Genomic DNA, 212,115 nt, shown 5'->3' on the forward strand with positions numbered 1-212,115 from the left:
GTCTGCCCCGGATGACATTCGGCTATACCGAACTCATGGACGGCATGCCGCTGATTGCGGTGGCCATCGGTACCCTGGCGCTGTCGGAGATGTTTGTGCAGTCGGAGCGCCTGCGCTACGAGCGTGACAGCATGTCGGTCAAGCTGGACAACAGTGACAAGGACAAACTGGGCTGGAAGGAGTTTCTGACCACGGTGCCCAGTATTTTTCGGGGTACTGCTGTCGGTACAGTCGTTGGGGCACTGCCGGGTCTGGGGCCATCGGTGGGCTCGTTCATGTCCTATGGCATGGCCAAGAAGGCGTCCAAAACGCCGGAGCGGTTCGGCAAGGGGGCGCCCGAGGGTATTGCAGCGTCGGAGTCCGCCGATAACGCAGTAATCCCGGCGGCGCTGATTCCGCTGTTCGGGCTGGGCATTCCCGGCAATGTCTCGGCGGCGCTGCTGGTCGGTGCCTTTGCCATACACGGCATTACCGTAGGGCCTTTGCTGCTGCGCGATGAGCCGGAGCTGCTGTACTCCATCTTCGCCGGCATGATTGTGGCCAGTCTGATCATGCTGGTACTGGGCTGGTTTGGCCTGCGCATATTTGCCCAGATCACCCGTGTACCACCGCACATCGTGATCCCGATTGTCATATTTTTCTGTTTGTCCGGCATCATGCTGCAGGGCTATGGTCCCTTTGGCCTGATTGTTCTGGTCGCTTTTGCTCTGGTCGGTTTTGTCATGAAACGCTATGACTACTCCTTTGTGACCTTCCTCGTGGCTTTTATCATCACGCCCATGCTTGAACTCAATTTGCGGCAGAGCATCATCCTTTCCCGGGGTGACCCCATGGTGCTCATGAACCGTCCGATTGCCGTCTTCTTCATTGTCTGCACCATCATTGCTCTGGTTATGCTGGCCTGGCGCACGATGAAGAAAGGCAAGCCAGTTGCCGGTGCAGACCCGGCAGCTTAAACCTCAACACTCTTGAAGAGATCTACTATGAAAAAGAAACTGATCACGACCGCACTATCGACGCTGGCCATCGCGGTGGGCGGCGTTACCGCTGCACAGGCTTCTGACTGGCCCGAGCGCCCTGTCACCATGGTCATCGGGTTCAATCCGGGTGGCTCCACTGATATTCAGGGGCGGGTACTGGCCAACGTGATGGAAGATTACCTGGGCCAGCCGGTCAATGTTGTCAACCAGCCGGGAGCCGGCAGTGCCGTAGCCTTTACACGTCTGGCCAACAATACTGATGAAGGCTATACCTTCCTGTTCGGCGGTACCACGGCGCTGACCTTCACGCCCATTATCACGGATGTCGATTACGAGATTGATGACTTTGAATACCTGGCGGCGGTAGCGATTGGTCAGAATGCCATTGTTACCTCGGCTGAGCAGCCTTTCGAGACCTTTGATGACATCATCGAATATGGTCAGGACAACCCGATGACCTATGCCCAGCAGACAGCGCTGGACCAGGCCATCATCGAAAATGTAGCCGAGGAAGCCGGCCTTGATCTGTCTATCGTGCCGACTGGTGGTGGTGGCGGTATGGCTCCGCTGGTGCTGGGTAAAGAAGTCGATTTCGCCTATTCCGGCGGTACGCATGCCCAGTATACGCCGTCAGGCGAGATGGTGGTTGCCGCCTTCCTGAGTGCCGAGCGCAGCCCGTTCTACCCGGATGTGCCGACGCTGATGGAACTGGGCTATGACTACTCCATCGAAGACTACCGGACCATCATTGTGCCGGCAGGTATTCCTGATGAGGCACGCGAAGCTCTGATCGCTGCGGCCGAATACGCCTCCGAGAGTGAGCGCTTCCGTGAAACCACCGAAGACAACACCTTCTTCCCGGTGGTGTTCATCGGTCAGGATGAGATGGAAGACAACATCCGTCGTATCCGTGCAGCAACAGAAGAAGTTATGGGTGACTGAACAGTCAACCTGATCCGCAAAAGAAAGCCCGCAGCGCTCCGCTGCGGGCTTTTTTGTGGGTGTGCGGCTCGTTCTTATCGGGCGTTAGGTCAGGCCGTGCCGCGTGTCAGCGTTGACACTGACGCATCAATTTCCTGCGCAATATCACCCAGTTCCTGAATGGAGCCGCTGATCTGACTGGATTGGTCCCTGGTGCGGCTGGCGACTTCGGCCAGCACAGTCAGATTCTGGTTGATGCTTTCGGCAACCTTGCCCTGCTCCTCGGCGCCGGCAGCCACCTGCGTGGCCAGGTCATTGATGATGTCCACCGAACCGATGATCTTGTCCAGGCTATGACGACCCTCGTTGACTCGACCGACGGCAGCAGCTGTCTCGTCAAGGCTGTCTTTCATGGCTGCAATTACGGCACTGGCGCCCGACTGCACGGACTCGATGACTTCGGAAATCTCCCGGGTGGACTGCTGGGTGCGGCCGGCCAGTGAGCGCACCTCGTCGGCGACGACGGCGAAGCCGCGCCCGTGTTCGCCGGCCCGGGCCGACTCTATGGCAGCGTTGAGTGCGAGCAGATTGGTTTGTTCGGCAATGTCGCCAATCACCTGGGCCATGTCGCCTACCCGGTCTGTATCCTTGATCAGCTGTTCCAGCTTCTGGGACAGGCTGTTCACTTTCTGCTCCAGTTGTTCCATGCCTGCTGCGGCCTGAGTCATTTCCGTGCCACCTTCGCTGGCTACCTGGCGGGCGCTGTCAGTCGCCACGCTGACTTCGTTGCTGTTCTGTGCAATTTGCTGTACCGACGCCACCATCTGATGCATGGCGGTGGCCACCTGATCGGCCTGTTGCGACTGCTCGTCCGAACCGGACTGAATGGAGGTCGACGAGGCGGCCAGAACGGCAGACTGGTCCTTGAGCCCATCCACCGCTGTGATCATGCTGTGCGCAGACTGGCTGAGATGGCCCTGCAGCGACCGCGCGGTCAGCGCAAGCTGGCCCAGTTCGTCGCGGCGATCAGTATAGGGAATGGAGTGATCGAAGACGCCCTGGGTCAGCATCTCCACTTCCCGAATAAGCCGGGTCATGGGCTGAATCAGCAAGCGCCGCATCACGAAAGAAGAGCCGAGAAAGATCAGTGCGACGGAAGCCAGCAAGACGCCAAGGGTGAGCAGAAGGCCAAGTTGGGCCCGCTGCTGGAGATCATCAGAGCGCTGGGCTGCGGCCTGGGCAAAGTGCCCGGCCAATTGCTCCAGCTCTGCAGCGGGGGCCGCATTCAGACCTTCCACTGCGTTGTCGGCTGACATCATGTCCAGACCGGCGGAGTATATTTCATAGCCCTCGTGATAGCCGCGCGCCATTTCTTCATACTGGCTGAGAAACTCCTCCAGGCGCGCACGGTCCCTTTCTGTCGCGACCTCGATCATCGATGTCAGGGCGGCTGTGATGTCCTGTTCGAGCGTTTGAAATTGATCCCAGAAAAAATTGTGTTGTTCAAAGTCAAAGCCGCGGATCATCAGATAGTTCCAGGCCTGTATCTGTGCATTGAAATCCACTGCCACGGAAACTATCAGGCGCTCCTGCTCGATCTCCTGTTGCAGCAACTGCTCATAGTCACGGCTGATGTTGTTGAGTGCCAGCATCCCTGCGGCGCTGATACCCAACAGCAACAGGAAGACTGCAGCCAGGGCCAGTTGGGCCCGACTCAAAAGACTGTTGAACATGATTTAGTCACCCTGATTCACTTGGTTAGTAGTTAGGGAGTCGGCCAGTTGACGAGATACATTACAGTTTCTGGACACGAGAATCAGAAACTCAGTTGCCGGCCGGGTTCGATCTGGCGTTTGTCACTGGCGATCATGCCCAGTGTCGAGCCGGGATAGACGAGATAGTCGACGGTGCGGGTAAACAGCATGCCGCTGGTCGGTGCGGTGATGGCTATGCGTTCGGGTTTGTCCTGATCCAGCAGCACGATGTCGGCAAAGTGATCACCGGCCTGCAGGTGTTCGCCCAATTGACGATGATAGGTCACGATGCCGTTGGCTTCGGATTTCACAACCCGAACCTGGTCGACATTGATGGCCACAGTGTCGTGCTCCTGCGGCTGCGGTTCTGCCCGTACACCCGTGATATAGCCCTGCTGCTCCAGAAAAGCCAGAATGCCATCGGCATCGCGGCGGGCCAGTTCATCACTGACAGCCGTGCTGCCGCGCAGTTCCAGCGTGGCCGCAAAGCAGGGCTCGGCAAAGGGCGCCCCGGTAGCCTCGGCCACTTTGACCCAGGGTTGGGTGTGGGTGCCGTCAAAGGCGACGATGCCGCGTACATCCTCTTCCAGCCGCACCGGATAGCCAAGACAGTCCGCCAGTTGACGCCCCGTCTCGCGCTGGTGGTCACCATAGAAGACATGCGGCAGGGCTTCGTCGTCGCAATGCAGATCAAGCATCAGATGAGCATCCAGAGACTGACTGAGCAGAGCCCGGTGCAGGGCTTGTATCTCGTGCTCGCCGCCGCTGTTCTGTGCCATCTCATGCAGAGTCTCGCGCATGATGCGGTCGTTGGTGGTGGCGTCGTCACCGAGCCGATCTCTGACCTGATCCAGCAGCGCCGTGCTGTCGATGGACATGCCCCGGTTGAAGTTCTGGCCGGTCACGGCATCGTAGCGCCCGGGCACATAGCCGAACAGGCGCTGGTTCATGCCCACCGGGTTGGCGTAGGGCACCAGCACGATGCTTTCCTTCACCTGGCCTTGCGCTTCCAGTTCGATCAGGCGCTGCAACAGGTGCTGCAGAACCAGCAACCCGGGCCATTCGTCAGCGTGCAGGCCGGCGTGCAGGTAGGCCTTGCGCTCGCCGGTGCCGAAATGGTGGACGGTCAGCGCACGGTCGTGGCCGGGTGCCGGGGCAGGTAACTTGATCTTGTCGGTGCGCATGACGGTTTCTCTGTACAGACTGAATCCAGATTCTAGCGATGTGGACCTGTCAGGAACAGGGGCAGCGCGCAGACGCGACCGAAACGAGGGTAAATTGTGGCTGACAGGCAAGATGAGCGGATTTTGGTTATCATACTGCCGCATCATAAAACGGTTCGGTGGCAGCCGCAGGGCTGTGTGCACGAACCCGACCCATAAAGAGGCGACCTACTACCCATGAAACAGACTGACCAGACGCAGAGCAGTACGCGTGCCCGCAAGCGCCCCCTCTATATTCCCTATGCCGGCCCCTCGCTGCTGGAAATGCCGCTGCTGAACAAGGGCAATGCGTTTTCGCTCGAAGAGCGCCGGGCCTTCAACCTGATAGGCCTGCTGCCGCAGAATGTGGAAACCATCGAAGAGCAGGCTGAACGCGCCTATCACCAGTACCAGCAGTGTCAGAATGATCTGGATCGGCACATCACGCTGCGCGCCATTCAGGACGACAACGAGACACTGTTCTTCCGGCTGCTGGAAGATCACCTCGAAGAGATGCTGCCGATCATCTACACGCCGACCGTGGGTCAGGCCTGTGAAGAATTCTCCAACATCTATCGCAATCACCGTGGTCTGTTCATCTCCTACCCGGACCGGGAGCACATGGACGATATCCTGCGCAGTGCCACCAAGGACAATGTGCGCGTGATCGTGGTTACTGACGGTGAGCGCATTCTGGGCCTGGGTGACCAGGGTATCGGCGGCATGAGCATTCCCATCGGCAAGCTGTCGCTCTATACGGCCTGCGGCGGTATCAGCCCGGCCAATACGTTGCCCATCATGCTGGATGTGGGTACCAACAATCAGGCCCTGCTGGACGATCCGCGCTATATGGGCTGGCGCCATGAGCGCATTGGTCAGGACGAGTACGATGCTTTCCTGGAGCAGTTCATTCAGGCTGTGCGCCGCCGCTGGCCCAATGTGCTGCTGCAGTTCGAGGATTTTGCGCAGACCAACGCCATGCCGTTGCTGGAGCGCTATCGCGATGAGCTGTGCTGTTTCAACGACGATATCCAGGGCACCGCCGGTGTCTGTGTAGCCACCCTGCTGGCCGCCTGCAAGGCCAAGGGCGAAGGCATGAAGGACCAGAAGGTGGCCTTTGTGGGTGCCGGCTCCGCCGGTTGCGGCATCGCCGAGCAGATCGTGGTGGCCATGACCGAAGAGGGGCTGAGCGAAGCGGAAGCCCGCCAGCGCCTGTTCATGGTCGACCGCCCCGGGCTGCTGACCGCAGACATGGGTGATCTCTATGACTTCCAGGCCCGCCTCGCGCAGGACCCGGCCATCACCCGTGGCTGGGCCGGCAACACCCTGGTGGATGTGGTGCGGGGGGTGCAGCCCACTGTGCTGATCGGGGTTTCCGGGCAGCGCGGGCTGTTCACCGAAGATGTGATACGCCTCCTTTATGCAGGCTGCGCGCGGCCAGTGGTTATGCCGCTGTCGAATCCGACTTCCAGGGTCGAGGCGACGCCGGAAGAAGTACTGAACTGGACCGAAGGCCAGGCCCTGGTCGCAACCGGTTCGCCGTTCGCCCCGGTGACGGTCAACGGGCAGACCCATGCCATCGCCCAGTGCAACAACGCCTATATCTTCCCCGGTATCGGGCTCGGGGTGGTCGCCGTGCGGGCCAATCGGGTGACCGACGGCATGCTGATGGCCGCCTCGCGCGCACTGGCCAACGAGGCGCCCACGGTGAAGACCGGCAAGGGGCCCCTGCTGCCGGCGCTGGGTGATATCCGGGCCGTCAGTATGGCCATTGCGTTTGCCGTGGCCAGACAGGCGCAGGCCGATGGCGTGGCGCTGCAGAGCGATGACGACACCATTCGCGCCGCCATTGAAAGGAACTTCTGGGAACCCCGCTATCGCAGCTATCGCAGACGTTCGTTCTGAGGCCTCCGCCCTGTTGTGAGTCCGTGTTATGAGATAGCGGCCTGAGGCCGCTATACTGCATGCACGGTTCATACAGGGAACGGATTCTTTATCAATATGAGCATCAGTCTGCCAAGCCGCCTGCTGGCCCGGGTCATCTTGCGCTGGGTCGCAGTGACCTCAGTGGTCATGGGGCTGGTGCTGTTGGTACTGTCGACTCTGTGGGCCGATGTCGGCTGGGCGCTGCAACTGATTCCGCTGTCCGGTGCCCTGGGCGCCACGGTCATTGGGCTGGCGCTGGTGGGGGTGTGGTTGCACCGACCCTGGCTGCGGCTTTCGAGTGGGCTGGCCCTGATTCTGATCGGTGCGCTGAGCCTGCTCAGTTGGGCCGCTGCCGACTGGCTGCTGGGCATCTGGCCCGCACTGGCAGCGTTGGAGCCGGTGCGTACCGGGTCGCTGCGCCAGTATTGGCTGGCCGCGGTACTCTTTCTGACCTTCGGGCTGACCTTCCTGGTATCGCCGCAGCGTCGCCGCCTCTGGCTCGGTGTCGGCATTGCCTGGCTGCTGACCGGCATTGCCCTGATGCTGGTCCATGTCTTCTCTCCCGTAGCCCACTGGTGGGCGTCCAATGCGTCTGGTGCCAGCCTGATCAGCCTGTTTATCGTGTTTGGCGGCAGTGCGCTGATAGCCTCTGCCGGGCAGGAAGACGGGGTGGAGACGAAAGGTCTGCGCCGCGCGACCTGGTGGGTCGGTCTGGGCGGTTTCATGCTGGGCTGCATGATCTGGTATGCCCTCAGCGCCCAGCATCAGCGTGATCTGACCGCCGGTGCGGCCACGGTCGGCCACAATATGGAAACCGCCATCAACCAGTTGCTGCGGAGTCATTATGTGTCCATGAGCCGCATGGTGGCGTCCTGGTCCGGCCGCGGCCTGCTGGATGAACCCTGGGGCGAGACCGCGCCCGCCTCGGTGCAGGCAGATGCTGATCAGTTTCTCACTGACCTGCGCAGCTTTGCCGGCCTGGGGTTCTGGCTGCCGGCGCAATCCAGGTCCGAAATGCTGGTCTACCGGCACGGTGATGATGCGCAATGGGCCGAGTGGCTGCAGCAGCCAGCGCTGGGTCATTGTCGGACCGGCCAGCAATGGCGCTGCAATCTGGCCTTTGTGCCGGCCAAGGAACAAAAACCCGGCCTGTTGCTGATGGCGGTGCCAATGCACGACAGTCGGGGCCCGATCGGCATGCTGCTGGGCATGGTCGATTTCGACACCCTGATGACCAACCATCTGCATCTGGAAGCCTACCCCTACGTACTGACTGTTCAGCAGGGTACTGAAGAAATCTATCAGCACCGCCCTGCTCAGTTGTCGGCGTCGGAAGAGAGCCGGGCAGGTGAGCTGCTGTACTACCGCGAGGCTGCCCTGTTCGACCAGCAGGTATTCAGCATAACGGTGCATCATGGTGACTCCATGGAAGCTGCGCGCCTGCCCAACCTGATTCTGCTGGCTACCCTGGTTAGCCTGCTGCTGAGCACCGTGATCGCGCTGACGCTGGAACTGGCAGCGACCAACGCCAGTCGTTCCCGAGCCCTGTCACGCTCCATCATGCGGCAGCGGCAACTGAGGCGCATCGAGGATATGGTGGCGCGCGAGCAACCGCTTGCAGACATCGGCCGTGCGGCAGCGGACCATCTGGTGCGGCAGCTTGAGGCCAGCCAGTGCCTGGTGGTGATGAAGCCTTCCCTGGTCAACAGCGACCCTTTCGAGATGGCTGTCGCGACGCTGGATGGCGTCGACCCCGAAGTGTTGCTGCCTGACCCGGATCTGTACCACACCCCACTGCGCCAAGCTCTGCATACTGCACAGCCACTGCTGGTTCCGGATCTGGAAGACGAATCGCGCTGGCCGGAATTCAACCGCCGGGCGTTGCGGGCCGGTTACAGGGCGGCGTTGGTATTTCCGGTGCTGACAACCGGCCGAGAAGTGCTGGGGGTGCTGGCCCTGTTCCGTATTCAGCCAGGTGTTCTGACAGGGGAGGAACAGGGCGACATCGACGATGTATCGCCGCTGATCGGGCTTGCGGTGGAGCAGGAACGCAGCAAATCCGCTCTGGTCTATGCCTCGCGCTATGATGTGCTGACGGAACTGCCCAACCGGGGCTATCTGCAGCAGCGCCTGATTCAGTGGGTGCAGCAGGCAACCGAGCGCGCCGAAGGTCTGGCCGTACTGTTTATCGATCTGGATGGCTTCAAACCGGTCAACGACAGCCTGGGCCATACCATGGGTGACCAGGTACTGCGCCAGGTCGGCCAGCGTTTGCAACAGGTGTTCCCCAGCGATACTTTTGTATCCCGCCTGGGCGGTGATGAATTCGTGGCGCTGGTGCCGGAGTATGCGGGTGCGGGCACTGCAGGCACCGACCATTTGATTGTGCAGGCGCTGGAGATACTGGCACGGCCATTCGTACTGGCCGACCTGCAGGTCTCCCTGACCGCCAGTGTCGGTGCCACCCGCCTGTATCCCGGACAGACGCCACCGGACGATCCGTTGCTGCTGTTGCAGCAGGCCGATCTGGCCATGTACAAGGCCAAACGCGGCGGCCGCAACCATTTCGAGTGGTATCTGGAAGGGGACCAGTCGCGTCAGCATCGGAAGGTGCAACTGCGGCATGATCTGCAGCAAGCGCTGATCGACGGTGAGTTTCGTCTGCACTACCAGCCCATCATCAGCCACACTGACGCAGTGATTGCTGTCGAGGCCCTGCTGCGCTGGCAGCACCCGGAACAGGGCATGATTTCGCCCAGCGAATTCATTCCGCTGGCAGAGGAGACCGGACAGATCATCCCGCTGAGCAACTGGGTGCTGGATCAGGTCTGCCGGGATGCCCGGGTCCTGCGCCAGCAGTGGCCATTGCAGGTGGCTGTCAATCTGTCACCGTTGCAGTTTCTGCGGCCGCAATTCCGGCAGCAACTGATGGAGGTGGTGGCGCACTACGAGCTGCCACCGCAGGCACTGAACCTGGAACTGACCGAACACACCCTGGTGGAAGACCCGGAGCAGGCGGCGACCACGCTGCGTGAGCTGCAAAGTGCCGGCTTCGGTATCTCCATTGATGATTTCGGCACCGGTTTTTCCAGCCTGAGCTACCTGAAATGGCTGCCGGTTTCGGCTCTGAAGATTGATCGCAGCTTTATCCGCGACATGCAGAACAGCCCGCGTGAACTGGCCCTGGTGCGGGCCATCATCGACATGGCCCATGAACTGGACCTGACGGTTGTTGCCGAAGGCGTCGAGCGGCGCGAGCAAGCGCAGGCACTGCAGTCTCTGGGCTGCGACTGCCAGCAGGGCTACTACTATGCCCGGCCCAAGGACTTCACGGCCCTGCTGGTCTGGTTACAGTCACGCGGCCATTGGCGCACCGGCTCGATGGGCTGAAGCGGCGCCCGGGTTCAGTCGAGCCGGTCCAGATCCCGCACGGCACCTCGGTCGGCACTGGTGGCCAGCATGGCATAGGCCTTCAGCGCCGCAGAGACCTGACGCTTGCGCGGTGCCGCCGGTTTCCAGGCTGCAGCCCCCCGGGCTTCCATGGCGGCCCTGCGTTCGGCCAACTGGGTCTCGCTGAGCTGCAGATTGATGGCGCGGTTGGGAATATCGATCAGGATGGGGTCGCCTTCCTCGACCAGCCCGATGGCGCCACCGGCGGCGGCTTCCGGAGACACATGGCCAATGGACAGGCCGGAAGTGCCGCCGGAGAAGCGGCCATCGGTCAGCAGGGCACAGGCCTTGCCCAGCCCCCTGGATTTCAGATAGCTGGTCGGGTAGAGCATCTCCTGCATGCCGGGGCCTCCTCTGGGGCCCTCGTAGCGGATCACCACCACATCGCCTTCCTGTACCCTGCCTTCCAGTATGCCTTCCACGGCGGCGTCCTGGCTTTCGAAGATGCGTGCCCGGCCTTCGAACACCAGAATTGACTCGTCCACCCCAGCGGTCTTGACCACACAGCCGTCTTCGGCAATGTTGCCGTACAGCACCGCCAGGCCGCCCTCGCGTGAGTAGGCATGCTCCAGATCCCGAATGCAGCCCTGCGCGCGGTCGCCGTCCAGGGTCGGCCAGCGCGCCGCCTGACTGAAGGCGGTCTGCGTGGGCACACCACCCGGCCCGGCACGGAAGAACTCCTTCACCGCAGGGTCATCGGATTGCATGATGTCATGGCGCGCCAGGGCGTCTTTCAGGGTTGGGCTGTGTACCGTGGGGACATCGGTATGCAGCAGCCCGGCCCGGTCCAGCTCGCCCAGAATACCCATGATGCCGCCGGCCCGATGCACATCCTCGATATGGTATTTCTGCGTATTGGGCGCCACCTTGCACAGCTGCGGCACCGCGCGGGACAGACGATCAATGTCCTTCAGATCGAAACTGGCTTCGGCTTCCTGCGCCGCCGCCAGCAGATGCAGAATGGTATTGGTGGACCCGCCCATGGCGATATCCAGCATCATGGCGTTCTCGAAGGCCTTGAAGGAGCCGATGCTGCGCGGCAGTACGCTGGCGTCGTCCTGCTCGTAGTAGCGGCGCGTGATGTCAACAATGCGCTGCCCGGCTTCCTCGAACAGACGGCGGCGGTCGGCATGCGTGGCCACCACGGTGCCGTTGCCCGGCAGGCTGAGACCGATGGCCTCGGTCAGGCAGTTCATGGAGTTGGCGGTGAACATGCCCGAGCAGGAACCGCAGGTGGGGCAGGCGGAGCGCTCGACTTCGGCCAGGGTGTCGTCATCCACGCTGTCGTCGGCCGCCATCACCATGGCATCGACCAGATCCAGCCCGTGATCGATCAGCTTGGTCTTGCCCGCTTCCATGGGCCCGCCGGATACGAAGATGGCCGGCACATTGAGGCGCATGGCGGCCATCAGCATGCCCGGGGTGATCTTGTCGCAGTTGGAGATGCACACCATGGCATCGGCACAATGGGCATTGACCATATACTCCACCGAATCGGCAATGATGTCGCGGCTGGGCAGGCTGTACAGCATGCCGTCATGGCCCATGGCGATGCCGTCATCCACCGCTATGGTGTTGAACTCCTTGGCCACCCCGCCGGCCTTCTCGATCTCGCGTGCCACCAATTGGCCCATGTCCTTAAGATGCACATGCCCGGGCACGAACTGGGTGAACGAATTCACCACGGCAATAATGGGTTTCTGAAAATCGTCATCCTGCATGCCGGTGGCGCGCCAGAGCGCCCTGGCGCCGGCCATGTTGCGGCCCTGGGTGGTGGTGTGAGAACGGTACTTGGGCATGGAAGGGTCCTGTAGTCAGTGCGGGTCCGGGCGTTATTGGAAGGTGATCAGTTTAGGTGAAAGCGGGGCCGGGGTGAAGCAACAACAATCTGGCAACCTTGCTTTTTGACGGCCCCCATAATGAGAACTGGTGCACAAAACCGAGCACTCGCAACGGTTCATTGACGATTCCTTTGCGAAATGGTGCTAGGTTTTTGAACAGTGTCTCGATTTTTCAGGGCACAAGGACAGTTGAATAGCAAAAGGTAATTGTTATGAAGTTCCCGCACTCTCCGAGCCTTCGGCTCAATCGTTTCGTACCCTTTCATGCAGGTCATACCGGCCACTTCACAGTCAAAAGAGCCCTCGCAGCCGTGCTTACGCCGCTGCTGCTGGCCCTGACAGCGCCGGCGCTGACCGCCTGCAACAGTTCTTCATCGGCCAGCGCGCCAACGATAGAAGACATCAGCACCCGCTACCGGACTAACCACGTGGACTACAGTATCCAGGCCGGGGCCGATAGCACCTTCACCTCCACGCTGCAGGTGTATGTCTCAGCCAGCAGCTCGGGAAGTACTGACGATATCACCCTGGTCGAAGCGCAATTCGCCGGGCAGGGGCGCGATATCGTGCATGATCAGCGGTCCTCCACCGACGCAGATGATCGGGTGAATGGTCTGTTCAACGGCTATTTCAGGTCGCTGAACTACTACAGCACGGGGGATCAGAAGAACCGGCGTGAACTCGAAGGGCACCGGGTGTTCGTGACCAACAGTGACGGGCGCACCACGTCGCGCGAGTTCGAGTTGACCATCCCGGAGGGCTGGGCCAGTGGCCATGAGTCCTTTGTCTACGACAACGAGTATGACGAGGACGACAAGACGGACGGCATCCCCGGCCTGGGCCCGGTGGAGGTGGATGACCTGAAGATTACAGCGGATGAAGTCTCCTTTGATCTGAGTACGGATGAGAATGAGACTGAGGCTCGTTCGGAGAGCATGCTGATCCAGTTCTTCAAAAAGGACGAAGACAACGACAGCTACTACCCCCTGGCGAACAGCCGGCGTGTGCTGCAGGATGATGGCGAGTACACCACCGATGGTCAGCCGACAGAGGTCCAACTCGCTCGCAATGACGAGGACGACATAGTGCTCTCCCATTATGCGATGGACAACAACCTGGACCTGGAAGACGCCACGCACTACTTCCTGGTTCACCATGGCCCGCCGGTGGATCTGATGGTCGACGGTGCGGCTCTGCGCGGCTGGCCGTTCCTGTACTGGTCCGGCTGGATCGAGGTGCCTGAGGATTGATATCCTGTCGACACAGGCTTGCCTGAGCGCAGCGGAATGGGTCAGACTGACTTTCTTTCCGCTGCTTGACCAGAGGCCGTGTCGACTACTTCTTCCGAAACCACCCAGCCCGCAATCAGCCGCCGCCGTGACCTCGCCGGCGGCCTGATTCTGCTCGGGTTGCTGGTGCAGATACTGAGCTTTCTGCCCGCACTGGAGCTGACCCGCTTTGCCAGCTATACGCTCTGGCTGGCCACGGCACTGCTCTGGTTCGATATCCCCAGGCGGACCCGCCAGCAGTCCGGCGTCTTGCTGGTGCTGGGGGTCGGCTTTCTGGTGCTGGCGGCGTGGCGCCATGGTGCAGAGGTTGACTGGGCCGGCAGTCTGACCGGCAATGTCTATGTGGTGGCCATGCTGCTCGGCGTCAGCTTTGTGGGGCTGATTGGCGGGCAGGCGACCCCCGTGGCTGACCGGACCGCCGAGCGCACCGGTGCCGGCGCCCTGTTTCGCACCTGGCTGGGGGTGCACGTGCTGGGCATTGTGCTGAACCTGTCGACGGTGTTCATGGTGGGTGACCGGCTGGCGCGCCAAGGCGAGCTTCGGGTACCCCAGTTGCTGATGCTGAATCGGGGTCTGTCCAGTGCGGCGCTCTGGTCGCCGTTCTTTGCGTCGATGGGGGTGGTGCTGACGCTGGCGCCCGACATGCAGTACAGCCGCATTCTGATCGTCGGCCTGCCACTGGCCGCCTGTGCCGGCCTGATCGCCATTGTGGACCTGCGGCGGCAGTTTGATCTGTCCACTGTGACCGGTTTTTCCCTGGCCCCGCGCAGCCTGCTGATGCCGGTCGCCATGGCCGTGCTGGTGTTGCTGTTCTATCAGGTCATTACGCCCGGGCTGGGCATCGTCAGCATCATTACCTTTCTGATGCCGGCCACTGCGCTGGCCAGCCAACTGGTGTCGGGGCCAAGGCGGGCGCGCCGCCAACTGACATCACATGTGCGTCAGCGGCTGCCCATGATGCGCGGTGAAATCAGCCTGTTTCTGGCCGCCGGCCTGCTGACCCTGGGGCTGTCGACCTATGTGGAAGCCCTGACCGGCAGCCAATGGACCCTGTTTGCCCGCTTCGGCACGCTGGAGGCCATGGCGAGCCTGGTGGCGATAGTGGTCAGTGCCGTGCTGGGACTGCACCCCATCATCGGTATTTCGGTGCTGGCGTCGATGCTGCAGTTGTCTGCCCAGGAGCAGACCCTGTTTGCCTTTGTCGCCCTGGGGGCCTGGGCGATAGGCACCAGTGTGGGGCCGTTGTCGGGTATCAATCTGTCCCTGCAGGGGCGTTATGGCATCAGTGGTTTTGTGATGATGCGCCACAATCTGGTCTATGCGCTGAGTCTGCTGGTGCTGGTACTGGCGGCCATAGCGCTGACGGGCCGCTGGGGCTGAGCGTCTATTCCTCTTCTGCGGGGCCTTTTCCTCCGGCATTCTTGCGCACTTCGGGTTGTTCCAGCAGTTGCAGTATCTCGTCCAGTGGCATCGGGTGCCCCAGGTGAAACCCCTGTACTTCGTCGATGCCCAGATTGCTGACAAAGGCATACTGCTCCGCCGTCTCCACGCCCTCAGCGTTGGTGATCAGGTTCAGCGTGCGCCCGATCTGGGCTGCGGCCTGCACCACGGCCAGAGCGGTCGGGTTGCTGTCCATCTCGCGGATGAAGCTCTGGTCTATCTTCAGCTTGTCGACGGGCAGGCGCGTCAGATAGCTGAGCGATGAGTAGCCGGTGCCGAAGTCATCCAGAGAAATACTGATGCCCTGCATCCGCAGGTCTTCCAGCGCGCCTATGACGCGATCCGTATGTTCGAACATCACCCGTTCGGTGAGCTCAATGGACAGGTTGTGGCTGCACTCTTCGAGTGCCCGGGCGACCGGGCCGAACAGCAGGTCCAGACTGTCGTTGTTGAAATGATGGGCCGACAGGTTGAAGCTGACTCGAATGTCACGCCGGTGCCGGGTCAGCAGCGGGCACAGTGCCGTAGCCTGCTGAATGACCCAGGCGTCGATATCCGCGATCAGGCCGCAGCGCTCGGCCAGCGGAATAAAGACCGCCGGACTGATCATGCCTTCCGGCGTGGGCCAGCGCAGCAGTGCTTCCACCGCTATGATGCGGCCGGTATGCGCGCTGTAGATGGGCTGAAAGTGGAGTGCCAGGCTGTCATCGGCCAGCGCCTGCTCAAGGCGGTTTTCCAGATCCTTTTCGTGCTGCAGTTGCAGGTGCATGGACTCTTCATACAGGCGATACCCGGCCCGGCCGCCGCGCTTGCAACTGTACAGCGCCAGGTCGGCGGCCCGCATGATGGCCTCGGGCAGGCTTTCTTCGGAGTGCTGTTCCATCTGGGAGCTGTGCACCACGCCCAGGCTGGCGGTGACCTTGAGCCGATTGTCCTCGTGCAGGTATTCACGTCCTGCCCGTTGGATAATGCGCTGACAGAGCTGATCCAGATCGTCAGCCGACAGGGTGTGATTGATCAGAATGGCAAATTCATCGCCGCCCAGGCGGAAGGTTTCGTGCGGCAGGTCCAGCGGTTTGCGCAGCCGGCGACCGACCTCCTTCAACAGGGCATCTCCGACCAGATGGCCCAGAGTGTCATTGATATCCTTGAAGTGGTCCAGATCCAGAAACAGTACAGTGAAGGGGACGGTGTCGGGCCCGTCTGCACTGTGCTGTTCCAGTTGCGCCTGAAAGCGACTGCGGTTCGGCAACAGGGTCAGAGGATCATGTTCAGCCAGAAAGCGGATTTCATTCTCGGCTTGCACCTGCTCGGTAATATCGAAGATGGAACCTTCGATAATGGAATCGGCCGGAGTGCTGCGGCTGATGTACTGTGCGCTCATCAGCACCCAGATCAGGTGGCCGTCAGCGCGGCGAAACTGGACGCGCTCATTGACCACGCGCCCGTACTGGGCCAGTTGGGTCAGCAGGCGACGTCGAATGGAAGGGTCGGCGTAGATATCATCACCGATGCTCTGCACGCGGGTACGCATTTCAGTCGGACTGGTGTATCCCAGCAGGCGGGCAAACATCTCGTTGATGCGCAGTAACACCCCACCCTCGGTGGACTGGTACAGACCCGCCTGTGCGGTATTGAACAGACGCTCATAATCGCTTTCAGCCTGCTGTCGTGCCAGTTCGGATTGTCTCAGGGCGGTCACATCCGCCACCGTACCGATAATGTGTTCTATCTGTCCGGCGTTATTCAGCACAGCCCGGGCGTTCTGGCGTACCCAGATGGACTCGCCGGATTTGCCGAACATTTCGCACTCGAAGCCCACCACTTCACCGGTCAGTTTCAGTTGGTCCACAAAATGGGCGCGGTCTTCCGGGTGGCGGTAGATGTCCCGGGCCACCTGCTGGATGTGCTGGCGCATTTCCTTCGGTGTCTGGTAGCCGAACGTGCGGGCCAGCGACTGGTTGGCGTAGATGATTTCGCCGGCGCGACTGGTCTGGTAGATGCCGTCGACAGAGTATTCCAGGATGCGCCGATAGTTTTCCCGCTCCAGCAGTGGATAGCACAGCATGACGACCAGGGGCTGATCATCGACCGGCGTGATTTCCCAGCGCAGAAAGTCGCCTTCGTATTCCCGTTCCAGTTCCACAGGCTGTTGCGCCTGCAGCCAGGCCGGCAGCTCCAGTTGCCAGCCGTCGGGCAACAGTCCGGACCAGTCCCGCGCGCGCGTGGTCTGCAGCAGTTGCTGCGCTGCCGGGTTGCAATGACGCAACTGTCCGGACGCATCGGAGACCAGCGCAGCAAAGTGAAGCCTGTCAAGACTATGGCACAACTCGGCCAGCAGACCCGGGTCGATGTCTGTGTGATCAGTTTGTTGATATGGCAACTTCAGTACAACATTATTATTAGAATGACCCTAGCTTAGACCAGAACGCACTCAGAAATCGATGGGGTGTTCGAAATATAGTTGGGTGCCCTCGGGCACCCCCCGGATGCGGGGCATCCGGGGGGGGCATGGATTGCCTCAGGCTTCCATGGCTGCGGCTTCACGCTCGCGTCTGCGTTCACCCGGGAACAGGGTGTAGTAGAACACCGGCGCTGCCACCAGAGTCAGGATGGAGGCAAACATCAGCCCCGCCATGATGGTAACGGACATGGAGGCAAAGAACGGATCCCACAGTAGCGGTATCATGCCCAGCGCCGTGGTGGTGGCGGCCAGCAGCACAGGTCGCACACGACTGATGGAAGCATGGATGATGGCCGGCGTTATGGTATCTCCGGCCGCCCGTTTCAGGTCGATCTCTTCCACCAGCACGATGCCGTTCTTGATCAGCATGCCCGACAGACTGAGCAAGCCAAGCAGGGCGGTGAAGGTGAACGGTAGTCCGGTGCCCAGTAACCCCAGCGCAGCACCATTGACGGCCATGGGCACCAGCAGCCAGATGACGAGCGGCTGGCGCAGGCTGCCGAACAGCAGAATCGAGATCAGTACCATGGCCACAATGCTGATCGGCAGGCGTACAGCCAAGGCTTCGTTGGCCATTTGCTGGGCTTCGTACTCGCCGCCCCAATCCATGCTGTAACCCGGAGGCAGTTCGACGGCTTCGATCTGGCGCCGTACCTGACTGAATGCATCTGCCGCCGTAACGCCGCTGACTGCATTGGCCTGCACCGACAGTGTGGGCTGGCGGTCACGGTGATGAATCAGGGAATCACGCGGGTTCAGCGTAAAGCCGTCGAGCACCTGTGACAGCGCCAGATAATCATTGGCGGCTTCGGAATAAACCCGCTGATCCATCAGGTGGCCGGGCTGGGCCCGGGAGTCTTCGGGCGCCCGCACGATGATGGGAATCAGTCGATCACCCTCGCGCACCTCGCCGGCACGAATGCCGTCGGTGGCCATTTTCAGTGCCTGAGCGGTATCTTCCCGGGAAATGCCTGCAGCCTGCGCCCGTTCCTGAGCATAGTTGGGCACCACGGTCAGTTCCCGTTCGTGCCAGTCGGTGCGCACGGCCTGCAGGATGTCGGGACGGCTGGCCATCACGGCGCCAATCTCGTCACCGATCTGGCGCAGCACATCGGCATTCTTGCCGCTGATGCGCGCCTCCACATCGGCACCGGCCGGCGGGCCGAAGACGATACGCTGGGTACGCATGCGTGCCTGCGGCAGTGCTTCGGCGGCGACATCATTCAGCGCCTGCATCAGCCGGGGGATGGCATTCAGGGACTCGGTTTCGACGATCAACTGGGCATAGGACGGGTCCTGCTGCTCCGGCTGATAGGTCAGCAGGAAGCGTGACGCGCCCTGACCGACCGTGGTGGTCACGCGGGCCACTTCATCCTGTTCCAGCAGCCACTCTTCCAGTACCCGCACCTGATCGGAGGTTTCGGTAATGGCCGTGCCCTGCTGGAACTTCACATTGGCATAGAAGATCGGCGTGTTGGAGTTCGGGAAGAACTGCTGACTGACCAGCGAGAAGGCGAAGTAGCAGGCTGCGGTGACGCCGACCAGAGTCACAATGACCAGCCAGCGCAGCTTCAGGGCACCGCCGAGGAACTTGCCGTAGACCCGGAAAATCCAGCGGTCATAGGGGTCATCGGAGCCGTCGATGGCGCCGCGCTTGAACAGTTTCGACGCCAGCAGCGGAGCCACGGTGACGGCGAAGATCCAGGACAGAACCAGGGAAATCGCAATAACGGCAAACAGCGAGAACATGAACTCGCCGGTGGAGTCCTGACTCAGCCCGATGCCGGAGAACGCCATGATGCCGATGACCGTTGCGCCCAGCAGCGGTAGCTGCAGGCGGCGCCCGGCGCGCCGGGCGGCATCCCGGGCAGACAGGCCGCGCCGCATGTCCACCTGCATGGATTCGGCAATCACGATGGCGTTGTCGACCAGCATGCCCATGGCGATGATCAGGGCACCCAGGGAAATGCGCTCGATCTCGATTTCCCAGATCCACATGAAAAAGAAGGTGGCGATCACGTTCAGGCCCAGCGACACACCGACCACAGTCGCGGCCCGCCAGCCCATGAACAGGGCCAGCACGGCGATCACTATGGTCACCGACAGCGCCAGCGACTGCAGGAAAGACACATTGGTCTCATTGACCACATGATGCTGCTCGTAGATGGGCTCCAGCGTAACCCCGACCGGCAACAGGTGGTCGATGGCCTCCAGATGGCGCTCCACAGCGCGGCCGACATCCACGATATTGCGATCCGACAGCCCGGCAATGCCAATGGTGAAGGCATCGGTGCCATTCAGCCGGATAATCTGCTGTGGCTGGTCATTGCGTGTCCGCTCGACGGAGGCGAAATCCAGCAGGTTGAGCAACTGACCATTGAAACCGATGGTCAGTCCTTCCACCGCGCGCACGGAGTCCTCCTGGGACGGAGATTCAAGCTGGGTGCGCATGCCCTGATTGATCGCCTGGCCGGAGTCCGACAGCGTGTCGCTGTTGGCAATGGCGCCCAGAATGGCATTGGGCGGAACGGCCAGATTGGAAGTCTGCTGCGGCGACGGGTAGACGTAGATTGCCTCTTCCGGCAGTCCCATGACCTCGACATCGGCAACGCCGTTTACCGTGAGGAGCTCGCGGCGCAGATAGTTGGCGATGTCATGCTGTTCGGCATCGCTGAACCCCTGGGCGCGTACCGCGTAGTAGAGGCCGTAGACATCGCCGAAGGAGTCATTCACGAAGGGCTCCTGCACCCCCGGTGGCAGGTTCTTGGCCGCATCGGCCACATTGTTGCGCAGCTCGGTCCACAACTGGGGCACGTCGGCCGGGCGCACGGCCATATCGAGTTCCACCGAGATGATGGACAGGCCGGGCTGATTGCGTGAGCTGATCCAGTCTACCTCGCCGATGCGCTGAATGGCCGACTCCAGTGGCTCACTGACTTCGGTGGCCACCTCGGCCGCCGTGGCACCGGGGTAGGCGGTGGTGATGATGGCCTGCTTGATGGTGAAGGACGGATCTTCCAGACGGCCGACGGAGTTGAAGCCGATCAGACCGCCGATCAGGCTGGACACCACCAGCAGCCAGACATAGAGGGGCTTGTCGATAGCCCATTGCGTTACCTTGAACATTTCAGTTCAGCCCCCGGAAACCGGTGAAACGACGTACGGCCTGGCCGTCACTGAGCAGGTGGACGCCGGTGGCCACTATCTCGTCACCCGGGTTCAGGCCGGAGGTGACGCGAATGGTAGTGCCATCCGGGGTGTCGATGGTGACCGGGCGTCGAACCACTTCGCCGGTGTCCGGGCCGGTCGATGTATAGACCATGACATGGGGGCTGCGGTCAGACGCAATGTGTACTGCCGTTGCCGGCACCACGAAGCCGTTTGCCTGCGGTGCCGGCAGGCGCGCCACCACAGTGGCGGAAGCGCCAGGCAGCAGGTTGCGCTGCACCGGCTCGGTCAGGGCCAGAGTCACCACATAGGACTGTCCGATGCGGCCCGCCTCGGCAATGAACTCGCGCAGCTCCAGGCCATACAGCGGGCCACCCTGGGTCAGTTGCAGATTGAACAGAAGGTTGGCCGGGTCGCCGATTTCCGCCAGCAGACGTTCCGGCACATCGATGCGGACCCGAATTTCCGACATGTCATGCAGGCGCAGCACCGGCTGACCGGCGGAGACAGTCGTCCGGTTGGCCACCATGCGCTCGGCTACCAGACCTTCGAACGGGGCCTCCAGAGTGGCGTCATCCAGCGCTGCCCGGGCTTCTTCCAGCTGTACCTCGGCCTGATCGCGTGCGGTCTGAGAATCTTCCAGCTGCGCCTGGGTGATGGCGTTGCGTTCGATCAGTTGCTGGTTGCGTACGACGCTGCGTTCGGCCTGCTCCAGCGACAGCTCGGCCTGGCGCACATTGCGCTCCAGCGGTGCCAGGTTCAGCCGGGCCAGCAGGTCGCCGGTGCTGACAAAGGAGCCCTCAACGGTGGGGAATTCGACTATCTGGCCGCCAACCTGAAAAGCCAGATCCACGGTCTCCCGCGCCGCAATGCGGCCGTAGAACCGACGCTCTGCGCCGACATCCGCAGGCTGGACCGTATGCAGCCGCACCGGCTTGAGATCGGTGTCGTTGGTGGTTGACTGCGCCTGGGCAGGCATGGTCAGGCCCAGCAAAGAGAGTAGCACCAGCAGGGTGCCGAGGATTGGCGCTGCAGCGTGCAGGCGCCGAGGCTGTTCAGGTAGTCGCATGAGCGTAATCCCTTGTCAGGAGTCAGTGACAGTTTTGAGTGTTTCGGATACTACGTTTACACCGTTAATATTGATAGTGACATTCGTAATGAAATTACAGGCGCGCGCCCGGCTTACAGAATCGCTACAATGCTGCCATGGAAACTCTAGCCGCTGCCATCACCCTGTTCCTGATCATGGACCCGCTGGGGAACATCCCCATCTTTCTGTCCATTCTGTCAAAAGTCAGCCCGCGCCGACGCTATTGGATACTGGCCCGCGAACTGGTGATCGCGCTCGGCATCATGCTGCTGTTTCTGTTTGCCGGTTCAACCATGCTGGGGGTGCTGAGCCTGTCGCAGGAAGCGGTTGCCATTGGTGGCGGGCTGGTGCTGATGATCGTCGCCATCCGCATGATCTTTCCGTCGCGCGGCGGGGTCATGGGTGACGATGATGACAGCGAACCGCTGATTGTGCCGCTGGCGGTGCCCCTGATCGCCGGCCCCTCTCTGCTCGCCACCCTGGTGCTGCTGGCTGACACCGGTCCCGACCGCACCGCCGACTGGCTGATTGCCGTCGGCCTGGCCTGGGTTGCCAGCGCGGCCATTCTGATGTCCTGCAACCTCTGGTTCCGCCTGCTCGGTCAGCGCGGCCTGAAGGCCGTGGAACGCCTGATGGGCATGATACTGGTCACCATCTCGGTACAGATGCTGCTGAACGGCATAGGCAGCTATGTGCAAACGCTACAAATGTGAACTGCCGATGTAGCCCTTTGTACAGGCCGTCAACACTCCCTCCGATCTTTATATAAAAAGCGTGACGCGCGTCACGTTTTACCTGCAGAAAACAGAACCGTTTCGACACAAAGCAGAAGTAATATTACGCCGTGGCCAGAGGGCTGGTACTTGCGGCATGCACGCACTGTGGCGGCGCCAACCACGACCCAAAAAATTGATACCTCAATGATATATCAAGGAAGTTCAGCTATGAAAATGCACATCTTGTTAGGGCTGTCATTTGTGTTGCTGCTGTCGGGCTGTAATGTTGAAAGCAGTTCAGGAAATAGCGGATCAAAGGGTTTGGCAGATCAGGTGGAGACGAATGTTGCCGCCAGTGCCAACGGTGCTGTTGCCACTTCAGCGTATAATCCGGATGACGCCATGAAACTGATTGATGAAGACGACACCACGTGGTGGGCCAGCAATCCGGGCGAACCGATTATCGTGGAGTTTGCTGAAGTAGAGGATATTGTCAGCCTCAAGCTGACTCGCACCGAATCGTCAGCTCCGACAGGTACCAATCCGGCTATTCTGATTGAACTGTCGGAAGACGGCATAACGTATGCCAAATCCAATGTGTCGATTGTTATTGGCGGTGTTGCATGTAGCTCAATGAGTACAAGTAGCACTTCGATGTCATGCACCTTGGCGGAAGCTCGTGCCACAAAATTCGTTCGTATCACCAGCAGCAACAATTCATACGAGCTTCGTGAGCTTGAAGTCATTGCAATGAGGTAATACCGGGCTCTTTGATTGCTGCGCAATCTCCTGCCTTGCAAAGGCCAGCCTTACAAACGGCTGGCCTTTCTTTTTGGGGCATCTCATGCGCCGGGGGTTATACCAGGTTGCGGCGGGTAGGGGCGGTGAGCAACAGGCTGTCCAGCAGGGCCAGTTGTTGGTTGCGGTAGAGTTCCTGTTGCGTCTGTTCCGTAAGATCAAGCAGCCTGGCCCGAGCATCTTCCTTGACCACGGTGCGGCTGATGTCATTCAGTCGATACTCCGTCATCTGATGATGATACTGGTTTTCCTCTGTGTGGATGGCACTCACCCAGCGCCCCATCTCATAGCGTTGCTGAGTACGGCGAGTGCTTTGTTCGTTGATTTCAATGTACTGATAGGTCTGGGTTTCAAAATCAACGTCTTCCAGGAACGACAGCGGACGATAATAGCTGGCAGACAGGCTGTAGTGTTGCTCCTGGTCTATGGAGAGTTCAATGGGCGGCCGGCCGCTGACCCGGCTTGTCTGACCGAGCTCCAGAGTGAAGCCCGCGCGCTCCATGAATTTTTCGGAATGCGTGTTGGGCTGCGTGTATTTGCTGGTGAACGTCGCACTGAAGTCCTGCATACCGGTCAGCAGGGTATTGTCCGGCAATTTTTCCTGCGCAATGGTCGCATTGCGTGACTCGGTATCGTTGAGTTGGTGCAGCGTCGCAAAGGAATCAGCCATGAAGTCTGCCAGCGCCTTGTCGCCGTCGGATTTCTTCACACTGTCGCGAATCAGCTCAAGGTAGTGCGCAAGGGACTGCGCCTTGGCTTCGGCGCCGGTCAGGGTGTTGCCGGTAAGGTCGAGCGAGAGGTCAACCTTGTTGCCGTTCCAGTTGATGGAGAGCGTGCGTTCTTCCGGCGTGTTGTTCAGTGTCAGCGCATAGTGGTCGGTGCCGCTTCTGAAATCCAGCTTCAGCTTCTCGAACAGGTCGCTATCGAAGCCCTCGAGCCCATCGAGTGTCAGCTTCCCTGTTTTCATGAACTCCTGGGCCAGGCGTTCCATCAGTTCGGACATTTCACCCAGAGCTTCGCGCTCGGCGTCGCTCAGGTTGCCGTTGATGCTGACTTTGGCGGCCAGGCTGTTGGCACTGAAAAACCCGGGTTCCAGCTTGTGGGACAGTTCAATACGAACCGAGGTGCCGCTGCGCGTGGTTAGCGAGAAACCCAGTGTCTGCAAGGTCGTGCTGCCTCTGGCAGAGCCGATGCCGCCGACCCAGTGCTCCAGATCCCTGTCGGCATTCGGGAGCGAACCAAACCGGGCCAGACTCTGTTCAAAGGAATCTGAGCCGGAGGCGATGCGGTCAAACAGCATGCCGGTCAGGCGTTGCAGCGGGTTGGACCCGGCGCGTTGTCTTCCACTGAGGTTGGACTGCATCTGTTCGCTGATGGCATCGGGCGTCCAACTGGCCGGTTGACTGGGCAGGGGCGCTGGCCGTGCATAGGCTGAGGTGCTTCTCGCCTCACCTTGCAGGGTCACCTGAACGCCGGGCGCATCCTGAAGCGCGGGCATCTGGTTGCTCGATTGCGGTGCCGATGATTTGCTGTAGGTCGGCTGCTGTTGCAGCGCCATACCCGTGGTCAATCCCTGGGGAACAGTTGGCATGATGGGTGCCTTTAGAGTGGTCCTTGTCAGCACTGTAACGGCAGCGGATGTGAGATCTTTAGCGCAGAAGACACACCTGATGCAGACGGCCTGTCTCCTGGCCGAATTTCCGGTAGTATCCGAAGAGATTTGAGGTACCGCTTCGCAGTCTGCAGGAAACAGACTGCGGTGGTTGCCGATGTACGGAAAACCCTTGTTCAGGGCAGATTGAAAAACAATGGCTTATATCAGTTTCTCCACCGCTGATTACAGTGAGAGAGATCGGCTGGACATCGCACGGGACACCTATGGTGCCGTCGCCAAGGTCGACATAGAGCCTCGAGAGGGGCGGCCCGTTCAGACCAGAGGGCAATTTCAGGTTCTGCCTGGCGTTGCGGTCGCCCTGATCGAAAGCTCTGCCATAGAGGCCAGGCGCAACGCCGCGCTCGCGGCCGATGGCCCGGACGACCTGACACTGCTGGTCAATCCTTCCGCCCGGGGCGGCTGGATATCACAGCGCAGTCAAGGCAGTGATATTGCCTGCGGCCTCGGAGAAGGCTGCCTGCTGAGCGCAGGTCAGCCCGGCAATATCCGGTTCTTTGGCCGGTCGTCGCACTTTCTCTGTATCGCCTATACCCGAGAGAGCCTGGTGCCGTCGCTGGCCAGTCTCGGCCGGGTCATGGGTCAGCCGATCTCATCTGGCGCTCCCCTCAGGTTGCTTACCGACTATGCCTGTTCATTGATACGCGAAGGTGAGGGCCTTTCCCCCGCCTCAGCCATGGAAGCTGCCACTCACCTTCACGATCTCGCCGCCCTGACCCTGGGTGGCGATCGCGATGCCCGGGTTCTGGCCCGGGGCCGCGGCCTGCGCGCTGCACGGCTGCGCGCCATCAAGGCCGACATGGCCGCGCATGCCAGACACGGAGACCTGACGGTGGAGTGGGTCGCCAAACGGCATGGCGTGTCGACAAGCTATGTGCGTGCCCTGTTCGACCACGCCGGCACCACCTTTACCGACCACCTGCTCGATCAGCGCTTGCTGCGGGCCCATCGCCTGCTGACGGACCCTGATCTGGCCGACCGCTCCGTCAGCGAGCTCGCTTTTGCCTCGGGGTTCAACAACCTCTCATGGTTCTACCGAGCCTTTAGCCGGCGCTATGGTCAAACACCTTCAGCACTGCGGCCCTGAATAGCCCCCGGAACCGGTTCGCCAACGCCGCAGAAGATTTCCTGCCCCTATGTAGCGCTCAGTGGAAGTCGCAATAACGGAGATCAGCTAGTGTCCCCAGCTCTTCGCAAGGGGTAGGGGCCCTGAATGATGGATCGGAACGATCAAACAGCAACCGTATGCTCGGCTTGGCCTGTACTGCTGACTATGGCGACATGTTTGTCGGCCGACCCCGCTTTGGCCCAGCATGTGGTGGTCCAGGAACATGAAACTCTCAGTACCACAGGCGGCAGTCAGCCTGCTATCGAGACTTCAGATGCGGGCTACACGATTGACGTGCTGGGTCGCATCGTAACCAGCGGCACTTTCAGCCACGGCATTGATGCCACCGGTGGTGGCAACAACACGATCAACGTTTCTGGAAGCATTGAAACCTCCGATTGGGGCTCTTATGGCATCAATGCTACGGGTGGCAACACCACCGTTGATGTCTCGGGCCGCGTAGAAACGACTGGGAGCACTACCATTGCCCTCCGCGTTGGGGGCTTTGTTGGCGAGAATGTACATAACACGATCCATATCTCGGGAAGCATAGAGTCCGCCCATACGGGTGTCCTGGTTGGAGGCGAGTACAACACGATCGACGTCTCGGGCAGCGTAGACAGCACCGGTACTGCCATCCAGTTTTCCAGAGACAGCACTGTGGACGTTTCTGGAAGTGTCACATCCATCAATCTTCGTGGCGTCCATGCTCAGCAAGACAGAAATACAGTGCGGATCTCCGGGAGGGTTGAGTCCGTGAACCACAACGCCATACAGTTTGAGGGCGATGACAATCTCCTGGAGCTGCACAACGGCTTCGAAGTAATCGGCAATGTGGTCGCGGACGGTACCGGCAATACCCTGGTGCTGGATGGTGCGGCTGATGGCACCTTCGATCTCGACCTGATCGGCGATACGGCCCAGTACCGGGGTTTTGACCATTTCGAGGCCAGTGGTGCCAGCACCTGGACGCTGACTGGCGCCAGCGACACCGACTGGACCCTGGACGACGGCCGGCTGGTGGTCGAGGGCACTCTGGGTGCGGTTACCGTCGACGGCGGTGTGCTCTCCGGCTCCGGCACAGTGGGTGATACGGTCATCACCAACGGTGGTGTGCTGGCCCAGGGCAACTCCATCGGCACCCTGACCGTGGAGGGCGACCTGACCTTCCAGCCGGGTGCTGAGTATCAGGTGACGGTGGACCCGGATACCGGCGCCAGTGACCGGGTCGACGTCACTGGCGAAGCGACTCTGGCTGGCTCGGTGCTCCATGTCGGCGCCAGCGGCCCCTACGGGCCAAGCAGTGACTACACCATTCTCACGGCAGACAACGGGATCACCGGTGAGTTTGATGATGTCACCTCCAACTTCGCCTTCCTCGATGCGGCGCTGGCGTACAGCAGCCATGCCGTCACCCTGCAGCTCGCCCGCAACGATGTCGAGTTCGTCGATCTGGCCGGCACCCGCAACCAGCGTGCGGCCGCCGAGGCCGTGGCCGCTTTGGATGAAAGTGATGCCCTGCACGATGCCGTCGTGGGGCTCAGCCACACCGCTGCCCCCGGGGCGTTCGATGCCCTCTCCGGCGACAGCCTGCTGGCCGGGCTGGCCGGCAGCGGCCATCTGCTGGGTGGTTTCTCCGACGAGCTGCGCCGCCGCACCAGCCCTCTGGGCGGCCGTGCCGCCGGGGGCAACAACCCGGGTTCCGAGCCCGAGACCTCCGGCACCGGGGCCTGGGTGCAACTGCACCACCAGAGCTACGCAGAAGACCCTGATGGCAACACCGGCAACCCCGAGTTCCGGTATCAGGGTCAGGCCGTTACCGCCGGGATCGACCGCCAGTACAGCCCGGCCCTGCTGGTTGGCTCTGCCCTCGGGCTCTATCAGGGCGAGCTCAGCATGGATGACCGCCTCGGCAGCGGTGATCTGATGGGTGGCTTTCTGGGGGCCTATGCCCGCTACCAGGGCAGCCGCGCCGCCTATCTGCGCGGAGATCTCAGCCTGGGCCTGACCCGGGTGGAGCAGGACCGACAGGTGCTGGATGACACCGCCACCTCTGCCACCAATACGCTGGGTGCCCGGCTGGCCGTGGAGACCGGACTGGATGCCCGCCTGGGCCTGCTTGATGTGCGGCTCTATACCCAACTGTCCGGCCAGACGCTGAGCCGCAGTGACTTCAGCGAGTCCGGCGCGCCGGCGGCAGCACTGCGGGTCGATGCCAGCCGCCAGACCTGGGGTGAAGCACGCCTGGGTGCAGATATTGGCCACACGGTGCTGATGTCCGGGCGCTGGCTGCGGCTGCAGGGTGAGGGCGCACTGGTACAGGCCTTTGGTGACACCCGCACCGAGCAGACGGCGCGCTTTCGGGCCGGCGGCGAGCGCTTCACGGTCTACGGGGCCGACCATGACGGCCTGCGGCTGGTGACCGCACTGGGCGCACAAGCCTACCTGACCGACCGGCTCTCCCTGCAGGGCCAGTGGCGCGGCGGGTTCAGCGACAACGCCACTGACCACGACATCGCACTGGGTCTGAGTGCACTGTGGTAGGCAAAGGAGAACACCTCATGCGGAGTCTTGTCATACTGTGCAGCGTTCTGCTGCTCCAGGCCTGCACTTCGGCCTCGGTATCGGATACGGACTGGCCCGGTTATCGCACCGGCGCCGAGGGCGAACTGCTGCGCGACCATCGTGGGCGCTGCTGGCGCACTGCCGACTGGCGTCCGGACCATGCAGTGCCGGAGTGTGATATGGCCCTGGCCGAAGAGCCGGCGCCGGTGCTCGAGCCTTTGCCTGATCCATTACCCGAACCCCTGCCGGTGGCTGAGCCTGAGCCGGAACCGGCAGTCGAGTCTGTCCGAAAGCCGGAGCCCATCTGGAGCACACAAGGCACTGTCGTGCGCTTCGCGTTTGACGACGCCACGCTGGGCCCCGACGCCCAGGCGGCGCTGCAGGGCTGGTGGGCTGCAGTCTCTGCTGCACCACAATCGAGACTGCGCATCGAGGTCAGCGGCCATACCGACCGCCTGGGCCGACCAGAGCACAACCAGCGCCTGGCCCGCCAACGTGCAGAAGGTGTCGCAGCCTGGTTGCGGGGCCAGGGGGCAGGGCGAAGCACGATAGAGGTGCTGGCGGCGGGGGACGGGGCACCGGTAACGGGCAGCCAGACCTGCCCGGAGACTCTTGACCGCAGAGCCAGCATTGAGTGCCTCGCCCCTGATCGCCGGGTAGAGGTGACTGCCACCCTCATTCAGAATGAATAGCGGCCTCGGTGATTTCAGCGATCTGGAAGAACCAGACCAGTTGCTCTTCCGAGTCTTCAAACTCGACATGGCTGAGCGCATTGATTCCGTAGCAAAGTCCCCCTAATCTTGCCAGGCAACTTCTGGCACCCATGGGACGTTGCACAAAAGGACCAGATTAAAGGGATGCAGCAAATGAGCGAAGTGAGTGTCTCCTGCCTGATTGCTGCAGCTTGTATCGCTGTGGCTGGGTGCAGCAGCCTTGAACCAGGGCGCAGCAACACTACAGATGGCCATCAAGGCGGCAAGAACGGGCCCTCCTTCACGGACCTGGTGGACGCGAGTTTTTTCAATGAAAGAGTGACCGCAATTGTCCCCCCAGCGGACAGCTCGGTGGTGCACCTCACCCCTGTATCCGATCCGGCTGAGCGTACCGGCATTGAGCTCGGTCAGGTATATTTTGGTGAGTTTCAGCACAACGACAGGTTTTTGCTGGAACTCGAGCCCGGGCGCTACACGGTGCGTTTTCGCGGTATTGACCCCGGCACGGCGGGCACGAGAACCGGCGACATGGATATTTTTCACACCACCGATGCGTTCGAGAATCCGCAATTCTCCGGCGAGAACACCATCAAGTTCCATGAGTTTCAGGCGGTTGGAGATGTGGCAGCGCGGCTGCTTGTAGAAGAGCTGACACTGGTTTCTGCCTACGGATTTTTCTATGACGATGGCGATGGCACCATCGGCTTCACCATTGAGAGAGACGATGTATCCACCGAGCCCGGGCCCTTCAATGGGAAGTGGGACCTGGTCTTTACGGAAGAACTCGATAACGCAGAGTCAGGACGGTCGGCCAGCGGCATCATGCGATATATGCAGGTACAGGGTGATCTGTATATTCAGACAGTCGATGAGAACAATGAACATTTTGGCACCAGTATCCTGCAATGGCAGCCCGGCATTGTACTGGACGGCAATGCACTGACGGCGCGGGTCATGCGATTCAATTCATGTTCGACCAGAGATATATACCAGCTTGGACATGACGAGCTTGAAGTCAGTGGTGATGCAATGTCTGGCACCAGCCGGGTGTTTCGATGGGATTTTCCTGCAGACGCAGACCCCTTCGCAGTGGTGCCCGATACGCAGCGGGCAGAACGTTATTCGGTTGTTGGAGTACGGCCATAGCCTGATCGGGATGCCGGGAGATTCGATCGTTCTCGACGGTGACGATATCTACTTGAATGGGGTCCGAGTTCCGAGGGGGCTCGTGAGTTCCGACGATAACATGAGAATTTACGAGGAGAGCTTGGGCGATCTGACCTACCAAGTCGCTTTCTTGAATACGGAAAGAGAACCTGTCATTGCAGTAATTTGTCCAGTTCTGTCGTCAGACGGGTAATTTCATCGGCTGAGAGGCCGGTGCGCTCGGCCAGGTTTTTGACCTCGTCGGCGACCACCGCGAAGCCGCGTCCGGCGTCTCCCGCGCGAGCGGCCTCTATGCTGGCGTTCAGACTGAGCAGGCGCAGAGTTTTCAGCATGTTGAGAATTTTCTGCGTCTCCGAGACGATCAAGGCACTGTGTGATTCCACGACTTCCGACTGTTCGCGTCGGCGCAGCTCATTCTCTTTGCGTTCATTGATGTCGATGACGACGCCTTCCAGATACAGGATGTTGCCGTCACTGTCTTTCACGCCGCCGCCGTTTTCATTTACCCAGACAATGGCGCCGTCCTTGCGCTTGATGCGGTAATCCACATTCCAGCCAGTATTCGCTTCCAGCGCTTTTTCAACAGCGTCATCCACCAGGGGTACGTCGTCTTCCAGAATAAGCCCGATGTAGGAAGCCCGCTTGTTTTGTATCAGGTCTTCCATGGTATGACCGGTCAGTGTTTCAACACGCCCGAACATGTTCAGCATGGTGTAGTTTTCATCCATTCGACAACGATAGAGGAAGCCCATCATCCGGTTGGCAATGCTATTGAATATCTCGGTCTCGTCCGGCAATGAAGCGATCCTCAAACAGGCGGTTGGGTTGAATGCTGTCGATCAGTTTTGAAGTACGAAGATTGTATCGACGGCCCTATAGGCTTCTTTAAGCTCTTATGGCGCGTACCTCTGCAGCGGGCAGCAGAATCAGGATATGAATAGGAACAGGCAAGACTGCAAGAGGAATGGCTCTATTGTCATCGGTCGCAACTGACTAATCTTCTCCAGGCGCTTCAACAACGAGAGGATCAGCCCATGACAGATTCAATGAACCAAGCCGATGTGACTGCAGCTCCAACAGACTTGAACAGCGGCGACGACAATGTGGCCAGCCACCCATACGTCGGCATGTGGGTTACTGAAGACGGCTACATTCGCCATGAGTTGTTGCCCAATAATCGCTATGACGAGGCGCGCGGCAGACGTGAAAGCGCCTATCAGGGGCGCTATCGAGTAACCGGCAACTATATCGAATACTGGGACGATACGGGATTTACCGCCGATGGCGAGTTCATCAACGGCATTCTTTATCACGGCGGTATGGTGCTGTATCGCAAGTAACCCAAGTACCGTAGTCTCAGGTCTGCAGTGCCCGGACGGCTGTCTTGCAGCCGACTGAAAGGAGGGCTGAGGTCAGTTGATCGGGCGTGGACAGCATTGGCCAGTGCCCACCCGCCAGCGGGATGTGATGCCAGTTCCGTTCAGGCTCGGGTAGCGTCAGCCAGTCGCGGATGACTGCGGGTGCCTGGCGGCCCACATAGGTGGCTGACAGGTCGGCCAGCGGACCCTGCAGACGGACCGGGTCGGTGACCGTTCTGCCGGGGTGACCGACAAGCCGCTGCTTGAGAAACCGGTGGTCGGCAGTTGTCAGTTGGGTTTCATAGGCAAGTACCCGCTCGCTCGGGACGGGCCAGAGCCCCTGGTTGTCATTGATCTGTCGCTGCACGGCCTCCACGTCGAGGTCCGCCAGTTCCAGCAACGAGCGACCCTCTTCGGGTACATAGGCTTCCAGAAAGACCGTATGGCAAACCCGGTCGGGCAGCCGCTGGGCCGCCTGTCCCACCACCAGCCCGGAGTAGCCGTGGCCTACCAGTACCACCTCCCTGAGGTTGGATACTTTCATGAAGTCCACCACGTGCCGTACATGAGTTTCCAGGCTGACCTGGTATCGGAGCAGGGGCGGCGATTCCAGGCCCGGCAGTGTCATCGCGTGCACAACCTGCCCCCGGGCGCGTAACCGCTGCTCGATGCCGGCCCAGATCCATTGGCCCATCCAGGCACCGGGCACCAGTATAAAGGTACGGTGATTCATATAGCTGTCCCTCTTTGGGTCCTTTCCCTCTGGCTGCGCTAGTCCTGAATCTTGGAAAACTCCCGATCCAGGTTATAGCGCTTGGAGGTGACGTAGCGTTCCATGGTTTCTACCCGGTTCAGTACGTCATCAAGGCGTTCGCGGGCGGTGCGCAGTCTTTCACTCGGGGTGTCCGGGTAACTGAACATGCTGCGTGGCCGGTCCTGATGGGCGGTCTCGTCGTATTCGGTCTGCGGCCTGGTCTTCAGCCTCTTCGGGCGCTTGGCCAGCAAGATGCAGGCGGCCAGATAGGCAAATATCGCCAGCGACGTGAACATCATCAGGGCGCCGACGGCAATCAGGCGCAGTATCCAGGGTTCGATGTTCAGGTGGTCACCCAGACCGGCACAGACACCACCCAGCCAACCCTTTTTCTTGTTGCGATAGAGGTTCATCCCGTAACCCTGGCGCCGCTTTTCCCAAAAATCGTTGAACTGTGACATGACACCGTCTCCTACTGTTTGTTCTGGCGCCGCCAGTTTGGCTGGCGTTCATCCAGAATGGATTCCAGGGTAGTGATGCGGTCAGCCAGGGTGTCGGCCGTGCGCAGCAAGGTGTCCAGTTGCTTCTGGTCGGCCTCGCCGAGGCCGCCAGAGGTTTTTGATTTGTACCGGTAATGCAGCACTATCCAGATGGGCATTACGATCACCATGAACAGGATGGTGGGCACAAACAAGAATTCAAAAAAGTGCATGGTTTACTCCTTTTGCCCTGCCGGCCGGGCAATCATTATTGTTCGGCTTTGCCGTCACGTTGCAGGTCAGCCCGCAGGCGATCCAGCTCGGCGTTGATGCCTTCATCCTGCGCCAGGCTGTCGATTTCGCTGGCCAGCTTCTGACGGTCGTCCCGCCCCAGGTCCATCGACTCCAGCTCGCCTTCCATATTATCCATGCGGCGCTCATAGTGCTCGAACTTCTCGAACGCGTCCTGCAGTGAGTCTTTCTGCAACTGGCGCCGTGTTTTCATGCGCGTGGATACGGTCTGCTGGCGCATCACCAGCGTCTTCTGCTTGGCCTTGGCGTCATTCAGTTTTTGCTGCAACTGGCTGATTTCCGAGGACAACTGCTCCATATGCTCGTCCAGAGCGGTGAACTCTTTTTCCACCAGGGCCTGCTCCTCGGACACACTCTGTTTCTCGGCCAGGGCGGCACGGGCCAGGTCTTCGCGGCCTTTTTCCAGCGCCAGGCGGGCTTTCTTTTCCCACTCGCCGGCTTCGTCCTGCAGGCGACTCAGACGCCGCTGCGCTTCCTTCTTGTCGGCAATAACGCGGGCGGAACTGCTGCGCACTTCGACCAGCGTTTCCTCCATCTCCTGAATAATCAGGCGGATCATTTTCTGCGGGTCTTCGGCGCGGTCCAGCAATGCATTCAGGTTGCTGTTGATGATGTCGGACAAGCGGGAAAAAATGCCCATGTCAGGTCTCCTCGGGTCAGTAGTCAATGGTCAGGGCGTCGCCTTCTGTTGAATGAACGATGCGCTGAACTGTATCTGTACCTATCAGAAACCGTGCCAGGTTTATAACCTATTGATTTTTATAGATTTCCTGTTTTGGGGAGGCTTTTGTGTGGCTATAATTAGTGATAAACGCTAAATTAATTGGCCAAATATGCTAAATATATAGAGTCATGAACGAACATACCCCACAGCGCCTGATCGGTGAGAGTTCGGCACTGTCAGATCTGCTGGACCAGGTGTCTCAGGTGGCGCCGCTGAACCGGCCCATACTGGTTATTGGCGAGCGTGGCACGGGCAAGGAACTGATTGCAGAGCGCCTGCATTTTCTCTCCCAGCGCTGGCAGCAGCCCTTTCTGAAGGTGAACTGTGGGGCTCTGAGTGACAGCCTGCTGGATGCCGACCTGTTCGGCTATGAACCCGGTGCGTTTACCGGCGCCACGCGGCTGCACAAGGGCCGTTTCGAGCGCGCCCATGAGGGCACCCTGTTTCTGGATGAAATGAGCAACATGTCCCAGGCCGTGCAGGAAAAGCTGCTGCGGCTGATCGAATATGGTGAATTCGAACGTCTGGGCGGCCAGACCACTCTGCGCGTGGATGTCCGCATTGTTGCCGCCACCAACGAGCACCTGCCTGATCTGGCTCGGAAAGGCCGGTTTCGGGCTGACCTGCTCGACCGCCTGGCCTTTGATGTACTGACCCTGCCACCGCTGCGGGCCCGTCAGGATGACATTCTGATTCTGGCCGAACACTTTGGCATTCAGATGAGCAGTGAACTGGGGTGGCCCATGTTCCCGGGGTTTTCGGACCGAGTGCTGGAACAACTGTGCCAGCACCCATTTCGCGGCAATGTGCGGGAGCTGAAAAACGCGGTGGAACGCAGCCTTTACCGCTGGAATCAACCGGACAAGGCCATTGACCACATCGTCCTCGACCCCTTTGCTTCACCCTGGCAGCCCGGAAACCGGGAAGCGACCCCCGACCTTGACGATACCCTGGGTTTTGCCGATCAGGTGGCACGGCTGGAAGTCCTGCTGCTGCAGCGCGCGCTCGACCAGAACGACCGCCATCAGGGCCGCGCCGCCGAGAGCCTGGACCTCAGCTACCACCAGTTTCGGAACCTGCTGCGCAAGCACAACCTGACGACCAGGCAGGCTTAGTAGTGGAATACAGGTGTGGAAGAGTTCAACTTGTCATAGCCCGCATAGAGCAATTCTGATACAAAACTGCCTGTATGCGGATTAACCACCGTGTAAGTTTCCACGCCATCCTCATACTGCGCCGCAGCGAAACCTGTCGCCATGCCCTCGCTTTCAGGGGTGTTGATGCCATTGTTGAAGAGTCGGATGACGCCATTCTCATCAGCCACCACGCCGTCTATGCCCACTGATTCGGTTCCATCACATGTACGACCACCCTCTGTACAGAGCTGACGAATGATTTCGATCTGTGCCGTGGCAGCCGCGTAGATGTCATCTGTCACTTCTGTTGTAAACTCATTATAGGCCGTTGTGCGGACTTCGGCTTCGTCCTCCAGTTGCGCCAGCCTGGATTCGGCCCTGTCGGCGAAGGATTGCACCGCATCGTGATTGTTCTCGGTATCACGGTTCAGCCCGGCCAGGTACTCGTCGGATGACTGTCCCGTCAGAGCTTCCTGTGCCTCTGCATTGGTCAGGGTGACATGCCCCTGTGATACCGCACTGGCGGTCACCCCGGAGTCGGAACCATTGTCACTGCCATGGCCCATCACATTGCCGGCGATGCCTTTGGCCACGCCATACCGACCTTGTGAAAGCATGTCAGTACCCACGCCTGCGCTGTTCGTGCTGACCCGGTAGCTGGACTCGTTGTGCAGGTCCTCGGTCGTGAGGGTGCCCGTCGTCAGGCTGTTGTTGCCGTTGTCAGAGGCGGCAGCCGAACTGCTGATGGATGCGCCGTTCACCTGTATGTTGCCCTGGTCCCGTAGGCTGGTTGGCGTTTGATATCAACTCATTCGATGGATCAGGTCAGCCTCTATTTGGCGCAATAAGGCCTCGTCACTTTCTCCATCCTCCCTGAGAAAATAGTTTCCTATTTGACTGTCGTGATAAACAGAAATAAGCACACCGCCGGATCTGAGCACCCATTTCCTAGAGTAGACACTGTCAGTTTTGTCTAACAATTCGGCTTGCCAATACTTTTGTAGGTATTTTGCAAATGACTCAACCCCCCCCCACTCTGAATCGAACTGAAGATGGTATTGGGTGGCGCCATCGTTGTTTACGCTTTTAGTTACAATGGGAAAGCTCATTTGATTACTCCAAGCCATATCGTTGGTTTATTTCTGTCCGAGTTCTTTGTGAACTTTGAAGAATACTGTTGTAGATATCGTCTCCTGAGAGTCCACGACTTTGCTGCCGCTGAATCATTTGATCCCAAGTTAAGTTTGGCTCCTCACGATACAGTCTGTCTGCCTCTATGCGATCTGCCATTAGCTCGCGCGCCTCTGTCCGATTGGAGTTTCTAAGATCAAACGCCTGCTTTGCCTGTACGTCGAGAGGAGCAGACAAATCAATACGATCAACTATCCCCCTGTCCGCCGCGAGGTACCACTGGCGTGCCTCTGCATTTGACATTGACCCGCGAAGTGGATTATCTCCATAAAGATTGTAGAACTCGGCGCTTCGCGTATTCACTATTTCAGGACTGTAGGCATCACCTTGTAGGGATGGCCTTCCACCTGAAAAATCACGCGAGTTGTTTTCTGAAGGAATCTCCCCTGTTCCTGAGTGCCCGCCATCACCCCGCAACTGCGGTCCAAGGCTCGCCAGTCGAGATCGGTCCGCCAGTTCCTCGCCCAGGAACAACAGCATGCTCCCGCCGCCCAGAGCCTCATGGTTGAACATGGTTCCCATCAACTCTGTGGCGGGCTCAGCACCGCCTTCCTGCTGCAGCATATTGCGGGCGGCCATGAGATTCCACAACTGGCCTTCTTCCATGAGCCCCAGCTCAGTACCGCGATGATTTGAATCGGCCAGATTGTCCTGCAGTACGGCGATCTGATCATTCAGTCGAGTGATGTCGCCAGCAATTGCCTCAGCCACTATGGTGCTGTAGAGGAGAGGTTCTTGCCCTCCAAAACCTGATAACGGCAGTGTGTCTGTAACCTGAGCTTTGAGGTCGCTGTCGGTAAACAACTCCACCAGTTGTTCCTGACCCCATCCGCTGCCGGTAGAGGCCAGGATGCTCTGGAGCACTGCCGTTTTCATATCTTCCGGTACATCGTCGGCTCGCAATACGTACGCGATCAATTCAGCGTCCGCCATATGCTCCTGACTGACATAGCTGTCGCTGTAGTGACGGTCCTCGGCAAACAGAAGTTGATCGCTGCCGTCTATGGCTGAACCGGCACCCAGCTCATTCAGGAACTCGCCAGCGTTTGGATTTTCTTCTCCATGTTCGGCATAGGTGGCGTCTACGCGTCTCAGGGCTTCCAATCGAAGCTCTGTACCGGCTTGTTGCAGGGCTTCAGGCGAACACTGGGTATCCTGGCAGTACCCTTGTTGCCGTGCGTAGGTTTCTGTATTGAGCTGGACGAGATCAATTTCCGTAGCGTTCAGTTGCCTGAACTCCAGATCATCCCGTTGCTCCAACTCGGCAAACAGCGCCTGGTTTCCGCTCAGCAACTGCTGATGGGCCGCTGGGTTCTGGATGGCCACCGGGGCAGGGCGGTGGCTGTCTATCGCATCGCGATTAGCGTAGGCATTGGCCCGATAGGCTAGGTCGGTCATGTAGCCGGTGACGGTGGCGTTGATCTCGCCGGCGCCATTGAGGTGCATGCCTTCGTGGGCAACGGTGTTGACCAGGCTGCCGATGCGCTCGCCGTCGATATCGACGAACAGGGTGTTGCTGTCCTGATGGGCGGCACCGTAGACGGCATTGCCGTTGGAGTTGGTGGCACCCTCGGTGACACGAACCCGTTCGTCATCGGTCTGGTTGAGGAACTGGTCGACCTCGGCCAGACCGTCCTGCAGAACAAAGCCATCCTCGATGTCGCCCTCGCGCATGCCTTCAACCAGGCCGGCCAGTTGGCCGCCTTCGTGGTAGGCCAGAGCCTGACCCTGACCGGCGGTGTTCCAGGCGTTGGTGGTCTGGTTGATATCGAGTTCCACCACGCTGCCTGCGGCAGCCGTCACCCGGGCCACATCGGCCACAGCACCCGCGCCGGCGGTCAGGGTGTTGCCGGCCAGCCCAAGCTGTTCAGCCAATATCTCACTTCGGCCTTCACTGCTCACCAGTCGATAGTCAACTGTTAGGCCCGCTTGCATGATTTACAAATCGGGTTAGATACACATTCCCCTGCAATTGGGACAAGAAAGAGCTGTGAGAGTATTAATCCCTATACATAAGCATCATTGACAGCCTTCTAACTATTGAAAATGCTGTTGTAAGCGGCTTCAATTTCTAGTGCTAAATCATCAGGAACAAGATGCAAGTCATCCTTTATATTTTTTGAGAATGACAATAGTGGGTGGTCAATCTCTGGCATCACCATGCCTAGCTTTTTTCTAGTAGAGAATATTGCCCATATTTCAAATGGCAATAAGTCAAATGGAGAGTTCTTGAACTCGGGGTCCCGCCTCCCGCCAGTGTCATCAGAATTGACAAGATGATAGTCACATAATTCCAGAATGGGATCAGAAATTAATTCAGGGCTATGCCAGGAATCTATTAATTTCTGGTATACTCCATACTCTCTGAATTCAAAATTTTTAGATAACGTTTTTCCGGAATAAGCTGAGTAGAGCCACATCATAAAAGGTTCAAATCTACGCTCTTTCAGGTAGTTGGCATTTATGGCTCCATCAGTTGTAAACATGCCTTCAAGTATGTCTGCGGTAAAGTCTGCCTTGTCGTCTTTTTCGATAGCTATAAAGCAAGCTAATAAGCAGGCGGCATTGCTCATTTGGTTTGTTAAATTTGGAGCCTTATTGGTTCCGCGAAGGAAATAAGTTTTAGAGAAGTGTTTAGCTCTTATTTTTAATGCCCAGAATCTATAGATTATGGAGTGGGACAAATAATCATTTTTAGTTGTAAGTTGGGTGTGATTAGATAGCATTCCGCTTATGCCGTAATAGGTGGCAAGGCTACCTAGGGCGTCGGATATGTTGATCATGGATACCAGATCCCCATCATTTAAATCTTCCCTTAAATATCTTAGTTTTCGATCAACTAACCCTTCTGCTTGATCAAGCCAGTTTTGATGTTGCCGCACCATATTTTCAATAGTGGTCATTTGGTGGCCTCTTGGTTGCACTAGTCTATACTCCAAGGTGATACGCGCAATGTCTCAGATTGCAAGTCGACCCCGATTAAATTACTGCTTACGCTTTCTGGGTTCCTTCTGAACTCCCGGAGCGCAGTTTCAGAAAACTCTCGATCTGCCGTACTTAGACTTCTATAGCGGCCAGTGCCATCTACAGCCTGAGTCAACACATCCTCTACGAACTCTGTCATATTACGTTGTCGATCGGACAGATTGCCAACATTTCCTGTCCTTGATGCCTTAACCTCAAAAAAGGAAAGTCGTCCATCTGGCGTTCGGCTAATAATGTCGATGCCATTCCCACTAGCATTTTGTATTGTTATAATATCAGTGTGGTTGTTCTGTCGCAAAAACTCTCTTGATATTTCCTCGCCAAGATTTCCTACTTGCTTGTTACTTAAGGTGGATAAATCTATATCTCTAGATGCTGAGAATAAATCAGGCTCATTGTTTGAATCGCCTTCTCTAGCCCTTGCCGTAGGCCTAGCATCACCCCGCAACTGCGGTCCAAGGCTCGCCAGTCGAGATCGGTCCGCCAGTTCCTCGCCCAGGAACAACAGCATGCTCCCGCCGCCCAGAGCCTCATGGTTGAACATGGTTCCCATCAACTCTGTGGCGGGCTCAGCACCGCCTTCCTGCTGCAGCATATTGCGGGCGGCCATGAGATTCCACAACTGGCCTTCTTCCATGAGCCCCAGCTCAGTACCGCGATGATTTGAATCGGCCAGATTGTCCTGCAGTACGGCGATCTGATCATTCAGTCGAGTGATGTCGCCAGCAATTGCCTCAGCCACTATGGTGCTGTAGAGGAGAGGTTCTTGCCCTCCAAAACCTGATAACGGCAGTGTGTCTGTAACCTGAGCTTTGAGGTCGCTGTCGGTAAACAACTCCACCAGTTGTTCCTGACCCCATCCGCTGCCGGTAGAGGCCAGGATGCTCTGGAGCACTGCCGTTTTCATATCTTCCGGTACATCGTCGGCTCGCAATACGTACGCGATCAATTCAGCGTCCGCCATATGCTCCTGACTGACATAGCTGTCGCTGTAGTGACGGTCCTCGGCAAACAGAAGTTGATCGCTGCCGTCTATGGCTGAACCGGCACCCAGCTCATTCAGGAACTCGCCAGCGTTTGGATTTTCTTCTCCATGTTCGGCATAGGTGGCGTCTACGCGTCTCAGGGCTTCCAATCGAAGCTCTGTACCGGCTTGTTGCAGGGCTTCAGGCGAACACTGGGTATCCTGGCAGTACCCTTGTTGCCGTGCGTAGGTTTCTGTATTGAGCTGGACGAGATCAATTTCCGTAGCGTTCAGTTGCCTGAACTCCAGATCATCCCGTTGCTCCAACTCGGCAAACAGCGCCTGGTTTCCGCTCAGCAACTGCTGATGGGCCGCTGGGTTCTGGATGGCCACCGGGGCAGGGCGGTGGCTGTCTATCGCATCGCGATTAGCGTAGGCATTGGCCCGATAGGCTAGGTCGGTCATGTAGCCGGTGACGGTGGCGTTGATCTCGCCGGCGCCATTGAGGTGCATGCCTTCGTGGGCAACGGTGTTGACCAGGCTGCCGATGCGCTCGCCGTCGATATCGACGAACAGGGTGTTGCTGTCCTGATGGGCGGCACCGTAGACGGCATTGCCGTTGGAGTTGGTGGCACCCTCGGTGACACGAACCCGTTCGTCATCGGTCTGGTTGAGGAACTGGTCGACCTCGGCCAGACCGTCCTGCAGAACAAAGCCATCCTCGATGTCGCCCTCGCGCATGCCTTCAACCAGGCCGGCCAGTTGGCCGCCTTCGTGGTAGGCCAGAGCCTGACCCTGACCGGCGGTGTTCCAGGCGTTGGTGGTCTGGTTGATATCGAGTTCCACCACGCTGCCTGCGGCAGCCGTCACCCGAGCCACATCGGCTACAGCACCCGCGCCGGCGGCCAGGGTGTTCCCCGCCAGCCCAAGCTGTTCAGCCACTATCTCACTTCGGCCTTCACTGCTCACCAGTCGATAGTCAACGGTTACGCCGGCATCCAGTCCGGCGGTCTGCAGATCCAGGGTGGTGACCTGAGCATTGCCGAGATCGCGGTTCAGACCGTTGGGGGTGTCGCTGTCTGCCAGCGTCTCGCCGTTCACCTGAACATTGCCCTGGCCCAGGGTGGCCAGTGTCATGCCTTCGGTAACATGACCATAGTTCTGGACACTGACGTTGGTGCTTGAGTTCCCTACGTTCATGCCAAAGCCGGACTGCTGGTCCTGGCTGTGGTTGTCGATGTCCGCCACTGTGAGGGTGTTGGTGCTGAAGTTGAGCTGGCCGTGGTCGACCAGGTTGCCGTCTTCATCCCGGGTGGCGTTGGCGATCAGACCACCGGCCAGTGTGGTGTGGTCGGCATTGACCTGGCTGTTTTCGCCGTCGGCGACGATCAGGTGAGTCTGACTGCCGACCTGTTGGTGTTCACTGGCACCGGAGCCCGCATTCACGCCAACGCTGTTGAGCCCGGCGTTACCTGCGCCAAGGATGCGCTCACCGTTACCCACTCCGAGGTTGCCCCCGACGCTCCGGTTGCTGCTGCTGTGGGTGTCCTGCAGGCTTTCGATGGTGAGGTGACCCACATCCAGGTTGGCGGTATTGGCCGTGACCTCAGCGCCCGAGAGGGTGAAGGTGTCGCTGTTGCTCTCCAGATGGCCGACATTGAAGCGGCTGTTGACGTTCCAGGTGCTGGTGCTTTCGCTCTCGGAGGTGTTGGCCCCCAGAGTGCCTCCCATGGGGCCTCGCGTGCTGTAGTTGGCACTGGCCGAGGCGCTGTTGGACTCACTGCTGCTGGTGCTGGACCCCTGGCCGGCGGTAATCAGCGTATTGGTGCTGTTGAGGCTGGCCAGGCCGGCAGTGATGTCGCTGCCCTGGAAGATGGCGTTCTCACCGCTGACGACCAGGCTGCCGGCGTTGATGCTGGAACCCTGCCAGTGGTTCTGGGTTGTCTGGTCGAGGCTGCTGCTCTGCGAATGCTGGGCATTCACACTGCCGTAGAAGCCGGTGCCGCCGGTGGCGGCTGATGCAGCCGCACCCGCTGCGGCGCTGCCGACGGCGAGCTGTGCCTGTGCCATGCCTGCTGCTGCCGCTGCCAGATTGATTTCGTAGTCCCGCAGGGCTGACTCAGTCAGTTCACCGCGCTCATACCTCTTTTGAGCATCCTTGTAAGCGCTGTTGGCGTCTTCCAGGGCGGAATAGGCGTCTGCATAGGCGCCTGTCGCCTGGTAGGCATCCACATAGGCGTTACGAACACCGGCGGTAATGGTGGTGGTCTCGGTCTGGGTTTCCACCTCATCAGTGACGGTCGCCTGGTGACCGCCGACGATGACATCCTGCTCCGCCTGCAGAACGGCTTGCCCTTCCACATCGATGTTGCTGGCGAGGATGCTGATGTTCTCATCGGCCAGCATGATGAGGTTGCCAGCGCTGATGCTGCTGCCCTGGTGCGTGGTGGCGGTCTGGCGCTCGGTAACGGTTTCCTCGGTAAATTCGAGGCCAGCCACGGTCAGCTCGGCGTTGTCCTTGTCAAAGTAGGCGCCTGTGCCAGCCACTGTGGTTTCGCTTGTGGAGGTTTCCGAAACCTGGGTTTCTTCGGCGGACAGCACGTTGACGTTGTTGGCCGAAAGAATGGCCGTACCCTCGGTGGTGATGTCACTGGCAATGATGTCGACCTGGCTTTCTGCGGCCAGAATCATGTTGCCGCCGGCATTGAGGCTGCTGCCGTGCTGGGTAGTGGAGGTATTCTGTTCACTGCTGGACGAAGCGATGGTGACCTCGAAGTCATCACTCAAATAGCCGCCGACATGCGCGACAGCGGTGGCTGCAAGTCTGGCCACGCCGCGCAACTCTTCGGTCTTGTGTTTCCAGTCTTCGTTGGTCAGCTCCAGTGAACCAACCACGAGTTGATCCGGTGTGCCTTCTCCATTCACGGCACTGAAGCTGCCATCTGCGTTCTGCTCGACTTCCAGGTTGCCGACCATCAGGTTGTTGTCGGCATCCAGGGTAGAGGCGGTGACATTCACCCTGTTGTTGGCCTGCAACTGGATATCGTTGCCGCTCAAGCTGCTGCCGGCGGCGGTTTGTTCTATTGCACCCTCATCTCGGGTCCTGTTCCTGAAGGTGGTTGTCTGTTCCGACGTTTGACGGTTATAGGTCTCATCAACTGCGGCAGTAATGACAATGTCGTCTGCCGAAACCAGCAAGGTGTCACTGGCACTCAGGTCTGAAGCCTGGATCGTGACCTGTTCACCGGCCTGAATGACAAAATCGCCACCGGCGGAAAAACTGGAGCCGATGGCCTGCTGACTGCGCTGCTCTGAGCTGTTACTGCCGCTGGGACCAAACAGGCCATTGCTGTAGGAGGTTTCCTTGGCACTGGACGAATAGTCCACCCCAGCCAGGATCTCCACGTTACCCTCTTCGGCTTCAATCATCAGGCTTTTCCCTGCCTGCACGTCAGCCGCTGTTGCCCGGAAATCATTGCCTGCCAGCATCGTGATGTTGCCACCACCGGTGATTTGCGTTCCTGCATCGCGGCGGGATTCGTTGGCGATATCGGTTCTGCGGGTGCTGATGGAATCACTGGAGCTTTCGGTGACTGTGCTCAGGTTCAGATCGTTTCCGGCCTCCATGTGGATATCACCAGCACTGTCTACCTCGGCGCCAGTCAGGTTGATGTCATTGCCTGCCCTGGCAATAATCTCGCCATTGCCGTTTCGCACTGTCAGACCCGCGTACTGGTCGATGATCTGGCTCTCAATGGTGCCAATCTGGGCGGTAGTTTCTGCCGGGCGACCATTGAACGCTGCGAACGGGTTGGTGTAGGTGCGCTCATAGGTGCCCTGGCCCTGGGCTGTGGTGGTGATGACATTCAGGTCATTGCCGGCATCCAGGGCCAGCAGGTCTTCCGCCTGCACACTGGCGCCGATGATGTTGATGTCTTCATCGGCGGAAAGCCGGACCTGGGCGCCGGCAATGTCCCCGCCTTCATGGTTGATCTCTTCGGCGTTCACCTGAACCGATTGCGTCGCTTGCACTGTGCCGGTGTTGTTGAATTCACCGTCAATATCAATATTGACATTGCGGCCCGCCAGCAAGGCGCCATGGGCATCCAGATCGCCTTCCCTGACCACGGCATAGACCTTGGGTACCAGAACGGTCTCGACCCTGCCGTCGGGCAGTGTCACTTCCTGTTCCACGAGCCAGACTATGTCTGTGGTCAGGGCTTCAACCTGGGCGGAAGACAAGGCGATGCCCGGGCGCAGCTGTTGCTCCTGGGCAAAGGTGACGCCCGCTGTCATCAGGTTCTGGTACTGGGTGTTGTTGTCGGTGAAGTCACCCAGGTAACGCTGCCCGGTCTGGGCGATGATCTGCTGAGTAATCAGTTGCTGCTCATAGAAACCGTCGCCCAGGCGCAGCGGGGCACTGTCGCCGCCGATACCCATGGCCGCCAGCATGAAGTCGGAGCTGAGCCAGGTGTTGTAGTTGGCAAACGCCGGGTCGGTCTGAATCAGGTAGCCTGCTGAGGTGTTCGGCAGGGGCTGGAACAGACCGCTGGTGGTCAGCTGGGCCAGGGAGGGTGCTTCGCCGGCAGTCCCGTCCAACTCCATACGCGCGTCCACAGCGCCTTCCAGATTGACCTGAGCGTTGGACTCAGAGCGATAAGCTTCCAGAGTATCAGTAACATTGAACGTTTTGCTGTAGCTGTCGTTGTGCCATCTGGTTTTTCTGCTGCAAAAGGTGCCGAATGGGCCCCTGCATCGCCAATAGCGCTCACGCCACCTGTAGGTGCCGTTGTGGGTGATGGTTACTGCCACCTCGGTTGAGCGATTGTCAATTTGTTTGTTTACCAGTGAGAGGGTTTCGCCCGCCAGAATATGGCTGTCATGATTAACAATATCTCGACCATCTATGGTGAGATTACCGCCGCTGATGATTTCAGCACGCTTCTGAGAGGTTATGACTGCGCCATTGACCCTCACCGTGTACTGGCGATAATCGTGTTTGTTCAGATTAACGGTTTCACTGTATCGCTCAAGTTCACGGATCTCATAGTCCAGATAGTCATCCCGGTTCACCAACCGATCCGTGGTAATAAACATGTCACCATGGCTTTCGATGCGCGCACTGCGGTTGAGTACACGTTCAGCAGCGCCCGTGGCCTGATAGTTCTCATCCAGGCTGCCGCCGATGGAGAGGCCGCCCAGGCTCATCAGGGTGGAGCCGTCGGCGTTGTCCACACGGGTGGCGCCGATGTCGAGCCAGTTGCGCGCGGCGACAGTGCCGGTGTGGGTTTCGCCGTTTTCTGTTTCGGCGAAGTTGTTCAGTTGCCCGGCCTGCAAGCCGACGTGGTCGCCATAGATGCGGCCGGTGCCGATGTTGGTGAGGGTGGCGGCGTCAATGTAGGTCTGTTCGCCGTCGATCAGGCCGCGGTTGGTGAGGGTCTGGTCAACAGTGATGTTGGTTTCACCGGCGTTGATCTCGCCTTCAACCTGGTTGGTCAGGTTGCGGGTGTTGAGCACCAGTCTGTCTCCGGCTTCCAGGCGACCGGCGTTGCGGAAATGGCTGTCGATATCCAGTTCGAGGTTGTCGGCCCGGATGTCGCCGTCATCATTGCGCAGCGAATCCAGTTGGGCAATCAGGTCGCCGGCTTCAAAGAGACCTTCGCTGTTGTCCCACTCCACAAGCTCCAGTTCGGCCTGCTGCGTGTGTATGACACCGTCTGCGTTGTGCAGGTAGAGGCCTTCCATGGTCAGGCTGTTGAGCTGTACCTCACCCTGGCTGTTGTCCAGTGTTTCTGCCGTCAGGTCCATGCGGCCGGTGCTTGATATTGTGCCACCCTGGTTGTCGGTCAGGCCGGTGACCTGGATGCTGCCGGCCTGCGGCGGTTCGGTGGTGGCCGGGTCCGATGCGGTGGTTGGCTCGGCGTCGGGGGTGCCGTCACCGGTGGGGGGCTCTATATCGTCCGGCACGGTGAGGTCAAGATCCTGCTCCTCATCGTTTTCCGCTTCCAGCTGACCGATCCAACCGTCGCTGTTGTCGACGGCGGCCAGTGTCAGTTCCAGTGTGCGGCTGCCCAGTTGCTGCAGGGTGCCATCGGTGTTGAGCAGTGTTTCGGTTTCGATGTCGAACCGGTTGGTCAGCAGGGCGCCGTCGGTATTGTCCAGGGTGTCGACGCGGGAGATCAGCGCCGACTCGGCGGCAATCTCACCGCTGTTCGTCAAGGTGTCTGCGGTCAGGTCCACAGAGCCCTGTTCGGCCTGAATGGTACCGGCATTGAGCAACTGGCCGTCTTCGGTGATCACCACATCGCCGCTGCTGGCGGCCAGGGTGCCATGGTTGTGAATGCCAACCCCGTGTTCGGTGCCCACCAGAAAGATCTTGCCGGCGTACATGCCGCCGAGCGCGGCCACATCGATGGAGGCGCCCTGGGTGCCGGTGCTGCCGTCGTTCAGTGCCAGGGCGGTGGCGTCCAGGCTGGTGGCGTCGACTTCATTGGCCCCCGAGATCACGGACAGATCATTGGCCCAGATGCCGGCATTGATATCCAGGGTGCGGGCTATCAGTTGGGTGTAATCGGTTTGAGTGCTGTCCAGACCATTGCCATTGATGGCGATGGTGCCGCCGGTCACCCGGTAGTGGTCCAGGTGGCCGCCCTGCATCACCGGTCGGCCGGTGGTCAGGGTGGCATTGGAAACGTTGATAAACCCGGCGCCATCCACCTGAATGCCCGAAGGGTTGGCGATCACGACTTCTGCCCGCTGGCCGGCCACCTCGATATAGCCTTGCAGCAGGGAGGGATCGGAGCTGTTCACCTCGTTGAGAATGATGCTGGCGCGCCGCTGCTGCAGGGCGCTGTTGCCTTCAATCCAGCCGGCAAGCTCAGTCTGGGTTGATTGATGGCTGTTGTTCAGAATGACGCCGTTGGAATCCACGTCAAACTGCCGGTAGAGGTTGCGCGAAACGCCACCGGAACTGGGCGCCGTGATGTTGACCTGGGTGGTCTGGCTGGCCGTTTCCGTCACTACAGGCCGCACCGAGGTCGGGGCGTTGGGGTCAGCCACGATTTCTGCCTGGGCGGTGAGCATCCAGGTACTGCCCACCACGATGAGCAGGCATGCCTTCAGGGAACCCAGGGCCTGTAATGCATGGCCGGCTGCACCCTTGCTGACGCGTGGCCCGCTGGCCCCTCGCGCGCGGTCACCCGAGCTGGCAACTTCTCCGACCACCATGAGCAGGCCACGTGCGGCGTTGAATATGACACGGTAACAGTTACGGTTCATGACATTACTCCTTCACACTTTCCGCAGCCGTCTTGCGTGATTGTGGCCGCGAATAATGTTTCCCTGTAATGGACGCCACTCAGAACGTCCGCGTTAACTGAAATCCATAGACAGCGTCACCTGCGTCCAACTCATCCGGATAGCTGAGTGGCAGGCTGGCGAAGGTGTCATACTGGATACCGAACAAGGCGCCCCGCAGGCCGCCTGCCAATCCGATCAGCGTCGAATCGGGAAAATCATCTGCGCCGGCACCGCCCACAATGCCGCCATCCAGCGCCAGGAAGGGCTGGTGCGGCACGCGCGGCAGGCGCAGGCTCAGTTCGTTGCGCAGGTAGGCGCCGCGTTCGCCGCTCAGGCTGTTGCCGCCTTCAAAGCCGCGCACGCTGTAGCGGCCGCCGATACTGAACCGGTCCTGAGGAATCAGGTCGTTCAGGTTGTACTGTGCTCGCATGCGGCCGCTGTAGGTCCAGTGGGCGTTGCCGGTGCTGAAGGGCACGCGGACGCTGCCATCGAGCGTTGCCACACGCTTGCGTGTCTCGCCCTCGCCGGTGGCTTCTTTCGGCGCGCGCGTAGCACCCAGGGCTCTGGACCCCCAGATATGCCCGACCGTCACGTCAACCGTGGCCGGCCCGAGAAAGGCGCGATGCTCCAGGTTCAGTTCGAAGGCGGTGGTGTTGCGGCGCTGCACCCGAATCTCCACATCGTTGATGAAGTTTCTGGACTGGCGGGTGCTGGTGTTGAAGTGCACCGTGGTCTTGTGCCGGGCATTGCGGTGAATCAGCCGGGACACACGCAGGCTCTGGTTCGTGTTCTGGCCGCTGTATTCGTAGTCTTCCACCGCGCCGGATATGGTCTGCAGGTACTCGTTGTAGCCGGCATTGACCGCAAACAGCCAGTACCTGAAGGGCACCGAATAGTGCCCGCTGATGCCCTGCGAGCCGCGGTCGCCGTCATCAAAGCCGGCGATGGCCCGGTTGTAGGTCACATAGAACAGGTCATTGAACGCCCAGTAGGGGTCATAGCTGAGGGTGGCACTGCTCTGGTATTTGCCGGTCGAGGTGCTGCCGGTGTCATCCAGCGTCAGGGTCAGCCGCACGGGGCGAGCCTGCTCCCACTGAATGACCAGATCACTGTGGCCCGGTATCTCGGAAGGCGTGATCTCGATATTGGCGTCCACCGAGGGTACGCGCTTGAAATTTTCCAGCCCCTGCTCGATATCGCGCAGGTTCAGTATGCCGTGGTGCGGTACCGGTACGGCGTTCCAGTAGGTGGCGCGGCCGGGGACATCATCATCGAAAATGATTTCGTCCAGGTAGCCCGGCAGCAGGGTAAGTGTCAGTACGCCGGTGGTCAGATCCTGTGGTTCGGCAACAATTCTGCTGGTGACAAAACCGGCGGCAATCAGCTCGTTCTGCGCTTCACTGATAATGCGGTTTATGCCCTGGGCGCCGATACAGTTGGGCTGTTCCAGCATGCCTTGCACCTGGCGTTCCAGTCTGCGGAATGGGCGCAGGTCAGGTGCATCGAGCTCTATGTGTTCTATGGGGAAGCAGGCGGTTTCTTCGGTGGGCTCGGCAACGGGAGGGCGGTCAGGCAGTTCAAACCGGATATCGGGAGAAGGTTCGAACTGCTCCCGTTGCTGCCGTTGTCGTTCTTCTATGCGGCGCTGTTCTTCCAGCGCGCGTTGTTCGTCAGAACTCTGGGCGAGGCTCTTGCTGCCGAGCAGAAAAAAGGCCAGCAACATCCAGCAAGCCAGGTTGAATGAGGGCATGCGCCCCTTCATCATCAGGCCTTTAAGGGTACTTCGCTCCACGCAGTGGTAACTGACCACCTGTGTCCCTTCCCTTCAATCCATTAAGGTGTGTTGCCTACCCGTCCGCTGGTGCGATCCCTGAATCCAGTGGCAACACGCCTTTTAAATACACCGAGATCAGAAATTGAACAAAAGCTTTTTTGCCGTTTGCCGGAGATTGATTCCGTTTTGTGACGTAGTCGACATTTTTTGACCATGCAAGGTCCAGTCGGCGTTGCTTGTCGGTTGTGGTAGCCTGTGGCCTCCCGATAACGCGAATCAATAATTCAGACAACAGGTTGCATCATGACTCAGGATCAACGTCGCAAATACTCTTCCCAGGTGGTGGATGGTGCCGGCCGCGCGCCGGGGCGCGCCATGCTGCGGGCCGTCGGTTTCTCCGATGAAGACTTTCGCAAACCCCAGATCGGCATTGCCTCCACCTGGAGCAACCTGACCCCCTGCAACATGCACATTGACGGCCTGGCCCGAGAGGCCAGCCGGGGTGCGGACAGCGCCGGTGGCAAGGGTGTCATCTTCAATACCATCACGGTGTCGGATGGCATCTCGATGGGCTCGGAAGGCATGCGTTACTCCCTGGTGTCGCGCGAGGTCATTGCCGACTCCATCGAGACCGCAGCCGGGGCCGAGGGCTTTGACGGCCTGGTCGCCATCGGCGGCTGTGACAAGAACATGCCGGGCTGTGTGATGGGGCTGGCGCGGCTCAACCGGCCGTCGGTGTTCGTCTACGGCGGTACCATCAAGCCGGGCGCGGATCACACCGATATCGTGTCGGTGTTCGAGGCCGTGGGCCAGCACGCCAAGGGCGATATCGACCTGATCGAACTGAAGGCGGTGGAAGAAAAGGCCATTCCCGGTGCCGGCTCCTGTGGTGGCATGTACACGGCCAACACCATGGCTTCGGCCATCGAGGCCATGGGCATGAGCCTGCCCGGCAGTTCGGCGCAGAATGCCGTGGACGATACCAAGGTGCAGGACTGCCAGGCCGCCGGGCAGGCCGTTCTGCAGTTGCTGGAACAGGACATCAAGCCCAGCGACATCATGACCCGGGAGGCGTTCGAGAATGCCATTACCGTCGTCATTGCGCTCGGCGGCTCGACCAATGCCGTGCTGCATCTGCTGGCCATGGCGCACACCATGGAGGTCAACCTGACGCTGGATGATTTCACCACCATCGGCCAGCGCGTGCCGGTGCTGGCGGACCTGCGACCCAGCGGTCAATACATGATGTCGGAGCTGGTGGCCATTGGCGGCATTCAGCCGCTGATGAAGATGCTGCTGGAGGCCGGCCTGCTGCATGGTGACTGCATGACGGTAACCGGCAAGACGCTGCGCGAGAACCTCGCCGAGGTGGCGCCCTACCCGGACAGCCAGGACATCATTCACGCTCTCAACGACCCGATCAAGAAGGACAGCCATCTGCGCATCCTGTACGGCAACCTGGCGCCCACCGGCGCGGTGGCCAAGATTACCGGCAAGGAGGGCACGCGCTTTTCCGGTACGGCGCGGGTGTTCCATTCCGAAGAGGAGGCGCAGGCGCGCATTATCGACGGTACCGTAACGGCCGGTGATGTGGTGGTGATTCGCTATGAAGGTCCGCGCGGTGGTCCGGGCATGCGCGAAATGCTGAGCCCGACCTCGGCCATCATGGGGCGGGGCCTGGGTGATTCCGTGGCGCTGATTACCGATGGCCGCTTCTCGGGGGGCAGCCACGGCTTTGTGGTCGGCCATGTGACACCGGAAGCCTACGAGGGCGGCCCCATTGGTCTGATCGAGAATGGTGACACCATCACCATTGATGCCGAAAGCAACGAAATGCGGCTGGAGATCGACGACGCCGAAATGGAGCGGCGGCGCCAGGCCTGGCAGCGCCCCGAGCCGCGGTATCGCCGGGGCGTGCTGGCCAAGTATGCCCGTACGGTCAGTTCCGCCTCGGAAGGGGCGGTCACCGACCGCGACTGAGCCCGCAGACGGCCGGTGTCAGAGGGGCTCGACGAGTTTCCACTGCACCGGCTGGCCGGCTATGAACGGCACGATCGGCTGGCCGTCTGCCAGGGTGATGCTCTCCGGCACCGTCCATTCCTGGCGGGCCAGGGTGATGGTGCCGGTGTTGCGCGGCAGGCCGTAGAAGTCCGGCCCGTAGTGGCTGGCAAAGCCTTCGAGCTTGTCGAGTGCCTCCAGCTCATCGAATACCTGGGCATACAGCTCGATGGCGGCCCAGGCGCTGTAGCAACCGGCACAGCCGCAGGCGGTTTCCTTCATCGCCTTGACGTGCGGCGCTGAATCCGTGCCCAGAAAGAACTTCGGCGACCCGCTGGCCACCACCTGGCGCAGCGCCTGCTGGTGGATGTTGCGCTTGAGCACCGGCAGGCAGTAGTTGTGGGGGCGGATGCCACCGACCAGCATGTCATTGCGGTTCAGCATCAGATGCTGCGGCGTAATGGTGGCGGCGACGCGGGCCGTGGTGCTCTCGACAAACTCCACAGCTTCCCTGGTAGTGATGTGTTCGAACACTACCTTCAGGTCCGGGAACTGTTCGGTGACCGGCTTCAGCTTTTCATCAATAAAGACTTTCTCGCGGTCGAAGATGTCGATATGGGCATCGGTGACCTCGCCATGAATCAGCAGCAGCATGTCGTGCTTTTGCAGGGCTTCCAGTACCGGGTAGCGGCCGCGCAGGTCGGTCACCCCGAAGGCCGAGTTGGTGGTGGCGCCGGCGGGGTATAGCTTAACCGCCGGTATGCCCGCCGCACTGGCCGCTGCAATGTCTTCCGGTGTGGTGTGGTCGGTCAGATACAGGGTCAACAGAGGCTCAAAATACGAGCCCTCGGGACGGGCGGCCAGAATGCGGTCGCGGTAGGCCAGGGCCTCCTCGGCATTGCGCACCGGTGGGGCCAGGTTGGGCATGGCGATGGCACGGCGGAAACAGCGCGCCGTGGCCGGCACGGTTTCCTGCAGCATGTCGCCGTCGCGCAGGTGCAGGTGCCAGTCATCCGGCGTCTGAAGGGTGAGTGTCTGCATGTATTGTTGCCTGTGAGAGCTGATCATGGAGGGTTACAGTGTAACAGGCTGCGTCAAGGCTGAAACAAGCAGGTGTCCGAGTTCGCGAGTTTCCAGTTCGTGAAAATAATGCTGCCATTGGACTGGTTGTTTGCTATATTTCCAGTTCGTGAAAAAATTGCGGGCGTTCGTGCCAATGACAGCAGGTTTTACGAATCGGGAAAAAAATGGCTTGCCAGCCTATGGCGCCGTGCGCTCGCCGGCAGCATTGGGGCAACTGTTTCGTGCGGCCCGAAAAGAGCAGGGCATGACACTGCACGATGTTCATGCCGCCTCGGGGTTGTCCATGCGCTTTCTGTCCGAGTTTGAGCGCGGCAAGCCGAACGTGTCTCTGGCCAAGGTCATGACAGCATTGCAGATACTGGGGCTGGAATGCCTCATCTTCAGCCGTCGCGATGCCAGTCGTCTGCTGGCGCAGGCTTCAGATCGGTTCCGGGGAGGCAGCAACTGATGACAGCCACGGGGACGGTATGGTGGGGTAATCAGCGTGTCGGCACCCTGCGTGAGGATCAGCACCGGCTGCTGCGTTTTCGCTATGACCGGAGCTGGCTGAAACGGGGCGGCTTTGCGGTATCGATCAGCCTGCCGGTGGCGCTGGGCGAGCAGGAACAGGACGCGCACAGCTATTTCTCCGGCTTGCTGCCGGAGGGCGAAACCCGCCTTCGGGTCTGTCGGCAGTTGGGGCTGAACAGCGATGATGACGCAGGCCTGTTGCTGGCCATAGGTGGGGATTGTGCAGGCGCCCTGAGCGTGCTGCCGGACGGCATCACACCTGAGGCAGAAGCCAGCGCTGCAGAGAGTCTGTCGCCGGAGGACTTCCAGCAGATGATCCTGACCCGGGGAGCCCGGTCACCTTTCAGATCTGAGCGGCGGCAACGGTTTTCGCTGGCCGGGGCCCAGGAAAAGTTCACCATCGTGCAGGACCGGGCAGGATATCGGCTGCCCAATGCTGCCTTGCCGTCTACCCATCTGGTCAAGTTCGAGACCGTGCCGCATGTCTGTTTTGCCGAGTATATGGCCACCCGGATAGCCGGATCTCTGGGGTTGCCGACGGTTGCAGTTGACTACTGTGTGCTGCCGGAGTCTGCGGCTCCCGGCCAGCCGCCGCAGCCCTACCTGATGCTGGAGCGCTACGACCGTCTCCAGGACCCGGCGTCCGGCGGGATGCAGCGTCTGCATCAGGAGGACCTGACTCAGGCTCTGGCTTATCCCAGCAGTCTGAAATATGAGTATGAGGGTGGCCCCTCAATGGCGGATATTGTCACCTTGCTGCGGGAGTCGGTTGATCGTCCTGTGAATGCGGTGACACAGTTGCGCGACTGGCAGATATTCAACGTTCTGATCGGCAACTGGGACGGCCATGCGAAGAATCTGGCGTTGCTGTATCAGACCGATTCCAGTGTGCCATCACTGACGCCCTTCTATGATCTGATCAGTATCGAGTATATCAATCGGGTGGGCGGTGCCCGCTATGCGCGTGAAATGGCGCTTGCCGTAGGCGGGCAATACACGCCGGAGCGTATCGGTATACAGGCCTGGCGGACCTTTGCTTCTGATCTGGGTGTGCCGGCACGAGCGTTGCTGGATCGTGTCCGGGCCATGGCAAGCGCGTTGCCCGATCACGCGCAGCAGGCGCTGGCAGACTTTCAGCACCGGCATCACCGACACCCGGTGCACAATGAGCTGCTGAGGATGATTGAACGGCGTTGTCGGTGGGTGTTGCAGGCGCTGGGTTAGCGCACCGCTGCGGCCCGGCCGGTCCAGGCGGACCAGGAGTACAGCGCCAGGGCAATCCAGATCACCACGAAACTGGCCAGTACGCCTGAACTCAGCGGTTCGTTGAACACGAACAGCGCGATCAGGAACTGCAGTGTCGGGTTGATGTACATCAGGAAACCCACGGTGGCCAGGCGCAGGCGTCGGGCTGCGCCGGCAAAGGCCAGCAGCGGCAGGGCGGTGGCCACACCAGCAGAGAGCAACAGCAGCAGGGTCTGGCTGTCATTGGTGAAGTTGGACAGGCCGGCCGCACTCATCCAGGCCAGGGCCAGCAGCCCGACCGGAAGCAGCAGCAGGGTCTCGACAAAGAGCCCGGACAGGCCATCCAGCAGGACCTTCTTGCGCATCAGCCCATAGGTGCCGAACGAAAACGCCAGCACCAGCGTGATCCAGGGGAAGATGCCCAGCAGCACCAATTGGTACAGGATGGCCAGCGCCGCCAGCAGCACGGCAATGGCCTGCAGCCGGGTGATGGTTTCGCGCAGTATGATCATGCCCAGGGCCACATTGACCAGTGGCGTGAGGAAATAGCCCAGGCTGGCCTGCAGCACATGACGCGTGCTGACCGAATAGATATAGACCAGCCAGTTGAGCGCAATCAGCAGGGCGCAGGCGAGCACGAAACCCAGTTTTTTGGGCTCGGCCAGCGCGGCCCTGACCGGCCCCCAGCGCCGCAGCAGCGTAATCACGAAGGCCAGGAAGACACAGGACCACACCACACGGTGGATCAGTACCTCCCAGGCGGGAATACCATCAAACAGGGCAAAATAGAGCGGAAAGCTGCCCCAGAGAGTATAGGCGGTCAGGCCAAAGAGGACGCCCTTGGCGGCTTCGGTAGTGTCGGTTTGCATGAGTCCCTCTGCGATCAGGCGCCGAGTGTAACCGAAGTCGGCGGGGCAGGTCTTGTGGCAATTGCCGAACTCAGCGCCTGCCCGCTTCACGCTGCCCCGGCTGCCGACTACTATTGAGAGTCCTCTTGCGGCAAGGATGACGACACCGAAATGAGTGACAGCTTCCCCATCATGTCAGCCCTGGTCACGGCCGCTTACTGGCTGGTTACCCTGAGTGTGGTCATTCGGGTGCTGATGCGCCGACGGCCCGTGTCCAGCACCCTGGCCTGGCTGCTGGTAATACTGGCCGTGCCGATAGCAGGTGTGCTGGCCTATGTGCTGATTGGGGAGCTGTCGCTGGGCCGTCGCCGCGAAGCCCTGACCATTGCCATGAGTCGCGAGTACCTGGATGATCGCAGCCGCTATGGCGTTGAAGCCACGCGCAATCTGCCTGGTGGTGAAGCGGCGCTGGCCATCCATCGGTTGCTGCAGAACCTGACTGGGCTTTGTGCCCTGTCCTGTCAGCGCCTGGAACTGCTGACCACGCCGGAAGACATATTCAGCCGCCTGATTGCTGATATCGACGCGGCGGAACGGAATATCTGCATGGAGTTTTTCATCTGGTACCCGGGCGGCAAGGTCGACGAAGCCATGGCCGCGCTGGAGCGAGCCTGCGCACGCGGGGTCAGGGTGGAAATTCTGATAGATCACGCAGGCAGTCGCAGCTTCTTCCGCTCCCGGCGTTATCGTCAGATGCTGGCCGCCGGCATGGAAGTCACTCCGGCATTGCCGGTGCATTTGTGGCGCTTCCTGTTCCGCCGTCTGGATCTGCGCCTGCACCGCAAACTGGTGGTGATTGATCATCATCTGGCCTACACCGGCTCCATGAACATGGCCGACCCGGCCTGCTTTCAGCAGGACCAGGGCGTGGGCCAGTGGGTGGATGTGATGCTGCGTTTTGAAGGTCAGGCCGCGCAGGCGCTGTCGCGGGTGTTCTCCTGGGACTGGGAGGTGGAAACCGAGCAGCGGCGCGGGGTGGCGCCGCCCGACGCCGAACCGCAGGGCCAGGAGTGGCTGTCGGTTTTGCCGTCTGGCCCGGGCGTCGGGGAGGATCTGATCGAACAGGCCGTCCTGGCTGCCGTGTACCGGGCCAATCACCGCATTGAAATCTGCACGCCCTATTTCGTGCCTTCCGAGGAGCTGTTCGATGCGCTCTGTCACGCGGCCAGACGGCAGGTGCAGGTCGATCTGATTGTGCCCCGTCGCAGCAACCTGCGGCTGGTGCAGTGGGCCAGTCAGTCCTATTTCGAGACGCTGCTGGCGCTGGGCGTGCGGATTTACTGGTTTGATGACGGGCTGTTGCATACCAAGGCGCTGATGGTAGACCGGGAACTGGCGCTGGTGGGCAGTGTGAATCTGGATGCCCGCAGTCTGCAGCTCAACTATGAATTGTCGATGGTGCTGTTCACGCCGGCCAGTTGCGAACTGATTGTGGAATGTCTGGACGACTATCGGTACCGAAGTCAGCGTCTGGAGGCCGATATATGGGCCAAACGGCCCCACCGTCACCGCATAATGGAACGAATATTGTTCTTCCTCAGTCCGTTGCTCTAGCCACCCATTGCCGGGCCTGTTGTTTTGTGGGTAAATGCGGCCTTGTTGTCGGTCAAATTGGCCGGGCGTCGGGCAAAAAAAGGAGGTCGCCGGATGAAGGCAAAACTCGCGTTTACCAAGAAAGAATATGTACAGCGGGTCAGAAAGGTCCGCCGGGAAATGCGTACGCGCAAAGTTGATATCCTGATCGTGACCGACCCCGGCAACATGAACTGGCTGACCGGCTATGACGGCTGGTCATTCTATGTGCATCAGGGCGTGATTCTGCATGTGGATCAGGAAGAGCCCATCTGGTTCGGCCGGCGTATGGATGAAAGCGCCGCCCTGCTGCGCTGCTTCATGAGCCGCGAGAATCTTTGCAGCTATCCCGAGGAATATGTACAGAACCTCGAGAAACACCCCATGAGCTGGCTGGCCGAGCATATCTTTATCGAGAAGGGCTGGGCGGGTGCCACCATTGCCACCGAAATGGACAACTATTATTACACGGCCGATGCCCATCGGTCGTTGCGGCTGATGCTGCCCGAGGCGCGCTTTGTCGACAGCCACAACCTGGTGAACTGGTGCCGGGCGGTGAAATCGCCCAAGGAAATCGAGTTCATGCGGATTGCCGGGCGCATCACCTCCAAGATCCACCAGCGCATTCTGGACGTGGCCCGGGTCGGCATCCCCAAGAGCTTTGTGGTGTCGCAGATCTATGAAACCGCTATCGCCGGTGTTGATGGCTACAGCGGCGACTACCCCTCCATCGTGCCGCTGCTGCCTTCCGGCAAGGAAGCTTCGGCGTCGCATATCACCTGGGATGAGCGGCCGTTCCGCGCCAATGAGGGCACCTTCTTCGAAGTGTCCGGCTGCTACAAGCGCTACCATGCCCCTATGTCGCGCACCCTCTATATGGGCAAGCCCAGCCAGCGCTTTCTCAATGCCGAAAAGGCTCTGCTGGAAGCCATTGATGCCGGCCTGGCGCAGGCCAAGCCGGGCAATCGAACCTGCGACATCGCCAATGCACTGGATGGCACCATGGCCAAGTACGGGATCAACCGCCAGGGTGCGCGCTGTGGTTATCCGGTCGGGGTCAGCTACCCGCCGGACTGGGGCGAGCGCACCTCCAGTCTGCGGGCTTCCGACGAGACCGAACTCAGGCCAGGCATGACCTTTCATTTCATGCCCGGCATCTGGCAGGACGACTGGGGCATCGAGATTACGGAGAGCATTCTGATCACCGAAACCGGGGTGGAGCTACTGTGTGATTTTCCACGCAAACTCTTCGTCAAGTAGGCTTGTTCAGGCGGCAGAAATCGCCGTTGCGTACTATATTTACAGTAGTAAAGCGGACCGGGCAGTCTGCTTCGGTCCATTGAGCAGATGAAGGAGTAGAGCGATGAAAACACTGATGCAATTGGCCAGTACAGGACTGTTGGCGCTGGCGTTGGCTCTGCCTGCCGCGGCGCTGGACTATTGGAGCGGTGGCGTGGGTTCCGAAGCGCGCGCCGAGGCACCGACGGACTACAACACCACTTTCGAGTTCTTCGAGCGCAGCGGTTCTTTCCTCGCTGGGGTCGAGGTGCGCCTGACCGACGGCAATGGTGATGTATTGCTGGAAACCACTTCTACCGGCCCCTGGCTGATGGTGAATCTGGATGAAGGTGCCTATCGCATCGAAGCGACGCGCGAAAGCACCGGCGAGGTGCAGCGGGTGCGGTTCAACGTCGCCAGCGGACAGCAGGAGAAATACGGCCTGCGCTTCATGGAGTAGCGCTCTGGCCGAACTGCAGTTCCGCCAGATGGCGGTACAACGGGCTGCTGGCCAGCAGTTCCGTGTGAGTGCCGGTGGCCATCACTGAGCCACCGTCCAGCACGAGCAGCCGGTCAGCCGCCACCACGGTCGCCAGCCGGTGCGCAATCACCAGGCTGGTACGGCCCACCATCAGGCGGTCCAGTGCCTGCTGCACCAGTTGTTCGCTGCGTGCATCCAGGGCGCTGGTCGCCTCGTCCAGCAACAGAATGGTCGGGTCTTTCAACAGTGCCCGGGCAATGGCAATGCGCTGGCGCTGACCGCCCGAAAGCTGAATGCCATTGGGCCCAAGCTCGGTATCGAACCCCTGTGGCAGCTGTTCTATGAATTCGAGCGCATTGGCGTCTGCAGCAGCGGTTCTGAGTGCTGCTGCCGATGCCTCCGGATCGCCGTAGCGCAGGTTGTGTGCCACGCTGCCACTGAACAGCACCGGCTCCTGTGCCACCAGCCCCATCACCGAGCGCAGAGCGCTGGGGTCCAGCTCTCTGAGGTCGCAGCCATCAAGGGTAATTAGCCCCAGGTCCGGATCGTGAAAACGCTGCAGCAGACCCAGTAATGTGCTCTTGCCGGCCCCGGACGGGCCGACAATAGCCAGTCGCTCGCCGGGCGTAATGCTGAAATCCAGCCCTGCCAGCGCCGGCTGTTCCCTGCCCGGGTAGGTAAAGCAGACGCCCTGAAATGCCAAGGCCCCGCGTACCGGCGTAGGCAGAGGCCTGGGGTTGGCGGGCGATCTGATCACGGGCTCGGCATCCAGCAGTTCGAGCAACCGTTCGGCGGCGCCTGCAGCGCGCTGTACATCACCGGCCACTTCCGCCAGCGTGGCCACCGAACCGGCCGCCAGCACGGCATAGAATACAAAGGCCGACAGCTCACCGGCACTCATGGTGCCCTGCAATACCGCCATGCCGCCCTGCCATAGCATCAGTCCCACCGCTGCAAACACGACTATCATCGCCGCCCCGGTCAGCCAGGCTCGCTGGCGGGTGCGCAGCAGCGCACTGGCGAAGGCTTCATCCACGCGCTGATGGTAGCGGCTGCGTTCCTGGGCTTCGTGGGTGAAAGCCTGCACGGTGCGAATGCCGGTCAGGGCTTCGGTGGCGTAACGGCCGAGCTCGGCGACTCGGTCCTGACTGGTGCGCGACAGCCGGCGTACCCGGCGCCCGAACCAGACGATGGGCAGCAATGTGGCCGGAATGCCGAGCAGCACCAGCGCCGCCAGCCAGGGCTGGGTCACCAGCATCAGCGCGATGGCGCCCAGCAGCATGACCAGACTGCGCAGGGCCATGGAGATGGAAGAGCCGAACAGCGTCTGCAGAACACTGGTGTCGGCGGTCAGTCGGGAGGCGATCTCACCGGCGCCCTGGCCCGGCTGGTCGGCCCGCTCGAAGAAGGCGGGCTCAAGAGACAGCAGATGTTCGAACACCTGCTGACGCAGATCCGCCGCCAGGCGTTCGCCGATCCAGGTCACGAGATAATAGCGACAGGCCGATGCAGCCGCCAGCACTGACACCACGGCCAGCAGGCCCAGCAGCGTGCGGCGCAGGGCGGCCGCATCGGCGGCCATGAAACCCTGGTCGATGACCAGGCGCAGCCCCTGGCCGAGTATCAGCACTGTGCTGGCTGCTACCAGCAGCGCCAGGCCGGCCAGGGCCAGACGGCCGCGATAGGGCAGCAGCATGCGGGTCAGCCGAAGCAGCAGACGGGGGTCGGTTTGATTGGACATGCGCGCAGCATACCAGAGGCTGTATGCGGGCAGTTACTGCAGAGTGCTCACCGCATGGACAGATGGCATGATCATATTATTCTGGTAACGTAACCGCCCATCTATATAGCCAATATGTTATGGAGGTGTCGGCTCATGGATGTCGATTTCGTCAAGCACCTCAAGCTGAATCAGTTGCGTCTGGTCGCGGCAGTGGCCGAGCACGGCCAGTTGGGTCGGGCAGCGGCGGCCCTGTCGATCACCCAGCCGGCGGCTTCCCGCATGCTGGCGGACATTGAGCACAGAGTGGGCGCGCCGATCTGTACCCGCCATGCCAAGGGCATGGTGCTGACCGAGGTCGGTATGGCCATCGCCCGGCGGGCCCACAACAGCCTGTCGGAACTCAATGCGCTGTCACGCGAGGTGGAATACCTCAAGCAGGGCGGCATGGGCACCATTCGTATCGGCGCCGTGACCGGAGCCGCTGTGGGCTATGTGATACCGGCCGTGAATGCACTGAAAAGGGAAGTGGCGGAGACCGAGATCGACATCGATGTGGACACCAGCGCTGTGCTGGTGGAGACCCTGATGGCCGGGCAGGCGGATTTCGTGCTGGCGCGGGTGCCGCGCAACCATGACTTCAGCGAGTTCGACATCTATCCCGGCCGCACCGAGACGGTACGGCTTGTGGTGCGGGCGGATCATCCGCTGCTGGTGCACGACAGGGTCTCGCTGCGCGATCTGGCGCCCTATGACTGGGTCATGCAGAGCCATCGCGCGCCCATACGGGAGGCGGTGGAGGCCGCCATTCTGGAGGTGGGGGCCGAGCTGCCGCGCAGTGTGGTCAATACCACCTCGCTGCTGGCCATCATGGGGTTGCTGGTGTCTTCAGATGCCATAGCGCCCATGGCCAGTGAGGTGTCCGACCTGCTGACCAGCCGCCCGGTGAATGCCCGGCTGGTGGCCCTGCCCATAGAAACCGAAATCGTCATGACCCCCTATTACCTGCTGCAGATGAAAGGCCGGCAGTTGCCCCCGCTGGCTGACCGACTGCGCACCCTGATTCTTGAGGAACTGAAGAGGTGATTGTATGACACCGAGAGACAAGGCGTTTTTCCGCCCGCTGAACCGACGCATTCTGATTCTGCTGGTCTGTATTGTCTGGTCCGGCCTGGAGTGGTGGGGTGGGCCGGGCTTCTGGTCCGGCCTGGCGACCCTGGTGACGGCCTACGTGGTCTGGACCCTGTTTATCCGCTTTGATCCGGATCAGAGCGAGGACAAGGACCAAGACCAGAACAGCAAAACAGACTGACATGTCAAAAATGCTATAAAGGTCGTCATTATTCTTATTTGAATGTTATGTGGCATTGGCAGACGATGCGAGTGTTCCCAACGGGACCGACCAAGCACAACAAATACAACAACGGCCTTTTTGCCAGTCGGCTGAATCATACAGCTCTGGCAAGGGGTGTGCGGAAGGAGAAATACAATGATTACACCCAAGAAGATCTGTAGTGCCCTTGTCGGCGCTTCGCTGATCATGACTGCCAATGTGGCCATGGCCGAAGGCTTTGTCGGCATCGCCATGCCCACCCAGTCTTCATCACGCTGGATTTCCGACGGCCAGTCGATGGTCCGGCAGTTCGAGGACGCCGGTTACCAGACTGTGCTGCAGTATGCAGAAGACAATATTCCCAATCAGGTGTCGCAGGTCGAGAACATGATCGTGCGGGGCGTGGATGCCATCGTGATTGCCGCCATCGACGGCACGACCCTGTCCAACGCACTGGAAAATGCGGCAGCAGCCGGCATCGAGATTGTCGCCTATGACCGCCTGATCCGTGACAGTGAGCACGTCAGCTACTATGCCACCTTCGACAACTTCCAGGTGGGCGTGCAACAGGCCGAGTCTCTGGTGCAGGGCCTGCAGGAAAGCGGTGATGGACCCTACAACATTGAGCTGTTCGGCGGTTCGCCCGACGACAACAATGCCTACTTCTTCTATGACGGCGCCATGTCCGTACTGCAGCCCATGATTGATGACGGCGAGCTGGTGGTGGTGTCCGGTCAGTCCGGTATGGACATCGTCGGCACCATGCGCTGGGACGGTTCCCGTGCCCAGGCCCGGATGGATGACCTGCTGTCCGCGCACTACACCGATCGTACAATCCACGGTGTGCTGTCGCCCTATGACGGTCTGTCCATCGGTATCCTGTCTTCCCTGCGCGGTGTCGGCTATGGCGATGATCGCTCGATGCCCATCGTCACCGGTCAGGATGCCGAGATTCCTTCCGTCAAGGCCATCATTGACGGCGAGCAGTATTCCACCATCTTCAAGGACACTCGTGAACTGGCCCGCGTAACGGTCGGCATGGTGCAGGCCCTGCTGGAAGGCGGCGAGCCGGAAATCAATGACACCGAGACCTATGACAACGGGGTCAAGGTGGTCCCGTCCTACCTGCTGGAACCCGTGCCGGTGGATGCCACCAACTGGGAATCTGTGCTGATTGACAGCGGTTACTACACCGCTGAGCAGATTCGATAACACCACTCCGCGGTCGCTGACCGGGCAATGTCTGCCCGGTCAGCAGCAAGAGGACAAGGCACTATGAGTGAAGTGATATTGGAGATGCGTGGCATCACCAAGCGCTTTCCGGGCGTGAAAGCGCTTGACGATGTCCGTCTCAACGTCCGCGCGGGCGAGATTCATGCCCTGGTGGGGGAGAACGGCGCCGGCAAGTCCACTCTGATGAAGATCCTCAGTGGCGTGTATCCGCACGGAACCTATGAGGGTGAACTGTATTATCAGGGCGAGCCGGTGGCTTTTTCCAGCATTCGGGACAGCGAGGCGAAAGGCATCATCATTATTCACCAGGAGCTGGCCCTGGTGCCGGTGCTCTCAATTGCCGAGAACGTGTTTCTGGGCAATGAGCAGGCACGGTACGGGGTTATCAACTGGCCGGATACCTATCGTCGCACCGAGCAACTGATGAAAACCGTCGGGTTGCAGGAAAACCCCATGACCCCGGTTGCCGGCATCGGTGTCGGCAAGCAGCAACTGGTCGAAATCGTGAAGGCGCTGTCGCGCAACGTGAAGCTGCTGATTCTGGACGAGCCGACCTCTTCGCTGCAGGAAAACGACAGCCAGAAGTTGCTGGACCTGCTGCTGGAACTGAAAGCGCAGGGCATCACCTCGATTCTGATCAGCCACAAGCTGAATGAGGTTCGCCGGGTGGCGGATTCCATCACCATTCTGCGTGACGGCCAGTCCATCACTGCACTGGATGCGAGCACCGAGGACATCAGCGAAGACCGTATCGTGCGGGATATGGTGGGGCGCGACATGACGCAGCGTTTCCCGGACCGGGTGCCCAATATCGGCACTACGTTGCTGGAAGTGAAGAACTGGAATGTCTGGCACCCCAGACGTTCGGAGCAGCAGATGGTCAGGGACGTCAATCTCAGCATCGCCGCCGGCGAGGTGGTCGGTATCGCCGGCCTGATGGGCGCCGGGCGTACCGAGTTTGCGATGAGCCTGTTTGGTCAGAGCTATGGCCAGAACATTTCCGGGTCGGCTCGGATCAAGGGTCGGGAAGTGGATGTGTCCACTGTGGACAAGGCCATCCGCAACGGCATCGCCTATGTCACGGAAGATCGCAAGGCACTGGGGCTTATTCTGGACCAGAGTCTGTCGTTCAACACCACCCTGGCCAATCTGAATGGTGTGGCGTCCTGGAGCATGCTGGACCCGGGCCAGGAAAGAGCTGTCGCCGAGGATTACCGCCGCTCGTTGAATATACGCACGCCAACGGTAGAGCAGATCGTGGGCAACCTGTCCGGGGGCAACCAGCAGAAAGTCATGTTGGCGCGCTGGCTCTATGCGCAGCCTGAGGTGCTGATTCTGGACGAGCCGACACGAGGCATCGATGTCGGCGCCAAGTTCGAGATCTACAACATTATCAATGAACTGGCAGATGCCGGTCGCGGCGTGCTGATGATTTCTTCCGAAATGCCCGAACTGCTGGGCATGTGCGACCGGATTTATGTAATGAACCAAGGCGAATTCATTGGCGAACTGGGACGCAAGGAGGCCAGTCAGGAGGCCATCATGTCCATGATCGTCAATTCTTAACGGGAGTTTCTAGAGATGGAAGCAAGTACGCAATCGGTCAAAAGCCATCTGGTCAGTCATATGCGCGACTACGGCATGCTGATCGCCCTGGTGGCCATCATCGGGCTGTTCCAGTATCTGACCAACGGCATCATGCTGCGGCCGGCCAACCTGACCAACCTGTTCCTGCAGAACAGCTATATCATCGTCATGGCGATTGGCATGCTGCTGGTCATTGTGGCGGGTCATATCGATCTTTCGGTTGGCTCGGTGGTCGGTTTTATCGGCGCACTGGCGGCGGTGATGATCATCCAGATGGGGCTGCCGCTGGTGGTGGTGGTACCCACCTGTCTGTTTGTCGGCTTCGTGATCGGGGCCATTCACGGCTATTGGGTGGCCTACTGGAAGATACCTTCTTTCATCGTCACCCTGGCCGGTATGCTGGTGTATCGCGGTCTGACGCTGGCGCTGCTCAAGGGCCAGTCCATCGGGCCCTTCCCGCGTGATTTCCAGCGTATCAGCACGGGCTTTGTGCCTGATTATCTCGGCGGCGCCAGCCTCAATCTGATGGCGCTGGGTTCGGGCCTGATACTGACCGCAGTGCTGCTGATGCTGGCCTTCCAGGCGCGGCGCCGGGCCCAGAAGTATGGCATGGAAGACGAGCCCTGGGCCTTCTTCCTGGTCAAGAATGGCCTGATTGCACTGGCCATTGTCTATATCGCCTATCTGCTGGCGACCTATCGCGGCCTGCCCAATGTGCTGGTCACGATGGCGGTGCTGATCGTGGTCTACACCTTCATTACCAACAAGACCACGGTGGGCCGGCGTCTGTACGCCATCGGCGGCAATATCCAGGCGGCCAAGCTGACGGGCATCAAGGCCGAGCGTCTGACCTTTCTGGCCTTCGCCAACATGGGCATGCTGGCGGCGCTGGCCGGGCTGATCTTCACCGCCCGGCTGAACACGGCCACCCCCAGTGCCGGTTTTACCTTCGAGCTTGACGTGATTGCAGCCGTGTTTATCGGTGGCGCTTCCATGTCCGGTGGCGTGGGCAAGGTCATCGGTGCGGTGGTCGGTGCCATCATCATGGGTGTGATGAACAACGGCATGTCGATCATGGGTGTGGGCATCGACTGGCAGCAGGTCATCAAGGGTCTGGTGTTGCTGGCGGCAGTCATTTTCGATGTCTACAACAAGAACAAGGCACGCTGATACGGTCCGGTGCGGTTGCGGCCGCACCGGACAGGGTACGGATTCCACAGCCAGAGTTGAGCCTCCCGGCCCATCTGGACAGGCCCAGGCGAGCAGTGTTGCCCTGGCGGCTTGCGCCGTATTCTGTCTTGGAGTCAATCATAATACAGTACTATGAATAAGGTGAGTGATGGCCGGTCATAAGCACGACAATGATGAACACAGGGCAGTGCAGGACGACAGCACTGAACAGGATGGCTCCGGGCAGAGCAAATTGCGGTCGGCGCAATGGTTCGGAACCCGGGACAAGAACGGTTTCATGTACCGCAGCTGGATGAAGAATCAGGGTATTCCGTCGCATCATTTCGAGGGGCGTCCGGTTATCGGTATCTGCAATACCTGGTCCGAACTGACCCCCTGCAACGCGCATTTTCGCCAGTTGGCGGAACGGGTGAAGGACGGCATCCGCGAGGCCGGTGGGGTACCGGTCGAGTTCCCGGTGTTCTCCAATGGCGAGTCCAATCTGCGCCCGACGGCCATGCTGACGCGCAATCTGGCTGCCATGGATACCGAAGAAGCCATTCGCGGCAACCCGATTGATGGCGTGGTATTGCTGGTGGGCTGTGACAAGACCACGCCCGCCCTGCTGATGGGCGCGGCCAGCTGTGATCTGCCCACCATGGTGGTCACCGGTGGCCCCATGCTCAATGGCAAGCATCGGGGCGAGGATGTCGGGTCCGGCACCCTGGTGTGGCGCATGCACGAAGAGTACAAGGCCGGCAAGATCACGCTGGAAGAATTCCTCGATGCCGAGGCCGGCATGTCCCGTTCGGCGGGCACCTGCAACACCATGGGCACGGCCTCCACCATGGCCTGCATGGCCGAGTCGCTGGGGACCAGCCTGCCGCACAATGCGGCCATTCCGGCGGTGGATTCAAGGCGCTACGTGCTGGCGCACATGTCCGGCATGCGGATTGTGGATATGGTGCACGAGGATCTGCGCCTGTCGAAGGTGCTGACCCGGGAAGCCTTTATCAATGCGATCCGCACCAATGCGGCCATTGGCGGTTCCACCAATGCGGTTATTCACCTCAAGGCCATTGCCGGGCGTATCGGCGTGGAACTGAGTCTGGACGACTGGTCGCACGGTCGGGATGTGCCCACCCTGGTGGATCTGCAGCCCTCCGGTCGTTTCCTGATGGAAGATTTCTACTATGCCGGCGGTTTGCCCGCCGTGCTGCGGCGCCTCGGCGAGCAGGGCCTGTTGCACCGGGGGGCACTCACCGTCAACGGGGCCACGCTGTGGGACAATGTGCAGGCATCGCCCTGCCACAATGACGAGGTAATCCGCACACCGGACAACCCGCTGGTGTCCAACGGTGGTATCTGTGTACTGCGCGGCAATCTGGCCCCGCGCGGTGCTGTGCTCAAGCCTTCGGCCGCCAGCCCGCACCTGATGAAGCATCGCGGGCGGGCCGTGGTGTTCGAAAGTTTCGACGACTACAAGCAGCGCATCACGGACCCGGAGCTGGATATCGACGAGACCTGCGTCATGGTGCTGAAGAACTGCGGCCCCAAGGGTTACCCGGGTATGGCGGAAGTCGGCAACATGGGCCTGCCGGCCAAGGTGCTGAAAAAGGGTATTACCGACATGGTGCGCATATCGGATGCCCGCATGAGTGGCACCGCCTTTGGCACCGTGGTGCTGCATGTGGCGCCGGAAGCCATGGAGCTCGGCCCGCTGGCCGCCGTGCATGAGGGCGACATGATCGAACTGGATGCCGAAGCTGGTCGCCTGCATCTGGATATATCCGAGGCCGAGCTGGCCGCACGGCTGGAGAAACTGCGCGGCGAGCACATCATCGCCCGTACCGGTGGCTATCTGGAACTGTACCGGGATCATGTGCTGCAGGCCGACGAAGGCTGTGATTTCGACTTTCTGGTGGGCTGTCGCGGGGCAGCAGTGCCGGCACATTCGCATTAAGATGACGAGGTCACCCAAACTGTTCAGGGAGCACCCATGAATCTGACCAACACCTATCCCAGTCTGCAGGGCCGTGTGGTGTTCATTACCGGCGGTGGTTCCGGCATTGGCGCCGGCCTGGTGGAAGCCTTTGGCGACCAGGGCGCCCGAGTCGCGTTCGTCGATATTCTGGAGGCAGAGTCGCAGGCGCTGATGCGTGAGCTCAATGAGCGCTGGGGCGAGCCCAGGGCCCATTTCTACTCCTGCAACCTGATCGATATCGAACGTCTGCAGGCCATCATGGCGCAGGTTCAGCAGGAACTCGGGTCGATCAGTGTGCTGGTCAACAACGCCGCCCAGGACACGCGCCATGACTTCCGTGACGTCACGCCCGAATACTGGAACGAGCGCATCAATATCAATCTGCGTCCCCAGTTTTTTGCCGCGCAGGCCGTCTACGAGCAGATGAAGGCGCAGGGCGGCGGCTCCATCATCAATTTCGGTTCCATGAGCTGGCATGAATGCCAGGGCAACATGACCGGCTATACCACCTCCAAGGCCGCGGTGCTGGGCCTGACTCGTGGTCTGGCCCGGGACATGGGCCCGGATGGCATCCGGGTGAATACCCTGACGCCGGGCTGGGTAATGACCGAACGTCAGCTCAACAACTGGGTGAATGACGACACCCGCAAGGTCATCGACCAGAGCCAGTGCCTGGCCGGTGATCTGATGCCCGAGCACATCTGCGCCATGGCGCTGTTTCTGGCTTCAGATGACAGCCGCATGTGCACGGCGCAGGACTTCATTGTCGACGCGGGCTGGATCTGACCCCAGAGCAGCCCGCCCTTCATTTCACAAGCGACAGATCAGGTGACAGCTATGAGCGTAACAGGACAGCAACTTATCAGCGGACAATGGCAGCCCGGACAGGGCGGCCGCTACCGTGCCATCAACCCGGCCGAGGGCGCTGCGATCGAGCCCGAGCTGACCTATGCCGACGAAGCGCAGATACAGGCCGCGCTGGTCAGTGCCGAGGCCGCGGCGCCAGTGTATGCCGCTACTTCGCCCGAACAGCGGGCCCGGTTTCTGGATGCCTGTGCGGACGAGGTCATGGCCCTGGGCGATACCTTGTCCGAGCGCGTCATGCAGGAAACCGGCTACCCGAAGGGTCGGGCCGAAGGCGAACGGGGGCGCACCTGTGGCCAGTTGAAGATGTTTGCCCGGCATATTCGGGCCGGTGACTATCTCGATGCCCGCATCGACTCCGCCCTGCCTGACCGGGAGCCAATGCCACGCCCCGATATCCGCTTCTGCAAGCAGCCCATCGGGCCGGTGGTGGTATTCGGCTCGTCGAACTTTCCGCTCGCCTTCTCGGCGGCCGGCGGTGACACCGCCTCGGCCCTGGCTGCCGGGTGTCCGGTCATCGTCAAGAGCCACAACTCGCACCCGGGCAGTGGTGAGCTGGTAGCCCAGGCTGTAGCCAGGGCGGTCCGTCAGTGCGACATGCCGGCGGGCGTGTTTCAGTTTCTGAGCGGTGCCGGCAACGACATCGGCGCGACTCTGGTCAGCGCGTCCGAGGTGAAGGCGGTGGGCTTTACCGGTTCCTACCGGGGCGGCATGGCGCTGCACCGCCTGGCCAATGAACGCCCTGAACCGATTCCGTTCTTTGCCGAGATGGGCAGCATCAATCCGGTTGTGCTGTTGCCCGAGGCGCTGCAGCAGCGTGCCGATACCATTGCCGAAGGTTTTGTCGGTTCGCTGTCTCTGGGTACCGGCCAGTTCTGCGTCAACCCGGGCCTGGTGGCGGCGGTTGCCGATGCCGGGCTGGAGGCCTTTTCTGCGGCCGCCGCCCGGGGTGTGGAGGCGCTGCCGGCCGGGGTCATGCTCAACGAAGGCGTAGCCAAAGCCTATCAGGCCGGTGTTGACCGGCTGGCCGCGCAGGCCGGTGTAAGCCGGGTCGCAGCGGGTGAGCCCGTGGGTAACCAGTCCGGGTTCCGGGGTCAGGCCGCGCTGTTTCAGGCAGATGCGAAAGTCTTTCTCAGCAACGAGGTGCTGCAGGAAGAAATCTTCGGCCCCAGCTCTCTGATTGTACGTTGTGCCGATGAGGCAGAGCTGCAACAGGTGGTCGGTGCCCTGCAGGGGCAACTGAGCGGTACCTTGCAGGCTACCGAAGCGGATCTGCAGGCCCGCACCGGCCTGATCTCGCTGCTGCAGGCCCGGGTGGGCCGGCTGGTGGTCAATGGCTTCCCGACCGGAGTGGAAGTCTGTGACGCCATGATGCATGGCGGCCCCTTCCCGGCTGCCTCGGACAGCCGCTTTACCTCGGTGGGCACGGCGGCCATCGACCGCTTTCTGCGCCCGGGCTGCTACCAGAACATGCCGGAAGCTCTGCTGCCACCGGCGCTGCGCAGTGACAACCCCTGGCAACTGCGGCGTCTGGTGGAAGGCGAGTGGACGCAGGCTGCCCTCTAGGGGCAGAATACGGGCCCGCAACAGAAGGAGTCGAGGGATGCAGACTGCATTGAAACCGGTTCAAACCATAGCGGTCGCCAACCGCCTGGGCGAAGGCATTCAGTGGCACGCCGACAGTGGCAGCCTCTGGTGGACCGACATCCTGAGCTGCCGCCTGTATCGGCTGGACTGGTCGACCCAACAGCAGCAGGTCTGGACCACACCCGAGCGGCTGACGGCGTTTGGCATCCTGTCGACCGACCCCGTGAAACTGCTGGTCAGCTTCGAGTCGGGCTTTGCCCTGTACCACCCGGACGAAGACCGGGTGCACTGGCTGGCTCGACCGGAGCAGGGTGTCGCCGGCAACCGGTTCAATGATGGTCGCGTTGATCGGCAGGGGCGCTTCTGGTCCGGCACCATGGTCGAGGACGACCAGGGGCAGACAGGTACCCTGTATCGGCTGGATGAACAGGGTGCCCACCCCATGCTGAAGGGGTTGTCGATTCCCAACGCACTGTGCTGGAGCCCGGACGGCCGAGTCATGTACCACGCGGACACCCCGACCGGGCTGATTCGGCGGTTCGATTTTGATGCCGCCACCGGCAGTCTGAGCGGGGCGCGGGACTTTGCGCGCGTTCCGACCGGCAATCCGGACGGTGCCTGCATTGATGCCGAAGGGCATCTGCTCTGTGCGCTCTGGGGCGGGCATGGGTTGGTGCGGTTTGCGCCCGACGGTCGTCAGACAACGCTGCACGAGCTGCCGGTGTCCCAGCCGACCTGTGTGGCACTGGGCGGGCCGGAGATGAACCTGCTGTTTGTCAGTTCGGCGCGCGAAGGTCTGTCCGACGAGGCCCTGGCCGCTGAGCCGCTGGCCGGCTCGGTGCTGGTGTATGAAACGCCCTATCAGGGCCTGGTGGAAATGGTGCCCGCACCCGGGTGCTGGCTGGCCGGACCTGCCTAAGTCTGGAAACCCTTGAAGGTCTTCAGTGAACGCTCCATGGCCGCGCGTGAATGCGTCAGAATGTCCTGCATCACGGCGCGGGCCTGGTCCGGCTGCTGCGCCCGCACGGCTTCCAGTACCGCCCGGTGACCGGGCAGGGAGGCCTCGAACTCCTCGCTGATGGCACTGCTGAGACGAAACGTGCTCTCCAGTGCGGTTTCGATGGTCATGCCCAGCGAGGCCATGAACACATTGTTGGTCGCCGTCAGCAGCCCGAGGTGGAACGCCAGGTCGCTCTGATAGACCGCCTCGGTGCCGATTTGGGCGTGCTCCATTTCCACACAGGCTTGCTCCAGGGCGGCCAGTTGCTCCTCGGTGCGGTTGCTGGCGGCCAGCGCCGCTGCACTGGGTTCGATTATGGCGCGCATTTCGTAGAGATCCTTGTAGAACTCAGGCTTGGGGTTGTTGTCGAAGTACCAGCGCAGGACGTCGGTATCGAACATGTTCCAGTGCTTGTGAGCCCGTACCCGGGTGCCCAGCTTGGGCCGTGATTCGATCAGCCCCTTTGCCGTCAGCAGCTTGAACGCTTCGCGCAGCGCCGTGCGGGATACCCCCAGCTCATCCACCAGATTACCCTCGTTCGGGATATAGTCACCTGCCCTGTAGGTGCCGCTGACGATGCGTGAACCCAGTTCACGGGCCACCCAGGTATGGATATTCTGTGGACGTTGTGAGCTGACTCTGGCCATAGGGGATCCTTTTGTCATTCATTTTATGCCGACCTTTATGACGACATTGGTATTATGATAACAGTTTAGAATAAACGCGTACCAGTACAGTGCTGGCCGACCGCCGGACAGGCGGTCAGCCGGGGTGTGCCGAGGGTATCGGCAGGCTCTGTTATCAGCCGCTCTGCACCGGCCAGTCCGGTACCGGTTGGCCGAACACGGGGAAACCGTCCGCATCCCATTCGATCAACTGCGCCCGGGTATGCCGATTGGGGTCATACAGCGGGTCGCCGTCGATATCCCGGTAGTTCCTGGCGTGGTAGATCAGCACATCATGCTGGCCGTCCTCGCTGACGGTAAAGCTGTTGTGGCCCGGACCGTACTGGCCGTTCTCGGAGCTGGACTCGAATACCGGCTGTGGCTTCTTGGTCCAGGCCGAGGGGTCAAGCAGGTCGGCGTCGGCATCGGCGTACAGCAGACCCATGCAGTAGTGATGGTCGGTGGCACTGCCCGAATAGGCGATGAACACCCGGTCGTGGCGGACAATCACCGCTGCCCCCTCGTTGACCCGGAAACCGATGGTTTCCCATTCGTATTCCGGCTGCGACAACATCACGGCGGGGCCGGCCAGGGTCCAGGGGTTGGCCATGGGGGCAATGTAGAGGTTGGAGTTGCCCTCGATCGCCGGGTCTTTCTGGGCCCAGACATAGTAGCGGGTGCCTCTGTGTTCAAAGCTGGTGGCATCCAGGCAGAAGCTTTCCCAGCCGGAGTCCACCTGGCCTTTCTCGACCCATTGCCCGGTCAGGGGGTTGGCATCCCGGCATTCCAGGGCGTACATACGGTGGTCGAACAGACCGTTGTCGGTCTCTGTGGTGCGGGCGGCCGCAAAATAGATGTACCAGGCGCCATCGATGTGGTGCAGCTCGGGGGCCCAGATATTGGCACTGAGCGGGCCGGACGGGTACCTGGTCCAGACCGTTACCGGTTCTGCATCACCCAGACCCTGAATGGTGCGGGCCCGGCGCAGTTCGATGCGGTCGTAGGTGGGTACCGAACCGGTGAAATAGTAATAGCCGTCACTGTGACGCCAGACCCAGGGGTCCGCCCGCTGGGGGATGACCGGGTTGGCATAGGCCGGAGTGGTGTTGGTGGTCACTGTGCACCTCCGGCACCCTGGCGACGCAGCCGGATGACGTTCCATGACGCCGGGTTCAGTTGTGCCTGCAGATGGCCCTCCGTCAGCTCGGAGCGTCCCCGGTTGTGCGGAGTCACGGTCGCATTGCCTGCTGTATTGACGGCCTTCAGATCCTGATTCTCCAGCACGACATGCTCGACAATGCCGTAGTCTGCAAAGCCGCCCAGATGGGCATCCAGGGTCAGGGTTTCGCTCAGGTGGCGATTCAGCGCGAATACCGTGACGGTGGCTTCCTCCTCATTGTAGACCGTGGCGCTTTCCAGCCAGGGCACGTCGGTGAAGTCCTGCGTGTCCAGTTTGGGCGACGTGATCAGAGGTTGCAGTGAGACGCCGCGACCGAACACGGAGGCATGCGCATAGGGATAGTAGATGGTCTGCTTCCAGGCTTCGCCACCGTTTTCGGTCATGATCGGTGCGATGACATTCACCAGTTGCGCCATGCAGGCCATCTTGATGCGGTCGGCACGGCGCAGGAAGCTGATCAGGATGCCGCCGACCAGCAATGCGTCTTCAAAGTTGTAGACATCTTCCAGTTGTGGCGGCGCCTCGGTCCAGGGCTCCAGCTTGCGGTCCGCATCGGTGGAGTGATACCAGACGTTCCACTCATCGAAGCTCAGCATCATGGTTTTCCGGCTGCGCTTCTTGGCCTTGATGTAATCGCAGGTGGCGATCACGGTGTCAACAAAGCGATCCAGCTCCATGGTGAACGCCAGATAGTTCTGGGAGTCGTTCGCGTGGTTGCCGAAGTACTGGTGCAGGGACAGATAGTCCACTTCATCGTAGGTGTGATCCAGCGTGGTTGCTTCCCATTCCGGGAAACTCGGCATGCTGGAGTTGGAGCTGCCGCAGGACACCAGTTTGATGTCCGGATCGACCAGACGCATGGCCTTGGCGGTTTCTCTGGCGATGCGACCGTATTCATCCGGTGTCTTCTGCCCGACTTGCCAGGGCCCGTCCATTTCGTTGCCCAGGCACCAGGTCTTGATGGCGTGCGGCTCTGCATAGCCATGCTGCCGGCGCAGGTCACTCCAGTAGGTGCCGCCCGGGTGATTGCAGTACTCGAGCAGGTTGCGGGCGGCATCGATGCCGCGGGTGCCGAGATTGATCGCCATCATGACTTCGGTACCGGCCTTGCGCGCCCAGTCGGCAAATTCATTGGTGCCCATCTGGTTGGTTTCGATGGTACGCCAGGCCAGTTCCAGCCGCCGCGGCCGTTCGTCCCGGGGGCCGATGCCGTCCTCCCAGTTGTAGGCCGACACCATGTTGCCACCCGGGTAGCGCACTATGGGCACCTTGAGTTCACGCACCAGCTCCAGCACATCCGTACGGAAGCCTTGGTCGTCAGCGCTCGGATGACCGGGCTCATAGATGCCGCCGTAAACGGCGCGCCCCAGGTGTTCGATAAAGGAGCCGTAGAGCCGGGGGTCGACTTCGGCAATCCGGTAGTCCTTGTCCAGAACCATTTTTGCGTTGGCCATGAAAACCTCTCGAAGACTAGTTGGATGTCGATGCCTGTACTGGGGTCAGGGACCGCAGCGAACAGGTAAATAGCCACATCAGCACACAGGCGGTAACGCTGCCGCTGAAGAACAGAAAGAATGCGGGCAGGGCCATTGACAGCCAGGCCACCGCCCAGATGGTCAGCGGGAACAGCACGGCGATATGCGGCCGACCCAGAGCGAAGAACAGCGCCTTTTTGAGCAGGGCAAGCGGCGGCTCGTCAAAATGGGCCGCCACCGGCAGCAATGCGCTCACCACCATCGCAAACAGGGCCAGGATCAGCAGGAAACTGAGCACGATAACCAGGGGCACCGCGCCTTCGGCGGCCACAATGATCCGGAAATTCAGATACAACAGACCGCAGCAGCCGACCACCAGCCAGCCGCCCAGGTTGGCGCGCCAGAAGCTGGCCCGGAACCGGCTCTGAAAGGTGTGCCAGAGCGGCACATCCTGTTCACCCGTCACCCAGTGCCGGGCCACGTAGAACATGGCCATGGTGGCCGGAAAAACCCCGAGTACGCCCAGCCCCAGCGCGGTAAACAACAGCCACGTCAGATTGAGACCGGCGACCCGGGTAATGGAGCGCAGTGCCCGGTCGGTTTTATCGAACCATTTCATCAGTGATACCCTCCCATGCTCAGCCTTTCACGCTGCCCGACATCAGGCCGGCAATGAAATAACGCTGGAACACCAGAAACAGAATGACGATGGGCACGATGCTCAGCATGGCCCCGGCAAACAGCAACTGATAGTTGGTGCCATACGGGGTCAGCAGGGTTGCCAGCCCGATGGGCAGTGTCAGCATGTCATTGGAACGCAGCACCAGCAGTGGCCACAGGAAGTTGTTCCAGCTGATCAGGCCCTGAAAAATGGCCATGGCGGCAAATGACGGCAGCATCAGCGGCACCATGATGCGGAAGAAAATGCCGTATTCGGTGCAGCCATCGACCCGAGCGGCCTCCATGACTTCCTTCGGCAGACCCAGCGAGTACTGGCGGAAGAAGAACACGGCCACCGGGGCCACGATGAGCGGCAGAATGGTACCGAAATAGGTATCGATCAGACCCAGAGTGATGACGAGCTGGAACAGCGGCAGCATCATGATCTCGAACGGGATCATCAGCACCAGCAACACCATGATGAAGATGAACCGCTTGCCCGGAAATTCATACATGGCCAGGGCATACCCCACCATGGATGAAAAGAACAGGGACAGCGCAATCAGCATGGATGACACAATGATGCTGTTGAGATACCAGGTCCAGTAGCGGCTGCCTTCCGGGCCGAAAATGACCCGATAGTTCTCCAGATCAAAACTGGAAAAAAACAGTTCCGGTGCCAGACCATAGCGCATCAGGTCAGACGCCGGGCTAAGGGAGGCCACCAGCAGTGACAGCACCGGGAACAGGGACAGGAAAGCAAAGCCGATCAGAATGGCCAGCAGTCCTGCCGAAATCAGTTTGTCTTGACGCCCGTGGACCATGTCAGTGCTCCTTCTTGAACGCGCCGGTGAGGTACAGCTGAATCATGCTGACCACAAAGATGATCGCCAGCAGAATGATGCCGACCGCAGCGCCAAATCCCAGGGCGTTGTTCTGGATGCCTTCGCGGTAGATGTAGCGCACCACCGTCAGGCCGATGTAGCCCGGTGAACTGCTTTCCCAGAGCACATAACTCTCTTCGAACATGCGGAAACCGTTGATGATGGTGATGGTCACCAGGAATACGATAATCGGCTTGATGGCCGGCAGCGTCACATGGCGGAAACGCTGGAGGGCATTGGCGCCGTCCATGCTGGCGGCTTCGGTCAGGTCATTGTTGACCGTCTGCAGTGCAGCCAGGAAGTAGATGACATTGACGCCCAGCCAGCGCCAGGTCGCCATGGCTACCATCAGGAACATGGCGGTCCATGCCTCATAGCGCCAGTCCAGTGGCGAAAATCCGATAAACGACAGCACCTGATTGGCCAGGGCCTGGTCCGACTCGCCAAAGATGAGGCGAAAGATAGTGCCGGCCACCACGACCGAGGTCAGGGCCGGAATGAAAATCGCCGCCCGGAAAAAATTGCTCCACCGCGTCAGGCGGTGGTTCAGTATCAGGGCCAGCATAAGGGGCAGTACAGTCAGCAGGATGACCGTCAGTACCACATAGATCGAGGTGTTCTGCAGGGCGCGGAAGAAAATAGGGTTCATGACCCGTTCATAGTTTTCCAGCCCGACGTAGAAGACCTGGCCCGGCAGCACGCGCTGGAAGCTCATCTGGATGGCGCTGTAAAACGGGTACAGGTACAGCACCAGTACCGACAGAATAAAGGGTGAAACGAACAGGTAGGGGGCAATCTTGCGCGAGTACAGGAAGCTGAACAGTGGCGACCTGGACTCCGCTTTTTGCGCCCGCCTGCGGCTAAGGAACTGGGTTAATTGCACGGCAATCGACTCCTCTGAATGGGCGAGAAGGCTCCGCCCCCGGCGCCTGATCGGCGCTCGGGAGGGAGCCTGAACCGAGATGGTACGCTGAATCGGCTCAGCGCATCCTCATGCGGATCTCGTCTGCAGCCTGTGTCAGCGCCTGCTCGGCAGTGCGATTGCCCGTACGGAGCGCGGTATGCAGGGTATTGGTTTCAATGACCTGCTGGGCCGTGGGCGTCAGCTCGTGAATATTCACCCCGGGGATTTCATCCCGGATATCCAGCAAGATATTGAAGATGCCTTCGTGGAAGAACTGGTAGTAGGCATTGTCAGCCTGCACTTCTTCCGAATCCCAGACCTCATGGCGAATGGGATCGAACCCGAGTACGGTCCACAGGCGGATGTTGGCATCACGGGTCAGTTTGGCAAAGGCGAGGAATTCCTTGGCCAGTTCGGTGTCAGCGGACTGCCGTGTTATCACGGTACCGGTGCCACCCATGCCGGCAGAACGATCGCCGCCTTCAGTCCAGCGCGGCAACGGACGCACCTGCATCTTGTTCTCCAGGTCCGGCATGTTGTCGATGAAGCGTCCCATGTACCACATCGGCATCATTACAGAGGCGGCGCCGCCATTGTTCATGAAGCCGAAGTACTCTTCCGAGTGATGGCCGCCGCCGGGTGCTGCGCGTGCGGTACCATGTTCATGGATCATGTCCTGCATGAACTGCAGCGTGTCGATATTGGTCTGGTTGTCGAGGCTCACCTGGCCGTCAGCGTCGAAGATGTCCGAGCCCTGCTGAGCAATCATGATCCAGAAACTGAAGATGTCGTCTGACTCGAAGGTGGTCATCACCGCGTCGGTATTGGCAGTCACCTGCTCGCCGGCGGCGGCATAATCTTCCCAGGTCTCGATGTCATCAATGTTGACGCCGGCAGCGTCCATGATTTCCTGGTTGTAGTACATGACCGAGGCGCCGACGTGGTAGTCCACACCATAGTAGTTGCCGTCTTTGGCATAGATATCAAAGCGGGACGTCACCATCTCGTCCAGAACCGGCTCGACAACATCATTGAGCGGTACCAGGGGCACATCGCCCTGCAGGTAGTTGGAGATCTGGCGCACCTCGATGTCGGCCAGGTCAGGGGCACCACGGCCACTTTGCAGGGCCAGCAGCAGATTGCTGTGTACCTGGTCGTAGGGATAGACCTCTGCATTGAGGTCGATTGGACGATCCGGATTGGCCTCATTCCACTGTGCTTCCGCGTCCTCAAAGAAGGTCGCATGAGCCTGCTGAAAGGTCCAGAACGTCAGTTCGGTAGCTTGCTGAGCCATAGCGGTATGCGGCAGTGCCAGCATCATGGCGCATGAACCCAGGGTCCAGAGTGGTTTCTTCATGGTCAGATTTCCTGTCTTGTTATTGTAGGTTCGGAGTACAGCTTCCAGTTTTTCTATGCTTTTTATTAGTAATACAATAGTAACATAGGATTTTAAAATTTAACCAGTTGGCCGGCTGCTGTCAATCTCTGCAGCAAGTTTGAAGGTGGTCGAGCGGGTATTCGGGCGGAGGCCGGCAAAACAGGAGGGCAGGGAGTCAGAAGCGCGGATAGAAAGGGCTGATACAGGGAGCTGTCGGTGTGCCGGCAGGTAATGAACCCGGTCCGATGGTGAGCGGACCGGGTTCATTGAGGGGCTGGATACCGTTACACGATGCCGGAACCGGATTGACCTGACTGCGGTCGATCCCTGGCCACGCTCTGGCGATACTCGCTGGCCCGATAGGCTGCGATGGGGTCAATGGCGCCCCCGGCACGTTGCCGGGCCATCTGCAGCACGGGCTCCACGTCGAGATTGAAGGCCTGCTTCAGTGTCGCCTGCGCCATCAGCGGGTCACTGCTGTTCTGGTAGCCCAGCAGGGCTTCGCGATCAACCAGCAGCGCCTTCACAAAGGCACGCTGTACCTCGGCGGCACTGTACATCAGACTTTCGATGGGGTCGGTCACATTGTGCGATTGATCCAGCATGTAGAAGGGGGCGAACGCGCTGTCGGCCTGCTGGATGTCCACCAGCTCGTTGAACACCAGAAACAGCTGGTACGGGTCGATAGAGCCGCTGTCCAGGTCGTCGTCGCCATACTTGCTGTCGTTGAAATGGAAGCCGCCCAGCTTGCCGAATTGCGCCAGGCGGGACACGATCATCTCGATGTTCACGTTGGGGGCATGGTGCCCCAGATCGACCAGCGACAGGCAGCGTTCGCCGGTCTCCCTGGCTGCGAGATAGCTGCTGCCCCAGTCCTGAATGACGGTAGAGTAGAAGGCCGGCTCGAACATCTTGTGCTCGAGCAGCATGTTCCAGTCGTCTGGCAGGGCATCATAGATGGCCCGGGCGCTGTCCAGATAGTGGGCGAAGCTGTTGCGGAAATGCTGTTGGCCCGGGAAGTTGGAACCGTCGCCAATCCATACGGTCAGTGCCTTGGAGCCCAGCTTTTTGCCGAGTTCGACCACCTCGACGTTGTGTTCGATGGCCTGCTGACGTACGGCTTCACTGGTGTGAGTCAGGCTGCCGTACTTGTAGGAGTAGGCCTGGTCTGCCTGATCCTGAAAGGTATTGGAGTTCATGGCATCGAACGCCAGGTTGCGCGCCTGGGCATACTCCAGCAGGGCCTTGGGGTCATCCGGGCGATCCCAGGGAATGTGCAGGGACACGGTTGGCGTGGCCTGGCTCAACTGATGTATGACGCTGCAGTCATCCAGTTTCTCGAAGATGTTGCGCGGTTCACCCGGCCCTGGAAAGCGAGCAAAGCGGGTGCCGCCCGTACCCACACCCCAGGAGGGCAGGGCTACCGCAAAGGTGTCGGCGGCCCGGGTCAGTTGTTCGATATCGACGCCACGGCGCGCCAGTTTCTCGCCCAGGGCGGCATAGTCGGCTTCCAGTGTCGGCGCCTGTTTCTGATTGTGGTCGGCCACGACCTCCGGTTTGATCATGCTCATGGCAATCTCCTGTTTTATTCTTGGGGCTCAGCGCGTGAATGACGGCGCATGGCCGGCGTCCACGTTCAGCACATTGCCGGTTGATTTGGCTGACGCATCGGAGGCCAGGAAGTAGATGCCTTCGGCGATATCTTCCGGCAGTACGCTCAGCTTGAGCAGGCTGCGCTTGCGATAATGCTCTTCCAGATCATCAGTGGACAGATCATAAGCCTCGGCTCGTTCTTCCTTCCACTTGCCGGTCCAGATCCGCGATCCGCGCAGAACCGCGTCCGGGTTAACCACATTGGAGCGAATGCCCAGCGGGGCGCCTTCCAGAGCAACGCAACGGGCCAGCTGGATTTCCGCAGCCTTGGCGGTGCAGTAAGCCACCGCATTGGCGGACGCCACCAGGCCATTCTTGCTGGCCACAAAGACCATATTGCCACCCATGTTCTGGGCTTTCAGCAGTTTGAAGCCTTCTCTGGCCACCAGAAAATAGCCCGTGGACAGAATGCTGTGGTTGCGGTTCCACAGGTCCAGCGTGGTTTCGTCCAGCGGTGCCGATGAGGCGATACCGGCATTGGAGACCACGATATCCAGACCACCGTACTCGACAGCAGTTTCCCGCATCGCCTGTACTACACCTGCTTCGTCGGTCACGTCCATGCGAACCCCGCGGACACGGTCCTTGTCATACTGTGTCGTCAGCGCTTCCGTGGTTTCGGTCAGAGCCTCAGCGTCGATGTCCATCAGCATTACACAGGCGCCATCGTCCAGCAGGCGGGCTGCTGTAGCCTGGCCGATACCACCGGCTCCGCCGGTGACCATGGCAATGCGACCTGCCATCGGCTTGGGCTTGGGCATGCGCTGCAGCTTGGCCTCTTCAAGCAGCCAGTACTCGATATCAAAGGCTTCCTGCTCGGGCAGGCCCATATATTCACTGACGCCGGAGGCGCCGCGCATTACATTGATGGCGTTGATATAGAACTCGCCGGCAATACGGGCGGTGGCCTTGTCCTTGGCAAAGGACAGCATGCCGACGCCGGGCACCAGATAGATGACCGGGTTGGAGTCGCGCATGGCAGGGCTGTTGTCGCGTTTGCAGCGTTCATAATAGGCGGCATAGTCGCGGTTGTAGGCGGCCAGTTGCTCGTCCAGCCCGGCAATGACTGCGTCCAGATTGTCACCGGCCGGGTCGTAGTCCACCACCAGTGGCTTGATCTTGGTGCGCAGGAAGTGATCCGGGCAGGAGGTGCCCAGTTCGGCCAGGCGTGTCAGCTCGGCGGAATTCACGAATTCAAGCACTTCCGGCGCATCGTTGAAATGGCCGATCTGGCGCTGGCGACTGCTGGTCTTGCCGCGAATGACCGGCATCAGCTGTGCGGCGACCTGGCGGCGTTTCCCGGCACCCAGCGACTGTGTGATGGCGCCACCGAAGGCGGGCTTGTCTTGCAGTTTCTGGTCCAGCCAGGTCTGGGCCCGGTTGATCATTTTCAGCGAAGTTTCATAGCAGGCCTTGCTGCTCTCGCCCCAGGTAAACAGGCCGTGTGCTTCCAGCACTACCCCTTTAAGATGCGGCTTGGCAGTAGCGATTTTCTCCAGCTCGAGGCCGAGCTGATAGCCCGGCCGCAGCCACGGCAGCCAGCCGATTTCATCGCCGTAGATTTCTTCGGTCAACTCGCGGCTGTTCTTCGAAGCAGCAATGGCGATGACGGCATCGGGATGCAGGTGGTCAACATGCTTGTGCGGCAGATAGGCATGCAGTGGAGTATCAATGCTGGCGGCCCGGGTGTTGAGGTTGAACGTGCAGTGGAGCAGATAGCCGACCATCTCGTCTTCGTGCTCCAGACCACGGTACAGACCCTTCAGGCTGCGCAGCTTGTCCATATAGAGGGTGGCAAAACCATCCAGGCCCATGCTGCCTATATCGCCGCCAGAGCCTTTTACCCACAGGACTTCGACCTGGTCTCCGGTCAGAGGGTCCTGGCAGTCGATCTTGGCTGAGGTGTTGCCTCCCCCGTAGTTGGTGACACGCATGTCAGATCCCAGCAGGTTGGAGCGATAGCGCAGGAGGTCGGGCTCGGTCATCTTGCTGGTTTGGCTGTCGTCCCACAGGTTGGGGATCTGATTGGAGCTCTCTTGTGTCATGCAGGTGTCCTCATGGTGTTCTTTGCACAGGGCTGATCACTGGATTCTGATTATATGGTATGATCGCTTGTGATCGTTATTGGCCCAATTTACACCTCATAACTGTCATAATCAATCATATATTTTCAAAATAATGCTTGAAAATGTCATTTTTGAGGTTAGCATGACTGGAGTGGATCGAAGATGCACGAAATTGAGAGGCACAGAATTATTCTGGCCGAAGCAGATGAAAGGCCGATCGTTACTCTGGGGTACCTGGTAGAGCTGCTGGGCGTCTCGGAAGCAACAATCAGGCGTGACATCGCCCACCTGCACAAGCAGGGAAAAATAAAGAGAGTGCGTGGCGGTGCGGAAGCCCTGCACCCGCCGAGTCGAACAAGCCTGGTCGGTCGACCCTATTCGGTAAACCAGACCATCAATACCCGAGCCAAGCGAGAAATCGCCAGGGCGGCGGTCAACCTCTGTAAGGATGGTGACTCCATCATCATCAACGGCGGTACCACCACCTACTTCATGGCCGAGCATCTGCGTACCCGCAAGATGCAGGTATTGACCAACTCGTTCGTCATCGCGGAGCACCTGCTGAAGCACAGCAAGAATGTGGTCACATTGCCGGGCGGAACGGTTTACCAGGAACAGAACATCATCCTGAGTCCGTTTCCCAATGATGTGTCCAGCCAGTTCTACGCGTCCTATCTTTTTATCGGGGCTCAGGGTGTCAGCCCTCAAGGCGTGCTGGAAGCCGATCCGCAGATCGTGCAGGCAGAAATGAAGCTGATCAACCAGGCCGACAAACGGGTGCTGCTGGTGGACAGCAGCAAGTTTCTGCAGCGCACGAACCTGATCCTGTGTCCGCTGTCACGGATTGACTACGTGATAACGGATGACGGGATCGACGCCAAGAGTGAAAAGATGATCAGGGAAGCCGGGTGCGAACTGATCATCGTAGAGCCGAAGACGGTGAAGTCCGAGGCGACCTGATTGCCGCGGCACTGATTTCGGGGTTGCGGCAAACAACAATAATTAAAGGAGTGATCCTATGAAAATCAACAAGTTCCTGACCACCGCCGCAGCTACGCTGGGCCTTGCACTCTCCCCTTTGGCCATGGCCGATGAATACCGCATCGCTCTGGTTGTGAAATCACTGGGTAATGGCTTTTTTGAAGCGGCCTATGAAGGTGCACAGGAAGCCGCCGCCGAACTGGGCAATGTAGAGGTGATCTACACCGGCCCGACATCCACCACGGCTGAAGGTCAGATCGAGGTCATTACCTCGCTGATCGCGCAGAATGTCGACGCCATTGCGGTATCGGCCAATGATGCGGACGCCCTGGTACCCATCCTGCGTCGTGCTCAGCAACGGGGTATCGAGGTCATCTCCTGGGATTCCGGGGTTGCTGTTGAAGGTCGGTCTATCCACCTGAGCCCGTCCAACGACCAGTTGATCGGTGAGATGAATATCACCCTGGCGGCTCAGTCCCTGCGCCAGACCGGTGCCGAGTCGGGTCAGTTCGCCATCATGAGCGCCACGCCGACTTCGACCAACCAGAACATCTGGATCGAGGAAATGGAGAAGGTCCTGCCCAACTTCCCCGAGCTGGAGCTGGTAGACATCGTTTACGGAGATGACCTGGCAGACAAGAGTTACCGGGAAACCCAGGCCCTGCTCAGCAATTATCCTGACCTGAAAGTGATCGTGGCTCCGACAACTGTCGGTTTCCTGGCTGCGGCACAGGCGGTGCGTGACGAAGGCCGTATCGGTGAAGTCTATGTCACGGGTCTGGGTCTGCCGTCCGAGCTGGCCGGCCATGTGGATGCCGGTACGGTGCACAGCTTTGCGATCTGGAACCCGATTGATCTGGGTTATGCGGCCACGCATATTGCCTATGATCTGCTGAACGGCTCTGCGACCAATGAGGAAGTCAGCATGGGTCGTCTGGGAACTGGTCGTGTAGACCATGAAGGCAACGTCGCCATGGCAGAGCCTTTCATCTATGACGCCAGCAATGTGCATGATTTTGCCGATATCTTCTGAGCCGGAAGACTGCCTTGCAGAGTCTGCATAGATAAGTAAGAGGGGGTGGGCAGCACCACCCACCCCCGTGCTGAATACAACGATAAAGAAGCACTTATGGAATCCACCTCTCCTTTGTTTGCCTTGCGCAATGTAACCAAAGTGTTCCCTGGTGTTCGGGCGCTGGATGATGTCCGACTTGAGCTCTATCCGGGACAGGTCACGGCGCTGGTCGGTGAAAACGGCGCCGGCAAGTCGACCCTGGTGAAAACCATGACCGGGATCTATCAGCCTGAAAGTGGCGAGATCTGGTACGACGGTCAGCAGGTGACCATTCGCAACCCCGAGGATGCCCGTCAGATGGGCATTACCGCCATACACCAGGAAACCGTGCTGTTCGACGACATGACGGTGGCCGAAAACATTTTTGCCGGCAGCTACCTCACCCGAGGTCGCTTCGGCAACCTGGACTGGAAGGCGATGAACCGCCGGGCCCAGGAGATACTGCACGACATAGAGGCGCCCTTGTCACCCACGGCCATGCTGAGCGGGCTGAGCATCGGCCAGAAGCATATGGTCGCCATTGCACGGGCGCTGTCAGTGGATGCTCGGGTAGTGATTCTGGATGAGCCGACGGCAGCGCTGTCGCACCACGAAATCCATGAATTGTATGAACTGGTGCGCCGCCTGAAAGCCAGGGGCACTGCCATCATGTTCATTACGCACAAGTTTGATGAAATCTTCGCCATTGCAGACCGCTATACGGTGTTTCGAGATGGGGCCTTTGTGGGCGACGGCCGCATAGAGGATGTCACTGAACCCGAGCTGGTCGAGATGATGGTGGCGCGCAGTCTGAATGAGACCTACCCCAAGGTAGAAGCCCCGCTGGGTGAAGAAGTGTTTCGCGCTGAAGGATTCTCGCACCCGACCGAATTTGCGGACATCTCCTTTGCCGTGCGCAAGGGCGAGATTCTGGGCTTCTATGGCCTGGTCGGAGCCGGGCGGACGGAAATCATGCGCGCCTTGATCGGTCTCTCTGAACAGGCGCGCGGCGAGATCTATATTGAGGGCCAGCGGGTGTCTGTGCGCTCTCCGGCGGATGCGGTGCAAGCCGGTCTGGTTTATGTGCCGGAGGAACGACAGCAGCAGGGTGTCATGCTGGACATGCCCATCTATCAGAATATCAGTTTGCCGCAACTGCACCGGACCAGCCGGGCCGGGTTTCTCAGTACGCGCAACGAACTGGCCGTGGCCCGGCAGTATGGCGAGCGGCTCAATGTGAAAACCTCCAGTTGGAGCGAGCTGGTCAACAACCTGTCCGGCGGCAATCAGCAGAAGGTGGTGATCGCCAAATGGCTGGCTACCCACCCGCGCGTCATCATCATGGACGAGCCCACCAAGGGCATTGATATCGGCTCCAAGGCGGCGGTGCATGCGTTTATGTCCGAGCTGGTGCAGCAGGGGCTGGCCGTCATCATGGTGTCGTCCGAACTGCCCGAGATCATGGGCATGGCAGACCGGATGATTGTAATGAACGAAGGTCGACAGGTGCGCGAATTCACGCGTGATGAAGCGACCGCAGAAGCAATTGTCAGCGCAGCAACAGGTGTCAGAGCATGAACAGTATTGTTGAGTTCTTGAAACGACGTGAAGTCCTGCTCGGTATTGTCGTGCTCTGCATGATCGCGATTATCGGCAGTATCAACCCGAACTTTCTGCAGATACGCAACCTGATCAGTGTCTACAACGACACCTCCATCTTGATCATTCTGGCTCTGGGTCAGATGCTGGTAATTCTGACCCGCTGCATTGACCTCTCGGTGGCAGCCAACCTGGCGCTGACCGGGATGGTGGTCGGGTTGCTGAATGCGGCGTTCCCCGGCTTTCCGGTAGAAGGCCTGATTGTACTCGCCGTGCTGATGGGTGCCTGCCTGGGTGCGATCAACGGTGCCTTTGTCTGGCTGCTCGGCGTGCCGGCCATTGTGGTTACTCTGGGCACCATGAGCATCTACCGGGGCAGTATCTTCCTGCTCAGCGGTGGTGATTGGGTCAATGCGCACCAGATGAGCCCGGCCTTCCTGGCCATTCCCCGACAGCTGTTCCTTGGCGTGCCCGTGTTGAGCTGGATGTCGCTGATCGTGATAGCACTGATGGTCTATATCACCCGCTTCCGCCCCTTTGGACGCCAGTTCTTCGCTGCCGGTGGCAACCCGCGGGCGGCCTTCTATACCGGCATCAATGTGGGCTTTGTGCAGTTTCGTGCCTTTGTGATTTCAGGGGCGCTGGCCGGCCTGTGCGGTTATCTCTGGGTGTCCCGCTATGCGGTGGCCTATACCGAGGTGGCCAATGGTTTTGAGCTGCAGGTGGTGGCCGCCTGCGTGATTGGTGGTATCAGCATCATGGGGGGTGTCGGCACCGTCGCCGGGGCCTTTCTGGGCGCGCTGTTCCTCGGCATTATCAGCAACTCGTTGAGCATTATCGGTGTGTCCCAGTTCTGGCAGATGGCCATATCCGGGGCCGTGATCATCATTGCGGTGATTGCCAACTCCCGTTCCGAGAAAAAGCCGGGACGCATCATTCTGCGTGAAGCCGTGGCTGCAGATGCCATCGACGAATCAGCCCGGGGCGACACTCGCCCGGCCACTGGACAATAAGGAGTGGATGATGGAACAGTCAGCCAAACTGCCAATACCGAATACCCTGAGCACACCGCTGAAATCACTGCTGGTGCGCTGGGAAACCTTTCTGCTGGCGGTGTTCGCCGCTGTGTTCATTGCTTTCTCGGTAACCTCGCCCTACTTTCTGAATGTGTGGAACCTGTCGGATGCCACCTTCAATTTTACCGAGCGGGCGCTGATTGCACTGCCCATGGCCATGCTGATCATCTGTCGCGAGATCGATCTCTCGGTGGCCTCCATTATTGCGCTGGCCTCCGTGGCTATGGGCTATGTAGCGCAGACCGGAGCGGATGTGCCTCTGATCGTGCTGACCGGCATCACGGTCGGCCTGCTGTGCGGCCTGTTCAACGGCTTTGTTGTGACCACCTTCGGCATTCCGTCCATCGTGGTGACCATCGGTACCATGAGCCTGTTTCGAGGCATCACCCAAGGCCTGATGGGCAACCAGGTGCTGCGTGACTATCCGTTCGAATTTGCCTTCTTTGGGCAGGGCTATGTGTACTGGGTGTTTTCGTTCCAGTTCGTGCTGTTTCTCAGCTGCGCCCTGTTGTTCTATATCCTGTTGCACCGAACCAATTTCGGCCGGCGAACCTATGCCATTGGCAACAACCCGACAGCGGCGGAGTTCTCCGGTATCAAGGTGCGCCGCCACAAAATGATTCTGTTCGCCATGGTGGGTGTGATGGCAGGCGTGGCGTCCGTGCTGCTGACGTCACGTCTGGGCAGTACCCGACCCGCTATTGCCTTTGGCTGGGAGCTCAGCATCGTCACCATGGTGGTGCTCGGTGGCGTGAACATACTGGGCGGTTCCGGCACCATACCCGGTGTGGTTATTGCTGCCTTCCTGATGGGTGTGGTCACGTTCGGACTCGGGCTGATGAATATTCCGGGCATCGTCATGAACATCATCATCGGCCTGATGCTGATCACGGTGATCAGCATTCCGGTGATCATGCGGCGAATCCAGCAGCATCGGAGTCGACACCTATGATCCACGCTTCCGTGATGCAGCTGCACCCCGGGCAGGAAACCGAGTACCGGCGCCGGCATGACGAACTGTGGCCGGAGCTGCGGGCCCACCTGAAAGCCTGCGGCATACGCAACTATCACATCTTTCTGCATCCGGAGACGCTGCAACTGTTCGCCTGCTTTGAAACCGAAGATGAGCTGGATGAACAGCGACTCAAGACAGCGGCTGTGATGCAGCGCTGGTGGGACTATATGGCCGACATCATGGACACCAGAAAAGAGTCCACGGAGCCGGAAGCAACCCAATTGCGTGAGGTGTTTCACCTGCCATGAGTGCTGATATGGATTTGCGACAACCAGTGATTGCGGTGCTGGATATCGGCAAGACCAACGTCAAGCTGTGTGCCATAGAAGGCGGCAATCATGGCGGGGCGCTGCTGGCCAAACACAGCCGGAGCAATGGTGTAGTTCAGGGCGCGCCCTATCCGCATGTGGATGATAGAGCTATCTGGCATTGGGTGTGCGAGGCGCTGGCACAACTGGCGCGCGAGTATCATGTGACCTCCATCGCCATTACCACGCACGGGGCGACGGCGGCCTGCCTGGCCGGTGACGAGCTGGCACTGCCCATTCTGGATTACGAAAGCCCGCTCTGTCAGAGCCTGAATAATGAATACCGCACCACCAGACCGGCCTTCGAGGAATCGGGTAGCCCGGACATGGCTGTGGGCCTCAATCTCGGCCGGCAGCTGTATTGGTTGTCCCGGGCCTATCGGCAGGCTTTCGAGCGAGTCACGGATATTCTGCTCTATCCCCAGTACTGGGGGTGGTTGCTCAGTGGCGTGAAGGCCAGCGAGGTAACGTCGCTGGGATGTCATACGGACCTGTGGGACCCGATGCGGGAGGATTTCTCTTCCCTGACCGACCGCATGGGCTGGCGCGAACTCTTGCCCGACCTGCAGCCCACCGGCGAGGTGCTGGGGCCGGTGCAGCCGGAACTGGCAGCCCGGCTCGGTCTGCCGGAAGACTGCATGGTCTGCAATGGCATCCATGACAGCAATGCTTCTCTGGTACCCCACCTGCTGACCCGCAGTGCGCCCTTCACCGTGGTGTCGAGCGGCACCTGGACCGTGATCTGCAGCATTGGCGCCAGTGCTGAGCGTCTGCAGGAAGACCTGGACATGCTGGTCAATGTGAATGCCTACGGCGAGGCTGTCCCCACCATCCGCTTTATGGGCGGCCGCGAATGGGAGACGTTGCGGGGCACGGGGCAGACATCGCTGGCCGATCTGAAGCGGGTGATGACGGCAGAGATTCATGCCTTGCCAGCATTTTCAGACCAGGGCGGCCCTTTTCGGCATCATGCAGGGCGCCTGGTTGGCCCGGTGCATCAACTGAACAGTGCCGGCAAGACGGCTCTGGCGTCAGTCTACTGTGCGCTGATGACCGACTACTGCCTGGACCTGCTCGGCAGTGAAGGGGATATCGTCATTGAAGGCGCCTTTGCCCGCAATGATGTCTATATGTATACCCTGGCCACGCTGCGGGCTCAGGGTGCCCGGCAGGACCTTTACGGCAGCAGTGACAGCACCGGCACCACTCAGGGCACTGCCATGCTGGGCCAGAGCATCAATCATTGGCCGCTCAGTGCGGCGCAGCTTGTGGCGCCGCTGGCAGAGTCACAGGCTTTGCTTGCGTATGCCGGAAACTGGCGCCAGTTGGTCAAGGCCATGGCTGCCGCCGCCTAGCGCCTGCAGTCTCTCCTTTCTCGTCCCGGACGGGCTCAGGGATGGCGGACCAAAACGATCAGCTCTCTGGGCCCGTGCACCCCGTAGGCCAGGGTCTGCTCGATATCAGCCGTTTTTGAGGGGCCTGAAATCAGCAACACATTCGTTGGCATGCGGGTCGCCCAGTGTTCGCGCTGCATGGCCTCCTGGAAGGTGGGGTAGAGGCGATCGGCATCCAGCACGGCGATATGGATGGGTGGCACCAGACTCATCAGGCGGGGCTGGTCGGCATCCGGCCACAGGATCAGACTGCCGGTTTCAGCAATGCCGCCTTCAGTAGAGGTCAGGCTGACTTCCACTTTCTCGAACAGTTCGCTCTGCCAGTCCTCGATGGGACGATCATAGGTCATGGGCTCGACCTCGGTATCCGCAAGGGCGGCGCGTGCCTCCACACCCACGGCATGCCGGGCCGGCAGGAGCAACCGTTTGAGCTGGCGTGCCTGCAGCAGGTCGCGCAGAGCGTCTGTCCATTGCGCCGCCGGCGTATGGATGACCTCGCCGTGGACACTGGTCAGGCAGCGCTCGAAGCGTTCCAGCATCTGTTCACGGGTGGGCGTGTCCGGCGTCATCACCCGAAAGTTGCTCGTCGGTACCGACAGCGCTCGATCGGTGCGCTGGCGCAGGTGGTGCAGAATGCGGGCTCTGGCCTCTTGGCTCATGACGAACTCCTGTTGCGTTGCAGTAGGTGCTGATGCAGGGATCTGGCGGCTGGTCGTGGTGCCTTGCGGTAGCGCGTCCAGCCACCCAGCCGGCGTGGCGACAGAAAGCGCAGCGCCATGACCAGCCTCAGGGCGGCCCGATAACAGCGCGGATGGCTGTTCAGCCAGGCCCAGGCCCGCCATACGCCAACCTCTGTCCAGTGGCGCTTGACCCCATGGCCGCGGACCACTGACGGCCTGCTGCTGTCGCCATCCACGGCTTCGCGGCGCAGGCGTACCAGCAGCTCGGGAATGGGTATGCGCACCGGGCAGACCTCGCCGCAGGCGCCACACAGGGACGAGGCGCTGGGCAGATCTCTGGTGTCTTCCAGACCCAGCAGGTGCGGCATCAGTATCTTGCCGATGGGGCCAGGGTAGGTGGTGCCATAGGTGTGGCCACCGACTCGGGTATAGACCGGGCAGTGGTTCATGCAGGCACCACAGCGAATGCAGCGCAGAGTGTCCAGCAGTTGGTCATCCTGATAGATGTCGGAGCGGCCGTTATCGACCAGCACCAGATGCACGGCCTGCGGGCCGTCCTGTTCCTCCGCCTTGCGGGGGCCGGTGATCATGTTGAGATAGGTGGTGATGTGCTGGCCGGTAGCAGAGCGCGTCAGCAGGCTGAGCAGCGGCGGTACGTCAGCCAGGTGCTGCACGACTTTCTCAATGCCGGTCACGGCAATGTGGCAGGGCGGCACCGTGGTACTCATGCGGCCGTTGCCCTCATTTTCCACCAGGCACAGCGTGCCGGTTTCAGCGATTGCGAAGTTGGCCCCGGAAAGGCCCACATCGGCGCGCTGAAAGGCCTGCCGCATCTGCGCCCGGGCGCTCGCCGTCAGGTAGTCGACATCCTGTGAGCGTTGGGTGCCGGTCTTGTCATGCAGCAGCTCGGAGATTTCCTCGGTATTCTTGTGAATGGCCGGCATGATGATATGCGAGGGTGTTTCTTCGGCGAGCTGCACAATGTATTCGCCGAGGTCCGACTCCAGCGCCGTAATCCCGACTTCGGCCAGATGATGGTTCAGTTCCATCTCCTCCGACACCATGGATTTGCCCTTGATGACCGAGCGGGCGCCCTGCTGCTGACAGATGTCGGTAATGATCTGGCAGGCCTGGTCGCCGTCCTGTGCCCAGTGCACCTGTATGCCGTTGCGTGTGCAGTTGGCTTCGAGCTGTTCGAGCAGGTCCGGCAACTGGCTCAGAGCGCGCTGGCGGATTGCGGCGCCGAGGTCGCGCAGGGCTTCGGTGTCGTGGTCCTGCAGTGCTGTGGCCCGCTTCTGCATCAGGCCATCCATGGCGCGACGAAAGTTCTGCCTGATACGCGGGTTGTTGAGCGCGTCACGCGCGCGTGGATGAAAATGCCGGACGGCTTCCTGGCTGCTCACAGGCAACGCTCCTTCAGAAAGCTGAGTATGTGCTGGCCGCGCACCGGGCTGCCCTTGTGTTCGGCATGGCCGTCAATATTCATCAGGCAGCCGCAATCAGTGGTGACAAAGTGCTCCGCCCCGCTGTCCTCCAGTGCCTGCAGCTTGTCTTCCACCATGGCGCCGGACACTTCCGCGTGGCGCACGGCAAAGGTGCCGCCAAACCCGCAGCATTCGGTCGGCCGTGCCTGCTCGACCAGTTCGACCTGCTGCAACTGGCGCAGCAGTGCCGGGCCGGCATCGGCCGCGCCCATCTCGCGGCGCGCAGTGCAGGACGTGTGCAGGGCCACGCGCCGGGGCTGCCCCCGATCCTGCAACTGCAGGTGGCAGACGTTGACCAGAAAGTCGGTCAGTTCCCAGGTGCGCCGGGCAATCTGCTCGGCCTGTTCTGCCAGTGGTGTGCCGGCAAACAGTTCGGGGTAGTGGCGGTGTATCATGCCGGCGCAGGAGCCGGCAGGCACCACAATGGGCCAGGGCTCCGGAAACAGAGCCAGCTGTTTCGTCGCTACCGCACGCGACTCATTTATATAGCCGGAACTGTAGGGCGGCTGGCCGCAGCAGGTCTGGTCGGCCGGGTAGATCACCTCGATACCGGCATGCTCCAGCAGCTCTATGCCTGACAGCCCGGCCTCCGGGTAGATAATATCCACCAGGCAGGTGGCAAAGAAATACACCTTCTCGGGTTTGGCAGGGTACAGTTTTATTCTGTCGCTGGACGTCATAATGCTCTCCAGATCGGGCCAGCCAACACTTGATTGTATATGATTGTTATTGACTGATAGTGATCGTAAATTTACCACATATCAGGCGGAATGACAGCTCTGTGATCAATGTTGACTGTAAAACAGGGCTCGACACGATTGGCCTGACGCTGGTAGGGGCGCACCATGAGCCCGCTCAGTACGCTCTTTGGCGATAATGCAGTGCGGGCCTATGGGTTGGCGGTGCTAGATGAATGACCGTCTATATTCGGTCAGACTCAATATCGCCATGGCCTGGCCGTAGGGCATCGAGGTCAGCGGAATATTCCGGTAATAGTCCAAGTCTTCACCCATGGCCGTGCCGAAGGACACATGCTTCAGTTCGCCGGTAGGATCAATCTGCTTGAATACCCCCTGAATCGCCTTTTCGGCGGGTGCGAAGTACTCCTGGCTGATCAACCGCTGACGGATGGCCTTGAGCATGCCGTAGGCAAAGCCGGCGCTGGCGGAGGCTTCGGCATAGGAGTCCGGGTCATTGAGCAGCGTGGGCCAGAGGCCGCTGTCGCTTTGGCAGGCGACCAGCGCTTCGATCTGACGGTTCAGTACTCCGGTCAGTTGCCGGTACACAGCATCGGTCTCGGGCAGCCCGGTGACCTCGAGGAAATCCGGGATGGCAATGGTGACCCAGCTGTTCCCGCGAGCCCAGAGGGCATTGGCAAAATTGTGGTTGCCTGCAAAGGTCCAACCATGAAACCAAAGGCCGGTTTCCGTGTCCATGAGGTACTGAGTGTGCTGCAGGAACTGGAACTTGGCCTCTTCGACGTAGTCAGGTCTGTTCAGCAGTCGGCCGATTTTGGCCAGCGGCATGACTGACATCATCAGGGTGTCATCCCACATCTGTTCCTTGTTTTCACTGTTGTAGACAACATGCTGCAGGCCCCCGCAGCGGGTTCTGGGCATGTCATGCATGACCCAGTCTGCCCAGGTTTCCAGGTAGGGCAGCAGGGATGGGTCCCGGGTATCTTCGTAGCGGTAAGCCAGGGTCAGAAACGGACAGACCGTGTTGACGTTCTTGGTGGCCTGGCGTTCTCTGAAGCGATCCCGGAACCATTGGTCCACGATCTCCATGACGGACTCGTCATTGGTTTGGCGGGCGAACTGGTACATGCCGTACAGTCCAATGCCGTGGGTCCACTCCCAGCCGGCCCAGCCCTTGGTATCGATTACGCGGCCGTCGTCCAGGTGCAGAAGAAATTCCCCGGTTTCATCCTTGATGTTGATCAGGTTGTCGATCAACGCACGGATGGCCCCATCAACCTGCTCGACCTCCAGTGGCCGCTGCGGTTGGCGTAGCAGAGAACTGTGTTTAACGGGATAGACTGTCATGCGATCCTCAATTTCTACAATATTGTTTTAAATCAAACCCATGGCCCTGGGCAGGAACAATGTCGTGTTCGGCACCAGAGTGATCAGCAGAAGTACGGCAATAATGACCAGGTAGTAGGGCAACAACGGCAGGAGAGCCTTTTCCACGCGAATTCCCGCGACGCTGGCGCCCACAAACAGTCCACTGCCTACAGGTGGCGTGATGGTTCCGATACAGAGGTTGTACACCATGAAGATGCCGAAATGGACAGGGTGTACGCCTAGATTGGTCGCAATGGGCAACAGAATGGGCGTGAAAATCAGAATGGCCGGTCCGATATCCATAAAGGTGCCAATCACCAGCAGCAGTGCCGTAATGATCAGCAGTACGATCAACGGATTTTCCGACACACCCAGAATGAAGTCCCGGATCATGGCCGGCAGGCCCGTGATCGACATGGCAAACGACATGGCGGATGACGTGGCCAGAAGAAACATGATGATGCCGGTGAGAATCAGCGTCTGCTTCAGAATGGCCTGCATGTGGGCGAATTTTACCGTGCGGTAAACCACAATGGTCAGGAAGGCGGTGTAGACAACAGCGACGGCGGAGCCCTCTATGGCCGTGAATACGCCACCGACAATGCCGCCAACGACAACGACTATCAGACATAGGCTGGGCAGCGCCTGCCAGATCACCCTGAGGGCTGTGCCTTTCTCGATTTGCTGCTTTGATCGATAGCCCCTGCGGCGTGCAATCACAAAGGTGACGGCCATGCAGCCCAGACCCCACAGAACGCCAGAGACCAGGCCGCCGGCAAACAGCGCGGCAACAGAGGTACCGCCGCTGGCCAGCGCATAGAGAATGAAGGCCGTGGTCGGGGGTATCAGCATGCCCGTGGGGGCCGATGCTATGTTCACGGCGGCGGCAAACGCCCGATCATAGCCGTCACGCACACTCATGGGCACCATGACGCCACCAATGGAGGTGGAGGCGGCAATGGCTGATCCGGAGATGGCCCCAAAAAGCATGTTGCCGCCGATATTGGTGTGAGACAGCGAACCCGGGATGCGGCCGGTAATCAGTTTGGCGAAATTCACCAGTCGCATGGCGATGCCGCCCATGTTCATGATGACACCGGAGAGAATGAAAAAGGGCACGGCCAGCAGGGTAAAGCTGTCCAGGCTTGAAAACATGCGCTGAGCCACGGTGAACATGGCGATATCCGGGGGCAGTGCCAGGAAGATGGTCAGCAATGACGAAATGGCTATGCAGATGCCGATGGGAACGCCAAGCAACAGGAGCACGGCAAAGGTGGTCATCAGTATGATCGGTGCATCAAACATCTTGGCTTGGCTCCTCCATGTGCGGCGCAGGACTGATATGTTTCAGGAATAACTGAATGCAGTTGAGTAGGCTGTAGAATGCCAGCAGGCCGCCGGAGATGGGCATGGCCAGATAGACATAGCCCATGGGGAGCCGCAGGGCAGGTGACAACTGCATCATGGTCATGTTCACCGCCTTGAGCCCACCGATGATCAGGACATAGACTGCGAACGCCAGAAAGGTCAGCTCAATCATGATTTCCCAGTAGCGCCGCCAATGCTTGGGCGTTCCGTCCACGAGCAGTGTAAAGGCGACATGCTTGCGCTGACCGGCCACATAGGCCAGGCCGATCATGGACAGCCAGACCAGTGAAAAACGCAGAAACTCCTCAGTGACGCCGGCAGGAGAACTGAAATAGAAGCGACTGATAATCTGCCAGCAGGCGGCACCGACCATAACCAGAAGCCAGAGGCTGCACACCCAGAAAATGAGCAGGTCGATGGGTTTTCTTACAAGGTTCATAACGATCACTCCGGAAGCAGGACCATACGGAAGCGGGTAAATGACTTCCGAATGGTCCTGTATCTTCGACTAAAGTGCTACACGCGATCGGTTTGATCGGGCGTCAAATCATTGCTCACTGACTGAGATGATTTGCTCGTAAAGTTCGAAGTGGGCCGGACGTGATCTCAGGTCTTCGTACATGGGTTGCACGGCTTCCTGGAACGGTTCCAGGTCGACATCGTAGAAGGTCACACCGAACTCTTCTTCTGACTGCTGCCGCGCCTCGGCCACTGCCTCGCTCCAGGCTTCCTTCTGGAACTCGATCGATTCGGCCATGGCTTCTTCGACGGCTACGCGCTGCTCTTCAGTCAGACTCTCCAGAGTGGAGGTGCCGATCAGCACGATGTCAGGAATGCGGGTGTGCATGTCATAGGAGTAGTGCTTGGCGACTTCACCGTGACGCGCCACAGTAATGGCGAATTCGTTGTTTTCGGCGCCATCGAGTATGCCCTGCTGAATGGAGGTATAGACCTCGCTTTGCCCCATGGCGACGGGAATGGCACCCAACAACTGCATCATTTCGATGGCGGTTTCGCTCTGCATGACTCGAATACGCTTGCCTTCCAGGTCCTCAACGGTCTGCACCGGCTGATTGCGCATATAGAAGTTGCGTGACCCGGAGTCGTAGTAGCCCATGGCCACAAAGCCCTGGTCGGCCGTGGACTCGAACACAGGTCCGACAATCTCGGGGTCGTCCATTACACGGTAGAAGTGTTCGGTATCATCAAACAGGTAGGGCATGGAGAACACACCGTAGATGGAAGAGAAGCTGTCCATCAGGCCTGCTGACACCTTGGTGATGTCGACGGCACCCGCCTGCATCAACTCTACCAGTTCGCGCTCGCCACCCAGTTGGCTGTCCGGATAGATGTTGACGGTGACTTCGCCGTCTGTCTTTTCCTCGATCAGATCAGCCAGCAGATGCAAGGCATCGATAACCGGTTGGCTGTTCTGTGCATAGGCCATGGTCAGTGTGTTTGCCTGTGCTGATGACAGGCTGAGTGCTGCCACTGCTGCGGTCATGAGCGTGCCGCGCAGTGCCTTTCGGATGATAGTTTTCATTGTTTTTCTCCTGGTCCTCAGGTCACAAAGTTATTATTGATTGAAATTGTGAAGTTCCATCCACCTTGATGGAGAGCTGGCCACCACCGACACTCCGGTTGCAGGCCTGCCAGTTCCTTTCATGACCGATCAATATCAGTCAACTATGAGCAAGAATAAACGAAACATTGATCGTTTAAAAGTGAAATATTGTTTTGTTTTTTATGAATGGCTATCATCAGTCAGCTCTGAAACGAGGTGATTACGATGAAAGTCCTGTCTGTCCTGGGTGAGTGCATGGTTGAGCTGACCTACCAGAATGGCCAGTTGGTCAGTGGTGTCGCCGGTGATACCTACAATACTGCGGTCTACTTCAGGCGCCTGTGTGATCACGGGTGGTCGACCCGGTTTGTCAGCGCGGTGGGCCATGATCCGATGAGTGACCGCATGCTGCAGCAGTGGCAACAGGAAGGCCTGGACAGCACCTGGACGCAACGTCTGCCAGACCACCTGCCGGGCATCTACATGATTGATACTGACCGTGCCGGGGAACGCAGCTTTTATTACTGGCGGGATCAGTCTGCCGCGAAGTACTGGTTGGCCTCTCCTCAGAGTGAAGCTGTCCTAGCGCAACTGCAGCAGTCAACCGTGATTTATCTGAGTGGCATCAGTCTGGCCATTCTGCCGCCGGAAAGCCGTAGTCTTCTTGTCGACTGTCTGCGTGCTTTTCGGGAAGACGGCGGTCAGGTGGCGTTTGACGGCAATTACCGGCGCCGTCTCTGGGAGAACAGGGGCACAGCGCGGTACTGGTATTCGAAGCTGCTGCGGGAAACGGATCTGGTCTTCCTGACGCTGGAAGATGAGCAGGACCTCTGGGACGATGCCTCTGTGGACAGTGTGCTGGCAAGCGGACGTCTGCCTGCCGATACCGAAGTGGTCATCAAGCAGGGGGCTGATCCTGCAATCGTTCAGACTGTCGACGAGCGCTTGGTTGTGCCTGCCTGTCGCGTCGAGCCAAATGCAATAGTGGACACCACTGCAGCGGGAGACTCATTCAGTGCCGGCTATCTGGCTGCCCGCCTGCAAGGGCTCTCTGCCAGGGCGTCAGCTCAGGCCGGCAACAGGCTGGCGGCGCGCGTTATTCAGCATCCGGGAGCCATTCTGCCGCGTGGCGAGATGCCGGCCCTGGTCGACTGACCACTACCCCTTTTCATCCTGATCCGGTCCTGTAGAATTAGTAAATTAGTGTTCCATTTTTTTTAAAACGCCGGGCAATGTATGAAGAATCCACTATGACCAAGAATGCCAAACAACCGGACTCGGTCTCGTCAGTGCTGAAAGTATTCGGCATTCTGCAGGCGCTGGGGGAAACCAGGGGTATCGGTGTGACTGAGCTGTCGCAGAAGGTCATGACATCGAAGAGTACGGTGTATCGCTTTCTGCAAACCATGAAAAGCCTTGGTTATGTGCATCAGGACGGGGACAGCGACAAATACTCCCTGACCCTGAAATTGTTCGAATTGGGCTCAATGGCACTGCAGAATGTCGACCTGATTCGTATTGCCGATGTGCATATGCGCAAGCTGTCTGAACAGACCCTGGAGACCATTCACCTGGGTGCCCATGAAGAAGACAGTGTGGTGTACATCCACAAGATTGACTCTCGATACAGTCTTGGGATGCAGTCCCGCATAGGGTTCCGCAACCCGTTGGCCAGCACCGCACTGGGCAAGGTGATGCTTGCCTGGCTGCCTGAAGACGACGCCGAAACCATACTGCGCCGCGCTACCTACAAAGCCTACACGAAGAACAGCCCGCGAAGCGCCGACGACGTCATGCCCTTGTTGAGCCAAGCTAGAGAGAATGGCTACGCAGAAGATTTTGAAGAAATGGAAGACGGCCTGTGCTGCATTGCGGTGCCGCTGTTTGATCGCTTCGGCAAGGTGATCGCCGGCATGAGCATTTCATTGCCGGTGATACGGTATGACCCCGCTCGCAAACAGGACATTATTCAGCTCCTGCACGATGCAGCCCGTCAGATATCTTCTGAACTCGGCTGCCGCGACTACCCTTTCTGAAGGGTTTGCAGAAAAAGAAGAAAAGCCCGATTTCATCGGGCCAACCACCCTCCGTCCACCGCCAGAGTGAAACCATTGACGTAGTCTGAGGCCTGCGAGGCCAGAAACACGATCGGGCCTTTCATGTCGTTCGGTGTGCCCCAGCGCCCTGCCGGAATGCGCCCCAGCAGTTCCTGGCTGCGGTCCGGGTCCTTGCGCAGTTGCTCGGTATTGTTGGTGGCCATGTAGCCCGGGGCAATGGCATTCACGTTGATGCCGTCGGCGGCCCACTCATTGGCCAGCGCCCGCGTCAGACCCATGACGCCGCTCTTGGATGCTGTGTAGGACGGTACCCGGACGCCACCCTGATAGGACAGCATGGACGCAACGTTGATAATCTTGCCGCCATTTCCCTGCTTTCTATATTGTCTGGCGACGGCCTGAGCCATGAAGAACAAGGTCCGCAGATTGATATTGAGCACGTCGTCCCATTCTTCTTCGGTGAAATCATAGGCATCATTGCGTTTTATGATGCCGGCATTATTCACCAGAATATCAATCTGGCCAAAGTGATTGACCGCCGTTTCGACGATCTCCTTTATAGCATCTGTTTTGCGCAGGTCGGCATGGATGTTCACGAAGCCACGGTCCAGTGACTCCACTTGCGCTTTCGTATCCTTGGGCTCGCTGTAGTTGACGCCCAGAATGTGACAGCCAGCCTCGGCAAGAGCCAGAGCCATTCCCTGGCCCAGCCCGGTGTTGCATCCGGATATGACAGCGACCTTGTCGCGCAGGTCGAACTGAGATGCACTCATACTCATTCTCCTGTCAGATCAGCGAATATCCGGAACAGCGATGTGGTCCATGTCGGTGAAGACCTGGTTTTCACCGACCATGCCCCAGATAAAGGTATAGCTCTGGGTGCCCACGCCTGAGTGGATGGACCAGCTCGGGGAGATCACGGCCTGTTCGTTGTGTACTGCAATGTGTCGAGTTTCCTGCGGCTGACCCATAAAGTGGAACACGGCGGCATCGTCGGCCATGTTGAAGTAGAAATACACTTCCATGCGGCGCTGATGCGTATGGCACGGCATGGTGTTCCAGAGGCTGCCATCTTCAAGTTTTGTCATGCCCATGAGCAACTGGCAGGTGGGCAGCACATCCGGTACCAGGTATTTGTAGATGGTCCGCCGATTGCTCGACTTGGCTTCTCCGAGTGTAGTGGGCGACGCCTCTTCCAGTGTCACCTTGCGGGTGTCATGGCGCACATGGGCTGGGGCGCAGTTGTAATAGAACTTTGCGGGATTTTTCGGATCGGCGCTGCGGAACTGAATCTTTGCCGACTCCTTCCCGATGTAGATGGCCTCTTCCGAGCCTACTTCAAAGGTCTCCCCGTCAACCTCGACGACGCCTGCGCCACCGATGTTGATGGCGCCCAATTCACGACGTTCGAGAAAATAGCTGACGCCCAAAGACTCACCAAGGTCGGCAGTCAGTTCAACGGCCTTGTCCACGGGGTGGATGCCGCCCACGATGATCCGATCGATCTGGCTGTAGGTCAGTGTAATGTCGTTTTTCTGGAAAACTGGCTGTACCAGGAATTCGTCGCGGATCTGTTGTGTATCCAGCTGTTTGAAATAGTCACTGTGCATGCTTTGACGTACTTGCATGGCACCTCCGTAGTACTTTGAGGAATGAATGATTCCAGCGAGGGCATTTGCAGACCGCAAAACCCTGCTGGAGGCCTGCTCAGGCCAGACCAATGGGTGCATCCTGACGACATGAAACATGTATGTCAAATAAAATAAAACATTGTTTTATTAATCGACCTGTTGAGCAAGAGCTGTGATGGCCGGCCAGTCCTGGTCCTGAATATGTGTCTTTGGTGCCAGCCAACTGCCACCTACACAGAGCACATTGGGCAGCTCAAGGAAGTCATCCATGTTCTGCGGGTTGACCCCTCCGGTAGGGCAGAACTTCAGCTCGGGAAACGGGCCTGCAAAAGCCTTGAGAGCCGCAGTGCCACCCATAACGGTTGCGGGGAAAAACTTGAAGTGCCGATACCCATACTCGACTCCACGCATGATTTCAGAGGCCGTACCCACTGCAGGCAAGAAGGGCAGCTCTATGTCCTGCCCTGCTTTCAACAGGGTGTCTGTGGCGCCGGGGCTGACGGCGAAATCGGCATTGACCGCCTGCAGTTGCTCCAGTTGTCGGGGGGTCATGACCGTGCCAGCCCCGATTGTCAGGCCCGGGATCTGCTTCATTTCCCTGATGGCATCCAGCGCAGCCGGTGTGCGTAATGTCACCTCCAGCACAGTCATGCCACCTGCAGCCAGAGCCTGTGCCAATGGTATGGCATCCCTCAGGTCATCTATTGCCAGTACCGGCATCACTGGATTGGCCTTTTGTAGCAGTACTTCCATGCGCTCAGAATCACTCATAGGTTTCTCACCGAACTCGTCTTCAACAGTTTTAAGAACACTATACTAAAAAAATTGAAATAGTATTTCAATTTAAAACGAGAAAACGACGATACAGAGCGGGCCCATGGGGTGGCGAGGTGATCTGGCGGATCAGGTTGCTGAGCTGCCTCGCACGATCAGCTCCGGCCTGAACAACGAATGTTCCGCCTTGGTACGCCCGCCGATGCGCTCCAGCAACAGGCGCGCAGCTTCCGAACCAAGACGGTGCCCGGACTGGTTCAGACTGGACAGTCCGAAAGGGCGCAGACGCTGATCGAAGGTGTTGTCATAGCCCACTACGGCGAGCGCTTCCGGTACGCGGATGTTCAGTGACTCGGCCACAGTGAACGTATCCAGGGCCACTATGTCGCTCCAGCAGAACAGGCCGTCGGGCGGCTCGCTGCTGTTGAGCAGGTCATGGATAACCTGCTGGGTTCTGGCTTCGTCGAAGTGGCTGTAGGTCACCCGGTTTTCTGTCTCTATTCCATGAGCTTCGAGTTCTGCCATGAAGCCCAGTTCCCGTTGCCGAATGACATTGGTGGCGTCACTTTCGGGCAGCGCCAGGCTCAGCATGACGGGGTTTCGGCTGCCCTGTGCCAGCAGGTGTTTTGTGGCCATTCTGGCTCCAAGATGGCTGTCGAAATTGGCGGTATCAAAAGCAGTTTCCTGGTCATGATGATAAGCGATCACACAGGTCGGTATCTGGCGTGCGATGCGCTCCAGCTCTGGTTCCGGCAGTCGGGGTGCAATCATGATCAGGCCATCCATCTGGCGATCAATCATGGAGTTGATCAGGGCGCTTTCCAGTGGCACCTGCGATTGCCCGACGCCCAGCAAGGGCTGATAACCAGTCCCCTCGAGGCCTTCAATGACGCCATCAAAGATGTTCGGGAGGTAGGGGTTGCGCAGATCATTCTGCAGGATGCCTATGGTGTAGGTTTTGCCACGCATACCCCTGGCTGCAGTGTGCGGGCGGTAGTCCAGCTTGCGCATGGAGGCTTCCACCCGCTCTCTCATTTTGGCGCTGACGCCGTATGAGTTGCGCAGAACCTTTGAAACGGCAGCAACAGATACCTGTGCATCTTCTGCTACTTCCTTGATGGTTACGCGTTTTCCGGTCTGTTTCATCGTCTGTCCGGCGTGCTCGTTCCTGAATCAATTTGATCGAATTTTATTGAATTTGCAATTTTATGGTTGCAATTCGGAAGTTCTTGATTAACATGAATTGTAGAACGTTATACAAAAATAAGCAGTGACGCTATCACTAGCTCAATATGCCTCTTGCAGGCCGCGTGCTTTGATGGCGCCGGAGACCTGAATTATGATGAATACTCTGCCCTCCATAAACTGGACTGCCCTGATGATCGGCCCGGAAACTGATTCCGGAGTCGGCGCCCCTGCGCCCGCTCTGGCCCGGGAGTTCAGTCTGTCCGGAGGCCTGCCTGCCGAGGCTACACTCTACATCACCGCCTGGGGTCTGTACTGCTGCTTTATCAATGGGAGGCGCGTGGGTGAGGACATTCTGACCCCGGGCTGGACGCCGTATGACTTGCGGCTGGCCTATCAGACTTACGATGTATCCGCACTGCTGCAGGAAGGCACGAATCACATCGAGATTTGGCTGGCGGACGGCTGGTTGCGTTCCCAGATGATGTGGAAGGATGCGGCCCTGACCAACACCTGGGGCGACCGGCTGGGTGCCCTGGCAGAGATTCGCAGCGCCGACGATGAGGTGCTGTTGAAAACAGATGCCAGCTGGCTTTCCGGGGTGACACCGATTCGTCGCAGCGGCATCTATTTCGGTGAGCACTATGATGCCGGGCAGAAGCCGGGTGCCTTTGCCGGCTCGGTCAATGTGCTGCCTCTGGACTACTCAGTCCTCTTTGCTCAGGAAACCACTCCGGTGCGTGAGCTCGAGCCTTTCGAAGCGGTCGCAAGCTGGGAAGACGCCGATGGACGACTGACGGTCGATTTCGGACAGAACCTGGCTGGATATGTGTCCTTTACCGTGCAGGGAGATGCGGGTGATGAAGTGCTGGTCGAGCATGCCGAGATACTGGGGCCGGATGGCACCATAGACAATAGAAATTTCCGCACTGCAGAGGCCATACTGCGCTATCAGTGCAGGGGCGGTGAGCCGGAGACCTATCGACCCTGGTTCACCTTCATGGGTTACCGCTATGTTCGCGTGACCCTGAGCGGTCGGGCTCGTCTGCAGGCAATTCAATCAATACCCATCAGCTCGGTGCGCGAACAGACAGGCCATTTTGAGTGCGGTCACCCGTTGGTCAATCAACTGGTCAGCAATACGCTGTGGTCGCAGCGGTCCAACTTTATCGAAGCGCCTACTGATTGCCCTCAGCGTGACGAGCGACTTGGGTGGACCGGTGATGCTCAGGTGTTTGCCGGCACCGCCTGCTACCTCCACAACAGCCATGCCTTCTTGCGCAGTTGGATGCGTGATGTGATTGCCGAGCAGACCGATGAAGGTGCAATCCCTCATGTGGTGCCCAACCCCGTGCGACGTGACGGGTCGCGCATGCCGAATATGGTGGGCAGCACCGGCTGGGGAGACGTGATCCACGTTATGCCCTGGACTCTGTGGTTGCACTATGCAGACCGGGCTGCACTGGAAGAGGCCTATCCGGCCATGCAGCGCTGGATCGATTTTGTCTGGTCGATCAGTGAGGGGCCTATAGTGCGTCCGCCCCGGGAGTGGTCGGAGCGGGGTTTCAGCTTTGGCGACTGGCTGCAGCCCTCAGGCTCGACCGAGAAACCCAATGCCACCATTGGCGATGATGCTGCGGCCACCATCTATCTCTACATCGCGCTGACGAATACGACACGGATCGCTGAAGTACTGGATCGCCAGGCAGATGCCTCGGCACTGAAAAGTCGGGCTGATGATGTTCGTCAGGCCTTTGCCAGAGAGTTTATTACTGCCTCTGGCCGCATCGGTTACAACGACCAGACGTCTTACGCCCTGGCCATTCTGCATGATCTGGTGCCGCCCGAACTGCGCGCCGCTGCCCGGCATTACTTCGTCGAATCCATACGACGCACCGGAAAGACAATTGGCACCGGCTTCATCGGTACTCCTGCCTTGCTGCCGGCGCTGATCAAGGCCGGTGAGCCCGAATTGGCTGCAGAACTGTTTCTGCAGGAGTCGGTGCCGGGCTGGCTTTATCAGGTCCGCAAGGGTGCAACCACCATCTGGGAACGCTGGGATGCCATCCGGGAAGACGACAGCATCTTCGAACCGGACATGAATTCCTACAACCACTATGCCTACGGTGCAGTCTGCCAGTGGCTGTTTGAAAGTGTGGCCGGTATCTGTCCGGACGCAGATCAGCCGGGCTTCCGGGTTATCAATATGCAGCCGGTGATTCTGCCTGAACTGGGGCCGGTAAAGGCGTCGCATCGCTGTCATCTCGGCCAGATTTCTGCCAGCTGGAACGTGGCAGGAGACCGGGTGACCTATGAAGTCGATATCCCTGCATCCGCAGAAGGTTGTTTTTCCCTGGCCGAGTCGGCCACTGACATCAGGTTGAACGGGCAGCCGACATCACTGAGCGAGGTGCTCAGCTTGCCGTCCGGGGCCCATCAAATCGAGTTCAGGCTTCCCCGCCTGAATCGAGCAATGCAGGCGCATCAGACCGCCAAACAATCATAAACTGCGACTACGCAAGCGAGGACTATTATGAAAACAACAAAGTCATACCGCCCACTCGTCAGCATCCTGGCCCTGATGATGGCCGGGTCGGCAATGGCGAACGACGTCCGCCTGGATCTCCTGACTGACAATTCACCGAACAGTCTGGCTGCGGCCAACGCTCTGGTGAATGCCTATATGGAAGAGAACCCCGGAGTCCGCATTGAAGTAGAAGTACGACCCGGTGGTTCCGAGGGGGACAACATTGTGCGCTCACGGCTGGCAACGGGTTCGATGTCGGACCTGTTCTTCTACAACTCGGGCTCACTGCTGCAGGCACTGAACCCGAGCCGGACGCTGGTAGATCTGAGTAACGAGCCCTTCATGGACAATGTGCTGCCGTCCTTCCAGTCAGTCGTGGAAGCCAACGGTGGTATCTACGGTGTACCGGCAGAAGCCGGCATGGGTGGCGGCATCCTGTACAATCGAGACATCTACGCAGAATTGGGTCTTGAAGTTCCCACCACATGGGATCAATTCATGGACAACAATACCGTGATTGCCGAAGCGGGTTATGCTCCTGTTATCGGTACCTTCCGGGACACTTGGACTTCTCAGCTGTTTGTGTTGGCGGATTACTTTAACGTCATGCAGGAAGACCCGGATTTCCATGCTGAGTTCACCGCCGGTAATCGAACCTTTGCCGAGAGTACACCTGCTCTGCGCAGTTTCGAGCGCATGCAGTCGGTTCATGAAGCCGGGTATTTCAATACCAACTATGACTCTGCAGGCTATGAAGACGGCCTTCGTATGCTGGTTGAGGGTGAAGGCGCCCACTACCCCATGCTGACCTTTGCCATTTCAGCGATAGTTGAAACCTTTGGCGATCAGGTCGACAACGTCGGATTCTTTGCCCAGCCTGGGGACAGTCCTGATGCCAACGGCCTTACTGTGTGGATGCCGGGCTCGCTCTACATCAATCAGGACAGCAGCCACATAGACGAAGCCAAGGACTTTCTGGCCTTTGTCGCCAGCACGAGAGGCTGCGAGGTCATTATTGATGAGATTGGTGCTTCCGGGCCCTTTCTGATCGAAGGTTGTGGCCTGCCGGATGATGTACCGCAGCCGGTCGCTGACATGCTGGTCTATTTTGAAGACCCCGAGCGCAACGCGCCAGCGCTGGAATTTCTGTCTCCGGTTAAAGGGCCTTCCCTGGAACAGATTACAGTGGAAATTGGCTCCGGCATCAGAGATGCCCGTTCCGGTGCCGAGCTTTACGACCGCGACGTGCGTCGCCAGGCCCGCCAGCTCGGCCTTGATGGCTGGAACTGACGCGGTAACCGGGCTCCGTCGCCTCCGGGGGGCGGAACCGCACTTCCAGACGGAGAACTCACCATGACTCTGCTGCTTCGGCGTACTGCATCGCAACGGGTCCAGAAGGCGCCCAGCATCGATTCCTTCTATCCGTTCTGGTTTTACATCCCGGCGGGCGTGGTCTATGGCCTGATGTTTCTGGTGCCGACCTTTGCGTCCTTCTATTTCAGTCTGACGCACTGGACTCTGTTCGATCAGCGCTTCATCGGGCTGGACAACTTTCGCGAATTCTTTGCAGAGCCTTTTCTGCTTAGAGGCCTGATCAACACCTTTATCTTTGGCTTTACCACCTCTGCCGGCAAGGTGGCTCTGGGCATGATGCTGGCGGTGCTGCTGACGTCCAACATCTACCTGCGCAGCCTGTTGCGCTCTGTGATATTTTTCCCGGTTCTGGTCAGTACGATCGGGATAGGCATCACCTTTACCGTACTGATGGAGCCCCATCAGGGGGTTATCAATACGGCGCTGCAATATATGGGCATTCAGGGCCCGCGCTGGCTGACCTCTCCCAGCCTGGCCATCTATTCGGTGGCTCTGGTGGAGATCTGGCGCGGTGTTGGCCTGGCTACCCTGATCCTGATCGCTGGCCTGGTATCGATACCCACCGATTACTACGAAGCCGCCCGACTGGACGGTGCCAATGCCTGGCAGCAATTCTGGCGGATCACTGTACCGCTGTCACGACCGGCAGTGGCGACGGTTATTACGCTGAGTCTGATTGACGGCCTGCGTACCTTTGATCTGGTCTGGGCCATGACGCGCGGAGGTCCTGGCTTCTCATCGGATGTACTGGCTTCGGTCATCTACAAGCAGTATCAGGCCGGGTTCTATGGGCTTTCAACAGCAGGCAACGTCACTCTGTTTCTCGTGATTGCAGTGGTGGCGCTGCCAATCGTGGCTTACCTGAACCGGGAGGAAAGCTGACCATGTACGGGACCCGCAAACTTGTAGTGTCTGTGCTGGCCTATGCTGGGGCTGCGCTGTTTTTCCTGGTGCCCTTTGCCTTTGTGGCCCTCACGGCCATGAAATCGCGTCAAGAAGCATCTCTGCTGCAGCTTTCGTGGCCGAGCGAGATTCACCTGATAGAGAACCTGATCCAGGTGATTCAGGTGCGTGACTTCATGATTGTCCGTGCCTTTTTCAACAGCGCTTTCATCACAGTGTTCAGTGTGACTCTGATCGTGATCTTCTCGGCGATGGTTGGTTTTGTGCTGAATCGACGCAAGACATCCTGGAACAAGATGATCGGCTTTCTGGTGCTGTCTGGTCTGATGATTCCGCCGGCCATCGTACCCACAATCTGGCTGCTGCAGGAACTGGGCATTTTTCGCACACTGCACAGCATGGTGCTGATACAGGTGGCCTACAATATCTCCTTTGGCATTATTCTCTATCGGGCCTTCTTCTCGACCATACCCAGAGAGCTGGATGAAGCCGCCATCATGGATGGTGCCGGTCCGGTATCACTGTTCTTCAAGGTGATGCTGCCATTGCTGAAACCCGTCACGGTTACCAATATCGTGGTGCTGTCGGTGGTGATCTTCAACGACTTCGTGCATCCGCTCTACTACCTGCCCGGAGATCAGAATGTGACCATTCAACTGACGCTGTACAATTTCCAGAGCATGTACAACACCTCCTATAACCTGCTGTTTACCAATATTCTGGTGATCACCATTCCCATGCTGATTGTGTTCCTGTTCTTCAATCGGCAAATCGTATCGGGCATGACATCGGGTGCCATAAAGGGTTGATGCAAGGACTGGACAATCATACCCGTAACGGGTATGGTTTTGAGTATGAAAGTGTTGAAGCGAAAGGATTTTGCACGCTGGCAGTCGGGCGAGAAACTGTCCGACGCGGACCTGTGCAAGGCGGTACAGGAAATGGAAAGTGGACTGATTGATGCTGACTTGGGCGGCCATCTATACAAGAAGCGAGTCGCCCGTCCCGGTGCGGGCAAGAGGGGTGGCTACCGTACATTATTGTCGGTCCGTGTCGGCCACCGCTATGTATTCTTGCATGGGTTCCCGAAAAGCAACAAGGCGAACATTACTCGAGACGAGAAAAGAGCCCTGCAATATGCCGGCAAGGTATTTTTGGAGTTGTCAGCCAGGGAGTTGGTAAAGGCATTGCAGGCTGGTGTTTTACTGGAGGTGTGTTGTGACGAGCAAAATCATTGAATCCCTGCGCAGTGACCTGAACGCATTGCACAATGCTGGCGCAGTCAGCAAGGTGACGATGCGCGAGTTCGACGCAATCTGTCCCCCGCCAGTGCGTGAGTTCAGTGCTGACGACATTAAACGTCTGCGTGAGGGGCTGCACTTCAGTCAGCCAGTATTCGCTCATCATCTGCACACCACCGCCTCGACGGTGCGCAAGTGGGAACAGGGCGAAACACGTCCGGCTGGCCCGGCGCTCAAACTGCTTAATGTTATCGCCGACAAGGGTTTGCAGGCCATTATCTGATGAGTGTACGCCGGAGATACAGATAGTGGCGTCACAAATTACCCCGTTCAGTTCTCAGCACCGTCAGCAGGTCATCACTGGCTACTTGGGTTTTTCTTCCGCAGCCCCCGACCACGCTCCACATCATAGGCCAGCGCGCGCTTGCCGGTCTGTTCGTTCACTACCCAGGGTTCGTGCGGTGCTTCGCGGCGCACCCCTGGGCCTTCGGCAAAGCGTTCCTGGTGCAGGGCGCGCAGGGTGCCTATCAGCATCAGCAGCAGAATCACCGAAAATGGCAGGGCGGCGGCCACAACGGCCGACTGCAGCAGTTCCAGCCCCCCGGCCAGCAACAATACACCGGTCAGCAGGGTCAGTATGACGCCCCACAGAATGCGGTGTCGCCTGGGCGGGTCTGCGTCGCCGCCGGCCAGTATGGTGGTGACCACCAGGGTGCCGGCGTTGGCGGAGGTGATCAGGTAGGTGCCGATCAGCAGCGTCATCACCGCCGAAAGCACCAGCCCCATGAAACCGATGTCCATGCCTTCCAGTGTGACGAACAGGGCCAGGGTGACATCCTCGTTCACCGCCTCCACGATGCCGCCGTCACCGAACAGCTCCTGATACAGTGCCGAACCGCCCAGCAGGCCGATCCAGACGGTGCTGATCAGGGTCGGTACCACCAGCACCCCGAACACGAATTCGCGCAGGGTGCGGCCGCGCGAAATACGCGCGATGAACATGCCGACAAAGGGCGACCAGGCCATGGTCCAGCCCCAGAAGAATACTGTCCATTCGGATTGCCAGTCGCTTTGCTGATTGGCATGGGTATAGAAGGCCAGGCTCAGCAGGTTCTGCAGGTACTCGCCAAAGGCCTCCAGCGTGGATGCAATCAGATACTGGGTCGGCCCCAGCACCAGGATGGCGCCGGCCACGGTCAGGCTGAGCCAGAAGTTGGCTTCCGAAATCAGCCGCATGCCGCGTTCCACACCGGAGACCAGCGTCACCGTGGAGATCACCATCAGCACGGCGATAATGAACAGCTGCAGGCGCACGGAGGAATCCAGTCCAAATACTTCCCCCAAGCCCGTGTTCATCTGTTGAACGCCAAGACCCAGAGTGGTGGCAATACCGAAGATGGTGGCTACCACGGCCAGAATGTCCACCAGCTCACCGGCTCGCCCGTAGGCGTGCTTGCCGATGATCGGATGCAGTGCCGAGCTGATGGTCAGCGGTTGCCCCTTGCGGAAAGCGAAGTAGGCCAGCACCAGGGCCACAAAGGAGAAAATCGACCAGGCGTGCAGCCCCCAGTGGAAGAACGAGAGCTGCATGGCCACGGTGGCGGCTCGGGCGCTGCCGCCCTGCTCCACGAAGGGGTTGCCCTGGAACTGCATGATCGGCTGTGCCACCGCCCAGAACAGGATGCCGACGCCGGTACCGGCTGCAAACAGCATGCTGATCCAGGAAAAAAAGCGGAACTCGGGCACTTCCCGGTCATCCCCCAGGCGTACATTCTTGTAGCGACCGACGCCGAGCCAGATCATGAACAGCAGCATGAACGCGACCAGCAGGACGTAGTACCACTCCAGAAAGGGATTCAGATGGGTTCGAAAACTGCCAATGGCACGGGCCGTGGCCTCTGACCAGAGGGTGCCCAGCAGCAGCATGGCCAGCATCAGAACGACTGTGATCAGGGTGGTTCTCGGGTTGACGCCCTTGAACAGGCCGCGCACGGCTCTGACGGTGTACATAGAGGGTCCTTTGAATGGCTATCCTGGTTGGACGGTTTGCGGGAAGCCCGGCAACGATACGCAGTCTGGCGTAGACAGTCTGCACAAGTCCAGTGTCTGATGGCTGCTGCCAGCCTGCTGAAAGGTTCAGTCTGTCGCCGGTACTCTGTTAAGCTGCAGTATCCGGCCCGTCAAGGGCCTTCGAACAGGAGAGCACGGAATGACAGCACCTCGCCAATCCACACGCGACTGGATCGTCAATCACCTGGTGGAAATCAGCACCTGCATCATGGCCGCCTTCTTTACCGCATTGATGTTCCGGGTCGGTATCTCGATGTTCTTTGCCATCATCTTCGGGCTGGCCATCGCTTATGCCATTCGCCTGTTTGGGGCCGCCAAACTGCTGAATACCATCAAGGCCAAACTGATTTCGACACGCGACCAGTTGCGTTCGGAGTGAGTACTTGCTCATGCTGAGCCGGCGCTATTGATTGGCGATCCCGAAGGGGATGTGCACCATCGGGACTTCGCCGCCCTGTGATTCCAGATGGCTGCGCTGGTCGTCGAAGAACATGTGCGGTTTCAGTACTTCAAGAATGCGCCGCTTGCGCATGCCGCCGAGGAAAAACACCTCGTTGGCATCCACACCCCAGTGCTCCAGTGTGGTGATGACCCGCTCATGTGACGGTGCATTGCGTGCGGTGACAATGGCCGTGCGCAGGATGCGCTTGTAGCCGGGGTCCTTGTCCAGCGCCCGGTTTTCCAGTTGCTGGATCAGCGACAGCCGCCGCACTAGGTCGGCCAGCGGACCAGGTTCGTGCGGGATGTGCGCCTTCGAGGTCTCATGCTGATGAAAGTCTTCCAGTTGGCCGTCCTTGTACACCCGCTCCGAGGTGTCATCGGCAATGACGCCATCGAAGTCGAAGGCGATGCGCAGCTCCGGGTCTCCCTCTTCGTCCACTATGCGCGTGGGCAGCACGGTGCCGGCCGGGTAGCCGTAATCAATGGCCTTGGACACATCGCTTTCGTTGGCCGACAGAAACAGCGCCGCATTGAAGGCCGGAATATAGGGGTAGGGCGACTTGCCTTCGAGAAAGGCCGCACGGCTGATATCCAGGCCGTGGTGCTCGATGGAGCGAAACACCCGCTTGCCGGTAATGGCCGAATTGCGTGACAGCAGCACCACCTCCACCGGCATCTCGTCCGGGAAACGCGTGTTCAGGCTGAGAAAGCGGCGCACAAAGGGAAAGGCCACGCCCTTGCCCAGCGGCTGCTCGAGATGCTCTTCCTGATAGGCCCGGTAGGCAATGGGCCCCTGCTCGCGAAACACCTGATCCGACTCGCGCAGATCAAACAGCGCACTGGAAGCGACTGCAATGACCAGCTTTTCTTCAATGGGGTAGGGCATGTGTTGATCTTTGTCCTTGCCGTTGCATGCAGACGGTGGGTTCCATGGGCCTACTTTACCAGAGTTGCACTGCATCAGGGGCCTGCGGGCCCCATCGCGCACGGGGTGCGCTCCTACCGTGGGGGGCCAGCCTCTGGCCGATTGTGAACGGGGCCTGCGGCCCATCGCGCACGGGGTGCGCTCCTACCGTAGGAGGCCAGCCCCTGGCCGATCGCGCATGGGGTGCGCTCCCACGGCGGAGGGCCTCAGGCGGTTTCGAGTTCACCTTTCTCCTCTGCCGTCTCGACCTGCGCCGGATCCGGGGTGCGGATCAGGTGGTCGAAGGCGCTGAGGGCAGCGGTGGAGCCGGCCCCCATGGCGATGACGATCTGCTTGTAGGGCTCGGTGGTCACGTCGCCGGCGGCGAAGACGCCGGGCATGGAGGTGGCACCGCGCGCGTCGATCTCGATCTCGCCAAAGCGGCTCAGTTCGATGTCGCTGCCCTTGAGCCACTCCGAGTTCGGAATCAGGCCGATCTGAACGAAGATACCGGCGACCTCGACCGAGCGGGATTCACCCGTGGCTCGATCCGTGTACAACAGGCCGGTGACCTTCTTGCCGTCGCCGGTGACCTCGGTGGTCTGGGCATTGCGGATAATCTCCACATTGGGCAAGGACTGCGCCTTGCGCTGCAGCACGTCGTCGGCCTTCAGTGTGTCGGCAAATTCCAGCACGGTAACGTGCTCGACAATGCCGGCCAGATCGATGGCGGCCTCGATACCGGAGTTGCCACCGCCGATCACAGCGACGCGCTTGCCTTTGTAGAAGGGGCCGTCACAGTGCGGGCAGTAGGCCACGCCCTTGTTGCGGTATTCCTGCTCGCCGGGTACCGACAGCTCGCGCCAGCGGGCGCCGGTGGCCAGTATGACCGCGCGGCTGCGCAGGGTAGCCTCGCTGGCCAGATCCAGTTCCAGATACTCACCGGCGCGAATGCCGGCGGCGCGCTGATCTGTGATGATGTCGACGTCATACTCCTTGACGTGCTGCTCCATCTGCGCGACCAGCTTGGGGCCTTCGGTGTAGGGCATGGAGATCATGTTCTCGATGCCGACGGTTTCAGCCACCTGGCCGCCGAAGTTCTCGGAAACCAGGCCGGTGCGGATGCCCTTGCGCGCGGCATAGATGGCGGCTGCTGCGCCGGCCGGGCCGCCGCCGACAATCAGCACATCATAGGGGCCTTTCTCTTGCAGCCTGGCGGCCTGCCGTTCGGCGGCGCCAGTGTCCAGCTTGTTGACGATTTCGGCCAGGCTCATGCGGCCCTGGCTGAACGGCTCGCCGTTCAGGAAGACGGCCGGTACGCCCATGACTTCACGCTGCTCGACTTCGTCCTGGAACAGGCCGCCGTCGATCATGGTGTGGCGTATGCGCGGGTTCAGGGTGGCCATCAGGTTCAGCGCCTGTACCACGTCCGGGCAGTTCTGGCACGACAGAGAGATGAAGGTTTCGAATTCGTAGTCGCCATCGAGGTCGCGAATCTGCTCCAGCAGTGCCGGGTCGGCCTTGGACGGGTGACCACCGGCCTGCAGCAGCGCCAGTACCAGCGAGGTGAACTCGTGGCCCATGGGGATGCCGGCAAAGTGTACGCGCGGTGTCTCGCCCTGGGGCGCGACACTCATGTTCGGTGTGCGGTCGGCTTCAACCTGCCGCAGGCTGATCTGGTCCGACATGGCAGCAATTTCTTCGGCCAGTGAAAGCAGTTCCCGGCCCTTGTCAGTCTGGCCTGCAGACACGCTCAATTCGATTGGTCGAGCAATGTGGGCCAGGTAACTGTCCAGCTGTTTTTTGATGTTTGCATCAAGCATGGCGTGTCCTTGCATTGAAGTGGCTTCAGGCAGAATAAAAAGAGGGCTGCCCGGAGGCAGCCCGAGTCGTGATGCCGTGCAGGCTTCAGATCTTGCCAACCAGGTCCAGTGAGGGCGCCAGGGTGTCTTCGCCTTCTTCCCACTTGGCCGGGCAGACTTCACCCGGGTTGGCGCGCACGTACTGGGCCGCCTTGACCTTGCGTACCAGTTCGGAGGCGTCACGGCCGATGCCTTCGGCAGTGATTTCCATGGCCTGGATGATGCCATCCGGGTCGACCAGGAAGGTGGCACGGTCGGCCAGGCCCTGACCTTCGCGCATGACGCCGAAGTTGTTGGTGATGGCGCCGTTCGGGTCACCGATCATCGGGTACTGGATCTTGCCGATGGTATCGGAGCTGTCATGCCACGCCTTGTGCGTGAAGTGGGTGTCGGTGGATACGGAATACACCTCGACGCCGCGCTTCTGCAGCTCTTCGTAGTGATCGGCCAGATCACCCAGTTCGGTCGGGCAGACGAAAGTGAAGTCGGCCGGGTAGAAGAACAGGATCGCCCACTTGCCTTTCAGGTCTTCGCTGGAAACCTGAACGAATTCGCCATTGTGAAATGCCGTGGCGTTGAACGGTTTGATTTCGGTGTTAACTAACGAGGACATGATTGCTCCTTCCTTAAGTGATGGATGTGCCAGCCTTGTGGCTGTGTCCTGAAGACGGGACAGATAATAGAAAATTTATATCAAACAATGAAATATATATTAACTAGGCTATTGATAGCTCCCGCCTATTGGAGGAAATCGTGACACCGTGGGTTCGGCTATCTGTTGGCCTGCATGGTAGGTGTCTGTGGAGCCCTGTACGGTCGACAATTCTGGCTCAAACCAAGTGTTCGATCGATCATCAGATTGAAAGTGGCCATCGATTTTCTTCACACATTGCTTTGCTTTCTGCTCGAAATCCAACTATCTGTTTTCATTTTGTTCGTTTGGTGATACTTTAAATGTTCAATTGAACATCCAACAAAAACAAAACCCTGTGATGCTGGTCCATCGGAGATGTTCAATGTATGGCAAACCGCCCGAATGTGATGGACCCATCCAATCTGGAGACCCACAATGAAAATCAGGAACAGACTGCTTTCCGGCAACCTTCCGGTCATTGCGCTCATGACTTCCGTGCTGGCGTTTGCCGCCAGTGGCAAGGTACTGGCTGACTGTGAGCGCGGTGCGCTGGACACCATCTATTGTGATGAAAATGGCGATATGGTTGCCGACCTGCCCGCTGACGAGTCTCAGTGGCAGGACCCCAATACACTTATTTTTGCCTACACTCCGGTTGAAGATCCGGCCATCTATTCGGATATCTGGCAGCCATTCATCGATCATCTGTCTGAAGTGACCGGTCGCAATGTGCGCTTCTTCGCTGTCCAGTCCAATTCCGCTCAGGTCGAAGCCATGCGCAGTGGCCGTCTGCATATTGCCGGCTTTTCTACCGGCCCAACGCCTTTTGCGGTCAATCTGGCTGGCGCCGTTCCGTTTGCCCTGATGGGGTCTGATTCCGGGCAGTTTGGCTATACGCTGCAGGTCTATACCCATGTGGATTCCGATATTCATGAAATGGCAGACCTCGTCGGCAAGCGCGTAGCCCATACCTCACCGACTTCAAATTCCGGCAACCAGGCGCCACAGGCCCTGTTTCCCGAGCTGGGTATCATGCCGGGTGAAGACTATGAAGTTACCTTCTCGGGCAGTCATGACCAGTCCATGCTGGGTGTAGTGGCGCGCGACTATGATGCGGCTCCTGTCGCCTCGGAAGTGGTTGAGCGCATGGCCGCTCGCGGCCTGTACGATGAGGAAGATGTCCGCCTGATCTGGGAATCCGACCGTTTCCCGACCACTTCATACAATCATGCGCACAATCTGCATCCTGATCTGGTCGAGAAGATTCGCGAAGCCTTCTATACCTTCGAGTTTGCCGGTACTGCACTGGGGGAGGAGTTTGAAGGCGTCGAGACTTTCATCCCGATCAACTATCAGGACAACTGGCGTGTGATCCGGACCATTCAGGAAGCCAATGGTGTCCGGTACACCCGCGACAATCTCGAATAATTGGTGGCTTAACGCGTCTGCAGCACTCTCACCGGGCAACCGGTGAGAGTGTGATCACCCTGGAGTTGAACTCATGTTAGAAATATCCAACCTCGTCAAACGTTATGGACACAATGATCCTGTGCTGAAAGGGCTGGACCTCACTGTTGATGGCAGCAGCGTGGTGTCCATTGTGGGCGCTTCCGGTGCCGGCAAGAGCACCATGCTGCGCTGCATCAACCGTCTGGTTGAGCCCACCTCCGGCTCGATCAGGCTGAACGGCCATGAACTGGTGAATCTGCGTGGCGGTGAACTGCGTCGAGCCCGACGCAAGATCGGCATGGTGTTTCAGGGGTTCAATCTGATTGACCGTCTCAGCGTAATGGAAAATGTTCTGGCCGGGCGTCTGGGCTATGTCTCCTTCTATCAGGCTGTAACCCGGCGGTTTCCGCAGACGGATATTGATCGCGCCTTCCATCTGATGGACCGCGTCGGCATCAGCCACTATGCGAACAAACGGGCTGATCAGCTTTCCGGCGGGGAGCGCCAGCGCGTCGCGGTGGTGCGCGCCCTGATGCAGGAGCCCGAGATTCTGCTGGCTGACGAGCCGACGGCCTCGCTGGATCCCAAGACTTCCCAGCAGATCATGGGACTGCTGCAGAGTCTCGCCAGTGAAATGTCGCTGCCGGTACTGATCAATATTCACAACGTCACCCAGGCCCGGATGTACACAGACCGCATCGTGGGCATGCGCCATGGCCAGATGATTTTTGACGGGGCGCCGAAAGACTTCAATCAGGATGCCCTGGATGCCATCTATGGCGGCATAGAATCACCGGAAGAGGAAGGTGCCGACAGTGACGAAGGCCATGAGGCTCGGGAGGCCGTGGCATGACAGACACTCGGATCACTCCGGGTCGGGTCTGGAAGAAACAGCCATTTATTGCCAACCCCTGGTTGCGCTATGGCCTGTTGCTGCTGACGCTGACCTACCTCTACTGGGCCTTTTCCACTCTGCCTTTCAACTGGGAGCGCATCGCTGATGGCCTGCCGCGAGCTGCACGTATCTTTGGCGGCGCCTTTCCGCCCAGCTTTGAACGGGCCGGTCTGTTGTGGACCGGGTTCAAGGAAAGCTTTCAGATTGCCTTTCTCGCCACCCTGCTGGGTGTGATGCTGTCCGTGCCGATAGCGGTCATGGCCGCAGGCAATATTGCCCCCAAGCCGATCTATCTGCTGGGACGCGCCATCATCATTATATCGCGCAGTTTTCACCCGGTCATTGTGGCCATTCTGTTTGTGGCGGCCGTCGGTTTTGGCCCGCTGGCGGGCGTGCTGACCCTGACTCTGTACTCCATCGGTTTTGTGGCCAAGCTGTTGGCGGAGGAAATCGAAGAGATTGACTGGGGTCAGGTGGAGGCTATGCGTTCCGTCGGCGCTGGCTACATGAAGACATTGATCTATGGTGTCTTTCCTCAGGTCATGCCGCGCCAGATCGGGCTGTCCATGTACCAGCTCGACAGCAATCTACGCGCCTCCGCCGTTGTGGGCATTGTCGGTGCGGGCGGTATTGGCGGCACGCTCATGAATGCATTTGGCCGCTACGACTATGATTTCGCTTTTGCCATCCTGCTGCTGATCATCGGTGTGATTCTGCTCAGTGAAGGCATCAGTGGCTGGGTGAGGAAGAAGATATGGTAGATCATGCTGCGAAACTGACCGAGAGAGTCTGGTCCCGTTATGATGCAAGAGAGCAGTGGATTCGATATGCGGTCTATCTGGCGACTGTTGTCCTGGTGGTCTGGACTGTCCGTGACATCGATATCTTCTGGCCCTGGGTCTGGGATGCCCCCAACCAGATACAGAACCTCGGTGCCCGCATGTGGCCACCGGAGTTCAGTGCCTGGTCCGCCATCCTCAATGCCATGCTGGAAACCGTGCACATCGCCACCCTGGCTACGTTGCTGACGGTGTTTATTGCGCTTCCGGTGTCCTATATTGCGGCGCAGAACACCACACCCAACCGGATCACCCTCTGGCTGGGGCGCTTGATTCTGGTCTCCAGCCGTTCGGTCAATACCATCATATGGGCCTTGCTGTTTGTGGCCATTTTTGGCCCCGGTGTGCTGGCCGGCATATTGGCTGTGATGTTCCGCTCCATCGGTTTCATCGGCAAGCTGATGGGTGAAGCCATCGAAGAGATTGATCGGCGGCCCGTGGAGGCCATGCTGGCCACTGGAGCCGGCAAGATGAAAGTGGTGATGTATGCCGTTGTGCCACAGGTCATGCCGGCGTTCTTCGCTATCGTGATTCTGCGCTGGGATATCAACATCCGCGAATCGACTGTCCTGGGACTGGTAGGTGCCGGCGGCATCGGTGTGCTGCTTCAGGGCTCCATAGACACCTTTGCCTGGCAGACAGTGGCCACCATCCTGCTGGCCATCATCGTGCTGGTCATCATTGGTGAAGCGATTACCAGCGCGCTGCGCAAGAAGGTGATCTGACCGTGATCATGTCGACCCCCCGCCCTGTTCATTGGGATGGGGTGTCGACCCCTGTTCTGGGGAGAGCAGTAACATGAATGAAATCGACTTCCGTCATACTGATATCCTGTTCACCGATGTCGATGACACCCTGACCACGAACGGTCAGCTGTTGCCCGAGACCTATCTGGCCCTGTGCAGGCTGGCTGCTGCCGGTGTAAGGGTCATTCCCGTTACCGGAGGCTGTGCCGGCTGGTGTGACCAGATCATTCGCACCTGGCCGGTACGGGCGGTGATTGGCGAAGGTGGCGGCTTTTGCATCGAGCGGATTGAGCCCCAGATCACGCAGTGGCGTTACTGGCAGGACGCCGAGACACACAGGGCCGATCAGGCGAGAATTCTGGCTGCCGTTGACCGGCTGCAAGTGGGCTTCCGGCCGGCGCTGGCGACAGATCAGCCTTTCCGGCTGGTGGATGTGGCCGTGGACTACAACCAGCAGCAACGCCTGTCAGATGCCCAGGTGGCAACACTGCAGCAGGCGCTGAGTGAACAGGGGTTCAACGTGCGTCGGAGCTCCATTCACCTGAATGTCTGGCTGGGCGATTTCGACAAGCGCGCCATGGCTCTGCGGGTGGGTGAGCAACTGCTGGGACTGCAGCCGGAAGAGTTGAAAGAACGGGCTGTGTTTGTTGGCGATGCACCCAATGACGAATCCATGTTCAGCTTCTTTCCGAACAGTGTCGGTGTGGCGAATATCAGGCGGCATCTGGATGCCATGATGCATCAGCCGACTGTGATTACCCGGCAGCGCTGTGGGCTGGGCTTTGCCGAACTGGCCGCCGCCTGGCTGAGCCGGCTGCCCACTGCTGATACACAGCCTGCCGGGGCTGTATAGAATAAGAACAGGTTTACTGATAATGTATCGATCCTAATGGGCGCCAGAGAACGACAGAACAGCATCCTCGAATGGGCGCGGGAAGAAGAGCATGTTGAAGTCGATGACATAGCGCGTCGCTTTGGCGTCACCCCACAGACCATTCGCAGGGATATCAACAAGCTGTGTGAACAGGGCTTGTTGCGTCGTCGTTATGGCGGGGTCAGCCTGCCTGCCAGTTCAATCAACAGTCCCATCAGTGCTCGCCAGGTCACCAATATAGCAGCCAAGCAGGCGATAGCTGAACGTATCGCAGCGGCCATTCCTGAGAATGCCTCAGTAAGCCTGGGTGTGGGCAGTACCATCGAATGCGTGGCCCGCGCGCTGATCAATCACAAGTCACTGAAGATTCTGACCAACAACCTCAGCGTTGCCTCCGCCCTGTCGAGCAACCCCGATATCGAAGTCATTGTGTCGGGGGGCCAGTACCGGCACAACGACCATGATGTGGTGGGGCCGGAGGTAACGCACTTTTTCAGCTCCTTCCATACGGATTTTGGCATTTTCAGCGCTGCCAGCATGGATGTGCGCAATGGCCCCATGGAGCACGACATTCGGGAGGCTGAAGTGAGTCGAGCCATTATTGCCAACACGCGCAGCCGTCTGTTTGTCGCAGATCACAGCAAGTGGTTGCAAAGCGCCTCCTGCAAGGTGGCCACATTCAGGTATGTGGACGTCTTCTATACCGACTTCATCGAAGATCAGTATCGGATTGGTCTTCCGGACACGGTAGAGATTGTCGAATGCAGCAGACGAGGGCAGAGCCTGAAAGCCGCTTCCATCTGAGGTCTCCCTGACCTTCCCGTCATTCACCGAACGGGCTAGACTGGGAACCCGTCATCCTTCATCCCGAGACCACCATGTCCTATCTGCTCGACTGGATTGCCCTGGCCGGTTTTCTGCTGTGCTGGGTGTCGTACACCCAGTACGCCAAATATGCGGCACGCCGTCGCCACAGCCTGTCATCGGTCATGCATCATTTTCGTATTGACTGGATACGCCGCATGCTGGAACGGCACAACCGGGTGGCGGACATGGCGGCGGTGGGCAATCTGGAGCGCAATTCGGCGTTCTTTGCTTCCAGCAGTCTGTTTGCCATTGCCGGTCTGGTCACGGTGCTGGCGGCTTCGGAGCAGGTGGTGGCATTGCTGGCGGACATTACGCTGCTGCAGGCCAGCTCGCGCACGCTGCTGGAAACCAAGATCGGTGTGCTGATCGCGATCTATGTCTATGGCTTTCTCAGCTTTACCTGGAGCATGCGCCAGTACGGCTTCCTGTCGGTCATGCTGGGCGCCGCCCCCATGCCCGGAGAAACCAACGTGGAAGGGGCGGCGGGCTCCAACGAGGCCTTTGTCACCCACACCGCCAAGGTGATGGACCTGGCCGCCAAACAGTTCAACTATGGGCTGCGGGCGGTGTACTTCAGCCTGGCCGTGCTGGGCTGGATGGTTGGCCCGCTCGGGCTGCTGGTGTTCAGTGTGGCTATTGTGCTGGTTCTGAACCGCAGGGAGTTCCATAGCGCCACGCTGAAGCAACTGGTCAAGGCGCGGGGGCTCTGAGCTCGAGGGCGGCCAGGCCGTTGCGGTCGGGCAGGCCTTCCATGTCGCCCGGCACCTGCACGGCGGCAGAACCCAGCAGGTTGCCCCGACGTATTGCGGCCTCCGGCCCCAGTCCTTCCAGCATGCCGCTGACAAAGCCCACGGCAAAGGCGTCACCGGCGCCGACAGTATCCACCACCTCATCTACCTTGAATCCCGGAACTTCCAGCGTCTGGCGGCGGCCGTCCAGCTCGCCCCGGAAATAGCTGCCCTCGGACCCCAGCTTGATGGCCACAGCGGCACAGCCCATGTCCAGATAGTGATCGGCGATGGCCTCCGGTGTCTGTTGCCCGGTCAGGATACGACCTTCCTCCAGGCCCGGCATGACCCAGTCTGCCAGTGCGGCCATCTCGTTCAGCGTCTGACGCATGGTGGCGGTATCCGGCCACAGGGTTGGGCGCAGGTTGGGGTCGAAAGAAATGGAGGTCTGCTCAGCCCGCGCCTGGCGCAGCAGGGTCCAGGTCAGGCCCCGGCAGCCGGCAGACAGGGCCGGCGTGATGCCGGTGCAGTGCAGATGCCGAAAGTGCCCGCAATCGAGACCATCAGCATGGCCGGCTGTCATCTGGCTGGCGGCGCTGCCAGTGCGAAAGTATTCGACCTTGGGGTCGCGTCCGGCCAGCACCTTTTCCTTGAACATCAGCCCGGTGTGCTCACCTGCCAAGGTAGCGAAGCGCGCGCAGTCAATGCCTTCCTGCTCCAGACACTGGCGGATATAGGCGCCGAAGCTGTCATCACCGACCTGACTCAGCCAGTGCACCTCGAAGCCGAGGCGGGCCAGGCCAATGGCCACATTGGTGTCCGCCCCGGCCAGGCGGCGGCTGAACTGCGGCACGGTCGACAGGGCGCCGGTCTGGTCGGCGGTAAAGAGCGCCATGGCTTCGCCAAAGGTCAGAATGGGGTCTTGCTGCTGGGGGGTGACCATTGTGATTGTCCTGTTATCAAGGGTTTGACATAAGCCAACTCTAACAACTACCATACTAGTCATACAACAACTACCATACTAGTAAGGCAAGTCATGACAGACACCGCACCCACCCCCTCGCTGATTCAACTCTGGGAAGAGCAGAGCGACACCAATGTGCGCAAACGGCTGTATGAAGTGCTGCGCCAATCCATCATTCGCATGTCGCTGGCACCCGGTCAGTTGTTGTCGGAAAACGAAATTGCCCAGACCTTTTCCGTCAGCCGACAGCCGGTGCGTGAAGCCTTCATTCGGCTGTCGGAAGCCGGTCTGGTCGAAATCCGGCCCCAGCGTGGCACCTTTGTGGTGCAGATATCCCAGGAGGCGGTGACCGAGGCCCGGTTTGTGCGTGAGGCCATCGAAGTCGCGGTGGCCTGCTCGGCGGCAGAAGAAGGGCTGGCGCCCGATGTCATCAGCGAACTGCAGGAGCTGGTGGAACGTCAGCGGCGCTGCATCGAGCCGCTGGACCATGATCGGTTCTACCAGTTGGACGAAGACTTCCACCGCACACTGGCGCTGGGTGCCGGCCATGATGTGGCCTGGCGGCTGACGCAGGACGTGAAGGCGCAACTGGATAGGGTGCGGTATCTGAGTCTGCCGCAGACCACGCCGCTGCCCAAGCTGATCGAGCAGCATGCGGCCATTCTCGAATGCGTTATCAACCGAGATGTGGAAGGCACCGAGCGTGTCGTAAAAGCACACATGCGTGAAATTCTGCGCTCGCTGCCCGATCTCGTCGAGCGTTTCCCGGACATGTTTCAGCCAGCAGTGGGTCTCTACCGCCGTCGGCGCAGTGCACTGGGTTAGGCGCTTCGGCGCTGGCCCTGCTTTTAAGCAGCCCGACCGGGCTGCTCAATAACAAACTGTTATTACAAAAATAACATCAGGAGAAACCATGAAAACTAAAGCTATGCTGTCAGCACTTGCTCTGGCAATGCTGGGTAACTTCGCACACGCAGATCAATACTATCTGAACCTGTCTGCAGCCGTGACCTCGCAGGACCCCATGGTTATCGCCATGGAAGCTGCAGCGGAACGGATTGCGGAACGTACCGATGGCCAGATGACGGTTCGGGTTTTCCCGAGCAGCCAGTTGGGCTCCGATGAGGACGTGATCGAGCAGATCCGCAGTGGCGCCAATATCGGCATTCTGGTCGATGCCGGGCGTCTGTCCCAGTACAAGTCGGAACTGGGTATTCTGAGTGCCCCTTATCTGGTAGACGACTATACCCAGTACGAGCAGATCACTTCTTCTGATCTGTATCTGCAATGGGTGGAAGATCTGGCTGACGACAGTGGTCTGCGTCTGCTCAACTACAACTGGTTCCAGGGCTCGCGTGAAATGCTGACCAAGGAACCGGTGGAAGGGCCGGACGATCTGCGCGGCGTGCGCGTGCGCACCATCAACTCTCCGGTCTGGATGAGCACCATCCGTGACATGGGAGCGACGCCGACGCCACTGCCGTGGACAGAAGTCTATTCTGCCCTGCAGCTCGGCTCCATCGACGGGGCTGAAGCTCAGCTCACCGCTGCCGAAGGCCAGAATCTGCACGAAGTGGTCAACCACATTGCGCTGACCGGCCATATCCAACTGCTGACCGGCATCGCCACCTCGGAAGAGTGGTATCAGGGTCTGCCGTCCGATTTCCGTGAGATCGTGTACGAAGAGCTGCTGGCCGCCGGTGAAGAAGCCAGTCAGGCCACTGTAGATGCACTGGATGCGGTGCGTGCGCGCATGGAAGACGCTGGTGTCACCTTCCGTGATGTGGACATCGATGTGTTCCGCGACCGGGTTTCAGGTGTGTACGAAGAATTGGGCTATGACCAGTACCGTGATGAACTGACCTCGGGTCTGTAATGGTTGTGCCGGTACTCCCCGGAGTGCCGGCCCTGTTCTCTGGGACATCATGGAGTAACACTCATGTGGCGCTGGTATGACCGAACCGAAGAGTGGCTGGCCCTGCTGTTGTTGGCGGGTCTGTCGCTGAGCATGTTGCTGACGGCCACCATGCGGGCTTTGGGCTCACCCTTTGCCGGTGGGGCCGAATTCGCGCAATTTCTGTTTATCTGGACGACGGTGCTGGGTGCCAATATCACGCTGCGTCGCGGCGGGCAGATCCGGGTAGACGCTGTGGTATCCCTGCTGCCGGTACCGGTAGCGAAGTTTCTGAGCGCCATCTGTCTGCTGCTGATGCTGGGCTTTCTGGTCCTGCTGGTACGCCACGGCTTCCCGCTGGCGCTGCGCAACTGGCAACGCCCCATGGGCGTGGGACTGCTGAGTTATGGCTATGTGACGCTGGCACTGCCGGTGGGCGCTGCACTGATGATCATTACGCTGCTCAGGCGGGTGGTAAGCCAGGGAATCAGTGGTGCATTGGTATCGGATGATCATCTGCTGACGGATAAACCATTATGACTGCTGCAATACTGCTCGGCCTGGCCCTGTTGCTGATGGCCATTGGTATGCCCGTGGCGTTTGCCATCGGTATTGCCGGCTTCACTTTCTTCTTTCTGCCCGACACCTTTCTGCCGATCAATATCGGTCCGCAGCGTATGGTGTCGGCGACGCAATCCTTTCCGCTGCTGGCGGTGCCACTGTTCATACTGATCGGGCACCTGATGAACGCCAGCGGCATTACCCCGCGCCTGCTCAAGCTGGCAGGCCTGCTCGCCGGCTGGATGCGTGGTGGTATCGCCCAGGCCAGCCTGGTGCTGAGTGCCATGATGGGCGGTATCTCCGGTTCTGCCGTGGCCGATGCGGCCATGCAGTCCCGCGTGCTGGGCCCGGGCATGATCCAGCAGGGCTACAAGCCTGCCTATGCCGCTGCAGTGCTGTCCATCGGTGGTCTGATCACGGCCACCATACCGCCCAGTATCGGGCTGATTCTGTATGGCTATCTGGGCCAGGTGTCGATCGGGCGTCTGTTCATTGCCGGCATTGTGCCTGGCATCCTGCTGATGATCGGTCTGATGATCACCACCTTTCTGCTGGCCCGCAAGCGGGGCTATCTGCCCATTCATGACAAGCGTCCGACCGCGCGGGAAATTCTGAAGGCGACCGGTGAGAGTATCTGGGCGCTGCTGTTCCCGGTCTGGCTGCTGGTGGGCATTCGCTACGGGCTGTTCACGCCATCCGAGGCCGGTGCCTTTGCGGTGGCCTATGCCCTGATAGTGGGGTGTCTGATCCACCGCGAGATGGGGCTGCGCGATATCATCAATGCCCTGCATGCCAGTGTGCGGGACATCGGCATGATCATGCTGATCATCATGTTCTCCGGCGTGATTGGCTATGTGGTGTCGTTCGAACGGGTACCGCAAACCATTGCCGAGCTGACGGTCGGTGTTTTCAGCAGCCCCATCACGCTGTTACTGACCCTGAGCCTGCTGCTGGTGTTCTTCGGCATGCTGCTGGAGGCGACCGTGGTGGTTGTGCTGCTGACGCCGATTCTGGTGCCGGTGATTACCGCCGCCGGCATTGACCCGGTGCATTTCGGGCTGATCATGATGACGCTGGTGACCTTTGGTGGCATGACGCCGCCGGTGGGTATATCCATGTACGCCGTGTGCGGCATTCTGAACTGTTCCTTCGTGGATTACAGCCGGGAGCTGCTGCCTTATGCGGCGGCCGTGTTGCTGGTGGTGCTGGGCATCATACTGTTCCCGAACCTGGTGCTGTTCCTGCCCACCCTGTTGATGGGCTGATGCAGCGGCGAACCTTACACTGACCCCAAGCAAGAGTGACGAGAGAGTTATGACACATACTGATCACATCGAGTTCATGGGTCCGGATTTTCTGCTGGCAAGCGAGCAGGCCCGGCGCCTGTATCACGATCATGCGGCAGCCATGCCGATCTGTGATTATCACTCGCATCTGAGCCCGCAGGAGATCGCCACCAACCACCAGTTTGCGGACATGACCGAACTGTGGCTGCAGGGCGATCACTACAAGTGGCGGGCCATGCGCTGTGCCGGTATTGATGAAAGTCGAATCACCGGTGCTGCCGATGCGCGCGAGCGTTTTCAGGCCTGGGCAGAAACCGTGCCCGACTGTCTGGGCAACCCGCTGTACCACTGGACCCATTCCGAACTGCGCCATCCGCTGGGCATTCAGAACATTCTGCTGTCGCCGGCCACGGCCGATGACATCTGGCAGCGGGCCTCCGATGCTTTGGCCACCCCGGGCCTGAGGGCGCACGGTATTCTCGACAGCTTCAATGTCCGTACCGTCTGCACCACGGACGACCCGGTGGATGCGCTGACTCATCACAGCCGGCATGCCGAGAGCAATGCCGGGGTTCAGATGCTGCCGACGTTCCGGCCGGATGCCATTCTGAAGGTCGACCAGCCGGGTTTTGCCGAGTACGTGGATGAACTGGCCGCTGCCAGCAATACCATCATCAGCCGCTATGACGACCTGCTGGCGGCGCTGAGTCAGCGTCTGGACTACTTTGCCGAACACGGCTGCTGCCTGTCGGACCACAGTCTGGAAAAACCCGTCTTTGTCGAGCCTCCGGCAAACGCCGAACTGGACCGCATTCTGGCCCGGGCGCTGGCCGGCCAGCCGTTATCGGCAGACGATGCAGCCGGCTTCACCACAGCCTTGCTGCTGTGGCTGGGTCAGCAGTATGCGCGGCGTGAATGGGTCATGCAGTTGCATCTCGGCGCTCTGCGCAGCATCAACCAGCGCGGCCTGGAAACCATTGGCATCAACAGCGGCTTCGATGCCATTGGCGATACCACCTATGCCGAACCGCTGGCGCGGCTGCTCAGTGCGCTGGACTATCAGCACAGCCTGCCGCGCACCGTGGTGTACAACCTGAACCCGCGTGACAACGAGATGCTGGCCGCTCTGGTGGGCAGCTTTCAGGGTGACGGCATCCCCGGCAAGGTGCAGTTCGGCGCTGCCTGGTGGTTCAATGACCAGAAAGACGGCATCGAACGCCAGTTGATCACCCAGATGCAGTTCGGCCTGCTGAGCCACTTTGTCGGCATGCTGACCGATTCACGCAGTCTGTTGTCGTTCTCCCGCCATGACTATTTCCGCCGCATTCTGTGCAACATGCTGGGCGACCAGATGCTGCAGGGCGAACTGCCCAATGATGCGGACAGGATCGGTGAGCTGGTCCGAGCGGTCTGTTATGACAACGTGCAGCGTTACCTTTTTGACCGCTGAGCGTGGTCAGGCCTGAGTAGAAGGAATACGAATGAAGATTACCGAAGCCTATCTGATTGTGACCAGTCCGGGGCGCAATTTCGTGACCCTGAAAGTGGTCACCGAATCCGGCGTCTATGGTCTGGGTGATGCCACCCTGAACGGGCGCGAACTGTCCGTGGTGGCGTACCTGGAAGAGCATGTGCTACCGGCCCTGATTGGACGCGATGCACGGCAGATAGAGGATATCTGGCACTTTTTCTATCGCGGTGCCTACTGGCGTCGGGGGCCGGTGACCATGGCCGCCATATCGGCCATTGATGTGGCCCTGTGGGATATCAAGGCGAAGATGGCGAACATGCCGCTCTATCAGTTGCTGGGCGGACGCAGCCGTGACCGTGTCATGGCCTATGCGCACTGCACGGGGTCGGACATCGAATCCTGCCTGCAGGAGGTCGAAAAGCATGTGGAGCAGGGCTATCGGGCGGTGCGCCTGCAGGCCGGTGTACCCGGCATTCCCACCACTTACGGGGTGGCCAAGAATGACGGCGAGCGTTATGAGCCGGCGGATTCGGAACTGCCGGCCGAGCATGTCTGGAGCACGGAGAAGTACCTGAATCATGTGCCGGAACTGTTCCGTGTCGCGCGCGAGCGCTTCGGCCCGGACCTGCACCTGCTGCACGATGTGCACCACCGCCTGACACCCATCGAGGCGGCCCGGCTGGGCAAGGCGCTGGAGCCCTATCATCTGTTCTGGCTGGAAGACTGTGTGGCCGCAGAGAATCAGGACAGCTTCCGCCTGATCCGCCAGCACACCACCACGCCGCTGGCGGTGGGTGAGGTGTTCAACAGCATTCATGACTACCGCACCCTGATCGAGCAGCAACTGATCGACTATGTGCGCACACCGATCAGCCATGGCGGCGGCATTACCCATGTGCGGCGGATCGCCGATTTCGCCGCGCTCTACCATATCCGTACCGGCTTCCATGGTCCGACCGACCTGTCACCGGTCTGTCTGGGCGCGGCAGTGCATTTCGATACCTGGGTGCCCAATTTCGGCATTCAGGAGCACATGCCCTACGAAGCGCTGACCGACGAGGTGTTCTCGCATGACTATCGGTTCGAGAACGGCCATTTCATCGTCGGTGAAAAACCCGGCCATGGCGTCGATATCGACGAAGAAAAAGCCAGACTGTATCCCTACCGACCAGCCAGCCTGCCGGTAAACCGTCTGGAAGACGGCACCCTCTGGCACTGGTAATGCACAGCTCGACAAAGGACACCGAATTGCCATGACAGCACACAGCAAAGCGACCGTGCCCGCTGATATCCGGCATCTGCCTGCGGCGGAGCGCTCAGGCCATATCGGTGTGGTGCACCTCGGCCTGGGTGCCTTTCACCGAGCGCATCAGGCGGTGTATCTGGAACGCTTTCGCCAGCACAGCGGTGACCCCCAGTGGGGCATCTGCAGTGCCAACCTGCGCTCCAACCATGCGCTGGTGGACCAGTTGCGTGCTACTGACGGGCGCTACCATGTGGCCGAGTACACCGACAGCAGCCGCGTGCTGGTGCGTGAAGTCGGCACCATCGAAGAGGTGCTGTTTACCGGCCAGGACGACAGCGGTATCTGGGGGCGGGATCTGGATCAGTTGCTGCACAGGCTGGCACACCCGGACACCCGGATTGTGACGCTGACGGTGACCGAGAAAGGCTATTTCCTCAACCCGGCGGATGGCGCCCTGCTGACGGAGCATGCCCTGATTCGCCACGACATGACCCACCCCGAGCAGCCGCGCACGGCCCCCGGCCTGCTGGTAGCGGCCCTGGCGGCCCGTCGGGCGGCCGGCGTGGCCCCATTCGCGGTGCTGAGCTGTGACAACATGCCGGCCAATGGTGAGCGGGCACAGGGCGCCGTGGTCAGGCTGGCCGCGCAGACCGACCCCGAGCTGGCGCAGTGGATCGAACAGCAGGTGGCGTTTCCGTCCAGCATGGTCGACCGCATTGTGCCGGCCATGACGGCGGCCGATTTCGAGCGTCTGTCCAGTCTGCGTCTGGATGACCCGAGCGCGGTCATCGGGGAAGCCTTTGCCCAGTGGGTGATCGAAGACCGATTCCCGGCCGGCCGCCCGCAGTGGGAATCCGTCGGCGTGGAAATGGTGCCGGATGTAGCGCCGTTTGAAACCATGAAACTGCGCATGCTCAACGGCAGCCATTCACTGCTGGCCTATCTGGGCGCCCTGCATGGCGTGGAAACGGTTTATGACGCCGTCTGCCAGCCGGGCTTCCGGGCCCTGCTGCGCCATTACATGGGCGCGGAAGCCGCACCCACGCTGGATGTGCCGGCCGGCGTCGATCTGACGCACTACTGTGAAGACCTGCTGCAGCGTTTCGCCAATGACAGCCTGCAACACCGGCTGCATCAGATTGCCATGGATGGCTCCCAGAAGTTGCCCCAGCGCTGGCTCTATGGCGCTCTGGAACAGCTGGCTGCCGGGCGCAGCATCAGGGCCACGGCGCTGGGCGTGGCGGCCTGGATGCGCTACACCCGCGGCACGGATCTGCAGGGGCAGCCCTTTGCCATCAGTGATCCCATGGCCGAGACACTGCAGGACCTGCACCGGACGCATCAGGATGGGCCGTCCCTGGTCAGAGCCTTCCTGGCCCTCGAAGCTGTTGTGCCGCCCGCACTGGCCCGACAGGAGGTTTTTCGCGCCGCCGTGCAGCAGGCCTTTCAGGACCTGGAGACACAGAGTCTGGATGAGCTTCTGGCTGCCTTTCTTTGACCTGAAACCGAACCCTTGAACCGAACCTGACAAAGAGTACTCAACCCATGTCACTAGAAATTGCCCCTTTTCTGAAGCAGGCCCACCCGGTCATTCCCGTGCTGGCGGTCGAACATGTCGAGGATGCGGTGCCTCTGGCCGAGGCGCTGCAGGCCGGCGGTATCGAGGTGGTGGAAGTCACGTTGCGCACCGAACAGGCGCTCGCGGTCATCAAGGCCATGAAGCAGGTCAAGGGCATGGTGGTCGGGGCCGGTACCGTGGTGCGGGCCAGCCAGTTCCGTGACCTGGAAGACGTGAAAGCCGATTTCGTGGTCAGCCCGGGGGCCACGCCTCAGTTGCTGGAAACCGGCCGGGTGTCGAGAATGCCCTTTTTGCCCGCCGTGGCCACGGTATCGGAAGTATTGAAAGGCATGGAAGTGGGCTATGACTGCTTCAAGTTCTTTCCCGCTTCCGTACTGGGCGGGCCGGCAGCCCTCAAGGCCCTGCGCGGCCCGCTGCCGGACATCACCTTCTGCCCCACCGGCGGTATCTCGCTGGCCAATTGCGGCGACTATCTGAGCCTGCCCAATGTGGCCTGCGTCGGCGGTTCCTGGATTGTGCCCGGCGACGCACTGAAAACCAGGGACTGGAGCCGCATCGAACAACTGGCGCGCGAAGCGTCATCCCTGCGCGGCTAGCGTTTTCGGGTTCAGGAACGAATCACCTGTCGCTGCAGCGTCCAGTCCGCAAAGGGCAGCTGCACGCCGCAGCGGCGGCACAGCTCGACAAAGGCGTTGTCGACGCCGCCGATTTCCACTTCCAGGCCCGCCGCCTGACAGTGGTCCACTATCTCCTGCAGCGCAAACACCGCACTGATGCGCAGTTGATGCGCGTGCGTAAGGTCGATCATCAGATGCCTGCACCCTGCCGGCAGCGCCTGCTGAACCTGGCCCGACAGGGTCTTGGCAGCCGCAAAGTACAGGCTGCCACTGACCTGCAGATAGAGCCTGCCGTCGTGCAGGCTCGGGTCGGGTTCGCCGGTGGCGGGCAGGTCAAACAGAAGGTCATCCCGGTCGCGCCCGAACCAGCGCAGGTGGGCCTGACTGGTTTGCCACAGGAACAGCCCCACACTGAGCCCGACCCCGACCAGAATGGCATGGTGGAACGGGATGATCAGGGTGCTGGCGAGGGTCATGCCGAACAATAACCGCGTCTGTCGGTTGCCGATCCAGAGGCGACGAATGCCGGGTTGGTCCAGCATGGTCCAGGCGGTGGCGATCAGCAGGCCGGCGATCACGCCCAGGGGAATCTGTGCGATCCAGTCGCCGCCGAACAGCAATACCGGCAGCAGCACCACTGCGGCCAGAAAGGGCGCCAGTCGGGAATGGGCATTGCCCAGCTTGAGCAGTGCCGAGCGGGTCAGGCTGGCCGAGGCCGGGAAGGCGCTGGCCAGTGCCGCCACCATGTTGGCGATGCCCTGCGCCCGCAGCTCCGGGGTCAGGTAGTGCATTTCCCGGTTGGTGCGCAGGGTGACGATCAATTCCAGGGAGCCGATCAACGCAATGGCCAGGGCCGGGACCAGCAGCGACCCCCACAATTGCGGGTCCAGAGCGGGCCAGGCCCCAGTGGGCCAGCCGTTGGTGATCAGCGCCGACTCGCCGAGCAGAACCAGCCCGGCCTTGAACGGTTCCGGCAACAACACCGTGACCAGAGTGGTCAGCAACAGCATGATCAGGGCAACGGGGGAACGGGGCCAGAGGCGTCGGCCGAGCAGTACCCCGACCAGCGCGGTAACACCCAGCCCTACCCCGAGATAGTCGACGGCGGCCCAGTCGAGCCGGCCCAGCGCCATGGCCTGAGCCCAGGCCGTGCGCACACCCTGCTGTGGCTGCCCGAGCAGGTCATCGATCTGCATCCAGGCAATCAGGCAGGCAGCGCCGGTGGCAAAGCCGAGCATTACGGCCTCGGGAATGAAATTGAAGATGCGCTCCGCGCGCGCGATCACGATGACCAGCCGCCAGGCACCGGCGAGCAGGGTCAGAATGGCCATGGCCGGCAGCAACTGGTCCGGATGACCGGCATAGGGCGTCAACGAGGCCAGCACGATCAGGCCCGTGGTGTTGGTCGGCCCCACCGTCACCCGATGGCTGCGGCCCAGCAGCGCCGCCAGACCGCCGGCCACAATGGCCGTCGACAGCCCATACATGGGCGGCACGCCGGCCAGCATCGCATAGGCCAGACACTGCGGAATACCAATCAGCGCCACCAGCAGGCCGGCACTGACATCCTGCCCGAGACTGGACCAGTTGGGACGATGCGGAACGGTCATCAAAGGCTCGGTATCCTGATCGGGCCCCGGCGTTTATCCTGCAGAGGCAGTGCGGGTTCACAGGCGCCGGTGCAATAGGCTGCAGGCCTGCTCGTCACCGGAATGGTATCACAGACGGCTCTTGTTGCTGCGGGTGGCTTGGCTTCTGACGGTGATGCGAATGTTATTCGCACGCACATTTCAGCAGCCAGGTCGCTATACTGAGCCCATCCGACCTCTGCGCAGGAAAATGGAGACCTATGCATTACTTGCGAATACTGGCGCTGATCATTCCGGGCATGCTGGCAACTGCCGCCTTGGCCGAAACAAGAGCCGAGTACATCATCAATGCCGGCCTGACCTCATTCGATGCGGATGACCATGAGTTCGATGAGATCGATGGGGCCTTTGTGTCAGCCGGAGTTGTGGTGCCCGACCAGTTTCTGTCGGTACTGGATGTCCCAGTGTCATTGTCCCTGGGGCGCCTGAGGCTGACTGACAACGGTAGCACGAACGATGTGACTGTCTGGCGGCTGCGCGGCGGCCTGGGCTACGGCAATGTCATGACCGACGAGTTGTCGGCCTACGGGCGACTGGAGATGGAGGCTGTGAATGTTCGTGCGGACAGCAGTAGTGATTTTGTTTCTGCATACCCGTTGGCCAGTGCCGGTTTTCATGGTGTGCTGGCAGAGTCACCCTGGCGCCTGGGTGTGATCGTCAGCGGTCGTGAAGATGATCAGGGCCGTACTCCCGTAATGGGGCATCTGAGCCTCTATACCGGCCAGTATGACATGGGCGACTGGGGCATCGTGATTGAGGGCTCGGATGAGAGGATTGATGTTGCGTTGAGCCTGCGCTGGAACTGACCGAACGGATCTCGGGTGTCAGTAGGCATGCTTCCGATTCAGTTCCCGGCGAGCCGGGTGGTCACCCGCGCCAGGCGGCCTTCACCGCTGACCGTGACGGTACCGAGTGTGGCCGGCAGCAGCATGATCTGACCTCTGTGCAGAGTCTCGTCGGCAATCCGGCTGTGGCCGGAGATTTGCAGCAGCAATTCGGCCGAGCCGGAGTCACCCAGAGTCATGGTGGTTTCGGGTGTCAGGTCCAGCAGGGCGAGCTGGAAATCATCGAACGGGATCTGATAGGTGGTGATGCCGGCCTCGGTGGTGCCGTTCTGCGGCTGCACGCTGTCGGGCGTCAGGTTGGTGATGCGCAGCAGTTCCGGCACATCCATGTGCTTGCGGGTCAGGCCGCCGCGCAACACATTGTCGGAACTGGCCATCACCTCCAGCCCGGTGCCCTGCAGATAGGCATGCGGCACACCGGCGGCCAGTACGATGGCCTGGCCGGGCTCGAGGTGAAAACGGTTCAACAGCAGCGGAAACAGCACGCCGACATCATCGCCATAGTGGTCATGCAGGCGCTGTACCCACTGATAATCCTCACTCTCGGGCAGTGCTGCCAATATTGGGGTCAGCAGGGCGCTGCACTGCTCCGGCGAAAGAGTCAGCAGGGTTTCGTAGAGTTCGCCCAGCGCTGACAGGCCGTGCTGGCGCAGGCGTGCCGCCCAGCCCTGCACGGCCGGGGAGTCCAGTTTGTCCAGCAGTGCGGCCACGACGGCAGGCTGGCGAAACCCGGCCATGGCATCGAACTCGGTCAGAGCCATCAGCAGCTCGGGCTTGTGGTTGTCATCCCGGTAGTTGCGCTGCGGTGCGTCCACCGGAATACCGGCTGCGTTCTCGGTCGCATAGCCCGCCTCAGCCTGGGCCTTGCTGGGGTGGACCTGCACCGACAGCGCCTGACCGGCACTCAGCACCTTGAACAGATACGGCAGCCGGTCGTGCAGTGCTTCATGGTGCGGGCCCAGTATGGCTTCCGGGTGCCGTGTCACCAGCGCGCGCAGGTCCGTGCAGTCGTCCATGGCAGTGGCCAGCCGGGACGGTAGGCTGGGGTGATCACCCATCCACAGCTCTGCCACCGGCGCGTCACCAGTGGGCGGTGCCAGTTCGAGCAGGCGGGTAATGGTGTCTCTGGTGCCCCAGTCGTAACGCTGGAACTCGGGAGTCAGGCGGATCGGTGAGCTGATGGTCATGGCGTCGTACTATAGCGCCAAGAGGGTATGGTTTCATCTGCTGAACAACGGCCATTGCGGGTTGTGGGGGCAGAAAATGGTGCGCCGACCCTATATGCTGGACAGTACCAGACTATCCGGGAGACTGATTCTGTGCAAGAAATTGACGCCATGAAGCTGGACCACGCCTGGACCGTCCGCGACAGCGCGGCGGGCGGCCCGACCCTGTCAGGGCAGATACCTCTCGACGTGCACCAGTTGTTGCTGCAGGCGGAGCAGATTCCGGACCCCTTTTACCGGGACAACGAGGCGGCCGTGCAGTGGGTGCACGAGCGCACCTGGATCGCCGAGACCGAGTTCGAGGTGGCGGCTGAACAACTGGCCGCACTGGCCACGCTGCGCCTGGAGTTTGTGGATACGCATGCCACGGTGGCGCTCAATGGGGTGGATCTGGGCACGGTGGCCAATAGCTTTCGGCGTTTCGAGTTCGAGGTGAGCCAGGTGCTCAGGGTCGGCACCAACCGGCTGACCCTCACCCTGCACAACAATGCGGCGCTGGGCGCCGAGCGGGCGGCCCGGCAGCCCTTTCCCATGCCGTGGGCCGACATGAACAACGACATCCCGCACATGAACCTGGTGCGCAAAGCCCAGTGTGATGCTGGCTGGGACTGGGGCATCTGCCTGCTGTCCACCGGGGTCTACAAGGCGCCCGAATTGATCATTCATCGTGATCGCACCCTGTCGACGGTGCGGGTCTTTCAGCACCATCGCACGGCCCGGGTGGATCTGGATGTGGTGGTGGACACTGCCGGCCCCGCCACCACCGAGCAGACGGTAGAACTGGCTCTGGGTGAGGGTGTCACCGCCACCGTGACGCTGGCGCCGGGCCAGCATCAGGGCACGGCACGGCTGACGGTGCGGGAGCCCGAACTCTGGTGGCCGGCTGGCTATGGCGAGCAACCGTTGTATCGGCTGACCGCCGAGCTGGACGGCCAGCACTGGCAGCGCGCTATCGGCCTGCGCTCGCTGCACTGGGATCTGAGTCCGGATGACGCCGGCAACCGGATGTGTCTGGTGGTCAACGGGGTCGAGATCTTCGCCAAGGGCGCCAACTGGATTCCGGCCGATGCCTTCCCGGCCCGCCACACGCCGGAGCGGTATGAACAACTGCTGACCAGTGCCGTCGAGGCCAACATGAACATGATCCGCGTCTGGGGCGGCGGCTTCTACGAGCATGACGGCTTCTATGACTTGTGCGAACGCCTGGGCCTGCTGGTCTGGCAGGACCTGATGTTTGCCTGTGCGCTCTATCCGAGCACGCCGGAGTTTCTGCAAGACGTGGGGCCGGAAATCGACTGGCAGGTGTCGCGCCTGCAGGCCTGGGGCTGCATTGCGCTCTGGTGCGGCGACAACGAGGTGATCGGCGCCATCAACTGGTTCGAGGAATCACGCCGCCAGCGCGAGAAGTATCTGGTCAACTATGACCGACTGAACCGGGTGCTGGAGCAGGGCGTGGCACAGGCTGATCCCAGCCGCCTGTTCTGGCCCAGTTCACCGTGCAATGGCAGCATGGACTATGGCGATGCCTGGCATGATGACAGCAAGGGCGACATGCATTTCTGGGATGTCTGGCACGAGGGGCATTCCTTCAGCGCCTATACCGAAATCAAGCCGCGCTTCTGTTCCGAATTTGGCTATCAGTCGTTCCCGTCGCTGCGTCTGGTGCGGCAGTTCACCGAAGCAGAAGATCGCAATGTCACCAGCCCGGTGATGGAAGCCCACCAGAAGAATGACGGCGGCAATGCCCGCATTGTCGAGATGTTCACGCGTTATTTCCGCTTCCCCGTCGGCTTTGACCAGTTCCTGTACCTGAGTCAGGTGCAGCAGGCCATTGCCATGAAAACCGCCATCGAATACTGGCGCTCGCTGCGGCCGCACTGCATGGGCACGCTGTACTGGCAGCTCAACGACAACTGGCCGGTGGCGTCCTGGAGCAGCCTGGATTACGAAGGCGGCTGGAAGCAGCTGCACTACCATGCGCGCCGCTTCTATCAGCCGGTGCAGCTGTTCTGGCTGCAGGACAAAGACGGCGCCGGTCTGCAACTGGTGGCGGTGAATGATCTGGCCGAAGCGGCAACCCTCGAGGGCGCCTGGCGGCGCCATGCTCTGGATGGCACTCTGCGCGAAGAAAGCCTGCTCAAGGAAACACTGGCTCCGGGCGAGAGTCGCACTCTGGCCCGGGTTGCCAGTACCGAGGCCGCCGCCGAGTTCGTCACGGCTTCAGCCAGCGCCACCATGACCACCAGCGGCCGGCAATTCGAGTGCGAGAACACCGGCTATTTCGATCTCTGGAAGGCGCTGCACCTGCCCGCACCGGAGATCTCCGCTGCAACCGGGCACTCCCAAGACGGCCCCTGGGTGGAACTGCGCTGTGAACGGCCGGCGCATTTTGTCACCCTGGAGGCCGATGCCCCGGGCCGCTGGAGCGACAACAGCCTGACCCTGCTGCCGGGTGAGCCCCGGCGACTGTATTGGCAGGGCGGGACCTTGCCTGTTTATCGCATCAACCATCTGCAGGCCAGCTATCAATGAGATGCCACTGAGATCGCCTGGCAATTCGGGCCTGTATGGGCTAAAACAACGGCTCGCAGACTTTTCTTTCAACAGGAGTTCTGATGACTTATCTGCCCGATGCAAAACGCTACGACACCATGAGCTATCAGCGCTGCGGGCGCAGTGGTCTGAAGCTGCCGGCGATCTCGCTGGGTCTGTGGCACAACTTCGGCGAGAATGCGCCGCAGGACAATGCTCGGGCCATCTGTCGGCGCGCCTTTGATCTGGGCATTACCCATTTCGATCTGGCCAACAATTACGGGCCGCCACCCGGTTCGTCGGAAGAGAACTTCGGCCACATGCTGAAAACCGATTTTCGCGGCTATCGCGATGAAATGGTGATTTCCACCAAGGCCGGTTATGGCATGTGGCCCGGGCCCTATGGTGAGTGGGGCAGCCGCAAGTATCTGCTGTCGAGCCTGGATCAGAGTCTGTCGCGCCTGGGGCTCGACTATGTCGACATCTTCTACTCGCACCGGGTCGACCCGGAAACGCCGCTGGAAGAAACCATGATGGCGCTCGACAGCGCCGTGCGGCAGGGCAAGGCGCTGTATGTCGGTATTTCCTCCTACGGGCCGAAGAAGACCCGTGAAGCAGCGAGGATTCTGCGTGAGCTGGGCACGCCCTGTCTGATTCATCAGCCCAGCTATTCCATGCTCAACCGCTGGGTGGAAAACGACGGTCTGCTGCCGGTGCTGGAAGAAGAGGGCATTGGCTGCATCCCGTTCTCGCCGCTGGCGCAGGGCATGCTGACCGACAAGTACCTAAACGGTCGGCCGGAAGCGGGCCGTGCCGGTGCCGACAGCACGCTGCCGAAAGAATTCCTGAGTGATGAGAACCTGGCCAAGATCAAAGCGCTCAACGAAATCGCGCAGGCGCGAGGCCAGACCCTGGCGCAGATGGCCATCGCCTGGGTATTGCGCGACCCCAGGGTCACCACGGCCTTGATTGGTGCCAGCAGTGTGCGTCAGTTGGAGAACAGCGTCGCCGCGCTGGATAACCGGGACTTCTCGGCAGCGGAGCTGAAACAGATCGATCAGTATGCCACTGAGAGCGGGATCAATCTCTGGGCTCAATCCAGCAATTGCGGATAACCGAGGTGGGCGCACATGGATAAACAGGCTTTGCAGGCGCATTTCGAGCAGGTTCTGGCTGACGCCGAACCCGAGTTTGGCAAGTTCTTTCTGGCCCGTTTTTACGGGCTGGACATCGAGTATGTGGGTGAGCGGTGTCGGGTCACATTGCCCATCCGCGAGCATACGCTGAACCCGGTGGGCAAGCTGCACGGCGGCGTGCTGGCCACGGCGCTGGATGTCTCCATGGGCCACCTGATTCACCATGTCACCGGTCAGGGTGGCAGTACGGTGGAAATGAAAATCCAGTACCTGCGCCCGGCCGACAGCGGCCGGATTGTCTGCGAGGCCTGTTTTCTCAAGCAGGGGCGCAGCCTGGCGTTCATGGAATCACGCGCCACCAATGAAGACGGCAAGCTGATTGCTGTGGCGACCGCGACCTGGGCCATGCCGAAGCCACAGGGATAAATGGCGGTCTCTTCACCCTGATTGGCGCACACGAAGCGGTGTCGGGCCAACAGACACTAGATCGATTCCCGCAACACCAGCGGGCATTCGAGCTTGTAGACCCGTTTGGTGTCTGCAGACTCGGGAGACAGCAGGTAGTCCACCGCCCACTGGCCCATCTCACGGTGTGGCAGCAGGACGGTCGACAGCGCCGGGTTCAGGTGCTGGGCTATTTCTTGATCGTCGTAGCCCATAACGGCGATGTCGTCCGGAATACGCAGGCCACGCTCCTTCAGCGCCTCGTAGCAGCCTACTGCCGTCAGGTCGTTGGCGCAGAAGATAGCATCAAAGATCAGCCCATCATTGAGCAGTGTCAGCGTCTGTTTGTAACCGCCACTGGGCAGAAAGTTGCCTTCACGGATCAAAGCCTCGTCAATCGGGACCCCGTGCGTGGTCAGTGCATTGCGGTAACCTGTCAGCCTGTCCTTGGCCGCCTCCATCCACATCTCACCATCGATAAAGGCAATTCTGCGATAGCCCTTGTTCAGCAGTGCCTCGGTGGCCGCAAAACCGCCCAGTACCTCACCGGGCACCACGGCAGTGTACGGCATTTTCTCGGCATGGCAGTTGACCAGTACGTTGCGCATTTGTGCGAGTTGCTCTGGCGGAGTGACGGCGCGGGTGAGTATGGAGCAGTAGATGACCCCAACTACCCCTTGCAGACGCCACTTTTCGAGGATGGCTTTTTCGTACTCGGCATCTTCTCCGGTCATGGCCACTTCCAGCAGGTGTCCGTGGCGCCAGGCGGCCTCCTGGGCGCCTTCTATGGTGATGGCAGAGAAGGGGCTGGTGGCAATTTCATCCACCAGAAACCCGATGATCGGATGCGATACCGACCGCGCCATTCCCTGCGGGCGGCGCTTGTAGTTCAGCTTTTCGACGGCTTCCAGCACGCGCTGTCGAGTGTCGGCCCCGATCGACACATCCGTTACTTCATTGAGCACGAACGACACCGTGGACTGGGAAACGCCGGCATGCCGGGCCACGTCCTTCATGGTGACGCGCGTCTTGTTGCCTGAATCGGAGCTCATAAGCGGAAAACCTGGTCCTTGGCCTGCCTCTGCAGGCGGCTTTGTTAAAAAGTGTACCCGGCGTTTGACAGTGATACAATTTTAGTTAATATTACTAATAATATTAGTTCGGGTATTGAGTGGCTGCCCGAACAACACAACAACAAGAGACAGGCCTCAGCATGTTTGAACAATTCAAAACCGACCTCCGCTGGGCGGGCGTCCGTCAGAACCTGGTAGCCTGGGTTTTCCTGCTGCCGTTCGTGTTCGTCTATGTCGCATTTCTGATTTATCCCTTCTGTCGGGGTGTGTGGATCAGTCTGCATGACTGGAACCTGCTGGCGGTCACGTTCAACCCGGATGCCAAGACCTTCATTGGCCTGGACAATTACCTGCGTCTGTTCTGGGGTACCGAGATGACCTGGCGTGCCTGGGCGCGTCCGGTGCTGCAGGGTCTTTGTGTGCTGGCGGCGTTGTTCTGTGTCTGGCGCTACCGAACCGGTGAGTTGCGCTGGTCGACGCTGTGGCAGTGTCTGATGGCGCTGTTGCTGCTGATGTTCTTCTTCGGCTGGGCGCCCGGCGAGGGCGGACGCTGGTTCGACCGTCGCTTCTGGCCCACGGTCGGCAATACGGTGTTCTTTGTTGCCATGGTGGTGCCGGCCATTACCCTCATATCGCTTTTGCTGGCCACCGCGCTGAATCGCGAGACCCGCGGGGCGGCCTTTCTGCGCACGCTGTTCTTCCTGTCGCAGGTGCTGTCGGTAACCGTGGTTACCCTGATCTGGCAAATGATGTTCTCCGCGCGTCAGGGCCTGCTGGCCAATGTGGTGCGCGAGTTTGGTGGTGTACCGCTTTCCTGGTTGGCAGAACCCGGGTTTGCCATGGCAGCCATTGTGATCGCTACCGTGTGGTGGTCCATTGGTATTGCCATGGTCCTTTTTCTGGCCGGCCTGCAGGACATCCCACAGGAAATGCAGGAAGCCGCCAAACTCGACCGGGCCAACTCGGTGCAGGCTTTCTGGTACATCATTCTGCCCAATCTCAAGCGCACCATCACACTGGTGGTGATACTGCAGATCATCCTGCACTTTCAGGTCTTCGGGCAGGCGCACCTGATGACGCAGGGCGGGCCCAACGATCAGACCCAGGTGCTGGTGCGCTATATCTATCAGACCGCATTCCGCGACAGTGATCTGGGAATCGCTTCGGCAATGGCCGTATTCCTCTTCGTCATCATGTCGGTGTTCTCTGCCGTCCAGTTCATGGTCAGCCGGGAGGACGAACAATGAAAACCATGGAGAACCGGCGTCTCGCGCTGCTCTATACCATGCTCGCACTGCCTGCCTTCATCTGGCTGGTGCCCACCCTGTGGATGGTGTCCCTGTCGCTGCAGCCCAATGCACTGCTCGCACGCACCACCTCCAATACCTTCTGGGGGCTGATTCCTTACCCATTGACGCTGGACAACTATTTGAACCTGCTGGCGCACGGACAGGTGCACGTCTGGTTCTTCAACAGCCTGGTGGTTGCACTGGGCATGACCATTGGCGTGCTGGTGCTGTCCACAACGGCCGGCTATGCCTTCGCGCGGCTCAATTTTGTCGGCAAGAAGACGTTGCTGGTACTGGTGTTGCTTGGCCTGATGATTCCCGAACAGGCGGTCTTTATTCCCCTGTATACGCTGTTCTCGGAGCTGGGCTGGCACAACTCGCATCATGGGCTGATCATTCCGCGCCTGGCAGTGCCGATCGGTGTCTTCATCATGATCCAGTTTTTCCGCGGTGTGACCAGAGACGTCGAGGAGGCGGCCCGCATCGACGGGGCCAACACCTTCCAGATCTTCTGGCACGTCATGCTGCCATTGGCCCGCCCGGCCATGATGACGGTGGCCATCCTGACCTTCCTCTATGCCTGGAACGACTATCTGTGGCCGTTGGTGTCGGCACAGCGTACCGAGCACTTCACCATCACGCTGGGCCTGGCGAGCCTGCAGAGCAACTTCGCCCAGTCCGAGGGGCTGGGCAGTGTGATGGCCTCAGGGGTGATTGCCAGCCTGCCGGTGGTGGCCCTGTTCCTGATCTTCCAGCGCTATGTCGTGCGCGCGGTCGCCGTGGGCGGCAGCAAGGGCTGATGCTGTATGCAAAAAACCGAAAACTCATCGCCACTGCGCAGGCAGTGGTCAACTACAAAGACAAGAAAGCAGAAAAGGTGATTACCATGCGAAAAACTTTTGTTTCCATGATCGCAGCAGCCGCGTTGTCGGCGGGGGCAGTGATGCCTGCCTTCGGTACCGAAGTGACGCTGGGCCGGTTCTTCGGCTCCTGTCAGGACGCCGGCACGGATGTTTCGGCGGCCGTCGGTGAAGCCTGCATCATCCAGTCGATCATCAACGCCTTCGATGCGGAGAATGATGATTTCGACGTCACCACACTGCCCACCGACTGGGGCAATTACTATGACCAGATCATTGCCTCCTACGCCTCCGGCAACCCGCCGGATGTGCATGTCATGCACCGCCACCGCATACCTGAATATGGCCAGATCGGTGCCCTGGCGGACCTGACGGATGACCTGATGGCGCATGGCATTGATCCGGATGACTGGACCGAGTCAGCTCGTGAGGCCGTCACCTGGAATGACCGGATTCTGGGTGTGCCCATGGATCTGCATGCCAACCTCTGGCATGTGAACATGGACCTGATGGAAGCCGCCGGGCTGGTCGAGGACGGCCGCCCGATTTTGCCTTCAAGCCCGGAAGAAATGATGGAGCATGCCGAGATGGTTCGCGAAGCCACCGGTCAGTACTATCTGGCGGCTGACTTCTCCGAGTTCGAGATTGGTGTGCGCATGGTGCTGGCCTTTCTATGGCAGCAGGACAGCAACATCTTTGCCAATGGCACCGCCACCATCAATACCCCGGAGGCACGCAATGCGCTGGAACTGATCACGGGTCTGTTCGACGGTGACTATGCCAACTCTCGTACCAACTATGCAGATTCCCAGCAAAGCTTCCTGAACGGAGAAGCCGCAGTGCTGGTCAATGGCACCTGGGTAGTGGACTTCTATGCCGAGCAGGCGGCCGACGAGGATGTCGAGCTGACGAACTATTACGTGGCTGACTTTCCCACTCTGTATGACGAGCCAGCCACCTGGGCAGACTCTCACCTTTGGGCGATTCCGGCCTCGGTGCAGCGCGATGACCCTGAAGTCTACGAAGGTGCACTGAAGTTGCTGGCCTTCATCAATGACCACAATATCGATTGGGCACGCACCGGCCATGCCGCCGTCAGAGAGTCTGTACTCAACAGTGATGAATATGCCGAACTGCCCCATCGCAGCGAGTACGACAATACCGTCAATATCGCCCGGGATACGCCTGCCTCCGCGCGCTACGGGGCAATTCAGGACATTCTGAACCGGGAGTTCCAGGCTATCTGGCTGACCGGCAAGTCCATTGATGCTGCCCTGTCCGATGCTGAAGAGGATGTGCAAAGCCAGCTTGATCGCTGAGCCTGCCGCGTCATGCGTCCGGGCTCACGCCCGGGCGCTTCCTGTCAACCTGAATCAACGTTTTGGAATTACCAGTAATGACTCTGTCTTCAGCCCGCTGGTCAGCAGAGCGTGCAAACGCCTGGCAGCAAGCCAACGCCTGGCAATGCGGGTTCAACTATCTGCCGCGCAACGCCGTGAACTTTCCTGACATGTGGCGGGCAGACAACTTCTCCCCGGACCTGATCCGCCAGGAACTTGGATGGGCTCGAGATTGCGGCTTCAACAGTCTGCGCACCAATCTGCCCTTTGTTGTCTGGCAGCATGACGGCGCCGGGTTGCTGGAGCGCATGGAGATCTTTCTGTCCATAGCGTCCGAACAGGGCCTGTCGGTGGTGTTCTGTCCGCTGGATGACTGTGAGTTCTCCGGCGGCGACCCGTCGGCTGGCGCACCACCGGCCCCGGTTCCGGGATTGCACAACAGCAGAGCCGTGGGCAGCCCGGGCCGACGCTGGGTGATGGACCGACCCCTGCACCATGCTGTTGTCTACTACGTGGGCGCACTGGTTGACCATTTCCGCTCGGATGCGCGGGTACTGTTCTGGGATCTCTACAACGAACCCGGCAACAGAATGGTTTTCGCCAAAGACGGCGAGCACTCTTTCAGTCAGGCGCTGGAGCAGCACTCCATGGCCTTGATGGAAGCTGCGTTCAGGCGCGTACGGGATATTGATCCCATTCAGCCGCTGACCGTGGCGGCCTGGCATATGCCGGCACCCTGGGAGCCGACGCCGACGCCCTATTATCAGCACCCGCTGGATCAGGCTGCGCTGGAGTGGTCCGACCTGGTCAGTTTTCATGCCTATCGGGAGCCGGAGATTCTGAACCGGGTTCTGGAGCAACTGGCGGCACTGGGTCGTCCCATGATCTGCTCGGAGTGGATGGCGCGGCACGTCAACAGCACCATCGAGAATCAACTGGAACTGTTTTGCCGCCACAATGTGCATTGTTATCAATGGGGGCTGGTCAGGGGCGCGACGCAAACCCACCTGCCGTGGCCAGACGTCGTGCTGCGCCAGCAAGTCCCGAGTGAGCGCTCTGATGACACCTGGTTCCACGATCTGCTGGAGCCGGACGGCACGCCACACAGGTCAGAGGAGATCGGTCTGATTCGGCAGTGTGTGGACGACGGGCAACAGCAACGCTGTTGATTTACAGTGACAACGCCAGTGTTGAACCAGCCGCCAGAAAGAACAATGTGGCGCCAACCCGGCTCAGCCAGCGGCTCGGCAAGACGGGTGACAGTCGACGCCCCAGCCAGAGTGCCGGTCCGACCACAGCCAGCGTACCGCAAATGGCGCCCAGAATGACGCCGGGCAGGGAGGACTGTGAACCTACCAGGGCCAACATGGTCAGTTGCGACTTGTCGGCCATCTCCATAATGAAGAAGGCACTGGCAGAAGTGACGAACAATTTCCTGTCCGACAGTTGAACCGCTGCCTGTGACCCCTCCTGTCGGAGCAACCACAATGCAGTGAGCATGAATAGCCCGCTTACGATCCAGGGTTGCCAGGGTGCAGGGATAAACAGAAACAGCCAACTGCCGAACAGACCGACCAGCACCAGGTTGAGAATCAGCCCGGTGCTCATGCCCAGAAAGAGCACTCCGGTCCGGGTGTACCGACTGCCCAGCAGCAGGGCCAGCAGCAGTGACCGGTCCCCAATCTCGGCCACTGCTGTCAGCCCTGCAGCAAGGAGAAATGCATCCATACCAGGCACGCGGGCGATTCCTCAGAGGTCCCGGTGTGTTCCCAGCGGCGGCAGGCCCAGGAAAGCGTATTCGCTGCCCGGCGCGTAGGAGGTGAAGTTGCCGCTGTGGCCGGTCAGCAGGACCCGTACGTTGTTCACGCTGGCATCCAGCAATACCGCATTGAATCCGGCCGTCGAACAGGACACATGATTCGACGACACCGTATGGCCGCTGCCGCTGCGGACCAGTATCAGGGTCGGGGTTGGGGTGGCCACCGGGCTGGCGTCGAAACGCAGGTAGTTGCCCTGGATGAAGTGTTCCTCACCGGCAACATGTATCAGCCCGAACAGGTCATCGCGGCCATTGTCATAGGGTTTCAACGGATCGAAGGGCTCATCTTCGCGCAGGAAATGGTTCGCGGTGACCAGGTTGCCCCGGCCGCTGCCTTCCAATACCACCATGCCCGGGTAGAAAGCGTGCAGGCGATTGCCGGTAATGGCTGATTGGTCACAGTCGAGAAAGTAGACCGAATCAGCCCCGCGCGGAAAGATGTTGTTGCCTTCCACCAGCAGGCCCTTGTGACCTTCGGCAAAGATGGTGTGCTTGTTGTAGCCCGCACCCATCAGGTTGGCGGTAACCAGTGTGGCCTGGCCGCTGCCGGTCATGTGCAGGCAGCCGCCACACTCGGTAATGAAGTTGTTGTGCACCCGCATGGCATCAACATTGTGGGCGATGATGCCGTCTTCCAGATAGACGAAGCCCATGCCCTCGATCAGACAGGCATCCGTGTCGGATTGAAAGCGCAGGCCGACCTTGCCGTTGGTGTAGCTGTTCTCGTCACTGCCGAAACTGACGCCGTCCAGACAGAAATCCCGGAACTGGACGCTGCTGATACGCGGCGCCTGGCTGCGGTAGACCAGGAATGCCTCGGCCTGACCGTCGGTGTTGTCGACCAGGATGCGGCTGCTGCCGGGCCAGATTTCAGCCCACCCGGAGGTGTCGCCGGCGTTGTAGCGGATACTGGAGGAAAAGAAGCCGTGGCCGGATCCCTTGATGGTGATGTAGCTCAGGTCAATCAGTACTCGGGTTCTGAGTATATAGTCGCCCGGAGGAATGTAGATCACCGCGCCCGGATTGTCGGACTGGGTGGATTGATTGGCTCTTATATCGTCCAGGATACTGTTGATATAGAGCCCGATGTCGGTATGTACGGTTTCAGAGGTGCCGCTAACCGACCAGTCGGTGACGTCGTAGACGGTGGACATGTGGTGCTCCTTTCATTTTTGTTTTTGGCAGTTGTTGTTTCTGGGTTGGAGTTCATGCTCCCGGGTGCAGTCAGAGCACTCCGATATTGAGTCTGTTGTGGCGCTTGCCGCTGCGAGCGGAGCCGGCCTCCGGTGATGTCTGGCTGGTCCCGGCAATGAGGGTTGTCGGCACCAGAGCGATTCCGGCACCGGCCAGTGCAGCTTTCAGAATGTCTCGGCGCTTGAAGTGGTACAGCAGCGGACCTGTGGGTGTTGGCATACTGGTCTCCTTGGCTGGATGATTATTGCCCGGGTTGCGGGCAGGTCAGGGTTTCGGCGCTGATGCTCAGAGCTTCCGGAGCATGCGTCGTGTCTATGGTCAGTGAGGACAGTTCGGTGAGCTGGTAGCTGCGCCGGGTGCCGCAGACCGAGCCGCCATTGACAAAGAGCTCGATGATGCCGCGGTCATACAGCAGCGACAGGTCGCTGAACCGGGGCAGCGGATGGACGTAGTCGATGTCTCCCCGGTCTTCCGGCAGCACCATGCGCAACAGCCCGTCGTCCAGAGTCACTGACCATTCCCGTTGCCGCGCATCCACGCCGGCAATGCGGAAGTGGCGGATGTCCCCGTCTGCCGCCTGCATGGTCAGCAGGCAGGGATTGTCGCCAGGGCGAAAACGCACGGGACTGACCGCCACCAGCGGCAGGCTGCGGCTGATCAGACCCGAGAGGATCGGATGCATGCACAGACGTTTTTCCGCGTTCAGCGAGAGCTGCCGCGGCAGCGACATCTCACCGCAATAGTCTGAGCCGGGCGGCTTCTGGAAGGCCCAGTTGAACAGCCAGGCGATGGCCAGGCGCCGGTCATCGGCCAGAAAGCTCTGCATGGCATAGAAGTCGGTTCCGAAGTCCACCTCGCGCAAGGGGCCCTCCGGCAGAAATCCCTGATCCGGATCAAACTGGCCCACCTGGTAGTACATCAGGTTGTGACGCCCGGTTTCCGGGTCCTGATGACCGACAAAGCCCATATAAAGAACCCAGCGGCCATTCAGGGGCAGCAGATCCGGGCATTCGATACAGCGTGCGCCCTGATCCTTGAACTGGGGTGGTGCCACATAGAGCGGGCCGCGGTAGTGCCAGTGCTCACCGTCCCGTGAGGTATAGAGCAAGACTGCCGGGTCGCCATGCAGGGCGGCACCCAGGATCATCAGGTACTGTTCCGAGGCGTCGTCATACCAGACCTTTGGGTCGCGAAAATCACAGTCGACACCGTCTGGACGTTCCGAGATGACGGTCGTTATGGCGTCCGGAGTGATGCCATCGGCGGCGGGAATAACCCGCTTCTGCACTTCCCGATAGTCCTTGTGCAGGTCATACGCGGGCAGCCGTTCGGTGTAGTAGAACCGCAGCCGCCCGTCGTGCCCGGTGCAGGCGGAACCGGAAAACGCACCCCCTGTAGCACCGAGAGGCAGCAGGTTCTTTTCCGGGTGCAGAAAAACCGGATAGTGCACCCAGTTGAACAGATCCCGGCTCACGGCATGGCCCCAGTGCATGGGCCCCCACTCGCTGCTGTTGGGGTGGAACTGATAGAACAGGTGATAGTGTCCGTCCTGATAATGCAGGCCATTGGGGTCATTCATCCACTGACGGGGCGGAGAAAAGTGCAGCTCGGGGCGCGCCTCGGGGCTGTCGCCGGTCGCCGGCAACAAGCGGATGCCCTGAGTCGGCAGGCTCTCCGGGTGCCAGTGATAGGCCAGACTGACCTCCAGCTGTTCCGGGTCCAGATGGACCGTGAGCGGCTGTTCCCACAGGTTGGTGAACCTGGAATGTTCGAAATAGGGTGGCGGACTGCCGATTTCAAAGACCCTTTGTTCACCCGCCCGAATAACGAACACGGCCGTGCTGACGGGCCTGCTGGCCCGCGCCCACAGTTCGATGGTTGCTCCGGGGGATAACTCACCCCATGTCTGCCAGGCCATAAAGGCTCCTGTTGTTAGTTGCTTAGCAATCCCACAGACCATGTTCCGGCCAGCGCCGGGCCAGACGTTCTTCAACGGGCGGCAGCGGTTTGGCTGCTACTGGCTCAGTGGTGTAGAAGAACCCGACCGAGGAATAGTCGTTGCTTTGGTCATTGGCGTGACCGTGCTCGAACGTGACCCGAATCGATTTCGAGAAGTGGACCGGGTCTTCGATATGGAAGCGATACAGGCTCCACTTGCCGAAATGTTCCTGCGGGTCGGCTCCCAGGGACACCCCGTGATAGGGCGTGGAGTGTTCACCGGCCGGGAAGCCCCAGGAGCAGCCGAAATAGTCCTCGGTTCCGGTCCCGTGAATGGAGGGCGGCCAGGCTTCATCATCGATGAAGATCATGTCGTCACCTTCGCCCGGCCAGGTGTACTCCTGATTGGAGGCATTGAAGTTGTCGATGTTCAGTACGCAGCCGACATAGTGGCCGGTGCCCCGAATGTCGAGTACCACGTAGTTTTCCTTGCCGTCGGTGTTCTTGCCGCCCAGATCCCAGGGCGCAGGGTTCTCATAGGGCTGTTCGGTGGGGACGGCCTGCGTGGGGTTTTCGCGGTGCCATACCGCATGAAAGCGGCCAAAATCCTGTGGCAACCCGTCTGCGTAGAGCTCGTAGTCGATGTAGTAGAACAGGTTCTCGATCGGTTCATCGGCCTCGTTGACGATCTGGATGCGCGCACCCTCGCCGAACGGCATGGGCCAGTAGCTGTTGAAGGCAGGGGAAAACGGGCCCTTGGGGCCACGGCGATCACCAAAGGTGCAGTTCATCGGCAGTGACCACCAATGGCGGCCGGTGGCGTGGCCAACGCCGAAGAAGTCACCCAGCGGCACGCGGACCGAAGGCTCGTCGCTGCCGTCCCAGTACATTTCGAACACCAGCTTGCGCAGGTATTGGGCGTCATAGCAGCGCGTGGTGATCCACATGTGCTTGATGCAACCGGCACCGGCAATGTCGGCCATGACGCAGGTCTCACCTGCGGGAACCGTCTTGAAGTCCCGATTGCCGCCGCTGACGTCGTAGCTGGAAGAACGCTTTGATACCACGCCCCGGCGTACCTGGGGCAGGCCGGCCAGGGGGCTGGTGAACATCTGATTTGGATTCATAAGAACTCCTGTTGTCTGTTTCTTGTCTTGAAGGTTAAAAAGTCAGCCTTTGACAGCACCAAATGTGAGTCCGCCGATAATCTGCTTTTGGAGCAGCAGCGTGATCAGGATGACTGGCAATGAGTACAGGGTGGCCAGGGCTGTCATGGGGCCCCAGTCAAGGCCGTAGGCCGTTCTGAACTCGGCGATGACAATGGGCGTGGTTTTCGCCTGGTCGGCCGTCAGCAGCAGGGCGAACAGAAACTCGTTCCAGCTGGCGATAAAGCAGAACAGGGCGGCGATGGCCATGCCGGAACTGACCAGTGGCAGTACCACCAGAAAGAAAGACTGGAAACGGTTGCAGCCATCCATGCGGGCAGCCTCTTCCAGTTCGCGCGGGATGCTCTCGAAGAAGGCGGACATCAACCAGACGGCGAGCGGCAGCGAGATGGTGGTATGGGCCAGAATCAGGCCCAGATGGGTGTCCAGCAGTCCGACATCTTTCAGAATGGTGAACAGGGGTACACCCAGAGACACAGTGGGCACCATGCGCGTGATCAGGGCGAACATCATGAAGTAGATGCTCAGACGTACCCGGAAGAAAGAAGCCCCGTAGGCGGCCGGCACGGCCAGCACCAGGGCCAGGAAGGTTGACGTCAGGGCGACAATGACAGAGTTGGCAAAGGAGCCGGGTACGGTCGCTGTGCCCAGAATGCGGGTATAGTTTTCCAGCGTGACGGTTTGCGGCCAGAATGAGGGCGGAATCTGCAACACCTGGGACGCCGGTTTCAGCGACGTGCTGACCAGATAGATATATGGCAGCGCATAGACCACAACAATGGCCAGTGCCGCCAGTGACAAGCCGATCTGGCGCGAGGAAAAGGCGTTATTTCTCATTGTCCGGGCTCCAGATTTTCTTGTAGGCGATGACAGCGATGATGACCATGACAATGGTGAACAGGGTGGCGGAAGCAGAGGCTTCACCCAGATCGCCGTAACGGACCATGCGCTGGTAGATGTTCATCGAGAGGACTTCCGACTGGAATCGAGGGCCGCCCTGGGTCTGAATCCAGATCAGATCGAACGTCTTGGCGGCATCGACACCACGAATGATCAGCACCACGGCAATCACGGGGCGCAGCGTTGGCAGTGTGATATGCCAGAAACGTCGGATGGCGGAGGCGCCGTCTATCTTGGCCGCTTCGATCTGATCCTGCGGAATGTTCTGCAGGCCGGCGTAGACAATCAGCGCCACAAAGCTGGTGGTGATCCAGATGTCCGGCAGGGCCACGGCATAGAGCACGATGGCCGGGTCACTCAGCCAGGCAATGTCTGATGGCGAGTCGATAATGCCGATGGCGGCCAGGAAATTGTTCACCAGCCCTGTGTTCTGGGCCAGCAGGAAGCGCCACAACAGGCCCGCAACGATGGGTGGAATCATCAGTGGCAGGGTGAAGATGGTGCGGTGCCACTTCGAGCGGCGGCCCAGAGCACTGAAAATCAGCGCTGCGCCAAAACCGAACAGCATCTCGAAGGACAGGGCAAAGGCGGTATAGCGAAGCGTGCGTCCGGCACTCTCCCGCACCCGACTGGATTGCAATACATCAATGTAGTTGCCCAGTCCGATAAACTCCCTGCGGGAAGGGTCGATCAGCGGTACATCGAAGAAGGAGTTGTAGACGAGCAGCAATACCGGATAGGCCACCAGCAGCAGCAGGAACAGGCAGGCGGGTGCCATCATCAGGTATGCAAAGCGACGCTCAGCTTTCATAACAGGGCTCCGGGTGAGGGCCGGGCACCGCTGTGGCGGGCCCGGCCGGTCAGGTCGGTCAGAGGATGTCTTCTACCCAGCGGCGGGCATCAGACAGGATGTCGGCGGGTGCCCGACGGCATTCCAGAGCTTCCTGAAGGGCCGGCAGGACGGCCTCATCGACGATCTCCTGAAAGTCTTCATGCAGCGGACGACCGCGGGTGGCATTTGCCCCCAGGGTTTCCATCAGTGGGAAGTAGTGTTCATTGCCCGGCTCGGTGGCATAACGCTCATAGGCGGAGTTGGTCGCCGCCAGGCCGAGAGGCGAATCGATGCCGAGGTGATTGTTGGCAATTGCGAAGGCGATGAACTCGCGGGCCAGTTCCTTCTGGGCGGAGGTGGAAGGAATGACGTTGTACCAGGGCCCTGGGATGGCCGCGATACCCGCCTCGCCTGCAATCATGGGTGCAGCGCCGACGTTGCCGGCTACCACCGCATCCTCGGGTATCTGCTTGTAGGCATGGCCCCAGAAACGCATCATGGCGGTATTGCCCTGATTAAACAGGTTCTGGGCTTCCGCCCAGCCGGTTTCGAGCACCCCGCCGGGGCTGACCTGATATTCACAATGCAGGCCGACATAGAACTCCAGCGCGGCGACGTGTTCGTCGTTGTCGATGATGACATTGTTGTCATCATCCAGGATCACACCCGGTGAACCCGCCTGCAGCACATGTGCCATCCATTCTTCGGAAAAGGCGCCCTTGACGTCGGTACCGTACAAATCGGTGCGGCCGTCACCTGTGGTGTCACGGGTAAAGAACACAGCCACATCCCGGAACTCGTCCCAGTTGGTGGGTGGTGCCAGGTCGTAGCCGTATTCGTCGCGGAAGGCAGCCTGTTCGGCCGGGTCTTCAAACAGATCCGTGCGGTAGAACAGGATTTCCGCATTGGCCCAGGCGGGCATGCCGATATAGCGGCCGTCGACCCTGGCATCTTCGACCAGAGCCAGAGGCAGGTCGGCCAGCACTTCATCCGTGAACAGGTCGTCGATGGGATCCAGATAGGGTGCGAAATAGGCATTCCAGACGACATCAATGGTCGCCAGATCGAAGTTGGAACGGCCGGACGCGATCTCGGTGCTCAGGCGCTCGAAGACGCCAGCATAAGGCACCACAGTGAAGTTGACTTCAACACCTGTTTCGGCAGTGAAGGCATCGGCAATGGCCTGTTGCTGCATTTCGCCACCGCCTTCGACAAGGATGTTCAGGGTCTGTGCGTGCAGGGACCCGCTCAGCAGGGTGGCTGCGGCCAGCCCCTGCATCAGCATTGTTGTTTTTTTCATTTCTGTCTCCCGAGTCAGGATGACTCTCCGGTTTCAGTCTTCTGTTTGTGATTGTCTTTTTTCTGGTGTGAATCCGATCACACATGCATGCATTACTGGCGATCCACTGGAAGTATAGAAATGAAATGACGACGTCGTCAACAAAAAATGACGACGTCGGCATTTTTACTTTTCGGAGCCTGATTTGGGCTATGCGCCTGCGGCACATCAGGTATACTGCGAGCAGAGCACCTGATGTAGAAGACAAAAATGCCAAGTATCAAGGATGTTGCCAGGGTAGCCGGAGTGTCTGACAAAACGGTCTCCCGAGTGGTCAACCGCGAGCCCAACGTCAAGCCGGAGACCTTCCGTCGTGTAGAGCAGGCCATTCAGGATCTGGGCTATGTACCCAATCGAGCGGCTCGGCTGGTGCGGTCCCGCAAGTCACAGGTTCTGGGCATTCTGACCGACCTGGTGTCGGTTACCCCCTACTCCAACGACATTGTGCGGGGCGCTCAGGCCTGGGCACATGCCAACGGCTATACCGTCATTGTGGTCAACACCAATGGCGATGATGATACAGAGAAGGCTGCCTGGCGCACCTTCCAGGAGCACAGCATTGAAGGCGTGCTCTATGTCACCATGTACCACCGTCTGATCAACCTGCAGGCTTCGGACTGCCCGTTGCCCACCGTGCTGGTCAATTGCCGGAGCACGGCAGACCAGTCGCTGATCTCCGTGACCCCGGATGATTATCGAGGTTCACAGGCACTGACCCGGCATGTGCTGGAACAGGGCCATCGTCGTATCGGCTATATCCGCCTGAACCCGGTTCTGTTTGGTGCCGAGGAGCGCTACCGGGCCTTTCAGGATGTCGTACGTGAATGGGGCATACCGGACGCATCCATTACCACAAAGATCGGGATGTCCGGCGTGGTCGGGCAGGAAATTGATCACAGCTACCAGGTGACACAGAACATGCTGCAGCAGGATGCGCCTCCCACAGTCATCATGTGCGGTAACGATGAGATCGCCCTGCAGGCTTATTTGGGTGCCCTGACACTGGGCCACCGTATCCCGGATGATGTGTCCATTGTCGGCCATGATGACTTCAAAACGGTATCCAAGGCACTCAAGCCGGCGCTGACCACGGCGGCGCTGCCCTACTATGATCTGGGCTTCCGCGCCAGCGAGGCGCTGTATGGCGTCATCTCGGGGGAGGGGGCCACAGGCAGTGCCGGGTCGGTCAAGATGGACTGCCCCATGGTCAGGCGGGAGTCGGTCCGACCACTGCCTGATTCTCAGCGATCACTGGCAGACGCCGGTGGCAACGCTCGCCACAAAGACTGAATGACCTGAGGCTGCCCGCCAGCGGTTGGCAGCGCAACCCAGTAACAACCTGAACAGGAGTAACCATGATCCTCTGCAGCGGCGAAGCCCTGATTGACATGTTGCCACGCACCACCAGTGACGGAGAGAATGCCTTTGCGCCTCATGCCGGCGGGGCGGTTTTCAATACCGCAATTGCACTGGGCCGCCTGGGTGTATCGACCGGTTTCTGGTGCGGCCTTTCCCGTGACATGTTCGGGCAGCAGTTGCAGCAGGCACTCACTGCATCCGGTGTTGATTTCAGTCTCGCACCGATCAGTGACCGCCCCACCACGCTGGCGTTCGTGTCGCTGGTCAGCGGGCAGGCGCAGTATGCATTTTACGACGAGAACACCGCAGCCCGCGAGGTCACGGTGGATGACCTGCCGACACTGGATAGCCGGGTAGAGGCCCTGTTCTTCGGCGGCATCAGCCTGGTATCTGAGCCCTGCGGACAGGTACTGGCCGATTTCATGGTGCGCGAGGCACCGCACCGGGTCACCATGCTGGACCCCAACATCCGCACCGGATTCATTCGTGACGAGGCTGTCTATCGGCAGCGCATCGACACGCTTATTGAGGCCAGCGATATCGTCAAACTGTCCGATGAGGACGCCGACTGGCTGTTCGGCAAGGCCGATGCGGTCACGCACGGAAGGGCGCTGCTGGAGGCCGGCGTGACCCTGGCCGTCATCACCGAGGGCGCAAAGGGCGCCACGGCATTCACGGCCCGACACCAAGTCAGTGTGGCCGCACCGCAGGTGACGGTGGTGGATACTGTCGGCGCGGGCGATACCTTCAATGCCGGGCTGCTGGATGGCCTGAATACGCTGCAGGCGCTGGACAAGCAACGGCTGGCGGAACTCACTCCGGAGGCGCTGGAGCAGGCGCTGGGCCGGGCGGTGCAGATAGCGGCGGTAACGGTCAGCCGGGCCGGCGCCAACCCGCCGTGGCAACGGGAACTGTGACCGGGCAGTGACAGGTCAGTCGGGGCCGCTCAGGCCCCGACCGCCAGAAAGCCCTTCACCACGGTCGGGATGGCCGCCTCCGACAGGCCGGCTACATTGACCCGGCCACCGTCCACTACATAGATGCCGTGGTCGGTCTTGAGTCGGGCCAGTTGTTCGGCACTGAGGCCGGTGACCGAAAACATGCCGCGGTGCTGGCCGAAGTAGTCAAAGCGGTCACTCTGGGCAACTGCCCGGAACTGTTGTACCAGCTCGGCACGCAACTGGTTGATGCGCTCGTTCATGGCAGTCAGTTCGTCCTGCCAGAGCTGACGCAGCTCGTCGTCGTGCAGGATGCGCGCGACTATGGCGGCGCCATGGTCCGGCGGCATGGTGTAGGTACCTCGGGCCAGACGCTGAATGTGTGCCTTGGCCTTGGCTGCGGCAGCAGCACTCTCACCGATGACAATGGCGGCGCCGGTGCGCTCCCGGTAAAGCCCGAAGTTCTTGGAACAGGAAGTGGCAATGACCATTTCCGGTACCGCATCGGCCAGCCGACGCAGGCCGGCGGCATCTTCCTGCAGACCATCCCCGAACCCCTGATAGGCAATATCCACAAAGGGCAGAAAGCCGCGCTCGAGCGCCAGCTCGGTAATGCGCTGCCAGCTCGCGGCCGAGATGTCGCCGCCGGTGGGATTGTGGCAGCAGCCGTGCAGCAGCAGGACATCATCAGGGCCGAGTTGAGCGATCTGCGCCAGCATGGCCTGTTCGTCGACCTGCTTGGTATCGACATTGAAGTAGGGGTATTCCCGTACCGCCAGCCCGGCACTTTCCATGACCGGCTTGTGGTTCACATAGCTGGGACGACTGATCCAGACCGTGGCGCTCGGCCGGGCGGTAGCAATCAGTTCAGCCAGCATGCGCAGGGCGCCGCTGGCACCAGGGGTCTGCACGGCGGCCGCGCGGGCATGACCAGCCGTGCCGGCAAGCAGCAGGTCCGTCATGGCCTGATTGAAGCGCTCGTCACCGGCCAGGCCGACATAGCTCTTGGTCGGCTGGGTCTCGGCCAGATCCATGGCAGCGCGCCGCACTGCCTGCATCACAGGGGTCTCTCCCGCACTGTTGCGATACACACCTATCCCCAGATCAACCTTGTCCGGTCTCTGGTCGGCCCGGAAGGCGACGGTCAGAGCCAGAATGGGGTCCTGCCCGGGGGCAATCAATTCGTTGAACATGAAGTGCTCCAGCGTTGCATGGCTTTCTGAGGGGCTAAAGATGGCAGCATTGTGTTCGTTAGGGAAGAGTCTGCGGTTCGCCGGTGCCACCCTGTGCGCAGGGCTCTGGCGTAAACTGTCAACGCATGCTGCCGACAACAAAGCCAGTGATCAGGCACCGAATGCCCGCTGCAGGCTGCCGTTCCGGCGGATGAGGGTCTAGGCTGAATCCGATCAGGCTGGTAAGCTGAGTATTAATTGACCGCTGTTAGGTTGGTCTGGGCGATATTGCGGGAAACAATACCATCATGAATCAGGACAGCAGCGGGCCAGCCGAACCATCACAGGCAACTGCCTCGGGTGCCGCCTACCGTGACTTGATCATACGCACCGCCATGTCCTTTATTGACCTCCCGCTGGAGCGCATGGATGCCGGTATCCAGCAGGCTCTGGCGGATATCGGCGGCTTTTTCGGTGCCGACCGAGCCTATGTTTTCCAGTATGACTTCGATACACATCTTGCCCGCAATACTCATGAATGGTGTGCCGCTGGCATAACCCCGCACATTGAAGGCCTGCAGGCACTTGATGTGAGCCACCTTGATGACTGGGTACGGCCTCATCGCAATGGTCAGCCTCTGGTGGTACCTGAGGTTGATGCTCTGGAAGACAGTTCACTGCGCGATGTTCTCGTTCCACAGGGTATTTGCAGCTTGCTCACTGCGCCCTTGATGGATGGCGAGAACTGTACCGGTTTTGTAGGGCTGGATGCGGTACGGGGCCCGCTGACCTATGGTCATGATGAAACCGAAATGCTGCGCCTCTTTGCGCTGCTGCTGGTGAATCTGGACCGGCGCAAGCGGGCAGCGGCTGAACTGGCCGCGTCAGCGTATGAAAAGCAGCTGGCCTACCAGGCTCTGGAAAGGAAGACGGAAGAGCTGGCGCGTACCAATGCACAGCTCGAACGGCTGGCTCACTATGACAATGTGACCCAGTTGCCCAACCGCAATCTGCTGTCCGACCGTCTGATAGTGAGCATGCGTCAGGCTGACCGTCGCCGCAACGGTCTGGCCATAGTCTATCTGGATCTGGATGGTTTCAAGGCCATCAATGACAGCCACGGGCACGATGTCGGTGACCTGATGCTGGCGCAGTTGGCCAGACAGATGAGCGGGGTTCTGCGTGATGGCGATACTCTGGGCAGGCTGGGCGGCGACGAGTTTGTCGCCGTTCTGATCGATCTGTCCGATGAACAGCTGCTGCAGCCGCTGATGCTTCGCTTGCTGAATGCCGCCTCCAGACCGATAGAGTTGAACGGGCTGACCCTGCAGGTGTCAGCCAGTGCCGGGGTAGCACTTTACCCGCAGGACAAGTCGCTGGACGCCGACCAGCTGCTGCGCCAGGCCGACCATGCCATGTACCAGGCCAAGCTGGCGGGCCGCAATCAGTATTGTCTGTTCGACAGCACTCGTGACCAGGCCGTGCAGGGGCGGGCTGGCTATTCGGAACCGCAGTGACTGCGGTTCCAGCCCGGGACACGCCTATATCCTGAACTCACTGACCACATCATGCAGTTCGGACGCCTGGCGGGCGAGCTCGCGGCTTGAGGCGCTCGTCTGGTCTGCTCCGGAAGCGTTCTGACTGGAGACGTCCCGAATCTTGACCAGGCTGCGGTCGACATCTCTGGCCACCTGCGCCTGTTGTTCGGAGGCGCTGGCTACGGAAGCATTGCGCTCATTGATCTTGCTCACCAGGTCGGATATTTCCTGCAGTGCCGAGCTTTCCTTGGTTGATTCGGCCGTTCGATGAGCCAGGGAGCGGGCTTCATCTGCGACCACCGCAAAACCGCGTCCGGACTCTCCGGCCCGTGCGGCTTCGATGGCGGCGTTCAGTGCCAGCAGGTTGGTCTGCTCGGCAATACCCCGAATGACATCCAGTACTCCGGTAATGTCCTTGACGCGCTCGACCAGTTGGTTGATTTCCGTTGATGCGGACTGGATTCGACCTGACAGGGTCTCGATAGCCTGCGTCGAGTCGTCGACCTTTTTCGCGCCATGGGTGCGCTGACTTTCATCTGCCGTGTGGTTGGCGTTGGTCGCGACTTCCTCTATGGCTGTGGTCAACTCATTGACCGCAGTGGGGCCAGACCAATTGCCGGAGTGTCCCGATACTGCATCGTATTGGCTACCTGAAGCCGGGCTTTGAAGTGCGATGTCCAGAGGTTCCGAAATAGAGTCGGGTAGCTAGCGGAGCCAGGATACGGTGAGAGTGAGGGCGGGGACTGATCATACTTCACCTCAAAAGAGGACTGCTTAATGATTGTTTACAGGCAGGTCATAGTCTGTAAATTCTGTTGTCACGAAACTGCGTGATTCATTTGGAGGTTCGAGAAGTCCCATTGGATGAGCAGTAGTGTCTGGTAATGCCAGGAACGTGAACAGTCTGGCCTGGATACGTTAAGATGCTGACAGTGCTGGCTGGCATGTCGCTGTGATTCAGGAATGCCAGGTTCCAATGTGTCCCGTTTCTGGTGATGACATGCTGCTTTACTATCTCGATCTGGCCGGTGTGGCTGTTTTTGCTGCCAGCGGCATTCTGGCCACACGAGACCGTGAGCTGGATTGGCTCGGGGCCATCGTGGTGGCCACGCTCACGGCCATCGGTGGCGGTACGCTGCGGGATCTTCTGCTCGACCGGCACCCGATTTTCTGGGTCGTCGACACCACTTATCTGCTGGTGATCGTGGCATCAGCCGTGGCGACCATGCTGTATCTGCAATGGCGCCGGGCGCCGGGGTTTGCGTTTCAGGTGGCCGATGCGCTGGGCCTGGCGCTGTTTGCACTGTCTGGGGCCAGTCTGACGCTGGCCGCCGGCTTCGCGCCATTGATTGCCGTGCTGATGGGCACCATGACCGGTGTCACCGGCGGCATCCTGCGCGATATCATTACCGCCCATGTGCCCCTGATACTGCGTCGGGAAATCTACGCCACAGCCGCCATCGGCGGTATCTGTGGCTATCTGCTGCTGCTCTGGCTCGGCGTGCCCGAAGAAACGGCCTTTGTGGTCGGCATTGTGCTGGTGGCCGGGCTGCGGGTGCTGGGTTTCCGCTGGGGGCTGCACCTGCCGACCCTGAAAGGCCGTTGACCAGAGCGTTTGGACAGTGTGCTCAGAAACGAAGCCCCACACCCAGATAATTGTGATCTCCCGGGTGCACGCCGGCTTCAAAGAATACCCGTGACCCGCTGACATTGAGGTTCACACCCACCTGGCCGCCCATGCCGGATTGCGTGTCGGGCAATATGGAAGAACCGAAACCCAGACCGCCGTAGAGGTCAGTGCTTCTGTTCAGGGGGTAGACCAGCTTGCCGGTGGCCAGCGCGCTCATCAGGAAGTCGTTGTCGCCGGCACCCATGCCCAGTTGACCCTCAGCCACCAGGCCAAGACCACTGCGGGCAAGACCGCTCAGGTTAAGGGGAATGCTGAAGGCAAACATGCCACCCAGCCCGTCACTGTAGCTGCCAACCATGGCACTGGTGGAGTTGCCACGGCCATATTGACCATAAGCCAGGCTTTGCCCGGCCAATAATACCGCCAATAACAATACCAGAATTCCGCTCTGGACCAATCGCATTGGGGAGGACCTCATTTACAGTTAATCGAGAGTGAATTGTCTGGACTGTCTGGTACGGTGTCAATTGATTCCGCTGTCGGGGCCCAGGAACCGGCGTTTTCCGGGACATCTGACAGAAATAAACAGGAAGTCGGTCAGAGGCCTCCCAGATAGCCCTCCAACTGCACGGCGGAGATTTCACCGGGGTGGATTGCGGTCATCTGTCCGGACGCATCAAAGAACAGGGTAGTGGGCAGCCCGTGCGCCTCGAAATGTCGGGACAGGAGGGAGGGACCGTCAATCAGCACAGTCTCGAGCCGGCGCTCGTGCTCTTCCAGATACTGGCGAGCCGTGGCCGCGTCCTCTCCCTGGTTGATATAGACAAAGTGGATGTCGGGCCAGTTATCCTGAGCCCGTTCGAAGGTGGGCATTTCGCGTCGGCAGGGCGGACACCAGGACGCCCACAGGTTGATGACGGTGGGCTGGCCGCGCAGGTCCGTCAGCAATACAGGCTCGCTGGCCATGTCGCTGACGCGCAATTCCGGCAGGGGTACCGACCGGGCCTGCTGAGTATCCAGAAACAGGCTGCCACCCACCCAGACCAGGGTGCCGGCAAGCACGGGGGCCATATGCAACGCCAGCGGCTGGCGCCGACGGCGGCTCCACAGCAGTGCCACGCCCAGTGCCACCAGCACTCCAACCGGCCAATGGAACCCGCCTTGCCAGAGGTAGAGGCTGTCCATCGGGTTGCGACTGTAGACCGACCAGTGCTCAATCACATGCACCACGCGACCGGCACCAAAACCACTGAGCAGGACCAGCCACAGCCCCGGTGCGCCCAGCAGGCGATAGCGTCTCTCCAGCACGAAACTCAGCAACAGGACCGTCATCATGGCCAGCACAAACAGCAGCCGGTCCATGGGAATGAACAGTGGGCCAAGGGTCACGGATTCAGGCATGATTGTCTCCAGTGTGGGTAAGGCCGGGGGCGCCAATTTGCTGCAGCAGATCTTCGAGTGCAGGCAAGCGCGCTGCCGGCACCTGCAAGGTGAGTGCGACGGTGGCGCCGAACTGCCGGTCGGCTATTTCCGCCTGTTCGCTGCTGACCCAGGCTTCGATACGTTCGGCCTGGGCATAGCTGAGCTCCAGCGACACAACCTGCATGGCCAGAGCCTCTGCGACCGGAGCATCCGCAAGCACCGCATTCGCTGCTTCGGCATAGGCCCGGGCCAGCCCGCCCTTGCCGAGCTTGGTACCGCCGAAATAGCGTATCACCACGATACCAGCTTCGCCGATATTCGCATGCAGCAGCACATTGAGCATGGGCTGACCGGCCGTGCCATGGGGCTCACCATCGTCGCTCTGGCCGATGGCCCGGCTGCTGCCGGGCGGCCCCGCATTGAAGGCCAGACAGTAGTGGCTGGCGCGCGGATATTCGCTCCGGCAGTGGGCGACCAGCGCCTCCATGTCCGCCCGTTCACATACCCGATCGAGCACGGCGATAAAGCGGCTCTTGCGAATGATGACTTCCCGGACATGGCGAGCGCCGGGGATGGGGTAGCCGGAGTCTGACACGCTGCTTCCTGGTTGCTTCGCTGGCGCAAGCTTATCAGATTTGGACCGGCCAGGACGTGCCAATTGCCAGTGAATGCGCGTCAGGGTTGCGTAGCAACGGTCAATGCTCTGAGGCCCATGGCAACAGCCATTATCAAAAGAAAAATGAACAAGCCCCGACGAAATTGCACTTCGCTCCATTGGCCGCCAAAGCGGTCGCCGAACTGGAACCCGATGGTCGAAGAAATCACCGCAAGCCCGACATGTACCCACGAGACGGAGACTGGAATAAACAGGGTAATCAGCACAATCTGAATGCTTTTCCCTACCGCAAAACACAGATTCAGGGCCAGCATCTGCTGTCGTCTCTTGAGGTTGGAAATGCCGGAGAACAGGAGAATGAAGGGTGCTCCGACATTCATCAGAGACTCTGTTACTCCCGCCAGGAATCCCAGCGGCTTGCTGCCACGAATGCTTGTGTCCCTGCCAATCCAGCGCAAGTGTCTCAGGGCAAGCGGAACAAAGGCACTGACCAGCAGCAACATACCGAGCAGGGCATAGTTGGCTCCAACAGGAAGCAGTCCGTAAAGCACCACGCCGGCAAGACTGCCGATCATGATGCCCGGCAGAAGGCTTCTTGTTACCTGAGACTCCCAGACATAGTGTCGTCGCTGCAGGATATACCGTGTTGCTATGAACCAGAGAGGCACTGCAGCCAGGATGACCGCAACTCGATAGTCCAGAAACAGCCCGAGCATCGGCGTTGCGATCATGGCGAATCCCATGCCGAAGATGCCCTGAATCAGACCGGCAATGAACAGTATTGTTAATGAGACCACGACCTGATCGGTGTAGGGCAAGGCGACGGAGAGATCTATCATGAAGTGTGGTTTCCTCAATATTTCCGCAAGCGGACTGCAGGCTGGGCTTGCGGATCAGATGGAAATGGCATCAATGCCGGGCTTCAGCTCTACAGCGTCCTGGAATCGTCTGCCGATTGACTGGACTGTGGCATCGGTGCCCGGAAGGCCGATCAGGGAGATGCCGAATGGAACGCCATCTGGCTTGATGGCCGCTGGAACCGCGACAGCACACAGGTCCAGCGGATTGACGAAGTAGGTGTAGTGCCCGATCTTGTGGTTGTTTGTAACGGGATCCTGTTTGATCTCGTCGCAGGTAAAGCTCCGGGCCACGGTAGGCAGCACCAGACAGTCCATGCCACCGAGTTGTTTATGTGCGCTTGCACGAAGATCCTTCATTCGATAGAGGGCACTGATCAGATCATCGCGTGAATAACCGGCGGCCTTTTGCAGGGTTGATTTCAGCGCCGGATGCAAAGCTTCATCGCCGGAGGCAAGTACACTCCCATAGTTGAAGTGCCGCTCAGCCAGCAACCCGCTGTCAAAAGGCATGCTGCGTGCCGCAGCGAAAACCTGCAGATCAATGGTGTGCCCGGTGCCACCAATGGATTCAAGAGTACTTATGGCCGCAGCAAATGCCTTTTCGGCCTGCTTGTCACCGAAGAAATCAAGCTGATTCAGATCCGGGGCGCAGAAATTGAACTGATCGCCCCTGGTCAAGGGGTCACTGTGCAAGCGGTTTACGGTACTGCCTGGGTCCTGCAGCACTGCGTAGATCATTTGTCCTTCGGCGACGGTCTGCGCGAACACCGAAGTCGTATCGAGGAAGCGGCTGTTGTGAACCACGCCATTGTCACTCAGTGTGCCCAGTGTTGGCTTGATGCCGACAATATTGTTCATCGCGGCGGGAATGCGGCCAGAGCCGCCTGTGTCCGTGCCAATGGCAAATGTGACAAGGCCGCGTGCTACTGCGACGCCGGAGCCGGAGCTCGAGCCGCCAGGTATCACTGCGTCCTTGAAGGGGTTCTTGCAGTGAGGTTTTACAACTCTTGTCCCTGACAAGCCAGTCGCGAACTGATCCAGTGAATTCTTGCCGATGAGAATGGCGCCGGCGTCAATTGCCCTCTGAACCACTTCTGCGTTGTTGTCGGGCATGCGCTGGAAGGCATCACAACTGCAACTGGTATTGATGCCTGCCGTGTCGATGTTGTCCTTGACGCTGAACGGAATGCCAAACAATGGGAGGTGCGCTGCGTCGCCATGCTTCTCCAGCTCTGCAGCAGCGGACAGGCACGTTTCTTCATCCAGCAGTGTGGTCCAGATGTACTCGTCGGGACACTGGCGAATAGTGGCAAAAAGATCCCGGACCATCGCTGTTGGAGAGTAGTCTCCACGTCGATACCGTGCCTTCAGCGCGGTCAGGCTAAGATTCTGGACAATAGACATCGCGGACTCCAATCATTCTGTCGGTTTCAGGAAACTGTTCCGGCACGCAGCGCTGCAATACCTCAGCGTTGGCGCTCCACACGGAATCGGTACTTCATGACCTGTGGGTTTACGTAGAGGTACTCGAAGTCCACAGGCCGGTTGCTCTGATCAAAAGACAGTCGCTCGACGTGCAACACCGGTGACTCGCCCGGCACTTCGAGCAGTTTTGCTATAAAAGGTTCGGCGAACTGGGCGTCCAGACTCAGGTCCGCTGCGCCAAGCGGGATGCCAAGTTGGTTTTCCAGCAACGGGAAGATGTCAGCAGACAGGTCCAGTTTCTCCAGGTCCTTGCCGATGTCTTCCGGGAAATAACTGATGTCGACACTGACCGGGTTGTGGTTCAGGTACCGGACCCGTCGAACTTCAAAAACCCGAGACAGTGCAGGAATGCCGAGGGCTCGGGATACTGCCTCGGGTGCTGGAAAGTGTCGCGTGTCGACAACCCGTGATGAAGTATCAAACCCGTTCAATGACATGGCCTCGGCAAAGCCTTCCAGGCGTTGCATGTTCTGAATGGCTTTGGGCCGACTCACGAAATTGCCCTTGCCAGGCAGGCTGAAAATGAGGCCTTCCGTACTCAGGTCTCGCAACGCCTGGCGAATGGTAATCCGACTGACGCCATACAGGGCCATCAGCTTGGCTTCTGAGGGCAGGCAGTCATGGGGCTTGTAGTCCCCGTTGCTGAGCATGCGTCGCAGGTCTTCACGTACCTGTACATAAAGTGGCTGTGGTGAGTTTTCATTAATGGTCGGGTTGTCCATGGACCAGGTTCCTCGGTTGGGCCGGGCGCTTTCAGGAAGCGTTCTGAAGCGCAAATGCCTTAGTGGTTTCTTCCCTGATAATGTCGAGACACTGGCGCTTGAGGTCCAGGAATTCCGGACTCGTCACAATCAGGGCATCACGCGGGCGAGGCAGATCAATCTTGATGTCAGCGATGATGGTTCCCGGGCTGGCGCTCATGACCACCACCCTGTCAGACAGGAATACAGCCTCATCAATATCGTGGGTTACAAATACCACGGTCGTCTTGAATTCCTCCCAGATGTTCAGAAGGTTTTCCTGCATGATCGCTCGGGTCTGTGCGTCCAGAGCGCCGAAGGGTTCGTCCATCAGGAGGACATTGGGGTAGTTGGCCAGCGCACGGGCAATGCCGACACGCTGCTGCATCCCCCCGGACAGTTGCCGCGGGTAGTGACTTTCGAATGCGCCCAGTCCGACCAGGTTCAGAAAGGTGCGTGCAACACTATCAGCCTCGCGCTGACCTGTATTGTTCATCAACGGGCCAAAAGCAACGTTCTGCAGTACGGTTTTCCAGGGCAGCAGTGAGTGTTGCTGGAATACCATGCCCCGATCAGGTCCGGGGCTTTTTATTGTGCGGCCATCCAGTGTGAGTTCGCCCTGAGTGGGTTGCACAAACCCGGCAATGGCATTCAGCAGGGTCGACTTTCCGCATCCGGAAGGGCCGAGAATACAGACGAACTCGCCGGGCTGTATGTCGACACTGGCATCATCGACCGCGACATTCCTTTTGCCGACGCTGTCGAAAACAATGGACACACTGTCCGCCGTGATGTGGCCTTTGGTTTGCAATTTCTCTTTCATGAAAAGTTCCCGTGCTTGTTCCGAAACAACTAGGATGCAGACCAGTCGACTCGGCGTGAGAGGTAGTAGAACAGTCGGTCAGCGATCAGCGAAATCACACCCAGCACAAGCAGACCGGCCATGGCCTGACCAATTTGCATGTTCTGCTGGGAAACATCTATGCGATAGAAAATGCCGGAAAATGTGCCTGCAATCTCCGCCGCGACCAGAGTGTAGAACGAGATGCTCACAGCGGTGCGGAGCCCGACGATAATGTAGGGGATGGCCCCGGGTAACAGTATATTGGTCAGCATCTTTGATCGTGGTGTGCCCAGGCACTGTGCTACCCGAATATAGAGTGGATCAACCTTGCGCACGCCATGATGCGCTGACATCCAGACCACAAAGAACACGCCCCAGAACACCAGGAAGTACTTGCCGGTTTCGGACAGCCCGAACCAGAGGATCACGAGAGGCACGAATGCAATCGGCGGAATGGGTCGCAGCAAACCGAAAATGGGAGACAAGAGGTTGGCGGCGAGACGAACGCGCCCGGTCAGAATGCCTACCAGAATACCGATGACACTGCCGAAGAAGAAGCCGATGCCGACTCGAGTCAGGCTGACCTGCACATCACCCCAGAACTGTCCCGAGTCGTACCAGCGGCCAAAGGCACTGATGACTTCGGTCGGCGGTGGAAACAGCCGGCTGCTGACCACTCCGGAAGCTGACACCCACTGCCATAAAAGCAGGAAGAGAGGAATGGACAACACCTGGGCCACTCTGTCTGCATTGATATGATGTAACCAGTATCTGTACCACATAGTGAAAGGGCTCCGTGGCTTCAACGTGCCAGGTTAATGGCCTTGTCTGAATCGCTTGTCAAAATAAGGAGAGGGCTGGGCAACCCTTCTTTTCAAGGTTCACTTTGCTCTGCGTTGGTGCGCATCAGTCCAAGCTGATCTGGACCCGGTCCGGAGCAATTGCTTCCAGAGTCTGCGGGAAAATGTAAGCACTCCAGTCAGGAAGTTCAGCCGGACCTGCGTGGTTGCCTGAATCAATGCGCCATTGGGCGTGGGCATTCAGGACATCCAGCGTTCTCTGGTCGAGAACGACCTGGTAGACATAGTCATCCCAGGTGGCAGCAAGATCTTCCTCCGGCATGGAGGCGGCTTCCGCGATGATCGCAATGGCAGATTGTGGATTGTCGAGAATGTAGGCTTCGGCCTCCAGCAATGCGGTCATGAAGCGCTCGAGTACTTCCGGACTGTCGTTCATGTAGCTCTGCATGGTGATGATGTTGAAGGTTTCAGCATAAATGCCGCGGGTATCGATCAGGCTGACCGAATCACCGAGAGCACTTTGGGCGTTGGCAACATGAGGCTCCCAGGTATTGAAGGCGTCGATACTGCCGGACGACATTGCCGGTGCCATCTCCTGTGGGCGAAGATTGATCATGGTGACGTCTTCCCTGGTCAGGCCAGCCGCTTCAAGCAATTTGATTGAATAGACTTCACCCCCTGTACCGGCGGTATAGCCAATTCGCTTGCCAGCAAGATCTTCAATGCTGTTGATGCCCGAGTCGGTCGCTGTCAGTGTTTTCAGGTCCGAATATTGAGTTCTTGCCAGGAAGGCTATTGGAGTGTCTGACATGGCAGATGCCGTCGTCGGTGCTTCTGCGGTGGTGGCAATATGCGCACCTCCCCCAATAACAGCTTCCAGTGCCGCGCGGCCGGATGTGAAGCCCAATACTTCAACGTCCAGCCCCTGTTCATCAAAGTACCCGTTGGCTTTTGCCACCATGGTTACCCCTGAAATGGGTGATGCATTCTGTGCCAGACGAATGGTGTCTGCCCAGGCACTTGCGGCAAGCATCATGGATGTGGCCATTCCAAGCAGGATGGCCCTGGTTTGTTTTGCCCTGTGCGTGTTCATCGTGTTGCCTCGTGGTTGTTCAAGTGGCATAACTTGTTATAACAAGTCATGCCATGTTATGCATGCAGTATGCCAAGGCGGCAAGAGGCTGAAATACGGGCTTTCCGGGGGAGGTAATATCAAGAAGGAGGCTGTGGTATGCCCCAGGTCAGTGCAGGGTGCACCTGAAGAATGCAAGTAGATGGACTGGTTCTGCAAGCTCTATTCCACTCGCCAGTCACTGGTATCAAGCATCCACGTTATTGGGTGTCCCGGCCCGAGTCGGTTCCGGGTGAGCGCGCAACTCTTCCAGAGAGGGGCAGTCATGCCAGCTTCCAGGCAAAGCCCGCACGGTATCGGGCCATTGATCCACCAGCTTCTCCCGAATCACGTTGGTTACCCATTTGCTTTTGGACAGTTTCATGACCTTGGAGTTGGCAATCATCTTCTGTTCGGTTTCGCTGTCCAGATAAATCGTGACCTGCCCCATGGTTTGTTCTCCTGCCAAGTCTATGTGGAATTATATGTTGTCGGCTTGGGCTGTTCATTCGTGCACAGTTTGGGTGGGCCGCAGTCCCGGTCTGTTCAGAGCAGTCATTATTCGTTGACCATGAATTTCCTGATGAAACTTTATCTTGGACAAGGCAATTAAGTTTCATTTATGATTCCAAAAAAGCCACGGAAATCAGACCATGAGTCAGGAAGACAGCCTCGATCAGATCATCATGCGGCACTATGACCGACTGCCCCGCGCCGAGCGCCAACTTGCGGATGTCGTACTGGGGAAGGCCGGTAACCTTCATGAATACAAGGCTCATGAGCTGGCGCAGGAGGCGCAGGTCTCCAAGGCCACGGCAGCCAGGTTCTTCAGTCGTCTGGGATACAGCAGCTTTCGTGTTGCCAAGCACAGGTCCATGCACCAAGAGTTTCGGATAGCGCCTGCCAGTGCGAAGTTCGACGCGCTGGCGAACAAGGTTCCGCACGCGCATGATCTGCATCTGTCTACCGACATTCAGAATCTGCGCCATACCTTTGAAACCCTGCCCCAGGAGCGGGTGACCGACTGTATCAATGCGCTTTCCGGGGCTGAGAAGCTGTGGGTGGTCGGGTTCGAGGATGACTTTGCGCTGGCGCACTATGCGCGGGCCCTGCTGATCAGAGTAAAGCCCGACGTTCGCTTTCTGCCGCTGAGCGGCTTCTCGGTGCCGGAAGAGTTCGCCTCGATAACGCCACGTGACGTCATTCTGGGCTTTGGTATTCGCCGACGCACCTCGTCGCTGCGCCGCATACTGGGCTCCGGCTGTGATGCCGGAGCGCAGGTGTATCTGGTCTGTGGTGAACACACCGAGGAGCAGGGTGCCATTACCTACCTTCACTGTCGCACCCGAGGCGCTTCATTGTTTGATTCCATGACCGCCCCGGTCAGTCTGGTCAGCCATATGTGTTCTGCGGTCGCGGCCAATCTGGGCGAGCCGGCGATCGAGCGAATGCACCGGATCGAATCTCTGCACTCGGTCTGGAACAGTGAAGATGAGCGGCGCACCAAATGATCACACGAGTGAACCGTTTGGGTGCGCAGTGGTGTTAAGCATGATGCTAAAATGAAAAAATTGGATACAAGGGGTTGATTTAAATTTCATAAATGTGTCTAAAAAGGATTATTTGATACCTTGGCACCGTGATTGCTCTGGCAACTATGCATTATTGCAAATCAGGAGCAATCAACATGAAATTCTCAGTGCGCCCGGTCCGGGCCGCCCAATGGCTTTTGCCATCCGCAGCATGTCTTTTGCTTGCTGCGCCTTACGCGCTGTCCGATGACACCCTGGTGTGGGCGCGCTATGGGGATATCGACACACTTGATCCGCACGGAGCCACTTCAACCCTGTCCATGCAGGTCTGGCATCAGATCTACGACACGCTGCTGGCGCGCGACAGCGACGGGCAGCCGGTACCGAACATGGCCGAATCCTGGGCGGTCAGTGACGACGGTTTGATGGTGAGCTTCAACCTGCATGACGACATCCTCTGTCATGACGGCAGTGCGTTTGATGCCGAGGATGTTGTTTACACCTGGGAGAGAGCCTTCAGTGACAGTCGACCAAGCAACACCCAGTCGGCCTGGGGCCCGGTGACGCACATCGATACACCCGACTCCACTACCGCCGTTTTCCATTTTTCCGAACCCTTTGCCGCCTTTGTCCCCTTCATGGCGGACCCGTTCGCCAGCATGCTGTGCCGTGGCAATGAAGACGAAGCCGGTTTCGGCACCTCTGCCGCCATAGGCACCGGCCCCTGGGTGTTCGAGAGTTGGCGCTCCGGTGATCGCATTCTGCTGTCCAGCAATCCGGACTATATCAATCGCGGCCGACTGGCAGACAACCCCGGCAGCCCCTACATGGCAGAACTGGAGATTCGCGTGTTGCGTGAGGGTCAGTCTCGCCTGGCCGCGCTCCGGTCCGGTGAAGTCCATATCGCCGAGCCGCCTATCGAGGCCGTCAGCAATATACAGTCCGACGCTGAGTTGGATCTCTATATCGCTGACAACACCGGCCAGAATGTGTTCATAGAGTTCGCCATCTCACGGGCGCCCTTTGATGATGTCAGGGCGCGCCGCGCCGTGGCCTATGCCATAGACCCGGATGTGGCCCTGCAACTGGCGTTTGGTGATCTGGTCAACAGAGAGTGGTGTACCGTGGCCCAGGGTGTGGCGGGCAATGATCAGGATTTCTGTCGCAGTATCGGCTACGAGCATGATCCTGAGCAGGCCAGAGCCTTGCTGGCAGAGCTCGGCCATGACATGAACAACCCGCTGGAAGTGAAGTTCATGACCTGGACCGGCGGCAACCGTCAGCGCGTTCTGCAGGTGTTCCAGAACCAGCTTCGCCAGGTGGGCATCAATGCCAGTCTCGAGGTGATGGACATCGGGTCGCTGAATGCTCAGGTACAGACCGAGAACCTCACCACCAGCGGCCGTGGCAGCATGGACATGATGGGCTGGTCCTGGTACGACCCGGATATCCTGCATCAGCTGTGGCACTCGCCTGGCGCCTATCAGGGCTACAACTCCGCCGAACTGGACGAGATGTTGCACCAGACTCGTGTGCTGTCCGATGAGGCAGAGCGTCTTGCCATGGTACAGAACGTGCAGCAGTACCTGATCGAGAACGCCGTTCACATTCCCCTCTACACGCCGGGCTGGGAATGGCTGTATGCAGCGCGCTCCAATATTGATGGGTTCATTGTCGGCCCGTTCAACCAACCCGATCTGATCGGGGTGCGTCTGAACGACTAGTCAGTGCCATTGAGCGCAGGGCCGCATGCAAGCAGTGCGGCCTTTCATTCGTGCCATCAGACGGGAGCCTGCCATGCAATCATTCCTGCTTCGACGCTTCGGTGTTGCCTTGCTCACGGTGTGGGTCACGACAATCGCCGTTGCCTTGCTGACACGTCTTGTCCCCGGTGACCCCATTGAAATCATGTTCGCCCAGTCTGCCGGCGCCACGCGCGAGCAGATGCTGGCCATGCAGGCCAGGCTGGGACTGGATCGCAATGTGGTTGCGCAGTATTTCCTCTATCTGGGGAATCTCCTGCAGGGCGACTTCGGCCGCACCATTCAAGGCGGGCAGCCAGTATTGCCACTGATCATGCAGCGCCTGCCCAACACGCTGTGGCTGGCTTCCACGGCTCTGGTGATCGCCAGCATTGCAGGCGTCACGCTGGGTTTTTTTGCGGCCTACAAGAAAGGCACCTGGGTGGAGCATGTGCTGATGACCAGCACGGTGATGGGCATTTCCATTCCGCCGTTCTGGCTGGGTCTGATTCTGCTGATGGTTTTCGGCATGCAACTGGGCTGGTTCCCGGTAGCCGGTGCGGGCTGGCATGCTCTGGTGTTGCCGGCCGTGACTCTGGCTGCGACCAATGCGGCCATCATCGGGCGGCTGACCCGGTCCTCCATGCTGGAGGTGTTTGAACAGGAGTTCATGCGCACCGCCTGGTCCAAGGGCCTGCCGAAAACCACGGTGCTGAGCCGGCATGCCCTGCGGGCTGGCCTGGTGCCTGTGGTCTCGGCCATGGGGGTGCAGTTTGCCTACATGATGGGTGGTGCCATCGTGGTGGAGTACATTTTCAGTTGGAACGGCATGGGTACCCTGGCCGTCGACGCCATACTGCGGCGCGACTACCCGCTGATTCAGGGCTTCATTCTGGTTTTCTCGGTTGTCGTTGTCTGCATTTCGCTGCTGCTCGATGTCATCTATGCCGCCCTTGATCCGCGCATCAGGCAGGGAGGCGACAGTTGATGACGCATTTTCCCCTGACTTCGACCCTGAAATCATCCCCCGGCACCCTGGGGCGTTCTGTTCTGGTTGCCATCTATCGAAAGCCCACCGTCTTTCTGGGCGCGCTGCTGATACTGGCGGCACTCGCCGCCGCGCTCTTTGCTCCGTATCTGGCGCCCTATGACCCGGAGGCCTTTGCAGTCGGTCCGGTGCTGTCGGCACCGCAACCGGGCTACTGGTTCGGCACCGATGAGTTCGGGCGGGACATGGTCAGCCGCATCATCTGGGGCGCGCGCGAAACGCTGCTGGTTGGCTTGCTGGCGGTGTCCATCTCGCTGGGCTTCGGGCTGACTTTTGGGCTGCTGGCGGCCTACCTCGGCGGCTGGATAGAAAAGCTCTTCATGCGCATGCTGGATGTCCTGTTCTCGTTCACCGAGATTCTGATCGCACTCGCCTGTGTGGCCATTCTGGGGCCCAGCCTGATCAATGCCACCATTGCGGTCGGCATTGCAGGTATCCCGGTATACGGGCGCATGACCTACAGCCTGGTTTTGGTAGAGCGCAACAAGCCCTATATAGAATCATGCCGGGCCATGGGGGCCGGGCATGTTCGTATCATTCTGCGCCACCTGATACCCAATATTACGCCGTCGCTGATTGTGGTCGGCACCATCGGCATATCCACCGCCATCCTGGCCGCTTCCGGTCTGAGCTTCCTCGGTCTGGGGGCACAGCCACCGTCTTCGGAGTGGGGGGCTGTGCTGGCCGGTGCGCGTGACTATTTCAGCACCGCGCCCTGGTTGCTGCTCTTTCCCGGGCTGGCCATCACCCTGGTTGTGCTGGGCTTCAATCTGCTGGGGGACGGTGTCCGCCAGATGCTTGACCCCAAACAAAACAAATGAGGTGCCCATGAAACATCAGTTCTCAACATCCGGGATCAAGGCGCCGATGATCAGCTGTTCCGGTCTGCATATCGGGTTTCCCACAGAGCACACGGCAAACAACGTGGTCAGGGATCTGTCCTTCACCATCGACCGCAAGGAGATCGTCAGCATAGTGGGTGAGTCCGGCTCCGGTAAGAGCTTGACTTCACTGGCGCTGCTGGGGCTGTTGCCGCAACAGGCGCGTGCAAGCGCCGATTGCCTCAGGTTTCACGACCGGGATCTGCTGGGTCAGAGCTATCGTGACTGGCAGGGCATTCGTGGCAAGCGCATCAGCATGATTTTTCAGGAGCCCATGACCTCGCTCAACCCGGTGCTGACCATCGGCCGGCAAATGGTCGAGGCACTGGAATGGCATGAAGGCCTCAACCGCAAGGACGCCACCCGCAAGGTGCTCGATATTCTGGATCAGGTGAGAATTCCTGCTGCCTCCAAACGGATCAAACAGTATCCGCATGAACTGTCCGGTGGCATGCGCCAGCGTGTGATGATCGCCCAGGCGCTGACCTGCGGGCCGGAACTGCTGATTGCGGATGAGCCCACCACGGCTCTGGATGTGACGGTTCAATCACAGATTCTGGGGTTGCTGGAGCAACTGCGGGCGGATCTGGATATGGGCATTCTGCTGATCACCCACGACATGGGTGTGGTGGCAGAAACGGCGGACAAGGTCGTGGTCATGAATGCAGGCGACCACGTGGAAACCGGAACGGTCGAACAGATATTTGCTCACCCCGAGAATGCCTACACGAAAAGATTGCTGGCGTCGGTACCCCGGCTTGGGTCCGGCGTGGTGCCGAACAGCGCCCGTCCGGAGACCTCACCGCAGAAGGACGCCCCACTGCTTGAGGTAGAGCATCTGCAGGTCCGGTTTGATCAGCGCGCCGGCTGGGGGCGCAAGGCAAGGCGGCGCGTGCATGCGGTGGAGGATGTCAGCTTCAGGTTGGGGCGCGGAGAAACCCTGGCGCTGGTGGGGGAAAGCGGCAGTGGCAAGTCCACCCTGGCCAGGGCAATTCTCAGCCTGATCAAGCCGGACGGCGGCACGGTCCGCCTCAAGGGCAGGGACATCACCGGCCTGAACGCGCGTCTGATGCTGAAGCATCGGCGGGTGGCCCAGATGATCTTTCAGGACCCGTACGCGACGCTGGACCCGCGCATGCGAGTCGGTGATCAGGTGGCGGAACCCATTGTTCTGCACGGTCTGGCGCGCGGCAAGGCTGTTGCCCGGCGGGTGCAGGAACTGTTCGAACTGGTCGGTCTGGATCCGGCCTGGGCACGGCGCCATCCGCACGAGTTCTCGGGCGGGCAAAGGCAGAGAATCTGCATCGCCAGGGCGCTGGCCGTGGAGCCGGAACTGATCATTGCCGACGAGGCGGTATCGGCGCTGGATGTGACGGTGCAGGCGGTGATACTGGATCTGCTGAAGGACATTCAGCAGAAAACCGGCATCTCCTATCTGTTCATTACCCATGACCTGGCAGTGGTGGAGCAGATCAGTCATCGCGTTGCCGTGATGTATCTGGGTCGCCTGGTTGAGCTCGGCAGCACGCAGTCTGTGCTGCGCTCGCCGAGTCATCGTTATACCCGCTCCCTGCTGCAGGCGGTTCCGGTTGCTGACCCGACGCGGCGCCCGCAACGCGTGCAGGATACCAGTGATATACCCAGCCCCATCCATGATGCCGACTGGCAGCCACCGGCCTGGCCGATGCGTCAGTTGCAGCCCGACCACTGGGTTGCAGAAGGGGACCCTCTGCACGAAGTGGTCGGCTCATGACCATCGGCATCGCCGCCGTCGGGCCGGACGCCGGGGCTGCCATTCTGGAAGGCCTGGCCGCAGCGGAGACCATCGGCGAGGGCGCACTGGGTGGTTTCGTGAGCTTTGCCGCCGTATCGGCCGTGACCGGGCGGGTGCACCGTCACGGAGTGCAGCGACAGGGTTCAGTCTCCCTGCTGCATGTGGCACAGGGCGATCCGGCAGGCCTGCAGGCTGACCGGGCGGCCCTGATGTCCAGCGGCCCGGACCGACCGGAGCCGTTGGCACAGTTCGTGTCCGCGAACGCGCACGGCTGCCTGGTGACCGGACATCGCTTTCCCAATACCGCACGCGGTGAAGGTGATCCGGCGAATGCCCAGGTATTGCGCCTGCTGAGTGAGGGCCAGAGCGCCGAGCTGGCGGTGAAGACATTCACCCGCAGCAATCCCATGGCCGATGCCGGCTTTATCGCCGTTGACGCCCGGGGCGAGCTGTTCATCGGCAACTGCGCGCGCGTGGAGCAGCGCCGTGATCTGGGGCAGGCGCTGGCTTCTGCCCCGGGCGGGCTGCAGGTGGCGGTGACTCACAACGCCATCTGGCCCACCCTCGGGCTGGCTGAACTGGTGGCCCAGATTGTATTGCGCAAGATGCAGACGCCGCCCTCGCTGCGCACCATCAGGGTGGCTGCGGGTACGCCCGTTCGATACGGCCATGAAGATGCCGTGTTCCTGACTGCCGCAGGCGACAGTGTCAGTTGCATTCAGACCTGTGATGCCAGCCTGCTGACACAAGCGATGGACGGCGCGGCCATCTATGCCAACGCCCCGGTCTATATCGGCACCCGATGCGTGGGGCAGGTGTTTGATGAACCCTACACCCGTGTATCGGGCAGCCGCATCAACAGTCTGGACGGGGCCGACACACTGAATATTCGCTATCAGGTGCTCTGAATCACCACCGTAACCAGGGAGTCTGAGCGTGATTATCGATCAAATTGATGTGTACCACCTGCGCATGCCCATGGTAGCGCCGTGGGTGACCGCCTTTGGCACCCAGACCGCCATCGACAGCGTCATGGTGCGGATGCAGTCGCAGGGCCTCGTGGGATGGGGCGAGAGCGCGCCCTATGAACGGCCGGAGTTTTCGCCGGAATGGGCCGAAGGCGCCGCCGGCCTGCTTCGGGCTCAGTTGGCTCCAGCGCTGACGGGCGAGGACATCACCAGCGGGAATGACCTGCAGGCCCGTCTGCAGCACTTCAAGGGCAACTATTTCGCCAAGGCCGCGCTGGACAATGCCTGGTGGGACCTGGCTGCAAAGCAGGTCGGGCAACCCTTGTGGCAGTGGCTCGGCGGGCGCGAACAGTCGGTCGCGGTCGGCGCCGATATCCCGGTGCTGGCCGATACCAATGCCCTGTTGGCTGCGGTAGATAGTGCCGTGCAGGCCGGGTTCGAACGCGTCAAACTCAAGTTTCGTCGAGACTCGGGTATAGAGCGTTTGCTCAAGGTGCGCGAAACCTTCCCGGACCTGATCTTCCATGTGGACTGCAACAGCGGGTTCACACTGGCTGATCTGCCTCTGTTTCAGCAACTGGACAGCCTGAATCTGGCCATGATCGAACAGCCGCTGGCATTCGATGATCTGGTCGACCACGCCCGCCTGCAGGAGCGGCTGACCACACCCCTTTGTCTCGATGAGAGCCTGGTCAGCCCGCGCAGTGCCAGCCAGGCCATAGCACTGGGTGCCTGCGGCTGGTTCAATCTGAAGCCAGGCAGAGTGGGCGGGCTGACCAATGCCCTCGCCATATATGAACTGGCACAGGCCGCCAATATACCCTGCTGGGTCGGCGGCATGCTGGAATCCGCTGTCGGCCAGGGTACCGCCCTGGCGCTGGCTGCGAGCCGAGAGATGTCGTACCCGGCCGACATTTTCCCCAGCGACAGGCTGTATGCCAATGATCTGGCCAGCCCGAGTATCACCCTGTCAGGCCGGGCGCGGATTGACGCACCACTGGCGCCCGGGCATGGTTTTACTCCGTTGCCTGAACAACTGGCAAGGTGCAAAGTCTAGTGTCCTGTCTGGTTAATTCGGCGACTCTCTGCGTGCGGTCTGCGGTCTCTGGCCAAGGCGACATCTCGCCGGCGTGGTGGGCCCACTTCAAGGGATGTCAACACAGGCCAGGGGCCGCAGAGGCACGACCTCCGGGAGCCCCTGAAGCGCTCTGATAGCGGCGTTGCGATGTTTCGATTTGGAGCCACCAGACCTTCAACATCGCGCCTTGCTCTCAGAGCGCTCAGTGGCTCAGAGCAGTGTCGAATTAACCAGACAGGACACTAGCCCTTCACCGCGCCGCCGAGCATTGAACGGCTGATCTGTCGATACATCACCAGACCCAGCAGCGTGGGGGGCAATGCGGCAATGATGATGATGGCTGCTGCCATACCCCATTGTATGCCGCCGCCCCCGGACGAGAAGAAGAACGAGGCGCCTACCGTCATGGGTACGGCATCCCGGGTGGTCAGCATCAGCCCGAACAGGAATTCGTTCCAGGCGGTAATGAAACCGAATATAAAGGTGACGACAACGGCTGGGCGGCATACCGGCAGTACAACTCTCGACAGTATGATCCACAAAGAAGCGCCCTCTATTTTGGCCGCCTCGTCCAGTTCCTCGGGTACATCATGGATGCCATTGACCAGAATCAACAGTGTCAGCGGCAGGTTGATCACCGCCAGGATGAGGCCCAGGCCCAGCCTGGTGTCCAGCAGCCCCATGAACTGATACATCAGATACAGGGGAATGGAAAAAATGATCAGTGGCAGGGCGCGCAGGTTGATGACCAGCGGAAACAGGATGTTTGACCCGTAATTGCGTCGCGCAATGGCGTAGGCTATCGGAAAACAGATAATGATCGGCAGAATTGTACCTATCATCGCGGCCACCAGACTGTTCTGCAGGTAGCCGTAGATATTCAGTCGGTCGGTGACAGTCAGCACCTGAATAAAATTGTCCAGCGTGGGTTGCTGTATCGACAGCCCTGCATTGGCATTGACCTCCGCCCGGGATTTCAGCGACGTGACCACAGTGCTGATAATCGGAAAGTTGAGTATGAAAGCAGCCAGCAGGAAGACCAGCCAGCGCAGAGAATGCATCAACAAGGCCATTAGCGCTTACCTCGGCGTAATACTCGAATAGCGATGAATAGAACCAGAAAGGACACCACGAACAGCACTACTGACGCTGCCAGTGCCTTGCCGATGTCGCCGGCTCGGAAAAAGGTCTGATAGATGTAGATGGACAACGATGTTGTGGAGCCGCCGGCACCGGCGCCAGTGAGTACAAAGATGTTGTCGAAAATTCGAAACCCGTCTATGAAACGGATAAAAAACGCGACCGCGACAGTGGGCAATATCAGGGGCAGCTCGATGTACCACAACAGCTGGTGTGGCCTGGCGCCGTCGACGGTGGCAGCTTCCTTTATCTCCGGGTTGATGGCGTTGTAGGCCATATAGCAAAGGAGCAGAACAAAGGGGGTCCACTGCAGAGTCTCAATGACAAAAACCGTCGTGAAGACATTGCTGGCACTGAGGAATGCGGGGCTGTCACCGAACCACTTGAAAAGATAGTGTGGCAGCGGACCGACAAACTCGTGCAGTACCAGCCGGTACATCAGGCCCATCATCGCCGGCGCCACCATCATTGGCATCATCAGTATTGCCAGCAGCCATGGGCGTTGTCGCAACAGGGGCGACAGGAATATCGCCAGAAACAGGCCGAGTCCGCATTCCGCCAACGCAGTCAGGGTGGCGAACTTGAGAGAAAATCGGGTGGCCTGCCAGAACATCGGGTCATTGAATACAGCCTGGTAATTCTGCAAACCCTGAAATTCAGGCGTCCGTATGTTGGAGAACCCGACGGCTGAAAAGCTGTAGATAATGTTCAGTAGACTGGGAAACCCCAGCAGCAATAGCAGAAACACTATCATGGGTGCTGCCAGTATCGGGTTCTCGTATTGTGAACCTATGCGAGTATTCACTGACTGACTTCCTGCTGACAGTTGGAAGGAATCAATGCAGATGCCTTGCGGCATCTGCACGGGTTGGACCAGAACTTATTCGAGTAGATCGGCCATGGCCCTTTCAACGTTTCTCAGTGCTTCATCCAGTGTCTGGGTGCCCGCCCAGTAGCCGGTGAATGCCTGTGCCTGCGCTTCATATACCGAGAGTGCGCTGGCCGATGTGCCGCCGTTCATCACGAAGCCGTAACTGGAAGCAAACTCACCCAGTTGGACCAGATCTGGACGATCATCTGCCACCCGCGCCAAGGCATTCCCGGTCAGTCCGGGGGCGCCGCTGTTGCGTGCATAGATCACGGCGGCATCTTCAGTTGACAGCCACTCCAGAAACTTGCGTGCACCCTCCGGATTGCGAGCATTTTCATTCAGACCCAGGCCGAGACCATGGATGTGGGTAAAGCGGCCTTCGGGACCTGCGGGCGGAGCGACCACGGCTACATTTTCAGCGTGCATGGCATTGTCGGGGTCCATCAATTCGCCAGCGGCGCCATTCCACTGCAACATGACGGCCACCTGACCTGAGTTGTAGGCAGCGTTCGCTTCCGGAAACTCATAGGAAAGACTGTCACGCGGCGTGGCACCTGCGTCCAGCAGCATCTTGTAGCGTTCCAGCGGCAGCCGATAAGCGTCACTGTCAACGGTGATGGTGCCATCGGCATCCATCCAGTCGGCACCATACGCGCGCGGGTAGGAATGAAATACCATCATGTTGAACAGAAGGTTCTGCATCTGCAGCACCGTGCCATACCGGACCGGACTGTCTCGATTGACCGCCTGAGTAAAATACAGGGAAGTGACCACATAGTCGTCCCAGGTCCAGTCGTCGGGGTGCTTCGGGGCCATGGCCTGGCCCAGATACTCTTCAGCGATTGCACTGTAACGAGCGTGTGCTGACTCGTCTTCCAGCAAGGCATCAATCAGATCCGTGCGGTAGTACATAAAGTGAGCCGACAGGTCCAGTGGCACACCATACTGCTCACCTTCAAACTGCATGGTCTCCAGTACAGTGTCACCAAACACATCAGCTGCGCCCGGGTCGAGTTCGATGGGTTCCATGAAGGGTGCATAGCGCCCAATGGAGTAGGTAGCCAACAGGTTGGCGTCGAAGGCATCCGTGCCAGCGGCCATATCGGCTTGCAGTTTGTCGAAGAATCCATCGCGGTTGAAGAACAGCAGGCTTACCTGCTCGTCAGCGGCCGTGTCCGGCAGGGCATTGTAGGCCTGAGCAGCCGCTCGCAGTGCAGTCTCTTCAGGACCGCCGGGCCACCCCAGTACCGTTACTTCCGCGTGCGCATATCCTGCCAGCGCAGTCGCTATTGCGACGCCGGCAGCCAGTTTTCTGAAACGTTGTGTCCCGTTCATGATAGAGCCTCTCTTTGTGTTGTCATTGGTCTACAGATGACCAGTCGGCGGCACCAAGCACACCGGCTTCATCACCCAATTGCGCCCTCGCAAGGGATGGCGCAAACCTTGGGGCGTCAGCATGCGCGCGCACCCGGTCAAGAAAGCCGGGTGCCAGGCCTATGCCACCGCCAAGCAAAATCAGATCAGGGTCAAATGCATGCTGGATGTTGCCGCACAGCATCGCCACGCGACGTGCGGAGGTGTCGATCAGTGACTCTGCCCAGGCGGCGCCAGCGGCCGCCGCTGTGAATACAGACCTGGCGTCATGCTCTCGCCCTGTTGCCGCGGCTGCTGCCTGTGCAAACCAACGCCCCGATACGCTGTCTTCAAAACGTGTACCGGCCATGTCCCTCCACTGGCCAAAATGACCGGCAATACCCGTTTGCCCCTGACGCAAGCTGCCATTCAGAACCATGCCGCCGCCCACACCGGTAGACACCGTGATAAACACGAGGTCTCTGTGCTGACCTGCGCCGAACCGGTATTCAGCCCAGGCTGCGGCCTGCGCATCGTTCAGCGCCAGCGCCGGACACTGCAAACGCTGGTGCAGAGCTTGCTGGAGAGGGAAGTCGTTCTTTATGGCAAGAGTTCTGGGGTTCAGGGTGGTCCACTTGCCGGCAGTCACAATGCCTGTAACGGCTGCGGCCACACGCTGGTACTGCCCGGCCCAGGGTCTGGACAGACTGTACGCATGCTCTATCCAGCTCTGCGGATCGGCACTGGGCTCAGTGGACATGACTTGCCGCGCCAGCACTGTGCTGCCTTGAACCAGTGCGACAAGTATCTTGGTACCGCCAATATCAATGGCCAAACAGGTATCGGTCACAAGGCTTTACCCCCGGAGAATCGGGCGTCTGCTATTTGGTCAGCAAACCATCGGGTGATGTGTTCAGGGCGTGTAATGGCAGAGCCGACGACGACTGCCTGTGCACCGGCAGCTATGGCCTGGGCCGCTTGGGCAGGACTGTGGTAGCGCCCTTCGGCAATCAGGAACCGACCGCAGTTGCGCAGTTCGCGCAGCAGATCCAGGTCCGGCCCTTCAGCAACGCTGTTCCCCGTGTACCCGGACAGGGTTGTGCCCACGATATCGCAGCCCAGAGCGGCTGCTGCCAGACCATCGGCAGGGTTGGAACAGTCTGCCATGGCCAGTTTGCCGTGCCTCCGAACGCGCGCCAGCAGCGCGCTCACAGGTACAGGTCGGGGCCGATCCGTTGCATCAAAGGCGACGATATCCGCCCCGGCCGCAACCAGGGCGTCAACGTCTTCCTCGAAGGGCGTAATGCGAACAGGAAAGTCATCCAGGTCATGTTTTATCAGACCGATGATGGGGACATCGGTTACGGCCCGCACCGCAGCCAGGTTGTCCAGACCCTCGATGCGCAGGGCTCTGGCGCCGCCGGCCAAGGCGGCAAGAGAAAGTGCAGCGACTACCTCGGGGTGGTCGAGTGGTCCGTTCTGGACAGGCTGACAGGAAACGATCAGTTGATGGCGCAAATGCTCAAGCACGAGAAAATCCCAACCATTGAGAATACCACTACAATACCAGTAAATTTAAAGTGGTCAACTGGTATCTTACTGGTCTATCTCTGGAGTTGGGTCAGAAACTCGTAACTGTCGCCGTTGTAGCGGGTCTGGGTGAATTCAACGGCACGCCCGTCCTGAAGGAAGCAGCAACGCTCCATGATCAGCAGCGGGGTCCCGGGTTCACAGCCCAGGAGTTGGGCGTCCTCCTTGCCCATTATGCTGGCGCGCAAGCGCTGCAATCCCTTCAGCGGGTGCATACCCAGGGCATCCAGTGCGTCATAGAGCGAGTCCTTGACCAGGTCGGGCGAGGGCAATATGGCCTGTGGTACGGCTGCTCTTTCGATGGCCAGCGGCTTGCCGTCGGCTGTGCGCAGGCGCTCCATTCGGACTACATGCTCGCTGAGGGTAAGGTTCAGGGCCATGGCTTCCGAGGAGGATGGCGTCACGATTTTTTTTGACAGCCAAATGGCGCCTGGTTCCTGGCCCCGAGCCCTGGTGTCTTCCGAAAATCCGGTGAGGTTGGATATGGACTTCTCATAGCGCGGGGCCACCATGGTTTTTGAGCCATGGCGCCGAACCAGAAGGCCCTCGCTGACCAGTTCATCGATAGCCCGACGCAATGTTACGCGCGACACCGAAAGGTCCCTGGACAAGTCTCGCTCACTGGGCAGGAAGCTGCCGCGCGGCAAGACGCCCTCTGCCACACTCTCTTGAAAAGCAACCACAAGCTGGTGATAAAGCGGTTGCTCAGAGGGTGTTGAGGTCAGTTTGTTGGTAATAAATGCACTCAGTGTCTGCGCGGTCAACGGGCCACTCCACGCCTGTTATATTGAGAGGCAAATGTATACCAGTAACAGACCAATAGCCAGACTGGGGGCTGGAGATTTGGAGCTGGTGTAATCAGGGCGGACTGACTATAATTTAACCGGTTTAGCTCTCCCGGAGTCCGAAGCGCTCATGAATATCCAATCTCCCGTCACCATCGGGTCCAGTACCGGCAGTAACTTTACTGATCTGGTCCGGCAGGGCAGCTCCGGCCAGCGCATCAACAGTGCGGCGGATGATGCGGCCGGGCTGGCCATTACCAGTCGCCTGACCACTCGTGTTGAAGGGACCTCGGTTGCCGAGCGCAACATTGGTGATGGGCTCAGCCTGCTGCAGACCCGGTCGGGGCTGGCTTCCACCGTTACCGAGCAGGTGCAGCGCATGCGGGAAATCAGTGTGCAGGCCGGTAACGGCATTTACAGCGCGCAGGATCGCGAGGCCCTGAATCGTGAATTCATGGCGTTGCGCGATACCGTTGGCCAGACTCTGGACGATGCACAGTTCAACGGACGCCCCTTGTTCGCTGGCGGCACCGTGCCCCTGCAGACCGGCCCCGACGCTGGTCAGATTACCGAACTGGCGGACAATGACCTGCCGGCCAGGCTCGAAGCCTCCGGCTTCACCGAGCTGTCCCTTGCCAGCCCCACTGCGGACACCCTGGGCACGCTGGATGAAGCCCTGTCCCTGCTTGCTGAAAGTCAGGTTGCCGATGGCGCCTCTGCCAACCGGTTGCTCAGCCAGGCCGATGCGCTGGCGCAGAGCCGGATTGATGCTGCCCAGACCAGAAGCCGCATCGCCGACAAGGACTTTGCCGAACTCGCCTCCGAGCTGGCCCAGACCGATGTGCGCGACCGCGCGCGGGTGCTGATGCAAAGCCAGGCCAATGCCAAGGGTGAGGATGTGTTGCGGCTGCTGACAGGCTGAACGCTGCTTCCACCCTCTTGCACGTCGAGACCCCCTCGAAAAGCTTTGCTGAACTGCCCTGAGCCTGTCCGTTCCGGCCGCCCTGACTGTGTGCCTTGCTTGCGGCTGGATAAGATTCGGCGTGCGATCATTCCTGCCCACTCCGCTGCCCGCTTCCACAGCCTGCTTCGATCAGTCGTCAGAAGGACTGTTTTGTTATAAGTAACCATATGGTTATAAATGCTTGTAATTGGAAGCCTCCGGGCGACCCGGCGAGCGCCCTCCCTGCGGTTCCGACAACAACCTGATTTTGCTGGAGAAAATCTGTATTTACGTTTATTTTCCCGCATAAGATGCAATTCTTTGCATTCTCTCCAATTCTGATTCTGACCATGCCGACTCTGAATACCAGTTGACCAGGCGCGGAATACGTTGCTAGTCTGCAAGTAACTAGACAGTTATTAATATAAAAACAATGCAGAGCCCGGTTATGAAGATATCGTTGTGTAACGAGGTCCTGTCACACCTGACCTTCGAGGAACAATGTGCCTACTGCGCCAGCCTCGGATACGACGGCCTGGAGGTGGCGCCCTATACCCTGGCAGCGGACCCCTCGGTGCTGACGGAAAAGGATCTGGCGAACTACCGGCAGATGGCCAGTGATCAGGGACTGCGAATTACCGGCCTGCACTGGTTGCTGCTTGCACCGGAGGGCCTGTCCATCGTTGACCCTGATCCCGGTGTGCGCAGCCGGACACTGGACATGGCCGCTCGTCTGGCAGACATGTGCGCCGCCCTGGGCGGGGACGTACTGGTACATGGTTCGCCGCGTCAGCGGCTGCTCGGGGATGACCCGGAGGCTGACCGTGCACGGGCGGAAGAATACTTCGCTGTTGCCGGCAATCTGGCCGCAAAGGCCGGGCTGATCTATTGTGTCGAGCCGCTCTCCCGCAAAGAAACCAACTACATTAATACGGTGGCGGAAGGCGCGGAACTGGTCCGGTCGATCAATCAGCCTGGCCTGAAGACAATGCTGGATACCTCGGCCGCTGCCCAGACCGAAGAGCTCTCGGTTGCCGAGGTGTTGCAGCAGTGGCTGCCGACCGGCCTACTGGGCCATATTCAGATCAACGACCGCAATCGGCGTGCTCCAGGGCAGGGTGACGACCGTTTTCGGCCCATCCTCGGTGCTCTGTTGCAGTACGGCTGGTCACAGCCGGTATCGGTTGAGCCCTTTGTCTATGCGCCGGACGGTGCCGCCACGGCAGCGCGCGCCATCGGCTATCTGCAGGGCATTCTGGAGGGTCTGGAATGAGTGCGCACAAACTCCAGATCGTTGCCGCACAGGCGTTCGAGCGCGATACCCCCTTCCGGATGCCGTTCCGTTTCGGTGTCATGACGCTGCGCGCGGCGCCACAGGCGTTCATGTCGGTGCAGGTTCGTGACCAGGCAACAGGACGCGAAGCTGTGGGCCAGAGCGCCGAGCTGATGGTGCCCAAGTGGTTCGACAAGCGGCCGGAGCTCTCGCCTGACGATACCGTGGACCAACTGCGCCGTTCGGTGACCAGCGCTGTGAAGCTGTCGCTTGACCAGCCGGCGCTGACCGCTGTCGAGCACGCCTGGCAACTGGATGCCAGACAGGCCGGGGCGCTGCCGGATGAGAACGGCCTGGTGCGGGGCTTTGGTCCGGCCCTGATGGCCAAGGCCATGCTGGACGCACTGGGTCAGCTGCAGACCCTGTCGTTCCATGATGTGGTGCGCAGCAATGCCATGGGTCTGACTGCGGACCACCTGCCACCCGACCTGGATGGCCTGGACATGGCGCACTTTCTGGCGCAGCTGCAGCCGCAGGCCAGCATCTCGTTTCGACACACTGTGGGTCTGCTCGACCCGTTGACCGAGCAGGATCTGGAACAGCCGCTCAATGATGGCCTGCCCGAGAGCCTGGACCAGGTCATACGGACCTATGCGCCGCAATATTTCAAGATCAAGGTCAGCGGTGACATGGACGCCGACATCAGGCGACTCGTTGCCATTGCCGATGTATTGCAAATGATGCCGGGCTACCGCATCACCCTGGATGGCAATGAGCAGTACAGCTCGCCGGAAGAATTCACGCGCCTGCTGGATGAACTCGACCGCCGCCCGGAACTGGCGCGCCTGCGGGAAGCCATTCTGTTCATTGAACAGCCGATCCACCGCGACCGCGCCCTGCAACAGCCGCTGGGCGCGCTGGCCCAGCGAGTACCCCTGCTGATTGATGAAAGCGATGCCGATCTGGACAGCTTCCTGCGCGGCAGGGACTGCGGCTATCTGGGCGTTTCTTCCAAGGCCTGCAAGGGGCTATATCGCTCATTGCTCAACAAGGCCCGCACGCTGCACTGGCGAGGTGGCGACTATTTCATGTCAGCGGAAGATCTGACCACCCAGGCGGGCCTGGGCGTGCAGCAGGACCTGGCCCTGGCCTCCCTGCTGGGCCTGACTCATGTGGAGCGCAATGGCCACCACTTCGTGCAGGGGATGCAAGGTGCCGGTGCGCAGGAGATGGATGCATTTGCCCGCCAGCACCCTGGCCTGTATCGACGTGATGAACATGGACTTTTTCTGCGCATTGAAGGCGGAACACTGGACCTGAGTTCTCTCGACAAGCCCGGGTTCGCCTCGGGGGTTGCCCTGGACCGGTGCAGCCTGCGCCCCCTGACCTGACTAGTACCGACAAGAAAGAGGAAGCAACATGGCAACGCAAACACTAGGCATCATCATGAACGGCGTTACTGGCCGCATGGGCATGAACCAGCACCTGATCCGGTCTATTCTGGCCATTCGTGATCAGGGCGGCGTGACGCTGTCCAACGGTGACCGGGTGATGCCGGACCCCATTCTGGTCGGCAGAAACGCAGACAAGATTGAACGCCTGGCGCGCAAGCACAAGGTGGAGCGCTGGACCACCGATCTCGACGGTGCTCTGAAAAACCCGGATGACCGCATCTTCTTCGATGCCGCCTCGACTCAGCTGCGGTGCGGCCTGCTGAAAAAGGCCATTGCCGCCGGCAAGCATGTCTATTGCGAAAAGCCCATTGCGGAGAACCTGCAAGATGCCCTGAACATCGCCGAGACGGCCGAGCAGGCCGGGGTCAAGAATGGCGCCGTGCAGGACAAGCTCTGGCTGCCGGGCCTGCTGCGCCTGCAGGAACTGAACGATGCCAATTTCTTCGGACGCATTCTCAGTGTGAACATCGATTTCGGCTACTGGGTATTCGAAGGCGACTGGGTGCCGGCCCAGCGCCCCTCCTGGAACTACCGCAAGGAAGACGGCGGCGGCATGATTCTGGACATGATGTGCCACTGGCGCTATGTCATCGACAACCTGTTCGGTGAGCCGACGGCTCTGACCTGTCTCGCCAAGACCCATATCCCCGAACGCTGGGATGAACAGGGCAACAAATACAAGGCCACGGCGGACGACGCCTGTTATGCCACGGTCGAGCTCGACAACGGAGCCGTGGTGCATATCAAGTCCAGTTGGGATACCCGGGTACGCCGGGATGACCTGGTCACCTTTCATGTCGACGGCACGCACGGCTCTGCGGTGGCCGGCCTGACCGAATGTCATATCCAGTCACGCGAGGCCACGCCGAAGCCAGTCTGGAACCCGGACCAGGAACAGACCATGGACTTCTTCAGCGACTGGCAGAAGGTGCCGGAACGAGGACCACGTGAGAATGCGTTCAAACACCAGTGGGAATTGTTCATTCGCCATGTGGTTGAGGACGCGCCCTATACCTGGACGCTGCGAGACGCCGCCAAAGGGGTTCAGTTTGCCGAACTGGCGCTGAAAAGTTCCGACGAACGGCGCTGGCTCGACGTGCCGGCGCTGGGGGTGTGAGATGAGCCAGCTCATACTTCCCGACAGCCGGGGCAGGTTGGCCCCCTATACCCCGGGCGCGCCGTTGAGTTATGACGCCACACCGCGTGGTGACCGCTCGCGCATCGCCTATGCCGCCGCGCACGTAGTGGCGGATCCGCTGGCGGACAACGACCCCTGGCTGAGCACGGCGGTCGACTGGGAGCGCACCATCGAGTATCGACGTCACCTGTGGCGTCATGGCTTCGGTGTTGCCGAGGCCATGGACACCGCCCAGCGCGGCATGGGGCTGGACTGGCCCACCAGCCTGGAACTGATTGAGCGGTCGCTGGCGGCGGCACGGGATTTTCCCGGCGCCGTGATGGCATCCGGCTGTGGCACCGATCATGTGGCGCCGGAAGACTGCCACTCCATAGACGATGTGATTCAGGCCTACGAGACGCAGATGGCGGCCATTGAAAAACTCGGCAGCCGGCTGATTCTGATGGCCAGCCGCGCCCTGGCGGCCCGGGCCAGATCACCCGATGACTATGTCCGGGTCTACAACCATATTCTGGGTCAGGCCCGTGAGCCGGTCATCCTGCACTGGCTGGGGGACATGTTTGACCCGGCGTTGCAAGGCTACTGGGGCCATGATGACCCGGACGCGGCGATGGATGTCTGCCTCGGCATCATCAATGACAATGCGGCCAAGGTCGACGGCATCAAGATCTCTCTGCTGAGTGCGGAGAAGGAAATCGCCATGCGCCGTCGACTGCCGGCGAGCATCAAGATGTACACCGGTGATGACTTCAACTACCCGGAGCTGATTGCCGGTGATGACGAGGGCTTCAGCCATGCCCTGCTGGGCATATTCGATGCCATCGCACCGGCGGCGAGCGCGGCCCTGAACGCGCTTGATGCGGGTGACAACACGGCCTATCAGGACATCTTTGCCCCCACCGTGCCGCTGGCACGGCACATCTTCAAGGCACCGACCCGGTTCTACAAGACGGGCGTGGTGTTCATGGCCTACCTGAACGGCCATCAGGACCACTTCACCATGGTCGCCGGCCAGGAAAGCACCCGTTCGACCCTGCATCTGGCCGAGCTGTTCCGGCTCGCGGATCAGGCCGGCTTGCTGCAGAGCCCGGATATGGCAGTGCAGCGGATGCAGCAGGTGATGGCAGTGAGGGGGGTCGCACAATGAAGGCACAACCATTGACCGATTTTCAACGGCTGTCCATCAACGACGCCACCACCAAGATTCAGCTCACGCTGGAGGAGGAGATCCGCCTCTATGCCGAGATGGGCATTCAGGGCATCTCTATCTGGCGCGACAAGCTGGCCCAGTGTGGCGTGGACCGGGCGGCGAAGCTGCTGGACGAGTACCGGATGACCGTCACCGGGCTGTGTCGTGGTGGCATGTTCCCGGCCGCAACCGCGCAGGGCCGGCAGGAAGCCATCGAGGACAATCGACGCGCCATCGAGGAGGCCGCGGCCATCAAGGCCCAGTGCCTGGTGCTGGTGGTCGGTGGCATGCCGGAAGGCTCAAAGGACATCGCCGGGGCGCGCCAGATGGTGCTGGATGGGCTGCACAGCATCATCGAGTACGCCCGTTCATTGCAGGTGCCGCTGGCCATTGAGCCGCTGCACCCAATGTATGCCGCCGACCGGGCCTGCGTGAACACCATGGCGCAGGCCAATGACCTCTGTGATGAGGTAGGTGAGGGCATCGGCATCGCACTGGATGTCTACCACGTGTGGTGGGACCCGGACCTCAGGCACCAGATACAGCGTGCCGGAAAGGCGCGGCTGCTGGGCTTCCACATCTGTGACTGGCTGGTACCCACGCAGGACATGCTGCTGGATCGCGGCATGATGGGAGACGGTGTCATCGATATTCCACAGATACGGGGCTGGGTAGAAGCCGAGGGCTACACAGGTTTCCATGAAGTGGAAATATTCTCCGCAGAGAACTGGTGGCAGAAGCCAGCAGAAGAAGTACTGACGGTGTGCAAGGAGCGCTATCTCAAGGTGGTGTAGGGCCGCCCTGAGATAACGCGGCGTCGCTCATTTGGAGTTGGCGCCAACATCAACCCGCAAGAGGCGCTCATTGGGAACCCGTTTCCTACTGAGCAACCGAAATGAGGCTACGATATGAGTAGCCCGAAAACAAGAATGGAGACGACAATGACATTTATAAAGAAAAGTCTCACGGCCATGGCGGCTGTTGCTGCAATGGGTTCCGGGCAAGCCATTGCCGAATGGGAACCCTCAAACACCATCAACGTCATCATCCCCTGGGGGGCCGGGGGCTCGACAGACCAGGTCACCAGAGCCGTTATTCCGATCCTGGAAGAGGCGCTGAACAATAATGTGGTGCCGGTGAACCAGCCGGGTGCCTCCGGGGCAACCGGGACACGCGGTGTACTGGACGGCGACCCCAACGGCTACACCTGGACGGCCAATGCTATCGCCAACAATGCCACCTATGCGGTGACCGGGCTGATTGAAGACACCAGCATCGATGACTGGCACATCTATATTTCTGTGGCTCATGCGCCTGTCGTCAGTGTGCCTTCAAACAGTGAGTTTGAAGACTTCGGGCAGCTGCTTGAAGCCTTTCAGGAACGGGGTGACAGCATCTCGGTCGCTACCGCCGGCATCACGTCGTCCGGTGGTACTGCCATAGCGTCGGTAGCTGACGCCGGTGGCTTCGACTACAACATGATCACCTATGATGGCGGCAACCCGGCCATTACGGCAGCAGCTCGTGGCGAGGCCATGGTGACCACCCAGTTGGCTGCCGAGCAGGCCGAGATGATCCGCGGTGATCGCCTGCGGCCGCTTGCGGTGCTGAGCGAGGAGCCGCTGGAGATGGAAGGTGCCGGCACTATTCCTTCGATTACCGAATGGCTGCCAGACATGGAAATCACACCGGACTATTTCGGCATCATGATTCCCAAGGGCGTGCCCGATGAGGTGATCTCCACCATGGACCGTATCTGGGAAGACTATGTCATGACGTCAGACTCGCTGCGTGAGTATGCGCAGAGCCAGGGTGCGGTATTTGACCCGTCCTTTGGTGAAGAAGCCCGGTCACGGGCGATGCCAACGGTCATTCATGAAGCCTGTGCTTACGTTCAGCGCGGTGAAGCAGAGATTGACCCCATCGACATTGGTATTGACTGCGATACCCGCTCGGAAGTTCGCTGATCATTTGATGTAGCAGAGAGGCGGGTTGGTGTGGACATCTGCACTGACCTGCCTCGTTTCCGACTGCCAACTTTTGCTGCCAACGAGGTGTGCCCAATGTCTGAACAGAACAGTCGCTTGAACAAGGCGGATCTTTGGACAGGGTTGGTCTTTCTGGTTTTCGGACTTGTCGTTTTCCATGCGTCCTGGGATATGCCCCGACTGGAGAACAGAGGCGTCAGCTTCTATGCCATCCCCGGCCTGGTACCCATGGCGCTCGGCGCCGGTCTGGCCCTGTGCGGTTTTCTGTTGGCTGTGCGCGCCTTGCGTCTGGGTGCCATGCAGAAACTGCCTGCCGGTCAGGACTTCAAGGCGCTGTTGCTGGATTTTGAATCAGTACGGGTACTGGCTCTGACCGCCCTGATTCTGACCTATACCCTGATTCTGATTGGCTGGCTGCCCTACTGGCTGGCCACTGCCCTGTTCGTGCTGGCCACCATTGTGGTGTTCGAGCACGTGCTGAAAGACGACCCCATCCCGCTGAAGCGCAGCCTGTTCTGGGCCGTGGTGCAGGCGCTGATCGTGGCCGTAGTTGTTTCCCTGATTTTTGAACGCGGCTTCCTGGTCCGGCTGCCGTAACTGTTGCATTGAGAGGTTGTCATTATGTTCGCATTTGAAGGCCTGGGCATGCTGGGGGATGGCATTGCCCATTTCCTGAACCCGATCAGCCTGTTCAATGTTGCCTGGGCCACATTGCTGGGCATCATGATAGGGATGATGCCAGGACTCACCGCCACCATGGGGGTGGCCCTGCTGGTCACCCTGACCTATGGCATGCCGGGTGATCAGGCCATACTGACCTTGCTGTGCATGTATGTGGGTGCTATCTACGGGGGCAGCCGCAGTGCCATCCTGCTGAATATCCCGGGCACCCCGGCCAGTGCGGCAACCAGCCTGGACGGCTTTGTGCTGGCCAGGCAGGGCAAGGCCGGTTATGCGATGGGGCTGGCCACCACCAGCTCTGCCATCGGTACCGTTGTCGGCATCATCTGCCTGGCCATCTTCTCGCCCCTGCTGGCCGAGCTGGCGTTTGACTTCGGCAGCTACGAGTTCTTCTGGCTGGCCACTTTCGGGGTGGTCATTTCAGGTCGCCTGACCTCGCCGGATGATCCGCTGAAAGGTTACATGGCGGGCATGCTTGGCCTGCTGGTGGCCATGGTAGGCATGGAAAGCCTGCATGGGTTCCATCGCTTTACCTTCGGCGTACCGCAGCTTTCCGATGGGGTCGATATCATCCCCGCCATGGTCGGAGCCTTCGGGTTGGCGGAGATTCTCACCGTGATGCGCCGCCGCCTGGATACCAAGGTGCTGGTTTCGAATGATCGTGTGGTTCCCTATTTCCGTGATGTATGGCGCTATCGGCGCACCTCGGTCAGGTCCGGCATCATCGGCACCATGGTGGGCATTATTCCCGGGGTGGGCGAAGATATCGGCAGTTGGTCTTCCTATGCCGCCGCCAGACGCGCCAGCAAGGAGAAGGAGAAATTCGGCAAGGGGTCCTATGAAGGCCTGACTGCTGCCGAAACCGGCAACAGCGCTGCCGTGCCCGGCGCCCTCATTCCGGTGCTGACGCTGGCGATTCCGGGTTCCACTGCCGCAGCGGTGCTGATCGCCGCGATGTATATTCACGACATACGGCCCGGCCCCATGCTGATGATAGAGAACCCCGGCTTTCTCTATCAGGTGGTGGCTATTCTGCTGTTCACCACCGTGGCCATCACGATTTACGGCCTGTCCATGACCAAGGTGCTGGTACGGGTGCTCGCCATTCCCAGAGAAAAGCTCATGCCGGTGGTGTATGTTCTGTGTGTGATAGGCCCGTTTGCCATCTATCAGCGCATGTTTGATGTTTATGTCATGCTGTTTTTCGGCATTGCGGGTTTCATACTGCGCGAACTGAAGTTCCCGATGGCGCCCATTGTGCTGGGCATTATTCTGGGCACGTTGCTGGACCAGAACCTGCGACGCGGCCTGATGCTGACCGGTGGTGACCCGTCGCCATTCTTTACCCGTCCCATCAGTATGATAATATGCGTGCTCACCGTTTCCGCGATTCTATTGAGCATTCCCGGCGTCACGCGCATAGCCAAACGGGCTCTCCAGGCTGCAATGGCGGCGCTCAGACCGGCTCGGTCAAAATGACAGGCGTAGTAGATAAAAGGAGTTCCGGAATGGTGCGCAAACGTAATCCCGATTTGACCAAACGGGAGATTCTTGCGGCCGCCCACAAGGAATTTTGTGAGCGCGGTTTTGACGGCGCCAGGGTGGATCGTATTGCCGCCAGTGCCGGGGCCAACAAGCGCCTGCTGTACCATTATTTCGGTAACAAGGAAGACCTCTACCGCCAGGTGCTGTCTGATGCCTACCGGACCATCCGTGCCGGCGAGCGGGAACTGAGCCTGGATCAGTTCCCGCCCGAGGAAGCCATGGACCGGCTGGTGCGCTTCACCTTCCGGCACTTCCAGCAGAACCCCTGGTTTATCCGTTTGCTGACCACGGAAAACATGCACCACGCGCGTATTCTGAAAACCCTGCCGGAAATAAAGGATTTGCACTCGCCGCTGGTCGCCCAGATCCGCACCCTGATTGAGCGCGGAGCGCGGGCAGGTGTGTTTCGCAAGGATGTGGACCCGGTTCAGCTCTATATCTCGATTGCGGCCCTGGGTTATTTCTACCTGTCCAATATCTATACCCTGTCGACTATTTTCGACACCGACCTGTCTCACATCACGCTGATTCAGGAACGCGAAGCCCATGCGGTCGCCATGGTCCTGGACTATCTGCGCACCCATACGGATACCTGATGAAAATTGTCATCAGCCCGGATTCGTTCAAGGAATCGCTTTCTGCCATGGAAGTTGCCATGGCAATCCGGTCCGGCTTTCAAAAAGCCTGGCCGAACGCCGAGTATTGTCTGCTGCCGGTCGCTGACGGCGGCGAAGGCACGGTGCAGACACTGGTCGATGCGCTGGGTGGGTATCAACTGAGTGTTCCGGTAACCGGCCCCTGCGGGTCGCCGGTGGAAGCCGCCTTCGGGCTGGTCGAAGAGGGCCGGACGGCAGTCATTGAGATGGCGGCGGCTTCCGGGCTGGAGATGACCCCCATTGCGCACCGAGACGCGGGCACGACCACCAGTTTCGGCACCGGGGAACTGATCAGGGCCGCTCTGGATCAGGGGGTGAGCCGCATCATCCTGGGGCTGGGCGGGTCTGCCACCAACGATGGCGGTGCCGGCATGCTGCAGGCCCTGGGTTGTGATCTCAGTGACAGCGCCGGCGCGCCGATTGGCCCCGGCGCACGGGGTCTGGGTGACCTGAGCAATATGGGGCTGTCTGCTCTTGATCCGCGACTGCAAGGCGTTCGTTTTGACGTGGCCTGCGATGTCACCAATCCTTTGGTCGGTCCGCAGGGCGCCACCGCAGTATTCGGACCGCAGAAAGGCGTCACGGCGGCCGATATTCCCCGGTTTGACGGTCACCTGCGCCACTTCGGAATGCTGCTGGAACAGGTCACTGGCCATGCAGTGCTGGACGCCCCCGGTGCCGGCGCCGCCGGCGGCATGGGGGCCGCCCTGCTGGCCGTGGTTGGGGCTTCGCTGCAGCCCGGTATCGACATCGTGACCCAGGCCCTGAGGCTGCCGGAGCTGATTCGGCAGGCCGATCTCGTCATCACCGGTGAAGGGCGCATGGACAGCCAGTCGATTCAGGGCAAGGCGCCGATTGGTGTCGCCCGGCTGGCACAACAAGCCGGGGTGCCGGTCATCGGTATTGCCGGGGCGCTGGCCGACGACACCACAGTGCTCACTAGCAACGGCTTCGACGCCGTGTTTGCCTGTACACAAAGACCCATGCCTTTGGCGGAAGCACTGACTGATGCGAGCCAGCGGCTGGAGTCTGTGGCGGGCAATATTGCCTTCACGCTGCGCGTCAGGATGCCCCAGTCCAAGGCGTAATTCCGCCCTTTCTTCGCTCCTCCTCCCCCCACACAGGGGCTGTAACACCAATTTCACGAATCTGCACTCAAGCTGTCATCAATGTTTGTGAACCTGCTGGCACCGCTGGCGTTGAGTGCTGGCACCGTGCAGGCCCAGACCACAGTTTCCTGGTGCCATTACTGCATTCCGGGCGCAAGATCACTGACTACTCCCCGATGGTCGCAATGGTGGGGTCAGGCGGGGCCAGCATCCCATGACTTTTGTCACTATGGCTGCCGTCGGATCCGCCGCATTCTTGTGCAGATATCAAGCAGGGAATCGAGTCATGCAAAGCAATCGGATCGAGACGCTGGACCGGGTTCGTGGAGTGGCTCTGCTGGGCATTCTGGTGATGAATATCCAGGCATTCTCCATGCCCGGGGTGGCTTATCTCAACCCCCATCTTTTCGGCAGCATGGAAGGTGCCGACGGGCTGGTGTGGCTTTTGAGCCACGTCTTTGCCGACAGCAAGTTCATTGCGCTGTTCTCGATTCTGTTCGGCGCCGGGGTGGCGCTGATGGCTGAAAAGGCACGTGCCGCCGGGCATTCGGCGGCCGCCCTGCATTACCGCCGCACGCTGGTGCTGGGTGTCATCGGGGCCGCGCACGGGTTTTTGGTCTGGTACGGCGATATCCTGTTCGTCTATGCCTTGTGCGCGCTGCTGGTCTATCTGTTCTTGCGCTTAAGGCCGCGCACGCTGTTGATTGTCGGTGGCCTGGTCTATCTGCTCCCGGTAGCGCTGGGGATATTCAATTACGCCACCTTCGAATATTGGCCAGAAGCCGCCCGGGAAGGCATTAGCATGACGATATGGTCGCCGGACTCGCCGTGGACGGAAGCCCAGTTGGCGGCCTATGTCGGAACCTGGTCGGAACAGCAGGCCCAGCGCTTTGAGGATTTCACTCTGTATCTGGTCAACGTTTTGCCCTGGCAGATGTTCTGGCAGGCTGGCGGTCTGATGCTGATCGGCATGGCGCTCTACCGCACCGGCGTACTTTCCGGGCTCAAATCCACCAGGTTTTACGGTAGGCTGGCCGTGGCCGGTCTGGCACTGGGGTTGCCGCTCATCATCCTGGGGGTGCAGCAGCGCGAGGCGGCCGACTGGGCGTTTGCCTGGACTTATTTCGTCGGCGGCCAGTTCAACTATATTGCCGCGCCGCTGGTTGCCCTGGCCTACATGAGTTTGGTGGTGCTGGCCTGCAAGTTGCTGCGCCCGGGTTTGCTGGGCCGGGCGCTGGAAGCCGTGGGTCGCACGGCCCTTTCCAATTACCTTTTGCAGTCGGTGATCTGCACCGCGCTTTTCTACGGCTTCGGCCTCGGTCTTTTCGGCCAGGTCCCTCGGACCGGGCAACTCGGCGTGGTGATATTGATCTGGGGCTTCCAATTGGCTCTGTCGACCTGGTGGGTGCAGCGCTTTCACTACGGCCCGGTGGAATGGCTCTGGCGGGCCGCTGCGCGCCTGCAACGGCCGCCCATGCGCAAGCATTGAAGTGTCCTCCTCGGTTTGGCTGACATCAATGCCCACCCGCTTTGCATGACCCTGATTCCTGCTTGCCTGTCACAACCCTGATCCTGCACCATTGGGCCAGTGATCGGTTCCCGGTAGCAGAATGCAATCAATGACCTTGACCAAACGCCAGTCGAAACAGCTTGAACGCCAGCTCGTGGCCGCACTGACGGAGGCCTGCGAGACGGCCAAGGCCGAAGTCCCCGGCTTCATCTGGTTGACGCACGACACCGGAGGTGAGGACTTCCCGGCCGGCCTGCGGGTGACCTGGATCTTCGACAGCCAGGACTCATTGGACAACGCACTGGCTGGCGGCCAAGGCGAACGCATGCGAGCACTGACCCAGGCCGCGCTGGCAGAAGCCGACATTGAAGTGCCGGACCTTACCGCCTGCGTGCAGTTTGACAATGAAGAAGCCTGCGCCCGGGCCCAGGCGGGCAACTGGCAGGCACGGCTTGCGCAACTGAGAAGGAGTCGGCACTGATATGGCGAAGGCTGTTGAAAGCCCCTGTGTTGACGTCTGCCAGTTGTCCGGGGATGTCTGTATCGGCTGCGGGCGCACCACGGTGGAAATCCGGCAGTGGCAACGCATGAAGCGACCGGAAAAAATGGCTGCGGTGCGCAATGCCGCCCTGCGCCTCAAAAAACGGAAGAAATCCGTTACTGATTGTTGATGCGGAGCTGCAGCTAGCCCGCGTCAGTGAGGGTCAGGCCATGCAATGGTGGCTTCAGAGCCTGGGTGCCACCATCCGTGTGGAGTCAACGGCCCACTGGCGGGACACCTTGTCGGATCAGGCGCGCCAATTGGTTGATGCCCTCTCACTACCATATGGACTTTACATGTTTGTAGGCTCGTATCTTGTTGTCTGCAGTGGCCAGGGGGGCGTTCATGTGTCGGGCCAGTGCCACGATCATTCTGTCCGCAGGGTCTTTGTGAAATGCACCTGGTAGTCGGGTCGATTCCACGCCTACCTCATTGTCTATTGGTACAAATCGAACACCCTCAATCGCGGCCACGGTGTCGAGCCAGTCGTCGACAGACATGGTCAGAGTCAGCCGGTCAGCCCTGACCAGCATGGCTATTTCCCAGGCCGAAATGGCGGAAACCAGAACCAGGCCCTCTTCAGAGACGCGTTCATCTTCAATGGCATTTTTTGCATTCAGGGAGAGCTGGCCACTACCATTGACCCACCACACGAGCACATGGGTGTCCAAAACGATCAAGACACCGCCTCCCAATCGTCCTCTGCCACAGGATCTGTTGGCGCATTAAAGTCAACCACGCTTCCCTTCAGCGTCTCCAGGGGTGACCGCCGATCAGATCGATAGCGGCGAATTTCGACCGTTGGCTGGCCGCGATCGGTGATCACAACGGATTCTCCGGACGTCTCGACCCGGCGCATATATTCGAGGGCCATGGCCTTGAATCGCGACTTTGACACGTGTTCTTGCTTCATTTTCAAACCATAGTCACTGGGTATAGTCATCTAGCCTACGCCCTGATCATGGCTGCTGCAACTGCCTCCATGGTCAGGCGCCCCAGCTCCGGGTTCTTTGGAACCATTCTCTGGGCACGAACAGCTGCGCAGGGCATGGTGATCGCCAAGAGTCTGCAGAGCTGCACCAAGGCCTTGCCGCCGACAGCCAAGTTGACGCCGACTGCACTCAGGTCTGGCTTTATGACCTAACAGAGTCAGATTGTGACACCAGGGATGGTGAAGTAGATGAACTGTCAGAGCCTCAAAGAACGTCAGAGAAAGGAACGGGACCAGCATTGGAAAGCACTGGACTGAGGTGTGTTATTCCGCTGTGAAGGTGTGAATTGATCGCTTGATGTCATTACTCCAGCAAGCTCAAGAATTCACCCACAACGCGGAAGTGAACATCCGCATCATCTGATACTTCGATCGTATTGAACTCGGCGCTGAAAGATCGTGGTTTGAGCAAAATCCTCTGGTGCTGCCAGCCCGTCTCGTCCTCGATTTTTGTACTTACATATTCCTTGACGGTATAGCGGGAGCCGCTGTCTGCATCAATGGTGTCACTGAATTCCACCAGCACAATCTTGCCGTTGCGACTGCCGCCGCGCTCTTTCCTGAACAGGCAGAGCGCGCCATTGGGAATGATACGATTCATCGACTCGCCAACAACTCTGCAGGCAAAGTAATCTTCGGTCAGTCGCGTGCCCGGAGGCACTGCAGCCCAGTCTTCCTGGTTCACTTGCTGAAGTTCACCGAATGAACCAGCAGCGGCCTGAATGTTATAAACAGGCACAGCGTTGACGTAAGGCTCCAGCTTCTCGACTTTCGAGGATTTAGTGTCGGCATCGTTGATGTGCGTGGGAATGTGCCGCTTCAGGTAGTCACGGAGGTTGCTGTCACAGGCATAAACAAACGTACCGTGTATGCCGCGCAGCATGATGGTTTTGTAGATGTTCAGAATGTATTGCTTCAGTTCTGCAGGGGCTCTGATGCTCTGTTTGCCGTTGCGGTCGAAATACTTGTCCTGATCAATGATGATTTCATCGTGCTCACGGTCGTAGCGGATCTCCTCGCCGAAAATGATGCCGGCGTAGTTGAGGTCGTATCCCTGAGTGGTATGAATGCATCCGACTTCGTTCTCAGCCCCTGTTGTGTTGATCCAGTCCGCAGTAGTTCTGTTCCAACGCAGCTTCTTATCGCCGATTTCTATGTCAAAGAGCGTGTCATCGTTCTTTGATATCCAGGGCCAGGCAAAGCCGGCAATCAATCGGGACAGACCATGCTGACGCTCTCTTTCATTAATATGATCAGCCATGTCCTGAATGTTGTCGAAGATCTCAAATTCGTACTTTTTTGACCTGAATTGCTGGCCGGGCTCAAGCTGCTGGTGCAGCAGGTCATCAACAAACTTCGTATAGGCGTTGCCGGCGCGGACACGGAACTGGGAAAGCAGTGTCTGGACCTGAGTGGACTCTGCCGCTTTCAAGTGACTGAAGTCGCTGGGATTTGCATCGGACGGCTTTATGGACTGGTTTTCATCATAGAAGAACACGGCCTTGTCAGACTGAAACAGCACCCAGTCCAGCTCGCTGCAGCTGTGCTTGTCGAGTTGCAGTTTTCCGCAGACCTTGTCGAAGGTGCCGTAGTAAGCCCCCAGATTGGTCCGTTTGCGCAGGCGGTGAGACTCGTCGACCAACACAATGTCATATTTCTTGTTGGCCAGCTCTGCGGGGCCAATAACCATGTTTGCACTGAGGCCTGCTATGTTCCGGAACGCTTTTTTCAGTGTTTGTCGGAATGAGGACATGGGCACTACCAGCGCCATATCGGGCTTGGGATATTTCTCTTTGAGTTGTTTCAGCAGGTCGCGCAACTCGGCCTCTTCATCGGAGAAATCTCTCAGATCGAGTTCTTCTGTATCGCTGTTCAGCAGTTTGAACAGGAAAATGGCCAGCACTGACTTGCCGGTGCCCGCACCACCCTCGACTATCAGGTTTTGGCAGTCGTCACTCAGCAAGGTATACATGATGCCCAGAAGTCCCTGTCGTTGATCGAAAGAGAGCGATTTGTAGGGTGAGTACTTGAACACATCGGAGTTGTCGATGGAGTCCAGCGAGTGGATGGTAACGCCCGCACCCCGGAGCTTGTCCCAGGTTTCCCGGAAAATATCAGCATAGAGTTCGTCTTTCTGATAATAGTTGTGATCGACAAGGCCCAGATTGCCGTTTAGAAGCTGGTAATTGCCATCCGCCCCCATGTACTTGATCAGCGTGGATTCAATATCGAGCGTAGCCGACTTGTTGAAGCGTTCGCTGCTGATCAAATGCGCAACGGTCAGACTCTGCTTCTTGTCGTTTTTCAGGTGCGTTCTGAGACGAGTCAGCGTATCGGTGGTTTCTCCAATGTAGGCACGCTTGCTGGCATCGTCACTCAGAATGTAGACCAGCGGCCATTGGTTGCTGGCGTAGTGGTCGTCACTGATCAAGTCCAGCGATTGCCGGGAGAAGGGGTAGCGACGGACTTCAACATGACGCTGCTCAGTCATAGCTCGTTGTATTTCCTGGAGGTACCTCTGGCCTTGTCGACAGGGTACTTTTTGGCGTTCTTTCCGATCTTGTCGAGGACAATTTCGCGGACGTCGAAATCGTAAGCGTCGGCCAGCAACAATGCGAAGGCAAAGACGTCAGCCAGCTCTTCTTTCACCTTTTCCCTATCAGCTTCTTCCGGCGCTTTCCAGAGGAAGGCTTCAAGCAACTCGCCGCTCTCGATACTGAGCGCCAGAGCGAGATCCTTGGGGTTGTGGAACTGCTGCCAGTCCCGTTCGTCGCGGAACTGTTTCAACTGGTCTATGAGTTCATCCATAATCTGCACTGCACCGGAATTGCTGCATGTTAATTCAGTCATACTAACCGGCATAAATTCCTGGCACTAGCCTCGAAGGTAGTTTGGCTAGCAAGGAGCCTGTTGGCAGCGCCAAGCAGGTAGGTGGACAAGAGCCATTGCTGTAGCATTGAATAATGGGTAGTCACCAACGCGTTAAGGGAATCACAGCTTTGTGCAGCGGCAGTATGACATTGAAACCAGAGCAGGGAGGTTGAATGGCGAGTTCAAGTCCCATTCTCATTTACGAGGGCGAAGACAGCACAGTTGAGGTTCGGCTGGACAAGGCTCAGGAGACTGTCTGGCTAACTCAGTCTCAAATGGCGGAGCTGTTTAACGTCAAGCCTCAAAACATCACCATGCACCTGAAAAACGTCTATCAGGAAGGTGAGCTGACAGAGGAATCAACTTGTAAGGATTTCTTACAAGTTCAGTTTGAGGGTGAGCGCGAGGTCAGGCGCAAGCGCAAGCACTATAGTTTGGACGCCGTAATCTCGGTTGGATATCGAGTCAGTTCCGCTCGGGCGACCCGGTTTAGGATCTGGGCCACTCGCGTGCTTCGTGAGCACCTGACCCAAGGCTGGACCATCAACCGTGAACGCTTCGAAACCAATGCCCGTGAACTGGAAGCTGCGTTGGCGCTTGTTCGAAAAGCCGCACAAAGTCCCGAACTGGATACCACCAGTGGTCGAGGGTTGGTGGACATCGTCAGCCGCTATGCCCAGACCTTTTTGCTGCTGCAGCGCTACGACGAGGGGCTACTGACCGATCCGCAGGCACAGGCAGGTGGCAGCCTGCCCTCGCTGGCTGAAGCGCGGGCGGCGCTGGACAACCTCAAGGCTGAACTGGTGGCACGGGGTGAGGCGACAGACCTGTTTGCGCGAGACCGAGGTGAAGGTCTGGCCTCATTGCTGGGCAATCTTGACCAGAGTGTGTTTGGTGAGCCGGCGTACCCCAGTGTAGAGGCGAAGGCTGCGCATCTGTTGTACTTTGTGATCAAGAATCATCCGTTCTCTGATGGGAACAAGCGCAGCGCGGCCTTCCTGTTCGTGGACTTTCTCCATCGCAATGGTCGCTTGCTGAATGAATCAGGTGAGCCGGTGATCAATGATGTTGGTCTGGCTGCTTTGACACTGCTGGTGGCCGAGTCAGACCCGTCCAACAAGGACACCATGATCCGGCTGGTTATGAACATGCTTGCGAACGGCAGCGAACCTGAAGGGTGAAGCCACAGAAATAGTGCACGAACCAGGCCGCATTGATTAACCTCCATTTTTCGAAGCAGGGCAGTCCCTGATCAGCACCGCTCCCGAATCCACTCCCGCAAGGCCCGGATCTTCTCCAGTTCGAACTTGTGTTCCGGGATCGCCATGTAGTAGCTGCCGGTGCCTGTCATGGGTGCATCCCAGGGAATCACCAGCTTGCCTTCGTCCAGTTCTTCCTGCGCGAGGAAATCCGGCACCAGGGCGAGGTCCGGCTGGACAGGGACCAAGAGACCCTCTGGCTGACTTTGCGACAGCTAGTGGAACTGTTCGGTCGGGACAAGTCAGTTATTTCACGTCACTTGAAAAACAATTTTCGGGAATGGGAATTGGACCAGGAGGTAGTTGTTGCAAAAAATGCACAGCCTGCAGCTTATGGCAAGATCTATCAGATCGACCACTTTAATCTGGATGTGATCATATCAGTGGGATACCGCGTGAATTGTGCGAGGGCTACTCGCTTTCAACAATGGGCCATCCGCTTTGTCCAGACTATCTTGCTGCTGCGACGCTATGATGAGGGACCCTGACTGTTCCCCTGTTTTTCCGATGGCCTGTGCAACTCAAAAACCTTTTCCACCGCGGTGTAGTCGCGATAGCCACAGCGCGCGAGCAGGTTTGCCCCGGCTGTATTGAACCGGCCTTCTGCAAGCAGGTCGTCACGGATGTGAATGGCAAGTACCTGTCCGATGACCATGTATCGTTGGGTAAGCTTGCCGTCCACACCCTGCAACTGGGTGCAATGCACCACGCGACACTCCATGGAGGCCGGGGCCTGTGCGACACGCCTGGGGGCCACCAGGCTGCAGGGCAGTGAGTCGAGGTTGGCCAGCTTGAATTCGTCTATCTCTGGTGCGACGCCCTGTGAGGTGGTATTCATCTCATGCAGCAGATCGATACTGGCCACATTGTAGACAAATTCGCCGGACGTCTTGGCATTGGCCACCGAGTCTTTCAGGCCCTCGCTGGAGAAACCGATCATGTGGGGGTTGCTGGATACGGCACCGAAGAAACTGTAAGGGGCCAGATTGTGCACGCCGTGGACATCCACCGTTGAAATCCAGCCGATTGGTCGGGGTGCCAATATGGCTTTGAAGGGGTCATGAGGCAGCCCATGCCCTTCGGACATCTTATAGAACATGCTGTGTTTCCTTGTCGGTGCGGCGAATGATGATATAGAAGGCGGCCATGGCGATCAGCAGCAAGACCCCACTGAACAGGAAAGCCGAGACCAGTCCGAATGCCTGGGCGACCAGGCCAAACATCAGCGGGCTCAGCATCTGGGCCGTTCTGTTGACCAACAGGCGCCAGCCCATCAGCTTTCCATGGTCCGGGCCTTTCACCCAGTCCACCATCAACATGATGCTGATCGGCAGGTTGAGCCCGACCGCAGCCCCCATCACCAGCATCAATGCAAGTCCGGTCAATGGGCTGGTCGCGGACAGCGGCATGATCAGAATGCACAGTGACGAGATTGCGCCGGCCAGCAGCAACAGGGGCATCAGTCCGAGCAATCGAGTCAGCCAGGGAATCATGACGCGCACCGTCATTCCGGCAAACCCATAGGCGGCCAAGCTGAAACCGATCCATTGGCTTGAATAGCCGCTGTGCTGGAAATAAAGCGGCACGAAACTGAAATAAAGCCCCTGGATAAACATGATGATGAAGGTGATGATCAGCCCTGCCTGAACGGCCCGAATATCCAGCAGCAGGCGGCTGCCGCTGATCAACTGGGACCAGGGTCCTTCAGAGGACGTCGTATGCAGGGGTTCAGGTTTGCGCTGGTTGCGGCCGAGCAGGATGAGTGCGACCAGCCCCAGGGCAGACCAGATGGCGGAGAAACTGAACGCATTTCTGTAGCCTGTCAGGGGGTCCGAGCTGGCGCCGAGTATCAGGGTCCCCAGCAGGGGGCCAACCATGGTGCCGGCGGCGACCCACATGGCATATCTCTTGATGGATCGGTTGCGGGTGTCTCTGTCCCCGCCGGCCACCAGTACCTGGAAGCCGGTGACCAGTATGGTGGTGCTGATGCCGTAGAAGATCTGCGACAGACCCAGGATCCAGTAGCTCGGATTGACCACCACCATCAGGAGCAAGGCGGCAATCATGCCGATCATGCCAATGCTCAGTACCTGGAATACGCCCGTGCGATCGATAAGGTAACCCGCAGGCAATGAGATAGCGATTGCAGCGGCACCGCGGAGCATTACAAGAAAACCGATATCGGCGCTGGTGCCCCCCAGTGCGCTGACGTAAAGCGTGAAGAAAGGGTTCAGATAGCCCATGAAAAGAAACAGCAGCAGTCCGCCGACAATACCGGCATTGGTCAGCAGTCGCTGTCCGGCCGCCATCAAGGACTCCGATAGGCGCTGATCACGCGGCAAATACCCGCTGCGAGGTGCGCTTGAAGATGCGCCAGCAGCCGTCTTCGTATACGAACGTGTCGTGATAATCGAGTATGGACACAGGGGGCCCCAGTTGCGCAGGCTGCCCGGCATCCGAAGCTTCACCCTTGAAGGTGATCAGGGTGCAGATCGCCTGGATTGTATCAGGGGCCGACAACTCGCAAACCAGGTTGCTGGTCACATGCCGGGTCAGGACCTCCGGGTCGCGGGTTGCCAGGGCCTTGGCGATGGCGCTGCGGCCCTGCAGCACCTGGCCTTTCCAGGTCCAGGTGCCCTGCTCCGAGAATTGTGCGGCTGCGAGCTCCGGGTTGTGGGTGTCCAGCGCACGGGCAACCTTGAATAGCGCCATCTGGCATTCTGTATAGTCACTCGTCTGTACATGTGTCATGCGTCTATCCTGTTGGCCAAGGTGCCCAGTCCGTCTACAGTCACAGAGATGTCGTCACCGATCTTGAGCCATAGAGGTGGGTTTCGGCTCTGTCCGACGCCATCCGGTGTTCCCGTGGCTATGATGTCGCCGGGTTGCAGCGTGATCATTGTTGATACAAAGGAGATCAATTGCGCCACGGAGAAAATCATGTCGCGGGTATTGGCCTGTTGCACGACCCGGCCGTTCAGGCGGGTGGTGAGCGTCAGGGCCTGGACATCCGGGACATGCGATGCGGGCATGATGGCGGGGCCCAGGGCGCCCGAGTGCTCGAAATTTTTGCCCAGTGTGGTGGTTATTTTCTGCCAGTCTCGTACCGAGCCATCCATGAAGCAGGTATACCCGAAGACATGCGCCAGCGCTTCCTCTTCCGGAATGTGCCGCCCGGACCTGCCGATCACCACGGCTAGTTCGCCCTCGTAGTCGAAGTGTTCACTGACAGTGGGGGCAATGATCGACTGATCGTGTCCTACGAGAGAGTTCTGGAGTCGGACAAAAATACGTGGCGCGGAAGGCGCTTCCTTGCCGCTTTCTCGAGCGTGATCGGAGTAGTTCAGACCGGTGCAGTACATGGCTCCGAAGTCCGGTATGACCGGCTGAAGTTGTACCTCATCCAACCGCAGGGTCGGTGTTGAATCGAGGTTCAAACGGTTTGGGCTGGCAAGCTCGCCGGAGGCGATGGCCTTCTTGAGTGTTGGTGCCACAAGTCCGAGCTGAGTGCTTGAAACTATGTCGTTGGAGTCGGTAACGACGCCCCAGCACGGTGTTTGATCTGAATCCAGGTATGAAACATAACGCATTGAACTTGGCTCTCAGATGGAATTCCGCGACGAATCCGGTCGGAAATTCAGGGTGGTGTTTTCACGCAGAATCAGGTCTACCGACAGTTGGAAACGCTCTGGGTGGTAGCGAATTTCTACGAACTGCACAGGTTTGTCATCGCGTGTGAGATAGATCCGGTCTGCCTTTATCACGGGTGTGCCATCCGCCACGCCCAGCAGGTCGGAGTAGGGTTTTTGTACCGCAGTCGCACACAGGGTCTGCGCGGCATGGTCCAGCTTGATGCCGAGGCGTTGACTGAGGGCATGAAAAGTAGGGACGCCAGCATTGAAGTCATGGGCAGTTATGCGAGCTTGAGCCGTGTCGGGTGTGTACGAGTCCGAAACAGTGATGACCTCACCGTTCCGTTTGACGGCGCTTCGGATGTGCCGCACGTCTTGACCAGTACTGAGATCGAGGTGTTTTGCGATGGGTTCGCTGGCGGGTATCGCTCTGTCGCAGACAATGTCATAGGTGTGGGACTGAATCTCGTCCAGATACCCAATCAGGTTGAAAGTGCGGTTGGAGCTGTTGTCGCTGCGAGTGACAAAGGTACCGACCCCGCGCTTTCGAAACAGCAGGCCCCTGTCCACCAGCTTGGCAATGGCCGCGCGGATTGTTATGCGGCTGACACCATATTCGGCACAAAGCTGCTTCTCGCTGGGCAGCATGTCATCGCCCGACAGTTCCACCGTAATTCTGCGCAGCAAGTCTTCCATCACCTGATGGTGAAGACTTTTGCCACTTTGGGTGACCATATAATGATCCAATTCTCACCCCTTCACTGATGATGGCCGTGTTGCAAGGCCGCAATTTGCGGGAATGTTTTAAATGTTATGACAACATGATAACATAATCAACCATCATTCGATCAAAACCCCTTGGAGGTGTGTTATGGGTCTTGAAATCAAACCGACAGGCCAGAGTGTTGGCGCTGTAGTTAACGGCCTGGACCTGTCAAAAGAACTGTCAGTGGAAACCTTCAAGGTTCTGGTTCAGGCACTTGGCGAGCATGGTTACCTGTCCTTTCCACACCAAAGTCTGGGGCCGGCGGAGTTGAAACGGTTTTCCGGAATGTTTGGCGGACTGCAGACGTCGGTAAGTGGTACCTACAATGACCCAGTCCACCCTGAAGTCATGACGCTGTCGAACATGAAGAAGAATGGCGTGCCACTGGGTCTTTCCGATGCAGGGCAGGACTGGCACACCGATATGTCCTACAACCGGATGATCGGTTTTGCAAACGTGCTGCACGCTCTGCATGTACCCAAGCGCAATGGCGTACCCTTGGGTGATACGGGCTTTGCCAACATGCATTTTGCCTATGAGGGTCTGCCGGAGGAGTTGAAGTCTGATCTGGCAGGTATGACAGTTACCCACGACTTCAACAAGTTCTGGTCGAAAATGGTGACCAGTGGATCCGGCAGAGCGCCGTTGACAGCCGAGCAGAAGGCAAAACGGCCACCGTCGGTGCATCCGATTTTTATGGAGCATCCGATTACCGGACGCAAGGTGCTCTATGCCAACCCGGGGTACGCCATTCGAATCAATGAGTTGCCGGAAGTCGAAAGTGACCGAATTCTTGCGTTCCTCTTCGAGCACCAACTGAAAGATGACTACACCACCTTTTACCACTGGGCAGAGGGAGATGTGCTGATATGGGACAACATTGGCACTTTGCACAAGGCCGTTGCGGACTATGGCCCTGATGAGGCCCGAATGATGATCCGCTGCCAGGTAATGGCTGACCAGGTATTCGAACCGGGCTTTCCAGGCAAAATAAGCGCATCTGCTTGAGCCGCTTCGTCAGCTTGAGTCCGAAGGCTGCCCGGAGCTGAAACTCCGGGCTCGAATTACTTAGAGGAATAGTGTGTATGAACATGTACGACCGTGATGCATTGGTACGTGAGCGCTATGGCGAGGCGTCAGTCGAAGCTAATCTCTCTGCTGTGCTGGATCCCCTGTTCTTGCAGCACCGCTCCGTTAGAGCCTATCGTGACACGCCACTGCCTGAGGGTACTATTGAGTCTCTGGTGGCGGCCGCACAGTCGGCCTCGACATCCTCCAACCTGCAGGCCTGGAGCGTGGTTTCCGTGGAAAGCGCGGAGACCAGAAGCCGGTTGTCCGAACTTGCGGGGGGACAGAAGCATGTGGCGTCCGCGCCGGTGCAACTGGTCTGGTTGGCTGACCTGTCGCGCCTTCATCAGGCGGCTGCTGATCAGGGAATCAGTGCAGAGGGTGTGGATTATCTGGAGGTATTCCTGGTATCCGTCATTGATGCTGCCATTGCCGCGCAAAGTGCCGCTCTTGCGGCTGAATCGCTCGACTTGGGTTTGGTCTACATTGGCGGACTGCGGAATCATCCGGAAGAAGTGGCTGAGCTTCTTGGTTTGCCGGATCGGTGCTTTGCGGTTTTTGGTATGTGTATCGGGTACCCGGACGAAACCAAACCGGCACATATCAAGCCCCGCCTGCCTCAGGCAGCCGTCTGGCACAGGGAAAAATATGACGCCGCCGGGTTGGCTGAACATGTGGAGGCCTATGACCTGGAATCGCTGCGGTTCTATCAATCTCAGAATATGGACCGCAAGCAGTGGTCAATTCACTCTGGCAACCGAGTCAGGGGGCCGGAGTCGCTCAATGGCCGTGACCGGCTTGCAGAGGCCCTGAACAGGCTCGGTTTTCCGCTGCGCTGACCCGTTATTCCTGCAACGCCGGCATCCGCTGTTACGGAGCCGGCGCTTCCTTCAGCCGCTTTCGGCGCGCCGAGAGATAGAAGGAAGTCGCAAGAATGGCTACGGCGAGCCCCAGAAAACTGCCACTGATCGGGTGTGTCACAAAGGTTGAAAGATCTCCGCGTGAATACAACATGGCTCTGCGAAAGTTTTCTTCCATCAGAGGCCCCAGTACAAAGCCGAGCAACAAAGGGGGCAGAGTGAAGTTCAAGCGCAGCAGCGCGTAGCCTGCCAGCCCAAACAGGATGACCAGCCAGAGATCTATGGTGCTGTTGGACACACTGTAGGTGCCCAGACAGATGAACATGAGGATTCCGGGGTAAAGGTACTGGTACGGAGTTCGCAGCAGATTCACCCAGAGACCGATCATGGGAATGTTGATAAGCAAGAGCAGCAAGTTGCCTATCCAAAAGCTCATGATAAGACCCCAGAACAAGTCTGGAGAATTGGACATCAGACTCGGCCCAGGCGATATGCCATGGATCATCAGCACGCCCAGCATCATGGCCATACTCGCTGTGCCGGGAATGCCAAGAGCCATCGTCGGAATAAACGCAGTTTGGTCTGCGGCGTTATTGGCCGACTCCGGGCTGGCCAGCCCCTCAATAGCCCCATGTCCGAAGCGTTCAGGTGTTTTCGATATCTTTTTCTCAGTGGCGTAGGCCACAAATGACGCTATGGTCCCCCCTGAGCCCGGCAGTGCGCCGAAGAACGATCCGATGCCGGCGCCGCGAAACAGAGGCTTGACCGATTGACGGCACTCGGTGAGCGTCGGAAGCATGGATCGAATAGTGATTTTCTGGATATTCGAAACCTTGCTTTCAGCTGAACGGATACTGCCGATGATCTGGGAAACGCCGAATAGTCCCATCGCCAGTGCGACGATGCTGATCCCATCGTACAGAGTAGGCGACGAGAATGTGAAGCGCCCTGCACCGGTGTAGATATCAAGCCCAACCAGCCCGACGATGATACCCACCAGAATCATTGCCAGACCCTTTAGTGGCGATTCGTTTGACATGGTCGCTGCCACAATCAACCCCAGAGCCATTAGCGAGAAGTACTCGGTAGGGCCGAACTGCAATGCGACTGATACGATCATGGGTGAAAACAGCATCATGAGCAGGATGCCTACTGTGGCACCGACAAATGAAGCGATTGTGGTGATCAGGAGGGCGACACCTGCGCGCCCCTGACTGGCCATAGGATGGCCGTCAATACAGGCTACCGCTGCAGAGGGTGTCCCAGGCAGATTCAGTAGAATTGAGGTCGTAGAGCCACCGTAGGTGGTGCCGTAGTAGATACCGGCTAACATGACCAGTGCAGCTGTCGGGCTAAGGTAAAAAGTCAGAGGAAATAGCAGAGACATTGCTGCCAGCGTGCCAATGCCTGGAATCACTCCGGCCAGCGTGCCCAGAAAGACACCGAGCGCACAATAGAAAAGGTGTTCTGGCGTTAGCGCGGTGGCCAGCCCAAGTGCGACGTTGTCGCCCAGAATGCTGAAAAATTCCATTAGAAAGGCCATCTCCACAGTCGAATTGGCATGTTGAACCCCTGCAGAAAAATTGCCCATGCGAGGACACACAAGATGACGCTGATCAGGAGGCTGACACGCCAATTGAGTTTCTGACTGGCAAAACTACTCAGCAGGGTAAGTACAAAAATGGCGGGGACAAGCCCGAACCGATCGATGGTCAGTGCGAAACCCGCAAGGCCGGCAATAACGGCCAGAGCCGAGCGCAGTTCGAAGGTTGGTAGTCGGTCGGAGCTTTTCAGAGCGCCCAGCGCAATAAATACACCGATGAAAAAAAGCAGCAGTCCGATGGCCGCCGGGAAGAAGCCGGGTCCCATTTGTCGAACAGTGCCGATTGGCAGTTCTATCCAGGCATAACCGGTCGTGGCCGCACCAAGAAGTGTGAGCACAAGACCACCGGTGAAATCGGACTGGTTGATGGACCGCATGGACGAACCCCTGTCTGAAGAATAGAGGGTCGAGGCCGGCTGCCGAAAGGCAGAGGCCCCGATTTACGTCAATGAAGAATGATGGGCTTTACAAGGATATGCCAACTTCTTCGATGATAGCTTCGTATCTTTCCGCTTCGTTGCGCAGGAACTCGGTCATTTCTGACGGCGAGGTAATGTGCAATTCAAGGCCTGTCTCAAGGACCTGTTCCACCAGTTCGTCAGTTGCTGCCTGGCTCAGAGCCGAGTTCAGTTGATCAATGATGGACTCCGGTGTGTCTCTGGGGGCGTAGAACGCCTGATATGAGACCGCTGCATACTCAGGGTAGCCTGCTTCAGCTACTGTGGGAACATCAGGATAAGCTTGAGTTCGTTCCGGACCGGTTGTAGCAAGCAGCTTGAGCTGGCCAGATTCAAGGTAGTCACCTGCACCCAACAAAGAGGTAATCATGATGTCCGCACGGCCCGCAACAAGGTCTGTCATGGCCGGACCTGCTCCAGTATAGGGAATGTGCGTGATGTCGATATCTGCAGCAGCGTTGAGCATTTCGCCAGCAATGTGCTGCAAGGAAGCGTTACCGGAGGACGCAAAGTTGACATCACCAGGGTTTGCCCGAGCGTGTTCTACCAGTTCTTCAATGGTGTCAACGCCAAGACTGGGATGCGCCAGCACGCCAAGGGATTGAGTTGCCGCGATCCCGACATGAGAAAGGTCCGTCAGCGGATCGTAGTCGTCATAGTCGCGCAGAATCTGATTCAGCAGTGTGGCGTTGGTGCCATACAGCAATGTCTGACCATTTGGCTCAGCATTGATGACATGGGTAGTGCCTATGATAGTGCTGCCACCGGGTCGGTTTTCGACGACGACAGAGTGTCCCAATGCTTCCGAGAATGGTCCCTGCAGGGTACGAGCCATCAGGTCTGTACTGCCGCCGGGAGCGTAGGCAACGTTGATTGACACTGGGCCGTCAGGAATTGAGTCCTGAGCAAGTGCAATTGTTGATGTGACCGAGGCAAAGCCAAAGGCCATGGTGGAGATAACTTTCCAGAGGCTTCCATTCCCTTTTGGATAGCTGTGATTGTTTTTCATGGGAATCACCATTTTATGCAAAAATTTATGTTTTCTTTTATACTGAGAAAAGTTGATTATTCCTCAGTTGTGATAAATACTAGCTGAGGGATGCGGCTGACGCAACAAGAGAATGCAGTCCTGGGTGGTGACGCCCGGGCGAATTATCGAGGATGGCTTAATGTACAATGTCGAGGACTATCGGCTGGCGGCTAAACGACGCTTGCCCAAGGGCTTGTTTGAATTCGTAGACAGGGGAACTGAGGATGAGGTGGCGCTGGGCAGTAACGCTCAGGCTCTGCGAGACATCAAGCTGGTTCCCCGCACCTTGGTGGATGTTTCGAAACGCTCTACCAGGGTTTCTCTGTTTGACCGAGAACTTGCCGCACCGATCGCAATTGCTCCGACAGGTGCAGCGGGACTGATGGCCTATCAAGGCGAGCTTGCACTGGCTCGCGCGGCAGCCAAAGTAGGTCTGCCGCAAACACTGGCCACCGGTTCTTTGACCGCCATGGAAACCATTGCGGAGGTGGAGAACTCCAACAAATGGTTCCAGCTTTATATTTGGCCAGACAAGAAAGCGTCACAGGATTTGGTCAGTCGAGCTGAGGCCGCTGGGTTCCAGGGGCTGGTCGTTACAGTCGATGTCCCTGTGCCTTCCAACCGGGAATACAACTTCCGTAATGGTTTCACCCTGCCGTTTCGACTGACTCATCGGAATGTTATTGACTGTGTCAGTCATCCGCGCTGGCTGGCCGGCGTCATCGGGCGCTACGCGATGTCAACCGGATTGCCCAGATATGAGAATATGCCAGAGGAGTTCAGGACCCGGTTCACCTCTGCTCCCATGGGCCGCGCCATGCCGAAATCGGACTGTATTACCTGGGAAGACTTGCAAGAGTTGCGCAAACTCTGGAAAGGTCCGTTGATGATAAAGGGTATCTTGAGACCCGAAGACGCAGAAAGGGCGATTGCTTGCGGTGTTGACGGCATTATTGTAAGTAACCATGGCGGGCGTATGCTAGATTCTGCGATTGCACCCATTCATGCGCTACCCGCCATCGCCGAACAGGTTGCTGGCAGGGTGCCGGTGCTTTTGGACAGTGGCATTCGTCGCGGCAGTGACATCGTAAAAGCGCTGGCTTTGGGTGCGACGACAGTACTCGTTGGTCGAGCTCCCTTGTATGGCCTGACCGTTGACGGAGAAAAAGGTGCACAGCGTGTTCTGGAAATACTCATTGATGAAGTTCGGCGTGTCATCGGGCTGATTGGATGTCCGGATATCCGTGATCTGAATGCTTCTTTTGTTTCACTTCCCGCGAATTGGCCTCAGAGCCCGTTGGCGGAACCAAAGAATTGACGTAACTGATTGATAGAATTATGACCAAGAAGAACCTGTCAGTACCGGAAAATCTGGTGAATCATGTGTCTCACGCCGAGACAGACAGAAAACCGCGTTTCGAGACCAGTATCCAGAAAGCACTGTCGATACTGAAGCTGCTTTCTCCTGCGAAGCCGAGAATAAAAGCCGAAGATGTGACTGAAAGTCTGCGTTGCTCACCCGCGACTGCTTACCGTTACATTGAAGCATTAACCGATATCGGACTCCTGTCTACCATCGGGGGAGGCTACTACGGCGTCGGCCCCAGAGTGGTCGAACTGGACAGAACACTGCAACTGTCGGATCCCTTGATTCACGTTGGACAGAAGGTGATGCGTAAAAAGGCGGAGGAAGTACCCAACTCGGTACTTCGACTCTGTGGCTTGTTTGAAGGTCGCGTAATTTGCCTGCACTCAGAGGGTCCAGAATACATTCGCTCGGGAGAGGATCAAATCAGCCTTGTGCACGGGCGAGGAGTTACCGTGCCACTTTTCCGCAATGCCGCCAGCCTCTCCATTCTTGCATTTCTACCTCTGCAACGGGCACAGAATCTCTATCTGGAAAATGCACCCGCGATACAGGAAGCTGGCTTGGGGAGTACCTGGAAAGAATTCTGGGCTTATCTGACAATGCTGAAACAGCGCGGTTACGTGTACACCGCAGGTCGCAACAATCCCGAACTTGCTGCTGTGTCTGTACCGATAGGGCCGGCTCAGGGTGGCCAGATTTTCGGCAGTCTGACTCGAGTCTACGCTCACGACTGGTTTCGCAAACAGGATTTGAATGACTTGGTTCAGGAAGTAAAGTTCGGCGGTGAACAAATCCAGTCCGAGATCATTCAGGCCATACCAAGCAATTGAGTCAATGGTCTCAGGTCTTGCTTTACAATTTCTCGTGTAAGGCGGCGGAGCACTGGGGTGATGCGTGTTATCCCGCTTGGGAAGCAAATTGATGCTTACCGCCGTTGTCGGCCCTGAACAATAGAGAAGCCCGCATGAATGCTGCGTTTCCAGCTGTTTTTCGGTAAAATGGCTACAACGTTTTCGGCAAAAAATATCAAAACCTTGTAGTTATGAAGCCCAAGACCATCGAGCATGAACCGCAGAGAAATCTGTTTCGCCCAGAACTGATCGATATTGTGGACCCGAAGCATGAACTGGTATTGCTGGCCGACCGCATTGATTGGGAGGCCTGTGAAGCCTATTTCGGCGAGCTCCACAAGTCCGGTCCCGGGCGTCCCCCATTACCGACTCGGATGATGGTTGGTCTGCACTTGATCAAACACATGGAAAAGCTCTCTGACGAGGCCAGTGTGAAGCGCTGGCTCGACTCACCCTATGTGCAGTACTTCTGCGGCGAGCAGTACTTTCAGCACGAAGTGCCGATGGATCCGACCAGCATGACCCGGTTCAGAAAACGTATCGGTGAAGAGGGCGCAGAGCAGTTGCTGAAACTGAGCATTGATGCGGGCCTGAAGACTGGGACT

At 59.3% G+C, this 212,115-nt stretch carries 189 protein-coding genes (1 of these 189 only partly in view); 100 read left to right on the forward strand and 89 right to left on the reverse strand.

What is annotated here, in order from left to right:
• Both E4656_RS10290 and E4656_RS10295 read left to right on the forward strand, forming a co-directional pair.
• Positions 1–956: the 3' portion of a tripartite tricarboxylate transporter permease gene (locus tag E4656_RS10290; protein WP_135483138.1), read on the forward strand. The gene continues 562 nt to the left of window position 1, outside the view; the window shows 956 of its 1,518 coding nt (coding positions 563–1,518); its start codon lies off the left edge, out of view; its stop codon occupies positions 954–956.
• Between the two features lie 27 nt (positions 957–983).
• On the forward strand, positions 984–1,922 hold the full coding sequence (locus tag E4656_RS10295) for a Bug family tripartite tricarboxylate transporter substrate binding protein (RefSeq protein ID WP_135483139.1): 939 nt from the start codon (positions 984–986) through the stop codon (positions 1,920–1,922).
• An 89-nt stretch (positions 1,923–2,011) separates the two neighbouring features.
• Here E4656_RS10295 and E4656_RS10300 read toward each other — a convergent pair whose 3' ends face one another.
• Entirely contained in the window at positions 2,012–3,634 is a 1,623-nt protein-coding gene (locus tag E4656_RS10300) for a methyl-accepting chemotaxis protein (protein ID WP_135483140.1), read from the reverse strand.
• Positions 3,635–3,717: 83 nt separating this feature from the next.
• A complete protein-coding gene (locus E4656_RS10305; RefSeq protein WP_167856018.1) occupies positions 3,718–4,839 on the reverse strand; it encodes a succinylglutamate desuccinylase/aspartoacylase family protein in 1,122 nt (373 codons plus the stop codon).
• A 216-nt stretch (positions 4,840–5,055) separates the two neighbouring features.
• Between E4656_RS10305 and E4656_RS10310 the strand changes: the two genes are divergently transcribed.
• Entirely contained in the window at positions 5,056–6,762 is a 1,707-nt protein-coding gene (locus E4656_RS10310; RefSeq protein WP_135483142.1) for an NAD-dependent malic enzyme, read from the forward strand.
• Positions 6,763–6,858: 96 nt separating this feature from the next.
• Entirely contained in the window at positions 6,859–10,173 is a 3,315-nt protein-coding gene (locus tag E4656_RS10315; RefSeq protein WP_135483143.1) for an EAL domain-containing protein, read from the forward strand.
• A gap of 14 nt (positions 10,174–10,187) precedes the next feature.
• On the opposite strand, the gene ilvD (E4656_RS10320) is transcribed toward E4656_RS10315, so the two are convergent.
• Complete coding sequence (gene ilvD / locus E4656_RS10320; RefSeq protein ID WP_135483144.1) at positions 10,188–12,032, reverse strand: dihydroxy-acid dehydratase; 1,845 nt, start codon at positions 12,030–12,032, stop codon at positions 10,188–10,190.
• Positions 12,033–12,385: 353 nt separating this feature from the next.
• Here ilvD (E4656_RS10320) and E4656_RS10325 point away from each other — a divergent pair, with 353 nt between their 5' ends.
• The gene (locus E4656_RS10325) at positions 12,386–13,324 is read left to right on the forward strand and encodes a hypothetical protein (protein WP_135483145.1); all 939 of its coding nucleotides are present in this window, start codon (positions 12,386–12,388) and stop codon (positions 13,322–13,324) included.
• A 78-nt stretch (positions 13,325–13,402) separates the two neighbouring features.
• Complete coding sequence (locus tag E4656_RS10330; RefSeq protein ID WP_240753959.1) at positions 13,403–14,743, forward strand: hypothetical protein; 1,341 nt, start codon at positions 13,403–13,405, stop codon at positions 14,741–14,743.
• Positions 14,744–14,747: 4 nt separating this feature from the next.
• Here E4656_RS10330 and E4656_RS10335 read toward each other — a convergent pair whose 3' ends face one another.
• The 3 genes from E4656_RS10335 to E4656_RS10345 all read right to left on the reverse strand — a co-directional run bounded on the left by E4656_RS10335 (position 14,748) and on the right by E4656_RS10345 (position 21,504).
• The gene (locus tag E4656_RS10335) at positions 14,748–17,186 is read right to left on the reverse strand and encodes a sensor domain-containing protein (protein ID WP_135483146.1); all 2,439 of its coding nucleotides are present in this window, start codon (positions 17,184–17,186) and stop codon (positions 14,748–14,750) included.
• Positions 17,187–17,324: 138 nt separating this feature from the next.
• Positions 17,325–20,393, reverse strand: a complete 3,069-nt coding sequence (locus tag E4656_RS10340) for an efflux RND transporter permease subunit (RefSeq protein ID WP_135483147.1) — start codon at positions 20,391–20,393, stop codon at positions 17,325–17,327.
• A gap of 1 nt (position 20,394) precedes the next feature.
• On the reverse strand, positions 20,395–21,504 hold the full coding sequence (locus E4656_RS10345) for an efflux RND transporter periplasmic adaptor subunit (protein ID WP_135483148.1): 1,110 nt from the start codon (positions 21,502–21,504) through the stop codon (positions 20,395–20,397).
• A 137-nt stretch (positions 21,505–21,641) separates the two neighbouring features.
• Between E4656_RS10345 and E4656_RS10350 the strand changes: the two genes are divergently transcribed.
• Complete coding sequence (locus tag E4656_RS10350; RefSeq protein WP_135483149.1) at positions 21,642–22,238, forward strand: YhgN family NAAT transporter; 597 nt, start codon at positions 21,642–21,644, stop codon at positions 22,236–22,238.
• Positions 22,239–22,469: 231 nt separating this feature from the next.
• On the forward strand, positions 22,470–23,000 hold the full coding sequence (locus E4656_RS10355) for a hypothetical protein (RefSeq protein WP_135483150.1): 531 nt from the start codon (positions 22,470–22,472) through the stop codon (positions 22,998–23,000).
• A gap of 97 nt (positions 23,001–23,097) precedes the next feature.
• Here the strand turns inward: E4656_RS10355 and E4656_RS10360 are convergent, their stop codons facing one another.
• Complete coding sequence (locus E4656_RS10360; protein ID WP_135483151.1) at positions 23,098–24,630, reverse strand: hypothetical protein; 1,533 nt, start codon at positions 24,628–24,630, stop codon at positions 23,098–23,100.
• Between the two features lie 217 nt (positions 24,631–24,847).
• Between E4656_RS10360 and E4656_RS10365 the strand changes: the two genes are divergently transcribed.
• Positions 24,848–25,798 (forward strand): helix-turn-helix transcriptional regulator, encoded by a 951-nt coding sequence (locus E4656_RS10365; RefSeq protein WP_135483152.1) that lies wholly within the window; start codon positions 24,848–24,850, stop codon positions 25,796–25,798.
• 291 nt (positions 25,799–26,089) lie between these two features.
• Here the strand turns inward: E4656_RS10365 and E4656_RS20235 are convergent, their stop codons facing one another.
• Positions 26,090–26,344, reverse strand: coding sequence for a hypothetical protein (locus E4656_RS20235; protein ID WP_167856019.1), 255 nt, complete (start codon positions 26,342–26,344; stop codon positions 26,090–26,092).
• A 231-nt stretch (positions 26,345–26,575) separates the two neighbouring features.
• Between E4656_RS20235 and E4656_RS10370 the strand changes: the two genes are divergently transcribed.
• From E4656_RS10370 to E4656_RS10380, 3 genes are all read left to right on the forward strand, one after another.
• Positions 26,576–28,363: an autotransporter family protein gene (locus E4656_RS10370; RefSeq protein ID WP_167856020.1), complete on the forward strand. Its 1,788-nt coding sequence runs from the start codon at positions 26,576–26,578 to the stop codon at positions 28,361–28,363.
• A gap of 17 nt (positions 28,364–28,380) precedes the next feature.
• Positions 28,381–29,076: an OmpA family protein gene (locus tag E4656_RS10375; protein ID WP_135483154.1), complete on the forward strand. Its 696-nt coding sequence runs from the start codon at positions 28,381–28,383 to the stop codon at positions 29,074–29,076.
• Positions 29,077–29,250: 174 nt separating this feature from the next.
• The gene (locus E4656_RS10380) at positions 29,251–30,243 is read left to right on the forward strand and encodes a hypothetical protein (RefSeq protein WP_135483155.1); all 993 of its coding nucleotides are present in this window, start codon (positions 29,251–29,253) and stop codon (positions 30,241–30,243) included.
• A 173-nt stretch (positions 30,244–30,416) separates the two neighbouring features.
• Here E4656_RS10380 and E4656_RS20620 read toward each other — a convergent pair whose 3' ends face one another.
• Positions 30,417–31,061, reverse strand: coding sequence for a PAS domain-containing protein (locus E4656_RS20620; protein WP_276605968.1), 645 nt, complete (start codon positions 31,059–31,061; stop codon positions 30,417–30,419).
• A gap of 237 nt (positions 31,062–31,298) precedes the next feature.
• Here E4656_RS20620 and E4656_RS10390 point away from each other — a divergent pair, with 237 nt between their 5' ends.
• On the forward strand, positions 31,299–31,604 hold the full coding sequence (locus tag E4656_RS10390) for an Atu4866 domain-containing protein (protein ID WP_135483156.1): 306 nt from the start codon (positions 31,299–31,301) through the stop codon (positions 31,602–31,604).
• A 16-nt stretch (positions 31,605–31,620) separates the two neighbouring features.
• Here the strand turns inward: E4656_RS10390 and E4656_RS10395 are convergent, their stop codons facing one another.
• The 4 genes from E4656_RS10395 to pspA are packed head-to-tail and all read right to left on the reverse strand — an operon-like array spanning position 31,621 to position 33,807.
• Positions 31,621–32,355: an alpha/beta fold hydrolase gene (locus E4656_RS10395; RefSeq protein ID WP_135483157.1), complete on the reverse strand. Its 735-nt coding sequence runs from the start codon at positions 32,353–32,355 to the stop codon at positions 31,621–31,623.
• Between the two features lie 38 nt (positions 32,356–32,393).
• On the reverse strand, positions 32,394–32,837 hold the full coding sequence (locus tag E4656_RS10400; protein WP_135483158.1) for a PspC domain-containing protein: 444 nt from the start codon (positions 32,835–32,837) through the stop codon (positions 32,394–32,396).
• Positions 32,838–32,848: 11 nt separating this feature from the next.
• Positions 32,849–33,088 (reverse strand): envelope stress response membrane protein PspB, encoded by a 240-nt coding sequence (gene pspB / locus E4656_RS10405; protein ID WP_135483159.1) that lies wholly within the window; start codon positions 33,086–33,088, stop codon positions 32,849–32,851.
• Between the two features lie 35 nt (positions 33,089–33,123).
• Positions 33,124–33,807 (reverse strand): phage shock protein PspA, encoded by a 684-nt coding sequence (pspA, locus tag E4656_RS10410; RefSeq protein WP_135483160.1) that lies wholly within the window; start codon positions 33,805–33,807, stop codon positions 33,124–33,126.
• A 212-nt stretch (positions 33,808–34,019) separates the two neighbouring features.
• On the opposite strand from pspA, the gene E4656_RS10415 reads away from it, so the two are divergent.
• Positions 34,020–35,006 (forward strand): sigma 54-interacting transcriptional regulator, encoded by a 987-nt coding sequence (locus tag E4656_RS10415; protein ID WP_135483161.1) that lies wholly within the window; start codon positions 34,020–34,022, stop codon positions 35,004–35,006.
• Here E4656_RS10415 and E4656_RS10420 read toward each other — a convergent pair.
• From E4656_RS10420 to E4656_RS10445, 6 genes are all read right to left on the reverse strand, one after another.
• Positions 35,003–35,788, reverse strand: coding sequence for a hypothetical protein (locus E4656_RS10420; protein WP_135483162.1), 786 nt, complete (start codon positions 35,786–35,788; stop codon positions 35,003–35,005). The two genes, E4656_RS10415 and E4656_RS10420, sit on opposite strands and share 4 nt — an antisense overlap.
• Positions 35,789–35,830: 42 nt before the next feature.
• Entirely contained in the window at positions 35,831–36,136 is a 306-nt protein-coding gene (locus E4656_RS10425; RefSeq protein ID WP_135483163.1) for a hypothetical protein, read from the reverse strand.
• Positions 36,137–36,140: 4 nt separating this feature from the next.
• Complete coding sequence (locus tag E4656_RS10430; RefSeq protein WP_135483164.1) at positions 36,141–38,093, reverse strand: hypothetical protein; 1,953 nt, start codon at positions 38,091–38,093, stop codon at positions 36,141–36,143.
• A gap of 158 nt (positions 38,094–38,251) precedes the next feature.
• The gene (locus tag E4656_RS10435; protein ID WP_135483165.1) at positions 38,252–39,121 is read right to left on the reverse strand and encodes a hypothetical protein; all 870 of its coding nucleotides are present in this window, start codon (positions 39,119–39,121) and stop codon (positions 38,252–38,254) included.
• A 20-nt stretch (positions 39,122–39,141) separates the two neighbouring features.
• Entirely contained in the window at positions 39,142–47,445 is an 8,304-nt protein-coding gene (locus E4656_RS10440) for a two-partner secretion domain-containing protein (protein WP_135483166.1), read from the reverse strand.
• 79 nt (positions 47,446–47,524) lie between these two features.
• Positions 47,525–49,216: a ShlB/FhaC/HecB family hemolysin secretion/activation protein gene (locus tag E4656_RS10445; RefSeq protein WP_167856021.1), complete on the reverse strand. Its 1,692-nt coding sequence runs from the start codon at positions 49,214–49,216 to the stop codon at positions 47,525–47,527.
• A 327-nt stretch (positions 49,217–49,543) separates the two neighbouring features.
• Here E4656_RS10445 and ilvD (E4656_RS10450) point away from each other — a divergent pair, with 327 nt between their 5' ends.
• Entirely contained in the window at positions 49,544–51,220 is a 1,677-nt protein-coding gene (ilvD, locus tag E4656_RS10450) for a dihydroxy-acid dehydratase (protein ID WP_135483168.1), read from the forward strand.
• Positions 51,221–51,238: 18 nt separating this feature from the next.
• Here the strand turns inward: ilvD (E4656_RS10450) and pyrC are convergent, their stop codons facing one another.
• The gene (pyrC, locus tag E4656_RS10455; RefSeq protein ID WP_135483169.1) at positions 51,239–52,279 is read right to left on the reverse strand and encodes a dihydroorotase; all 1,041 of its coding nucleotides are present in this window, start codon (positions 52,277–52,279) and stop codon (positions 51,239–51,241) included.
• A 175-nt stretch (positions 52,280–52,454) separates the two neighbouring features.
• Between pyrC and E4656_RS10460 the strand changes: the two genes are divergently transcribed.
• Both E4656_RS10460 and E4656_RS10465 read left to right on the forward strand, forming a co-directional pair.
• Positions 52,455–52,769 carry a helix-turn-helix domain-containing protein gene (locus E4656_RS10460; RefSeq protein WP_135483170.1) on the forward strand — a complete coding sequence of 105 codons (315 nt, stop codon included), beginning with the start codon at positions 52,455–52,457 and terminating at the stop codon, positions 52,767–52,769.
• The gene (locus E4656_RS10465) at positions 52,769–54,055 is read left to right on the forward strand and encodes a HipA domain-containing protein (protein ID WP_167856022.1); all 1,287 of its coding nucleotides are present in this window, start codon (positions 52,769–52,771) and stop codon (positions 54,053–54,055) included. Before E4656_RS10460 ends, E4656_RS10465 begins: the two co-directional genes overlap by 1 nt.
• On the opposite strand, the gene rarD is transcribed toward E4656_RS10465, so the two are convergent.
• On the reverse strand, positions 54,052–54,945 hold the full coding sequence (gene rarD / locus E4656_RS10470; protein ID WP_135483172.1) for an EamA family transporter RarD: 894 nt from the start codon (positions 54,943–54,945) through the stop codon (positions 54,052–54,054). The genes E4656_RS10465 and rarD overlap by 4 nt on opposite strands.
• A gap of 150 nt (positions 54,946–55,095) precedes the next feature.
• Here rarD and cls point away from each other — a divergent pair, with 150 nt between their 5' ends.
• The 3 genes from cls to E4656_RS10485 all read left to right on the forward strand — a co-directional run bounded on the left by cls (position 55,096) and on the right by E4656_RS10485 (position 58,294).
• A complete protein-coding gene (cls, locus tag E4656_RS10475) occupies positions 55,096–56,538 on the forward strand; it encodes a cardiolipin synthase (RefSeq protein ID WP_135483173.1) in 1,443 nt (480 codons plus the stop codon).
• A 93-nt stretch (positions 56,539–56,631) separates the two neighbouring features.
• Entirely contained in the window at positions 56,632–57,816 is a 1,185-nt protein-coding gene (locus tag E4656_RS10480; protein ID WP_135483174.1) for a M24 family metallopeptidase, read from the forward strand.
• A 103-nt stretch (positions 57,817–57,919) separates the two neighbouring features.
• Positions 57,920–58,294: a hypothetical protein gene (locus E4656_RS10485; protein WP_135483175.1), complete on the forward strand. Its 375-nt coding sequence runs from the start codon at positions 57,920–57,922 to the stop codon at positions 58,292–58,294.
• On the opposite strand, the gene E4656_RS10490 is transcribed toward E4656_RS10485, so the two are convergent.
• Complete coding sequence (locus tag E4656_RS10490; protein WP_135483176.1) at positions 58,284–60,056, reverse strand: ABC transporter transmembrane domain-containing protein; 1,773 nt, start codon at positions 60,054–60,056, stop codon at positions 58,284–58,286. The two genes, E4656_RS10485 and E4656_RS10490, sit on opposite strands and share 11 nt — an antisense overlap.
• Before the next feature lie 135 nt (positions 60,057–60,191).
• On the opposite strand from E4656_RS10490, the gene E4656_RS10495 reads away from it, so the two are divergent.
• The 9 genes from E4656_RS10495 to E4656_RS10535 all read left to right on the forward strand — a co-directional run bounded on the left by E4656_RS10495 (position 60,192) and on the right by E4656_RS10535 (position 70,712).
• Positions 60,192–61,121 (forward strand): LysR family transcriptional regulator, encoded by a 930-nt coding sequence (locus tag E4656_RS10495; protein ID WP_135483177.1) that lies wholly within the window; start codon positions 60,192–60,194, stop codon positions 61,119–61,121.
• A 4-nt stretch (positions 61,122–61,125) separates the two neighbouring features.
• Entirely contained in the window at positions 61,126–61,347 is a 222-nt protein-coding gene (locus tag E4656_RS10500) for a hypothetical protein (RefSeq protein ID WP_135483178.1), read from the forward strand.
• 177 nt (positions 61,348–61,524) lie between these two features.
• On the forward strand, positions 61,525–62,580 hold the full coding sequence (gene chvE / locus E4656_RS10505; RefSeq protein ID WP_205849166.1) for a multiple monosaccharide ABC transporter substrate-binding protein: 1,056 nt from the start codon (positions 61,525–61,527) through the stop codon (positions 62,578–62,580).
• A gap of 63 nt (positions 62,581–62,643) precedes the next feature.
• Positions 62,644–64,167, forward strand: a complete 1,524-nt coding sequence (gene mmsA, locus E4656_RS10510; RefSeq protein WP_135483179.1) for a multiple monosaccharide ABC transporter ATP-binding protein — start codon at positions 62,644–62,646, stop codon at positions 64,165–64,167.
• A gap of 15 nt (positions 64,168–64,182) precedes the next feature.
• A complete protein-coding gene (mmsB, locus tag E4656_RS10515) occupies positions 64,183–65,358 on the forward strand; it encodes a multiple monosaccharide ABC transporter permease (protein WP_135483180.1) in 1,176 nt (391 codons plus the stop codon).
• Between the two features lie 169 nt (positions 65,359–65,527).
• Positions 65,528–67,321, forward strand: coding sequence for an IlvD/Edd family dehydratase (locus tag E4656_RS10520; protein ID WP_135483181.1), 1,794 nt, complete (start codon positions 65,528–65,530; stop codon positions 67,319–67,321).
• 36 nt (positions 67,322–67,357) lie between these two features.
• A complete protein-coding gene (locus E4656_RS10525; RefSeq protein WP_135483182.1) occupies positions 67,358–68,128 on the forward strand; it encodes an SDR family NAD(P)-dependent oxidoreductase in 771 nt (256 codons plus the stop codon).
• A gap of 51 nt (positions 68,129–68,179) precedes the next feature.
• Positions 68,180–69,772: an aldehyde dehydrogenase (NADP(+)) gene (locus tag E4656_RS10530; RefSeq protein ID WP_135483183.1), complete on the forward strand. Its 1,593-nt coding sequence runs from the start codon at positions 68,180–68,182 to the stop codon at positions 69,770–69,772.
• 37 nt (positions 69,773–69,809) lie between these two features.
• Complete coding sequence (locus E4656_RS10535; RefSeq protein ID WP_135483184.1) at positions 69,810–70,712, forward strand: SMP-30/gluconolactonase/LRE family protein; 903 nt, start codon at positions 69,810–69,812, stop codon at positions 70,710–70,712.
• Here the strand turns inward: E4656_RS10535 and E4656_RS10540 are convergent.
• The 9 genes from E4656_RS10540 to E4656_RS10580 all read right to left on the reverse strand — a co-directional run bounded on the left by E4656_RS10540 (position 70,709) and on the right by E4656_RS10580 (position 81,637).
• Complete coding sequence (locus tag E4656_RS10540) at positions 70,709–71,440, reverse strand: FadR/GntR family transcriptional regulator (protein WP_135483185.1); 732 nt, start codon at positions 71,438–71,440, stop codon at positions 70,709–70,711. The genes E4656_RS10535 and E4656_RS10540 overlap by 4 nt on opposite strands.
• Before the next feature lie 154 nt (positions 71,441–71,594).
• A complete protein-coding gene (locus tag E4656_RS10545; protein WP_240753960.1) occupies positions 71,595–72,575 on the reverse strand; it encodes a glycoside hydrolase family 43 protein in 981 nt (326 codons plus the stop codon).
• Complete coding sequence (arfA, locus tag E4656_RS10550) at positions 72,572–74,092, reverse strand: arabinosylfuranosidase ArfA (RefSeq protein WP_135483187.1); 1,521 nt, start codon at positions 74,090–74,092, stop codon at positions 72,572–72,574. Before arfA ends, E4656_RS10545 begins: the two co-directional genes overlap by 4 nt.
• Before the next feature lie 16 nt (positions 74,093–74,108).
• Complete coding sequence (locus E4656_RS10555; RefSeq protein ID WP_135483188.1) at positions 74,109–74,732, reverse strand: YesL family protein; 624 nt, start codon at positions 74,730–74,732, stop codon at positions 74,109–74,111.
• A gap of 19 nt (positions 74,733–74,751) precedes the next feature.
• Positions 74,752–75,597 carry a carbohydrate ABC transporter permease gene (locus E4656_RS10560; protein WP_135483189.1) on the reverse strand — a complete coding sequence of 282 codons (846 nt, stop codon included), beginning with the start codon at positions 75,595–75,597 and terminating at the stop codon, positions 74,752–74,754.
• A gap of 1 nt (position 75,598) precedes the next feature.
• Positions 75,599–76,540, reverse strand: a complete 942-nt coding sequence (locus E4656_RS10565) for a carbohydrate ABC transporter permease (RefSeq protein WP_135483190.1) — start codon at positions 76,538–76,540, stop codon at positions 75,599–75,601.
• A gap of 97 nt (positions 76,541–76,637) precedes the next feature.
• Complete coding sequence (locus tag E4656_RS10570) at positions 76,638–77,918, reverse strand: ABC transporter substrate-binding protein (RefSeq protein ID WP_135483191.1); 1,281 nt, start codon at positions 77,916–77,918, stop codon at positions 76,638–76,640.
• A gap of 305 nt (positions 77,919–78,223) precedes the next feature.
• Positions 78,224–79,510, reverse strand: a complete 1,287-nt coding sequence (gene rhaI, locus E4656_RS10575; RefSeq protein ID WP_240753961.1) for an L-rhamnose catabolism isomerase — start codon at positions 79,508–79,510, stop codon at positions 78,224–78,226.
• Positions 79,511–79,537: 27 nt separating this feature from the next.
• Entirely contained in the window at positions 79,538–81,637 is a 2,100-nt protein-coding gene (locus E4656_RS10580) for a bifunctional rhamnulose-1-phosphate aldolase/short-chain dehydrogenase (RefSeq protein ID WP_135483192.1), read from the reverse strand.
• Positions 81,638–81,820: 183 nt separating this feature from the next.
• On the opposite strand from E4656_RS10580, the gene E4656_RS10585 reads away from it, so the two are divergent.
• From E4656_RS10585 to E4656_RS10615, 7 genes are all read left to right on the forward strand, one after another.
• Positions 81,821–82,618 carry a DeoR/GlpR family DNA-binding transcription regulator gene (locus tag E4656_RS10585; RefSeq protein WP_135483193.1) on the forward strand — a complete coding sequence of 266 codons (798 nt, stop codon included), beginning with the start codon at positions 81,821–81,823 and terminating at the stop codon, positions 82,616–82,618.
• 58 nt (positions 82,619–82,676) lie between these two features.
• A complete protein-coding gene (gene rhaS, locus E4656_RS10590; protein WP_135483194.1) occupies positions 82,677–83,672 on the forward strand; it encodes a rhamnose ABC transporter substrate-binding protein in 996 nt (331 codons plus the stop codon).
• A 96-nt stretch (positions 83,673–83,768) separates the two neighbouring features.
• Positions 83,769–85,271: a sugar ABC transporter ATP-binding protein gene (locus E4656_RS10595; protein WP_135483195.1), complete on the forward strand. Its 1,503-nt coding sequence runs from the start codon at positions 83,769–83,771 to the stop codon at positions 85,269–85,271.
• The gene (locus E4656_RS10600) at positions 85,268–86,305 is read left to right on the forward strand and encodes an ABC transporter permease (protein ID WP_135483196.1); all 1,038 of its coding nucleotides are present in this window, start codon (positions 85,268–85,270) and stop codon (positions 86,303–86,305) included. The genes E4656_RS10595 and E4656_RS10600 overlap by 4 nt, the downstream gene beginning before the upstream one ends.
• A gap of 10 nt (positions 86,306–86,315) precedes the next feature.
• A complete protein-coding gene (locus tag E4656_RS10605) occupies positions 86,316–87,320 on the forward strand; it encodes an ABC transporter permease (RefSeq protein ID WP_205849167.1) in 1,005 nt (334 codons plus the stop codon).
• A complete protein-coding gene (gene rhaM / locus E4656_RS10610; protein WP_135483198.1) occupies positions 87,317–87,631 on the forward strand; it encodes an L-rhamnose mutarotase in 315 nt (104 codons plus the stop codon). The genes E4656_RS10605 and rhaM overlap by 4 nt, the downstream gene beginning before the upstream one ends.
• Positions 87,632–87,639: 8 nt before the next feature.
• A complete protein-coding gene (locus E4656_RS10615; protein ID WP_167856023.1) occupies positions 87,640–89,046 on the forward strand; it encodes an FGGY-family carbohydrate kinase in 1,407 nt (468 codons plus the stop codon).
• A 35-nt stretch (positions 89,047–89,081) separates the two neighbouring features.
• Here E4656_RS10615 and E4656_RS10620 read toward each other — a convergent pair whose 3' ends face one another.
• From E4656_RS10620 to E4656_RS10650, 7 genes are all read right to left on the reverse strand, one after another.
• The gene (locus E4656_RS10620; protein WP_135483200.1) at positions 89,082–89,744 is read right to left on the reverse strand and encodes a LutC/YkgG family protein; all 663 of its coding nucleotides are present in this window, start codon (positions 89,742–89,744) and stop codon (positions 89,082–89,084) included.
• Positions 89,741–91,168 carry a LutB/LldF family L-lactate oxidation iron-sulfur protein gene (locus tag E4656_RS10625; protein ID WP_205849168.1) on the reverse strand — a complete coding sequence of 476 codons (1,428 nt, stop codon included), beginning with the start codon at positions 91,166–91,168 and terminating at the stop codon, positions 89,741–89,743. Before E4656_RS10625 ends, E4656_RS10620 begins: the two co-directional genes overlap by 4 nt.
• On the reverse strand, positions 91,165–91,929 hold the full coding sequence (locus E4656_RS10630; RefSeq protein ID WP_135483201.1) for a (Fe-S)-binding protein: 765 nt from the start codon (positions 91,927–91,929) through the stop codon (positions 91,165–91,167). The genes E4656_RS10625 and E4656_RS10630 overlap by 4 nt, the downstream gene beginning before the upstream one ends.
• A gap of 225 nt (positions 91,930–92,154) precedes the next feature.
• A complete protein-coding gene (gene bglB / locus E4656_RS10635) occupies positions 92,155–93,294 on the reverse strand; it encodes a beta-galactosidase BglB (protein WP_135483202.1) in 1,140 nt (379 codons plus the stop codon).
• Positions 93,295–93,321: 27 nt separating this feature from the next.
• Complete coding sequence (locus tag E4656_RS10640; protein ID WP_135483203.1) at positions 93,322–94,620, reverse strand: TRAP transporter large permease; 1,299 nt, start codon at positions 94,618–94,620, stop codon at positions 93,322–93,324.
• Positions 94,613–95,122 carry a TRAP transporter small permease gene (locus tag E4656_RS10645; RefSeq protein ID WP_135483204.1) on the reverse strand — a complete coding sequence of 170 codons (510 nt, stop codon included), beginning with the start codon at positions 95,120–95,122 and terminating at the stop codon, positions 94,613–94,615. Before E4656_RS10645 ends, E4656_RS10640 begins: the two co-directional genes overlap by 8 nt.
• 108 nt (positions 95,123–95,230) lie before the next feature.
• Positions 95,231–96,226: a TRAP transporter substrate-binding protein gene (locus E4656_RS10650; RefSeq protein WP_135483205.1), complete on the reverse strand. Its 996-nt coding sequence runs from the start codon at positions 96,224–96,226 to the stop codon at positions 95,231–95,233.
• A 246-nt stretch (positions 96,227–96,472) separates the two neighbouring features.
• Here E4656_RS10650 and E4656_RS10655 point away from each other — a divergent pair, with 246 nt between their 5' ends.
• Both E4656_RS10655 and kdgR read left to right on the forward strand, forming a co-directional pair.
• Positions 96,473–97,402 (forward strand): sugar kinase, encoded by a 930-nt coding sequence (locus tag E4656_RS10655; RefSeq protein ID WP_205849169.1) that lies wholly within the window; start codon positions 96,473–96,475, stop codon positions 97,400–97,402.
• Positions 97,403–97,497: 95 nt separating this feature from the next.
• Positions 97,498–98,283 carry a DNA-binding transcriptional regulator KdgR gene (kdgR, locus tag E4656_RS10660; protein ID WP_135483206.1) on the forward strand — a complete coding sequence of 262 codons (786 nt, stop codon included), beginning with the start codon at positions 97,498–97,500 and terminating at the stop codon, positions 98,281–98,283.
• Between the two features lie 32 nt (positions 98,284–98,315).
• On the opposite strand, the gene kduD is transcribed toward kdgR, so the two are convergent.
• The 4 genes from kduD to E4656_RS10680 all read right to left on the reverse strand — a co-directional run bounded on the left by kduD (position 98,316) and on the right by E4656_RS10680 (position 101,855).
• A complete protein-coding gene (gene kduD / locus E4656_RS10665; protein ID WP_135483207.1) occupies positions 98,316–99,077 on the reverse strand; it encodes a 2-dehydro-3-deoxy-D-gluconate 5-dehydrogenase KduD in 762 nt (253 codons plus the stop codon).
• Between the two features lie 18 nt (positions 99,078–99,095).
• Positions 99,096–99,932 (reverse strand): 5-dehydro-4-deoxy-D-glucuronate isomerase, encoded by an 837-nt coding sequence (kduI, locus tag E4656_RS10670; protein WP_135483208.1) that lies wholly within the window; start codon positions 99,930–99,932, stop codon positions 99,096–99,098.
• 150 nt (positions 99,933–100,082) lie between these two features.
• The gene (locus tag E4656_RS10675; protein ID WP_135483209.1) at positions 100,083–100,706 is read right to left on the reverse strand and encodes a bifunctional 4-hydroxy-2-oxoglutarate aldolase/2-dehydro-3-deoxy-phosphogluconate aldolase; all 624 of its coding nucleotides are present in this window, start codon (positions 100,704–100,706) and stop codon (positions 100,083–100,085) included.
• A 132-nt stretch (positions 100,707–100,838) separates the two neighbouring features.
• Positions 100,839–101,855, reverse strand: coding sequence for a LacI family DNA-binding transcriptional regulator (locus tag E4656_RS10680; RefSeq protein WP_135483210.1), 1,017 nt, complete (start codon positions 101,853–101,855; stop codon positions 100,839–100,841).
• A gap of 193 nt (positions 101,856–102,048) precedes the next feature.
• On the opposite strand from E4656_RS10680, the gene E4656_RS10685 reads away from it, so the two are divergent.
• From E4656_RS10685 to E4656_RS10710, 6 genes are all read left to right on the forward strand, one after another.
• Positions 102,049–104,400, forward strand: a complete 2,352-nt coding sequence (locus E4656_RS10685) for an alpha-L-rhamnosidase (protein ID WP_135483211.1) — start codon at positions 102,049–102,051, stop codon at positions 104,398–104,400.
• A 27-nt stretch (positions 104,401–104,427) separates the two neighbouring features.
• Complete coding sequence (locus E4656_RS10690; protein WP_135483212.1) at positions 104,428–105,711, forward strand: ABC transporter substrate-binding protein; 1,284 nt, start codon at positions 104,428–104,430, stop codon at positions 105,709–105,711.
• A 63-nt stretch (positions 105,712–105,774) separates the two neighbouring features.
• Positions 105,775–106,677: a carbohydrate ABC transporter permease gene (locus E4656_RS10695; RefSeq protein ID WP_135483213.1), complete on the forward strand. Its 903-nt coding sequence runs from the start codon at positions 105,775–105,777 to the stop codon at positions 106,675–106,677.
• A gap of 2 nt (positions 106,678–106,679) precedes the next feature.
• A complete protein-coding gene (locus E4656_RS10700) occupies positions 106,680–107,507 on the forward strand; it encodes a carbohydrate ABC transporter permease (protein WP_135483214.1) in 828 nt (275 codons plus the stop codon).
• Between the two features lie 45 nt (positions 107,508–107,552).
• Complete coding sequence (locus E4656_RS10705) at positions 107,553–107,936, forward strand: type II toxin-antitoxin system RelE/ParE family toxin (protein ID WP_135483215.1); 384 nt, start codon at positions 107,553–107,555, stop codon at positions 107,934–107,936.
• Positions 107,917–108,222, forward strand: a complete 306-nt coding sequence (locus E4656_RS10710) for a helix-turn-helix domain-containing protein (protein WP_135483216.1) — start codon at positions 107,917–107,919, stop codon at positions 108,220–108,222. Before E4656_RS10705 ends, E4656_RS10710 begins: the two co-directional genes overlap by 20 nt.
• Before the next feature lie 74 nt (positions 108,223–108,296).
• On the opposite strand, the gene E4656_RS10715 is transcribed toward E4656_RS10710, so the two are convergent.
• Positions 108,297–109,949, reverse strand: a complete 1,653-nt coding sequence (locus E4656_RS10715; protein WP_135483217.1) for a BCCT family transporter — start codon at positions 109,947–109,949, stop codon at positions 108,297–108,299.
• A 199-nt stretch (positions 109,950–110,148) separates the two neighbouring features.
• On the opposite strand from E4656_RS10715, the gene E4656_RS10720 reads away from it, so the two are divergent.
• Entirely contained in the window at positions 110,149–110,388 is a 240-nt protein-coding gene (locus tag E4656_RS10720; protein ID WP_135483218.1) for a hypothetical protein, read from the forward strand.
• Positions 110,389–110,412: 24 nt separating this feature from the next.
• Here E4656_RS10720 and E4656_RS10725 read toward each other — a convergent pair whose 3' ends face one another.
• From E4656_RS10725 to ahpC, 3 genes are all read right to left on the reverse strand, one after another.
• Positions 110,413–111,336, reverse strand: a complete 924-nt coding sequence (locus tag E4656_RS10725; protein WP_135483219.1) for a 5'-nucleotidase — start codon at positions 111,334–111,336, stop codon at positions 110,413–110,415.
• A gap of 245 nt (positions 111,337–111,581) precedes the next feature.
• Complete coding sequence (ahpF, locus tag E4656_RS10730) at positions 111,582–113,177, reverse strand: alkyl hydroperoxide reductase subunit F (protein WP_135483220.1); 1,596 nt, start codon at positions 113,175–113,177, stop codon at positions 111,582–111,584.
• A gap of 85 nt (positions 113,178–113,262) precedes the next feature.
• Positions 113,263–113,829 (reverse strand): alkyl hydroperoxide reductase subunit C, encoded by a 567-nt coding sequence (ahpC, locus tag E4656_RS10735; RefSeq protein ID WP_135483221.1) that lies wholly within the window; start codon positions 113,827–113,829, stop codon positions 113,263–113,265.
• 507 nt (positions 113,830–114,336) lie between these two features.
• Here ahpC and phnD point away from each other — a divergent pair.
• The 7 genes from phnD to E4656_RS10770 all read left to right on the forward strand — a co-directional run bounded on the left by phnD (position 114,337) and on the right by E4656_RS10770 (position 120,230).
• Positions 114,337–115,278 (forward strand): phosphate/phosphite/phosphonate ABC transporter substrate-binding protein, encoded by a 942-nt coding sequence (gene phnD, locus E4656_RS10740; protein ID WP_205849184.1) that lies wholly within the window; start codon positions 114,337–114,339, stop codon positions 115,276–115,278.
• A gap of 73 nt (positions 115,279–115,351) precedes the next feature.
• Positions 115,352–116,152, forward strand: coding sequence for a phosphonate ABC transporter ATP-binding protein (gene phnC, locus E4656_RS10745; RefSeq protein WP_135483223.1), 801 nt, complete (start codon positions 115,352–115,354; stop codon positions 116,150–116,152).
• Complete coding sequence (phnE, locus tag E4656_RS10750; RefSeq protein WP_135483224.1) at positions 116,149–116,955, forward strand: phosphonate ABC transporter, permease protein PhnE; 807 nt, start codon at positions 116,149–116,151, stop codon at positions 116,953–116,955. Before phnC ends, phnE (E4656_RS10750) begins: the two co-directional genes overlap by 4 nt.
• Positions 116,949–117,758, forward strand: coding sequence for a phosphonate ABC transporter, permease protein PhnE (phnE, locus tag E4656_RS10755; protein ID WP_135483225.1), 810 nt, complete (start codon positions 116,949–116,951; stop codon positions 117,756–117,758). Before phnE (E4656_RS10750) ends, phnE (E4656_RS10755) begins: the two co-directional genes overlap by 7 nt.
• A 73-nt stretch (positions 117,759–117,831) precedes the next feature.
• A complete protein-coding gene (locus tag E4656_RS10760) occupies positions 117,832–118,632 on the forward strand; it encodes an HAD-IIB family hydrolase (protein WP_135483226.1) in 801 nt (266 codons plus the stop codon).
• A 36-nt stretch (positions 118,633–118,668) separates the two neighbouring features.
• Positions 118,669–119,457 (forward strand): DeoR/GlpR family DNA-binding transcription regulator, encoded by a 789-nt coding sequence (locus E4656_RS10765; protein WP_135483227.1) that lies wholly within the window; start codon positions 118,669–118,671, stop codon positions 119,455–119,457.
• A gap of 74 nt (positions 119,458–119,531) precedes the next feature.
• Positions 119,532–120,230 carry a DUF599 domain-containing protein gene (locus E4656_RS10770; RefSeq protein WP_135483228.1) on the forward strand — a complete coding sequence of 233 codons (699 nt, stop codon included), beginning with the start codon at positions 119,532–119,534 and terminating at the stop codon, positions 120,228–120,230.
• Here the strand turns inward: E4656_RS10770 and E4656_RS10775 are convergent.
• Positions 120,211–121,191, reverse strand: a complete 981-nt coding sequence (locus E4656_RS10775) for a sugar kinase (RefSeq protein ID WP_135483229.1) — start codon at positions 121,189–121,191, stop codon at positions 120,211–120,213. The genes E4656_RS10770 and E4656_RS10775 overlap by 20 nt on opposite strands.
• A 93-nt stretch (positions 121,192–121,284) precedes the next feature.
• Here E4656_RS10775 and E4656_RS10780 point away from each other — a divergent pair, with 93 nt between their 5' ends.
• The 8 genes from E4656_RS10780 to eda all read left to right on the forward strand — a co-directional run bounded on the left by E4656_RS10780 (position 121,285) and on the right by eda (position 129,845).
• Entirely contained in the window at positions 121,285–122,037 is a 753-nt protein-coding gene (locus E4656_RS10780) for a GntR family transcriptional regulator (protein WP_135483230.1), read from the forward strand.
• 88 nt (positions 122,038–122,125) lie between these two features.
• On the forward strand, positions 122,126–123,088 hold the full coding sequence (locus tag E4656_RS10785; RefSeq protein ID WP_135483231.1) for a C4-dicarboxylate TRAP transporter substrate-binding protein: 963 nt from the start codon (positions 122,126–122,128) through the stop codon (positions 123,086–123,088).
• A gap of 63 nt (positions 123,089–123,151) precedes the next feature.
• A complete protein-coding gene (locus E4656_RS10790; protein ID WP_135483232.1) occupies positions 123,152–123,646 on the forward strand; it encodes a TRAP transporter small permease in 495 nt (164 codons plus the stop codon).
• Positions 123,643–124,932, forward strand: a complete 1,290-nt coding sequence (locus E4656_RS10795) for a TRAP transporter large permease (RefSeq protein ID WP_135483233.1) — start codon at positions 123,643–123,645, stop codon at positions 124,930–124,932. The genes E4656_RS10790 and E4656_RS10795 overlap by 4 nt, the downstream gene beginning before the upstream one ends.
• Positions 124,933–124,981: 49 nt before the next feature.
• Positions 124,982–126,403, forward strand: a complete 1,422-nt coding sequence (gene uxaC / locus E4656_RS10800) for a glucuronate isomerase (protein WP_135483234.1) — start codon at positions 124,982–124,984, stop codon at positions 126,401–126,403.
• Between the two features lie 31 nt (positions 126,404–126,434).
• Positions 126,435–127,646, forward strand: a complete 1,212-nt coding sequence (manD, locus tag E4656_RS10805) for a D-mannonate dehydratase ManD (RefSeq protein ID WP_135483235.1) — start codon at positions 126,435–126,437, stop codon at positions 127,644–127,646.
• A gap of 31 nt (positions 127,647–127,677) precedes the next feature.
• Entirely contained in the window at positions 127,678–129,168 is a 1,491-nt protein-coding gene (locus E4656_RS10810; RefSeq protein ID WP_135483236.1) for a mannitol dehydrogenase family protein, read from the forward strand.
• A gap of 47 nt (positions 129,169–129,215) precedes the next feature.
• Complete coding sequence (gene eda / locus E4656_RS10815) at positions 129,216–129,845, forward strand: bifunctional 4-hydroxy-2-oxoglutarate aldolase/2-dehydro-3-deoxy-phosphogluconate aldolase (RefSeq protein ID WP_135483237.1); 630 nt, start codon at positions 129,216–129,218, stop codon at positions 129,843–129,845.
• An 11-nt stretch (positions 129,846–129,856) separates the two neighbouring features.
• Here the strand turns inward: eda and E4656_RS10820 are convergent, their stop codons facing one another.
• A complete protein-coding gene (locus E4656_RS10820) occupies positions 129,857–131,476 on the reverse strand; it encodes a SulP family inorganic anion transporter (protein ID WP_135483238.1) in 1,620 nt (539 codons plus the stop codon).
• A 239-nt stretch (positions 131,477–131,715) separates the two neighbouring features.
• On the opposite strand from E4656_RS10820, the gene E4656_RS10825 reads away from it, so the two are divergent.
• On the forward strand, positions 131,716–132,321 hold the full coding sequence (locus E4656_RS10825; RefSeq protein ID WP_135483239.1) for a hypothetical protein: 606 nt from the start codon (positions 131,716–131,718) through the stop codon (positions 132,319–132,321).
• A gap of 38 nt (positions 132,322–132,359) precedes the next feature.
• On the opposite strand, the gene manA is transcribed toward E4656_RS10825, so the two are convergent.
• Positions 132,360–133,547: a mannose-6-phosphate isomerase, class I gene (manA, locus tag E4656_RS10830; RefSeq protein WP_135483240.1), complete on the reverse strand. Its 1,188-nt coding sequence runs from the start codon at positions 133,545–133,547 to the stop codon at positions 132,360–132,362.
• A 132-nt stretch (positions 133,548–133,679) separates the two neighbouring features.
• Here manA and E4656_RS10835 point away from each other — a divergent pair, with 132 nt between their 5' ends.
• The 3 genes from E4656_RS10835 (at position 133,680) to E4656_RS10845 (ending at position 137,680) form a co-directional block, all read left to right on the forward strand.
• The gene (locus tag E4656_RS10835) at positions 133,680–136,118 is read left to right on the forward strand and encodes a beta-mannosidase (RefSeq protein ID WP_167856024.1); all 2,439 of its coding nucleotides are present in this window, start codon (positions 133,680–133,682) and stop codon (positions 136,116–136,118) included.
• Between the two features lie 83 nt (positions 136,119–136,201).
• Entirely contained in the window at positions 136,202–137,233 is a 1,032-nt protein-coding gene (gene mgrA / locus E4656_RS10840) for an L-glyceraldehyde 3-phosphate reductase (protein ID WP_135483242.1), read from the forward strand.
• A gap of 15 nt (positions 137,234–137,248) precedes the next feature.
• The gene (locus E4656_RS10845) at positions 137,249–137,680 is read left to right on the forward strand and encodes a PaaI family thioesterase (protein WP_135483243.1); all 432 of its coding nucleotides are present in this window, start codon (positions 137,249–137,251) and stop codon (positions 137,678–137,680) included.
• Between the two features lie 56 nt (positions 137,681–137,736).
• On the opposite strand, the gene E4656_RS10850 is transcribed toward E4656_RS10845, so the two are convergent.
• Positions 137,737–138,750 carry a LacI family DNA-binding transcriptional regulator gene (locus E4656_RS10850; RefSeq protein WP_135483244.1) on the reverse strand — a complete coding sequence of 338 codons (1,014 nt, stop codon included), beginning with the start codon at positions 138,748–138,750 and terminating at the stop codon, positions 137,737–137,739.
• 161 nt (positions 138,751–138,911) lie between these two features.
• On the opposite strand from E4656_RS10850, the gene E4656_RS10855 reads away from it, so the two are divergent.
• The 4 genes from E4656_RS10855 (at position 138,912) to E4656_RS10870 (ending at position 143,429) form a co-directional block, all read left to right on the forward strand.
• Positions 138,912–140,018, forward strand: a complete 1,107-nt coding sequence (locus E4656_RS10855; RefSeq protein ID WP_205849170.1) for a carbohydrate ABC transporter permease — start codon at positions 138,912–138,914, stop codon at positions 140,016–140,018.
• Positions 140,015–140,860, forward strand: coding sequence for a carbohydrate ABC transporter permease (locus E4656_RS10860; RefSeq protein ID WP_135483245.1), 846 nt, complete (start codon positions 140,015–140,017; stop codon positions 140,858–140,860). Before E4656_RS10855 ends, E4656_RS10860 begins: the two co-directional genes overlap by 4 nt.
• 86 nt (positions 140,861–140,946) lie before the next feature.
• Entirely contained in the window at positions 140,947–142,239 is a 1,293-nt protein-coding gene (locus E4656_RS10865; protein ID WP_135483246.1) for an extracellular solute-binding protein, read from the forward strand.
• Positions 142,240–142,316: 77 nt separating this feature from the next.
• Positions 142,317–143,429 carry a glycoside hydrolase 5 family protein gene (locus E4656_RS10870; protein WP_135483247.1) on the forward strand — a complete coding sequence of 371 codons (1,113 nt, stop codon included), beginning with the start codon at positions 142,317–142,319 and terminating at the stop codon, positions 143,427–143,429.
• A gap of 1 nt (position 143,430) precedes the next feature.
• Here E4656_RS10870 and E4656_RS10875 read toward each other — a convergent pair whose 3' ends face one another.
• The 8 genes from E4656_RS10875 to E4656_RS10910 form a co-directional block, all read right to left on the reverse strand.
• On the reverse strand, positions 143,431–143,988 hold the full coding sequence (locus E4656_RS10875) for a TMEM165/GDT1 family protein (protein ID WP_135483248.1): 558 nt from the start codon (positions 143,986–143,988) through the stop codon (positions 143,431–143,433).
• A gap of 21 nt (positions 143,989–144,009) precedes the next feature.
• Complete coding sequence (locus E4656_RS10880) at positions 144,010–145,233, reverse strand: right-handed parallel beta-helix repeat-containing protein (protein WP_135483249.1); 1,224 nt, start codon at positions 145,231–145,233, stop codon at positions 144,010–144,012.
• Between the two features lie 70 nt (positions 145,234–145,303).
• Positions 145,304–145,492: a hypothetical protein gene (locus tag E4656_RS10885; protein WP_135483250.1), complete on the reverse strand. Its 189-nt coding sequence runs from the start codon at positions 145,490–145,492 to the stop codon at positions 145,304–145,306.
• A gap of 22 nt (positions 145,493–145,514) precedes the next feature.
• Complete coding sequence (locus tag E4656_RS10890; protein ID WP_167856026.1) at positions 145,515–147,191, reverse strand: glycoside hydrolase family 32 protein; 1,677 nt, start codon at positions 147,189–147,191, stop codon at positions 145,515–145,517.
• Positions 147,192–147,213: 22 nt separating this feature from the next.
• Complete coding sequence (locus E4656_RS10895; protein ID WP_135483252.1) at positions 147,214–148,338, reverse strand: glycoside hydrolase family 172 protein; 1,125 nt, start codon at positions 148,336–148,338, stop codon at positions 147,214–147,216.
• Between the two features lie 42 nt (positions 148,339–148,380).
• Entirely contained in the window at positions 148,381–149,214 is an 834-nt protein-coding gene (locus E4656_RS10900) for a carbohydrate ABC transporter permease (RefSeq protein ID WP_135483253.1), read from the reverse strand.
• Positions 149,204–150,088, reverse strand: a complete 885-nt coding sequence (locus tag E4656_RS10905; protein ID WP_135483254.1) for a carbohydrate ABC transporter permease — start codon at positions 150,086–150,088, stop codon at positions 149,204–149,206. The genes E4656_RS10900 and E4656_RS10905 overlap by 11 nt, the downstream gene beginning before the upstream one ends.
• Positions 150,089–150,146: 58 nt before the next feature.
• Positions 150,147–151,409: an ABC transporter substrate-binding protein gene (locus tag E4656_RS10910; RefSeq protein ID WP_205849171.1), complete on the reverse strand. Its 1,263-nt coding sequence runs from the start codon at positions 151,407–151,409 to the stop codon at positions 150,147–150,149.
• A 249-nt stretch (positions 151,410–151,658) separates the two neighbouring features.
• On the opposite strand from E4656_RS10910, the gene E4656_RS10915 reads away from it, so the two are divergent.
• Together E4656_RS10915 and E4656_RS10920 are read left to right on the forward strand one after the other, a co-directional pair.
• Positions 151,659–152,738 (forward strand): LacI family DNA-binding transcriptional regulator, encoded by a 1,080-nt coding sequence (locus tag E4656_RS10915; protein WP_135483255.1) that lies wholly within the window; start codon positions 151,659–151,661, stop codon positions 152,736–152,738.
• Positions 152,739–152,803: 65 nt separating this feature from the next.
• Positions 152,804–153,724, forward strand: coding sequence for a carbohydrate kinase family protein (locus tag E4656_RS10920; RefSeq protein ID WP_135483256.1), 921 nt, complete (start codon positions 152,804–152,806; stop codon positions 153,722–153,724).
• A gap of 29 nt (positions 153,725–153,753) precedes the next feature.
• Here the strand turns inward: E4656_RS10920 and E4656_RS10925 are convergent, their stop codons facing one another.
• The gene (locus E4656_RS10925) at positions 153,754–154,938 is read right to left on the reverse strand and encodes an amino acid aminotransferase (RefSeq protein ID WP_135483257.1); all 1,185 of its coding nucleotides are present in this window, start codon (positions 154,936–154,938) and stop codon (positions 153,754–153,756) included.
• A gap of 287 nt (positions 154,939–155,225) precedes the next feature.
• Here E4656_RS10925 and E4656_RS10930 point away from each other — a divergent pair, with 287 nt between their 5' ends.
• On the forward strand, positions 155,226–156,434 hold the full coding sequence (locus tag E4656_RS10930) for a diguanylate cyclase domain-containing protein (RefSeq protein WP_135483258.1): 1,209 nt from the start codon (positions 155,226–155,228) through the stop codon (positions 156,432–156,434).
• A 24-nt stretch (positions 156,435–156,458) separates the two neighbouring features.
• On the opposite strand, the gene E4656_RS10935 is transcribed toward E4656_RS10930, so the two are convergent.
• Positions 156,459–157,040 carry a methyl-accepting chemotaxis protein gene (locus E4656_RS10935; protein ID WP_240753962.1) on the reverse strand — a complete coding sequence of 194 codons (582 nt, stop codon included), beginning with the start codon at positions 157,038–157,040 and terminating at the stop codon, positions 156,459–156,461.
• A 415-nt stretch (positions 157,041–157,455) separates the two neighbouring features.
• On the opposite strand from E4656_RS10935, the gene E4656_RS10940 reads away from it, so the two are divergent.
• Positions 157,456–158,061: a trimeric intracellular cation channel family protein gene (locus tag E4656_RS10940; RefSeq protein ID WP_135483260.1), complete on the forward strand. Its 606-nt coding sequence runs from the start codon at positions 157,456–157,458 to the stop codon at positions 158,059–158,061.
• Positions 158,062–158,083: 22 nt separating this feature from the next.
• Here the strand turns inward: E4656_RS10940 and E4656_RS10945 are convergent, their stop codons facing one another.
• From E4656_RS10945 to E4656_RS10990, 10 genes are all read right to left on the reverse strand, one after another.
• A complete protein-coding gene (locus tag E4656_RS10945) occupies positions 158,084–158,512 on the reverse strand; it encodes a hypothetical protein (protein ID WP_135483261.1) in 429 nt (142 codons plus the stop codon).
• 170 nt (positions 158,513–158,682) lie between these two features.
• On the reverse strand, positions 158,683–159,486 hold the full coding sequence (locus tag E4656_RS10950; protein WP_135483262.1) for a TlpA disulfide reductase family protein: 804 nt from the start codon (positions 159,484–159,486) through the stop codon (positions 158,683–158,685).
• Entirely contained in the window at positions 159,479–160,102 is a 624-nt protein-coding gene (locus tag E4656_RS10955; protein WP_240753963.1) for a YigZ family protein, read from the reverse strand. Before E4656_RS10955 ends, E4656_RS10950 begins: the two co-directional genes overlap by 8 nt.
• A gap of 80 nt (positions 160,103–160,182) precedes the next feature.
• A complete protein-coding gene (locus tag E4656_RS10960; RefSeq protein ID WP_167856027.1) occupies positions 160,183–160,941 on the reverse strand; it encodes a sulfite exporter TauE/SafE family protein in 759 nt (252 codons plus the stop codon).
• Between the two features lie 75 nt (positions 160,942–161,016).
• Positions 161,017–162,387 (reverse strand): amidase family protein, encoded by a 1,371-nt coding sequence (locus tag E4656_RS10965; protein WP_135483265.1) that lies wholly within the window; start codon positions 162,385–162,387, stop codon positions 161,017–161,019.
• Between the two features lie 62 nt (positions 162,388–162,449).
• Positions 162,450–163,190 (reverse strand): GntR family transcriptional regulator, encoded by a 741-nt coding sequence (locus E4656_RS10970; RefSeq protein ID WP_135483267.1) that lies wholly within the window; start codon positions 163,188–163,190, stop codon positions 162,450–162,452.
• 31 nt (positions 163,191–163,221) lie between these two features.
• Positions 163,222–164,031, reverse strand: coding sequence for an ABC transporter ATP-binding protein (locus E4656_RS10975; protein WP_135483268.1), 810 nt, complete (start codon positions 164,029–164,031; stop codon positions 163,222–163,224).
• 29 nt (positions 164,032–164,060) lie between these two features.
• Positions 164,061–164,783, reverse strand: coding sequence for an ABC transporter permease (locus tag E4656_RS10980; RefSeq protein ID WP_205849172.1), 723 nt, complete (start codon positions 164,781–164,783; stop codon positions 164,061–164,063).
• A 175-nt stretch (positions 164,784–164,958) separates the two neighbouring features.
• Positions 164,959–165,945 carry an NrtA/SsuA/CpmA family ABC transporter substrate-binding protein gene (locus tag E4656_RS10985; RefSeq protein ID WP_135483271.1) on the reverse strand — a complete coding sequence of 329 codons (987 nt, stop codon included), beginning with the start codon at positions 165,943–165,945 and terminating at the stop codon, positions 164,959–164,961.
• A 226-nt stretch (positions 165,946–166,171) separates the two neighbouring features.
• Positions 166,172–166,414 carry a CopG family transcriptional regulator gene (locus E4656_RS10990; RefSeq protein ID WP_135483273.1) on the reverse strand — a complete coding sequence of 81 codons (243 nt, stop codon included), beginning with the start codon at positions 166,412–166,414 and terminating at the stop codon, positions 166,172–166,174.
• 202 nt (positions 166,415–166,616) lie between these two features.
• On the opposite strand from E4656_RS10990, the gene E4656_RS10995 reads away from it, so the two are divergent.
• The 7 genes from E4656_RS10995 (at position 166,617) to menC (ending at position 174,965) form a co-directional block, all read left to right on the forward strand.
• Positions 166,617–167,474, forward strand: a complete 858-nt coding sequence (locus E4656_RS10995) for a MurR/RpiR family transcriptional regulator (protein WP_135483275.1) — start codon at positions 166,617–166,619, stop codon at positions 167,472–167,474.
• A 239-nt stretch (positions 167,475–167,713) separates the two neighbouring features.
• Positions 167,714–169,219 (forward strand): ABC transporter substrate-binding protein, encoded by a 1,506-nt coding sequence (locus E4656_RS11000; protein WP_205849173.1) that lies wholly within the window; start codon positions 167,714–167,716, stop codon positions 169,217–169,219.
• A 73-nt stretch (positions 169,220–169,292) separates the two neighbouring features.
• Entirely contained in the window at positions 169,293–170,225 is a 933-nt protein-coding gene (locus E4656_RS11005) for an ABC transporter permease (RefSeq protein WP_135483279.1), read from the forward strand.
• Positions 170,225–171,106 (forward strand): ABC transporter permease, encoded by an 882-nt coding sequence (locus E4656_RS11010; protein ID WP_135483281.1) that lies wholly within the window; start codon positions 170,225–170,227, stop codon positions 171,104–171,106. The genes E4656_RS11005 and E4656_RS11010 overlap by 1 nt, the downstream gene beginning before the upstream one ends.
• A 7-nt stretch (positions 171,107–171,113) precedes the next feature.
• Positions 171,114–172,919: an ABC transporter ATP-binding protein gene (locus E4656_RS11015; protein WP_135483283.1), complete on the forward strand. Its 1,806-nt coding sequence runs from the start codon at positions 171,114–171,116 to the stop codon at positions 172,917–172,919.
• Positions 172,916–173,848, forward strand: a complete 933-nt coding sequence (locus E4656_RS11020; protein ID WP_135483284.1) for a DUF6963 family protein — start codon at positions 172,916–172,918, stop codon at positions 173,846–173,848. Before E4656_RS11015 ends, E4656_RS11020 begins: the two co-directional genes overlap by 4 nt.
• 28 nt (positions 173,849–173,876) lie before the next feature.
• Positions 173,877–174,965: an o-succinylbenzoate synthase gene (gene menC / locus E4656_RS11025; protein ID WP_135483286.1), complete on the forward strand. Its 1,089-nt coding sequence runs from the start codon at positions 173,877–173,879 to the stop codon at positions 174,963–174,965.
• Positions 174,966–175,228: 263 nt separating this feature from the next.
• On the opposite strand, the gene E4656_RS11030 is transcribed toward menC, so the two are convergent.
• From E4656_RS11030 to E4656_RS11055, 6 genes are all read right to left on the reverse strand, one after another.
• Positions 175,229–176,059, reverse strand: a complete 831-nt coding sequence (locus E4656_RS11030) for a carbohydrate ABC transporter permease (RefSeq protein ID WP_205849174.1) — start codon at positions 176,057–176,059, stop codon at positions 175,229–175,231.
• A complete protein-coding gene (locus tag E4656_RS11035; RefSeq protein WP_205849175.1) occupies positions 176,059–176,931 on the reverse strand; it encodes a carbohydrate ABC transporter permease in 873 nt (290 codons plus the stop codon). Before E4656_RS11035 ends, E4656_RS11030 begins: the two co-directional genes overlap by 1 nt.
• Before the next feature lie 75 nt (positions 176,932–177,006).
• On the reverse strand, positions 177,007–178,332 hold the full coding sequence (locus tag E4656_RS11040) for an extracellular solute-binding protein (protein ID WP_135483288.1): 1,326 nt from the start codon (positions 178,330–178,332) through the stop codon (positions 177,007–177,009).
• Between the two features lie 22 nt (positions 178,333–178,354).
• Positions 178,355–179,200 carry an ROK family protein gene (locus tag E4656_RS11045; RefSeq protein ID WP_135483289.1) on the reverse strand — a complete coding sequence of 282 codons (846 nt, stop codon included), beginning with the start codon at positions 179,198–179,200 and terminating at the stop codon, positions 178,355–178,357.
• On the reverse strand, positions 179,197–179,880 hold the full coding sequence (locus tag E4656_RS11050; RefSeq protein ID WP_205849176.1) for an N-acetylmannosamine-6-phosphate 2-epimerase: 684 nt from the start codon (positions 179,878–179,880) through the stop codon (positions 179,197–179,199). The genes E4656_RS11045 and E4656_RS11050 overlap by 4 nt, the downstream gene beginning before the upstream one ends.
• Positions 179,881–179,954: 74 nt before the next feature.
• Positions 179,955–180,623, reverse strand: a complete 669-nt coding sequence (locus E4656_RS11055; RefSeq protein WP_276605970.1) for a GntR family transcriptional regulator — start codon at positions 180,621–180,623, stop codon at positions 179,955–179,957.
• A 232-nt stretch (positions 180,624–180,855) separates the two neighbouring features.
• On the opposite strand from E4656_RS11055, the gene E4656_RS11060 reads away from it, so the two are divergent.
• The 14 genes from E4656_RS11060 to E4656_RS11125 all read left to right on the forward strand — a co-directional run bounded on the left by E4656_RS11060 (position 180,856) and on the right by E4656_RS11125 (position 194,882).
• The gene (locus tag E4656_RS11060; protein ID WP_135483294.1) at positions 180,856–181,647 is read left to right on the forward strand and encodes a flagellin; all 792 of its coding nucleotides are present in this window, start codon (positions 180,856–180,858) and stop codon (positions 181,645–181,647) included.
• A gap of 469 nt (positions 181,648–182,116) precedes the next feature.
• Positions 182,117–182,941, forward strand: coding sequence for a sugar phosphate isomerase/epimerase family protein (locus E4656_RS11065; RefSeq protein ID WP_135483296.1), 825 nt, complete (start codon positions 182,117–182,119; stop codon positions 182,939–182,941).
• A complete protein-coding gene (locus tag E4656_RS11070; RefSeq protein WP_135483297.1) occupies positions 182,938–184,332 on the forward strand; it encodes an enolase-like domain-containing protein in 1,395 nt (464 codons plus the stop codon). The genes E4656_RS11065 and E4656_RS11070 overlap by 4 nt, the downstream gene beginning before the upstream one ends.
• Before the next feature lie 28 nt (positions 184,333–184,360).
• Positions 184,361–185,512 (forward strand): Gfo/Idh/MocA family protein, encoded by a 1,152-nt coding sequence (locus E4656_RS11075; RefSeq protein WP_135483299.1) that lies wholly within the window; start codon positions 184,361–184,363, stop codon positions 185,510–185,512.
• Position 185,513: 1 nt separating this feature from the next.
• Positions 185,514–186,680, forward strand: a complete 1,167-nt coding sequence (locus E4656_RS11080; protein ID WP_135483300.1) for a dihydrodipicolinate synthase family protein — start codon at positions 185,514–185,516, stop codon at positions 186,678–186,680.
• A complete protein-coding gene (locus E4656_RS11085; protein ID WP_135483302.1) occupies positions 186,677–187,516 on the forward strand; it encodes a sugar phosphate isomerase/epimerase family protein in 840 nt (279 codons plus the stop codon). The genes E4656_RS11080 and E4656_RS11085 overlap by 4 nt, the downstream gene beginning before the upstream one ends.
• Before the next feature lie 147 nt (positions 187,517–187,663).
• Positions 187,664–188,689, forward strand: coding sequence for a Bug family tripartite tricarboxylate transporter substrate binding protein (locus E4656_RS11090; RefSeq protein ID WP_135483304.1), 1,026 nt, complete (start codon positions 187,664–187,666; stop codon positions 188,687–188,689).
• Positions 188,690–188,785: 96 nt separating this feature from the next.
• Positions 188,786–189,307 carry a tripartite tricarboxylate transporter TctB family protein gene (locus E4656_RS11095; protein WP_135483305.1) on the forward strand — a complete coding sequence of 174 codons (522 nt, stop codon included), beginning with the start codon at positions 188,786–188,788 and terminating at the stop codon, positions 189,305–189,307.
• A 24-nt stretch (positions 189,308–189,331) separates the two neighbouring features.
• Positions 189,332–190,870 (forward strand): tripartite tricarboxylate transporter permease, encoded by a 1,539-nt coding sequence (locus tag E4656_RS11100; RefSeq protein ID WP_135483307.1) that lies wholly within the window; start codon positions 189,332–189,334, stop codon positions 190,868–190,870.
• Between the two features lie 29 nt (positions 190,871–190,899).
• Positions 190,900–191,532, forward strand: coding sequence for a TetR/AcrR family transcriptional regulator (locus tag E4656_RS11105; RefSeq protein ID WP_167856028.1), 633 nt, complete (start codon positions 190,900–190,902; stop codon positions 191,530–191,532).
• Complete coding sequence (locus E4656_RS11110) at positions 191,532–192,680, forward strand: glycerate kinase (RefSeq protein WP_135483310.1); 1,149 nt, start codon at positions 191,532–191,534, stop codon at positions 192,678–192,680. The genes E4656_RS11105 and E4656_RS11110 overlap by 1 nt, the downstream gene beginning before the upstream one ends.
• A 307-nt stretch (positions 192,681–192,987) precedes the next feature.
• Positions 192,988–194,190 carry a DUF418 domain-containing protein gene (locus tag E4656_RS11115; RefSeq protein ID WP_167856029.1) on the forward strand — a complete coding sequence of 401 codons (1,203 nt, stop codon included), beginning with the start codon at positions 192,988–192,990 and terminating at the stop codon, positions 194,188–194,190.
• A 130-nt stretch (positions 194,191–194,320) separates the two neighbouring features.
• On the forward strand, positions 194,321–194,692 hold the full coding sequence (locus E4656_RS11120) for a hypothetical protein (protein ID WP_135483314.1): 372 nt from the start codon (positions 194,321–194,323) through the stop codon (positions 194,690–194,692).
• 1 nt (position 194,693) lies between these two features.
• On the forward strand, positions 194,694–194,882 hold the full coding sequence (locus E4656_RS11125) for a DUF1289 domain-containing protein (RefSeq protein WP_135483316.1): 189 nt from the start codon (positions 194,694–194,696) through the stop codon (positions 194,880–194,882).
• 148 nt (positions 194,883–195,030) lie between these two features.
• Here the strand turns inward: E4656_RS11125 and E4656_RS11130 are convergent, their stop codons facing one another.
• From E4656_RS11130 to E4656_RS11145, 4 genes are all read right to left on the reverse strand, one after another.
• Positions 195,031–195,432, reverse strand: a complete 402-nt coding sequence (locus E4656_RS11130; RefSeq protein ID WP_135483318.1) for a type II toxin-antitoxin system VapC family toxin — start codon at positions 195,430–195,432, stop codon at positions 195,031–195,033.
• Positions 195,429–195,695, reverse strand: a complete 267-nt coding sequence (locus E4656_RS11135; protein ID WP_240753964.1) for a type II toxin-antitoxin system Phd/YefM family antitoxin — start codon at positions 195,693–195,695, stop codon at positions 195,429–195,431. Before E4656_RS11135 ends, E4656_RS11130 begins: the two co-directional genes overlap by 4 nt.
• 352 nt (positions 195,696–196,047) lie before the next feature.
• Complete coding sequence (locus tag E4656_RS11140; protein WP_135483320.1) at positions 196,048–198,234, reverse strand: DNA/RNA helicase domain-containing protein; 2,187 nt, start codon at positions 198,232–198,234, stop codon at positions 196,048–196,050.
• Positions 198,231–198,551: a nucleotide pyrophosphohydrolase gene (locus tag E4656_RS11145; RefSeq protein ID WP_135483322.1), complete on the reverse strand. Its 321-nt coding sequence runs from the start codon at positions 198,549–198,551 to the stop codon at positions 198,231–198,233. Before E4656_RS11145 ends, E4656_RS11140 begins: the two co-directional genes overlap by 4 nt.
• Before the next feature lie 236 nt (positions 198,552–198,787).
• Here E4656_RS11145 and E4656_RS11150 point away from each other — a divergent pair, with 236 nt between their 5' ends.
• Positions 198,788–199,795: a virulence RhuM family protein/type II toxin-antitoxin system death-on-curing family toxin gene (locus tag E4656_RS11150; RefSeq protein ID WP_135483323.1), complete on the forward strand. Its 1,008-nt coding sequence runs from the start codon at positions 198,788–198,790 to the stop codon at positions 199,793–199,795.
• Between the two features lie 71 nt (positions 199,796–199,866).
• On the opposite strand, the gene E4656_RS11155 is transcribed toward E4656_RS11150, so the two are convergent.
• Positions 199,867–200,061, reverse strand: a complete 195-nt coding sequence (locus tag E4656_RS11155) for a LysR substrate-binding domain-containing protein (RefSeq protein WP_205849177.1) — start codon at positions 200,059–200,061, stop codon at positions 199,867–199,869.
• A gap of 30 nt (positions 200,062–200,091) precedes the next feature.
• Here E4656_RS11155 and rhuM point away from each other — a divergent pair, with 30 nt between their 5' ends.
• The gene (gene rhuM, locus E4656_RS20755) at positions 200,092–200,361 is read left to right on the forward strand and encodes a RhuM family protein (RefSeq protein WP_420812684.1); all 270 of its coding nucleotides are present in this window, start codon (positions 200,092–200,094) and stop codon (positions 200,359–200,361) included.
• Here the strand turns inward: rhuM and E4656_RS11165 are convergent.
• From E4656_RS11165 to E4656_RS11185, 5 genes are read right to left on the reverse strand one after another with little or no spacing between them, the layout of a single operon-like run.
• Positions 200,343–200,972, reverse strand: coding sequence for a flavin reductase family protein (locus E4656_RS11165; RefSeq protein WP_135483325.1), 630 nt, complete (start codon positions 200,970–200,972; stop codon positions 200,343–200,345). The genes rhuM and E4656_RS11165 overlap by 19 nt on opposite strands.
• Positions 200,962–202,182: an MFS transporter gene (locus E4656_RS11170; RefSeq protein ID WP_167856031.1), complete on the reverse strand. Its 1,221-nt coding sequence runs from the start codon at positions 202,180–202,182 to the stop codon at positions 200,962–200,964. Before E4656_RS11170 ends, E4656_RS11165 begins: the two co-directional genes overlap by 11 nt.
• 22 nt (positions 202,183–202,204) lie before the next feature.
• The gene (locus E4656_RS11175; RefSeq protein WP_135483329.1) at positions 202,205–202,624 is read right to left on the reverse strand and encodes a nuclear transport factor 2 family protein; all 420 of its coding nucleotides are present in this window, start codon (positions 202,622–202,624) and stop codon (positions 202,205–202,207) included.
• A complete protein-coding gene (locus E4656_RS11180; RefSeq protein ID WP_135483331.1) occupies positions 202,621–203,463 on the reverse strand; it encodes a fumarylacetoacetate hydrolase family protein in 843 nt (280 codons plus the stop codon). The genes E4656_RS11175 and E4656_RS11180 overlap by 4 nt, the downstream gene beginning before the upstream one ends.
• Positions 203,464–203,475: 12 nt before the next feature.
• Positions 203,476–204,240 carry a GntR family transcriptional regulator gene (locus E4656_RS11185; RefSeq protein WP_135483333.1) on the reverse strand — a complete coding sequence of 255 codons (765 nt, stop codon included), beginning with the start codon at positions 204,238–204,240 and terminating at the stop codon, positions 203,476–203,478.
• A gap of 136 nt (positions 204,241–204,376) precedes the next feature.
• Here E4656_RS11185 and E4656_RS11190 point away from each other — a divergent pair, with 136 nt between their 5' ends.
• Together E4656_RS11190 and E4656_RS11195 are read left to right on the forward strand one after the other, a co-directional pair.
• Entirely contained in the window at positions 204,377–205,279 is a 903-nt protein-coding gene (locus E4656_RS11190) for a TauD/TfdA dioxygenase family protein (protein WP_135483335.1), read from the forward strand.
• A gap of 77 nt (positions 205,280–205,356) precedes the next feature.
• Complete coding sequence (locus E4656_RS11195; RefSeq protein ID WP_135483336.1) at positions 205,357–206,178, forward strand: nitroreductase family protein; 822 nt, start codon at positions 205,357–205,359, stop codon at positions 206,176–206,178.
• Positions 206,179–206,209: 31 nt separating this feature from the next.
• Here E4656_RS11195 and E4656_RS11200 read toward each other — a convergent pair whose 3' ends face one another.
• The 3 genes from E4656_RS11200 to E4656_RS11210 form a co-directional block, all read right to left on the reverse strand.
• Complete coding sequence (locus tag E4656_RS11200) at positions 206,210–207,730, reverse strand: tripartite tricarboxylate transporter permease (protein ID WP_135483338.1); 1,521 nt, start codon at positions 207,728–207,730, stop codon at positions 206,210–206,212.
• Positions 207,730–208,179 carry a tripartite tricarboxylate transporter TctB family protein gene (locus tag E4656_RS11205; RefSeq protein ID WP_135483340.1) on the reverse strand — a complete coding sequence of 150 codons (450 nt, stop codon included), beginning with the start codon at positions 208,177–208,179 and terminating at the stop codon, positions 207,730–207,732. The genes E4656_RS11200 and E4656_RS11205 overlap by 1 nt, the downstream gene beginning before the upstream one ends.
• Before the next feature lie 88 nt (positions 208,180–208,267).
• Positions 208,268–209,269 (reverse strand): Bug family tripartite tricarboxylate transporter substrate binding protein, encoded by a 1,002-nt coding sequence (locus E4656_RS11210; RefSeq protein WP_167856032.1) that lies wholly within the window; start codon positions 209,267–209,269, stop codon positions 208,268–208,270.
• A 160-nt stretch (positions 209,270–209,429) separates the two neighbouring features.
• Here E4656_RS11210 and E4656_RS11215 point away from each other — a divergent pair, with 160 nt between their 5' ends.
• From E4656_RS11215 to E4656_RS11225, 3 genes are all read left to right on the forward strand, one after another.
• Positions 209,430–210,608 (forward strand): alpha-hydroxy acid oxidase, encoded by a 1,179-nt coding sequence (locus E4656_RS11215; RefSeq protein ID WP_135483343.1) that lies wholly within the window; start codon positions 209,430–209,432, stop codon positions 210,606–210,608.
• Positions 210,609–210,628: 20 nt separating this feature from the next.
• The gene (locus E4656_RS11220) at positions 210,629–211,489 is read left to right on the forward strand and encodes an IclR family transcriptional regulator (protein ID WP_135483345.1); all 861 of its coding nucleotides are present in this window, start codon (positions 210,629–210,631) and stop codon (positions 211,487–211,489) included.
• A gap of 212 nt (positions 211,490–211,701) precedes the next feature.
• Positions 211,702–212,115, forward strand: a 414-nt coding sequence (locus tag E4656_RS11225; protein ID WP_135483346.1) for a transposase, incomplete at its 3' end; no start/stop codon positions are given.

The organism is Natronospirillum operosum (assembly GCF_004768465.1).
Lineage (GTDB): Bacteria > Pseudomonadota > Gammaproteobacteria > Pseudomonadales > Natronospirillaceae > Natronospirillum > Natronospirillum operosum.

Excerpts from the sequence above, each read along its gene's own strand:
- E4656_RS11205 (WP_135483340.1), bottom strand. The coding sequence starts at position 208,179 with ATGCGGTCCATCAACCAGTCCGATTTCACCGGTGGTCTTGTGCTCACA.
- E4656_RS11140 (WP_135483320.1), bottom strand. The coding sequence starts at position 198,234 with ATGACTGAGCAGCGTCATGTTGAAGTCCGTCGCTACCCCTTCTCCCGG.
- E4656_RS10900 (WP_135483253.1), bottom strand. The coding sequence starts at position 149,214 with ATGAGAAATAACGCCTTTTCCTCGCGCCAGATCGGCTTGTCACTGGCG.
- E4656_RS11175 (WP_135483329.1), bottom strand. The coding sequence starts at position 202,624 with ATGACACATGTACAGACGAGTGACTATACAGAATGCCAGATGGCGCTA.
- E4656_RS11135 (WP_240753964.1), bottom strand. The coding sequence starts at position 195,695 with ATGACTATACCCAGTGACTATGGTTTGAAAATGAAGCAAGAACACGTG.
- E4656_RS10300 (WP_135483140.1), bottom strand. The coding sequence starts at position 3,634 with ATGTTCAACAGTCTTTTGAGTCGGGCCCAACTGGCCCTGGCTGCAGTC.
- E4656_RS10415 (WP_135483161.1), top strand. The coding sequence starts at position 34,020 with ATGAACGAACATACCCCACAGCGCCTGATCGGTGAGAGTTCGGCACTG.
- E4656_RS10890 (WP_167856026.1), bottom strand. The coding sequence starts at position 147,191 with ATGGCCTGGCAGACATGGGGTGAGTTATCCCCCGGAGCAACCATCGAA.
- E4656_RS11010 (WP_135483281.1), top strand. The coding sequence starts at position 170,225 with ATGACGCATTTTCCCCTGACTTCGACCCTGAAATCATCCCCCGGCACC.
- E4656_RS10695 (WP_135483213.1), top strand. The coding sequence starts at position 105,775 with ATGACTCTGCTGCTTCGGCGTACTGCATCGCAACGGGTCCAGAAGGCG.
- rhaI (WP_240753961.1), bottom strand. The coding sequence starts at position 79,510 with ATGAGCATGATCAAACCGGAGGTCGTGGCCGACCACAATCAGAAACAG.
- E4656_RS11195 (WP_135483336.1), top strand. The coding sequence starts at position 205,357 with ATGAACATGTACGACCGTGATGCATTGGTACGTGAGCGCTATGGCGAG.
- ahpF (WP_135483220.1), bottom strand. The coding sequence starts at position 113,177 with ATGCTTGATGCAAACATCAAAAAACAGCTGGACAGTTACCTGGCCCAC.
- E4656_RS10690 (WP_135483212.1), top strand. The coding sequence starts at position 104,428 with ATGAAAACAACAAAGTCATACCGCCCACTCGTCAGCATCCTGGCCCTG.
- E4656_RS10520 (WP_135483181.1), top strand. The coding sequence starts at position 65,528 with ATGGCCGGTCATAAGCACGACAATGATGAACACAGGGCAGTGCAGGAC.
- E4656_RS10350 (WP_135483149.1), top strand. The coding sequence starts at position 21,642 with ATGGAAACTCTAGCCGCTGCCATCACCCTGTTCCTGATCATGGACCCG.
- E4656_RS10790 (WP_135483232.1), top strand. The coding sequence starts at position 123,152 with ATGTGGCGCTGGTATGACCGAACCGAAGAGTGGCTGGCCCTGCTGTTG.
- E4656_RS10855 (WP_205849170.1), top strand. The coding sequence starts at position 138,912 with ATGTTTGAACAATTCAAAACCGACCTCCGCTGGGCGGGCGTCCGTCAG.
- E4656_RS10615 (WP_167856023.1), top strand. The coding sequence starts at position 87,640 with ATGGATTTGCGACAACCAGTGATTGCGGTGCTGGATATCGGCAAGACC.
- E4656_RS10915 (WP_135483255.1), top strand. The coding sequence starts at position 151,659 with ATGCCAAGTATCAAGGATGTTGCCAGGGTAGCCGGAGTGTCTGACAAA.
- E4656_RS10560 (WP_135483189.1), bottom strand. The coding sequence starts at position 75,597 with ATGGTCCACGGGCGTCAAGACAAACTGATTTCGGCAGGACTGCTGGCC.
- E4656_RS10365 (WP_135483152.1), top strand. The coding sequence starts at position 24,848 with ATGGCTTATATCAGTTTCTCCACCGCTGATTACAGTGAGAGAGATCGG.
- E4656_RS10845 (WP_135483243.1), top strand. The coding sequence starts at position 137,249 with ATGGATAAACAGGCTTTGCAGGCGCATTTCGAGCAGGTTCTGGCTGAC.
- E4656_RS10940 (WP_135483260.1), top strand. The coding sequence starts at position 157,456 with ATGCTGCTTTACTATCTCGATCTGGCCGGTGTGGCTGTTTTTGCTGCC.
- mmsA (WP_135483179.1), top strand. The coding sequence starts at position 62,644 with ATGAGTGAAGTGATATTGGAGATGCGTGGCATCACCAAGCGCTTTCCG.
- E4656_RS10715 (WP_135483217.1), bottom strand. The coding sequence starts at position 109,949 with ATGTACACCGTCAGAGCCGTGCGCGGCCTGTTCAAGGGCGTCAACCCG.
- E4656_RS11060 (WP_135483294.1), top strand. The coding sequence starts at position 180,856 with ATGAATATCCAATCTCCCGTCACCATCGGGTCCAGTACCGGCAGTAAC.
- E4656_RS10720 (WP_135483218.1), top strand. The coding sequence starts at position 110,149 with ATGACAGCACCTCGCCAATCCACACGCGACTGGATCGTCAATCACCTG.
- phnC (WP_135483223.1), top strand. The coding sequence starts at position 115,352 with ATGTTAGAAATATCCAACCTCGTCAAACGTTATGGACACAATGATCCT.
- E4656_RS11165 (WP_135483325.1), bottom strand. The coding sequence starts at position 200,972 with ATGTTCTATAAGATGTCCGAAGGGCATGGGCTGCCTCATGACCCCTTC.
- E4656_RS10480 (WP_135483174.1), top strand. The coding sequence starts at position 56,632 with ATGAAGGCAAAACTCGCGTTTACCAAGAAAGAATATGTACAGCGGGTC.
- E4656_RS11125 (WP_135483316.1), top strand. The coding sequence starts at position 194,694 with ATGGCGAAGGCTGTTGAAAGCCCCTGTGTTGACGTCTGCCAGTTGTCC.
- E4656_RS10965 (WP_135483265.1), bottom strand. The coding sequence starts at position 162,387 with ATGTCTATTGTCCAGAATCTTAGCCTGACCGCGCTGAAGGCACGGTAT.
- E4656_RS10570 (WP_135483191.1), bottom strand. The coding sequence starts at position 77,918 with ATGAAGAAACCACTCTGGACCCTGGGTTCATGCGCCATGATGCTGGCA.
- E4656_RS10650 (WP_135483205.1), bottom strand. The coding sequence starts at position 96,226 with ATGAAAACTATCATCCGAAAGGCACTGCGCGGCACGCTCATGACCGCA.
- E4656_RS10970 (WP_135483267.1), bottom strand. The coding sequence starts at position 163,190 with ATGGACAACCCGACCATTAATGAAAACTCACCACAGCCACTTTATGTA.
- E4656_RS11100 (WP_135483307.1), top strand. The coding sequence starts at position 189,332 with ATGTTCGCATTTGAAGGCCTGGGCATGCTGGGGGATGGCATTGCCCAT.
- E4656_RS11110 (WP_135483310.1), top strand. The coding sequence starts at position 191,532 with ATGAAAATTGTCATCAGCCCGGATTCGTTCAAGGAATCGCTTTCTGCC.
- uxaC (WP_135483234.1), top strand. The coding sequence starts at position 124,982 with ATGACACATACTGATCACATCGAGTTCATGGGTCCGGATTTTCTGCTG.
- kdgR (WP_135483206.1), top strand. The coding sequence starts at position 97,498 with ATGACCAAGAATGCCAAACAACCGGACTCGGTCTCGTCAGTGCTGAAA.
- E4656_RS11180 (WP_135483331.1), bottom strand. The coding sequence starts at position 203,463 with ATGCGTTATGTTTCATACCTGGATTCAGATCAAACACCGTGCTGGGGC.
- E4656_RS10930 (WP_135483258.1), top strand. The coding sequence starts at position 155,226 with ATGAATCAGGACAGCAGCGGGCCAGCCGAACCATCACAGGCAACTGCC.
- pyrC (WP_135483169.1), bottom strand. The coding sequence starts at position 52,279 with ATGCAGACACTCACCCTTCAGACGCCGGATGACTGGCACCTGCACCTG.
- E4656_RS10375 (WP_135483154.1), top strand. The coding sequence starts at position 28,381 with ATGCGGAGTCTTGTCATACTGTGCAGCGTTCTGCTGCTCCAGGCCTGC.
- E4656_RS10685 (WP_135483211.1), top strand. The coding sequence starts at position 102,049 with ATGATGAATACTCTGCCCTCCATAAACTGGACTGCCCTGATGATCGGC.
- E4656_RS10495 (WP_135483177.1), top strand. The coding sequence starts at position 60,192 with ATGGATGTCGATTTCGTCAAGCACCTCAAGCTGAATCAGTTGCGTCTG.
- E4656_RS10305 (WP_167856018.1), bottom strand. The coding sequence starts at position 4,839 with ATGCGCACCGACAAGATCAAGTTACCTGCCCCGGCACCCGGCCACGAC.
- E4656_RS10435 (WP_135483165.1), bottom strand. The coding sequence starts at position 39,121 with ATGACCACTATTGAAAATATGGTGCGGCAACATCAAAACTGGCTTGAT.
- E4656_RS10460 (WP_135483170.1), top strand. The coding sequence starts at position 52,455 with ATGACAGCAGGTTTTACGAATCGGGAAAAAAATGGCTTGCCAGCCTAT.
- E4656_RS11070 (WP_135483297.1), top strand. The coding sequence starts at position 182,938 with ATGAGTGCGCACAAACTCCAGATCGTTGCCGCACAGGCGTTCGAGCGC.
- E4656_RS11075 (WP_135483299.1), top strand. The coding sequence starts at position 184,361 with ATGGCAACGCAAACACTAGGCATCATCATGAACGGCGTTACTGGCCGC.
- E4656_RS10585 (WP_135483193.1), top strand. The coding sequence starts at position 81,821 with ATGCACGAAATTGAGAGGCACAGAATTATTCTGGCCGAAGCAGATGAA.
- rarD (WP_135483172.1), bottom strand. The coding sequence starts at position 54,945 with ATGCAAACCGACACTACCGAAGCCGCCAAGGGCGTCCTCTTTGGCCTG.
- E4656_RS11085 (WP_135483302.1), top strand. The coding sequence starts at position 186,677 with ATGAAGGCACAACCATTGACCGATTTTCAACGGCTGTCCATCAACGAC.
- E4656_RS10865 (WP_135483246.1), top strand. The coding sequence starts at position 140,947 with ATGCGAAAAACTTTTGTTTCCATGATCGCAGCAGCCGCGTTGTCGGCG.
- E4656_RS10355 (WP_135483150.1), top strand. The coding sequence starts at position 22,470 with ATGAAAATGCACATCTTGTTAGGGCTGTCATTTGTGTTGCTGCTGTCG.
- E4656_RS11080 (WP_135483300.1), top strand. The coding sequence starts at position 185,514 with ATGAGCCAGCTCATACTTCCCGACAGCCGGGGCAGGTTGGCCCCCTAT.
- E4656_RS10950 (WP_135483262.1), bottom strand. The coding sequence starts at position 159,486 with ATGCCTGAATCCGTGACCCTTGGCCCACTGTTCATTCCCATGGACCGG.
- E4656_RS10630 (WP_135483201.1), bottom strand. The coding sequence starts at position 91,929 with ATGACGTCCAGCGACAGAATAAAACTGTACCCTGCCAAACCCGAGAAG.
- phnE (WP_135483224.1), top strand. The coding sequence starts at position 116,149 with ATGACAGACACTCGGATCACTCCGGGTCGGGTCTGGAAGAAACAGCCA.
- E4656_RS10310 (WP_135483142.1), top strand. The coding sequence starts at position 5,056 with ATGAAACAGACTGACCAGACGCAGAGCAGTACGCGTGCCCGCAAGCGC.
- E4656_RS10605 (WP_205849167.1), top strand. The coding sequence starts at position 86,316 with ATGGAACAGTCAGCCAAACTGCCAATACCGAATACCCTGAGCACACCG.
- E4656_RS10400 (WP_135483158.1), bottom strand. The coding sequence starts at position 32,837 with ATGTCACAGTTCAACGATTTTTGGGAAAAGCGGCGCCAGGGTTACGGG.
- kduD (WP_135483207.1), bottom strand. The coding sequence starts at position 99,077 with ATGAGTGCATCTCAGTTCGACCTGCGCGACAAGGTCGCTGTCATATCC.
- E4656_RS10340 (WP_135483147.1), bottom strand. The coding sequence starts at position 20,393 with ATGTTCAAGGTAACGCAATGGGCTATCGACAAGCCCCTCTATGTCTGG.
- E4656_RS10885 (WP_135483250.1), bottom strand. The coding sequence starts at position 145,492 with ATGCCAACACCCACAGGTCCGCTGCTGTACCACTTCAAGCGCCGAGAC.
- E4656_RS11185 (WP_135483333.1), bottom strand. The coding sequence starts at position 204,240 with ATGGTCACCCAAAGTGGCAAAAGTCTTCACCATCAGGTGATGGAAGAC.
- manD (WP_135483235.1), top strand. The coding sequence starts at position 126,435 with ATGAAGATTACCGAAGCCTATCTGATTGTGACCAGTCCGGGGCGCAAT.
- E4656_RS11090 (WP_135483304.1), top strand. The coding sequence starts at position 187,664 with ATGACATTTATAAAGAAAAGTCTCACGGCCATGGCGGCTGTTGCTGCA.
- E4656_RS10705 (WP_135483215.1), top strand. The coding sequence starts at position 107,553 with ATGAAAGTGTTGAAGCGAAAGGATTTTGCACGCTGGCAGTCGGGCGAG.
- E4656_RS10620 (WP_135483200.1), bottom strand. The coding sequence starts at position 89,744 with ATGAGCCAAGAGGCCAGAGCCCGCATTCTGCACCACCTGCGCCAGCGC.
- E4656_RS11220 (WP_135483345.1), top strand. The coding sequence starts at position 210,629 with ATGACCAAGAAGAACCTGTCAGTACCGGAAAATCTGGTGAATCATGTG.
- E4656_RS10760 (WP_135483226.1), top strand. The coding sequence starts at position 117,832 with ATGAATGAAATCGACTTCCGTCATACTGATATCCTGTTCACCGATGTC.
- E4656_RS10680 (WP_135483210.1), bottom strand. The coding sequence starts at position 101,855 with ATGAAACAGACCGGAAAACGCGTAACCATCAAGGAAGTAGCAGAAGAT.
- ilvD (WP_135483168.1), top strand. The coding sequence starts at position 49,544 with ATGACTCAGGATCAACGTCGCAAATACTCTTCCCAGGTGGTGGATGGT.
- mgrA (WP_135483242.1), top strand. The coding sequence starts at position 136,202 with ATGACTTATCTGCCCGATGCAAAACGCTACGACACCATGAGCTATCAG.
- E4656_RS10875 (WP_135483248.1), bottom strand. The coding sequence starts at position 143,988 with ATGGATGCATTTCTCCTTGCTGCAGGGCTGACAGCAGTGGCCGAGATT.
- E4656_RS10525 (WP_135483182.1), top strand. The coding sequence starts at position 67,358 with ATGAATCTGACCAACACCTATCCCAGTCTGCAGGGCCGTGTGGTGTTC.
- phnE (WP_135483225.1), top strand. The coding sequence starts at position 116,949 with ATGGTAGATCATGCTGCGAAACTGACCGAGAGAGTCTGGTCCCGTTAT.
- E4656_RS10530 (WP_135483183.1), top strand. The coding sequence starts at position 68,180 with ATGAGCGTAACAGGACAGCAACTTATCAGCGGACAATGGCAGCCCGGA.
- E4656_RS10810 (WP_135483236.1), top strand. The coding sequence starts at position 127,678 with ATGACAGCACACAGCAAAGCGACCGTGCCCGCTGATATCCGGCATCTG.
- E4656_RS10990 (WP_135483273.1), bottom strand. The coding sequence starts at position 166,414 with ATGGGGCAGGTCACGATTTATCTGGACAGCGAAACCGAACAGAAGATG.
- E4656_RS10725 (WP_135483219.1), bottom strand. The coding sequence starts at position 111,336 with ATGCCCTACCCCATTGAAGAAAAGCTGGTCATTGCAGTCGCTTCCAGT.
- E4656_RS10600 (WP_135483196.1), top strand. The coding sequence starts at position 85,268 with ATGAACAGTATTGTTGAGTTCTTGAAACGACGTGAAGTCCTGCTCGGT.
- E4656_RS10540 (WP_135483185.1), bottom strand. The coding sequence starts at position 71,440 with ATGGCCAGAGTCAGCTCACAACGTCCACAGAATATCCATACCTGGGTG.
- E4656_RS10785 (WP_135483231.1), top strand. The coding sequence starts at position 122,126 with ATGAAAACTAAAGCTATGCTGTCAGCACTTGCTCTGGCAATGCTGGGT.
- E4656_RS11145 (WP_135483322.1), bottom strand. The coding sequence starts at position 198,551 with ATGGATGAACTCATAGACCAGTTGAAACAGTTCCGCGACGAACGGGAC.
- E4656_RS11215 (WP_135483343.1), top strand. The coding sequence starts at position 209,430 with ATGTACAATGTCGAGGACTATCGGCTGGCGGCTAAACGACGCTTGCCC.
- E4656_RS11210 (WP_167856032.1), bottom strand. The coding sequence starts at position 209,269 with ATGAAAAACAATCACAGCTATCCAAAAGGGAATGGAAGCCTCTGGAAA.
- E4656_RS11065 (WP_135483296.1), top strand. The coding sequence starts at position 182,117 with ATGAAGATATCGTTGTGTAACGAGGTCCTGTCACACCTGACCTTCGAG.
- E4656_RS10490 (WP_135483176.1), bottom strand. The coding sequence starts at position 60,056 with ATGTCCAATCAAACCGACCCCCGTCTGCTGCTTCGGCTGACCCGCATG.
- E4656_RS10770 (WP_135483228.1), top strand. The coding sequence starts at position 119,532 with ATGTCCTATCTGCTCGACTGGATTGCCCTGGCCGGTTTTCTGCTGTGC.
- E4656_RS10780 (WP_135483230.1), top strand. The coding sequence starts at position 121,285 with ATGACAGACACCGCACCCACCCCCTCGCTGATTCAACTCTGGGAAGAG.
- E4656_RS10985 (WP_135483271.1), bottom strand. The coding sequence starts at position 165,945 with ATGAACACGCACAGGGCAAAACAAACCAGGGCCATCCTGCTTGGAATG.
- E4656_RS10390 (WP_135483156.1), top strand. The coding sequence starts at position 31,299 with ATGACAGATTCAATGAACCAAGCCGATGTGACTGCAGCTCCAACAGAC.
- E4656_RS10995 (WP_135483275.1), top strand. The coding sequence starts at position 166,617 with ATGAGTCAGGAAGACAGCCTCGATCAGATCATCATGCGGCACTATGAC.
- ilvD (WP_135483144.1), bottom strand. The coding sequence starts at position 12,032 with ATGCCCAAGTACCGTTCTCACACCACCACCCAGGGCCGCAACATGGCC.
- E4656_RS10440 (WP_135483166.1), bottom strand. The coding sequence starts at position 47,445 with ATGAACCGTAACTGTTACCGTGTCATATTCAACGCCGCACGTGGCCTG.
- E4656_RS10395 (WP_135483157.1), bottom strand. The coding sequence starts at position 32,355 with ATGAATCACCGTACCTTTATACTGGTGCCCGGTGCCTGGATGGGCCAA.
- E4656_RS10880 (WP_135483249.1), bottom strand. The coding sequence starts at position 145,233 with ATGTCCACCGTCTACGACGTCACCGACTGGTCGGTTAGCGGCACCTCT.
- E4656_RS10345 (WP_135483148.1), bottom strand. The coding sequence starts at position 21,504 with ATGCGACTACCTGAACAGCCTCGGCGCCTGCACGCTGCAGCGCCAATC.
- arfA (WP_135483187.1), bottom strand. The coding sequence starts at position 74,092 with ATGGCCAACGCAAAAATGGTTCTGGACAAGGACTACCGGATTGCCGAA.
- E4656_RS10380 (WP_135483155.1), top strand. The coding sequence starts at position 29,251 with ATGAGCGAAGTGAGTGTCTCCTGCCTGATTGCTGCAGCTTGTATCGCT.
- E4656_RS11120 (WP_135483314.1), top strand. The coding sequence starts at position 194,321 with ATGACCTTGACCAAACGCCAGTCGAAACAGCTTGAACGCCAGCTCGTG.
- chvE (WP_205849166.1), top strand. The coding sequence starts at position 61,525 with ATGATTACACCCAAGAAGATCTGTAGTGCCCTTGTCGGCGCTTCGCTG.
- pspA (WP_135483160.1), bottom strand. The coding sequence starts at position 33,807 with ATGGGCATTTTTTCCCGCTTGTCCGACATCATCAACAGCAACCTGAAT.
- E4656_RS10975 (WP_135483268.1), bottom strand. The coding sequence starts at position 164,031 with ATGAAAGAGAAATTGCAAACCAAAGGCCACATCACGGCGGACAGTGTG.
- eda (WP_135483237.1), top strand. The coding sequence starts at position 129,216 with ATGTCACTAGAAATTGCCCCTTTTCTGAAGCAGGCCCACCCGGTCATT.
- bglB (WP_135483202.1), bottom strand. The coding sequence starts at position 93,294 with ATGACAGTCTATCCCGTTAAACACAGTTCTCTGCTACGCCAACCGCAG.
- E4656_RS11150 (WP_135483323.1), top strand. The coding sequence starts at position 198,788 with ATGGCGAGTTCAAGTCCCATTCTCATTTACGAGGGCGAAGACAGCACA.
- E4656_RS10910 (WP_205849171.1), bottom strand. The coding sequence starts at position 151,409 with ATGAAAAAAACAACAATGCTGATGCAGGGGCTGGCCGCAGCCACCCTG.
- E4656_RS10595 (WP_135483195.1), top strand. The coding sequence starts at position 83,769 with ATGGAATCCACCTCTCCTTTGTTTGCCTTGCGCAATGTAACCAAAGTG.
- rhaS (WP_135483194.1), top strand. The coding sequence starts at position 82,677 with ATGAAAATCAACAAGTTCCTGACCACCGCCGCAGCTACGCTGGGCCTT.
- E4656_RS10655 (WP_205849169.1), top strand. The coding sequence starts at position 96,473 with ATGAAAGTCCTGTCTGTCCTGGGTGAGTGCATGGTTGAGCTGACCTAC.
- E4656_RS10315 (WP_135483143.1), top strand. The coding sequence starts at position 6,859 with ATGAGCATCAGTCTGCCAAGCCGCCTGCTGGCCCGGGTCATCTTGCGC.
- E4656_RS11005 (WP_135483279.1), top strand. The coding sequence starts at position 169,293 with ATGCAATCATTCCTGCTTCGACGCTTCGGTGTTGCCTTGCTCACGGTG.
- E4656_RS11200 (WP_135483338.1), bottom strand. The coding sequence starts at position 207,730 with ATGGAATTTTTCAGCATTCTGGGCGACAACGTCGCACTTGGGCTGGCC.
- E4656_RS10775 (WP_135483229.1), bottom strand. The coding sequence starts at position 121,191 with ATGGTCACCCCCCAGCAGCAAGACCCCATTCTGACCTTTGGCGAAGCC.
- E4656_RS10535 (WP_135483184.1), top strand. The coding sequence starts at position 69,810 with ATGCAGACTGCATTGAAACCGGTTCAAACCATAGCGGTCGCCAACCGC.
- E4656_RS11030 (WP_205849174.1), bottom strand. The coding sequence starts at position 176,059 with ATGGCCTTGTTGATGCATTCTCTGCGCTGGCTGGTCTTCCTGCTGGCT.
- E4656_RS10295 (WP_135483139.1), top strand. The coding sequence starts at position 984 with ATGAAAAAGAAACTGATCACGACCGCACTATCGACGCTGGCCATCGCG.
- E4656_RS11115 (WP_167856029.1), top strand. The coding sequence starts at position 192,988 with ATGCAAAGCAATCGGATCGAGACGCTGGACCGGGTTCGTGGAGTGGCT.
- E4656_RS11170 (WP_167856031.1), bottom strand. The coding sequence starts at position 202,182 with ATGGCGGCCGGACAGCGACTGCTGACCAATGCCGGTATTGTCGGCGGA.
- E4656_RS10825 (WP_135483239.1), top strand. The coding sequence starts at position 131,716 with ATGCATTACTTGCGAATACTGGCGCTGATCATTCCGGGCATGCTGGCA.
- E4656_RS10425 (WP_135483163.1), bottom strand. The coding sequence starts at position 36,136 with ATGAGCTTTCCCATTGTAACTAAAAGCGTAAACAACGATGGCGCCACC.
- E4656_RS10795 (WP_135483233.1), top strand. The coding sequence starts at position 123,643 with ATGACTGCTGCAATACTGCTCGGCCTGGCCCTGTTGCTGATGGCCATT.
- E4656_RS11040 (WP_135483288.1), bottom strand. The coding sequence starts at position 178,332 with ATGAACGGGACACAACGTTTCAGAAAACTGGCTGCCGGCGTCGCAATA.
- E4656_RS11015 (WP_135483283.1), top strand. The coding sequence starts at position 171,114 with ATGAAACATCAGTTCTCAACATCCGGGATCAAGGCGCCGATGATCAGC.
- E4656_RS11190 (WP_135483335.1), top strand. The coding sequence starts at position 204,377 with ATGGGTCTTGAAATCAAACCGACAGGCCAGAGTGTTGGCGCTGTAGTT.
- manA (WP_135483240.1), bottom strand. The coding sequence starts at position 133,547 with ATGACCATCAGCTCACCGATCCGCCTGACTCCCGAGTTCCAGCGTTAC.
- mmsB (WP_135483180.1), top strand. The coding sequence starts at position 64,183 with ATGGAAGCAAGTACGCAATCGGTCAAAAGCCATCTGGTCAGTCATATG.
- E4656_RS10765 (WP_135483227.1), top strand. The coding sequence starts at position 118,669 with ATGGGCGCCAGAGAACGACAGAACAGCATCCTCGAATGGGCGCGGGAA.
- E4656_RS10700 (WP_135483214.1), top strand. The coding sequence starts at position 106,680 with ATGTACGGGACCCGCAAACTTGTAGTGTCTGTGCTGGCCTATGCTGGG.
- E4656_RS10675 (WP_135483209.1), bottom strand. The coding sequence starts at position 100,706 with ATGAGTGATTCTGAGCGCATGGAAGTACTGCTACAAAAGGCCAATCCA.
- E4656_RS10465 (WP_167856022.1), top strand. The coding sequence starts at position 52,769 with ATGACAGCCACGGGGACGGTATGGTGGGGTAATCAGCGTGTCGGCACC.
- E4656_RS10645 (WP_135483204.1), bottom strand. The coding sequence starts at position 95,122 with ATGAACCTTGTAAGAAAACCCATCGACCTGCTCATTTTCTGGGTGTGC.
- E4656_RS10850 (WP_135483244.1), bottom strand. The coding sequence starts at position 138,750 with ATGAGCTCCGATTCAGGCAACAAGACGCGCGTCACCATGAAGGACGTG.
- E4656_RS10360 (WP_135483151.1), bottom strand. The coding sequence starts at position 24,630 with ATGCCAACTGTTCCCCAGGGATTGACCACGGGTATGGCGCTGCAACAG.
- E4656_RS10445 (WP_167856021.1), bottom strand. The coding sequence starts at position 49,216 with ATGCCCTCATTCAACCTGGCTTGCTGGATGTTGCTGGCCTTTTTTCTG.
- E4656_RS10895 (WP_135483252.1), bottom strand. The coding sequence starts at position 148,338 with ATGAATCCAAATCAGATGTTCACCAGCCCCCTGGCCGGCCTGCCCCAG.
- E4656_RS11020 (WP_135483284.1), top strand. The coding sequence starts at position 172,916 with ATGACCATCGGCATCGCCGCCGTCGGGCCGGACGCCGGGGCTGCCATT.
- E4656_RS11095 (WP_135483305.1), top strand. The coding sequence starts at position 188,786 with ATGTCTGAACAGAACAGTCGCTTGAACAAGGCGGATCTTTGGACAGGG.
- E4656_RS20235 (WP_167856019.1), bottom strand. The coding sequence starts at position 26,344 with ATGTACATTCTCGCCAACAAAGCCCCCAACGCGGAGGGCAATGGTAGT.
- E4656_RS10820 (WP_135483238.1), bottom strand. The coding sequence starts at position 131,476 with ATGACCGTTCCGCATCGTCCCAACTGGTCCAGTCTCGGGCAGGATGTC.
- kduI (WP_135483208.1), bottom strand. The coding sequence starts at position 99,932 with ATGCAAGTACGTCAAAGCATGCACAGTGACTATTTCAAACAGCTGGAT.
- pspB (WP_135483159.1), bottom strand. The coding sequence starts at position 33,088 with ATGCACTTTTTTGAATTCTTGTTTGTGCCCACCATCCTGTTCATGGTG.
- E4656_RS10500 (WP_135483178.1), top strand. The coding sequence starts at position 61,126 with ATGACACCGAGAGACAAGGCGTTTTTCCGCCCGCTGAACCGACGCATT.
- E4656_RS11105 (WP_167856028.1), top strand. The coding sequence starts at position 190,900 with ATGGTGCGCAAACGTAATCCCGATTTGACCAAACGGGAGATTCTTGCG.
- phnD (WP_205849184.1), top strand. The coding sequence starts at position 114,337 with ATGACTTCCGTGCTGGCGTTTGCCGCCAGTGGCAAGGTACTGGCTGAC.
- E4656_RS10640 (WP_135483203.1), bottom strand. The coding sequence starts at position 94,620 with ATGTTTGATGCACCGATCATACTGATGACCACCTTTGCCGTGCTCCTG.
- cls (WP_135483173.1), top strand. The coding sequence starts at position 55,096 with ATGAGTGACAGCTTCCCCATCATGTCAGCCCTGGTCACGGCCGCTTAC.
- E4656_RS10905 (WP_135483254.1), bottom strand. The coding sequence starts at position 150,088 with ATGAAAGCTGAGCGTCGCTTTGCATACCTGATGATGGCACCCGCCTGC.
- E4656_RS10870 (WP_135483247.1), top strand. The coding sequence starts at position 142,317 with ATGACTCTGTCTTCAGCCCGCTGGTCAGCAGAGCGTGCAAACGCCTGG.
- E4656_RS10485 (WP_135483175.1), top strand. The coding sequence starts at position 57,920 with ATGAAAACACTGATGCAATTGGCCAGTACAGGACTGTTGGCGCTGGCG.
- E4656_RS10860 (WP_135483245.1), top strand. The coding sequence starts at position 140,015 with ATGAAAACCATGGAGAACCGGCGTCTCGCGCTGCTCTATACCATGCTC.
- E4656_RS10555 (WP_135483188.1), bottom strand. The coding sequence starts at position 74,732 with ATGAAATGGTTCGATAAAACCGACCGGGCACTGCGCTCCATTACCCGG.
- E4656_RS10920 (WP_135483256.1), top strand. The coding sequence starts at position 152,804 with ATGATCCTCTGCAGCGGCGAAGCCCTGATTGACATGTTGCCACGCACC.
- ahpC (WP_135483221.1), bottom strand. The coding sequence starts at position 113,829 with ATGTCCTCGTTAGTTAACACCGAAATCAAACCGTTCAACGCCACGGCA.
- rhaM (WP_135483198.1), top strand. The coding sequence starts at position 87,317 with ATGATCCACGCTTCCGTGATGCAGCTGCACCCCGGGCAGGAAACCGAG.
- E4656_RS10580 (WP_135483192.1), bottom strand. The coding sequence starts at position 81,637 with ATGACACAAGAGAGCTCCAATCAGATCCCCAACCTGTGGGACGACAGC.
- E4656_RS10925 (WP_135483257.1), bottom strand. The coding sequence starts at position 154,938 with ATGTTCAACGAATTGATTGCCCCCGGGCAGGACCCCATTCTGGCTCTG.